The sequence below is a fragment of the Stenotrophomonas sp. 1L-E-5-B-C3 genome (assembly GCF_057292075.1).
Map to the genome: position 1 here is coordinate 165,702 of NZ_JBXAWS010000003.1, position 161,665 is coordinate 327,366.

At 67.3% G+C, this 161,665-nt stretch carries 136 protein-coding genes, 1 other RNA gene, 1 pseudogene and 2 riboswitches (1 of these 140 running past the window's edge); of the genes and pseudogenes, 47 read left to right on the plus strand and 91 right to left on the minus strand.

What is annotated here, in order from left to right; translation table 11 throughout:
* Together AC0Z6F_RS05800 and AC0Z6F_RS05805 are read left to right on the plus strand one after the other, a co-directional pair.
* Nucleotides 1–515: the 3' portion of a symmetrical bis(5'-nucleosyl)-tetraphosphatase gene (locus AC0Z6F_RS05800; RefSeq protein ID WP_448122583.1), read on the plus strand. It extends 508 nt beyond the left edge of the window; the window shows 515 of its 1,023 coding nt (coding positions 509–1,023); the start codon falls outside the window, past its left edge; the stop codon is at nt 513–515.
* The gene (locus AC0Z6F_RS05805) at nt 512–1,159 is read left to right on the plus strand and encodes a DUF1287 domain-containing protein (protein WP_100434069.1); all 648 of its coding nucleotides are present in this window, start codon (nt 512–514) and stop codon (nt 1,157–1,159) included. The genes AC0Z6F_RS05800 and AC0Z6F_RS05805 overlap by 4 nt, the downstream gene beginning before the upstream one ends.
* Nucleotides 1,160–1,248: 89 nt before the next feature.
* On the opposite strand, the gene AC0Z6F_RS05810 is transcribed toward AC0Z6F_RS05805, so the two are convergent.
* The 10 genes from AC0Z6F_RS05810 to AC0Z6F_RS05855 all read right to left on the minus strand — a co-directional run bounded on the left by AC0Z6F_RS05810 (nt 1,249) and on the right by AC0Z6F_RS05855 (nt 9,200).
* Nucleotides 1,249–1,740 (minus strand): dihydrofolate reductase, encoded by a 492-nt coding sequence (locus tag AC0Z6F_RS05810; protein WP_012510098.1) that lies wholly within the window; start codon nt 1,738–1,740, stop codon nt 1,249–1,251.
* A gap of 13 nt (nt 1,741–1,753) precedes the next feature.
* A complete protein-coding gene (locus tag AC0Z6F_RS05815; protein ID WP_153675019.1) occupies nt 1,754–2,305 on the minus strand; it encodes a hypothetical protein in 552 nt (183 codons plus the stop codon).
* 8 nt (nt 2,306–2,313) lie between these two features.
* Nucleotides 2,314–3,108 carry a thymidylate synthase gene (locus tag AC0Z6F_RS05820; protein ID WP_004144484.1) on the minus strand — a complete coding sequence of 265 codons (795 nt, stop codon included), beginning with the start codon at nt 3,106–3,108 and terminating at the stop codon, nt 2,314–2,316.
* A complete protein-coding gene (gene lgt / locus AC0Z6F_RS05825; RefSeq protein WP_004144483.1) occupies nt 3,105–3,992 on the minus strand; it encodes a prolipoprotein diacylglyceryl transferase in 888 nt (295 codons plus the stop codon). The genes AC0Z6F_RS05820 and lgt overlap by 4 nt, the downstream gene beginning before the upstream one ends.
* A 51-nt stretch (nt 3,993–4,043) precedes the next feature.
* Nucleotides 4,044–4,538, minus strand: coding sequence for a TPM domain-containing protein (locus AC0Z6F_RS05830; RefSeq protein ID WP_004144481.1), 495 nt, complete (start codon nt 4,536–4,538; stop codon nt 4,044–4,046).
* The gene (locus AC0Z6F_RS05835) at nt 4,538–5,425 is read right to left on the minus strand and encodes a TPM domain-containing protein (protein ID WP_485617289.1); all 888 of its coding nucleotides are present in this window, start codon (nt 5,423–5,425) and stop codon (nt 4,538–4,540) included. Before AC0Z6F_RS05835 ends, AC0Z6F_RS05830 begins: the two co-directional genes overlap by 1 nt.
* A gap of 3 nt (nt 5,426–5,428) precedes the next feature.
* On the minus strand, nt 5,429–6,049 hold the full coding sequence (locus tag AC0Z6F_RS05840) for a LemA family protein (RefSeq protein WP_012510094.1): 621 nt from the start codon (nt 6,047–6,049) through the stop codon (nt 5,429–5,431).
* 548 nt (nt 6,050–6,597) lie between these two features.
* Nucleotides 6,598–7,758 (minus strand): MFS transporter, encoded by a 1,161-nt coding sequence (locus AC0Z6F_RS05845; RefSeq protein WP_065722803.1) that lies wholly within the window; start codon nt 7,756–7,758, stop codon nt 6,598–6,600.
* 264 nt (nt 7,759–8,022) lie between these two features.
* A complete protein-coding gene (locus tag AC0Z6F_RS05850) occupies nt 8,023–8,772 on the minus strand; it encodes a TerC family protein (RefSeq protein ID WP_012510092.1) in 750 nt (249 codons plus the stop codon).
* Between the two features lie 32 nt (nt 8,773–8,804).
* Entirely contained in the window at nt 8,805–9,200 is a 396-nt protein-coding gene (locus AC0Z6F_RS05855; protein WP_012510091.1) for a diacylglycerol kinase, read from the minus strand.
* 212 nt (nt 9,201–9,412) lie between these two features.
* On the opposite strand from AC0Z6F_RS05855, the gene AC0Z6F_RS05860 reads away from it, so the two are divergent.
* Entirely contained in the window at nt 9,413–10,114 is a 702-nt protein-coding gene (locus AC0Z6F_RS05860) for an SGNH/GDSL hydrolase family protein (protein WP_012510090.1), read from the plus strand.
* A 35-nt stretch (nt 10,115–10,149) separates the two neighbouring features.
* Here AC0Z6F_RS05860 and AC0Z6F_RS05865 read toward each other — a convergent pair whose 3' ends face one another.
* From AC0Z6F_RS05865 to AC0Z6F_RS05875, 3 genes are all read right to left on the minus strand, one after another.
* A complete protein-coding gene (locus AC0Z6F_RS05865) occupies nt 10,150–11,421 on the minus strand; it encodes a sensor histidine kinase (RefSeq protein WP_012510089.1) in 1,272 nt (423 codons plus the stop codon).
* A 156-nt stretch (nt 11,422–11,577) separates the two neighbouring features.
* Nucleotides 11,578–12,291 carry a response regulator transcription factor gene (locus AC0Z6F_RS05870; RefSeq protein WP_002811889.1) on the minus strand — a complete coding sequence of 238 codons (714 nt, stop codon included), beginning with the start codon at nt 12,289–12,291 and terminating at the stop codon, nt 11,578–11,580.
* An 87-nt stretch (nt 12,292–12,378) separates the two neighbouring features.
* On the minus strand, nt 12,379–13,023 hold the full coding sequence (locus AC0Z6F_RS05875) for an arylesterase (RefSeq protein ID WP_012510088.1): 645 nt from the start codon (nt 13,021–13,023) through the stop codon (nt 12,379–12,381).
* A gap of 75 nt (nt 13,024–13,098) precedes the next feature.
* Here AC0Z6F_RS05875 and AC0Z6F_RS05880 point away from each other — a divergent pair, with 75 nt between their 5' ends.
* The 3 genes from AC0Z6F_RS05880 to AC0Z6F_RS05890 are packed head-to-tail and all read left to right on the plus strand — an operon-like array spanning nt 13,099 to nt 16,853.
* Nucleotides 13,099–13,746 carry an ABC transporter ATP-binding protein gene (locus tag AC0Z6F_RS05880; RefSeq protein WP_485617266.1) on the plus strand — a complete coding sequence of 216 codons (648 nt, stop codon included), beginning with the start codon at nt 13,099–13,101 and terminating at the stop codon, nt 13,744–13,746.
* Nucleotides 13,743–16,259, plus strand: coding sequence for an ABC transporter permease (locus AC0Z6F_RS05885; protein WP_485617264.1), 2,517 nt, complete (start codon nt 13,743–13,745; stop codon nt 16,257–16,259). The genes AC0Z6F_RS05880 and AC0Z6F_RS05885 overlap by 4 nt, the downstream gene beginning before the upstream one ends.
* Before the next feature lie 30 nt (nt 16,260–16,289).
* Nucleotides 16,290–16,853, plus strand: coding sequence for a hypothetical protein (locus AC0Z6F_RS05890; RefSeq protein WP_100434061.1), 564 nt, complete (start codon nt 16,290–16,292; stop codon nt 16,851–16,853).
* A 150-nt stretch (nt 16,854–17,003) separates the two neighbouring features.
* Here AC0Z6F_RS05890 and AC0Z6F_RS05895 read toward each other — a convergent pair whose 3' ends face one another.
* The 5 genes from AC0Z6F_RS05895 to AC0Z6F_RS05915 form a co-directional block, all read right to left on the minus strand.
* Nucleotides 17,004–17,930, minus strand: coding sequence for a DUF6607 family protein (locus AC0Z6F_RS05895; RefSeq protein WP_100467819.1), 927 nt, complete (start codon nt 17,928–17,930; stop codon nt 17,004–17,006).
* A 73-nt stretch (nt 17,931–18,003) separates the two neighbouring features.
* A complete protein-coding gene (locus AC0Z6F_RS05900; protein ID WP_065722798.1) occupies nt 18,004–18,603 on the minus strand; it encodes a ChuX/HutX family heme-like substrate-binding protein in 600 nt (199 codons plus the stop codon).
* A gap of 4 nt (nt 18,604–18,607) precedes the next feature.
* Nucleotides 18,608–20,851 carry a TonB-dependent hemoglobin/transferrin/lactoferrin family receptor gene (locus AC0Z6F_RS05905; RefSeq protein ID WP_485617263.1) on the minus strand — a complete coding sequence of 748 codons (2,244 nt, stop codon included), beginning with the start codon at nt 20,849–20,851 and terminating at the stop codon, nt 18,608–18,610.
* 153 nt (nt 20,852–21,004) lie between these two features.
* Nucleotides 21,005–21,199 carry a hemin uptake protein HemP gene (hemP, locus tag AC0Z6F_RS05910; protein ID WP_005412278.1) on the minus strand — a complete coding sequence of 65 codons (195 nt, stop codon included), beginning with the start codon at nt 21,197–21,199 and terminating at the stop codon, nt 21,005–21,007.
* A gap of 246 nt (nt 21,200–21,445) precedes the next feature.
* A complete protein-coding gene (locus AC0Z6F_RS05915) occupies nt 21,446–22,417 on the minus strand; it encodes an aldo/keto reductase (RefSeq protein WP_012510081.1) in 972 nt (323 codons plus the stop codon).
* 194 nt (nt 22,418–22,611) lie between these two features.
* Here AC0Z6F_RS05915 and AC0Z6F_RS05920 point away from each other — a divergent pair, with 194 nt between their 5' ends.
* From AC0Z6F_RS05920 to AC0Z6F_RS05950, 7 genes are all read left to right on the plus strand, one after another.
* Nucleotides 22,612–23,910 (plus strand): NupC/NupG family nucleoside CNT transporter, encoded by a 1,299-nt coding sequence (locus AC0Z6F_RS05920; protein WP_004144334.1) that lies wholly within the window; start codon nt 22,612–22,614, stop codon nt 23,908–23,910.
* A gap of 25 nt (nt 23,911–23,935) precedes the next feature.
* The gene (locus AC0Z6F_RS05925) at nt 23,936–24,892 is read left to right on the plus strand and encodes a ribokinase (RefSeq protein WP_448122577.1); all 957 of its coding nucleotides are present in this window, start codon (nt 23,936–23,938) and stop codon (nt 24,890–24,892) included.
* A gap of 146 nt (nt 24,893–25,038) precedes the next feature.
* Entirely contained in the window at nt 25,039–25,467 is a 429-nt protein-coding gene (locus AC0Z6F_RS05930) for a hypothetical protein (RefSeq protein ID WP_032968711.1), read from the plus strand.
* A 165-nt stretch (nt 25,468–25,632) separates the two neighbouring features.
* Nucleotides 25,633–26,628, plus strand: a complete 996-nt coding sequence (gene dusB / locus AC0Z6F_RS05935) for a tRNA dihydrouridine synthase DusB (RefSeq protein WP_004144283.1) — start codon at nt 25,633–25,635, stop codon at nt 26,626–26,628.
* Between the two features lie 114 nt (nt 26,629–26,742).
* Entirely contained in the window at nt 26,743–27,570 is an 828-nt protein-coding gene (locus AC0Z6F_RS05940; RefSeq protein ID WP_032968707.1) for a class I SAM-dependent methyltransferase, read from the plus strand.
* A 294-nt stretch (nt 27,571–27,864) separates the two neighbouring features.
* The gene (locus tag AC0Z6F_RS05945) at nt 27,865–29,733 is read left to right on the plus strand and encodes a DUF7657 domain-containing protein (RefSeq protein WP_448122576.1); all 1,869 of its coding nucleotides are present in this window, start codon (nt 27,865–27,867) and stop codon (nt 29,731–29,733) included.
* Nucleotides 29,734–29,741: 8 nt separating this feature from the next.
* Entirely contained in the window at nt 29,742–30,740 is a 999-nt protein-coding gene (locus tag AC0Z6F_RS05950; RefSeq protein ID WP_012510074.1) for a glycosyltransferase family 2 protein, read from the plus strand.
* A gap of 58 nt (nt 30,741–30,798) precedes the next feature.
* Here AC0Z6F_RS05950 and AC0Z6F_RS05955 read toward each other — a convergent pair whose 3' ends face one another.
* From AC0Z6F_RS05955 to olsF, 3 genes are all read right to left on the minus strand, one after another.
* Nucleotides 30,799–31,854 (minus strand): metal-dependent hydrolase, encoded by a 1,056-nt coding sequence (locus tag AC0Z6F_RS05955; RefSeq protein WP_012510073.1) that lies wholly within the window; start codon nt 31,852–31,854, stop codon nt 30,799–30,801.
* A 211-nt stretch (nt 31,855–32,065) separates the two neighbouring features.
* The gene (locus AC0Z6F_RS05960; protein ID WP_012510072.1) at nt 32,066–32,866 is read right to left on the minus strand and encodes a UDP-2,3-diacylglucosamine diphosphatase; all 801 of its coding nucleotides are present in this window, start codon (nt 32,864–32,866) and stop codon (nt 32,066–32,068) included.
* Nucleotides 32,863–34,578 (minus strand): bifunctional ornithine lipid synthase OlsF, encoded by a 1,716-nt coding sequence (gene olsF / locus AC0Z6F_RS05965; protein WP_012510071.1) that lies wholly within the window; start codon nt 34,576–34,578, stop codon nt 32,863–32,865. The genes AC0Z6F_RS05960 and olsF overlap by 4 nt, the downstream gene beginning before the upstream one ends.
* 333 nt (nt 34,579–34,911) lie before the next feature.
* On the opposite strand from olsF, the gene metK reads away from it, so the two are divergent.
* Nucleotides 34,912–36,123 carry a methionine adenosyltransferase gene (gene metK, locus AC0Z6F_RS05970; RefSeq protein ID WP_012510070.1) on the plus strand — a complete coding sequence of 404 codons (1,212 nt, stop codon included), beginning with the start codon at nt 34,912–34,914 and terminating at the stop codon, nt 36,121–36,123.
* A gap of 183 nt (nt 36,124–36,306) precedes the next feature.
* Nucleotides 36,307–36,813, plus strand: coding sequence for an acyl-CoA thioesterase (locus AC0Z6F_RS05975; RefSeq protein ID WP_100434053.1), 507 nt, complete (start codon nt 36,307–36,309; stop codon nt 36,811–36,813).
* 116 nt (nt 36,814–36,929) lie between these two features.
* Here AC0Z6F_RS05975 and ppc read toward each other — a convergent pair whose 3' ends face one another.
* Both ppc and AC0Z6F_RS05985 read right to left on the minus strand, forming a co-directional pair.
* The gene (ppc, locus tag AC0Z6F_RS05980) at nt 36,930–39,641 is read right to left on the minus strand and encodes a phosphoenolpyruvate carboxylase (RefSeq protein ID WP_012510068.1); all 2,712 of its coding nucleotides are present in this window, start codon (nt 39,639–39,641) and stop codon (nt 36,930–36,932) included.
* Nucleotides 39,642–39,813: 172 nt separating this feature from the next.
* On the minus strand, nt 39,814–42,336 hold the full coding sequence (locus AC0Z6F_RS05985) for a S9 family peptidase (protein ID WP_004144050.1): 2,523 nt from the start codon (nt 42,334–42,336) through the stop codon (nt 39,814–39,816).
* Nucleotides 42,337–42,456: 120 nt separating this feature from the next.
* A riboswitch (S-adenosyl-L-homocysteine riboswitch) is annotated at nt 42,457–42,539 on the plus strand.
* A 36-nt stretch (nt 42,540–42,575) separates the two neighbouring features.
* Between AC0Z6F_RS05985 and ahcY the strand changes: the two genes are divergently transcribed.
* From ahcY to AC0Z6F_RS06000, 3 genes are all read left to right on the plus strand, one after another.
* Nucleotides 42,576–44,021: an adenosylhomocysteinase gene (gene ahcY / locus AC0Z6F_RS05990; RefSeq protein WP_012510067.1), complete on the plus strand. Its 1,446-nt coding sequence runs from the start codon at nt 42,576–42,578 to the stop codon at nt 44,019–44,021.
* A gap of 249 nt (nt 44,022–44,270) precedes the next feature.
* The gene (ybaK, locus tag AC0Z6F_RS05995; protein ID WP_180889792.1) at nt 44,271–44,744 is read left to right on the plus strand and encodes a Cys-tRNA(Pro) deacylase; all 474 of its coding nucleotides are present in this window, start codon (nt 44,271–44,273) and stop codon (nt 44,742–44,744) included.
* Entirely contained in the window at nt 44,744–45,229 is a 486-nt protein-coding gene (locus tag AC0Z6F_RS06000) for a hypothetical protein (RefSeq protein WP_004144020.1), read from the plus strand. Before ybaK ends, AC0Z6F_RS06000 begins: the two co-directional genes overlap by 1 nt.
* A gap of 70 nt (nt 45,230–45,299) precedes the next feature.
* Here AC0Z6F_RS06000 and AC0Z6F_RS06005 read toward each other — a convergent pair whose 3' ends face one another.
* Together AC0Z6F_RS06005 and AC0Z6F_RS06010 are read right to left on the minus strand one after the other, a co-directional pair.
* Nucleotides 45,300–45,917 carry an energy transducer TonB gene (locus AC0Z6F_RS06005; RefSeq protein ID WP_258015322.1) on the minus strand — a complete coding sequence of 206 codons (618 nt, stop codon included), beginning with the start codon at nt 45,915–45,917 and terminating at the stop codon, nt 45,300–45,302.
* Nucleotides 45,918–46,044: 127 nt separating this feature from the next.
* Nucleotides 46,045–46,602 (minus strand): DUF3228 family protein, encoded by a 558-nt coding sequence (locus AC0Z6F_RS06010; protein ID WP_012510063.1) that lies wholly within the window; start codon nt 46,600–46,602, stop codon nt 46,045–46,047.
* A 105-nt stretch (nt 46,603–46,707) separates the two neighbouring features.
* Here AC0Z6F_RS06010 and AC0Z6F_RS06015 point away from each other — a divergent pair, with 105 nt between their 5' ends.
* Genes AC0Z6F_RS06015 through AC0Z6F_RS06030 form a run of 4 tightly spaced genes read left to right on the plus strand, consistent with a single transcriptional unit; the run spans nt 46,708 to nt 51,297 of the window.
* Nucleotides 46,708–47,838 carry a type 1 glutamine amidotransferase domain-containing protein gene (locus AC0Z6F_RS06015; RefSeq protein ID WP_012510062.1) on the plus strand — a complete coding sequence of 377 codons (1,131 nt, stop codon included), beginning with the start codon at nt 46,708–46,710 and terminating at the stop codon, nt 47,836–47,838.
* Between the two features lie 2 nt (nt 47,839–47,840).
* Nucleotides 47,841–48,530: a response regulator transcription factor gene (locus AC0Z6F_RS06020; RefSeq protein ID WP_012510061.1), complete on the plus strand. Its 690-nt coding sequence runs from the start codon at nt 47,841–47,843 to the stop codon at nt 48,528–48,530.
* Nucleotides 48,527–49,819 (plus strand): sensor histidine kinase, encoded by a 1,293-nt coding sequence (locus tag AC0Z6F_RS06025; RefSeq protein ID WP_100467811.1) that lies wholly within the window; start codon nt 48,527–48,529, stop codon nt 49,817–49,819. Before AC0Z6F_RS06020 ends, AC0Z6F_RS06025 begins: the two co-directional genes overlap by 4 nt.
* Nucleotides 49,807–51,297 (plus strand): amidohydrolase family protein, encoded by a 1,491-nt coding sequence (locus tag AC0Z6F_RS06030; protein WP_485617262.1) that lies wholly within the window; start codon nt 49,807–49,809, stop codon nt 51,295–51,297. The genes AC0Z6F_RS06025 and AC0Z6F_RS06030 overlap by 13 nt, the downstream gene beginning before the upstream one ends.
* A 6-nt stretch (nt 51,298–51,303) precedes the next feature.
* Here AC0Z6F_RS06030 and AC0Z6F_RS06035 read toward each other — a convergent pair whose 3' ends face one another.
* Genes AC0Z6F_RS06035 through AC0Z6F_RS06045 form a run of 3 tightly spaced genes read right to left on the minus strand, consistent with a single transcriptional unit; the run spans nt 51,304 to nt 54,044 of the window.
* The gene (locus AC0Z6F_RS06035) at nt 51,304–52,035 is read right to left on the minus strand and encodes a LytR/AlgR family response regulator transcription factor (protein ID WP_065722782.1); all 732 of its coding nucleotides are present in this window, start codon (nt 52,033–52,035) and stop codon (nt 51,304–51,306) included.
* Nucleotides 52,032–53,081 carry a sensor histidine kinase gene (locus tag AC0Z6F_RS06040; protein ID WP_004143827.1) on the minus strand — a complete coding sequence of 350 codons (1,050 nt, stop codon included), beginning with the start codon at nt 53,079–53,081 and terminating at the stop codon, nt 52,032–52,034. Before AC0Z6F_RS06040 ends, AC0Z6F_RS06035 begins: the two co-directional genes overlap by 4 nt.
* A 36-nt stretch (nt 53,082–53,117) precedes the next feature.
* Complete coding sequence (locus AC0Z6F_RS06045) at nt 53,118–54,044, minus strand: alpha/beta fold hydrolase (RefSeq protein WP_180889788.1); 927 nt, start codon at nt 54,042–54,044, stop codon at nt 53,118–53,120.
* Nucleotides 54,045–54,237: 193 nt separating this feature from the next.
* Between AC0Z6F_RS06045 and metF the strand changes: the two genes are divergently transcribed.
* Entirely contained in the window at nt 54,238–55,065 is an 828-nt protein-coding gene (gene metF, locus AC0Z6F_RS06050; protein WP_004143823.1) for a methylenetetrahydrofolate reductase [NAD(P)H], read from the plus strand.
* A gap of 40 nt (nt 55,066–55,105) precedes the next feature.
* Complete coding sequence (locus AC0Z6F_RS06055) at nt 55,106–55,690, plus strand: DUF4124 domain-containing protein (protein WP_100434046.1); 585 nt, start codon at nt 55,106–55,108, stop codon at nt 55,688–55,690.
* A 105-nt stretch (nt 55,691–55,795) separates the two neighbouring features.
* Here the strand turns inward: AC0Z6F_RS06055 and AC0Z6F_RS06060 are convergent, their stop codons facing one another.
* From AC0Z6F_RS06060 to AC0Z6F_RS06070, 3 genes are all read right to left on the minus strand, one after another.
* On the minus strand, nt 55,796–56,752 hold the full coding sequence (locus tag AC0Z6F_RS06060; protein WP_065722778.1) for a Nudix family hydrolase: 957 nt from the start codon (nt 56,750–56,752) through the stop codon (nt 55,796–55,798).
* A 112-nt stretch (nt 56,753–56,864) separates the two neighbouring features.
* Nucleotides 56,865–59,597 (minus strand): preprotein translocase subunit SecA, encoded by a 2,733-nt coding sequence (gene secA, locus AC0Z6F_RS06065; RefSeq protein ID WP_485617261.1) that lies wholly within the window; start codon nt 59,595–59,597, stop codon nt 56,865–56,867.
* Nucleotides 59,598–59,895: 298 nt separating this feature from the next.
* Entirely contained in the window at nt 59,896–60,852 is a 957-nt protein-coding gene (locus AC0Z6F_RS06070; RefSeq protein WP_012510051.1) for a M23 family metallopeptidase, read from the minus strand.
* A 12-nt stretch (nt 60,853–60,864) separates the two neighbouring features.
* Between AC0Z6F_RS06070 and AC0Z6F_RS06075 the strand changes: the two genes are divergently transcribed.
* Nucleotides 60,865–61,314 (plus strand): DciA family protein, encoded by a 450-nt coding sequence (locus AC0Z6F_RS06075; protein WP_485617260.1) that lies wholly within the window; start codon nt 60,865–60,867, stop codon nt 61,312–61,314.
* A 282-nt stretch (nt 61,315–61,596) separates the two neighbouring features.
* Here the strand turns inward: AC0Z6F_RS06075 and lpxC are convergent, their stop codons facing one another.
* The 15 genes and pseudogenes from lpxC to mraZ form a co-directional block, all read right to left on the minus strand.
* Nucleotides 61,597–62,508: a UDP-3-O-acyl-N-acetylglucosamine deacetylase gene (gene lpxC, locus AC0Z6F_RS06080; RefSeq protein ID WP_004143722.1), complete on the minus strand. Its 912-nt coding sequence runs from the start codon at nt 62,506–62,508 to the stop codon at nt 61,597–61,599.
* Between the two features lie 193 nt (nt 62,509–62,701).
* Nucleotides 62,702–63,937, minus strand: coding sequence for a cell division protein FtsZ (gene ftsZ / locus AC0Z6F_RS06085; RefSeq protein ID WP_004143720.1), 1,236 nt, complete (start codon nt 63,935–63,937; stop codon nt 62,702–62,704).
* Between the two features lie 170 nt (nt 63,938–64,107).
* Nucleotides 64,108–65,343: a cell division protein FtsA gene (gene ftsA / locus AC0Z6F_RS06090; protein ID WP_005408083.1), complete on the minus strand. Its 1,236-nt coding sequence runs from the start codon at nt 65,341–65,343 to the stop codon at nt 64,108–64,110.
* Between the two features lie 68 nt (nt 65,344–65,411).
* Nucleotides 65,412–66,089, minus strand: a pseudogene (locus tag AC0Z6F_RS06095) (cell division protein FtsQ/DivIB); the annotation flags it as partial.
* Nucleotides 66,086–67,048, minus strand: coding sequence for a D-alanine--D-alanine ligase (locus AC0Z6F_RS06100; RefSeq protein WP_065722776.1), 963 nt, complete (start codon nt 67,046–67,048; stop codon nt 66,086–66,088). The pseudogene AC0Z6F_RS06095 and the gene AC0Z6F_RS06100, both read right to left, overlap by 4 nt.
* A complete protein-coding gene (gene murC / locus AC0Z6F_RS06105) occupies nt 67,045–68,481 on the minus strand; it encodes a UDP-N-acetylmuramate--L-alanine ligase (protein WP_012510048.1) in 1,437 nt (478 codons plus the stop codon). The genes AC0Z6F_RS06100 and murC overlap by 4 nt, the downstream gene beginning before the upstream one ends.
* 40 nt (nt 68,482–68,521) lie before the next feature.
* The gene (murG, locus tag AC0Z6F_RS06110; RefSeq protein WP_004143663.1) at nt 68,522–69,610 is read right to left on the minus strand and encodes an undecaprenyldiphospho-muramoylpentapeptide beta-N-acetylglucosaminyltransferase; all 1,089 of its coding nucleotides are present in this window, start codon (nt 69,608–69,610) and stop codon (nt 68,522–68,524) included.
* Nucleotides 69,607–70,932, minus strand: a complete 1,326-nt coding sequence (gene ftsW / locus AC0Z6F_RS06115; protein ID WP_004143661.1) for a putative lipid II flippase FtsW — start codon at nt 70,930–70,932, stop codon at nt 69,607–69,609. The genes murG and ftsW overlap by 4 nt, the downstream gene beginning before the upstream one ends.
* Before the next feature lies 1 nt (nt 70,933).
* Nucleotides 70,934–72,019 carry a phospho-N-acetylmuramoyl-pentapeptide-transferase gene (mraY, locus tag AC0Z6F_RS06120; RefSeq protein ID WP_004143659.1) on the minus strand — a complete coding sequence of 362 codons (1,086 nt, stop codon included), beginning with the start codon at nt 72,017–72,019 and terminating at the stop codon, nt 70,934–70,936.
* Entirely contained in the window at nt 72,009–73,403 is a 1,395-nt protein-coding gene (locus AC0Z6F_RS06125) for a UDP-N-acetylmuramoyl-tripeptide--D-alanyl-D-alanine ligase (protein WP_004143653.1), read from the minus strand. The genes mraY and AC0Z6F_RS06125 overlap by 11 nt, the downstream gene beginning before the upstream one ends.
* On the minus strand, nt 73,400–74,908 hold the full coding sequence (locus tag AC0Z6F_RS06130; RefSeq protein WP_100434043.1) for a UDP-N-acetylmuramoyl-L-alanyl-D-glutamate--2,6-diaminopimelate ligase: 1,509 nt from the start codon (nt 74,906–74,908) through the stop codon (nt 73,400–73,402). Before AC0Z6F_RS06130 ends, AC0Z6F_RS06125 begins: the two co-directional genes overlap by 4 nt.
* Entirely contained in the window at nt 74,905–76,749 is a 1,845-nt protein-coding gene (locus tag AC0Z6F_RS06135; protein WP_004143647.1) for a peptidoglycan D,D-transpeptidase FtsI family protein, read from the minus strand. Before AC0Z6F_RS06135 ends, AC0Z6F_RS06130 begins: the two co-directional genes overlap by 4 nt.
* Complete coding sequence (gene ftsL / locus AC0Z6F_RS06140; RefSeq protein WP_005412242.1) at nt 76,746–77,009, minus strand: cell division protein FtsL; 264 nt, start codon at nt 77,007–77,009, stop codon at nt 76,746–76,748. Before ftsL ends, AC0Z6F_RS06135 begins: the two co-directional genes overlap by 4 nt.
* Nucleotides 77,006–77,974: a 16S rRNA (cytosine(1402)-N(4))-methyltransferase RsmH gene (gene rsmH, locus AC0Z6F_RS06145; protein ID WP_100434042.1), complete on the minus strand. Its 969-nt coding sequence runs from the start codon at nt 77,972–77,974 to the stop codon at nt 77,006–77,008. The genes ftsL and rsmH overlap by 4 nt, the downstream gene beginning before the upstream one ends.
* 14 nt (nt 77,975–77,988) lie before the next feature.
* Nucleotides 77,989–78,435, minus strand: a complete 447-nt coding sequence (mraZ, locus tag AC0Z6F_RS06150; RefSeq protein WP_004143635.1) for a division/cell wall cluster transcriptional repressor MraZ — start codon at nt 78,433–78,435, stop codon at nt 77,989–77,991.
* A 323-nt stretch (nt 78,436–78,758) separates the two neighbouring features.
* Here mraZ and AC0Z6F_RS06155 point away from each other — a divergent pair, with 323 nt between their 5' ends.
* Together AC0Z6F_RS06155 and AC0Z6F_RS06160 are read left to right on the plus strand one after the other, a co-directional pair.
* Nucleotides 78,759–79,535, plus strand: coding sequence for an NRDE family protein (locus AC0Z6F_RS06155; RefSeq protein WP_100434041.1), 777 nt, complete (start codon nt 78,759–78,761; stop codon nt 79,533–79,535).
* Between the two features lie 358 nt (nt 79,536–79,893).
* Nucleotides 79,894–80,373: a DM13 domain-containing protein gene (locus tag AC0Z6F_RS06160; protein ID WP_485617259.1), complete on the plus strand. Its 480-nt coding sequence runs from the start codon at nt 79,894–79,896 to the stop codon at nt 80,371–80,373.
* A gap of 123 nt (nt 80,374–80,496) precedes the next feature.
* On the opposite strand, the gene rnpB is transcribed toward AC0Z6F_RS06160, so the two are convergent.
* Together rnpB and rsmI are read right to left on the minus strand one after the other, a co-directional pair.
* Nucleotides 80,497–80,848, minus strand: an RNA gene (gene rnpB / locus AC0Z6F_RS06165) — RNase P RNA component class A.
* Nucleotides 80,849–80,970: 122 nt separating this feature from the next.
* Complete coding sequence (rsmI, locus tag AC0Z6F_RS06170; protein ID WP_032968623.1) at nt 80,971–81,789, minus strand: 16S rRNA (cytidine(1402)-2'-O)-methyltransferase; 819 nt, start codon at nt 81,787–81,789, stop codon at nt 80,971–80,973.
* An 81-nt stretch (nt 81,790–81,870) separates the two neighbouring features.
* On the opposite strand from rsmI, the gene AC0Z6F_RS06175 reads away from it, so the two are divergent.
* The 5 genes from AC0Z6F_RS06175 (at nt 81,871) to AC0Z6F_RS06195 (ending at nt 86,550) form a co-directional block, all read left to right on the plus strand.
* On the plus strand, nt 81,871–83,592 hold the full coding sequence (locus AC0Z6F_RS06175; protein WP_100467798.1) for a penicillin-binding protein activator: 1,722 nt from the start codon (nt 81,871–81,873) through the stop codon (nt 83,590–83,592).
* Complete coding sequence (locus AC0Z6F_RS06180) at nt 83,582–83,950, plus strand: YraN family protein (protein WP_041864472.1); 369 nt, start codon at nt 83,582–83,584, stop codon at nt 83,948–83,950. The genes AC0Z6F_RS06175 and AC0Z6F_RS06180 overlap by 11 nt, the downstream gene beginning before the upstream one ends.
* 109 nt (nt 83,951–84,059) lie before the next feature.
* Nucleotides 84,060–84,641, plus strand: coding sequence for a metal-dependent hydrolase (locus tag AC0Z6F_RS06185; protein WP_012510040.1), 582 nt, complete (start codon nt 84,060–84,062; stop codon nt 84,639–84,641).
* The gene (locus AC0Z6F_RS06190) at nt 84,638–86,023 is read left to right on the plus strand and encodes an FAD-binding oxidoreductase (protein WP_485617258.1); all 1,386 of its coding nucleotides are present in this window, start codon (nt 84,638–84,640) and stop codon (nt 86,021–86,023) included. The genes AC0Z6F_RS06185 and AC0Z6F_RS06190 overlap by 4 nt, the downstream gene beginning before the upstream one ends.
* A 341-nt stretch (nt 86,024–86,364) precedes the next feature.
* Nucleotides 86,365–86,550 carry a hypothetical protein gene (locus AC0Z6F_RS06195; RefSeq protein WP_012510038.1) on the plus strand — a complete coding sequence of 62 codons (186 nt, stop codon included), beginning with the start codon at nt 86,365–86,367 and terminating at the stop codon, nt 86,548–86,550.
* A 231-nt stretch (nt 86,551–86,781) separates the two neighbouring features.
* Here the strand turns inward: AC0Z6F_RS06195 and thiL are convergent, their stop codons facing one another.
* From thiL to AC0Z6F_RS06220, 5 genes are all read right to left on the minus strand, one after another.
* The gene (gene thiL, locus AC0Z6F_RS06200; protein ID WP_004143456.1) at nt 86,782–87,744 is read right to left on the minus strand and encodes a thiamine-phosphate kinase; all 963 of its coding nucleotides are present in this window, start codon (nt 87,742–87,744) and stop codon (nt 86,782–86,784) included.
* Between the two features lie 120 nt (nt 87,745–87,864).
* On the minus strand, nt 87,865–88,344 hold the full coding sequence (gene nusB / locus AC0Z6F_RS06205; RefSeq protein WP_004143441.1) for a transcription antitermination factor NusB: 480 nt from the start codon (nt 88,342–88,344) through the stop codon (nt 87,865–87,867).
* A complete protein-coding gene (gene ribH, locus AC0Z6F_RS06210; RefSeq protein WP_004143439.1) occupies nt 88,341–88,808 on the minus strand; it encodes a 6,7-dimethyl-8-ribityllumazine synthase in 468 nt (155 codons plus the stop codon). The genes nusB and ribH overlap by 4 nt, the downstream gene beginning before the upstream one ends.
* Before the next feature lie 185 nt (nt 88,809–88,993).
* On the minus strand, nt 88,994–90,094 hold the full coding sequence (gene ribB / locus AC0Z6F_RS06215; protein WP_004143417.1) for a 3,4-dihydroxy-2-butanone-4-phosphate synthase: 1,101 nt from the start codon (nt 90,092–90,094) through the stop codon (nt 88,994–88,996).
* Nucleotides 90,091–90,717 (minus strand): riboflavin synthase, encoded by a 627-nt coding sequence (locus tag AC0Z6F_RS06220; protein ID WP_012510037.1) that lies wholly within the window; start codon nt 90,715–90,717, stop codon nt 90,091–90,093. The genes ribB and AC0Z6F_RS06220 overlap by 4 nt, the downstream gene beginning before the upstream one ends.
* Before the next feature lie 77 nt (nt 90,718–90,794).
* Nucleotides 90,795–90,940: riboswitch (FMN riboswitch) on the minus strand.
* A 301-nt stretch (nt 90,941–91,241) separates the two neighbouring features.
* Between AC0Z6F_RS06220 and AC0Z6F_RS06225 the strand changes: the two genes are divergently transcribed.
* The 3 genes from AC0Z6F_RS06225 to AC0Z6F_RS06235 all read left to right on the plus strand — a co-directional run bounded on the left by AC0Z6F_RS06225 (nt 91,242) and on the right by AC0Z6F_RS06235 (nt 93,429).
* Nucleotides 91,242–91,862: a hypothetical protein gene (locus tag AC0Z6F_RS06225; RefSeq protein ID WP_012510036.1), complete on the plus strand. Its 621-nt coding sequence runs from the start codon at nt 91,242–91,244 to the stop codon at nt 91,860–91,862.
* A 152-nt stretch (nt 91,863–92,014) separates the two neighbouring features.
* The gene (locus AC0Z6F_RS06230) at nt 92,015–92,899 is read left to right on the plus strand and encodes a hypothetical protein (RefSeq protein ID WP_004143360.1); all 885 of its coding nucleotides are present in this window, start codon (nt 92,015–92,017) and stop codon (nt 92,897–92,899) included.
* A gap of 95 nt (nt 92,900–92,994) precedes the next feature.
* On the plus strand, nt 92,995–93,429 hold the full coding sequence (locus tag AC0Z6F_RS06235; RefSeq protein WP_485617257.1) for a hypothetical protein: 435 nt from the start codon (nt 92,995–92,997) through the stop codon (nt 93,427–93,429).
* Between the two features lie 35 nt (nt 93,430–93,464).
* On the opposite strand, the gene ribD is transcribed toward AC0Z6F_RS06235, so the two are convergent.
* From ribD to AC0Z6F_RS06265, 6 genes are all read right to left on the minus strand, one after another.
* Nucleotides 93,465–94,550: a bifunctional diaminohydroxyphosphoribosylaminopyrimidine deaminase/5-amino-6-(5-phosphoribosylamino)uracil reductase RibD gene (gene ribD / locus AC0Z6F_RS06240; RefSeq protein WP_012510034.1), complete on the minus strand. Its 1,086-nt coding sequence runs from the start codon at nt 94,548–94,550 to the stop codon at nt 93,465–93,467.
* A 79-nt stretch (nt 94,551–94,629) separates the two neighbouring features.
* The gene (gene nrdR / locus AC0Z6F_RS06245) at nt 94,630–95,151 is read right to left on the minus strand and encodes a transcriptional regulator NrdR (protein ID WP_004143350.1); all 522 of its coding nucleotides are present in this window, start codon (nt 95,149–95,151) and stop codon (nt 94,630–94,632) included.
* Nucleotides 95,152–95,299: 148 nt separating this feature from the next.
* The gene (locus AC0Z6F_RS06250) at nt 95,300–95,749 is read right to left on the minus strand and encodes a hypothetical protein (RefSeq protein ID WP_012510033.1); all 450 of its coding nucleotides are present in this window, start codon (nt 95,747–95,749) and stop codon (nt 95,300–95,302) included.
* A 27-nt stretch (nt 95,750–95,776) separates the two neighbouring features.
* Nucleotides 95,777–96,196, minus strand: a complete 420-nt coding sequence (locus tag AC0Z6F_RS06255) for a hypothetical protein (RefSeq protein WP_065722760.1) — start codon at nt 96,194–96,196, stop codon at nt 95,777–95,779.
* A gap of 66 nt (nt 96,197–96,262) precedes the next feature.
* Nucleotides 96,263–97,516 (minus strand): serine hydroxymethyltransferase, encoded by a 1,254-nt coding sequence (gene glyA / locus AC0Z6F_RS06260; RefSeq protein WP_004143345.1) that lies wholly within the window; start codon nt 97,514–97,516, stop codon nt 96,263–96,265.
* Nucleotides 97,517–97,703: 187 nt separating this feature from the next.
* Nucleotides 97,704–98,177 carry an RcnB family protein gene (locus AC0Z6F_RS06265; protein WP_100467793.1) on the minus strand — a complete coding sequence of 158 codons (474 nt, stop codon included), beginning with the start codon at nt 98,175–98,177 and terminating at the stop codon, nt 97,704–97,706.
* A 255-nt stretch (nt 98,178–98,432) separates the two neighbouring features.
* Here AC0Z6F_RS06265 and ettA point away from each other — a divergent pair, with 255 nt between their 5' ends.
* The 3 genes from ettA (at nt 98,433) to AC0Z6F_RS06280 (ending at nt 102,664) form a co-directional block, all read left to right on the plus strand.
* Nucleotides 98,433–100,097, plus strand: coding sequence for an energy-dependent translational throttle protein EttA (ettA, locus tag AC0Z6F_RS06270; RefSeq protein ID WP_004143079.1), 1,665 nt, complete (start codon nt 98,433–98,435; stop codon nt 100,095–100,097).
* 163 nt (nt 100,098–100,260) lie between these two features.
* A complete protein-coding gene (locus tag AC0Z6F_RS06275) occupies nt 100,261–101,577 on the plus strand; it encodes an NCS2 family permease (protein ID WP_485617256.1) in 1,317 nt (438 codons plus the stop codon).
* Nucleotides 101,578–101,659: 82 nt separating this feature from the next.
* Nucleotides 101,660–102,664 carry a DUF4434 domain-containing protein gene (locus tag AC0Z6F_RS06280; protein ID WP_100468339.1) on the plus strand — a complete coding sequence of 335 codons (1,005 nt, stop codon included), beginning with the start codon at nt 101,660–101,662 and terminating at the stop codon, nt 102,662–102,664.
* Here the strand turns inward: AC0Z6F_RS06280 and AC0Z6F_RS06285 are convergent.
* The 8 genes from AC0Z6F_RS06285 to AC0Z6F_RS06320 all read right to left on the minus strand — a co-directional run bounded on the left by AC0Z6F_RS06285 (nt 102,658) and on the right by AC0Z6F_RS06320 (nt 116,322).
* Nucleotides 102,658–105,480, minus strand: a complete 2,823-nt coding sequence (locus AC0Z6F_RS06285) for an NfrA family protein (protein ID WP_485617255.1) — start codon at nt 105,478–105,480, stop codon at nt 102,658–102,660. The genes AC0Z6F_RS06280 and AC0Z6F_RS06285 overlap by 7 nt on opposite strands.
* Complete coding sequence (locus AC0Z6F_RS06290; protein ID WP_485617254.1) at nt 105,477–107,624, minus strand: glycosyl transferase family protein; 2,148 nt, start codon at nt 107,622–107,624, stop codon at nt 105,477–105,479. Before AC0Z6F_RS06290 ends, AC0Z6F_RS06285 begins: the two co-directional genes overlap by 4 nt.
* Before the next feature lie 6 nt (nt 107,625–107,630).
* Nucleotides 107,631–109,832, minus strand: coding sequence for a hypothetical protein (locus AC0Z6F_RS06295; RefSeq protein ID WP_485617253.1), 2,202 nt, complete (start codon nt 109,830–109,832; stop codon nt 107,631–107,633).
* Nucleotides 109,829–111,013, minus strand: a complete 1,185-nt coding sequence (gene wecB / locus AC0Z6F_RS06300) for a non-hydrolyzing UDP-N-acetylglucosamine 2-epimerase (RefSeq protein WP_485617252.1) — start codon at nt 111,011–111,013, stop codon at nt 109,829–109,831. Before wecB ends, AC0Z6F_RS06295 begins: the two co-directional genes overlap by 4 nt.
* Before the next feature lie 267 nt (nt 111,014–111,280).
* Nucleotides 111,281–112,318 carry a fimbrial protein gene (locus tag AC0Z6F_RS06305; protein WP_012510025.1) on the minus strand — a complete coding sequence of 346 codons (1,038 nt, stop codon included), beginning with the start codon at nt 112,316–112,318 and terminating at the stop codon, nt 111,281–111,283.
* Nucleotides 112,309–114,873 (minus strand): fimbria/pilus outer membrane usher protein, encoded by a 2,565-nt coding sequence (locus AC0Z6F_RS06310; RefSeq protein ID WP_485617302.1) that lies wholly within the window; start codon nt 114,871–114,873, stop codon nt 112,309–112,311. The genes AC0Z6F_RS06305 and AC0Z6F_RS06310 overlap by 10 nt, the downstream gene beginning before the upstream one ends.
* A 92-nt stretch (nt 114,874–114,965) precedes the next feature.
* Nucleotides 114,966–115,697, minus strand: a complete 732-nt coding sequence (locus AC0Z6F_RS06315; protein ID WP_012510023.1) for a fimbrial biogenesis chaperone — start codon at nt 115,695–115,697, stop codon at nt 114,966–114,968.
* An 85-nt stretch (nt 115,698–115,782) separates the two neighbouring features.
* Nucleotides 115,783–116,322, minus strand: a complete 540-nt coding sequence (locus AC0Z6F_RS06320) for a fimbrial protein (protein ID WP_004143031.1) — start codon at nt 116,320–116,322, stop codon at nt 115,783–115,785.
* 440 nt (nt 116,323–116,762) lie between these two features.
* On the opposite strand from AC0Z6F_RS06320, the gene AC0Z6F_RS06325 reads away from it, so the two are divergent.
* A complete protein-coding gene (locus tag AC0Z6F_RS06325; RefSeq protein WP_004143030.1) occupies nt 116,763–117,128 on the plus strand; it encodes a hypothetical protein in 366 nt (121 codons plus the stop codon).
* Nucleotides 117,129–117,147: 19 nt separating this feature from the next.
* On the opposite strand, the gene pncB is transcribed toward AC0Z6F_RS06325, so the two are convergent.
* The 17 genes from pncB to purL all read right to left on the minus strand — a co-directional run bounded on the left by pncB (nt 117,148) and on the right by purL (nt 145,029).
* Complete coding sequence (gene pncB / locus AC0Z6F_RS06330) at nt 117,148–118,329, minus strand: nicotinate phosphoribosyltransferase (protein WP_065722752.1); 1,182 nt, start codon at nt 118,327–118,329, stop codon at nt 117,148–117,150.
* Nucleotides 118,330–118,434: 105 nt separating this feature from the next.
* Entirely contained in the window at nt 118,435–119,274 is an 840-nt protein-coding gene (locus tag AC0Z6F_RS06335) for a glycosyltransferase family 2 protein (protein WP_485617251.1), read from the minus strand.
* On the minus strand, nt 119,271–120,125 hold the full coding sequence (locus tag AC0Z6F_RS06340; RefSeq protein ID WP_065722750.1) for a glycosyltransferase family 2 protein: 855 nt from the start codon (nt 120,123–120,125) through the stop codon (nt 119,271–119,273). The genes AC0Z6F_RS06335 and AC0Z6F_RS06340 overlap by 4 nt, the downstream gene beginning before the upstream one ends.
* A 566-nt stretch (nt 120,126–120,691) precedes the next feature.
* Nucleotides 120,692–122,893 (minus strand): type II secretion system secretin GspD, encoded by a 2,202-nt coding sequence (gene gspD / locus AC0Z6F_RS06345; protein ID WP_485617250.1) that lies wholly within the window; start codon nt 122,891–122,893, stop codon nt 120,692–120,694.
* Nucleotides 122,894–122,902: 9 nt separating this feature from the next.
* Complete coding sequence (locus AC0Z6F_RS06350) at nt 122,903–123,694, minus strand: general secretion pathway protein GspN (protein WP_065722748.1); 792 nt, start codon at nt 123,692–123,694, stop codon at nt 122,903–122,905.
* Nucleotides 123,684–124,403, minus strand: coding sequence for a type II secretion system protein GspM (gene gspM / locus AC0Z6F_RS06355; RefSeq protein ID WP_004142897.1), 720 nt, complete (start codon nt 124,401–124,403; stop codon nt 123,684–123,686). The genes AC0Z6F_RS06350 and gspM overlap by 11 nt, the downstream gene beginning before the upstream one ends.
* On the minus strand, nt 124,378–125,517 hold the full coding sequence (locus tag AC0Z6F_RS06360) for a PilN domain-containing protein (protein ID WP_448122561.1): 1,140 nt from the start codon (nt 125,515–125,517) through the stop codon (nt 124,378–124,380). Before AC0Z6F_RS06360 ends, gspM begins: the two co-directional genes overlap by 26 nt.
* Nucleotides 125,514–126,377, minus strand: coding sequence for a type II secretion system minor pseudopilin (locus AC0Z6F_RS06365; RefSeq protein WP_180889419.1), 864 nt, complete (start codon nt 126,375–126,377; stop codon nt 125,514–125,516). The genes AC0Z6F_RS06360 and AC0Z6F_RS06365 overlap by 4 nt, the downstream gene beginning before the upstream one ends.
* On the minus strand, nt 126,374–127,006 hold the full coding sequence (locus AC0Z6F_RS06370; RefSeq protein ID WP_012510016.1) for a type II secretion system protein J: 633 nt from the start codon (nt 127,004–127,006) through the stop codon (nt 126,374–126,376). Before AC0Z6F_RS06370 ends, AC0Z6F_RS06365 begins: the two co-directional genes overlap by 4 nt.
* On the minus strand, nt 127,003–127,422 hold the full coding sequence (gene xpsI, locus AC0Z6F_RS06375) for a type II secretion system protein XpsI (RefSeq protein WP_012510015.1): 420 nt from the start codon (nt 127,420–127,422) through the stop codon (nt 127,003–127,005). The genes AC0Z6F_RS06370 and xpsI overlap by 4 nt, the downstream gene beginning before the upstream one ends.
* Nucleotides 127,419–127,913 (minus strand): type II secretion system protein XpsH, encoded by a 495-nt coding sequence (xpsH, locus tag AC0Z6F_RS06380; protein WP_012510014.1) that lies wholly within the window; start codon nt 127,911–127,913, stop codon nt 127,419–127,421. The genes xpsI and xpsH overlap by 4 nt, the downstream gene beginning before the upstream one ends.
* A 6-nt stretch (nt 127,914–127,919) precedes the next feature.
* Nucleotides 127,920–128,363 carry a type II secretion system major pseudopilin GspG gene (gene gspG, locus AC0Z6F_RS06385; protein ID WP_004142831.1) on the minus strand — a complete coding sequence of 148 codons (444 nt, stop codon included), beginning with the start codon at nt 128,361–128,363 and terminating at the stop codon, nt 127,920–127,922.
* A 49-nt stretch (nt 128,364–128,412) separates the two neighbouring features.
* The gene (gene xpsF / locus AC0Z6F_RS06390) at nt 128,413–129,633 is read right to left on the minus strand and encodes a type II secretion system protein XpsF (RefSeq protein WP_004142828.1); all 1,221 of its coding nucleotides are present in this window, start codon (nt 129,631–129,633) and stop codon (nt 128,413–128,415) included.
* A gap of 24 nt (nt 129,634–129,657) precedes the next feature.
* The gene (gene gspE / locus AC0Z6F_RS06395; protein ID WP_004142827.1) at nt 129,658–131,379 is read right to left on the minus strand and encodes a type II secretion system ATPase GspE; all 1,722 of its coding nucleotides are present in this window, start codon (nt 131,377–131,379) and stop codon (nt 129,658–129,660) included.
* 136 nt (nt 131,380–131,515) lie between these two features.
* On the minus strand, nt 131,516–133,369 hold the full coding sequence (locus tag AC0Z6F_RS06400) for a S8 family peptidase (protein ID WP_485617300.1): 1,854 nt from the start codon (nt 133,367–133,369) through the stop codon (nt 131,516–131,518).
* Nucleotides 133,370–133,527: 158 nt separating this feature from the next.
* On the minus strand, nt 133,528–140,706 hold the full coding sequence (locus AC0Z6F_RS06405; protein ID WP_485617249.1) for an ESPR-type extended signal peptide-containing protein: 7,179 nt from the start codon (nt 140,704–140,706) through the stop codon (nt 133,528–133,530).
* A 438-nt stretch (nt 140,707–141,144) separates the two neighbouring features.
* Nucleotides 141,145–145,029: a phosphoribosylformylglycinamidine synthase gene (gene purL, locus AC0Z6F_RS06410; RefSeq protein ID WP_012510011.1), complete on the minus strand. Its 3,885-nt coding sequence runs from the start codon at nt 145,027–145,029 to the stop codon at nt 141,145–141,147.
* An 830-nt stretch (nt 145,030–145,859) separates the two neighbouring features.
* Between purL and AC0Z6F_RS06415 the strand changes: the two genes are divergently transcribed.
* A complete protein-coding gene (locus AC0Z6F_RS06415; RefSeq protein ID WP_485617248.1) occupies nt 145,860–147,971 on the plus strand; it encodes a glycosyl hydrolase family 18 protein in 2,112 nt (703 codons plus the stop codon).
* A gap of 121 nt (nt 147,972–148,092) precedes the next feature.
* Here AC0Z6F_RS06415 and AC0Z6F_RS06420 read toward each other — a convergent pair whose 3' ends face one another.
* Nucleotides 148,093–148,884: a DsbC family protein gene (locus AC0Z6F_RS06420; RefSeq protein ID WP_046983859.1), complete on the minus strand. Its 792-nt coding sequence runs from the start codon at nt 148,882–148,884 to the stop codon at nt 148,093–148,095.
* 100 nt (nt 148,885–148,984) lie between these two features.
* Nucleotides 148,985–149,962, minus strand: a complete 978-nt coding sequence (gene xerD / locus AC0Z6F_RS06425) for a site-specific tyrosine recombinase XerD (RefSeq protein WP_012510008.1) — start codon at nt 149,960–149,962, stop codon at nt 148,985–148,987.
* Between the two features lie 56 nt (nt 149,963–150,018).
* On the opposite strand from xerD, the gene AC0Z6F_RS06430 reads away from it, so the two are divergent.
* Nucleotides 150,019–150,510, plus strand: coding sequence for an RDD family protein (locus AC0Z6F_RS06430; RefSeq protein ID WP_100467780.1), 492 nt, complete (start codon nt 150,019–150,021; stop codon nt 150,508–150,510).
* Between the two features lie 82 nt (nt 150,511–150,592).
* On the opposite strand, the gene lptG is transcribed toward AC0Z6F_RS06430, so the two are convergent.
* On the minus strand, nt 150,593–151,699 hold the full coding sequence (lptG, locus tag AC0Z6F_RS06435) for an LPS export ABC transporter permease LptG (RefSeq protein WP_004142518.1): 1,107 nt from the start codon (nt 151,697–151,699) through the stop codon (nt 150,593–150,595).
* Complete coding sequence (gene lptF, locus AC0Z6F_RS06440; protein ID WP_012510006.1) at nt 151,696–152,778, minus strand: LPS export ABC transporter permease LptF; 1,083 nt, start codon at nt 152,776–152,778, stop codon at nt 151,696–151,698. Before lptF ends, lptG begins: the two co-directional genes overlap by 4 nt.
* Before the next feature lie 104 nt (nt 152,779–152,882).
* On the opposite strand from lptF, the gene AC0Z6F_RS06445 reads away from it, so the two are divergent.
* The 5 genes from AC0Z6F_RS06445 to AC0Z6F_RS06465 all read left to right on the plus strand — a co-directional run bounded on the left by AC0Z6F_RS06445 (nt 152,883) and on the right by AC0Z6F_RS06465 (nt 158,857).
* Nucleotides 152,883–154,361 (plus strand): leucyl aminopeptidase, encoded by a 1,479-nt coding sequence (locus AC0Z6F_RS06445; protein WP_485618607.1) that lies wholly within the window; start codon nt 152,883–152,885, stop codon nt 154,359–154,361.
* Between the two features lie 82 nt (nt 154,362–154,443).
* Nucleotides 154,444–154,869: a DNA polymerase III subunit chi gene (locus tag AC0Z6F_RS06450; protein WP_005415211.1), complete on the plus strand. Its 426-nt coding sequence runs from the start codon at nt 154,444–154,446 to the stop codon at nt 154,867–154,869.
* 19 nt (nt 154,870–154,888) lie between these two features.
* Nucleotides 154,889–155,080, plus strand: coding sequence for a YqaE/Pmp3 family membrane protein (locus AC0Z6F_RS06455; protein WP_012510005.1), 192 nt, complete (start codon nt 154,889–154,891; stop codon nt 155,078–155,080).
* Between the two features lie 33 nt (nt 155,081–155,113).
* Nucleotides 155,114–157,942, plus strand: a complete 2,829-nt coding sequence (locus AC0Z6F_RS06460) for a valine--tRNA ligase (protein ID WP_485618605.1) — start codon at nt 155,114–155,116, stop codon at nt 157,940–157,942.
* A 93-nt stretch (nt 157,943–158,035) separates the two neighbouring features.
* Complete coding sequence (locus AC0Z6F_RS06465) at nt 158,036–158,857, plus strand: EamA family transporter (protein ID WP_100434015.1); 822 nt, start codon at nt 158,036–158,038, stop codon at nt 158,855–158,857.
* Between the two features lie 67 nt (nt 158,858–158,924).
* Here the strand turns inward: AC0Z6F_RS06465 and rimI are convergent, their stop codons facing one another.
* From rimI to pssA, 3 genes are read right to left on the minus strand one after another with little or no spacing between them, the layout of a single operon-like run.
* Entirely contained in the window at nt 158,925–159,422 is a 498-nt protein-coding gene (gene rimI / locus AC0Z6F_RS06470; RefSeq protein WP_004142288.1) for a ribosomal protein S18-alanine N-acetyltransferase, read from the minus strand.
* A complete protein-coding gene (locus AC0Z6F_RS06475) occupies nt 159,419–159,922 on the minus strand; it encodes a hypothetical protein (RefSeq protein ID WP_004142287.1) in 504 nt (167 codons plus the stop codon). Before AC0Z6F_RS06475 ends, rimI begins: the two co-directional genes overlap by 4 nt.
* A complete protein-coding gene (gene pssA / locus AC0Z6F_RS06480; protein WP_004142286.1) occupies nt 159,919–160,695 on the minus strand; it encodes a CDP-diacylglycerol--serine O-phosphatidyltransferase in 777 nt (258 codons plus the stop codon). The genes AC0Z6F_RS06475 and pssA overlap by 4 nt, the downstream gene beginning before the upstream one ends.
* An 80-nt stretch (nt 160,696–160,775) precedes the next feature.
* Between pssA and AC0Z6F_RS06485 the strand changes: the two genes are divergently transcribed.
* Nucleotides 160,776–161,150, plus strand: coding sequence for a DUF4124 domain-containing protein (locus AC0Z6F_RS06485; protein ID WP_485618602.1), 375 nt, complete (start codon nt 160,776–160,778; stop codon nt 161,148–161,150).
* Nucleotides 161,151–161,665: the final 515 nt, after the last annotated feature.

The window sequence follows — 161,665 nt, forward strand, 5'->3', positions numbered from 1 at the left end:
GCTACGACCGTTCGCGCGCGATCATCAACGTGCTCACCCGCATGCGCTACTGCACCCCGCGTGGGCGCATCGGCATCGAGGACAAGGGCACGCCGGGCACGCAGGAACAGGGGCTGTACCCCTGGTTCGAAGTGCCGGGCCGGGTCGAGCGTGACCTCAAGGTGGTCTGCGGCCACTGGTCGGCGCTGGGCCTGACCATCACCCAGGGCGTGCACGCCATCGACACCGGCGCGGTCTGGGGCGGCAAGCTCACCGCGATCCAGCTCGATACCGAAGAACTGCGCGTGGTGCAGGTGCCAGGCCGCGATGTACCGGCACCCGTGCCCAACGCCCGCCCGCCAGCGCGCCCGGCGCACGAGCGCCCGGCTGCACCGGCGCAGGGCAAGGAACAGGGCGGAGGCAATGCTCCGGCCGCCAACCCGGGCAACCGCGGCCCGCGTCGTCGCCGCCGTCGTGGTGGCGCTGGCGGCAACGGTGGTGGTGGCAACAACAACGGCGCACCACCGCAGGCATGACACGACAGGGCTGGGCACCATGGACGGTGCTGCTGCTGACGCTGGCTCTGGCCAGCGGCTGCCAGCCCGGCTCGCCGCCTGCTCCAACGGCTGCGGACAGCGCTGAACGCGCACCGACGCAAGCGCAGGCCGCCTCACCGCCGCTGGTGGCTGCGGCACGCGCGCAGATCGGCGTCACCACCCGCTACGACCCCGCTTACCAGGTGCTGGCCTATCCCGGCGGCGACGTGCCACTGGATCGCGGCGTATGCACTGACGTGGTGGTGCGCGCTCTGCGCAGCCAGGGCCTGGACCTGCAGGCCCGCGTGCACGAAGACATGCGCGGCAACTTCAGCGCCTACCCGTCGATCTGGGGCCTGTCACGGCCGGACCGCAACATCGATCATCGTCGCGTCCCGAACCTGATGCGCTGGTTCGAGCGACAGCGCTGGCAGCAGCCGATCAGCACCGCCGCCGCCGACTACGCAGCCGGCGACATCGTCGCCTGGAAGCTCAACGGCAACGGCCTGCTGCATGTGGGCATCGTCTCCGACCGGCGCTTGGCCGATGGCACGCCGCTGGTGCTGCACAACATCGCGCGCGGCACGCGGGAAGAGAACCTGTTGTTCCAGCACACGATCATCGGGCATTACCGGATGCCGTAGGCAATCCTGTAGAGCCGAGCCATGCTCGGCTACGGGAGGTGTCCGCGGAAAGCAGCCGAGCATGGCTCGGCTCTACAGATGCGCGGCGGTCAGCGGCGCACGTAGTGCACGAAGCGGAACGCGTAGGCGTGGCGTTCATCGGCCGGGTGCGGCTCGCTGCTCACTTCCTGCCAGTCATCCGCGTCCACCTCGGGGAAATGCGTGTCGGCGGGGACTTCTGCATCGACCCAGGTCAGGTACAGGTCACTGGCCTGGTCCAGCAGTTGGTGGAAGATCTCGCCGCCGCCGATGATGCACAGTTCGCTGGCGCCCTCGCCTTCGGCAATCGCCTTCGCCTCGTCCAGCGACGCCACTGCACGCATGCCCTCGAACGGCACCTGGCCGCTGCGGGTCAGCACCAGGTTGGTCCGCCCCGGCAGCACGCGGCCGATCGACTCGGCGGTCTTGCGCCCCATCAGGATCGGCTTGCCCAGGGTGAGCGCCTTGAAATGCTTGAAATCATCCGGCAGGTGCCAGGGCATGGCATTGCCCTGGCCGATGCCACGATTGCGGTCCAGCGCCACGATCATCGACAGCTTCATTGCTACCACCTCCTCAGCTGGCATCTATCTGCAGGCGTTCGCAGGCAGCGTTCGCGGCACTGGCGGCCTGCAATGCCGCAGCCAGCGCAGGGCTGGACGTGGTCTGCTCATCCAGGCCAGCGAGGATCTTCTGCTTCTGCGCCTCTTCGATCTCCTTCAGGCCCGGTCCCGACAGGATCTCTGCCGACAGCGCAGCGATATCGTCACTGGCGCCGCGCGCCAGGAACGCCTTCAGCTGGTCGTTGGAATAGACGGTGGCCAGCCCCTGTTCAAGCTCACGCTGATACGCCGGGTTCTCGACGCCCGCCTTCAGGTGCTCGGTCATCGCCGTGTACATGCCGGTCACCGCCTCACGCATCTGTGCCCGGCAGCCTTCCGGTACATCCTGGGGCATCATCGTGCTGCCGTTGAATGCCCCGGCGAACGCCTGCACTTCCTCGCGCATGTGCTTGTGCACGATCTGCTCATTGACCTGCCTGGCCAGCGACAGCGTATCCGACGGTGCGGCCTGGGCCATGCCCGGAGGCAGCGCGGCACACAGCGCCAACAGGCAGCGGGAAAGCATGCGCGCGCTCATACCGCCACCGGCGCCTTGATCGCCGGATGCGGATCGTAGCCGTCGATGCGGATGTCGTCGAACTGGAAGCCGAACAGGTCGGTCACCTCTGGGTTCAACCACAGCTTCGGCAGCGCGCGCGGCTCACGCGACAGCTGCTCGTGGGCCTGCTCGAAGTGGTTCGAATACAGGTGCGCATCGCCCAGCGTGTGCACGAAATCACCCACGCCCAGGCCGGTGGCCTGCGCCACCATGTGGGTCAGCAGCGCGTAGCTGGCGATGTTGAACGGCACACCGAGGAAAATGTCGCCGCTGCGCTGGTACAGCTGGCAGCTGAGCTTGCCGTCCACCACGTAGAACTGGAACAGGTTGTGGCACGGCATCAGCGCCATCTGCGAGAGCTCGCCCACGTTCCAGGCGCTGACCACCAGCCGCCGCGAATCGGGGTTGCGCTTGATCTCGTCCACCAGCCACTGCATCTGGTCGATCTCACCGCCATCGGCAGTGGCCCAGCTGCGCCACTGCTTGCCGTAGACCGGGCCGAGGTCGCCGTTCTCGTCGGCCCACTCGTCCCAGATCCGCACCTGGTTGTCCTTCAGGTAGCCGATGTTGGTGTCGCCCTTCAGGAACCACAACAGCTCGTGGATGATCGAGCGCAGGTGCAGCTTCTTGGTGGTGACCAGCGGGAAGCCGTCGGCCAGGTTGAAACGCATCTGCCAGCCGAACACGCTGCGGGTGCCGGTACCGGTGCGGTCGCTCTTCTCGGCACCGTGTTCCAGCACGTGCGAGAGCAGGTCCAGGTAAGCCTTCATGCCTTGCCCTCGGCAGCCACCGGCAGCTGCGGCTGCAGTACCGGCGCGCGGCGCGACATCACCAGCAGCACCAGGCCGAAGGCGATCAGCGGCAGGCTGAGGATCTGGCCACGGGTCAGCCAGTCGAAGGCCACGTAGACGCCGTTGTCGGGCATGCGCACGAACTCCACCGCGAAGCGGAACAGACCGTACATCAGCGCGAACAGGCCACCCACCAGGTAGCGGTGGCGTGGCTTGGCCGATACCGCCCACAGCACCACGAACATCACCAGGCCTTCCAGCAACGCTTCATACAGCTGCGAGGGATGGCGGGCGAACTGGTTCAACGCGCCGGTCGCGAACTGCGCCTGCAGGGTGGCGTGGTCGAGCTGGTTCAGCGGTGCCGGCAGGCCGGACGGGAACACCACGCCCCAGCTGCCGTCGGTGTACTTGCCCCACAGCTCGGCACCAATGAAATTGCCGATACGGCCGAAGCCCAGGCCCAGCGGCACCAGCGGCGCCATGAAATCCATGGTGTCGAAGAAATGCAGCTTGTGCTTGCGCGACCACCACCAGCAGGCGGCAATCACGCCCAACAGGCCGCCGTGGAAACTCATGCCGCCATCCCACACCTTGAACAGCAGCAGCGGGTTGTGCAGGAAATCGCCCAGCGCGTAGAACAGCATGTAGCCGATGCGCCCGCCCAGCACCACGCCGAGCATGGCGTAGAACAGCAGGTCGGAGAAGCCGTTGGCATCGACGCCCGGCAGGCGCCCATCGGCGATGCGCTTGCGGCCCAGCAGCCAGGCTGCGGTGAAGCCGAGCAGGTACATGATGCCGTACCAGTGCACCTTGATCGGCCCCAGCGAGAGGGCGATGGGGTCGATGTCGTGGAAATAGATCATGGAAGGTGCCTTGCGGTTGAACGCCTATTCTCGGGCCAGTGCCGCCCCGGCTCAACCAAGGAGCTGGGGCGAGTTCGGCAACGCGTCATCGTTCGACCGCGTCGAGGCTGGAAAGTGCCCTTCGATCAGGCTGGAGACCTCGTCGATGGCATCCTGCAGCGCTTCCACCGGATTGGAACCACGCAGGCCCTCGCGCAGGTGGGTGCAGACCCGCTGCCACTGCGCCGGGCTGACCCGGCCGTGCAGGCCGCGGTCGGCGACGATCTCGATCGCGTGATCGGCCAGCAGCAGGTAGATCAGCACGCCGTTGTTGTGGGCCGTGTCCCAGGTACGCAGGCGGGCGAAGGCGTGTTCGGCGGCCTGGCGCGGGGTCACTTTGTGCCACAACGCGGCCCACGGCAGGTCGGCTTCGACCGCGAACATCACCTGGCCACCGTGGCGTTGCTCACCGGCCGCGATGGCCTCGGTGATCGCCTGCAGCGTGGCCGGCGGGAACGCACGCCGCACCGACGGCGAAAATACATGGCGACACAGACGTTGGATCATCACCAGCCTCCCGAAGCACCGCCGCCGCCGGAACGGCCACCGCCGCCGCCCCAGCCGCCGCCACCACCAAATCCACCGCCCCCGCCGAAGCCGCCTCCGCCGCCCCAGCTGCCACCGCCCCATCCTCCACCACCGGCAAAGCGCCCGGGATGGCCGGACAGCATGGCCACGATCAGGCCGACGATGCCCGCCAGGCCACTGGCCAACAGGGTGGAGGTGAACAGGAACGCCGCCAGTGCGGCACCAGCACCGCCGAGCAGGCCACGCAACGGTCGCGGCACACGCGAGAACACGCCGCGCAGGATGCTGCCGGCGAATACACCGATGAACAGGGCCAGGAACCAGGTATCGCCGCCACCGTCGGGCTCGCGGCCCCGCTGGCCGCTGACCGGCGCCGGCAGTGCCTCGCCATCGACGATCTTCACCAGTACCGCGGTGGCATCGGTGATGCCACCGGCGTAGTCGCCGGCTCGGAAGCGCGGCACCAGATATTCCTGGATGACCCGGTTGGCGATGGCATCGGGAATGGCGCCCTCCAGGCCGTAGCCCGGTTCGATGCGCACGCGCCGGTCGTCCTTCGCCACCACCAGCAGCACACCGTCATCCACGCCCTTGCGGCCGATCTGCCATTGGTCGAAGACCCGCGTGGTGTACTGCGCGATGTCCTCAGGCTGGGTGCTGGGCACCACCAGCACCTGCAGCTGGCTACCCTTGCGCTGCTGCAGGTCCAGTGCCTGCTGCACCAGCGCCTGCTTCTGCGCGGCATCCAGCGTTCCGGTGGTATCGACGACCGGCGAGTCCAGCGCCGGAATCGGCGCCAGCTGCTGGGCCTGCGACGTCAACGGCAGCCACAGCAGCAGGGCCAGCAGCGCAGTGGCCAGGCGCATGGGTCAATGGCCCGGCTGCGGAGCCGGCTGCTGCTGCGGCGCGCTGCCGAAATCCACCGCCGGCGCATTGGAGATCTGCGCTTCGTTGTCCACGGTGAAGTTCGGCTTGGTCTTGTAGCCGAAGATCTTGGCGGTGATCACCTGCGGGAACGAGCGGATGTAGGTGTTGTAGTCCTGCACCTGCTGGATGTAGCGACCGCGGGCGACGGTGATGCGGTTCTCGGTACCTTCCAGCTGCGCCTGCAGATCGCGGAAGTTCTGGTCGGACTTGAGCACCGGATAATTCTCGGTGACCACCAGCAGCCGCGACAACGCACTGCCGAGTTCGCCCTGGGCCTGCTGGAACTGCTTGAGCGAGGCTTCGTCGTCGGCGTTGACGTTGATCTGGCCGACCCGCGAGCGGGCGTTGGTGACTTCGGTCAGCACGCGCTCTTCCTGGCTGGCAAAGCCTTTCACGGTCTGCACCAGGTTGGGTACCAGGTCGGCACGGCGCTTGTACTGGTTGAGCACTTCGGACCAGCTGGCCTTGACCGCTTCATCCTTCTGCTGGATGGCGTTGTAGCCACAGCCGGAGAGCAGTGAAGCCAGCAGCATCAAGGGCAGGACGCGGGTGAACAGGCGCATGGCGAAGGTTCCGGGTGGGCTTGGCGCCGAGCATGCCATGGTTCGGGTGAAAGACCGGCCATCGGGCGCCGCCCCCTCCGCGGTGGCCATGCTCATGGATCGCCTGAATAGTCCGGGCGGGTGGGCATGGCGGGGGACGCCGTGAATCCGTCCCTGGAGGCTTGGCCGCGGCATCCATGCCGCGGACACCCCCGCCACGCCCACCCGCCCGGCCTCATACGGTTTCCTGCGCACCGCGGGAAGATCAAAAGAAAAAAATAAAAGCAAAAGCCGGTTCTTCAGGCATTCGTGTCGACCAAGGTCGACACCTACCAAAGCAGAACGCCTTTCCGACCGATCGCGGCAATCTGTCGGAGGTGGGGCGGTGTGGGTTGGCAGGACCGTTGGCGCCATGGATGGCGCCATCGAGCCCCCATGGATGGGTTCACGGCGTGTCCTGCCAACCCACACCACCCCGCCCAACCCTCAGAAAACCAGCGCCGGCTTTTGCCGTTGACGTTGATTGCAGCGGGTGCAGGGCTGCAAGCCCTGCCGGAATCCAACACTCCTCAGCAAGCCTCAGCCACCGCAGCGCGGGGACGACCCAGCCATGCCAGCAGCAACCCTGAGGCCGCCAGCAGGCCACCGGCCACCGGAATCGCGGCGTAGCCCAGGCCCGAACTGATCACCGCACCACCCAGTGCCGCACCCACCGCATTGCCGAGATTGAACGCACCGACGTTGATCGACGACGCCAGGCCTGGCGCCTCGCTGGCCGCCTGCATCACCCGGATCTGCAGCGGCGGCACGATCGCGAAAGTCGCGGCACCGAACAGCAGTACACCCAGCGCCGCCGTGGCGTGGCTCATGAAGGCCAGCGGCAGCACGAACATCAGCACGGCCAGGACCGCCAGCAGGATGCGGGTGGCACCATCCAGCGACCAGTCGGCCATGCGCCCGCCGATGCCATTGCCGAAGGTGAAGCCGATGCCGATCAGGGCCAGCGACATCGCGATGAAGGCGTTGGAGGCGCCGGTCAGCTCGGTCAGCACCGGCGCCACGTAGGTGTAGAGGGTGAACATCGCGCCGGCGCCGAGCACTGTGGTGGCCATGGCCAGCAGCACCTGCGGCTGCAGGATCGCCTTCAGTTCGCGGCGCACGTCCGGACGCGCATCGGGCGCGGATGCCGGCAGGGCCAGGCCCAGCGCGGTGATCGCGACCAGGCCCAGCACCGCCGTGCCGGCGAAGGACAGGCGCCAGCCCAGCTGCTGCCCCACCCAGGTGGCCAGCGGCACACCGCCGATGTTGGCGATGGTGAGGCCCATGAACATGGTCGCCACGGCGGCCGCCTGCTTTTCCTTCGGTACCAGGCTGGCGGCGACCACCGCACCGATGCCGAAGAAGGCACCGTGATTGAGGCTGGTGACCAGGCGCGACAACAGCAGCAGGCCGTAGTTCGGGGCCAGTGCCGACAGCAGGTTGCCGACCACGAAGATCGACATCAGCAGCATCAGCGCAGTGCGCTTGCCGAAGCGTCCCATCAGCAGGGTCATCACAGGTGCACCCAGCATGACGCCCACGGCGTAGGCCGTGATCAACATGCCGGCGGTGGGGATGTTCACGCCTACGCCGTCGGCAATGACCGGCAGCAGGCCCATCGGCGCGAATTCGGTAGTGCCGATGGCGAAAGCGCCAACAGCGAGGGCCAACAAGGCGGCTCTGGAGTTCATGGGGTCATCCTGCGTGGGGGCAGGTCCTGGGAAAGAGCGCGTAGCCTGCGCGCTTTACCGGCCCGGATTAAGCCTCGCCCCGGGAAAACACTGTTGATCTCAATTCACAGCTGGCGGGAACCTCCCCGCCGGGCATGGCGCGGCGCTACCAGACCACGCCACGAACGGTAGCGCCGGGCCATGCCCGGCGGGCGCAGCGGCCCCGAAACGAAGAACCCCCGGCAGGGCCGGGGGTTCGGGGTGACACGCTTGCCTGTGAGCCGCTTACCAGTCGCCGGCGCCCGGCACGTGGTGTTCGCGTGCGCGGCGGCGCATCAGCAGGTTCAGCCACTCCACCAGCACCGAGAAGCCCATCGCCGCGTAGATGTAGGGCTTGGGCACGTGCACGTCCAGGCCATCCAGGATCAGCACCGCACCGATCAGCAGGATGAAGGCCAGGGCCAGCATCTTCACGGTCGGGTTGGCATCGATGAAGCGGCCCAGCGGGTTGGCGGCCAGCAGCATCACCGCCACCGACAGCAGGATCGCGGCGACCATCACCGGCACGTGGTCGGCGATGCCGACGGCAGTGATCACCGAATCCAGCGAGAACACGATGTCGATGATCGCGATCTGCGCGATCACGTAGCCGAACACAGCCGAGGTCTTGGTCGTGCTCGGGTCCTCATCCTCGCCACCGGTGATCATTTCCTTGATCTCCATCCAGCCCTTGATGATCAGGAACAGGCCACCGACGATCAGCACCAGGTCGCGGATGGAAATGCCCATGCCGGCCACGGTGAACAGGTTCGCCTGCATGTGCGCCAGGTATGCCAGGGACACCAGCAGGCCGATACGGGTGATGCAGGCCACGGCGATGCCGAGCCGGCGTGCGAACGGGCGGCGGTGCTCGGGCAGCTTGCTGACCGCGATGGAAATGAACACCAGGTTGTCGATGCCGAGCACGATTTCCAGCGCACTAAGGGTGAACAGGGTCAACCAGACGTTCGGATCGGCGAGAAACTCAAGGGACATGGGAAGTCTTCAACAAGGGGGAGGAAGAAGGATCAGCCGGCGCTGGCCGGGAACAGGCGCGGCACCAGTACCAGGCCCCAGCACAGCAGCACGTTCATCATCAGCATGAACACCGCCGCCGAGCCCATGTCCTTGGCGCGCCCGGCCAGCTCATGGATCTCGCTGCCGTAGCGCTCGATCACCGCCTCGATGGCCGAGTTGGCCAGTTCCATCGCCAGCACCAGCAGCATCGAGCCGATCAGCAGCGCGCGCTCGACCGGGGTCTGGCCCAGCCAGACCGCGACCGGGGTCAGCAGGATCAGCAGGTAGACCTCCAGCCGGAACGAGGACTCATGCAGCCAGGCGGCGCGCAGGCCCTGCCAGGACCAGCGGGCGGCCTGGAAGATGCGGCGCGGGCCGCGGGGCAGATGGCCGAACTGATCAGCCACGGGTGGAACATCCAGCAACAGGGGCGCGGCGCAGCGACCGCTCAGACGCACGGCAGGGAATCATGGGTGCACAGGGATAGGCAGATGGCCGCCATTTTGCCACAAGGCCGCCAGCCGTACGCCGGGCGGCCCTGGCCAATGGCCTGCCAGGGGCAAGCCCCGGCCCGGCCCAGCTTCTATGATGGCTTTCCCCTTCCCTGCTGGAGCGCCTGATGTCCCGTCGCCGTACCTGCCTGCTGATGCTGGGCCTGCTGACCGCCGCACCGCTGGCTCAGGCGCTGAGCCCGGCCAAGCCGCCGCGCGTGCCCGAGCAGGTCTCCAACGTGGCCTGGGCCGGCGACATGGCCCACTTCGCCAGCACCGACCAGACCAGCCCACCGCCACGGGGCGGCATCGAGTTCATCGGCAGCTCCTCGATCCGCATGTGGGAAGGCCTGGCAGCCGACTTCCCCGGCCAGCCGGTGTTCAACCGTGGTTTCGGCGGTTCGGAAGTGCGCGACAGCACCTGGTATGCCGGCCAGATCGTGGTGCCGTATGCACCGTGCAAGGTGTTCTTCTACGCCGGTGACAACGACCTCAACAGCGGCCGCAGCGCCGTGCAGGTGCGCGACGATGTGGTTGCCTTCGTGCAGCGCGTGCATCGCGACCTGCCGAAGACGAAGGTGGAGTACCTGTCGATTAAGCCAAGCCCGTCGCGCGCGCACCTGCTGCCGGCGATCAACGAGGCCAACACGCTGATCAAGGCGGCCCTGGCCAAGCTGCCCAACACCGGCTTCACCGACGTCTACACGCCGATGCTCGGCACCGACGGCCAGCCGGATGCGTCGCTGTTCCGCGAGGACATGCTGCACATGACCCCGGCCGGCTATGCGATCTGGACCAGGGCGCTGGCGCCGAAGGTCAACTGCAACTGAGCCATTGCCGACGCCGGGCATGGCCCGGCGTGGCGTCAGCGGAAAATCACCGTGGCTTCGGTGCCCTTGCCCGGCTCACTGGCCAGGCTGACCTTCCAGCCGAAGCGATCACACAGCCGACGCACGATCGACAGGCCCAGGCCGGTACCCTGCGGGCGGCTCGGCTCGGCGCGGTAGAACGGCTCGAACGCGCGCGACAGCGCCTCGGCGGACATGCCGATGCCGGTGTCGCGCACCACCACCCGGTCGTTGTGCACGTGCACGTCGATGCGCCCTTCGTCGGTATAGCTGCAGGCGTTGCGCACCAGATTGCTGACCACCACCTGCAGCACCCGTGGCGGCGCATGCAGCTGCACCGGACCATCGCTGTGCAGGTGCACCGATACCGGACGCGTACCCAGCAGCTCGTTGGCGTTGTCCACCTCGTAGCGGACGATGTCGTTGACGTCGAACAGCTCGATCTGCGGCTCGACATCGGCCTCGCGGGCCAGGATCAGGAACGCATCGATCACTGCCTCCATGTCACGCCCGGCGCGCTGGATACGCTGGAGGCTGCGGCGCAGGCGCGGCTGCAGGCTGTCATCGCCCAGCGCCATGTCGCTGGCCACGCGGATCACGGTCAGCGGTGTGCGCAGCTCATGGCTGGCATCGCGGGTGAAGTTGCGCTCACGGGCCACGTGCGCGCTGACCCGGTTGGCCAGTGAATGCAGTGCGGCGGCCAGCTGCCGGGTCTCGCCCTGCATGTCCGCCGGCAGCTTGTTCGGCTCCAGGTCGGCCGCCTCGGGATGGCCCGGGTCCCAGCGCGAGACACGGCGCGCCAGCCAGTTCACCGGCGACACCAGCCGCTTGGAGGCGCGATAGGTCACCCAGCTGGCGCCATACACCGCCAGCAGGGTCAGCAGCACCGGCACGATGCCGAACCAGAACGCCAGCATTTCCGCGCGCGAACGCAGGAACACCAGGTACAGGCGGCCGGCCGGGCGCACATCGACCAGTACCAGCTGGTCGTCCTTGCGCAGTTCGTGGAAGCCCGGCTCCAGATTGCGCAGGTTGGCCGGCAACGACAACGCCGACTGCCCGCTTTCCAGCAGGTAGCCACGGATGTTCTGGGTGTTGGGTGGCGGCTGCACCGGCGAGGCCTCGTGCAGGGTCCAGAAGTACGCCGCTTCTTCGCGCAGGGCGGCGCCGACCAGGCTGTGCTTGATCACCAGCGATACCAGCCAGGCACCGAGCAGGATGCCCAGGCTGGCCAGCACTGCCTGCAGGATGAAAGCGATACGGATCTTGCGCGGCAGGCCGTGCGGCATTGCGGGGTCCCGGTCGGAGCGCTGCGATTATAGGCAGCGCACCGCGCCGTAGTCGTGCATGGGCGCTGACCGGCGGTACCGCCTGCCGGTCATGCCCTGCCCTGGTGCGTGGCCGTTGCCCGGCCGGGCTTGCTGCTGCACCGGCGATGGCCCTGCTCAGGCCATCGGCTGGGCGATATCGGCAATGCGGTAACCGGCGCTCTGTACGGTGTGCAGCAGCGGGCGGTCGAACGGCTTGTCGATGATCTTGCGCAGGTTGTACAGATGGCTGCGCAGGGTGTCCGAATCCGGCAGCCCGTTGCCCCAGATCTCGCGCTCGATCTCCTGGCGGGTGACCACGCGCGGCGATTCGCGCATCAGGATGGTCAGCAGGCGCAGGCCGATCGGCGACAGCTGCAGCTCGGTGCCGGCACGGGTGGCACGCATGCTGACCGGATCGAGCACCAGGTCGGCGACCTTGAGCACTTCCGAACCGACCTGACGGCGTTCGCGACGGATCAGCGCGCGCAGGCGTGCTTCCAGCTCCTGGATCGCGAACGGCTTGGTCAGATAGTCATCGGCGCCGAAACCGAGCCCGGTGAGCTTGTCATCCAGCGTGTCGCGTGCCGTGAGCATCAGCACCGGGGTGGACTTGCGCGCATCGTTGCGCAGGCGACGGCACACTTCGATGCCATCCAGGCGCGGCAACATCAAGTCGAGCACCACGACGTCATAGCTGTTCTCCGCCGCAAGGCGGTAGCCATCCAGGCCGTCCTGTGCATAGTCGACTTCGAAGCCGCGACCTTCCAGGTATTCCCCGATCATCTCGGAGATGTTGCGGTTGTCTTCGACCACCAGCACCAAGCCGGAGGTCTCCTTCGTCTGACGCATGTGATTCCCTCTAACTTCAGCTTTGTGAAACATGCCGGATCGACGGTGGACGCGATGTGAAGTTCCGTCAAGAGGGATGTAAATCGTTCAGAGCAGGGGCCGCAGCAATGGCCAGACGTTGTCCAGCACCTTCGGCTGCGCCTGCGCGGTCGGGTGCAGGCCATCAGCCTGCATCAGCCCGGGCTGCAGTGCCACACCTTCCAGCAGGAACGGCAGCAGCGGCACCTTGTACTGCGTGGCCAGTGCCTTGTAGGCCGCCGCCAGCCGCTGGCGATAACCCGCCCCATAGTTGGGTGGTACATCGATGCCCAGCAGCAGCACCTTGGCACCAGCCTTCTGGCTGGCCTGCACCATCTTTTCCAGGTTGCCCTGCACCTGCGCCGGGGTCAGCCCGCGCAGTGCGTCATTGCCGCCGAGGGCAATCACCACCACGGTCGGTTTCTCCTTGGCCAGCAGGCCCGGCAGGCGGGTCAGAGCGCCGGCGGTGGTCTCACCGCTCATGCTGGCATTGACGATGCGCGCCGGGGTTTTCGACTGCTGCCTGACCCGCTGCTGCAGCAGGCTGACCCAGCCGGCGTCGGCAGGGATATTGTGGGCAGCACTGAGGCTGTCGCCGAGCACCAGCACCGTGCCGGCCGGACCTTTGGCAGAGGCCAGCCCGGGCAGCAGCAGTAACCCCAGCAACAGCACCATCATCGCGCCGGCTCGCCGGCTCCATCCCGTCTTGCGCATTGGAGTCTCCTCATCGACAGCCTGTCCCCCCGCAGCGCGCCCGTCGCCATCGCCGTCGAACAGGTCGGCAAATCCGTGCAGGGCCCGGAGGGTGAAGTCCACATACTGGACAACATCACCCTGACCGTCCATGAAGGCACCAGCGTGGCCATCGTCGGCGCGTCCGGTTCCGGCAAGACCACCCTGCTCGGCCTGCTGGCCGGGCTTGACCTGCCCAGCCGCGGCAGCATCGCGCTGGCCGGCCAGGATCTGGCGGCGCTGGACGAGGAAGCCCGCGCCCAGCTGCGCGCACGCGAGGTCGGCTTCGTGTTCCAGAGCTTCCACCTGCTGCCGGCGCTGACCGCCGCCGAGAACGTCGCGTTGCCGCTGGAGCTGGCCGGGCGCGAGGACCGCGCACGCGTCGACGAGGTACTGGCGCAGGTCGGCCTGGGCCATCGTGCCCGCCACTACCCACGCCAGCTGTCCGGTGGCGAGCAGCAACGCGTAGCGCTGGCACGTGCCTTCGTCACCCGCCCGCGCATCCTGTTCGCCGACGAACCGACCGGCTCGCTGGACCACGCCACCGGCCAGCACATCAGCGACCTGCTGTTCGAACTCAACGCCGGCAGCGGCACGACGCTTGTGCTGGTCACCCACGACCTGCGCCTTGCGCAGCGCTGCCAATACATCCAGCGCATCGACAACGGCCGCCTGCTGCCGGTCGAGCACGGGGCCGACGCATGAACCTGCTGCGCCATGCATGGCGCGCGCTGCGCCGCGAGGCGCTGGCCGGCGACCTGCTGACCGTGTTCGCCGCGTTGGTGCTGGGCGTGGCGGTGATGACTGCGGTGGGCACGCTGGTGAACCGGGTCAACCTGGCGCTGACCGGCAGCGCAGCCGAGATGCTCGGCGGTGACCTCGGCATCGCTGGGCGCGACGACCCACCGCAGGCGTTCGCCGAAGAAGCGCGGCGACGCGGTCTGGCGCATACCCGCATAGCCAGCTTCGGCAGCGTGCTGTTCCATGGCGAGGCCAGCCAAATGGCCAGCATCAAGGCCGTGGCAGCCGGCTATCCCCTGCGCGGCACGCTGCGGGTGCGGGCCACGCCCGGTGGCGCCCTGATCGCCGACGCCGGCATGCCGGCCAAGGGCCAGGCCTATGCCGACCCGCGCCTGCTGCAGGGGCTGGGACTGAAAGCAGGCGACGACCTTGAATTCGGCGCTGGCACGCTGCGCATCGCCGGCATCATCGAGGCCGAGCCGGATACCGGCGGCGACCTGCTTACGCTTTCCCCCACCCTGCTGGTCAACCGCGCCGATGTGGAAGGCACCGGCCTGCTCGGTCCGGGCAGCCGCATCAACTACCGGCTGATGTTCGCCGGGCCGGCCGACCAGGTTGCCGCGCTGCGCCAGTGGCTGCTGCCGCAGGTCAAGGGCCTGCGCCTGCTGAGCGTGGACGATACCCAGCGTGGCGTACGCCAGGCCTTCGACCTGGCCGGGCGCTTCCTCGGCCTCAGCGCGCTGCTGGCGGTATTGCTGGCCGGTGTTGCCACGGCGCTGGCGGCGAACCGCTTCGCCCTGCGCCGCATCGACCAGGTGGCGATCCTGCGCTGCCTGGGCGCGCGCCAGCGCGACATCCTGTCCGGCCTGGCACTGCAGCTGCTGATGCTGGCGGTGCCGGCCTGCGCACTCGGCATCGGCCTGGGCATGGCTGCGCAGGAGGGCCTGGTGCAGGTGCTGGGCAGCCTGGTGCCGCAGCGCCTGCCGCTGCCCGAGGCAATGCCTGCGCTGACCGGCGCCGGCATCGGGCTGTTGCTGCTGTTCGGCTTCGGCCTGCCGCCGCTGCTGCGCCTGCGCGGGGTGCCGCCGATGCGGGTGCTCAACCGTTCCTTCGCCGCCCTGCCGCCGGCTTCGCTGCTGGCCTACGTGGCGGCGTTGGCGGCCAGTCTGCTGCTGGCGGTGCAGGTCACCGGTGATCTCAAGCTGGCGTTGTGGGTGCTGGGCGGCCTGGCCGCGCTGGCGGTGGCGGCCGGCGTGGTCGGCTTCGTGCTGCTGCAGCTGCTGCGCGGCCTGCAGCACCGTCTGCATGGCAACTGGCGACTGGGCCTGGCGGCGCTGACCCGGCGCCGGATGCTGGCGGTGATGCAGCTGGTGGGGCTGTCGCTGTCGCTGTGCGCGCTGTTGCTGCTGGCGGTGACCGGTCCCGGCCTGCTGCAGCAGTGGCGCGAGCGACTGCCCGCGGATACGCCGAACTACTTCCTGATCAACATCCAGCCCGAGCAGCGCGACAACGTGCTGGCCGCGCTGCGTGGACTGGGCGCCAACGACGCCAGCATCGAACCGATGGCCACCGGCCGCCTGATCGCGATCAACGGCAAGCCGCCGCTGCGCGTGGACCGCTCGCCGGAACAGAGCGGGCAGCCGGCGTCCGGCGAAGGCCAGCGCGATGACGATGACGAAAACCGGCCGTTGAACTTCAGCTGGCGCAGCAGCTTCCCGCCAGCCAACACGCTGGTCAACGGTACGTTCTGGAAGGCAGACAGCACCGCCGCCGAAGCCTCGGTCGAAATCGGCTGGGCCAAGCGCTACGGCGTGTATCCGGGCGACCGCATCACCATTGCGGTGGGCGAGCAGGAGCGCGAGTTCACTGTCACCAGCGTGCGCAAGGCGGACTGGAACACCTTCCGTCCGAACTTCTTCGTGCTGCTGAACCCGAACGCGGTGGGCGATACGCCACACAACCTGCTGTCGGCATTCCATCTACCGGCCGGCAAGGCCGCCGGACTGGGCGAGCTGGTACGCGCGCAGCCGAACCTGTCGCTGCTGGACGTGGACGCGGTGATCTCGCAGGTGCGCGATGTGATGGAACGGGTGGCGCAGGCGGTGCAGCTGGTGATGGTGTTCAGCCTGCTCGCCGGCGTGCTGGTGCTGCTGGCCGCACTGCAGGCCACGGCGGGCGAGCGGCGCTACGACAGCGCAGTGCTGCGCACGCTGGGCGCGACCCGGCGCCAGCTGCGTGGCGCGGTACTGGTGGAATTCGGTGCGCTGGGCACGCTGGCCGCGTTGCTGGCGGTGGGCGCGGCCGCTGCGATCGGTGTGGCGGTCTCGCAGAAGGTGTTCGAGCTGCCGTTGCTGCCGCCGTGGCCGGGCCTGCTGATCGGCGGCGTGGTCGGCATCGGCTTGAGCCTGCTGGCAGGCTGGTGGGGCACGCGCGCGATCCTGCATACGCCACCGGCACTGGCCCTGCGCGAAGCCTGACGCGATCGTGACACGCTCGGGTGGGGCGCTATGCTGCGCGCCCCACCCGATCAGATCGTCCGGAAGCGGAACCTCGTTCACCGCGCTCCCGATGTTCAAGGAATGAAGATGAAATACGGCGTCTGTCTGCGCATCCTTCTCGCCAGTTCCCCGCTGCTCACCGCGGTGCTACCCGCAGGCGCCCGCGCGGCGGAGGGCTATGTTCCTGACGCGGTGCAGGCTTTCGTGCTGGAAACGGTGCTGGCCGATGAAGCACAAGCCTTCCACGAGGGCCACCCGACCTATCTGGTTCCGGCCAGCGTGTCACGCACGCGCAGCGATGCCGACGTGGTGGCCGACCTGCGTACTGAGTTCGACCGGTTCTACCGGGGCCAACCGAAGCCGAGAAAGGAAGTGGCGCACATGGCGATCCTCGTCGCACAGACCGCGCTGCTGCTGCCGGACCGGAGCGCCTGCAGCACGGATCGAGTGCGTTGCCACCAAGCTGTCATGGGCGTCCGCACCCGCGATGACGAGGCCAGCCTGCAGGCCACCCTGCGTGCCTTCCAGGACGCCGGGCTGGACCTGACCACCTTGGGCGAGAAGGCGTCTTGAGTGCATCGCATCCACTCATGGCGTGGATGCAGCGTGCGATCACCGATGGAGAGCGTGCCGAGCAAGCTCGGCACCTACCAGGAGCGGATATCCGGCACAGCACATCCACACCACGCGTGGATGCTGCCGTGGAGTCGAGCATGGCTCGACTTACTGGGTCTTTTCCACGTACTTGGCGAACAGGTCGTCGATCTGCTTGTCCTTCACCTTCTTGCCGGCCTGGATCTCTTCGGCCTGGGTGAACATCGGGATGATCATCGCCATGCCGTCGATCTTGGTCTTCAGGTGCACGCCCGGCGCCTGGCCGAGGAAACCGTCCCAGCGCTGGCGCACCTTGGCCCAGTAACCGGCAGTGGCCTTCCAGTAGTTGCGCGCCGGGGTGAAATCGACCTCGGTGGTCTTCACGTAATCATTGAAGCCGAACTCGCGGGCGATCTCCACCTGGCTGCCGTCGGCGTTGCGCTGCACCTTGGTGTTGAACTGCTCGTGGGTCCAGCCGTTCGGGGTCAGCGTGTGGCGGTTGATCACGGCCAGCGCGTTGTAATCGCTGCGCTTGGTGTACTCACGGCGCGGCAGCGGACGCCAGCTCAGGTCGCTGGTCCAGCTCGGCACGTTGTTGGTGTAGGTCCACGTGCCGGTGCCGCAGTAGCGCGGTGCGTCGCTCACTTCGTACACGCACTGGGTCCAGGCGCCCTGGTTCACCGCCGCCGGAATGCTGCGCACCTTCCAGGTCTGGTCGGCACTGAACTCGAAACGGTTCGGCGCTTCGTAGACCCAGTCCTGGCGCCAGTGTTTGGTGATGTGGCCGCTCTTCTCGTCCAGCAGCAGGTGCTGCAGCACGATGCGCTTCGGGGTGTCTTCGACCACGATGACCACTTCGTTGCCGCCACTGCGCATCGCCGGTGCGCGCTCGTAGCCCGGCTTCAGCAGCACGGTCTCGTCAAAGGCGAAGTCCACGGTGTACTCACCCTGCATGGCAAGGATGCTGTCGTGGTCGCGGGCGATGTCGGAGGGCTGCGCGCTGGCCACGCCGCTGGCGGCGAGCAGCAGCATGACGCTGGCTGTCTGGAGCTTCATCGGGGTCTTCCTTCGGGGTTGCAGATGCGTTGAGAGGCCGTCCGTGGCCGACAGGCGTTCCATCAGGAGTGGGTCACAGGCGGATCAGCGGCAGGTCGCCGGGAATCCGTGGCGCCGGACGCCGCGCGGCATCGGCACAGCAGCAATCGTCGATTGCCAGCTCGCCTTCGGCACCTTCCAGCCGTGCAATGCGGCGCGCGGTGGCTGCGCCCAGCGAGGACAGGGTCGACAGGCTGGCGGCCAGGGTGCGGCCATCGTCGGCGGCATGCAGGCGCAGCGCGCACAGGCGCCAGCGCTGCCCCCCCAGATGGCCGGCCAGGCGCCGCCACAGGCGTTCGCCGACGCTGGCATCGCTGTCGTGTTCCGGGCCCGGCGGCAGCGCGGCGACCAGCCGGTCCCAGGCTAGGAAGTCACTGTCCGGCAGCAGGTACAGGCGCCACACGCAGCGGCCCCGGCCATCGAGGAAGCACAGGCTTTCGCGCAGGCCCTCGCTGTCCACGCCCTGGCAGGCATGTACACGCACCGCCTGGCGCCAGCCACCCAGCTCATTACCATCGGCGTGGTACAGGCACAGCACAGTGCCGAGCGTGGCCAGCTGTGCCGGGGTTGGCCAGGCCGTGCTGTCCGGCACGGCGATGGAGTCATTCCTGCGGGCGGACAGTGCTCGGCTCATGAGGTCACCAGGAAACGGCAAGGCTGGCGGAGAAGGTGCGGCCCGGGCTGCTGAAGCGATCGCTCAATGCGCGATTGGTGATCAGGCTCGGGGTGATCGACGACCATTCGATGTAGCGCTTGTCGGCCAGGTTGAACACGCCGACATTGAAGGTGGCACCCGGTGCGAAGTTCCAGTGCGCCATCAGGTCCAGCACGCCGTAGCCAGCCGGCTGGTAGACGAACGGCGCCGGTGCATTCGGGTTGGTCTGCGCGGCCGGCGGCGGCAGATGCTTCTTGCGCTGCACGAAGGTGCCGGCCAGCTCGACACCCCAGGTGTCGGTGTCGTACATCAGGCCCAGCGTGCCACGCAGCGGATCGACCGAGGCCAGCGGTTCGTCGTCGGTCTTGTTGTCGCCACGCGACCACGCCAGTGCGCTGCGCAGCGCCCAGCCCTTCAGCGCCGGGCTGAGTTCACCGAATTCGATGCCGGCCTTCATTTCCGCACCATAGATGCGCGCGTCGGCGATGTTCTGCGACTGGAACACCATCAGGCCCTGTGCGTTGCGGCCGGTGTTGACGTTGGACTCGATGAAGTCCTTGTAGTCGTTGTAATAGCCGCTGACGCTGACGTACGCGGCCGGTGCGATGAAGCGCAGGCCCAGCTCGTAGCCGTCACTGGTTTCCGGCTTCAGGTCCGGGTTGGCGATGGCGGTGTATCCGAAGGCGACGTTGGTCAGGCCGATGTTGACGTCGTTGTACGGCGGCGACCGGAAGCCGCGCGCATAGCCGGCGAACAGCGACCATTCGTCGGTGAAGCGCCAGACCATGCCCAGCTTCGGCGACACGCTGGTCTTCTTCAGCTGCGCTACGGCGGTAGTCGGATTGTCTTCGGCGAAGATGCTGTCCACTTCCGGCTTCAGCTCGTAACGGTCCACGCGTACGCCCGGCACCAGCGACAGCTTGCCGTCGGCCAGGCGCATTTCATCCTGCGCGTACAGGCCCAACTCGGTGGTCATGCTGATCGGGAAGTCACGCACCGGGAAGGTGTCGGGGGTAACGGTGTTGCTGACCACACCGGCACGGTTGACCTGATAGCCGTCGCGCTTCTGGCGGATCTCGGTACGGGTGCCTTCGAAACCATAGGTCAATGCGTGCTCGACGCTGCCGGTGGTGAACGCCTTATTGAACTGCGCCTGCAGGCCATAGGCATGCTGGTCGAAGGAAAATACGCGGTGGCGGCTGGTGCCGTCGGTGCGGGTCTCGTCGGTCTGCTGCCGGGTTTCGCTGTTCTGCGCGTACACCTGCCAATGCAGGCTGTCGGCGAACGGCTGGTCCAGCGCATCCATCTCGTGGGCGAAGGACACGCGGGTACGCTTCTGCGTGTCGTGGGACTTCATGCCAGTGGCCGCAGCCATCGCGCCGGGGCGCGGTGCAACGCTGGCAATCGCCGACAACACATTGGTATCGGTGGTGTCTTCGTTGCCTTCCACGGTCAGGCGGAAGCGCTGGTCTTCGCTCGGTGCGTAGACCAGCTTGCTGAGCAGGCTGCGGCCGTCGCGGTCCTGCGGATTTGACGCCGTACGGGTGTCGTTGTCGCTGCGTACCGTGCCCTTGTTGTCCGTTTCCTGGCCCTGGTGGTGGTTGACGTTGACCAGACCGCTCCAGTGCTCGCCACCGAAAGCAGCGGTGGCACCGCCAAGCAGGCCCTTCCACTCGCCGTCGTAGCCGAACTTCAGGCCGAAGTAGCTGTTCTTGCCGTCCTTGAGGTAGTCGGCCGGGTCCTTGGTGACGAACGCGACCACGCCGCCCAATGCGTCGGAGCCGTACAGCGAACTGGCCGGGCCGCGCACGATCTCCACGCGCTTGAGCGTATCGAGATCGGTGAAGTTGCGGTTGGAACTGGCGAACGAACCGATATCGAACCGGGTCGGCATGACGATACCGTCGGTCTGGATGCGCACGCGGTTGCCATCCAGGCCACGGATGCGGAAACCATCCAGGCCGAAGCGGGTGGCGCTGCGGGTGACCGACAGGCCCGGCTCGTAGCGCACCAGATCCTTGATGTCCTGTACCAGGTGCCGGTCCATCTGCTCGCGGTCAATGACGTCGACGGTGGCCGCGACGTCGCTCACGGCCCGTTCGGTGCGGGTGGCGGTGACCTGCACCCGGTCGAATTCGCGCGCATCGGGCGCGGCGGCAGCAGCAGCGTGGGCGGACAGCGGCAAGGCCATCCAGACGGCGAGACACAGGGCGGTATGGCGGGTCATCGGGTTCATTCGGTCAGGCAAGGGAACCCCCGGTTACCGGCACACCCGGAAGGTGCACGCGGTAGACCGAGGGGGAGAGAGCGGGAGCGGACGGGTCGCCCACCCTGTCGGCGCTGCCGGCAGGAGCGAGGGAGGCGGGCGACCAGGCCGCGATTACTTGGTCAGGATCAGCTTGTCGTTGCTGGTGTGACGCAGGCGATAGAAGCGGTCGCCGTGCTGGATCAGGATTTCACGACGGCCCTTGAGCAGGGCTTCGCTGTCGATGACCTCTTCCGGCGGAACGACGCGGACCGGACGATCGCGGAGGGTCAGCGTTTCGGGGCGCAGCAGTACAGGTTGAGCATTCATGAGCATCTGGACTCGTGCGAGGGACGAGTTAAATGATAATGATTCTCAGTTGACAATCAACAACCATTCTCAATTTCATTGATGAGATTAATGATCGAATTCTGAAATTCGATAGATTTCATCAATTGAAAGATGGGGCGGGCGGCTTTTGTAGAGTCGAGCCTTGCTCGACTGCCCTTCGATCCCGGCCAGGTGAAACCCGCACTGCGCGCGGAGTCGAGCGTGGCTCGACTCTACAGAGGGCTGTCAGGCAAAGACGGCTTCGACCTGGGCCCAGCCGGTGGCATCGACCTGCTCCAGCACGTCCAGTGCCTGCAGGTTCTGCAGCAGCTGGCTGACCCGGCTGGCGCCGAGGATCACGCTGGAGACGTTCGGGTTGCGCAGGCACCAGGCAATCGCCAGCGTCGCCGGGGCGTGACCGAGCGAGCGCGCGACCTCGCTGAAACGGCGCACCTGGGCCAGCCGTGCCTCGGCGTCTGCACCCAGCACCAGGTCCTGCAGCCATTCCATGCCCTCGCGGCCCAACCGTGCATCGGCCGGGATGCCCTGGTCGTACTTGCCGCTCAACAGGCCTGACGCCAACGGCGAGAAGATGGTGGTGCCCAGGCCGGCGCCGGCATACAGCGGCGCGTACTCGACCTCGACCCGCTCGCGGTGCAGCAGGTTGTACTGCGGCTGCTCCATCGACGGGCCCTGCAGGTTGTGCGCTTCGGCGATGTCCAGCGCCTGCTGGATCTGCGCCGCCGACCACTCCGAGGTACCCCAGTAGAGGATCTTGCCTTGCCGCACCAGGGTGTCCATGGCGTGCACGGTCTCGGCGATCGGTGCGTCCGGATCCGGGCGGTGGCAGTAATAAAGGTCGAGGTAATCCACCCGCAGGCGCTTGAGCGCGGCGTGGCAGGCGTCGGTCACGTGCTTGCGTGACAACCCACGCTGGGTCGGCCGAGGGTCTTTGGCGCTGCCGAAAAACACCTTGCTGGACACGCAGAAGCCATCGCGCGGCAGGCGCAGGTCGGTGATCACATCGCCCATCACCTGTTCGGCGCGGCCGTTGGCGTAGCCCTCCGCATTATCGAAGAAGTTGACGCCATGATCCCAGGCGGCGGCCACCAGGTTGCGGGCCTCGTCGCGCGGGATCTGGTCGCCGAAGGTCACCCAGGCACCGAAGGACAGGGCGGAAATCGGCAGGCCGGTGGAGCCCAGGCGACGGTATTGCATGCGAATCTCCTGCTGCGGGCCCGCATCCGGGCCGGGATCGAACCGCCATTCTACCTGCCCCTGCCGGCTGCAACCCCTTGCCGTTGCTGGCCTGATCGGTACCGATGGCCGCGCGCACGCTGCTTTTCCTTGCCCCGGCCCCTGCCCTGCACTAGGCTTCCCGTTTTTCGCGACGCCCCAGGGGAGTCACTCACATGGTCGAAGGTTTGGGCAGGATCGGCTTCGGCCTGTTCGGGTTGGCGGTGCTGATCGGCATCACCTGGTTGTTTTCCAACAACAAGCGCGCGGTTGACTGGAAGCTGGTTGCCACCGGTATCACCCTGCAGATCGCGTTCGCGGCGCTGGTGATCCTGGTGCCGGGCGGCCGCGACGTGTTCGATGCGCTGGGCCACGGCTTCGTGAAGGTGCTGAGTTTCGTCAACGAAGGTTCGAAGTTCATCTTCGGCTCGTTGATGGACGTCAAGAACTACGGCTTCATCTTCGCCTTCCAGGTGCTGCCGACCATCATCTTCTTCTCGGCGCTGATGGGGGTGATGTACCACCTCAACGTCATGCAGGGCATCGTGCGCGTGATGGCCTGGTCGATCACCAAGGTGATGCGCGTGTCCGGTGCGGAAACCACCAGCGTCTGCGCCAGCGTCTTCATCGGCCAGACCGAGGCGCCGCTGACGGTGCGCCCGTACATCGCCAAGATGACCCAGTCCGAGCTGCTGACCATGATGATCGGCGGCATGGCCCACATCGCAGGCGGCGTGCTGGCGGCCTACGTGGGCATGCTCGGCGGCGGCGACCCGGTACAGCAGGCGTTCTACGCCAAGCACCTGCTGGCGGCGAGCATCATGGCCGCGCCGGCCACGCTGGTCGTGGCCAAGCTGCTGATTCCGGAAACCGGTACCCCGCTCACCCGCGGCACGGTGAAGATGGAAGTGGAGAAGACCTCCAGCAACATCATCGATGCCGCAGCCGCTGGCGCCGGTGACGGCCTGAAGCTGGCGCTGAACATCGGCGCGATGCTGCTGGCCTTCATCGCACTGATCGCGCTGCTGAACGCCCCGCTGACCTGGATCGGTGAAGTGACCGGACTGGCCGCGCAGATCGGCAAGCCGACCAACCTGTCGACCATCTTCGGCTACGTGCTGGCCCCGATCGCCTGGGTGATCGGCACGCCGTGGGCCGACGCCACCACCGTTGGTTCGCTGATCGGCCAGAAGGTCGTGATCAACGAATTCGTCGCCTATACAGAGCTGTCGCAGATCGTGAACGGCCAGGTGGCGGGCGTGAGCCTGTCCGACGAAGGTCGCCTGATCGCCACCTACGCGCTGTGCGGCTTTGCCAACTTCAGCTCGATCGCGATCCAGATCGGCGGCATCGGCGGCCTGGCCCCGGAACGTCGCCACGATCTGGCCAAGTTCGGCCTGCGCGCGGTGCTGGGCGGTACCATTGCCACCTTCATGACGGCGACCATCGCCGGCGTGCTGACGCACTTCAGTTGAACCCTTGGTTGAGAAAAGATTCCCTATGAGCAGCAGTGTCGTTGTCGTCGGTTCCTTCAATGTCGATCACGTGTGGCGGTGCGAGTCGCTGCCGGCACCGGGTGCGACCATTGCCGGCCGCTACAGCACCGGCCCCGGTGGCAAGGGCTTCAACCAGGCCGTGGCGGCCTGCCGCGCCGGTGCCGACACGCACTTCGTGTGCGCGTTGGGCGATGACGCCGGTGGCGCCACCGCCCGCGAGCTGGCCGCACAGGATGGCTTCGGGCTGATCGCCGAAGCCAGCAGCGAACCGACTGGCACCGCTGGTATCTACGTGGATGCCCGTGGCCGCAACACCATCGTGATCGGCCCGGGTGCCAACGCCGCACTGAGCACCGACTTCCTGCAACAGCAGCACGCGCTGCTGGCCGGCGCCAAGGTGGTGCTGGTGCAGCTGGAATCGCCGGTACAGACCATCGAAGCAGCGCTGGCCACGGCCCGCGAAGCCGGCGTCACCACGGTGCTCAACACCGCACCGGCCGACGCTCCCTCGACCATCGGCCTGCTCAAGCTGGCCGATGTGATCACCCCGAACGAGACCGAGTTCGCCGCCCTGCTCGGCCGCCATGTCGGTGAGCGCGTGGATGCCAACGACGTCGCCGCGCTGGATGGCGCCAGCCTGCATGCGCTGTGCCGCAAGCTGGTCGGCAACGGTACGGTGGTGGTGACCCTGGGTTCGGTGGGCGTGTTCGTGTCGCATGCCGACGAGAACCTGCGCGGCGATACCCAGCCGTACTACCGCGTGGGTGCCGAACAGGTGCAGGCGATCGACACCACCGGTGCCGGTGACGCCTTCAATGGCGCGCTGGCCGCGTCGCTGGCGCAGGTGGCCGATGCCCCGTTCGCCCGCCACGTGCGCTTCGCCAACCAGTTCGCCGGTCGCTCGACCGAGAAGGAAGGCGCTGCTGCGGCGATGCCGCGCTTCACCCCGGCCGACGTGTAGATCCACGCCATGCGTGGATGAAAACCCTGGGCATGCGAATGCCCGGGGTTTTTTGTGCCCGGAGAACGCCGACTGCGACCGTCTGTCGCATTGCCCATTGCCCTGCACTCACCCACCCTCGCCCCAGCCTCCCGCACGGACAGCATATGGACGCGATTCCCTGGTTGCTTGTTGCCGCCGCCGGCAGCGCCATCGCTGCGTTGCTGCATGTCGGCTGCATCGTCTTTGGCGCCCCGTGGTACCAGCGCTTCGGCGCCGGCCGCCGGATGGTCCGGCTGGCCCAGGCCGGGCATTGGTCACCGGCTGTGATCACGGCGGGCATCACCCTGGTGCTGGTGGTCTGGGCCCTGTATGCGCTGGCGGCCGCAGGTTGGCATGAAGCATTGCCCGCCAGCCGCGTGGTCCTGCCGGTGATTGCCATGGTGTTGCTGCTGCGTGCCAGCCTCGGCTTCGGCCTGGCTCTACTGCGCCCCGGTTACAACGGCGTGCGCTTCTGGGTCGCCAGCTCGCTGGTCTGCCTCGGTCTGGGCCTGGCCTTCGTACTCGGCACCGCTCAGACCTGGCAGTCACTCTAGCGACGCAGCCCCACCCAGCCGCCCACCATGACCGGGCCGTGGGGGCGGCGGAAGCGACGATCAAGCATCTGCTGATGCCGGTGCGGCATGAGGTCGGTCCGGATTGGCCTGAACCGGGCCGCCCCTGGCGGCGCGGGGCCGGCCCCTGCGCCCTACAATGGGCGCATGCAGATCGGCCCGTACTCCATTGCTCCCAACGTCGTGCTGGCGCCCATGGCCGGCGTCACCGACAAGCCCTTCCGCCTGCTGTGCAAACGGCTGGGTGCGGGCCTGGCCGCCTCGGAAATGACCATCAGCGACCCGCGCTTCTGGAACACGCGCAAGTCGATCCACCGCATGGACCACGACGGCGAACCGGCCCCGATCAGCGTGCAGATCGCCGGCACCGAGCCGCAGCAGCTGGCCGAGGCGGCACGCTACAACGTCGACCACGGCGCGCAGATCATCGACATCAACATGGGCTGCCCGGCCAAGAAGGTGTGCAATGCGTGGGCGGGGTCGGCGCTGATGCGCGACGAGCAGCTGGTGGCGCGCATCCTTGAAGCCGTGGTCAACGCGGTGGACGTACCGGTCACCCTGAAGATCCGCACCGGCTGGGACTGCGACCATCGCAACGGCCCGCTGATCGCGCGCATTGCCGAGGACAGCGGCATTGCTGCGCTGGCCGTGCACGGGCGCACCCGCGACCAGCACTACACCGGCCAGGCCGAGTACGCCACCATTGGCGAGATCAAGGCCGCGCTGCGCATCCCGGTCATCGCCAATGGCGATATCGATTCGCCGCAGAAGGCTGCCTTCGTGTTGAAGCAGACCGGCGTGGATGCAGTGATGATCGGCCGCTCGGCGCAGGGCCGGCCGTGGATCTTCCGCGAGGTGGCGCATTACCTGGCCACCGGCGAGGAACTGCCGCCGCCGTCGCTGGCCGAAGTACGCGACATCCTGCTCGGCCATCTGCACGCGCTACACGCGTTCTACGGCGAACCGCAGGGCGTGCGCATCGCGCGCAAGCACCTGGGTTGGTACGCCAAGGACCGGCCGGAAAACGCGGCGTTCCGTGCGGTGGTCAACCGTGCCGAGGATCCGGCCAGCCAGATCGCACTGACCACCGATTACTTCGACAGCCTGATCGCCGGGGAACCCGCGTTGTCTTCTGCTGCCTGAGCGAACCGCTACACCGTAGGGTCGAGCTTGCTTGATTCCTCAAACCGTAGAGTCGAGCTTGCTCGACTGAATTTCCAGAGCAGTCGAGCAAGCTCGACGCTACAAGAGCCCATCATGACCCCGCCGATCTCTTCCCCGACCTACCTGCACGGATTCTCCGGCACCGAGCAGCAGCGCCTGATGACCCAGGCCCGGCTGCTGGAATCGAGCATCTTCGGCCAGATCGACTACAGCGGCGCCCGCCGCCTGCTGGAAGTCGGCAGCGGTGTCGGTGCACAGACCGAGATCCTGCTGCGCCGCTTCCCCGAGCTGCACGTGACCGGCGTGGACCTGAGCGAAACGCAGCTGGCAGCCGCACGCGAGAACCTGGCGCGCACGCCGTGGTGCAGCGACCGTTACACCCTGCAGCAGGCCGATGCCGGCGAACTGCCGTTCGAGGCCCGCAGCTTTGATTCGGCGTTCCTGTGCTGGGTGCTGGAACACGTGCCGTCACCGGCGCGCGTGCTGAGCGAAGTGCGACGGGTGCTGGCCCCGGGTTCGCCGGTGTACATCACCGAGGTGATGAATGCCTCGTTCCTGCTCGACCCTTACTCGCCGCACATCTGGCGCTACTGGATGGCCTTCAACGACTTCCAGTACGACCACGGCGGCGACCCGTTCGTCGGCGCCAAGCTGGGCAACCTGCTGCTGGCCGGCGGCTTCCGCGATGTGCATACCGAGATCAAGACCATCCACCTGGACAATCGCGAGCCGGCACGCCGCAAGACCATGATCGCGTTCTGGGAGCAGCTGTTGTTGTCGGCGGCCGACCCGCTGCTGCAGGCCGGCAGCGTGGACGAGGAGACAGTGGAGGGCATGCGCCGCGAGTTCCGCCTGGTGCAGAACGACCCGAACGCGGTGTTCTTCTACTCGTTCGTGCAGGGCCGCGCGACGGTGTATTGAACCGACGCTGCACGGCCGATTGATGCAGTAGTGCCACGCCTTGCGTGGCTGCAGCCGCCGATGTCCCCGCCATCCACGCATGGCGGGGACCTTCTGATGCGAAGCCGCACTCGTGCAAGGCCGCGCCAGCGGTGTACTGAAGCGGGCCTCGTCCCACCAGCAGCTGCGGCGGCAACCCGTTAGAATCCGCCAATCCCGGCCGAGAAAGGCGCGAGCCAGGATCCCCCTCTGCTGCCCTCGGGCATCGGTGCGCGGGCACATCGCGCATGGATGGACCCGACCTTCGAGAACGAGATGAGTGACAGCGCCCCAACGCCTTTGCCTGCCCATGACGCAAGCCTGCTGGGTGGGCTTCGGTCCAGCCAGGCACGCCTGTTCGCCGGGATCGTCGCGCTGTTGTGCATCCTCTATGTCGCGTTCGCACTGACACCATCTTCCTATGCGCTGGCCTACGAGTATCTGGGCCTGGCGCCGCAGCAACCGCTGCTCGGCACTGCGCGCTACATCCGCACCGACGAATGGATGGTGTTCACGCCTTACATCCAGATCGCCGTCGGCAACGATTTCGGCCAGGTCAACGCGCACTCGGCGTACCACGAGTCGCTGCGCACCTTCCAGGCGCTGCCACTTCTGGACTGGGGCCTGCTGTTCAAGCCCTACCATTGGGCATTCTTCCTGCTGCCTGCCGCGAACGCCTATTCGTTCTTTTTCATGTTCATGGCCATGGCCTTCCTGTGCGGATGGGCCTTGTTCCTGCGCCAATTGCGGTTGCCGGCACTGGCCGCGATGCTGGTGTCAGTCACGCTGTTCTTCGCTCCTTTCGTACAGGTCTGGTGGACCAGCAACGCCGGTGCCTTTGCGCTGGCGCCCTGGGCTGCGGTGGCGTGGCTGCGCATCGGCCATCGTGGCTTGCGTATCGCGGCCAGTGCCTATGCACTGGCGGCATGGCTGGTTGCGGTGTCCTACCCGCCGTTCATCATTTCCTCGCTGCTGGCCATGGCGGTTCTGGTGCTGGCCTTCCGCCGCGACGCCATCACGCTGCGGCGGCTGTTCGACGCCGCAGTTGCCGGTTCGATCGCGTTGGCCGTATTCGTCGGCTACTTCCACGACATCATCCCGATCGTGCGCAACACGGTGTATCCGGGCCAGCGGCAAAGTGCCGGTGGTGGTGTCGGACTGACGACCCTGCTGGCGCATCTCTTTCCGAACCTGATGACCTACCGGTTCGCACCGTTGCCACTGTTCAAGGCATCCAACGATTGCGAAATCGCGGTCCTGGGCAGCCTGCTGCCATTGTTCACCGTGGTACTGGCCGATGGTGCGCGGCTCCGCGCATGGGCGGGAAGCCATCGCAGCACGCTGTTGATCCTGGCAGCAGGCCTGCTGTTGATCGCCTGCTGGATCTTCCTGCCCATTCCCGCCGTGGTCGGCAAGCTGACGGGCCTGTCGATGGTGCCGCCCGCCCGCGCACTGCTCGCCTTCGGCCTGTTGCTCAACATCGGCTGCGCCATGATCCTGGTGCGATGCGGGGTTCGCCTCGAGCGCTGGCGCCTGCTGCTGCTGGCCGCGCTGCTGGTGGCAGGCAGCCTGGCCAAGTTCCTGTTCGGCGAGGGTCAGCTCAGCCGCCTGCACAGCACCGCCGATGCACTGCCGTACCTGTGCCTGGCCGCGCTCGCCATTGCGGCAAAGCGCCCGAGGCTTTCGGTGCATGCAGCCAGCCTGGTGCTGGCCACTGCCGCACTGGCCAACCTGCTGGGCAACGGCCTGTTCAATCCGGTGCAACCCGCCGGTCCGATCTTCGCGATGGACCGCACTGCCGTCCTGCAATCGCTACAGGCGCGAGGCGCGCGAAACAACACCGAAGGCGTACTGGTCGCCCCGGGGGGCTTCGGGGCGCTTCTGCCCGGCGCCGGGATCGCAGCCGTGAACCACGTGCTGTACCTGCCACAGCTGGATTACTTCGGCCGTTACTTCCCGGCGATGCAGGACGAAGCGTTCAATTTCACCTTCAACCGCTACCACCACATCACCGTGGCCGCCGACAGCGATATGCCGCGCGTGCTGCAGGGTGATCTGGTGGAAGTGCCGGCCAACATCCTGCTTGCGGCCCCGGCCTGCGCCACGCCCGGAACCCGGGATTGCCGCGCAGGGGCGCAACCGTGAGTCCGACGATGGGTACAGCGCAACCTGCTACGCCAACCCCGCGGATCGCCGTGGTGATCCCCTGCTACAGGGTGACCCGCCACGTGCTTGCGGTGCTGGCCGCAATCGACCCAACGGTGACGGCAATCTACTGCGTGGATGATGCCTGCCCTGATGGCAGCGGCCGGCTCATCCAGGCCGAAGCCAGCGACCCGCGCGTCACCGTGCTGTTCCATGAGCACAATCGCGGCGTCGGCGGCGCCATCAAGACCGGCTACCGCGCGGCCATTGCCGATGGCATGGACATCCTGGTCAAGGTCGATGGCGACGGACAGATGGATCCGGCACTACTCATGGATTTCGTCACCCCCATCGCGGAAGGCCACGCGGACTACACCAAGGGCAATCGTTTCTGGAATCTGACCCACATCCGTCGCATGCCGCCCGTGCGACGCCTGGGCAACCTGCTGCTGTCCTTCATGACCAAGGCATCGTCCGGATACTGGCAGGTATTCGATCCGACCAATGGCTACACCGCCATCCATGCCAGGGTCGCCAGCCACCTCAAGCTCGATGCTGTCAGCGACCGCTACTTCTTCGAGACGGACATGCTGTTCCGCCTGAACACCGTACGCGCGGTTGTCCAGGACGTGGCCATGGATGCCCACTACGGCGACGAGACCAGCAATCTCCGCATTGGCCGCATCCTCGGCGAATTCACCTTCAAGCACATGCGCAACACGCTCAAGCGCATTGCCTACAACTATTTCCTGCGCGATCTCAGCATCGCGTCGCTGGAGCTGGTCGCCGGCAGCAGCCTGCTCACCTTCGGTGGGCTGTTCGGCCTGTATCACTGGATTCGCTCGGCGCAGGCCGATGTCGCCACACCGGTAGGCACGATCATGATCACCATGGTCGCGTTGATCTCGGGCCTGCAGTTCCTGCTCGCATTCGTCGGCTTCGATATCGCCAATGTCCCGCGCCAGGTATTGAACCGATCGATCAAACTCAACCGCGCACCGCAGTAAAGCCACGCCATGCGTGGCTGCCGCCGCCAATACCCCACCTTCCACGCGTGGCGTGGCTCTACTCGGCGGCACCGGCTGAAGGTACTGCGGGCGCATGCCAGATGCGCTGCCACATCGCCGCCAGCCGGCGCCCGGCATCGGCACGCGCGGCCGGGCTGCTGTAGTCCACCCGCGGCTGCTCGGGCGTGATCGCCCGCCACTGCCCATCCACCTGCTCGGCCACGGCGAAGTTGAAGGTGTAGTCCGGCTCCAGGCCCATGCGTAGATCACTCAGCACCAGCCGGCCGTCGACCACCTGCGCACGCATGAAACCGCGGTTGAACCACTGCAGCTGCTGAACGGCCGGAATGCCCTCCGCTTCGCGCAATGCCTGCACGTTGGAGGGATGGCCTTCGAACTGCATCGGTCCATGGTCGGCCACCAGCGAACGGTCGCCCACCACGTAGCCATTCGGGGTCATCGCCACCACCCGCCACAGCAGCGTGTTGAACGGCATCGGCACCGAGAACCGCGGCGCATCGCCCAGCCCCATCGCAGCCAGGCTCTGCTGCGCGGCACGGTCGACCTGCGCCTTGGCGATCAGGCCCCAGCCCAGGTAGCCGCTGCTGAGCAGCAGTGCCACGCCCAGCACCTTGCCCGCCCAGGGACGGGCGCGGCCAAACCAGGCCAGCACGCAGCCCAGCAGCAGCCACACCGTGTAGCCGGGATCGATGATGAAGACGCTGGAACCCATGGTCGGGTGTGGCCGCAACGGCCACCACAGCTGAGTGCCGTAGACGGTGAACGCATCCAGCATGGGATGGGTGACCAGCGCCAGCTGGATCGCCCAGAACCAGCGCACAGGTGACTGGGCGACGCGGCCATTGCCGAAGCGCTTGAACAACCACCAGATCAGTGCCGCCACCCAGGGCAGCACCAGCAGCGAGTGGCTGAAGCTGCGGTGTTCGATCATGTTCGCCACCGGATCGGCAGCAGTGAAGCCCAGCCACAGGGCATCGAGATCCGGCAGGGTGCCGAGCGCGGCACCAGCCAGCAGGGCCGCGCGGCGATGGCCGGGCGGAGCGATGACAGCGGCGACGGCGCCACCGAGCACGATCTGGGTAAGGGAATCCATGGACCGATGCTAGCGGCTTGCGTGCGCGCCGTCTGGCACACCTGTTGAAGAGTGCCGCTCGCGCCTTTTTTGTAGAGTCGAGCCATGCTCGACTGTTTTTCGGTCCGACCCCGTCGCATACGGCAGTCGAGCATGGCTCGACTCTACAAGGGGACCACACATTCTGCGCTGCGCGCGATAGTCGAGCATGGCTCGACTCTACAAGAGCGGGTCAGGCGGCCTGCTTGATACGCGCCCCTGGCAGCTCCACCAGGGTCTGCCCGTTGTGGTCGAGCAGGCGCAGCGCGCCATCATGGTCTTCGGCCAGTGCGGTCAGGCTCTCCACCCAGTCGCCGTCGTTGGCATAGACCAGGCCATCGCGTTCAATCAAGGCAGCGCGGTGGATGTGGCCGCAGACGATGCCATCCAGGCCGCGCCGGCGCACGTCGTCCAGCCCGGCCTGCACGAAGCGCTCGATATAGCGCTCGGCCGCACCACTGCGCTTCTTCAGGAACTCCGACAGTGACCAGTAGCGCATCCCCAGCCGGCGTCGCACCGCGTTCAGCGCCTGGTTGCCGGTGAGGATGCGGTAGTACAACCAGTCGCCGAACTTTTCCTGCAGGCCACCGAAGTGGGTCACACCGTCGTAGTCGTCGCCGTGCGCGACCAGCAGGCGACGGCCATCGGCGGTCACATGGATGGCGCGACGGCGCACCTGCATGGCCGGCAGCATCAGCCCACATACGTGGCGCAACGATGCGTCGTGATTGCCGGGAATGTAGATGATCTCGGTCCCGGCACGGCGCAACGCGTGCAGGGCCTGGATGACTTCACTGTGCGACTGCCGCCAGTTGGCGCGGCGATGCGCCATCCACCACAGGTCGATGATGTCGCCCACCAGGTACAACCGTTCGCAGCGCAGCTGCGAGAGGAACCGCGCCAGCTCAGTGGCATGGCAGTGACGTGACCCCAGGTGCACGTCGGAGACGAACACTGCGCGCCGGTGCGGCGACAGGTTCGCCAGCGCGCTCATGCCGGCGTCCCCGCGTCGCGCAGGTAGCGTTTGCGCTTGTTGGGCCGTATCGCACACAGGTCCACTTCAATCAGGCCGTCGATCGAATCACTGAAGTCCGGGTCGACACCGAAGGCAAGGAAACGGGCGCCACCGGGTTCGCACAGATCGGTGTACTGGCGGTACAGCGTCGGCACGCCGGTACCCAGTGCGGCCAGGTTGGCCTTGAGCACATCGAACGCGGCACCTGCATCCAGCTCGCCGAAACTCGGCGGCGCGGCGAAGTACTGGAAGGGGCGGTTCGATTCGGCCAGGCCGGCGGTACCGCTGTAGTAGCGCTGGTAGTACGCCACCAGCTGCTCGCGCGCATCACGCGGCAGTGCTGCGCTGATCGACACTGCGCCGAACAGGTAGCGGATACCCGGCCGGCATTGCAGGTAGGCACCGATGCCCTGCCACAGGTAGTCCAGGCTGCGGCTGCCCCAGTAGTCGGGCACCACGAAGCTGCGGCCCAGTTCCAGGCCCTCGGCGATGTGGGTGATGGCGTCGTCGGAATAGCGGAAAAGCGATGCGCTGTAGAGCCCAGACAGGCCGTGCCGGGCCAGCGCGTGGGCACCGCGCATGATGCGGTAGGCGCCGGCGATGCGCTGCGCGGCCGCGTCCCAGATCACGATGTGCTCGTACTGCGGATCGAAGGCGTCCAGGTCGCGGCTGCGGCCGGTGCCCTCACCGACCCGGCGGAAGGTCAGCTCGCGCAGACGGCCCAGTTCCAGCAGCAGCGGAGAATCGGCCGTACAGGTCGCCAGCAGGATCTGCTTGCCGTCGGCGGTCTGGCCCAGCTGGGTGGCGGCCGCGATACCCGCGGCGACCTGCGAGGGCGGGACCGGCGCGGCCAGCGGCTCGGGGCCGCCATGAGCCGCGGCATCGGCGGTCGTGCCATTGCGGCCCAGCGCGTACAGCGCGCGACGCACCGCGAGCAGCTGTGCGCCGGGGTCACCGCCCTTGCCCAGCTGCATCGGCTCGCCGATGCACAGGCGCAGCGGGCGCCCACGACGGGTGAACATCTCGCGCGCCAACAGTGCGGTGCCGGCCGGCTTGAACAGGGTCGAGGCGCCGTAGAACAGCGCCGAGTTGCGCGCTTCCACCCGCACCGGCAGCACCGGCGCACCGGCGGCACGGGCGAAGCGGACGAAACCGCGCTGCCAGCGGCCATCACGGATGCCGCGCAGCGACAACCGCGAGACCTCACCGGCCGGGAACACGATGACGCATTGCTCGGCGGCCAGCGCCTCTTCGACCGCATGCAGACTGCCGCGCTGGGCCTTGCCACCGAGGATGCGCACCGGCAGCAGCAGGTCCTGCAGTGGCGCGATCGCCCCCAACAGGTCGTTGGCCACGATCCGCACGTCGCGGCGGATGCGGCCGACCGCGTCCAGCAGGGCCAGCGCGTCCAGCGCTCCGGAGGGGTGATTGGCGACGATCAGCAGGCGGCCGGTGGCGGGAATCTTCGCCAGCGCGGCTGGATCCACCTGGTACTGGCCGTCGATGAACTCCAGGCCGGCGGCGACGAAGCCGAATCCGCGCAATCCTGCACTGCGCTGCAGGAAGGCTTCGATCTGGTCCAGGCGCGACCAGCGTCCGACGCTGCGCAGCAAGGGCCGGGCCAGTTGGCCACGACGGCCATGGAACCAATCGGGGAAGCGTTGCTGGAGACGCTGTTCGAGTTCCTGCATGGCGTGTTCGCTCGTGCCCGGCGGCCGGATTGGCCGACAGCCTGCGCCCGGCAGGCGGCAACCAGATGGCGGTTTCGGGGCAGAACGATGACGGCCGGATGCCCCGGGGCGGGGTCGCGGACTGCGCGGCCGGGGCCAGGCAGGACCCGCGCCGTTGTCACGCTGGTGGAACACTGGGCGTCGAGGCTGGGCCTCAATCCCGCTGCAGCGGGCCCGGCGGGCCTACATGGGCTTAACCACCGGCAACCGGTACAGGTTCACAATGCACAGGCGGCGCACCCCGTGTATCATTCGCGCCCATCTTTCCATCCGAATCAAAGGATATTAAGCCTGATGTCCAGCTACCTCTTCACCTCCGAGTCGGTCTCCGAAGGCCATCCGGACAAGGTTGCCGACCAGATCTCCGATGCGGTGCTGGACGCGATCCTGACCCAGGACCAGCGCGCCCGCGTGGCCTGCGAGACCATGGTCAAGACCGGCGTTGCCATCGTGGCCGGTGAAATCACCACCAGCGCCTGGATCGACCTGGAAGCGCTGACCCGCAAGGTCATCGTGGACATCGGCTATGACAGCTCCGACGTCGGCTTCGACGGCGCCACCTGCGGCGTGCTGAACCTGATCGGCAAGCAGTCCCCGCACATCGCCCAGGGCGTGGATCGCAAGAAGCCGGAAGAAATGGGCGCTGGCGACCAGGGCCTGATGTTCGGCTATGCCACCAACGAGACCGACAGCTACATGCCGGCCGCGATCCACCTGTCGCACCGCCTGGTCGAGCAGCAGGCCAAGATCCGCAAGAAGAAGAACTCGCCGCTGTCGTGGCTGCGCCCGGACGCCAAGAGCCAGGTCACCCTGCGCTATGAAAACGGCGTGGTCTCGGCCATCGACGCGGTGGTCCTGTCGACCCAGCACGCCCCGGGCATCAAGCAGAAGGACCTCATCGAGGCTGTCCGCGAAGAGATCATCAAGCCGGTGCTGCCGGCCAAGTGGCTGCACAAGGGCACCAAGTTCCACATCAACCCGACCGGCAAGTTCGAGATCGGCGGCCCGGTGGGCGACTGCGGCCTGACCGGCCGCAAGATCATCGTCGACACCTACGGCGGCTGGGCCCGTCACGGTGGTGGCGCGTTCTCCGGCAAGGACCCGTCCAAGGTCGACCGTTCGGCGGCCTACGCGGCCCGCTACGTGGCCAAGAACGTGGTTGCCGCCGGCCTGGCCGACCGTTGCGAAGTGCAGGTCTCCTACGCCATCGGCGTGGCTGAGCCGACCTCGATCTCGGTCACCACCTTCGGCACCGGCAAGATCAGCGACGACAAGATCGAGAAGCTGATCCGCAAGCACTTCGATCTGCGCCCGTACGGCATCATCAAGATGCTGGACCTGGTGCACCCGATGTACCAGCAGACCGCGGCCTACGGCCACTTCGGCCGCAAGCCGAAGGAGTTCAGCTACCTCAACGGCGAAGGCGAGACCGTCAACGCCACGGCCTTCTCCTGGGAGAAGACCGACCGCGCCGCCGCCCTGCGCGCCGATGCGAAGCTGAAGTAAGAAACACGAAGGGCCGCTGTAGAGCCGACTGTTAGTCGGCTGTCCCTGAAGAAGGGCCGCGCAAGCGGCCCTTCTCTTTTCTGGTAGAGCCGGCCGCTGGCCGGCTTTTTCATGGCCTTCGGAAACAATCGCGTGGTTGCCGGCCAGCGGCCGGCACTACCCGGTTGCCGATACAATCTGGCCATGTCGACCGAACTGAAAACCCACCAGCTGTCCATGACCGTGCTGATGTCGCCGGAGATGGCCAATTTCTCCGGCAAGGTCCACGGCGGCGCCATCCTGCGCCTGCTCGACCAGGTCGCCTACGCCTGCGCCAGCCGCTACGCCGGCCGCTACGTGGTCACCCTGTCGGTGGACCAGGTGATGTTCCGCCAGCCGATCGCGGTGGGCGAACTGGTCACCTTCCTGGCCTCGGTGAACCATACCGGCACCTCGTCGATGGAGATCGGCGTCAAGGTGGTGGCCGAGGACATCCTGAAGCGCAGCGTGCGCCATGCCAACAGCTGTTTCTTCACCATGGTGGCCGTGGATGAGGAAGGCCGGCCGACACCGGTGCCGTCATTGCAGCCGGTCACGTCGGACGAGAAGCGCCGCCAGGCAGCCGCATTGATCCGCCGCCAGCTGCGCCAGGAAATGGAACAGCGCCATCTGGAACTGCTGGCGTCGAACCCGCCGTCGCCTGAAGAGTGAGGTAGTGCCGGCCGCTGGCCGGCAACCTCGCGCGTGCTGCCAGACATCATGAGGTTGCCGGCCAGCGGCCGGCACTACCATTTCGAATTCGCCGGGCCATGCCCGGCGGATGCAGATCAACCGGTGTTCTGAACACCCTGCGAAACACCGTTCACGCAGGCCACCAGCGCGCGCAGCAGGTCGTCATCCTCGCCCCCGCTGGCCCGCCAGCGCTGCAGCAGGTCCACCTGCAGCACGCTGATCGGATCAACGTAGGGATTGCGCAGGCGGATCGAAAGCGACAGCCGCGCATCGTGGTCGAGCAGCGTCCGCTGGCCCATCAGCGCCAGCAACCAATGCCGGGTGAGTTCAAGCTCACGTTGCACCTGCGGGAAGAAGCGCCCGTGCAGCTCGCCGGACAGTTTCGAGAACTGCTCGGCAATGGTGATATCGCCCTTGGACAGCACCATCGCGATGTCATCCAGGAAGGTACGGAAGAACGGCCAGTCACGCGCCATCTCGCGTAGCGTCTGTTCGTGGCCAGCATCCACCGCCGCCTGCAGGCCGCTGCCCACGCCGTACCAGCCGGGAATGACGGCACGCGCCTGGCTCCAGGCGAACACCCACGGAATCGCGCGCAGATTGCCCAACGCCGCGTCTTGGCCGAGCCGGCGCGACGGCCGCGACCCCAGCGTCATCCGCTCGATCACATCGATCGGGGTCGCCGTGCGGAAGTAGTCCATGAAACCAGACTGGCCGACGAAGGCGCGGTACACCTCGCTGCTGGAGCCAGCAACCACATCCATCACCGGTCGCCAGTCATCCTCGCGCGGCTCCACTGCACGCGGGCGCAGGCTGGCGCGCAGCACGGCACCCGTGGCCTGTTCCAGCGAGCGCAGGGCCAATGCACGGATGCCGTACTTGCGGTGGATCACCTCGCCCTGCTCGGTCACCCGCAAGCGGCCATCGATGCTGCCGCGCGGCGAAGCATCCACCGCGTGCGTAGTCTTGCCGCCACCACGGCTGATCGAACCGCCACGGCCATGGAAGAAGGTCAGGCGGATGCCAGCCTCGGCGGCCACCTCCAGCAGTTCCACCTGCGCACGCTGCAGGCCCCAGCGCGATGCAGCGATGCCGCCGTCCTTGCTGCTGTCCGAATAACCGAGCATCACCATCTGCACGTCGTCGCGTGCACGCAGATGCGCACGGTACACCGGGTCGGCCAGCAGGTCGCGCAGGGTCGCGGTGCCACGCTTGAGGTCATCGACCGTCTCGAACAAGGGCGCGATATCCAGCGGTACCGCGTCGTTGTCATCCACCAGACCACCACGGCGCGCCAGTGCCAGCACCGCCAGCACGTCGCTGCGGTCGTGTGCCATCGAGATGATGTAGCTGCCCAGTGCATCACCACCATGGCGCGCACGTGCATCGGCCAACGCCGCGAACACCGCATCCAAACGCTGGTTGCCTTCGTCCTCGCCCTTCGGCAAAGGCACCTCGCCACCGGCATGCGGCGCCAGCAGGCGCGCGCGACCCAACACATCCAGGCCCTCCCACGCAGCGTCGCCACCCAGCACCGCGGCCAACGCGCGCGCGTGCACGCTCGATTCCTGGCGCACGTCCAACCGCGCAAGATGGAAGCCGAACGTTTTCACCCGCCACAGCAGGCGCTGCACCGCGAAACCGCCAGCATGTTCGCCACGATTGGCGCGCAGGCTGTCGAGGATCAGCTGCAGGTCGTCGATCAGTTCGTCCGGACCAGCGTAAGCGCCTGCACCATCATCCAGCGTGGCCTGCAGGCGCGCGCGCATGCGGTCGTTGAGCAACCGGTACGGCATGTCGGCATGGCGCGGGCGCGACTGCACCTGCGGCAGCAACTGCTGGTAATGCGCTACGCGCGCCTGCAGCGCATTGCTCACGCCCACCCGCTCGGTGGACTGGCTGAGCAGGCTGGCCAGCTGCAACAGTTCCTTCTGGTAACGCCCCAGTACCGCCTGCCGCTGCGCATCCAGCGTGTTGCGGATGGTGGTGGCATCCACGTTCGGATTGCCATCCATGTCGCCGCCCACCCAGGTGCCGAAGCGCAGCAGTCGCGGCAATGGCAGTTCTTCGCCATAGGTATCGCGCAACGCCTGCTGCAGCGATTCGTACAGCACCGGAATCACCCGGTAGAGCACCTGCACCAGATAGAAGCCGACGTGCTCGCGTTCGTCATCGACGGTGGGCCGCACCGGCGAGGAATCGGTGGTCTGCCATGAGGCAGTCAGCGCCATGCGGAAGCGCGCAGCATCGGCAGCGGCTTCGCCCGGCGTGCGCTGGCCGTCGAGGTTGTCGACCAGGCTGGCCACCATCAGCTGCTCTTTTTCAAGCAGCGCGCGGCGTACCGCTTCGGTCGGGTGTGCGGTGAACACCGGTTCGATGTCGATGCGTGGCAACCACTGCGCCAGCTCGTCCAGGCCCACGCCCTGCGCCTTCAGATGCTGCAGGGCATCCTGCAGGCCATCGGGCTGCGCACCTGCGGTACCGGCGCGCTGGTAGTCACGGCGACGGCGGATGCGATGCACGCGCTCGGCGATGTTGACCACCTGGAAGTAGGTGCTGAAGGCCCGCACCATGGTCTCGGCCTGTTGCGGCGCGCGCCCGGCCAGGCCATCGGCCAGCTCGGACAGCGGCGCCTGGTTCTCGCGGCGGGCGATGGCGCGGGTGCGCACGTCCTCGACATCGTCGAGGAACGCGGCGGATACCTGTTCAACCAGCAGGTCGCCGACCAGCGCGCCAAGGCGGCGCACATCATCGCGAAGCGGAAGATCGGGAGAAGCGAATTCGATGCTGCTGCGGTACTCGTTCATCGGCGACGCACAGGCCTCGGTCAACGGATCCAGACCCCAAGCCTAAACCAGAACGGGCATCGTGCTGCGATGCAAAAATGGTTTCATCTGGTAGTGCCGGCCGCTGGCCGGCAACCTCAGGCCGCGTGAGTCCATGAGGTTGCCGGCCAGCGACCGGCACTACCGGGTCACGTCAGCGCTTCTTCTTCGCCTTGCCCTGATCGGCCGGGCCGATGGTCTGCTCCAGCCAACGCTCGCTCTCGGCCAGCATGGTCATGATCGACTCGCGTGCGCGGTAGGCATGCGATTCGTTCGGCAGCATCACCAGGCGCGCGGTGCCACCCAGGCCCTTCACCGCAGCGAACATGCGCTCGCTCTGGATCGGGAACGTACCGGAGTTGTTGTCGTCCACACCGTGGATGAAGAGGATCGGATCCTTGATCTTGTCGGCGTAATTGAACGGCGCCATCTTCTGGTAGACGTCCTGCGCCTGCCAGTAGTTGCGCTCTTCGGCCTGGAAGCCGAACGGGGTGAGCGTGCGGTTGTAGGCGCCGCTGCGGGCGATGCCGGCCTTGAACAGGCGCGTGTGCGCCAACAGGTTGGCAGTCATGAACGCACCATAGGAATGGCCACCGATGGCGATGTGATCGCGATCGGTCACGCCACGACGCACGACTTCATCCACCGCTGCCTGCGCGTTGGCCACCAACTGTTCGATGTAGGTGTCGTTCGGCTCCTTGTCGCCCTCGCCGATGATCGGCATCGACGGGCTGGCCAGCACCACATAACCCTTGGCCAGGAACGCCTGCGGGCCCCAGTAGCTGACCGCATTGAAGCGGTACGGCGAATCGGTGACCTGGCTGGCCGCGGCCGCGCTCTTGAACTCACCCGGGTAGGCCCACATCAGCAGCGGGCGCGGACCGTCGCGCTTGGGGTCGTAGCCCGGCGGCAGCAGCAGGGTCGCGGTCAGATCCACACCGTCCTTGCGCTTGTAGCGGATCTGCTCCTTCTGCACGCCCTTCAGCTGCGGCAGAGGATGCGCAAAGTGGGTCAACGCACGCGGCGCAGCACCAGCGTCAGACAGCGACTGCACGTAGAAGTTGGCCGGCTCGTCCGGGCTCTCGCGGCTCAGCAGCAGCGAGCTGGCCTGGTTGTCCAGCAGCGCCACCGGCAGCGCGTAGCTCGGCGCCTGCGAGTGGAACAGGCGGGTGGCCTTGCCCGTAGCGACATCGAAGCGGTCCACGAACGGACGATCGCCTTCCGGCGATGCACCGGCACCGGCCAGATACAGGCTGCTGCCATCGGCGCTGGTCTGCAGCAGCGAGCGGCCGCGGTCGTCGCTGGACAACAGCGGCCGGCCCGGATCGGAATAACGGTCCTGCGCGTCACGATCCCACAACAGGCGCGGCTCGGCGCTGGCATTGTCCGGGGCGATCAGCCAGGTCTTGGTCTTGCGCGTCTTCCACCACGATTCGGTCAGCAGGGCCAGGTCGCCACGGCCCCAGCTGATGCCGGCCAGGCGGCTGCCGAGCTGGGCCAACGTGACCGGCGGCGTGTCGAACGGCGCGGCCTGCATCAGCACCGCGTCACGCACCTTGGCGTCCCTGTTCGGGTCACCACCGTCCTGCGCCTCGGCCCAGACCAGGGTGGCATCGGCATCACCTCGCCAGCTGATATCGCGTACGCCGGTCACTTCGGCATCGTTGCCGGTCGGCAGGCCTTCCACCAGCGGACGCACAGCCACGGTGTGCACCAGCTTGCCGCTGGCACGGTCGATCACTTCAATGCGGCGCGGGAAGCTGCTTACCGGCACCACGTACGAGTACGGGCGCTGCACCGGCTGGCGCAGCACGAAGCGGCCATCCGGCGACACCGCGAAGCCCATGAAGATGCCGGCCGTGCCAATCGCGCGGGTACTGCCATCCAGGCTGACTTCCATCGGCTGGGTGGTCGCGTAGTAATCGAACTGGCGCGCGTCGGCCTCGTTCTTCAGCAGATCCTGGTAGGTGCGGATCGACACCACGCCGCCACCCTGGCTGGTCTGCTGCACGGCCGGACCGGTCGGGATGCCATCGGCGGCCGGGGCCGCACCAAGGTTGGCCGGACGCGTGAACACCACCAGGCCGCGGCTGTCCGGCAGCCACTGGTAGCCACTGCCGATCACCGTGTTCAGGCCGGCGACCAGACGACGGGCGCTGCCGCCGGCCACGTCCACCAGCCACAGCTCATTGGCGCCGCTGGCGGCGTCGACCTGGTTGAAGGCCAGCCACTTCTGGTCCGGCGACCACATCACGCTGGCGATCGACAGCTTGGCCGGCAGGCCGCTGATTTGCCGTTCCTTGCCGTCGGCCACGTTCATCAGCCACAGCTTCTCGCCGAAGCTGAAGCGGCTGTCGGAGAAGGTGCGCGGGTTGATGCGCAGGCCGGCCAGCTTCAGTTCCGGCTGCGCCACCACCTGGATCGACGGCAGCGACGGCATCTGCATCATCGCGGCGACATCGCGGCGTGGCGACAGGTACAGCGAGGGCGCGCGCGGCGCGTCCACCACCGCCTGCAGCGCCGCCGAGGGCAGCTCGTAGCCGGTGGCGCCCTGGGCCTGCGTCTGGCCCTGAGCGGCCTTCGGCGCAGCGGCCAGCGCCAGCGGAGCCACCGCCAGCAGTGCCATCGACAGGACCAGGCCGGTCAAGCGCCGGTTGCGGCGCGGGTGCATGCTCATCGTTCCACCTGTGTGATGCGTGAAAACAACGACCTTAACAGGCCATGCCTGCCGGCCCACCTGCCGATGGTTGGGTCATCGGCGTGTCACACCGGAGGCGCGATATAATGGCCGTCCTCCCCTGCCGAGGGGCGCTGCGACCGGATCCCTTGAGGCCGGCCAGGCTCGGCCAGGTGGTACTGCAACAACGGCGCCCGGCCAGAAGCGAGCATCCGCTCGTCCACAACCGGAGCTATTGCATGAATGCTGTTGCCAAGACCTTCTCCACCGAAGGCGATTACAAGATCCGCGACATCACCCTGGCCGACTGGGGCCGCAAGGAACTGGACATCGCCGAGCACGAGATGCCGGGCCTGATGTCGATCCGCCGCAAGCACGCCGCCAGCCTGCCGCTGAAGGGCGTGCGCGTGACCGGTTCGCTGCACATGACCATCCAGACCGCGGTGCTGATCGAGACCCTGAAGGACATCGGCGCCGACGTGCGCTGGGCCTCGTGCAACATCTTCTCCACCCAGGACCACGCTGCTGCCGCCATCGCTGCTACCGGCACCCCGGTGTTCGCCTGGAAGGGCGAGTCGCTGGAAGAGTACTGGGACTGCACCCTGGACGCGCTGACCTTCACCTTGGCCGACGGCACCCTGACCGGTCCGGAGCTGGTGGTCGATGACGGCGGTGACGTCACACTGCTGATCCACAAGGGCTACGAACTGGAAAACGGCAGCACCTGGGTCAACGAGCCGGCTGCATCGCACGAAGAGCAGGTCATCAAGAACCTGCTCAAGCGCGTCGCCACCGAGCGCCCGGGTTACTGGGGCCGCGTGGTCAAGGACTGGAAGGGCGTCTCCGAAGAGACCACCACCGGCGTGCACCGCCTGTACCAGCTGGCCCAGGCCGGCATCCTGCTGATCCCGGCGATCAACGTCAACGACTCGGTCACCAAGAGCAAGTTCGACAACCTGTACGGCTGCCGCGAGTCGCTGGCCGACGGCCTGAAGCGCGCGATGGACGTGATGCTGGCCGGCAAGGTGGCCGTGGTCTGCGGCTACGGTGACGTCGGCAAGGGCTGCGCCGCGTCGCTGCGTGCCTACGGCGCGCGCGTGATCGTCACCGAGATCGACCCGATCTGCGCCCTGCAGGCGGCGATGGAAGGCTATGAAGTCAACACCATCGAATCGACCCTGGGCCGTGCCGACCTGTACGTCACCACCACCGGCAACAAGGACATCATCCGCATCGAGCACCTGAGCGCGATGAAGGACCAGGCCATCGTCTGCAACATCGGCCACTTCGACAACGAGATCCAGGTCGATGCGCTGGTGGGCTTCAAGGGCGTGCAGCACGTCAACATCAAGCCGCAGGTGGACAAGTACATCTTCCCGAACGGCAATGCGATCTTCCTGCTGGCCGAAGGCCGCCTGGTCAACCTGGGCTGCGCCACCGGCCACCCGAGCTTCGTGATGTCCAACTCGTTCGCCAACCAGACCCTGGCCCAGATCGACCTGTGGGCCAACAAGGACAGCTACGAGAACAAGGTGTACCTGCTGCCGAAGAAGCTGGACGAGGAAGTGGCGCGTCTGCACCTGGAAAAGATCGGCGTGAAGCTGACCACCCTGAGCCAGGAACAGGCCGACTACATCGGCGTGCCGGTGGAAGGCCCGTTCAAGCCGGACCATTACCGCTACTGATCGTGCCGGGGTCGGATCCCTTTCCAAAGGAAAGGGCTCTGACCCCAGCAACGACCCCAGCAACGGAAGCAGAAAGAACGGGCGCCTTCGGGCGCCCGTTCTGCGTTGGATATGCCGGTAGCGCCGGGCCATGCACGGCGAGCGCGCCGGCGATTTGATCTCCACGCCGCCGGGCATGGCCCGGCGCTACCGGATGGCGGCAATAGCCTCGGTCAAGGCAACGCCTCCACGCCACGCTACGATTCCCCCATGACTCCGGCCATCAACCTGCTCAAGCGCGAGAAGATCGCCCACACCGTGCGCAGCTACGTGCACGACGCCCACGCCGAATCGTATGGGGGCGAAGCCGTCGAGAAGCTCGGCCTCGACCCGGCCCAGGTGTTCAAGACCCTGCTGGCCAGCACTGAAACCCACGAACTGCTGGTGGCGATCGTGCCTGTGGCCGGCCAGCTCGACCTGAAGGCGCTGGCCGAAGCGGCCGGCTGCAAGAAGTGCGAGATGGCCGCCGCTGATTCTGCACAGCGCGCGACCGGCTACCTGGTCGGTGGCATCAGCCCGCTCGGGCAGAAGAAGCGCCTGCGCACCTTCCTGGATGCCAGTGCGCAGGCACTGCCCACGCTGCATGTCAGCGCCGGGCGACGCGGACTGGAGGTAGAACTGGCACCGGCCGATCTGCTGCGCCTGACCGCCGGCCACTTCGCTGCCATCGGCAAGGCGCGCTGATGCGCTGGCCGTGGTCTGCCGCACCACTGCCCCGGCTTGAGGATGCACAGGCCGATGTAGTGCTGCAGGACCTGTTGTCGCGCGACGGCGCGCGCATCACCGATGCTGCTCGCACGGTCGCACGGCTGTTCAGCCCGTCCTCGCTGGAAGCACTGGCCACGCACGCGGACCTGATCGAACAGCGCTGCCAGGGCATCGCGCTCGGTGGCATGCTGATCAGCAATCAGGCGCACCTGAAAGCCGCACTGAAACGGTTGCGCTACTGGCGTGCGCGCGAGGGTTGCCTGTGTGCGCTCAATCCCGGCTACCCGTTCTTCGATCCCCGTCGCCTGCTTGAACAGGGGCAGATGCGGCTGCTTTCGGTGGGCGAAGCCGAAGGTGGCTGGGGCGAGTGCCACGCGGTTGCCTGCGCACAGTGTGGCCGGCACTGGCAGGCCATCGACCGCGAGTATCACTACCCTTGGTGGGAGTGGATGGCCGCCTGACGGGATGCAGCCACGCATGGGGTGGCGCTACTGCGGCAGCGCGCAGATTCACGCCGTGCGTGGATTGCCATCACTCCACCAATTCGTAGCGCATCGGCACGCGCACGATGGTCAACTCCGGCACCGTGCTCTTCGCGTCGGCGCGGACGAAACGCCAGCCGCGCAGTTCTTCCACCGCCGCTTCATCCAGCAGCGCGTAGCCGCTGGAGGTCTCCACGATCACCGCGGCAACGGCTCCTTGTGCATCGATCAGCGCCTTCAGCTGGCTGCGTCCGGAAAGTCCCTGTTGCATGGCCTCTGGTGGGTAGCGCGGCGATACGCCGCGCGGCTGCATCCACGGGATGCCCTCGCCCGCGAACAGGTCCCGAGCGCCGCGCGCCGCGCAATGCTTCGGCAGGCGCAACGTTAGGGACATCTGCGCGCCGTCCACAGTCACCTCCGCAGGCGCTGCACAGGCGTGCTGCGCCAATACACTCAGCATCTGCTGCTGCCGAAGCAGCGCCTTGCCGTCGGCTGCGGTCACCTCGACCACGCAACGACCGCCCTCGGGCCGCATCGACAACGCGGTCACGCCCCTGTCGCGCAGCCCCGGAACCGCCGCCAAAGGCGAACAGGCCGTCTCTGCAACCGGCGCTGCCGCCGGTGCTGTGATGGCCGGCAGCAGGCCAGCCAGCACCATCAGGATCATCCTTGCCCAGCTAGCCATGCTCCGCCCTCCGTGCGTTGGTCTGGCCCGATCATAGATCAGCTGGGCATGGCGCGTGCGCGTGGGGTCGAATGACCCGGTCAGCGCCCCCGCGATACGGGGATCCGAGTCAGGGACGCCAGTTGGCGTTGTTCTCCCAGAACTCGACGGAACGCCGGTAGGCCTCACGATCCAGCGGCACGCCGGAACCGCCCTCTTCCACACCCAGCGCATTGCGCATCATCGTGATCGGCGCCATCGGCACCTCTTCCGGTTCGGCGGTATAGATGCAGCCGACGATGCCCCAGTCAGCCTCGATCGGTGAACCTTCCTTCGCCAGCTGCTCGGCGCTGTACAGGATCACCACCAGGTAGCTCGCACGCGGCGACTCCACGCCCTCGAACCAGCGCACCAGCACCGGCAGCTCCTCGCGGTTGCGTGCCTCGTAGCCGCTGCGCAGCTGGTGGCGGTTGGCATCGCTGACCGGCACCGTCAGGCAGCGCGTGCTGGTCCAGTTCTCGTAGACGAACAGCTTGCAGAACGGCGCATAGCCATCGAGCACCTTCAGCGGGGCGTGCGCGTTGAGGTGTGCCTCGAACTGCTCTGCGCTGCAATCCTGGATGGTGTTGCCGCGCGGAACGCGTGGAAACAGGCGGGGGCGGGCGAAATCGGTGAGGACGATGGACATGGCGGCACAGTGCAGGAACAAGTGTTCAGGGTACCGGCCAAGCGACTTGAAGTCTGCTTCACATCTGCACGGCACAGTGCCTGCACATTCCCAGGAAACCCGAGCATGAACCGCTTCCCTCCCCTGCTGCTGGCCTGCGTGATGGCCATCCTCCACGGACCCGTGGTCGCCTCAACCGCCGATCCCACACAGCCACCGCGCGTGCTGCTGGTCGTCAGCAGCGAAGGTCGCGATCAGGGCCGTATCCGACCAGGCTTCGAGATGGACGAGTTCGCCCAGGCCTGGCTGATACTTCGGCGCAACGGCTTCGAAATCGATGTGGCCAGCCCACGCGGCGGCGCCGTGGAAGCCGACAAGTACAACGCCGCGGAACCCTTCAACGCTGCGGTTCTGGCTGATCCCCTGGCCGTCCGCGCACTGGCCGCTACGCTGCCAACGGCGCAACTGCGGGCAGGCGACTATCGCGGCGTGCTGGTGATCGGCGGCAAGGGCGCCATGTTCGATCTGCCGGCTGACAGCGCGCTGCAGCGCACGATTGCCACCATATGGGAACAAGGCGGCGTAGTCGCAGCGGTCTGTCATGGTCCGGCGGCGCTGGCAGGCATCCGCCTTGGCAATGGTCGCGCACTGGTGGAAGGCCGCTCCATGACCGGTTTCAGCGAGGAGGAGGAGGCACTGTTCGGCAAGCGCTGGGCGAAGGAATTTGCCTTCCAGCTGGAGCCACGCATGCGTGAACTCGGGGCCCGTTGGCAGGAAGCGCCACTGATGATGCCAAAGGTGGTGGTGGATGGACGCCTCGTAACCGGACAGAATCCTTATTCCACTCCCGTGCTGGCCGAGGCCTTCGTGCGTGCCAGCGGACAGGTACCGGTGGCCCGTGAACCCTGGCGCGACGAGCGCAGCATGGCGCTGGTGGAGCGGCACCTGAAGCTGCGCGACGAGCAGGCCGTCCAGCAGCTGGCTCGGCACCCCGTGGATTACCACGTCGAACTGATCGGCATCCTTGGCTTCTACCAGCTGCAGGCTGCACAGACGCCGGCAGCGATCGCCGATGCGTTGGCGATCATGCAGTTGGCCCGTCCACACATGGACGAACCGCGCCTCGACGTGGCGATGGCCGAAGCGCACTGGCGTCTGGGCGATGCCACGCACGCCCGCACGCAACTGCAGGCCGTGCTGGAAAAACAACCTGCACTGGAAGAAGCTAAGGCACTTCTGGCCCGCATGCAGCCTTGACCATGAACGCCGAACGCCTGCGCCTGCTGTTGATCGAAGACAACCTGCCCTTGGCCTCGGCCATCGTCGACATGCTGCAGGCGCAGGGCCACCAGGTGGATTTCGCCGCCGACGGCGAGCTCGGCCTGCGGATGGCCCTGGCCAATCCGCCGGACGTCGTGCTGCTCGACCTGGGCCTTCCGGGAATCGATGGGACCACTGTGTGCCGTCGCCTGCGCGATGGCTGCGACCGCCACGTGCCTGTGCTGATGCTGACCGCACGCGACGCGCTGGTCGACAAACTGCAGGGCTTCGCCGCCGGCGCAGATGACTACCTCATCAAGCCGTTCGACGATGCCGAGCTGCTGGCGCGCTGTCTCGCGCTGGCGCGCCGCCATCGCCTCAACCAGCCCCATCGGTTGCAGATCGGCCCACTGTGCATCGATCGCCGCACTGGCCAGGCGTGGCGTGATGGCGTTGCGCTGGAGATGCCACAGCTGGCTCAGCGCATCCTGCTCGAACTGGCCGAAGCGTGGCCGTGCACCGTGACCCGCAGTGAACTGGTACAGCGCTTGTGGGGCGATGAAGCGCCACCGTCGGACCCGCTACGCTCGCATCTGTACCTGTTGCGGCAGGTACTGGATCGACCCTTCGACAGCGAGATGCTGCGTACCGTACATGGTGTCGGTTTCCGTCTGGAAGCATCACCATGAGGCCACGCCCGGTCCATCGCCTGCGCCGGCGCCTGGTGGTGGCGTTCACCGTCTTCGCGCTGCTGATTGCCTCGGTCTTCGGAGTGTATTCGCTGGTCTTCATGTATGCGGTGGAGGACAGCATCTTCAACGCCCAGCTGGACCGTGAAGCGCAGGCGCAGCGTGCCTACCATGCCCGCACGGGGCACTGGGGCCTGCCCGCCGATGCAGCGGTCCAGCTGCATGACTCACCTGCCACATTTCCCGCCGACCTGCGGACCGTGTTCGCGGAGGAGCCCTGGCGCTCGGAGTTCGGCGGCGAGCAGGGCCGCCACTACCACGTCAAGCGATTGCAGGCCTCCCCGTCCATGCCTCCCGCGTGGCTGGTGTATGAAGTCAGCGAACAGCTGGTGGTCCGTCCGGTCCGCGATAGAGTAGTGCTGCTGCTGGGCGGTACGGCGCTGGGCATGATCCTGGTCGCGATCCTGCTCGGGCTTTGGCTGGCGCGCCGCGCCACACGCCCCCTGTATGCGCTGGTCCATGAGGTTGAAGCGCTGCAACCACCGTCTGGACAGCGCACTCACCTGGCAGACCGTTTCGGCGATGACGAAATCGGGGTACTTGCGCGCGCGCTGGATGGCTTGTCGGAGCGGGTTGCCGCGTTCATCGAACGGGAGCATGCCTTCACCCGTGATGCCAGCCACGAGCTGCGTACGCCGTTGAGCGTCATCTCCAGCGCGGCCGGCCAGTTGCTCGGTGAGGCTGGACTGTCCGCACGCGGGCAACAGCATCTGCAGCACATCCGCCTGTCGGCGCTGCAGCTGCAGCAAGCCATGACCGCATTGCTGGCGCTGGCTCGCGAAGAACCTGCAGACGCATGTTGCGGGCCGGTCAGACTCGTTCCGCTACTTGAGAGAGTGATCGTCGAGCAGTCACCGCTGTTGGCCTCGCGGCCGGTGGACGTGCAACTCTCTGTGCCCCACGGCGCAGCACTGCGCGCGCCAGAGGCTGCGCTGCAGGTGGTGCTGGCCAATCTGATCGGCAACGCCTTCGCGCACACGCCGCAGGGCACGGTATCGATCACGTTCGAAACAGGCGTTCTGCAGGTCTACAACACCGCTTCCTCCACACCGTCGCTGGGCAGCTGGCCCACGCCCCGCCCCTTCCAGAAGCGCGCAGACAGCAGCGGCAGCGGATTGGGGCTGGAGATCATGCGCCGGCTTTGCGACCACCACGGCCTGCATCTGGACATACAGGCCAATGACGGTGGTGTTCATGCGCAGCTTCGAGGTCAGCAATGCGGCCCATGAAACGCTTACTGAAGGTGCTGGCTGTCGTCCTGCTGGCGCCGCCATTGCTGTTCACCGCCGCCCTGCTCTGGCCGCTGCGTGCACCGCCGTTGCCCGAGCCGGGCAACAGCCGCGTGATCGTCAACGCGCGGGTGGTGGACGTCGCGCGCGGCCAGGTCAGCGAACCCACGACAGTGACAGTGCGCAGCGGCACGATCACCGCCATTGGCGAAACGCCACGGGACACCACATTGCCAGTGCTCGATGCCGGTGGCCGCTGGCTGCTGCCCGGCTTCTGGGACATGCATACCCACGCCCTGCAGCTGTCGCCGCAACTGCAGTTCCCGCTGATGCTGGCCAACGGCATCACCGGTACCCGCGACATGATGGACTGCCCGCAGGCTACCGATCCGCTGATCGCCTGCGTGGCCGACAAGCACCGCTGGACCGCACAGGCCATTGCCGGGCAGCAGGTGGCACCGCGCTTCGTGCAGATCGCCAGTTTCTACTTCGAAGATCCGTCGCTTGCGCCGGAGACCGCCGCTGAGCGTGCGCGCACGTACAGCGCGCGCGGTGTCGACGCGTTGAAGGTCTACAACCGGTTGCGTGCGGATACCTACCAGCGGCTGGCCAGCGAAGCGCGGCACCTGAATCGCCCGCTGGTCGGCCACCTGCCCAGGGCAGTTCCGCTGGAGGACGCGCTTCAGGCGGGCCAGCGCAGTTTCGAGCATGCGCACCTGTTCGTGCGTCATTGCTTCGACAACGCCGCCGCGTGGCGCGGCGGCACGCTGGATGGCGAAGACCCGACCACACTGGCCGAACGCATGGTCGGCGGCTACCAGCCTTCCGTGTGCAATGAGGCGTTCGGCTTGATGCAGGCCAGCGGCGCCGCGTTCGTGCCGACCCATGTCACCCGCGAAGAGGATGCACGCGCGCGCGATCCAGAGTTCGTCGACGATCCACGCCTGGCCTATCTGGATCCACTTTCGCGCTGGGCATGGCGCGATGATCTGATGGCCACCACCGAACGCTATCCTGGCCTGCGCGGCGAAGACGCGTTGAAGGCGTACTTCGAGCATGGACTGGCCCTCACCGGTGCCGCGCACCGTGCCGGCGTCAGCGCGCTGGTCGGCACCGATACCGGGCTGGGCGGCTTCCGCTATCACGATGAACTGCAGTGGCTGCGGCAGGCAGGCCTGAGCCAGGCCGACGTGCTGCGCGCGGCAACGCTGCACGCGGCGCGTCATCTGGAGTTGCAGGCATCGCATGGCAGTGTCGAGGTCGGCAAAGCCGCCGACCTGGTATTGCTCGATGGCAACCCGCTGCAGGACACCGCCAATACCCGTCGTGTGCACGCGGTGCTTCTGGCCGGGCACCTCTACGACCGCCCGCGGCTGGATGCACTGCTCGCCTACGCCCGCGCGCAGGCACGTTCACCGGCGGTGATGGCGCGCCTGCTATGGGGCTTCATCACCAGCCCGGTCAGCGCCGAGCTGTAGCGGCAGCTACAACGCCATCCGCTCGCGCAATTCACGCGCCTGCCGCCGCGAAACCTCCACCTCGCTGCCGTCATCCAGTGCCAGGTCGTAGCCGTCGCCGATGCTGGGCGTCACACCACGGATGCGCCGCAGGTTGACCAGCGTGTTGCGGTTGGCACGGAAGAACAGCTCCGTGGGCAGGCGTGCTTCCAGCGCACTCAGGCTGCGGGTCAGCAGCGCGTTCTGGTCGCGGAACCACAACCGCGTGTAGTTGCCATCCACCACCAGCCGGCGGATCTCGGAGACCGCCACGAACCAGCAGCGCTCACCCTCGCGCACGAACACCTGGTCCTGCGCGCCCAGCGTGCCGCGCGATTCCGGCACTTCTGCCGCCACGACCTCTCGCTCACGCGCCCGCTGCAGCGCCTCCAGCAGCCGCGGCGCTTCCACCGGCTTCACCAGGTAATCCAGCGCATTGGCCTGGAACGCGCGCACTGCGTAGGTGTCATAGGCGGTGACGAACACCACGGCGGGTACCGTCTCCAGACCATCCAGCACATCGAAGCCGCTGCCCGAGGGCATCTGCACGTCCAGCAGCACCAGATCCGGTGCCAGCGTGGCGATCGCCTCGCGTGCGGCAGGCACATCGTCGGCTTCGCCTACGCACTGCACCCACGGCAGCGCCGACAGCAGCGTGCGCAGCTCCTGCCGCGCCAGCCGCGCGTCATCGACAATCAGTACGCGCAGCGCACCACTCATTGCGGAATCTCCAGCAGGGCCTGCATGCGGCCGCCGACCGGCTGCAGGATGAAACGACCGCGCGTGCCGAGCTGGGCACGCAGATAGGCCAGGCCGACGCCGTGGCCATGCGTGGGCTCGCTGACGCTGCCCAGTGGGTTGTCCACCTGCAGGCGCAGCACATCATTGTCCAGCGTGGCACGGATCTGCACGTCACCGCCGCCCGGACGACTGGCGATGCCGTGCTTGATCGCGTTCTCCACCAGCAGCTGCAACGCCATTGCCGGCAACTGCGCCTGGGTGGCATCGGCATCGATGTGCTGCTGCACCTGCAGGCGCTGTTCGAAGTGGATCGCCTCGATGGCGAGATAGTCATCGACCACTGCCAGTTCCTCGGCCAGAGTCACCTGCTCGCTGCGGTTGTGCGCCAGCGCCTGGCGCAGCGTGCGCGACAAGCGGGTGACCATGTCGCGTGCGCGCTCGGGATCTTCCAGGATCAATGCACGCAGGTTGTTCAACGCGTTGAACATGAAGTGCGGATTGAGCCGTGCGCGCAGGGCATCGCGTTCCAGCGCACTGCGCTCGGCTTCGGCGCGCAGGCGGGCCAGCTCACTGTGGCGTGCACGGCGCAGTCCATGCAGGCCGGCCCACAGGCCGGTCCACATCAGCAGGAAGAGCGCGGTGTTCATCCAGTACACCAGCAGCGAGGACCATTGGTAGTCGGCGTGCCCTCCGGGCAACCGCACCCAGTCCAGTGCCAGCGATGGCAGCAACAGTGCAGCCGTCACCGCCTGTGCAACGCTGGCACCGATCATCACGCCGGCAGCCAGCTTCAACACCAGCAGGCCCAGCCCGCCGTCCCACCAGCGCTGGCGCAGCGCGACCGAACGCAATGCACCGCTGCACAGCCAGAGCGAGACCGCGATGCTGACGCTGATCAAGGCCACGCCGCTGAACAGTACGCCGCCCCCGATCCGCATCCCGACCCACAGGCTGTACATCGCGTAGCCGGCCCACGCCAATGCGTTGAGTGTCCAGAAACGACGGGATGAGGTGGTGGCGTCCATGCGGGCTCTCGGCGGTGGCAGGAGGGCGGACAACGGTCAGGGATGTGCGGCGAGGAAACGCTGCACCTGCTCCTGCAACCAGCGCGGATCATCCCACATCAGGAAGTGGAAGCCCTGCGCACTCATCGCGATCTGCACGCCGTGCAGCTTCGCGTACTGGGTCTGGAACACCGCCCGGGTGCTGTCCTCGGTAGCGCCCATCGGCTGGTAACCGGCCCAGCTGCCCAGCACCAGGGTTGGTGCGCTGATCGAGGCGATGCTGTCGCGCAGGTCGGTGGTCATCACCGCATGCATGGCATCGGCCGTGGTCTGGCGGTCGCTGCCTTCGCCCCAGCGGCCTAGTTCGGCCTGGCGCTGCGGATCGCGGGTCATCCCCGGCAGGCCCGCCTTCAACTGCGCCTGCCATTGCGCGGCGTCAGCAGCCAGCATGCCCTTGCGCAGCTGGCCGGCCATCGGCCGCACGCTGTCAGCCGAGGCGTTCGGGTCACGCGCGGCCGGCAGGAACGGCAACGCATCGACCACCACCAGTGCGCTGACCGCCTTCGGCTCGGCCTGCGCCATCTGCAGGCCCAGCAGGCCACCGAGGCTGTGGCCGATCACCACCATCGGGCCCAGGTGCTGGTCATGCAGGTAGGCCAGCAGCTGCCCGCGCATCGCCGGCAGGAACTCGGCCGGGCGCGGATCAGCGGCTGCGGCGCCGGCAAAGCCGGGCAGCTGCACCAGGTGGCACTGCACATCCTTCAGCGCCAGGCAGGTCTCGCGCCAGACCTCAGCGCTGCTGTTGAGACCGGGAATCATCAGCAGGGGGCGGCCGTTGCCAACCACTTCGACCTGCACCTTGCCGGCTGTGATGGCAGTGGCCGCATGGGCCGGACCGGAACCCAGCACGGCCATCGCCATGCCGATCATCGCCAGCCGGGCCAGTGCCTTCATCGCGTACCAGAGTGCCAGGAAGATCTTCATCGTCTGCTCCTTCATCGGGTGGGTATTGCCGGGTCTGGGGTCAGCGTGGCCCCAGCGGCAGCAGCCCGGTTGCGATTCCGGAGCAACGGCCGGGCGCCGGGGCGAACGGTCGCCAGTGACGGACGGCCCGCCCTCACACATCCATCTTGATGAAGCGATATACTGATCCACACCCGCCGCTGCCGCCCGTGCCATGACCGCCATCAGCTTCGAGTTCTATCCGCCCAAGACCGACGAACAGCGCAGCCAGCTGGACCGCGCCGCCGCCAAGCTGAAGGACTACGGTCCCGAGTACGTGTCGTGCACCTTCGGTGCCGGTGGCTCGACCCTGAGCTATACCTCGGAGACCGTGCGCCACCTCAACCAGCACCATGGCTTCGATGCCGCACCACATCTGTCCTGCGTCGGCGGCACCCGTCAGGAAATCCGCGAGCTGCTCAAGCTGTACCGCGCGATCGGTTGCCGGCGTCTGGTCGCGCTGCGCGGCGACCTGCCCTCGGGCATGGGTTTCCCCGGCGACATGCGCTATGCCGCCGAACTGATCGACTTCATCCGTGCCGAGCACGGCGATGCGTTCCACATCGAAGTGGGCGCCTATCCGGAAACGCACCCGCAGGCTTCCGACGCGCTGGCCGACCTGAAGCACTTCAAGGCCAAGATCGACGCTGGTGCTGATGCGGCGATCACCCAGTACTTCTTCAACCCTGACGCCTACTTCCATTTCGTCGATGAAGTGCGGCGGCTGGGCGTGCAGGTACCGATCACGCCCGGCATCATGCCGATCGCCAACTTCAGCCAGCTGCGCCGTTTCTCCGAACAGTGCGGTGCGGAGATTCCGCGCTGGATCAGCCGCAAGATGCAGGCCTATGGCGATGACGCCGAATCGGTGCGTGCATTCGGCACCGAAGTGGTGGCTCGGCTGTGCCAACGCCTGATCGAAGGCGGTGCACCCGGCCTGCACTTCTACACCCTGAATCTGGCCAAGCCGACCACCTCGGTGCTGAAGCTGCTGCAGGGCTGAAAGCACGCCACGCGCGCATGATCGGCGCTACCCTGCGTCGATGAACCGGCTCTTCTTCCTGTTGCTGCTGTTGTCGATGTGCGCGGCATCGAGCGTCGCCCATGCGCAGTCCACGCGCCTGAACCGCTGCACCGATGCGCAGGGCCAGAGTGTCTACACCGACCGGCCCTGCGACAGCCTGGGCGCGCGGTCGCGGTTGCCACCGCCTGCGCCCACCGGCAACACGATGCCGCGCGACACCCTCGGCGCGCGCTGTCCGCGAAGGTTGAGTGAGCTGGTGGAAGCGCTGCGCACCGGCATCGTCAGCAATGATGTGAACCGGCTGTCTTCGCTGTACCTGTGGAGCGCAGTCTCCGACGCGGGCGCACAGCGCATTCTCGGCCAGTTGGAATCGTTGGCGCGGCGGCCGTTGGTGGACGTGGTGCCGGTGTATCCGCGGCAGGCGCAGGACGACTCGCAGGAAGTGGGTCAGAGCCCTGCTGCGCAGGGATCCGGCCCTGTGGACACTGTGGCGCGGCATCCGATCGGTCTGCGCCTGGAGCAGACGCTGCCCGGCAGCGCGTCGCGCGCTTCGACGGTGCTGGGGTTGCGGCGACAGTACGGGTGCTTCTGGATCACGCTGTGATCGCTAGGGGTCGGATCCCTTTCCTGCGGAAAGGGCTCTGACCCCCGATCCCGGCCATGGGGTCAGAGCCCTGCTGCGCAGGGATCTGACCCCGCGTGCGCGGCGTTACGCCGGCCACAACGCACGGATGGCGGCGATGCCCTGCCCGCCATGGCGGCGCGCCTCGGCGATGTGGCCGCTGCCCATGCCACCCAGTGCATAGATCGGCAGCGATACCTGCGCACGCAATGCGGCGAAGGCATCCCAGCCCATCGGCGCGGCATCGGGATGGCTGGCCGTGGCCTGCACTGGACCCAGCACGGCGAAGTCACAGCCCAGACGCTGCGCAGCCTGCAGCTGCCGCAGGTCATGGCAGGACGCGGCAACCAGCTGTCCCTCTGGCAGCGGGCGCTTCTCCAGTTCCAGCAGCTGCTCGCTGCCCAGGTGCACGCCCACGCCCAGTGCGCGCGCCAGTTCGATATCGCGGTTGAGCAGCCACTGCACGCCGCTGCGCCGATGCGTGCGCAGGGCCTGTTCCAGCATCGCCTGCCGCTGTGGATGCGCCGGTGGCAGGCGCAGCTGGATGCGCTGCTGGCCCGCGCCTACCGCGCGCTGCAGCTGCTCATGCCAGTGCTGCACGCCGCTGTCATCGTCGGCCGGCGCTGGTGTGATCAGGTAACTGTCGGGCTGGCGCAGGGCGGCCACCACCGGCAGGTCGGCCGGCGGCATCGAGTAGCGGCCCAGCTTGTCCGGCGCCACCCAGGTGATGGCCTGGCCCTCGCGCCCGCGCGGGGTACCCTTCCAGCTGCGCACATGGCGCACTTCCAGGGTCAGGTGCTTGTCCGGGTAGCGCTGTGGCACGTCCATCAGCCACTCGCCGACATCCGCCTCGATACCCAGTTCCTCGCGCAGCTCGCGCACCAGCGCCTGTTCGGAGGTTTCGCCGGATTCGCGCTTGCCGCCGGGGAATTCCCACAGGCCGGCCATGTCGCGGTTCTCGGTACGGCGGTTGAGCAGCACGCGGCCACGGGCGTCGGTGATGACGGCGGCCACGACGTGGATCGATCGGGTGGGGGAAGGCATGGGGGAAGCATGCCCAGAACAGGGCGGGCCGCGCAATCTCGGATCCGGCCGGATCAGCCGCGCAAAACAGCCGCCATGAAAGAAAAGCCCCGCTTTCGCGGGGCTCTTCGGGTCAGCTCAGCTGGCCGTGGCAGTGCTTGTACTTCTTGCCACTGCCGCAGGGGCACGGATCGTTGCGGCCGATCTTCGGCTCGTCACGCTGCACCTGTGCGATGCCCTGCTGGGCGGCCTGCACCTGCGCGGCTTCCTCGTCGGCGCTGTAGCTGCCAACGTCCTGGTGCTGGAACTGCGACTGGCTCAGGCGGGCTTCGACCTGCTGGCGCTCGGCCGCTTCCAGGGCCTGCACTTCCTCGTCGCTGCGGATGCGCACGCGCGACAGCAGGGTCACCACTTCGCGCTTGACGTTCTCCAGCATGTCCGAGAACAGCTCGAAGGCTTCTTTCTTGTACTCCTGCTTCGGCTGCTTCTGCGCATAACCACGCAGGTAGATGCCCTGGCGCAGGTAATCCATGCGGGCCAGGTGCTCCTTCCAGCTCTGGTCCAGCACGGTCAGCATCACGTGCTTCTCCAGCGCGCGCATGGTCTCTTCGCCAACACCGGCTTCCTTCTCGGCGAAGTGCTGGTTGACGCGCTCCTGCACCTTGGCGGCGATGGCTTCGGCGTCCAGCTCCTCGTGTTCCTTGACCAGACCGGTCAGTGACATCTGCAGGCCGAAGTCCGACTCCAGGGTCGCTTCCAGGCCACGCAGGTCCCACTGCTCGTCGATGGAGTTCGGCGGCACGAAGCGGGCGACGATGTCGAAGATCACGTCGTCGCGGATGCCATCGACGTTGTCCTTCACCGACTCGGCGTCCAGCAGCTCGTCGCGCTGGGCGTAGATCACCTTGCGCTGGTCGTTGTTGACGTCGTCGAAGTCCAGCAGGTTCTTGCGGATGTCGAAGTTGTGGGCCTCGACCTTGCGCTGTGCCTTCTCGATCTGGCGGCTGACCAGGCGGTCCTCGATGACGTCGTCTTCCTTCATGCCCATCATGCGCATGGCCTTCTGCACCCAATCGGAGGCGAAGATGCGCATCAGGTTGTCTTCCAGCGACAGGTAGAAGCGGGACGAACCCGGGTCACCCTGGCGGCCCGAACGGCCACGCAGCTGGTTGTCGATTCGACGCGATTCGTGGCGCTCGGTGCCGACGATGTGCAGGCCGCCGGCAGCCTTCACCGCGTCATGGCGCTGCTGCCATTCGGCCTTGACCGCCGCCTTCTGCGCGTCGGTTGCATCCTCGCCCAGTTCGTGGATTTCCGCTTCCAGCGAACCGCCCAGCACGATGTCGGTACCACGGCCGGCCATGTTGGTGGCGATGGTCACCGCGGCCGGACGGCCGGCATTGGCGACGATGGTCGCTTCGCGGTCATGCTGCTTGGCGTTGAGCACTTCGTGCTTCACGCCGGCCTTGCGCAGGTGCTCGGACAGCATTTCCGAGGTTTCGATCGAGGTGGTACCCACCAGCACCGGCTGGCCACGCTTGGCGCACTCTTCGATGTCGGCCAGCACCGCGTTGAACTTGCCCTTGCGGTTGAGGAACACCTGGTCCGGGCTGTCCTTGCGGATGGTCGGGCGGTTGGTCGGGATCACCACCACTTCCAGGCCGTAGATGCTCTGGAATTCGAAGGCTTCGGTATCGGCCGTACCGGTCATGCCGGACAGCTTCTTGTACATGCGGAACAGGTTCTGGAAGGTGATGCTGGCCAGCGTCTGGTTCTCGCGCTGGACCGGCACGCCTTCCTTCGCTTCCACCGCCTGGTGCAGGCCATCGGACCAGCGACGGCCGGACAGGGTGCGGCCGGTGAACTCATCGACGATGACCACTTCGCCATCGCGCACGATGTAGTCCACGTCACGCTGGTAGATCGCATGCGCGCGCAGCGCGGCGTTGAGGTGGTGGACCACCGTCAGGTTCTGCGGCGCGTACAGGCCTTCAGTCTCGGCATTGAGGATGCCGGCTTCGACCAGCAGCTGCTCGGCGTGCTCCATGCCCGCTTCGGACAGGTGCACCTGCTTGCCCTTTTCGTCGACCCAGAAGTCGCCTTCGCCGTCTTCCACTTCCTGCTTGACCAGGTTCGGCACGACGCGGTTGACGCGGATGTACAGCTCCGGGGAATCATCGGCCGGGCCGGAGATGATCAGCGGGGTACGCGCTTCGTCGATCAGGATGGAGTCGACTTCGTCGACGATGGCGTAGTGCAGGCCGCGCTGGTAGCGGTCGGCCTTGGACAGCGCCATGTTGTCGCGCAGGTAGTCGAAACCGAATTCGTTGTTGGTGCCGTAGGTGATGTCCGAGGCGTAGGCTTCGCGCTTGTCGCTGTGCGGCATGCCCGGGTAGACCACGCCCACGCTCAGGCCCAGCCAGTTGTACAGCTTGCCCATCTGCGCGGCGTCGCGTCGGGCCAGGTAGTCGTTCACGGTGACCACGTGCACGCCCTTGCCTTCCAGCGCGTTGAGGTACACCGGCAGGGTCGCCACCAGGGTCTTGCCTTCACCGGTGCGCATTTCTGCGATCTTGCCCAGGTGAAGCACCATGCCGCCGATCAGCTGCACGTCGTAGTGGCGCATGCCCAGCACGCGGCGACCGGCTTCGCGGCAGACCGCGAACGCTTCCGGCAGCACCTTGTCCAGGGCTTCACCATCGGCGATGCGCTGCTTGAACTCCGGCGTCTTGGCCTGAAGCTGCTCGTCGGAAAGCTTCTCGATCTCCGGCTCCAGCGCATTGATCTTGGCGACGATGCGGTTGAGCTGGCGCAGCTGTCGTTCGTTACGACTGCCAAATACGCGGGTAAGCAGGCTGTTGATCATTGAAGGAACCGGGTTGGATGGACACGACGCCCGGCCTCCCCCTTGGGATCCGTCCGTCGCAAACGAAACAGGGCGCCTGGCGCCCTGTCGATGGCAACACCCATTGTAGCTTGGGACGGCCGCAAGGGGTTTCAACCCTTTGGCGGCAATGGCATCCGAACGTTCCCGGTAGTGCCGGCCGCTGGCCGGCAGCCTCGCTCGGCCACCTCAAGGAATTGCCGGCCAGCGGCCGGCACTACCAGATCAACCACATCGGGTCAGAGCCCTCCCGCGGCGCGGAAGGGATCCGACCCGGGCATCAGCCGCGGCTGATGCGGCCGACCGGCGTGTTGCCGCCGTCGCCGAGGAACTTGCGCGGGTTGACCACGTTGCCGTTCTCCCACACTTCAAAGTGCACGTGGGCACCGGTCGAACGGCCGGTGGAACCGGCCTTGGCCACTTCCTGGCCGGCACGGACCAGGTCGCCGACCTTCACCACCAGGCGCGAATTGTGCGCGTAGCGGGTGACATAGCCATTGCCGTGGTCGACGTCGACGACGTTGCCGTAGCCGCCCTTCACGCCGGAGAAGCTGACCACGCCTTCGGCCACGGCCATCACCGGGTCACCGACCCTGGCGTGGAAGTCCATGCCCTTGTGGGTGGCGGCACCGCGGCCGAACGGGTCGGCACGGGTGCCGAAGCCGGAGGTCACGTAGCTGTTGCGGATCGGCATGCGCGACGGCACGGCGTTCTGCTGCAGCTGGTGGTCGAACATCAGCGATTCCATCACCGACAGCTGGCGGCCTGAAGCAGCGAAGCGCTGCTCCAGCACCTGTAAGTCGGCGTTGACGTCCTTGACCGGGATGTCGGTGGTCGGGCCACCGGCATCGCCGTCACCGAGGCCGGGGGTCTCGTTGAAGTCGAACTCGCCGTCTTCCAGCTTGCCCATCTGGGTCAGCCGTTCGCCGAGGGCGTTGAGGCGGGTGGCCTGGGCCTGCAGCTCGCCGAGGCGGGCTGCCAGCGCGTTGACCTGGGTCTGCGCGTCGCGCCGGACCTTGGCCAGCTCCGCGTCCTGGCGCTCGACCTTGGCCTGCAGCCGGGAATCATTCAGCGCGCTGGCGCCAATGCCGCCAGCAAGGCCGATAATGCAGCCTACCCCGAGCACGCTGCCCAGCAGGGCACGGGGGCGGTCCTCGAAATAGAACCGCAAACGCGCGATGGGCGACGATTTGGCCTGTCCTTCACGCGTTTTGATTACGATCTTTTTGAATGCCATCAGTGAGTTTTCATGTCTGAGCCGAAATCCAGCGTTCGCCCCGCCTCCAAGCCGAAACCGGCGCTGGATGCGGTGATGGCTGACAAAAGCGGGAACCCGCTGCGGCGTGCCTTGTGGCTCGACGCGCTGGACCGTCAGTTGCGCCCCCAGTTGCCGCCACCTCTGCGCAGCCGTTGCCGGCTGGCCAATGTGGACGGGGAACACCTCGTTTTTCTCGTCGAATCCCCGGTCTGGCATGCCAAGTTGCGGCTTGCCGAAGCCCAGTTGCTCGACGCGGCCCGGTCCATCGGGCTGAAGGCCACCAAGGTGACCATCAAGACTGCGTCCTCCACTCCCACGCGCTCCCCAGCGCTCGACAACCGGAATGGACCCCACGCAGTTTCAGCCGCCACGCACAAAGGGCTACGCGACGCCTTGGCTTGCCTGCAGGACGTTCCTTCGAAGCAGAAGAAGCGGTCCTGATGACAGCGGAGCATCCGGCTCCACTCCCCGTCGCGCGTGTCACCACGGCGTGAAACATTTCGGGGGCCGGGTCGCATCCTAGCTGCCATCCGGAGCCCTGTCGTTAGATTGTTGTTAAAACTGCGTTAAATTCAGGCTTCCGATCCAACAGGTTCACAAAACCGTGACCTCGAACCGGCCTTGACGCGCCTCAAGCGCGCTGAATGCGCGGCATGCGTCTGAAACGACAACGCCGCCCTTGAAGGCGGCGCTTTTTTCTTTTAATTCAAAAACTTATGCGAATCAGGCGTAAGCCGGCGTCGCATACTCGACCGGGTCCGGGGTGGCCGGCGAGTCGAAGCTGACCCACTCCCAGGCGGTGGCATCGGCCATCAGCGCCCGCACCAGCTTGTTGTTGAGCGCGTGGCCGGACTTGAAGCCCTCGTAGGCGCCCAGCACCTGGCCACCGGCCAGATAGAGGTCGCCGATCGCATCGAGGATCTTGTGGCGCACGAATTCGTCGGCATAGCGCAGGCCGTCTTCGTTGAGCACGCGGAACTCATCCAGCACGATGGCGTTGTCCATCGAACCGCCCAGGCCCAGGTTGCGCTCGCGCATGTACTCCAGGTCGCGCATGAAGCCGAAGGTGCGCGCGCGGGAGATTTCCTTGGTGTAGGCCAGCGTCGAGAACTCGATTTCCTGGCGCGACTGCTTGGCCGGGATCATCGGGTGGTCGAACTGGATGGTGAAGCCCAGCTTGTAGCCCTCATACGGGGTGAAGCGGGCCACCTTGTCGCCTTCGGTCACTTCCACGGTCTTCAGCACGCGGATGAAGCGCTTGGGCGCATCCTGTTCCACGATGCCTGCCGACTGCAGCAGGAACACGAAGGGACCGGCCGAACCGTCCATGATCGGCAGCTCGGCCGAAGACAGTTCGACGATGATGTTGTCCACACCCAGGCCGGCCAACGCCGACATCAGGTGTTCGACGGTCTGGATCTTGGCGTCGTTGCAGGTCAGGCCGGTGCACAGGGTCACTTCGGTGACCAGTTCGGCCTTGGCCGGCACTTCCACCACCGGGTCCAGGTCCACGCGGCGGAACACGATTCCATGGTTGACCGGTGCCGGGCGCAGGGTCATGTAGACCTTGTCACCGCTGTGCAGGCCAACGCCGGTGGCGCGGATCGTGTTCTTGAGGGTGCGTTGCTGGATCATGGGGGGTGGACCGGAAGTGACACATTAGATTAACACGCAGGGTCCCCTACCCCGACTGAAACGCCGGCAGGACACACCGGCGCGCCGGTAGGACGCGCGTGAAGCAGGGCGGCCGGGCCCATCCTGGCCCGGCGCCCGCGTTTTCAGGACATGGTGGCGCAACCCGGGGAGGACAAGCCCCGGGCCGCCCCGCTTAGTCCGCCTGGCGGCGCAGGAAGGCCGGGATGTCCAGGTAATCGTTCGGCAGTTCCGCCGCAGCCGGGGCCGAAGCGGCCGGGGCCGACGGAGCGGAGGCTGCCGCGGTATCGCTGCTGGCGCGACGCAGGCCCAGGCCCATGCCACCCACCGCCTTCGACACGGCGTCGCCGCCATTGTCGAACTCGCCGAACTCCGGCTGGCCGGTGGTGGCGTTGCGGACCAGCTTGATCGGCGCACGTTCGCCCGGACGCTGGGACTTGCTGGCCGAGACGCGGTTCAGGCCGGTGGCGACCACGGTCACGCGCACTTCATCCTGCATGTCCGGGTCGAGCACGGTACCGACCACCACGGTGGCGTCTTCGGAAGCGAAGCCGTCGATGGTGCGGCCGATCTCGTCGAACTCGGCCATGGTGAAGTCGGCGCCGGCGGTGATGTTGACCAGGATGCCGTTGGCACCGGCCAGGTTCACGTCGTCCAGCAGCGGGTTCTGGATCGCCGATTCGGCAGCGGCCTGCGCGCGGTCATCGCCGCGGGCGGTACCGGTACCCATCATTGCCAGGCCCATTTCGGACATGACGGTGCGCACGTCGGCAAAGTCGACGTTGATCAGGCCCGGACGCACGATCAGGTCGGCGATGCCCTGCACGGCGCCCTGCAGCACGTCGTTGGCGGCACGGAAGGCCTGGATCATGGTCGCGTTGCGACCCAGCACGGTGATCAGCTTCTCGTTCGGGATGGTGATCAGCGAGTCGCAGTGCTGGCTCAGTTCTTCGATGCCCTTCAGCGCGACCTGCATGCGGCGACGGCCTTCGAACGGGAACGGCTTGGTGACCACGGCCACGGTCAGGATGCCCATTTCCTTGGCCAGCTGTGCCACCACCGGCGCCGCACCGGTGCCGGTGCCGCCGCCCATGCCGGCGGTGATGAACACCATGTCCGCACCCTGCAGCGCGTCCATGATGCGCTCACGATCTTCCAGAGCAGCCTGGCGGCCGACTTCCGGGTTCGCGCCTGCGCCCAGGCCCTTGGTCACGTTGGTACCCAGCTGCAGCTGCAGCTTGGCACCGCAATTCTTGATGGCCTGCGAGTCGGTGTTGGCCGTGATGAATTCCACGCCATCCACCGCCGAGTTGACCATGTGCGCCACGGCATTGCCGCCGCCGCCGCCCACGCCAACCACCTTGATCACCGCATTGGGTGCCATCTTTTCGATCAGTTCAAAATGCGCCATGTCCGTGTCCTCGTTGTATCCGCTTCGGCTGGCATGGGCATTCGGGCGTCCTGCCTTCCTGCTGCATGCCGGCGTTGCGGCTGTGTGGGTTGTGTGTTGCCGGTGCTGCGTTGTGTTGCGGGTACTGCAGGTGTTGCGCCCGGGCGATGCCGGGGTTTACCGGTTCCGCGTCAGAACTCGCCGCGGAACCACGTCTTGAGTTTCTTGAACATGCTTCCCGCACGCCCGGTCGGCAGCGACGGCCGGCGCGGGTGCTCGATCTGGCTGCCCATCAGCAGCAGGCCCACGCCGGTGGCGTGCACGGGGTTGCCGACCACTTCACCGAGGCCGGTGACGTGCTGCGGGATGCCCACGCGCACCGGCATCTGCAGCATTTCCTCGGCCAGCTCGACCACGCCTTCCATCTTCGACGCACCACCGGTCAGCACCATGCCGGCGCGCACCAGTTCCTCGAAGCCGGAGCGGCGCAGTTCGGCCTGCACCATCTCGAAGATTTCCTCGTAGCGGCCCTGCACGGCCTGCGCCAGCGAGTGGCGCGGCATGCGGCGCGGCGGACGATCGCCCACCGACGGCACCTGGATGCTTTCCTCGGCGGTGGCCAGCTGGGCCAGGGCGCAGGCGTAGCGCACCTTGATCTGCTCGGCTTCCGGGGTCGGCGTGCGCAGCATGTGCGCGATGTCGTTGGTGACGTGGTCGCCGGCGATCGGCAGCGAGGCGGTATGGCAGATCGCACCCTGCACGAACACCGCGATGTCGGTGGTGCCGGCGCCCATGTCGACCAGCACCACGCCCAGCTCGCGCTCGTCGGCGGTCAGCACCGCCACGCTGGAGGCCAGCGAGGACAGCACCAGGTCGTCCACCTGCAGGCCGCAGCGCTGCACGCACTTGCTGATGTTGGCCGCGGCCGACTGCGCGCACACCACCAGGTGTGCATGCACTTCCAGGCGCACGCCGGTCATGCCGACCGGGTTGCGGATGCCTTCCTGCGAATCGTCCAGCACGTACTCGCGCGGAATCGCGTGCAGGATCTTCTGGTCGGCCGGGATCGCCACCGCCTTGGCCGCATCGAGCACGCGATCCAGGTCGCCCCAGGTCACTTCGCCGTCGCGGATCGGCACGATGCCGGGCGAGTTCTTGCACTGCACGTGGTTGCCGGAGATCGAGGCATACACCGAGCGGATCTCGCAGCCGGCCATCAGCTCGGCTTCTTCCACCGCGCGCTGGATCGACTGCACGGTCGATTCGATGTCCACCACCACGCCGCGCTTGAGCCCACGCGATTCATGCGAGCCGATACCGATCACTTCGATCGGATTGCCCGGCGAATACTCACCCACCAGCGCCACCACCTTGGAGGTGCCGATGTCCAGGCCAACGATCAGCGATTTGTCACCCTTGCGATTCATGTTCTTTCCTGCGTGCTTCTGGCCGGGGTCGCCGGCGTTTTCGCCGACGTGGCCGGGGTACCCCAGCTCAGCGTGAAACCATTGGTGTAACGGAGGTCGGCGCGCTCGATCGGCGCGTCCTGACGATTGAGCTGCGGCAGCACCTTGACGAAGCGCTGCATGCGCGAGCGCGCGTCATCGCGGCCGACCACCACTTCGGTGCCATTGCTGAGCACCAGCGACCAGCTGCCGCGCGCATCCATCGTCACCCGGCGCACGTCGACGCCGGCCGGTGCGAACAATGCACGCGAGTCGCTGTACAGCTTCATCACTTCTTCGGTCTGGCTGTCCGGGCCGTCCAGTTCGGGCAGCGCCAGGTCGGCCAGTTTCTTCGGCGTGGGGAACAGCTTGCCCTGCTCGGAAACCAGGCGATCGTTGCCCCAGCGCGCGAACGGCTTGTGCTCGACCAGAGTCACTTCCAGCACATCCGGCCACTGCTTGCGCACCCGCGCGCTTTCCACCCACGGCAGCTTTTCCAGCGCGTCCTGCGCGTCCTGCAGCTTGACTGCGAAGAAACCAGATCGCGCATAAGGCATCAGCACCTGCTGCAACTGCTCGGCCGGCACCCGCTTGAACTCACCGTGCACGCGCAGCTTCGCCAGCGGCCAGCGCTCTGCGCCGACCCAGCCATTGACCACGGCCACCACCGGCAGAGCAACCACCGACAAGGCCAACAGCCAGACGAAGATGCGCAGCAGCGCGTTCATGCGTGCGATGCCTCCAGGGTCTGTTCCAGCACGCGCCACACCAGTTCCTCGAAACCGATGCCGGCCTGGCGTGCGGCCTTGGGCACCAGCGAATGGCTGGTCATGCCCGGCGCGGTGTTCACTTCCAGCAGGAAGAAGCGGCCGCTGTCGCGGTCGCGCATCACGTCCACGCGGCCCCAGCCACGGCAGCCGGCAGCACGGAATGCAGCCAGCGCAATGCGGCGGATTTCATCTTCGGCATCCCCGTCCAGGCCCGGGCACAGGTACTGGGTGTCTTCGGCGATGTACTTGGCGTTGTAGTCGTACCACTGGCCCTTGGGCACGATGCGGATCGACGGCAGCGCGACATCGCCGAGGATGGCCACGGTCAGTTCGTCGCCGACCACCATCTGTTCCATCAGCAGCTGGCCGTCGTAGCGCGCGGCCAGGGCCACCGCTTCGTCCAGGCCGGCGTCATCGGTGACCCGGCTGATGCCCACGCTGGAGCCTTCGTTGGCCGGCTTCACCACCACCGGCAAGCCCAGCGCGGCGGCATTGGCGTGCACGTCCTCGGCAGTGACCTTGCGGTACTGCGGGGTCGGCAGGCCCAGCGACAGCCACACCTGCTTGGTGCGGATCTTGTCCATGCTCAGCGCCGAACCCAGCACGTTCGAGCCGGTATACGGCACGCCGAAGGCGTCCATCAAGCCCTGTACGATGCCGTCCTCACCGCCACCGTTGTGGCCGTGCAGGATGTTGAACACACGGTCGATGCCGCCGGCGGCGAGCGCCTTGGCCAGCGCCGGGATGCCGTCCACGGCGAACGCATCGACGCCACGCGACTGCAGGGCTTCGAGCACGTTGCTGCCGGAATCCAGCGACACCTCGCGTTCGCTGGAACTGCCGCCCAGCAGCACGGCGACGCGACCGAACACGGCCGGGTCGGTCACGCGCAGCGGCGGGAAGGTCAGCGTGCTCACGCCTCGCCCTCCCCCTTGAAGCCTTCCACCGCGATATGGGTGGCTACGGCACCGATGTCGCCGGCGCCCATCATCAGCAGCAGGTCACCGTCCTGCAGCACGTCCGGCAGCACGCTGGCCAGCTCGGCGGCCTTGCCCACCACCACCGGTTCGCTGCGGCCGCGCGCGCGGATGGCGCGGGCCAGCGCATGCGAATCGGCACCGGCAATCGGTTCCTCGCCGGCCGGGTAGACCTCGCTCAGCACCAGTGCATCGACGCTGGACAGCACCGCGGCGAACTTGTCGAACTGGTCGCGGGTACGGCTGTAGCGGTGCGGCTGGAAGGCCACCACCAGACGCTTGTCAGCCCAGCCACCACGGGCGGCGGCGAACACCGCCTCCAGCTCGCTCGGGTGATGACCGTAGTCGTCGATGATGCGGACCTTGGCACCGCTGGCGGTGGTCACTTCGCCCAGATCGTTGAAGCGACGGCCAACACCGGCGAAACCTTCCAGCGCACGCGCGATCGCGTCCGGCGCCACGCCCAGCTGCCAGCCCACCGCAGCGGCGGCCAGCGCGTTGAGTACGTTGTGCTTGCCCGGCAGCGCCAGCACCACTTCCTGGCTGGTGCCCTGCGGCAGGCGCAGGGTGAAGCGCATGCGCGAACCTTCCTGCACCACGTTCTCGGCGCGTACGTCGGCCTGCGGGCTCATGCCGTAGCTCATCACGTGGCGCGGGGTCTTGGCGGCCAGTGCCGCCACTTCCGGATCATCGATGCACAGCACCGCCAGGCCGTAGAACGGCAGGCGCTGCAGGAACTCGGCGAACGCCGCCTGCACGCGGGCGAAGTCGTTGCCGTAGTTTTCCAGATGATCCGCATCAATGTTGGTGATGATCGACATCAGCGGATTCAGGCGCAGGAAGCTGCCATCGCTTTCGTCGGCCTCGGCCACCAGCCACTGGCCACCACCCAGCTTGGCGTTGGCACCGGCGGCCAGCAGCTGGCCACCGATCACGAAGGTCGGGTCCAGCCCACCTTCGCTCAGCACCGCAGCGGTGAGGCTGGTGGTGGTGGTCTTGCCATGGGTACCGGCCACCGCGATGCCGCGGCGGAAGCGCATCAGCTCGGCCAGCATCGCCGCACGCGGCATGATCGGAATGCGCTGGCTGCGCGCTTCCATCAGTTCCGGGTTGTCTTCGCGGATGGCACTGGAGACCACCACGCAGTCGGTGCCCAGCACGTTGGCAGCGGAATGGCCGCGCATGATGCGCGCACCCAGGCTGGCCAGGCGGCGGGTCGCCACGTTGTCGGCGTTGTCCGAGCCGGACACTTCATAGCCCAGCGTCAGCATCACTTCAGCGATACCGCTCATGCCGGTGCCGCCGATGCCGACGAAATGCACGCGCGGGAACGCGCGCACCAGGTCGTTGGTGTCGTGCAGGCGGCGGATCATGCGCGGCCTCGCGCAGGGCAGGCGCGGTGGCATGCCTTCTTCATACAGCTTCCTCGAGAATGATATCGGCGATGCGCTCGGCGGCATCGACCTTGGCCAGGGCACGCGCGGCTTGCGCCATCTGCATGCGGCGGGCGGGATTTTCGGACAGATCGCGCAGCAGTGCGGCAATGCCGTCAGCCAGCGTTCCGTCCTGCTTCAGCAAAACCGCCGCGCCGCGCTCGACCAGGTACTCCGCGTTGCGGGTCTGGTGATCGTCGACGGCGGCGGGGAATGGCACCAGCACGCTGCCGACACCGACCGCGCACAGCTCGGCCAGAGTGGAAGCGCCGGCACGGCACACCACCAGATCGGCCCAGGCAAAGGCCTCGGCCATGTCGGCGATGAACGGCGTGATTTCAGCCTGCACGCCGGCCTTGGCATATGCCTCGACCGCTTCGGCATGCATTTTTTCGCCACTCTGGTGGCGTACCTGCACCGGCACCGTGGCACCCAGCGCAGCGATGGCCTGCGGCACGCCGGTGTTGAGCGCACGCGCGCCCTGGCTGCCACCGACCACCAGCACGCGCAGCGGACCCTGGCGGTCGGCGAAGCGCTGTTCCGGCGGTGCGATGGCGGCGATTTCGGCACGCACCGGGTTGCCGATGAACTCCTCGCGCTTGGCGAAGGTGCCCGGGAAACCGGTCAACAGGCGGCGCGCATAACGCGACAGGATGCGGTTGGTCAGGCCCGGCGCACGGTTCTGCTCATGCACGATCAACGGCAGCCCGTGCAGGCGCGTGGCCATGCCGCCCGGACCGGAGGCAAAGCCACCGAAGGCAATCACCGCGCGCGGCTGGCGCTTGCGGATGATCATGCCGGCGGCGCGCAGCGCGCGCATCAACCGCCACGGTGCACCGAGCAGGGCCAGCTTGCCCTTGCCGCGCAGGCCGGTGATGGCCAGGGTGTCGATCGGAATGTCGTGCTGCGGCACCAGACGGGTTTCCATCGCACCATCGGCGCCCATCCAGGTGACCGGCACGCCACGCTCGCGCAGCACGCGGGCCACGGCCAGGCCGGGGAAGATGTGACCGCCGGTGCCACCGGCCAGGATCATCACCGGGCGCACGCTATGGGTGGCTGCGCTCATGACAGCCTCCCGAAGGTCGGTTCGATGCGCGACTGCAGGCGGCTGGTGCCACGTGCGGCGGCCGGCCCGGCAGCGGCGGCCACCGGTTCGGCGCTCATCGGCACGCTGGCCGCAGCCGGTGCGGCCGGCGCGTCCACGGGCGCATCGGCCACGGCCTCGTCGCCACCACCGATACGCACGGCCTGGCGACGCTCGGCACGCTTGAGTTCATAGGACACGCGCAGCAGCAGGCCCATCGCCACGCAGGTCATCAGCACCGACGAACCGCCGGAGGAGATCAGCGGCAGGGTCAGGCCCTTGGTCGGCAGGATGCCCAGGTTCACGCCGATCGAGACGAAGGTCTGCATGCTGATCCACAGGCCGATGCCGAAGGCAATGTAGCCGGAGAAGTGACGCTTCATTTCCACGCAGCGCATGCCCAGCCAGAAGGTGCGGCCGACCAGCAGCGCGTACAGGGCCACGATCACGCAGGTGCCAAGGAAGCCGAACTCCTCGGCGGTGACCGAGAAGATGAAGTCGGTATGTGCTTCCGGCAGGTAGTACAGCTTCTGCACCGAGTTGCCCAGGCCAACGCCGGTCCACTCGCCGCGGCCCACGGCCATCAGCGCGTTGGACAGCTGGTAGCCGTCGCCCTGCTGGTCGGCCCACGGGTCGAGGAAGGAGGTGATGCGGCGCATGCGGTACGGCTCGATGATCGCCAGCGCGCTCATGCCGACCAGGCCGATGATCACCGGCATCGACATGCGCGGCATGTTCACCCCGCCCAGCACCAGCATGCCGGCGGTGATCGCCAGCAGCAGGGTGGACGAACCGAAGTCCGGCTGCAGCAGCAGCAACAGCACCAGCGCACCGGCCACGCCCAGCGGCTTGAGCATCGCCGGCCAGGTCGCGTTGACCTCGTCGCGGAAGCGCACCAGGTAGCTGGACAGCCAGACGATGTAGAGCACCTTCACCGCTTCGACCGTCTGGAACTTGGAGATGCCCAGGTTGATCCAGCGGCGCGCGCCGTTGACGGTGCTGCCCAGGCCCGGCGCGAACACCGCCAGCAGCAGCACGAAGCAGCCCAGCAGCAGCATCTGGTTGTACTGCTCGATGGACTTCAGCTCGGTGCGGGCGGCAACGACCGCCAGCACGATGCCTACCGCCAGGAAGATCAGGTGGCGGTTGAGGTAGTAGAACGGGCTGCTCATCAGGGCGATCGAGCTGGACGCCACCATCACCACGCCGATGCCCGTGAGCGCGATGATCGCGCCCAGCAGCCACTTGTCGTAGCTGCCTTCGATGGCTTCAAGGCGTGTTGCCTGGCGGGACAGGTCGTTCATCTCAGCGCACCTTCAACGTGGCCAGGCCGATCAGCACGAGCACGACGGAGATGATCCAGAAGCGCACGATCACGCGCGGCTCGGGCCAGCCCTTCAGTTCGAAGTGGTGATGGATCGGCGCCATGCGGAACACGCGCTTGCCGGTCAGCTTGAACGAGGCGACCTGGATCATCACCGACAGCGTTTCGATGACGAACACGCCGCCCATGATCACCAGCACCAGCTCCTGGCGGGTGATCACCGCGATCGTGCCCAGCACCGCACCCAGCGCCAGTGCGCCGATGTCGCCCATGAACACCATCGCCGGATAGGTGTTGAACCACAGGAAGCCCAGGCCTGCGCCAGCGATGGCCGCGCAGATGATGACCAGCTCACCGGCGCCCGGGATCTGCGGGATCTGCAGGTAGTTGGCGAACACCACGTTGCCCGAGGCATAGGCGAACACGCCCAGCGCGCAGGCCACCAGCACCGTCGGCATGATCGCCAGGCCGTCCAGGCCGTCGGTCAGGTTCACCGCGTTGGAGAAGCCGACGATCCAGAAGTAGGCGATGGTCACGAAGCCGATGCCGGCCAGCGGCAGCGCCACCGACTTGAACATCGGGATATAGAAGGTCAGCGCCGCCGGCACATCGGCCGTATAGAACAGGAACAGACCAGCGGCCAGGCCGAAGATCGACTGCAGCAGGTACTTCCAGCGCGACTTCAGGCCGTTCGGGTCGCGGCGGACGATCTTGATCCAGTCGTCGTACCAGCCGATGGCGCCGAAGCACAGCATGACCGCCAGCACCAGCCACACGTAGCGGTTACGCAGGTCGGCCCACATCAGCACCGACAGGGTGATGGTGAGCAGGATCAGCGAACCGCCCATGGTCGGCGTACCGGCCTTGGAGAAATGGGTCTGCGGACCGTCCTTGCGGATCGGCTGGCCGCCCTTGAACTGGGCAAGCTTGCGGATCATCGCCGGGCCGAGCCACAGCGACAGGAACAGGGCCGTCAACGCGGCAAGGATGGCGCGGAACGTCTGGTAGTTGAACAGCCCGAACAGGCTCTCCAACTGCTGCAACCATCGAGCCAGTTCATACAACATGCGGGGATTCCTCTCCTTGCGCCAGCAGCGCTTTGACAATCGTGTCCATGGCGCTGCCACGGGAACCCTTGACCAGGCAGCGCACGCCAGCGTGCAGCTCGTCCTTCAGCGCCTGCGACAGCGCGTCATGGGTGGCGAAATGACGGCCGCCTTCGCCGAAGGCGGTGGCGGCAGCGGCGCTGAGCGGACCCAGCGCATACAGGCGCTTCAGGCCAGCCGCGCGGGCGCGCAGGCCGGCCTGCGCATGCAGCGCTTCGGCATCCGGGCCCAGCTCGCGCATGTCGCCAAGCACCAGCCAGCCTTCTTCCGGAGCCGCCGCCAGGGCATCGATGGCCGCAGCCAGCGAACCCGGGTTGGCGTTGTAGCTGTCGTCCACCAGCACCGCACCGTTGTGCAGCTGATGCGCGATCTGACGGCCCGGCACCGGCTGCGCATCGGCCAGGCCGGCTGCGACCAGCGCCAGCTCGATACCGGCGGCCAGTGCCAGGCTGGCCGCGGCCAGCGCGTTGCTGACGTTGTGGCGGCCCGGCAGACCCAGCACCACGCGGGCTTCGCCCATCGGCGACACCAAGGTGAACTGGCTGCCCTGCGCACCGGCGCGGATATCACGCGCGGTGACATCGGCGGTGTGCTCCAGCCCATAGCGCAGTACGCGGCAGCGCGCCGGGGTGCCGACGAAATGCTGTTCGAACCAGCGGCCGTAGGCATCGTCGACGTTGATCACGGCTACACCATCGGCGGGCAGCGCGGCATAGATCGCGCCCTTGGTGACGGCGACGCCGAGCAGGCTGCCCATCCGCTCCAGGTGTGCCGGGGCGATGTTGTTGACCAGCGCATAACGCGGGCGGGCGATATCGGTCAGGTAGGCGATGTCACCCGGCTTGCCCGCGCCCATCTCGTAGACAGCGTAGTCGGCATCTTCCGGGGCATCGATCACCGCCAGCGGCAGGCCGATCTCGTTGTTGCGGTTGCCCGGGTTGGCGTAGACCACCTTGTGCGCATGACGGGCCACCTGCTGCAGGATCGACAGCAGCAGGCTCTTCACGCTGGTCTTGCCGTTGCTGCCGGTGATCGCGAACACCTCGGTATCACGGTCACGCTGCATGCCGGTGGCGATCTTCGCCAGCGCCAGTTCGCTGTCGGCCACCAGCACCTGCGGCAGTTCGATCGGCAGCAGGCGCTCGACCAGCAGCGCGCTGGCACCGCGCGCCTGCGCGTCGGCGGCAAAGTCATGGCCATCGAAACGCTCGCCGCGCAGCGCCACATACAGGCTGCCCGGGCCGAGATTGCGGGTGTCATTGCTGACCGCATCGATGGCGACGTCATCACCGTGGATCTCGCCGCCGGCCCAGTGTGCGATCAGCGAAAGCAGGGTGCGCTTCATGCGATGCCCTCCCCGGCCTGGGCCGCCAGCACACCGGCCTTGGCCGCCAGTGCAGCCGCAGCCACTTCGGTGTCATCGAAGTCATGGCGCACGCCATTCACTTCCTGGTACGGCTCGTGGCCCTTGCCGGCAATCAGGATGATGTCGCCTGCATTGGCGCGCTTCACCGCCAGGCCGATCGCACGCGCGCGGCTGCGCTGCACGGTCACGGCGGAGGCATCGGTAAATCCGGCCAGGATGTCGGCCACGATCACGTCGCCATCTTCGCCACGCGGATTGTCGTCGGTAACGATGACCTGGTTGGCCAGGCGCTCGGCGATCGCGGCCATCTGCGGGCGCTTGCCGGTATCACGCTCGCCACCGCAGCCGAACACGCAGAACAGCGTGCCCTGCAGGTGGCCATGCAGGCTGTCCAGCGCCTGTTCCAGTGCGTCCGGGGTGTGGGCGTAATCCACCACCACGGTCGGCAGGCCATCCTCGCCACCGAGGCGGTTCATGCGGCCGCGGATCGGCTGCAGCGCCGACAGCACCTCGGCAATGCGCGCCAGCGGCTGGCCCTGCGCATGCAGGGTACCGGCCACGGCCAGCAGGTTGTCCACATTGAAGCGGCCCAGCAAAGGCGACTGCACCGCCGCGCGCTGGCCGTCGATGGCCAGTTCGAAGGCAATGCCACGGCCGTCCAGTTGCAGCGCCTCGGCGCGCACGCTGGCATCGGTGGCACCGCGCGAGCTCAGGCCGATCGGCTGCACGCCCGCCGGCAGGCCGGCGAACAGCTGGCGACCGAATGCGTCGTCAAGATTGATCACAGCGGCCTTCAGGCCCGGACGATGGAACAACCGCGCCTTGGCCGCGCCGTAGCTGGCCATGTCGCCGTGGTAGTCCAGGTGATCGCGGGTGAGGTTGGTGAACACCGCCACGTCGTAGTGCACCGCATCCACGCGGCCCTGGTCCAGCGCATGCGAGCTGACTTCCATCGCCACCGCGCGCGCGCCGGCGTCACGCAGCTGCGCCAGCAGCGCATGCATCTGCAGCACCAGCGGCGTGGTGAAACCGGTCGGTTCAACCGCACCATAAAGTCCGGCGCCCAACGTGCCGATACTGCCACTGGGCGTTCCGAGCAGGTGCCAGGCCTGGGCCAGCAGCTGCACGGTGGAGGTCTTGCCGTTGGTGCCGGTCACGCCGACCATCGCCATCGCCCGCGACGGTGCGCCATGGAACTGGTCGGCCATCGCACCCATGCGCGCGCGCAGGCCCGGCACGGCGATTGCATCAGCCGGTGCCGGCAGCTCGGCCGGTGCCGGCGGTTCGAACAGGATGGCGCCGGCGCCCGCCGCACGGGCCTGCTCGACAAAGCCCAGGCCATGCGCGCCGAAACCGGCGATGGCGACGAAGGCATTGCCGGGGCGCACGGCGCGGCTGTCCAGCACCAGGCCGGTCAGAACGGGGTCGTGCCCTGCAAGAGCAACGTCCGGAAGCAACTGCGAAAGCAACATCGAAGGACTCATTGCGTGCCTCCCGTAGCGGGCGGCGTCTGGGCATGCGCGCTGGGCAGCGCAGCATCGAATTCAGCGGCGGCATCGACCGGCAGCGCGGCCTCGGCCGGTGGCGCCGGCAGGATCGAGGCCGAATGGCCGACCTTGCCGGACTGCTGTGCGGCCAGCCACGACTGCAGGTCGTCCAGCGGCACGTCCATCAGGCGCAGGGTGCCTTCCATCACGTTGTGGTAGACCGGCGCCGATACCAGGCCACCGTAGAACTTGCCGGCCTGCGGGTCGTTGATGACGATGACGGTGGCAAAACGCGGGTTGGTGGCCGGCACCACGCCGGCAAACAGCGCGTTGTAGTGGCCGCGCTCGTAACCGCCAGGACCGGTCTTGCGCGCGGTACCGGTCTTGCCGGCCACGCGGTAGCCCAGCACCGCTGCCTGCTTGGCACCACCCTGGGTGACCACCGTTTCCATCATCGCCACAACCTGCCTGGCGACGCTCTCGTCGATGATCTGATGCGCCTCGTTGCGCTGGCCTTTGACGAAGGTCGGCGCGATCAGCTTGCCGCCGTTGGCCAACGCCGAATAGGCGGTGGCGATCTGCAGCGGCGTCACGTTCAGGCCATAGCCGTAGGACATGGTGGTCTTGGTGGCACCGTCCCAGTTCGCAGGGCGTCGCACCACACCACCGGATTCACCCGGGAAACCGCTGTGCGGCACCGAGCCGTAGCCGAAGCGGCGCACGCCGTCGTAGAACACCTGGTCCGGCATCTTCGCCGCCACCTTGGCCGCACCGATGTTGGAACTGCGGGTGATCACACCGGTCACGTTCAGCACGCCGTTGTTGCGCGGCACGTCGCGGATGGTGAAGCGGGCCACCTGCATGTAGCCCGGATTGGTGTCGATGACGGTGTCCTTGGTCACCGCACCGGCCTGCAGCGCGGTGGCGATGGTCAGCGGCTTCATCGTCGAACCCGGCTCGACCAGGTCGGTCACCGCGCGGTTGCGGCGGGTATCCGGGGCCGCGCCACCCACCGAATTCGGGTTGTAGGTCGGCAGGTTGACCATGGCCAGGATCTCGCCGGTGGTCACGTCCATGATCACCATCGAACCGCCGGCCGCCTTGTTGGCCACCAGCGCGTTGCGCAGTTCCTTGAACGCCAGGTACTGGATGCGGCGGTCGATGCTGAGGGTCAGGTCCTTGCCCGGTTCGGCGGCGCGCAGCAGATCGCTCTCGACGGTCTCGCCCTTGCGGTTGCGGATCACCCGCTTGGCGCCGGCCTTGCCACGCAGCCATTCGTCGAATGCCAACTCCAGGCCTTCCTGGCCGCGGTCGTCGATGTTGGTGAAACCCAGCACGTGCGCCATCGCCTCACCCTGCGGGTAGAAGCGACGGAACTCGCGCTGCGCGGCCACGCCTGGAATCTTCAGCGCGACCACCTTCTCTGCCTCGTCCGGATTGATCCGGCGACGCAGGTACATGAATTCCTTGTCCGACTTCTGCGACAGGCGGCTGCTCAGCTCGTCCACCGACATGCCGACTGCCTGGGCCAGCTCAGGGATGCGCTCGGGCGAACGCAGCAGGTCCTGCGGATTGACCCAGATCGAGGCGACCGGGGTCGATACCGCCAACGGCTCGCCGTTGCGGTCGGTGATCATGCCGCGCGAGGTCTTGATCGGCAGCTCGCGCAGGTAGCGGGCCTCGCCCTGGCGCTGGTAGAAATCGCTGTTGATGATCTGCACGTAGGCCGCACGGCCCACCAGCGACACCGAACACAGGCCGAGCGCCAACGCCACCCAGCGCAGGCGCTGGCGCAGGTTGAAGGCGTTGCGCGGGCGGTTGCGGCCGGTCTTGCTCATGGGCGCACCACCACGATGTCGGCGGCCTCGGGGAACTTCATGCCGAGCTTCTCGCGGGCGATGCGATCCACACGGTTGGCTTCGGCCAGCGTTGCCTGTTCCAGCTGCAGACGACCGAATTCCAGATTGATGTCATCGCGCTTGCGCTCGGCGCGCGACAGCTCGATGAACGTCTGCCGGTGACGGTGACGCACGAACACGACGCCGATCGCCGAGGCCACGGTCGAGGCCAACAGGATGATCAGCAGCAGCCGGCTCATGCATCGGCCTCCCGCTTCTGGGCCACGCGCAGCACGGCGCTGCGGGCACGCGGGTTGGCCGCCAGTTCTTCGTCGGTGGCCTTGATGGCACCGCCGATCAGATCCAGCGTCGGTACGAACACCTCCGCCTCGGGCAGGCGGCGGTTGGCCGGCGGCGCCTTGGCCAGGCGGTTCATGTACTGCTTGACGATGCGGTCTTCCAGCGAGTGGAAGCTGATGATCGCCAGGCGGCCGCCGGGCTTGAGCCGTTCCACGGCCGCATCAAGCCCGGCTTCCAGGTCGGCCAGCTCGCGGTTGATGTGGATGCGGATGGCCTGGAAGCTGCGCGTGGCCGGGTGGATCTTGTCTTTTCCGCGCGGCATCACCGAGGCGATCAACTCGGCCAGTTCGGCGGTACGGGAGAACGGCTGCTTCTCGCGGCGGGCGACGATGGCACGGGCGATACGGCGGCTCTGGCGCTCTTCGCCGTAGGTCCACAGCACGTCGGCAATCTCGCGTTCTTCAACGCGGTTGATCCACTGCGCTGCACTTTCACCGCTGTCCGGATCCATGCGCATGTCCAGCGGGCCGTCCTTGCCGAAGCTGAAGCCACGTTCGGCCACGTCCAGCTGCGGCGACGACACGCCCAGGTCGAACAGCACGCCGTCCAGGCCTTCAGCCGTCGCATCCCACTGCAGCAGCTGGGCAAAGCTGCCACGGAAGATGGACACGCGCGGGTCCGGCGCGAAATCGCGCTCGGCTACGGCGATGGCTTCCGGATCCTTGTCCATGACCAGCAGGCGCCCCTCGGGACCGAGCTGGGTGAGCACGCCACGTGCATGACCGCCACGACCGAACGTGCCATCCAGATAACGTCCGTTTTCGATCACCCTCAGGCCTTCAAGGACCTGGGTGTACAGGACCGGCAGGTGCACCGCCGGCGACTGCGACACCGGAAGGTGACCGGCCTGCGCTTCTGGGCGCATCCGGGCACCCCGGCTCACAACTTCAGGTCGAGCAACCCATCACCCAGATCCTCGTCAGACAATGTCTGCTGGATCAGGGCCCGATGCGCCTGCTCGCTCCACAATTCGAACTTGTCGCCCATACCGAGCAATACCGCCTTCTTCTCAATGCCCACCGCACCGCGGTGGCTGGCGGGGATGCTGATGCGACCGTTGCCGTCCAGCTCAAGATGGGCGGCCGAGCCGACCAGCTTCTGCTGCAACAGGCGCACGACGCGCTGGGTGTTGGGCTTGGACATCACGTCGTCGCGGACCCGCTCCCATTCCGACTCTGCGTACAGCCACAGGCAGCCGGCTTCGAACGGGTTGTAGGTCAGCACGAGACGGTTGTTGCTGGCGCGCGCGACGAGGTCGCGGTAAGCGGTGGGAACCGCCATGCGCCCTTTATCGTCAACTGTGATGGCCGTCTCGCCCTGGAACACGACGCGTGCACCTATCCTTCGCCCGGTGAAACATTGAACCACGAAAACCCACAAAACACCCGGATTTCCCTCTGATGCCCACCTTAGCAGCGGCCGAAGGGTTGTCAACAACTTTTCAGCGGGGAAATCGCCAGCCACATCAATGGCTTGCAACAACCTTTAGAGAATTGTTCAAGGCTTATCCACAAGTTGCTGATCCGTCTCAATTTTTGAGATTGAACGGAAGTTCAGGGCTGTGGACAGCGCGTGAAACATCGGCCGCGCATTCATCCAAAACGGGCTGGAAGCGGCGCCAGACTGCGCAAACCGTGCACAATGAGGCCATGTGCCTGCTCGCTCTTGGCTGGATGCACCACCCGCGCTGGCGGCTGGTGATGACCGGCAACCGTGATGAGTTCCACGCCCGCCCGACGGCGGCGCTGGCCCCCTGGCAAGATGAGACCTCCGTCATCGGGGGGCGCGACCTGCGCTCCGGTGGTGGCTGGGCCGGCGTCGGTGCCGCAGGCCGGATGGCAGTGGTCACCAATGTGCGTGATCCGCTGGCCGCCCAGACCGGTCCTTCACGGGGCGCGCTGGTGGCCGACTTCCTGCGCGGCCGCGACCCGGCCGCCGTGCATATCGACCGATTGGGAACGGTGGCCGGCGCCTACGCGCCGTTCAACCTGTTGCTGGCCGACGGCCACAGCCTGGAGTTCCTGGGCAACCACCCCGCCGAGCGGCAGAGCCTGGGCCCGGGCGTGCATGGCATGTCCAACGGTGCGCTGGACGCGCCCTGGCCGAAGACCCGCAGGTTGATGGCCGCCCTTGAACACTGGCTGCAGGAAGACGGGGGCAGCCCCCTTTCCCAGGGGGAAAGGGATTTGACCCCACTCTGGGATGCCCTGGCTGACGAGCACCGCCCCGCCGACAGCGACCTGCCCGACACCGGCATCGGCCTGGAGCGCGAGCGCTGGCTGAGCCCGGCCTTCATCCGCGGCGACGACTACGGCACCCGTGCCAGCACCGTACTGCTGATCGACGCCGACGGCCATGGCGAGATCCACGAGCGCCGCTTCGGCCCACAGGGCGCAGCCAACGGACAGAGTCACGTCATTTTCTGACCGGGTCGTGCCGGCCGCTGGCGGGAATTCCTTTCCAGCAGGGTAGTGCCGGCCGCTGGCCGGCAACCTCTGGATCTTTGGATGCGCCATGAAGCTGCCGGCCGGCGGCCGGCACTACCGGGCATCGCGTTGTCGCGATCCACGCGACGGCAGTCGTCATCGCAACGGGCTCGAAACGTCATTCAGCTTCCAACCGCGACCGCGATCCGCCCACGCCACAGGGGCTCCGGCGTCGCAGTCCGCCCACTGTGCCCTTTTCGCAATCGGCACTGTGTCTATAAATGTCGCCCCTGACCTCCCAGGGTGGTGGCGCCCGGCACCCCGCCGCGCGATCGACCGCAACCCCCATGGAGGCCCCATGCGCCGCATCCTCATCCTGATCGTCACCCACCTGCTCACCCTCGGCCTTGGCTTCGGCCTGGGGGTGTACTTCCTGCCGATCCTGATTGCCCCCGATGACCCGCCGGTCGCACAGGTGCAGGCCGCCATGACTGATGCCCCCTACCGCACCACCTTTCGCCGCGACCTCAAGGGCAGCGATGCAGTGCATTGGGCGGAAGGCAAAGTCAGCGTCAGCCCGCGCCAGGTCGCCTTCGACGGCAAGATGGGGCCGGGCCCGGACTACAAGGTGTACCTGGTTCGCGACTTCGTCGACAACAAGGCCGACTTCCTGAAGATCAAGGCACAGGCGCAGCGCATCGGCGAGGTGAAATCCTTCAGCCGTTTCCTGGTGGACGTGCCCGACAACGTGGACGTGGACGACTACACCACGGTCGTGGTGTGGTGCGAGCGCTTCTCGCAGTTCATCTCCGCCGGGCAGTACCGCACGCCGGGTTGAGGAACACGCGGCGTCGAGGTAGTGCCGGCCGCTGGCCGGCACTCTGTCCGCCCTGCAGGCATCGTGACGCTGCCGACCAGCGGCCGGCACTACCGATGCGCGGTTCACGCATATGGAAGAAGGAGGCGGAGCCGGCCGATAAGCCGGGTTCTGTCGTGGACAGTCATTCCTCTAGGCGTTACGTCACCGCAACGCTCAAGCAACCTACCCGGATCCAACGCGGGCCGCGCCAAAGGATCCCTATTTGGTCTTGCTCCAGGTGGGGTTTGCCGTGCCGGTCTGTTGCCAGACTCGCGGTGCGCTCTTACCGCACCATTTCACCCTTACCGGCCTTCCGAAGAAGACGTAGGCGGTATCTTTCTGTTGCACTTTCCGTCGGCTTGCGCCGCCCAGGCGTTACCTGGCACCTTGCCCTATGGAGCCCGGACTTTCCTCGGCACCCCCGAAGGGATGACGCGACTGTCTGGCCGGCTCCGCCAGCGCGTATTCTAGCGTACATGGGCACTTCCTGCCCGTCGCGTTCTGGTAGCGCCGGGCCATGCCCGGCGGCTGTTCGATGCCGCGCTACGCTCGCCGGGCATGGCCCGGCGCTACCGATCAGGACCCGTACAATGCCTTGCGTGGTGCGCCGGTCAACTCGGCGGCCAGCTTGGCAGCGGTCGACGGCGGCAGGTGCTCGCTGAGCTTGGCGTAGACCTGGCGGCCATGGGCCAGCTGCGCTTCCTCGTCATCACCGGCGCCCTGCACCATCACCACGAACTCGCCCTTGCGCTGGTTGTCATCGGCCTCAACCTTGGCCAACAGACCGGCCAGGTCACCATCGAGCACGGTCTCGAACAGCTTGGTCAGCTCGCGGGCCAGCACCGCCGGGCGCTCGCCGCCGAAGATCGCCGCCATGTCAGCCAACGACTCGGTGATCCTGTGCGAGGATTCGTAGAAAACCATCGTGCGCACTTCACCGGCCAGCGCCTGCAGGCGGTCGCGGCGACCGCTGGCCTTGGCCGGCAGGAAGCCCTCGAAGCTGAAGCGGTCGCTGGGCAGGCCGGCCACGCTCAGCGCGGCGATGGCGGCGCAGGCGCCGGGAATCGGGCTGACCTTGATGCCTGCCGCACGCGCGGCACGCACCAGGCGGAAACCGGGATCGCTGACCAGCGGGGTGCCGGCATCGCTGACCAGTGCCAGCGATTCGCCGGCCTGCAGGCGCGAGACCAGGCGCTGGGCCAGGGCTTCCTCATTGTGTTCATGCAGGGCCACCAGCGGCTGCTGGATGCCGAAATGGGACAACAGCTGGCCGCTGCGACGAGTGTCTTCGGCACAGATGGCCGCCACCGAACGCAGCACCTCCTGCGCGCGCGGGCTCAGATCGGCCAGGTTGCCGATCGGGGTGGCGACGACGTACAGGGTTGGGACACTCATTTCAGCGGTACTCACGGGGCAAGGGTAGAATCGTAGCGTGTACCCGGCCAAGGCCGCTGCCCTCATCGCATGGACCCGATCATGAACAAGCCCGCCGCACGGATCTCCGCCCTGTCGTTGTCGCTGATGCTGCTGGCCGGCTGTGCCACCACCAGCCTGACCAGTGCACCCGAATCGCCGGCCCAGAGCCAGGCGCTGGCGCTGATCGAACAGGGCAAGCCGCGCGACGCCGCACTGCAGCTGGAAGGCCTGGCCGCCACCCTGCGCGGCGGTGCCCGCAGCAACGCGCTGGCCGACGCGGCCTGGGCCTGGCACCTGGCTGGCGACAGCGCGCGCGCGCGCAGCCTGCTGGGCCAGCTCACCGCGCGCCAGCTGTCCGGCGCCAGCCTGCAGCGCTACCAGCTGACCGGCGCCGAGCTGGCACTGGCCGACAAGCAGCCGGCGCAGGCCCTGGCCCTGCTGAAGGATCATGCCGACAGTGTTGCGGTCGGCCTGCGCACCCGCTGGCTGCTGGCCCGCGCCCAGGCCCTGCAGGGCACCGGCGATGCATTCGGCGCTGCCAACGAGCGTGCCCGCGCCCATGCCGGCCTGACCGGCAGCGCGCGCAGCGAGAACCAGGCTGCAATCTCCGGCCTGCTCGGCACCCTCGACGATGCCACCCTGCGCAGCCGTGCCGCCGCCCTGCCAGCCAATGACCCGCTGTACAACTTCGCAGGCCGCGCGCTGATCGCACGTGGCCTGCCGCTGCCGCGCCCGTTCGACCGCGACGGCGCAGCCCAGTTCGATACCAGCAAGCGCCCGCCGGCGATGAGCGACGGCTATCGCCCGCCGGCCAAGCTGGCGGTGCTGCTGCCGCTCAGTGGTCGCCTGGCCACCGCCGCGCAGCCGGTGCGCGATGGCCTGCTGAGCGCCTACTACGGTGAAAGCCGTCGCCGCCCGGACATCAATTTCTTCGACACCGCCGGCACCCCGGCCGGTGCCCTCGCTGCCTACGACAAGGCCGTCGCCTCCGGTGTCGACTTCGTGGTCGGTCCGCTGGGCCGCGACGAGGTGGACGCGGTGTATGGCCGCCAGCAGTTGCAGGTACCGGTGCTGGCGCTGAACCGCGGCAAGGATGCACCGCCGGCCGGCAGCGCTGGTTTCTCGCTGGCACCGGAAGACGACGGCATCGTCGCCGCCGAGTACCTGCGTGGCCGCGAACGCAACCGCGCGCTGGTGATCAGCAGCAATGACGACACCGGCCGTCGTTCCGCCGCTGCCTTCGCACAGCGTTTTGCCCAGCGCGGCGGCCAGGTCGTGGCTACCTTCAACGTCAGCGATGCCGTCGGTGATGTCGGCGCGCAGGTGCGCAATGCCGGCCAGGTCGACGCCGTGTTCCTTGCCGTGCGCGCGCCGCAGGCCCGCCTGCTGGCGCCGCAGCTGGCGCTGGCCGGCGCCGGTGGCGCCACCCGCGTCGGCACCTCGCAGTTGACGGTCGGCAGCGGCAAGGTGGAAGAAGACGTGGCGCTGGACGGCATCGTCTACCCGAACGAAGCCTGGAACGTGCGCAGCGTGTCCGGCCTGCCCTCGGCCAGCCAGGTGGCCAGCACCCTGCCGAGCGCACGCGGTGCGGCCGGCCGCCTGTTCGCCTTCGGTGCGGATGCCTGGAAGATCACCGCCTACCTGGACAAGCTGTCCAACGAAGGCGGCCTAGACGGTGCCACCGGCACCCTGTTCCTGGACAGCAACGGCAACATCCTGCGCCAGCCGGCATGGTCGACCTTCAATGGCGGCCGGCCGATGCCGATCGTCGGTGGTCGCTGAGCGCAGCCAACGTGGCTCGGCGGTGGAAGCCGCCGCCGAGCAGCATCTGCAACAGGCCGGGCTGCAGCCGCGTGCGCGCAACGTGCGTTATCGCGGCGGTGAACTGGACCTGGTGATGGACGATGCCGGCACCGTGGTGTTCGTGGAAGTGCGCTACCGCGCACGCTCCGATTTCGGTGGCGGCGCCGCCTCGGTGGATGCGCGCAAATGCCGGCGCCTGGCGCATGCCGCGCAGCTGTACCTGCAGGACAACCCGGCACTGGCCAATGCGCCCTGCCGTTTCGATGTGGTTGAAGCCAGTGGTGAACCGCCGCAGCTGCGGTGGCTGCGTGATGCATTCCGGCTGGATGACTGCTGATGGTTACCGTCCGCTCTGGTAGAGGCGACCTTGGTCGGCGCTTCTGTGCCAACCAAGGTTGGCACCTACCAGAGCGCAGCCTGGCCGGCACTACCACGGTGCGTGACTGATGCCTTCGATCATCACCCATGCCGCTGTGCCGTTGGCACTGTGGTGCGCCGCTGATCGTGGCCGCATCCCGCCGCGCCTGCTCGTGGCCGGCGTGATCGCAGCGATGCTGCCCGATGCCGATGTGCTGGCCTTTGCACTGCACATTCCCTATGCCGATGCGTTCGGACATCGCGGTGCCAGCCATTCGTTGCTGTTTGCCTGCGTGCTGGCGACATTGGCCGCAGTGTTGGCGTTCTTTGGTAGCAGCCGACCTTGGTCGGCGGTTCCGTGCCAACCAAGGTTGGCACCTACCTTGCAAGCAGCGACACTCGTCTTCGTCTGTGCCGCCAGCCATCCGCTGCTGGATGCGATGACCTCCGGTGGCCTCGGCGTTGCGCTGGCCTGGCCGTGGAGTGAACAACGCTTCTTCGCACCGTGGCGACCGATCCGCGTTTCACCGTTCGCGCCGCAGTTCTTCAGCGCGCGTGGCGTGGCCACCCTGCTCTCTGAACTGCGCTGGGTGTGGCTGCCGCTGGCCACAGCCGTCGTCGCCTGGAAACTGATCCAACCCGCTCCTGCTACCCCACGAGATCCGTCATGAGTCCTGTCCTGCCTGCTGCCCTGATTGCCGAACTGTCCGCCCTGCTGGGCGCGGAGGGCTGGCGCATGGATGACAGCGCGCTGGAGGCCAACGCGCAGGACAACTCATGGCGTCACCAGCGTCCCGCAGCGGTGGCGCTGCCGGCCGACATCGAACAGGTGCAGGCATTGGTGCGTGCCTGCCGCGCGCATGGCGTGGCGCTGGTCGCGCGCGGTGCCGGTACCGGCACTACCGGTGCCGCCGTCCCACAGCCGGGCAGCATCGTGCTGTCGTTCACCCGCATGAATCGCATCGTCGAGATCCGCGCCGGTGATCGTTGCGCGGTCGTGCAGCCGGGTGTGCTCAATGGCACCCTGCAGCAGGCGCTGGCCCCGCATGGCCTGTTCTGGGCACCGGACCCTTCCAGCGCCGAGATCTGCAGCATCGGCGGCAACCTCGCCTGCAACGCCGGTGGCCCACGCGCGGTGAAGTACGGCACCAGCCGCGACAACGTGCTGGGCCTGGTGGCAGTGACCGGCACCGGCGACGTGATCCGCTGCGGCGGCGCCTACACCAAGGACGCCACTGGCTACGACCTCACGCACCTGCTGGTGGGCAGCGAAGGCACGCTGGCATTGATCGTGGAAGCCACCCTGAAACTGACCCCGCTGCCGGTCAGCCAGGCTGGTCTGCGCGTGCTGTACCGCGATGCCGATGCCGCCGCTGCCGCAGTGTCGCGGTTGATGTCACAGCCTGTGGTACCGACCCGCCTTGAGTTCATGGACGCGCGCAGCCTGGAGCTGCTGCGGCTCAATGGCGCCGACGTGCCGGAGGCCGGCGCGATGCTGCTGGTCGAAGCCGATGGTGACCACGACACCCTGCCCTACCTGCTGCAGGCGCTGGCCAGCGCTGCGGAAGGCGACGGCATGATCGAGCTGGACGTGGCGATGGAAGGCCGCGCACGCGACCAGCTGTGGGCCGCACGCAAGGCGCTGTCGCCCGCACTGCGCAGCGTCGCGCCGGGCAAGATCAACGAAGACGTGGTGGTACCGGTGTCGCGCATTCCGGAACTGGTGGCCGGCGTGCAGGCACTGGCACGTGACTACGCACTCACCATCGTCACCTTCGGCCATGCCGGCAACGGCAACCTGCACGTCAACATCCTCTACCACCCGGATGATGCCGACGAGAACGCGCGCGCGCATGCCGCGCTGCCAAAGATCTTCGAGCTGACGCTGGCGTTGGGCGGCACGCTGTCGGGGGAACACGGCATTGGCCTGGCCAAGCGAGATTTCATGGCGAAGGCCTTCACCGCAGAAACGCTGGCGACGATGCGAGCGATCAAGGCCGCGCTGGACCCGGACGGCATCCTCAACCCCGGCAAGGTGCTGCCGCCGGTGTAGTGCCACTGCCAATGTGTTGACGACGACCCGCAGGAGCCCTCCCCTGCTGGAGGCGTCGCACTGTGCCCGCTACGGACCTTCACGCTGCCAGCCGTCAACTGAAGCTCCATCCGGTGTCCAGTGTGCTTTGCAACTTGTTGCATGGGAAAACTGCGCCTTTGCCAGGAACATATCGCCAACAGCACCACACAGCTCTGACCCACGCCCGCCGTGAGCGCCAGCTGCCTGGTCCAGCGAGCCTGCAGTGACAGCACCATCGGCATCTCTGTGAGCCGTTGGCAACCGCCGAACGGGTTGGGTCGAAGCAACAGCGCCCACGCCCTGCGAACAAGGATGCCGAGATGTACAAGCCTCTCTATCCCCATGTCATCACCACTCTTGGCGAAGCCGCTGCGCGCCTGCCACATGACCTCGCGCCGATCCTGGAGCAGGCCCTGGCCGCGGCCAACGATGCGCGGTCGCTGGCAACGGTCACGTGTGAGTCCTGCCTGCAGCAGCGTCGCGGCAGGCAGCCGCAGGCTGACTGAGTACTGGGTGTGCAGTTGCAGGCAGCTTAGCGACATTTGTAGAGCCGAGCCCATGCTCGGCTGCCCTTGAGCCACATCGCGATGAAAGCCGCGCTTCGCGCGTGAGCCGAGCGTAGGCTCGGCTCTGCAGCGTCGATGTCATCCAGCAACCGCGCACCGATACGGCAGCACCCGATCATGCCCGGCGGTTTCAGTCGCGTGGCAGCGCCGGGCCATGTCCGGCGTTCCGGATCAGGCGAAGTGCTGGTAACCGCCGTTGGCGGCTTCGCCATCCAAGTGCACGCCCTGCCCTTCGGCGATGCGGCCGATGCGGGTGAGCGGCACGTCCAGCGATTCGGCCAGGTAGTGCAGCGCGTCGCGCTGGTCGGCGGCGGCGGTGAAGCACAGTTCGTAGTCGTCGCCACCGCGCAGTGCGCAGTCGCGCGCATCGTCGCGGCCGAGCAGCTCACGCAGCGCGTGCGAGATCGGCAACGAGTCGGCATCCACATGCGCGGCCACGCTGCTGCGCGTGGCGATATGGCCCAGATCGGCCAGCAGGCCGTCGGACACATCCACCGCTGCATGCGCGAAGGCACGCAGGCGCAGGCCGAGGGTGACCCGCGGCGTCGGCCGCAGCAGGCGCAGGCGCAGGCTTTCGTAGTCGGCCAGCAACGTGGCGGTGGCGACGCTCAATGCGGCCTGCTGCCAGAGGCGCAGCGCACCGGCGGCATCGCCGAGTGTGCCGCTCACCCAGATGTCATCGCCAAGCTGCGCGCGGTCGCGACGCAGGGCCTGGCCACGACCGACCTGGCCCATCGCGGTCACCGACAACGACAGTGGGCCACGTGTGGTGTCGCCACCGATCAGCGCGATGTCGTGCTGGTCGGCCAGTGCGAAGAAGCCATCGGCGAACGCATCGATCCAGTCTTCAGACGCTTCCGGCAACGACAGCGCCAGCGTGCACCAGGCCGGGCGTGCACCCATCGCTGCGAGATCGGAGAGGTTGACCGCCAGCGTCTTCCAACCGATATCGAACGCAGGGGTCTCGACTGGGAAGTGCACCCCGCTGTTGAGCGTATCGGCGGTGACCACCAGTTGCTCATTGGCGCGCGGCTGCAGCAACGCAGCGTCGTCGCCGATGCCGAGCAGGATGTCGTCGCGCTCGAGGGTGCGGGCGCGGATGCGGTCGATGAGGGCGAATTCGGCCAGGGACATGGGGCGTTCCCGCTGTTGTACGTGCCGCGCAGGGCGCGGTGGGCGGTAGTGCCGGCCGCTGGCCGGCAACCTCAGGATCCCTGCAGCTGCCGGCCAACGGCCGGCACTACCGCAGGCGGGTCAGTGACCCGATTCGACCTTGCGCAATTCCACGGCGGCACGATCCAGCACGCCGTTGACGTAGGTATGGCCGTGTTCGGAACCAAAACGCTTGGCCGATTCGATGGCTTCGTTGATCACTACGCGGTACGGCACGTCCAGGCGGTAGCGCAGCTCATAACCGGCCAGGCGCAGCACGGCGCGTTCGATCGCATCCACTTCTTCAATGCCACGGTCCAGGTACGGGCCGAGGGCCTCGTCGATGTCGCGGCGGTTGTCGAGCACGCCATGCATCAGCGCTTCGAAGTACGCCAGATCGGCGATTTCGCGCGCCTGCTCGTGGGCGAACTGGGCGATCAGCGACTGTGCGTTGCCGCCGGAGATCTGCCAGGCGTAGATGGCCTGTACGGCACGACGGCGCGCGCGCGAGCGCAGCACCGGGTCGACGCCATCGCGGCGGACGGGCTTACCGGAGGGCTTGCCCTGGGTGTTCTTGTTCATGGCAGTTGCTCCAGCAGGTTGACCATTTCCAATGCGGCGAGTGCGACTTCCTCGCCCTTGTTGCCATGGCTGCCGCCTGCGCGGGCCTCGGCGTCTTCGGCGCGTTCAACCGCCAGCACGCCGTTCAGTACCGGCACGCCGAAGTCCAGCTGCACGCGCATCAGACCTTCGGCGCAGCGGTCGGCCACGTGTTCGTAGTGGCGGGTATCGCCACGGATCACGCAGCCCAGGGTGAGGATGGCGGCGTGCTCATGGGCGGCGGCCAGACGCGCGGCGACCAGCGGCAGTTCCCAGGCACCCGGTACGCGGATCACGTCGATGTTGGCTTCGGCAATGCCGTTGCCGGCCAGGCTCTGGCGTGCGCCAGCGACCAGCGTGTCGGTGATGCGGGCATTCCAGCGGCTGGCCAGGATGGCGAAGCGCGCCGATTCGGGAGTGCGAAGATCGCCTTCGTAGTGGCTCATATGCGGCTTGGGGGACTCGATAAGGGGGTAATTCTAGCGTGGATGGGCCCCGGCCGTGGTTGGCGGGGGCCTGCAGGGTGTGCCGACCAACGGTCGGCACCCACCTTTGGCGGAGGTGTGGTAGTGCCGGCCGCTGGCCAGCAATCCCGGGGATGCAGTTGCCGGCCAGCGGCCGGCACTACCCATTACAGGGTAACCGTCTCCACCACTTCCAGGCCGTACCCGGCCAGCCCGATCTGGCGACGCGGGGTGCCCAGTACCCGCAGCTTGCCCAAGCCCAGGTCGGACAGGATCTGCGCGCCGGCACCATTGCGGCGCCACTGGCTCACATCCTTGTCCTTGCCCGGTACCACCGGCGCCGGCTGCTGGCGCAGGCGGGCCAGCAGGGCCTCGCCGTCGCGCGGGGCCGACAGCACCACCATCACGCCCGCGCCCTCGGCATCGATGGCGCGCAGGGCATCGGTAGCAGCCACGCCGAAATCATCACGGCGCCAGTGCAGCAGGTCGGCCAGCGGGTTTTCCACCTGCACGCGGACCAGGGTCGGGGTGTCCGCATCCGGGGTGCCGCGCACCAGGGCGAAATGCACGTCGTGGGCGATGCGGTCGCGGTAGGTCACCAGCTTGAACGGGCCGAACTCGGTCTCGATCTCGCGCTCGTCCACGCGCTCGACGGTCTTTTCGGTGGCCAGGCGGTAGGCGATCAGGTCGGCGATGGAGCCCATCTTCAGGCCGTGCTCGCGGGCGAACACTTCCAGTTCCGGGCGGCGCGCCATGCTGCCATCCGGGTTCAGGATCTCCACAAGCACTCCGGCCGGTTCCAACCCGGCCAGCATGGCCATGTCCACGGCCGCCTCGGTGTGGCCGGCGCGGGTCAGCACGCCGCCCGGCTGGGCGATCAGCGGGAAGATGTGGCCCGGCTGGTGCAGGTCCGACGGCTTGGCATTGGGCTTCACCGCAGTACGGATGGTATGCGCGCGGTCATGCGCCGAGATGCCGGTGGTGACACCCTCGGCGGCCTCGATGCTGACCGTGAAATTGGTCTGGAACTGCGCGGTATTGGCCTGCACCATCGGCGCCAGGCCGAGATCGGCGGCGCGGGTACGGTTCAGCGGCAGGCACACCAGGCCACGGCCATGGGTGACCATGAAGTTGATGTCGCTGGCCTTGACCAGCTCGGCGGCCATGATCAGGTCGCCTTCGTTCTCGCGGTCTTCGTCATCGACGATGACGACCATGCGGCCCAGGCGGATGTCTTCCAGGATCTCCGGAATCGGGGCGAAATTCATGCTGCATCTCCATGCGGGTGCTGACCGTTGGCCGGCACACTGATCAGGCGCTCCACGTATCGGGCGACCAGGTCGATTTCAAGGTTGACCGCACTGCCCACGCCCGCGGCGGAGAAGGCGGTGTTGGCCACGGTGTGCGGGATCAGGGCGACTTCGAAGCCCTCATCATCCACTTCGTTGACGGTGAGGCTGACGCCGTCCACGCAGATCGAGCCCTTCTTGGCGATGTAGCGGCGCAGCGAGGCCGGCGCGGCGAAACGCCAACGCTGGGCACGCGCGTCTTCGTGGATGGACAGCACCTGGCCGAGACCGTCCACGTGGCCGCTGACCAGATGGCCGCCGAGGCGGTCGGTCGGGCGCATGGCGCGCTCCAGGTTGATGACCGCCCCTTCGGACAGCTGGCCGAGCGTGGTCAGGCCCAGGGTCTCGGTGGACGCATCGGCCTGGAAGCTGCTGGCGTCGAACGCAATGACGGTAAGGCAGACGCCGTTGATGGCGATGCTCTCGCCCATCTGCACGTTGTCGAACGGCAGGTTCCCGACGTTGAAGGTGAAGCGGACATCGCCGCCGATGGATTCGCGTGCGGCCAGACGGCCGACGCCTTCGATGATTCCAGTAAACAAGAAACGTTCTCCGCGAAAAGTGAGCGAAAAACGCCGCAAGGCAAACAGGCGGGCGCAGGGCCACAAAGGCCCTGTAGCACCGTCTTCTTTCATCCGGACTATACCGTCGGCTCCGGCATTGGACCGGATCTGCTGACCCCCGGCGGTAAGGCCGGAGCGCTCGCGGGCTCGTGCTTGCGCACCTACCGCCGGTGGGGAATCGCACCCCGCCCTGAAGACGTTTGTGTACCGGCGAACCGGCCGGCGTAGTGTACCAGCCCCCGCTGAACAGGGTGGATGACGGGGTCGGATCCCTTTCCGCAGGAAAGGGCTCTGACCCCCAATGGGTCCGTGGCAGCGCAGGGGGTCAGAGCCGTTCTCCTCTGGAAAACGGATCCGACCCCGGCCAAATCTGCCGCAGGCTGTGACGGCCGTCGCTCGCAATCTGTAAAAATTTCATTAACATGCGCACCGGACGACATGAGGTCGCCACGGGCCGCCCGCTGGGCAGGTCCGCCAATGGACTGAAATTCACAGGAATTCCCATGCGCAAGATCCTGATCGTGGCCGCTCTGCTGGCCGCCGCTCCGTTCACGGCTTCGGCTGACGCCCTGAGCTACACCTACGTCGAAGGCGGCTGGACGCAGGTCAAGGTTGACGACAACGCACTGGACGACCCGAAGGTTGACGGTGGCTACCTGCGTGGCTCGGTCGCCGTGGCCGAGCAGGTCTACGTGTTCGGTGGCTGGTCGCGCACCAGCAAGACCTACCACTACAGCGACGGTTCGCTGAAGGTTGAACTGAATCAGCCGGAGCTGGGCATCGGCTACCACATGCCGTGGACCGATCGCGTCGACTTCACCGCCGACATTGCCTGGGTGCGCCAGAACGCTGAACTGACCGATCGTTACGACGGCTACAGCGACCGCTACAAGGACCACACCAACCTGGCCCGCGCCACCATGGGCATCCGCGGCAAGCCGTCGCGCATGACCGAAGCCTGGGCCAAGGCCGGTTACATGGACGGCGGCAACAACTACAAGGGCACCTGGGTCGGCACCATCGGTGGCCAGATCAACTTCACCAAGACCTGGGGTCTGGTGGGCGAGATCTCCGGCTACCGCGACGTCACCCAGTACTCGGCCGGCATCCGCGCCAGCTTCTGATCCAACGATCGCTCCTCGTCGTGCGATCGAACGGGCCCCGCAAGGGGCCCGTTTTTTTGGCCGACATACACGACCTCGTGACCCCATCGCGCCATCGAAAGCCCACGCAGATGCGCTAGGCTTGCGCGCCTCTGGAACAGGAAAACACCGTCATGAAGACCCCCACCCGTACTCTGCTGGCCAGCATGCTGCTGTGCGCGCCGCTGATCGCCACGGCCGCCCCGGCCACGCTGTCGCCCGAACAGGCGTTCGACCTGTATGCACGCACCCTGCTGGAAGACGACGCGGCCGCCACGCGCACGCTCAACGACGCACTGAAACCGGCATTCGAAGGCCAGGACGCTGTGACCCCGAACCCGGGTGCGCTGGCCAAGGCATTGGCCGAACCCTGGCAGACCGTACTGGCCAGCACCGGCGCCAAGGTCGACGCTGCAGCCACCGAAGCGCTGTATGCCAAAGCGCTGCGTGATTCGAAGTGCCGCGCGACCAAGAGCGTAATCGAAGACAACGATTACGTTGAAGACCAGAAGCTGGCGCGGATCACCTACAGCTGCCAGCTGCCCGACCTGGGCAAGGTGCGCCCGCTGTTCGCTGCCAGCCTTGCATCCGACGCCAGCCCGGCCTCGCGCAAGCAGTTCACCGATGCCTACACCCAAGCGCTGCAGAGTGGCGCGCGCGTGCCGGTCAGCGGCACCTTCACCCTGTACCCGGCCAAGGACAACGGCTACTGGTACAGCGGTAACTTCGATGATCTGGTGGGCACCGTGACCGGCGCGCTGGCACCGTTCGAGGACTGGATGCAGGACGCGCAGGCGGCCAACGCGCCGAAGGTGACCGGCGTACCGGGCTGCGACCTGCTGCTGCAGCAGCATCGTGCCTGCGTGGCGAAGATCGCACCGGACCAGATCAGCGGTGTGGACGCCATGGCCGAGGAACTGAAGGCCAAGGCCCAGGTGCAGTCGGCCGATGAGATGACGCAGGAGTGCAAGGCACTGCGCCCGATCGCCGAGATGATGTGGACCGACGAGTGCGCGTAAGCCACCTGTAGAGCCGAGCCCACGCTCGGCTCGTGGTCACGGATGACGACTGCATCCGCACTTTCAGAACCGTTGCATGGCCCTGTGTTGCCTGCATGGTCAATGCTGTTGCCCTCTTCCACCGGGGCAGCCGCATGAAACACCGCACGACGTCGACCATGGTCATGCTGATGGCGCTGCTGGCGTTGACGGCGTGCGGGCAAGCCAAAGTACCCAAGTCCAGGATTACGACCTTCTCGGTCATCCCAGCGGTTGCCTTCGAGTCAACCCTGCTGAGCGACAGGCAGCTGGATGCGTGGATGAGCGAAGACGACGACTGCCACGCGTTCCTGATGTATCACGATCAGTGCGCAGTGCTGGTATTGCCGCATGAGTACGACGACGGTTTTACCCGTCACCAGCTGCGATTGAAGGCGAAGAACCTGCCGGGCGAGGTACTGGGCGCGTACTGCCGCAACCTGCATGCGCTGTGGAAGCAGCAGTGGAAGGGCCAGTGCCCCATCGGCGAAGAAGACGACGAGGATGCCTGACGACAAGGGCGTCGCCCCTGCTTCGCGTCATTCCCTTACGGGCGCAGCAGCAGCCTGATGTCCTCACCGACCTGACGCTGGTCAACCACACGCAGGCGACGCTGCTGGTCCATGGCATCGATACCGAGACCGGCCAGCAGCGGACGACCGTTATCGCCCAGCAGCGTGGGCGCCTGATACAGCAGCAGTTCGTCCACCCAGCCGCCGCGCAGCAAGGCACCGGCCAGCGTCGCACCGGCTTCGGTATGCACCTCGTTGATGCCGCGTTCGGCCAGCAGTGCCAGCACCGCGCCAAGATCGAGACGGCCGTCAGCACTGGGCACGCTGGCAAATTCTGCGTCGGCCGCATCCGGTGCGCTCACTGCAGCAGCGTGCAGATACAGCGTCGGTGCCCCGCCCTCGCGCACACGGCTGCATTCGAGCGAACGCAGGCGCGAATCCAGCACCACGCGCAGTGGTGGCATCACCTCGGTATCGGCCAGGCGCACGGTCAGCATCGGATCATCAGCCAGCACCGTGTCGGCGCCGGTGAGGATCGCACCCGCACGCGCGCGCCAGTGCTGCACGTCTTCGCGCGCGGCCGGCCCGGTGATCCACTTGGAGCTGCCATCGGCCATCGCGGTACGGCCATCGAGGCTGGCGGCCAGCTTCACCCGCAACCACGGTCGGTTGCGCTCCACGCGCGACAGGAAGCCCTTGTTGAGCTCACGCGCCTGCGCCGCCATCAGCCCTTCGGCGACCTCGATGCCGGCATTGCGCAGCAGATCGAAGCCACCACCATCGACCTTCGGGAACGGATCGCGCATCGCGGCAACGACGCGCGACACGCCCGCTTCGATCAGGGCCAGCGCACACGGCGGCGTACGACCGTAGTGTGCGCAGGGTTCCAGCGTGACGTAGGCGGTGGCACCACGAGCCTCGCTGCCGGCCTCGCGCAGCGCGAACACTTCGGCGTGCGGTCCACCGGCGCGCTGGTGCCAGCCCTGCCCGACCACACGTTCGCCGTGGGCGATCACGCAGCCGACCATCGGGTTGGGGCGGGTGGTGTAGGCGGCACGCTCGGCCAGACGCAGTGCGTTGGCCATGTGCAGGTGGTCAAGGACGGAGAACGGGTTGGTCATGCGGCCATGGTAACGCCGCCGGTGTGGATGCACGCCATCAGTGCCAACCAACGGTTGGCACCCACCAAGGCAGAGGCGGTCAGCCCTTCTTCTTCTTGGTCAGGGCAATCACATCGCCCAGCAGCTGCAGCTGTTCGGTACTGGAGGGCAGATCGCGCTCCAGCTTCTCGATCTCCTCGCGGAAATCGGCCACGTCCTCGAAGCTGCGGTACACCGAGGCAAAGCGCACATAGCCGACATGATCCAGCTTGCGCAGTTCGTTCATGACGAACTCGCCGACCTTGATCGAGGGTACTTCGCGCTCGCCGCTGATGCGCAGCTGGTGGACCACCGCACGCACCGCCGCTTCGATCTTGTCTTCGGCCACGGCACGCTTCTGCAGCGCGCGGTCGAAGCCAGCGCGGACCTTGCGCTGGTCGAACGCCTCGCGGGTGCCATCGCTCTTGACGATGGCCGGCAGCTTCAGCTCCACCGTCTCCATGGTGCTGAAGCGCTCGCCACAGGCTTCGCATTCACGCCGACGACGGATCGTCGCGCCGTCTTCGGAGACGCGCGAGTCGATGACCCGGGTATCGGCATGTTGGCAGAAGGGGCAATGCATGGAACGCCTGGCTCAGGGAGTACCTATTGCCACGGTCATGGCAGCGTCGCAAAGGTACCTGAGAAAGGGCGTAGCAGCAAATGCTGTCTGCGCGGAAGCGCCTGCGTTTCAGCCAATCAGAGCGTCCAACGAGGTCTGGACTACCCGCTCAACCGGGTGCGGGCGGCACCGAGGCCGCGCGAGCCCAACGCAACCACGCCAGATGCCCCCCCATCACCAGCAGCGGTGGGCCAAAGCCGAGGAAGGCCAATGTCGAGATTTCCCCCCGCTTGAAGGTGAAGTACAGCGTGGCGGCGACCACGCCCAGCGCAGCCAGGGCCCCAAGCGCCAGACCCACCCAGGCGACAACCGGCGATTGGCGCAGGCCGGCAAGACCACGCCACAGGAAGAGTCCGCTCAGCCACAGCCAGGACAGCAGGCCAAGAATTCCGGCCGACGACCACAGCAGCAGGATCCTGTGCTCGTCGCCGGTCAGGTACTTGCCATCCCATACGACCATCAGCCCCAGCACGGCACCCGTGCCTCCGGCGGCTACGGTGGGCAGGCCCACCAGCAGGCCGGCGATCGCCATCCAGCGTTTGTGCAGACGCTCATCCATGCAGTCGATTTCCTTCCATGGGCCGTGTCATTCGCGGCGCTTGAGCCATACCAGCATCGCGGCCGGTACCAGCATCGATGGGCCCAGCAGCAACAGGCTGATGCCTTCGGCGTGCACGGTGGCGCTCCACCACAGCGCCAGCCCCAGCGGCGGCAAGGCGGCGAGACCGCCCGCCAGCAGCATCCACCACCAGAGGCGGTGCACCTGCAGCCCGGCACGCCCCTGCATCAGAAAACCCGCGCTGAGCCACAACCAGGCCAGGCAGCCGGCAATGCCAGCCAGGCCCCACAGCGGCATCACCGTCACCGAGGCCAGGGTGCCATGACCGAACTGGCCCAGCCCCATCAGCAGCAGCATCGTCGCCGCCGCGCCGCCCATCGCCAGGCTGGGCAGGCCAAACAGCACCGCCAGCGCGGTGTAGAGGTACTTGAGGTGGCGCTCATCCATGCGCGGTTACTCCAATGCTGGGGTCGGATCCCTTCCCTGCGGGAAGGGATCCGACCTCTGCTTCGATCAACCGTAGACCGGGTACTTGCGGCACTGCGCGCTGACGGCGTCGCGCACGCGGGCGATGACGGCGTCATCGCTCGGCGCGTCGAGCACGTCGGCGATCCAGTTGGCCAGGTCCACGCAGTCCTGTTCGACGTAGCCACGGGTGGTCACCGCCGGGGTGCCCAGGCGCAGGCCCGAAGTGACGAACGGCGAACGCGGGTCGTTCGGCACCGAGTTCTTGTTGACGGTGATGTGGGCCTTGCCCAGCGCGGCTTCCGCGTCCTTGCCGGACACGTCCTTGCCGATCATGTCGACCAGCATCAGGTGGTTCTGGGTGCCACCGGAGACGATCTTGTAGCCGCGCGCAATGAGCGTGTTGGCCATCGCCTGGGCGTTCTTCACCACCTGCTGCTGGTAGGCCTTGAAGCCCGGTTCCAGCGCTTCCTTGAAGGCCACGGCCTTGCCGGCGATGACGTGCATCAGCGGACCACCCTGGATGCCCGGGAACACGATCGACTGCAGCTTCTTGACCAGGTCTTCGCCGGCGCCCTTGGCGACGATGATGCCGCCGCGCGGGCCGCGCAGGGTCTTGTGGGTGGTGGAGGTGACCACGTGCGCGTGTTCCAGCGGACTCGGGTAGACGCCAGCGGCGACCAGGCCGGCGACGTGGGCCATGTCCACGAACAGGTAGGCACCGACCTTGTCGGCGATGGCGCGGAAGCGCGCCCAGTCGATCACCTGCGAGTAGGCCGAGAAGCCAGCCACGACCATCTTCGGCTTGTGCTCCAGGGCCAGGCGCTCGACTTCGTCGTAGTCGATCAGGCCCTGGTCGTTCACGCCGTACTGCACGGCGTTGAACAGCTTGCCCGAGGCGTTCACCTTGGCACCGTGGGTGAGGTGGCCGCCGTGGGCCAGGCTCATGCCGAGGATGGTGTCACCCGGCTGCAGCAGGGCGAAGTACACGGCCTGGTTGGCCTGCGAACCACTGTGCGGCTGCACGTTGGCGTAGTCGGCGCCGAACAGCTGCTTCAGACGGTCGATCGCCAGCTGCTCGGCGATGTCCACGTATTCGCAGCCACCGTAGTAGCGCTTGCCCGGGTAGCCTTCGGCGTACTTGTTGGTCAGCTGGCTGCCCTGGGCTTCCATCACCGCCGGGCTGGTGTAGTTCTCGCTGGCGATCAGCTCGACGTGGTCTTCCTGGCGCTGGGTCTCAGCGGCGATGGCCTTGGCCAGTTCGGGATCGTAGGATTCGATGCGGACGTCACGCGGGAACATCGGGTACTCCAGCAGGCAGGGAAAAGGGGTACGGCTCAGCCCCCGATTGTAGCCCCGCACCGGCCTGCCGGGGCCGAAACGGACGGGGCCGGCATCCCCGGAGGAATTCGGCCCCGTATGGTTTCGAGTGGCGTTGCGGGGGCAGAGCCCTTTGCGTTGCAAAGGGATCCGACCCCGAGCGCGATCTTCAGCGGCTGCTGAGCACGTACTGGGCGATCACGCCGGTCGCGATGGCCACCAGCAGCATGTTGCCGCGGTCATCGCGGATCCACTGGTGCCCGTAAGGCGGGCGGCGCAGCTGGTAGCGCGGGTAATCGTTCACCACGTAGACCGGGCCGCGGTAGTAATCGCGGTAGCGGTGGCCGACCTTCCAGCCATAGCCCGGGCCATAGGCCGGGCGGTACACCACCCGCGGCGGCGCCGGGCGGTAGTAGCGATCATGGTCGCGGTGCCATTCACGGCGATCCTGGCGATAGTCGCGCCGGGCCTCGCGGCGATCACGTTCCCACTCACGACGGTCCTGGCGCCATTCGCGGCGATCCTCGCGCCACTCACGGCGGTCGTGGTCACGGCGATGGTCGTTGTCGGCGAAGGCCGGGGCCACCGCGCCGAGCGCCAGCACAGAGGCCACGGCGCCGGCCATTACTCGATTGATGCGCATGTCAGACCTCTGCTTGGGTGGGTGGTGAGCCCATATTGCGCACCCGATCTGAACCGCTTCCAGCTGGAAACGCTTCCTGCTGCGGGACTGTGACGCAGTATTCAGGCCGCAGCCAGCCCGGCAGCCCCTTCCCGGGCGCGGTGCGGAAGCGGTTCCGGCTATAATTGGCGGTATTCCTTTTCAGTCTGTGCCCGCTGCCGCAACGGGAAGCTCCCCGTGACGGATCGGGCGCAGGGCCGCGCCTACGGAGACCTCATGTCCTCGCAATACATCTACACCATGAACCGCGTGTCCAAGGTGGTCCCGCCCAAGCGGCAGATCATCAAGGACATCTCGCTGTCGTTCTTCCCGGGCGCGAAGATCGGCCTGCTGGGCCTGAACGGCGCCGGCAAGTCCACCGTGCTGAAGATCATGGCCGGCGTGGACACCGATTTCGAGGGCGAAGCCCGCCCGCAGGCTGGCATCAAGGTCGGCTACCTGGCGCAGGAACCGGAGCTGGACCCGACCAAGACCGTACGTGAAGCGGTCGAGGAAGGCGTGGGCGAAGTGCTGCAGGCGCAGGCTGCGCTGGAAGCGGTGTACGCCGCCTATGCCGAAGAAGGCGCCGACTTCGACGCCCTGGCCAAGGAACAGGAGCGCCTGGAGGCGATCCTCGCCGCAGGCGATGCGCACACCCTGGAAAACCAGCTGGACGTGGCCGCCGATGCGCTGCGCCTGCCGCCGTGGGAGGCCATCGTCGGCAAGCTGTCCGGTGGTGAGAAGCGCCGTGTGGCGCTGTGCCGCCTGCTGCTGCAGAAGCCGGACATGCTGCTGCTCGACGAACCGACCAACCACCTCGACGCCGAGTCGGTGGAATGGCTGGAGCAGTTCCTGGCGCGTTACACCGGCACCGTCGTGGCCGTCACCCATGATCGCTACTTCCTGGACAACGCCGCCGAGTGGATCCTGGAACTTGACCGCGGTCGCGGCATTCCGTGGAAGGGCAACTACACCGACTGGCTGACCCAGAAGGATGAGCGCCTGAAGCAGGAAGACAACCAGGAAAAGGCCCGCCAGAAGGCGATCCAGAAGGAACTGGAGTGGTCGCGCCAGAACGCCAAGGGCGGCCGCACCAAGGGCAAGGCCCGTCTGGCCCGCCTGGAAGAGCTGCAGTCGGTCGATTACCAGAAGCGGAACGAGACCAATGAAATCTTCATCCCGCCGGGCGAGCGCCTGGGCAACGCGGTGATGGAGTTCAAGAACGTCTCCAAGAAGTTCGGCGACCGCCTGCTGTTCGACAACCTGAGCTTCCTGGTGCCGGGCGGCGCCATCGTCGGCATCATCGGCCCCAACGGTGCCGGTAAGTCGACTCTGTTCAAGATGATCACCGGCCAGGAAAAGCCGGACACCGGCGAGATCGTGGTCGGCCCGACCGTGCAGCTGTCCTATGTCGACCAGAGCCGTGATGCGCTGGAAGGCAACCACAGCGTGTTCCAGGAAATCGCTGGCGGCCTGGACATCCTCAACATCAACGGCATCGAGATCCAGTCGCGCGCCTACATCGGCCGCTTCAACTTCAAGGGCCAGGACCAGCAGAAGATGGTCGGTTCGCTGTCCGGTGGTGAGCGTGGCCGCCTGCACATGGCCAAGACCCTGCTGCAGGGTGGCAACGTGCTGCTGCTCGACGAACCGTCCAACGATCTGGATATCGAAACCCTGCGTGCGCTGGAAGATGCGCTGCTGGAGTTCCCGGGCAACACCTTCGTCATCTCGCATGATCGCTGGTTCCTGGATCGCATCGCGACCCACATCCTGGCGTTCGAAGGCGACTCGCACGTGGAGTTCTTCCAGGGCAACTACCGCGAGTACGAAGAAGACAAGCGCCGCCGCATGGGCGACGACGCGGCGCCGAAGCGCCTGCGCTTCAAGGCGCTGAAGTAAGGCAACCGGAAAGGCCGCGCTCGCGCGGCCTTTCTCATTTCGGTAGGTCACCACCGTTGGTGGTGGCGCTTTGAAGCGTACCGACCAACGGTCGGTACCCACGTTCTGCATTCGGGTAGGTCACGACCGTTGGTCGTGACACCTTATTGTCGCGAGATTCCCCATGTCACTGCTCGAACGCCTGTTCCAGCTGCAGCAGCACGGCACCACCGTGCGCACCGAGCTGCTGGCCGGTGTCACCACCTTCCTGACGATGTCCTACATCGTCTTCGTCAATCCCGAGATCCTCGGCACCACCGGCATGGACGCCGGCGCGGTGTTCGTGGCCACCTGCCTGGCCGCTGCACTGGGTTCGGCGGTGATGGCGCTGGCCGCCAATTTCCCGGTCGGCATGGCTCCGGGCATGGGCCTGAACGCGTTCTTCGCCTTCACCGTGGTCGGTGCCGCTGGCCTGCCCTGGCAGCAGGCACTGGGTGCGGTGTTCATCTCCGGCCTGGTGTTCCTGGTGCTGTCGCTGACCGGCGTGCGTGCGTGGCTGGTGTCGGGCATTCCTTCGTCGCTGCGCTCGGCCATCGTGGCCGGCATCGGCCTGTTCCTGGCGATCATTGCGCTGCAGAAATCCGGCGTGATCGTCGGCAATGAAGACACGCTGGTGGCATTGGGCCCGTTGAACACGGCACCGCCGCTGCTGGCGCTGGCCGGCTTCCTCCTGATCGCGGTGCTGGAAGCGCGCCGCATCCGCGGTGCGATCCTGATCGGCATCCTGGCGGTGACCGGCGCTGGCTGGGCACTGGGCGACGTGCAGTACCAGGGCCTGGTGTCGCTGCCGCCGAGCCTGGCACCCACCTTCCTGCAGCTGGACCTGCCGGGCCTGCTGCACCATGACGGCGGCGCGCCGATCGCGGTGCTGCTGCAGGTGGTGCTGGTTTTCGTGCTGGTGGAAGTGTTCGATGCCACCGGCACGCTGTACGGCGTGGTCGGCCGAGCCGGCCTGCTGAAGCAGCCGGGCGCGCAGAAGCGCTTCGGCCGTGCGCTGCTGGCCGACAGCACCGCGATCGTGGCCGGTTCGATGCTCGGCACCAGCAGCACCACGGCCTTCGCCGAAAGCGCCTCGGGCGTGCAGGTGGGCGGCCGCACTGGCCTGACCGCGCTGGTGGTGTCGGCGCTGTTCCTGGCTGCACTGCTGTTCTCGCCGCTTGCGGCGATGGTGCCCAGCTATGCCACCGCGCCGGCGCTGCTGTTCGTGGCTGGCCTGATGCTGCGTGAACTGGTGGAAGTGGACTGGAGCGACCTGACCGAATCGGTGCCGGCCGCGCTGTGTGCGCTGGCGATGCCGTTCACCTATTCGATCGCCAATGGCCTGGCGTTCGGCTTCATCGCCTATGCCGCGCTGAAGGCCGGCACCGGCCGCTGGCGCGAAGTGCATCCGGCGGTGTGGCTGGTGGCGGTGCTGTTTACCCTGCGCTACGCATTGGAGTAAGCGTTGGGCGGTGCCGGCCAGCGGCCGGCACTACCGGGCGGTGGTTCACCTGCCGCGCACGGTGCTTTGGGATGATGCGGGCATGCCACCGCCAGTCCTTCCTGCTGATCCGTCCTCGCCGTTGCGCCGCCGGCTGCTGCGTGCGGCAGTACTGGCGCCGTTGGCCGGTACGCTCGCCACCCTGCCCGGCTGCTCGCTGCCGGTGCAGGTGGATGGCTCCTTCCTGCAGCCCTGGCGCAGCCACCTGCAGTGGGGCCTGGCCGACTGGCAGCGATCCTTGAAGCTTGCACGTACGCTGGGCTGCAGGCAGCTGGTGCTGCAATGGACCGGCATCGTCGGTGGCAGTGACGGCGACTGGTCATTGCCCGACGGCAGCCTGCAGCAGCTGTTCACCGCTGCCAGCGAGAACGACATCCGCATCCGCGTCGGCCTGCCCTTCCAGCAACGCTGGTGGCAGGCCATCGGCGCAGACGATGCCACGCTGCAGGCCTTCCTGGCCGAGAGCCTGGGGCATGCACGCAGCTGGTTGGCACAGGCGCCCTGGGCGCAGCAGCCGGCCTTCGGGGGCTGGTACCTGCCCTACGAGCTAGAGCAGTACCACTGGGCCGATCCGGCCCGCCAGCACTGGCTGGCGCAGTGGCTGCACGGGCTGGTGCAGGCGGCCAGCGCACGCGGTGGTGACTGCGCGATGTCCTGCTACTTCAGCCGCCTGCAGACCGATGGCAGCCTGGTCACGTTGTGGCAGGCCGTGCTGGCCCAAGCGGCGGTGCGGCCGATGGTGCAGGACGGTGTGGGTGTAGCCGGTGCCGGCAACGTGCAGCAGCTGCAACCGCTGCTCGATCATTTCCATGCACATGGCATTGGTTTCGATGCGATCGTTGAACTGTTCCGCGAACTGCCCGGCGGCCCTGCCGACGGCAGCGGATTCAAGGGCGAAACCGCCGATGCCGCACGCATCCAGCGGCAGTTGGCATGGGCACGCGACAGCGGCGCGCAACACGTGCTGGTCTATGCACTGGAGCCGTGGCTGACCCAGGACACCCCGCAGGCCGCAGCACTGCGGCGACGTTGGGGTCTGCCTCAGTAATAGAGGATGGCGGTGGCGAACAGACCTTTGGCGCGTTGCGTATCACCGCCGCCGATGGCGATGCGGTACTGCACGGTCAGGTCCAGGTAGGAACGTGGAGCGTTGTAGTGGTCCTCGCGGAACCAGTAGCGCACGCCCACGCCCGGGCCCGCACCGAGTGACCAGCTGCGCTGGCTGTCGTTGAGCGCGAACGACTGCGACGGCAACAGCGGGTAGCGGAGGTCGCGCACGCGCGAGCGCTGGTCCAGCCAGTCCGCTCCCACCACCACGTACGGCGTGACCACCCAGTGGGTCTGCCCTGCACCGAAGCGGAAGCTTCGCCCGGCGCGCAGTTCACCGGCAGCGAACCACTGTTCGCGATGCAGGCGGCCATTGGCCTCGCCAAGGCGCCGCACCGGTGTGCCGTTGGCATCGAGCGCGTCAAGGGTGAAGCTGGCACTGTTGTCGTCCCAGGTATAGCCGCCCTGCGCGTAACCGCTGACCATCCACCACTGGCTCACGTCGGTGCGCAGATCGGTGCCATGGTAGTAGCCGTAGGTGAGGTAGGACATCCATCCACCGGAACCACTGGCCAACCGATAGCGCGCCAGCGTACTGGCTTCCAGTGGTGGGTTCAGCGCCAGCTGCAGGCGGCATTGCACTGCTGCCGATTCGGGGTAGACCTCGCCCTGGCGGGTGGCGCTGCCGAGGAACTGCCTGCGCTCGATACCGGCACTGAGCCCGGTCTGGCCGAACGCATAGCGCATGCCGAAGGACGCGATGGTGGATGGCCAACCCGTGGTCGAACGCGAGTGGCTCAGGCGCTCGGCGCGTACGCGCGCATCCGGTGTCGATTCACCCGTGCAGGGATCCACCGCACGGATCGATTCGTAGGTACCGCCCTCGTCGTACAGCGTGTTGAGCAGGCGTGCGTAGAGTTCCAGCGTGCCATGCTGGTCGTTGAAGGCCGGGGGCCGCCAGAACGCCTCCAGCGTACTGAACACCGAATCGCCTGGCGTGCTGATCGCCGCACCGCCGACGTTGGTCGCCGCCTGGCGCGCACCACGGAATCCCGCCGATGCGATCACGCCCCACTCGCGCGAGTAGTTGGCGATGGCATTGCGAACGTTGTAGCGCTGGTGCTCATCCAGTTGCAGGTCACCCGCGTCGGCACGGTCGATGGCGGTGCGCAGCAGCGATGCCGCCTGGGGGGTGTTGCCGTTGGCGGCGCTGGCGTAGGCCTGGTCGAGCACCACGCTTTTCGGTGCCCTGCCGGTGGCCTCAGCGGCACGGAAGTCGGCCAGCGCGCGCGCCGGCTCGCGTGCCTTCTGGTTGAGGTAGCCGCGCTGCATCAGCGCGCCCGCATCATCAGGGTGCTGCGCCAGTGCCGCATCCAGGCGCTGCCGCGCTTCGTCCTGCTGGACGCGGTTGCCCGCTGCCAGCGTGGTGGTCAGCAGGCCCTGCAGGTTCGCGTCCTCCGGTGCGAGTTGTACGGCCTTCCGTGCCTCACCGATGGCGTCAGCGTAGTCCCGGCGTGCGTAGGCAGCGTAGGCACGCTGCGCGGCACCGCCATCCCCCTGAAGGTCGGCCGGCATCAGCTCGCAGACGTTGCTGCTGTCACCGGACTGGCAGTGCTGGACCGGTGCCGGGTAGGCCTCGGCGCTGATGCGGGGAAGCGCGCGACTGGATCGAATCGCCTTGGCGCGCTGCTCGATGCCCTGCTGCAACAGCAGCTGTGTCCGTGCGTCTCTCTCATCTGCTGACACTGGCGCCTGCAACGGTGCCAGCAGTGCAGCCGCACGCACCCGATCGCCGGCAGCCAGTGCCGCATCCACCGCCAGCAGGCGCACGTTGCGCTGCTGCGCGGTTGATCCCGGCGTGGCAAGCGCGGCGTCGAAATCCTCATTGGCCCGCAACGTGCTGCCCTGGCGCTGGCGCAGGTAACCGCGCATGACCCGTGCATTGAGGTCGTTGGCATCTACCTGCAATGCCTGATCAGCACTGTGCTCAGCGTCGGCCAGCTGATCGCCCTGCAGCTGCGCGGTGATCAGCAGCAACCGGTATGAAGCCACCTCCGGTGCCAGCTTCACGGCGTCGCGCGCATGTCCAATGGCCGCGGCATCATCACCTGCGGACAGCGATCGATAGGCTTGCTGGGCCAGCAGCAGCGCGCGTTGGCGCGTCAGCACCACGCGGCGCGCGCGCAGTTCCTCGACGTTGGGTGCCCCCAGCTGCAGCGCGGTGCTGATGGCGACGTCGGCCTGTTCGGGCTGTTGCTGAGCCTCCAGCGCCGCCACCCACAGCAGGGCCCATGCGCCCTGCTTCGGCTGCTGCCGGAACGCCTGCTCGGCCTTGCTGGCGGCAATGCCCATCTGCCCGGCGTCGTAGGCCGCATAGGCTTCGGTTGCCAGCAGGTAGGCCTGCCGGCTGTTGCGGTCGGCCGCCGTGGCGGACGCACGTGGCAACGCTGCGCTACGCGCCGCACCTGTGGTCGTCTTGGGCACAGCGGCGGCCAGCGCCGGCAAGGCCGGATCCTTCATCCCCGCGTCCAGCGCACGGCGCGCCCGCTGCTGCGCTTCTGCGCCACGACCGAGCTTCTGCAGCGCATAGATCTGCAGCAGGCGCAGCCGCACCACATCCGGGCGCAGCCGGATCGCTTCACTGGACTGCTGGTAGGCCGCGGGGTAATCGCCACGTTCATAGGCGGCAAACGCCTGCTCGGCGATGCGGTAGGCCGCACCGGACAATGGCAGCGGCGCATCGGCCTGTGCCAGTACCGGTGCGGTGGCTGTAGCCAGCGCGACAGCAATGACGGTGGACAGCAGCGTGGTCTTCATGCCGGCAAGGCTCCGGGAGGCGGCGACTGCAGCGTGGCCGCACGCCGGCGCTGTTCCTGCATGGCCTGGGCCACGGCCTCCTCGGTGGTGATGCCCTGCTTCACCAGGTAATCGCCGATGCGGCCGTCGCGCTGCGGCTTGTAGTCGTCCAGTGCGATCTCGAAGCGTGCGTGATCGATCAGGCGCATTTCCACCAGCAGGTCGCCCAGCAGTGGCACGTTGTCCAGGTGCCACTGCCGGTCGCCACCGATCAGGCGCAGTCCCGCGTTGATCTCGCTTTCGCGGGCGATGCTCTGTTCAATGTGCTCGCTGCGGGTTTCCTGCTTCAGCAGTGCCAATGCCTCTTCGGGCAATGGGCTGGCCACGGCCAGCCGCAGGGTACCTTCCTGACGCGGCGGCAGCGGCAGCATCCGCCATTGCACGCAGGCATCGGCACTGACCGGGAACTGGCAGGCACGCAGGTAATCCACGTCGATCACCGCGCGTGGCAGGTCACCCTGGAAGGCGATCGCCTCGGCCAGTGTTTCATCGTCCAGCCAGCCCTGGGTAAGCAGGATGCGGCCCAACGGCTGCTGCCGGCCGGCATGCTGCTGGTCCAGCGCCTGCTGCAGGCGTTCGGGTTCAACGGCCTGCCAGGTGCCCAGCAGTTCGCCCAGCTGCTTGCGGGTCTGTACCAGCTGCGCCGCATCCGGGAAATCGTGCATGGTCTTGTCCCAGACCATGCGCTTGCCGAACAGCAGGTAGGCCAGGAACACCTTCCAGGCACGCGCGGTGGCCATGAAATTGATCATGTTGCCGACCACCATGCGCGGGATCGACATCAGCGCATGTTCCCAGCCATACAGCCGGTTGACGAAGTAGAAGCGCTGCACGACGCGGGTCGCCAGTGCAGCCGTGGTCAGCAGCGCCACGTTCATCTGCCAGGTACCGGGCTGGAACACGCTGGGAAACTGCATCGTCCATACCCCGGTCATTTTCAGCAGCCAGAACAACAGCAGCTGCAGGAAGATGACGTAGGCGATGATGCTGACGAACGAGGTGATGATGCCCTTGCGGTCTCGCGCCAGCAGGTATTTGGTGGCCAGCGAGCCGCGCCAGCCCAGCGACTCCCAGCTCTGCAGGCCGATGCCCAGCACCCAGCGTGCCTTCTGCCGGTAGGAAGCGCGGAAGTTGTCGGGGAAGTACTCGCGCACGCACAGGGCCATCTGCTGGGTGCGTTCGCGCACCGGGCCCCAGCCGAACCACGAGGGCCGGCGCACGCGGAACTGCACCGGGAAGCGCGCGAAGATCGACTGCATGCCCATCGCCGCCAGTCGTGCACCGACGTCGTAGTCCTCGGTGAGGCTGTCGGTGTTGAAGGGCTGGTTGTCGGTCTGTGCACTCAACGCCAGCAGCGCGCGTCGCGAGAAGCAGGTACCGACGCCCGCCGAGGGCACCATGCCGGACACGCTCTCGCGCACCACCAGATCCTTGGCATGCCATTCGGCGAACTCGTCCATGTAAACGCCGGCCACCAGCTCGTACCACTCGCGGTCCAGCGAGGTGACCGGCAGCTGGATCATGTCCTTGCGTGGCAGCAGGTAGTTGTAGAAGTGCAGCTCCATCGGGTGCAGCACGTCCTCGCTGTCGTGCAGGATCACACCGGCGAACTCGATTTCGTGGCGCTTCTCGTAATCGAAGATGGCCAGGATCAGCCAGTTCAGGCAGTCGGCCTTGCTGGTCGGCCCATCATGCGGCACCTCCACCCGGCGCAGGCGCTTGTAGCGGCGGCGCATGCGCTCCACTTCATCGATGGTCTGCTGGTCGTTGGGATAGGTGCCGACGAACACGACGTACTCGCGGTAGTCGAGTACGTTGATCATGTTCTCGACCATCTGCGCGATGACGTCGTACTCCATCCACGCCGGCACCATGATCGCCAGCGGCTGCTCCGGTCGCTGCAGCAGGTCTTCCTGGGTCAACGGCTTGTAGGCATCGCGACGCTTGATGGTGAGCGCGCGCCAGCTTTCGCGCACCCAGTACCAGACATCGATGAACAGGTCATCGAGGCTGGAGATCAGGATCAGCACGGCCACCGCCGCCGCCGTGGTTTCCAGTGCGGCGTAGTAGTTGGCCAGCTGGATGTTCCAGAACAGACCGTCCACGGTGGATCAGTGCCCTGTGTTGGCGGACTTGCGGCGGCGCACCTGGGTGACGCGGGCAGCCAGCAGCGCGAACACGATCACGCCGACCAGCAGCAGCAACCAGACCATGTGCCGTTCCCACTTCGATTGCGGATTGCCGTCCTCGGCAACGCGGCTCCCATAGGGGTCCTGGCGGTCGAACTCACGGACGGCATCACTGCCGTCGAGCACGGCGAGATCACCACGCAGCAACCGGAACGGCGCGCCGAACGACGGTGCCTGCGCACCCAGGTCGCTGTACAACACGCCGAGCTGGCCGCCGGAGGTGCCGACCTGCACCACCGCGGCGCGGTCCAGGCCGCTGACATCCAGCAGCGGCTGCGGCGTGCCGCCGATCAGCAGGTGGCCGTCCTTCAGGCCGGCCACATCGACACCGGCCGGTGCCACGCCGAACGCCAGCCACGGCGCTCCCGGACTGACCGCGGCACCGGCGTCGACCACCTTCAGTTCCGAGGCCTCCGGTGATGCACCCACTGCACTGGCGATGGCGATGACCTTGGCAAGCGAGGTCGGCGCGTCCTGCAGCCAGGTGCCGGGCACGAATACCTGGCTGCCGCGCGAGAGCTGGCTGCTGGCACCGACGAAGTCACTGCCGAGCGAACGCTTGGCCAGGGTCAGGTGGCTGCTGGGCAGGATCGAGACCGGATAGCCAGTGGCCGGATCGTGGCAGTACGGGCGTGCCGGCTGGCGCAGGAAGCTGACGCGGATCTCGTTGCGCGCCGACAGTGCATAGGCCGGCACCTTGGCCACCAGCCGCTGCGGCTGGCCATTGGCGGCCAGCACCTTCCCACCCAGCAGGTAGTCATTGAAATAGATCGTGGCTACCGCGCCCTGCCCGGCCGCGTTCGGCGCCGCAGAGACATCGATCACCACCTGCTCGGGCAGGCGGCCATCGGCCGACAACGCACCGAGGTCGAAGGTGGCGCTGCGATCGGCGCGGGTGACCACGTCCATCGTGCCTGCGATGTTGCCGAGCCGACTCAGCAGCACCTGGTCGCCGTCGAGCTTCGGCATGCCGGCCGCGGTGACCTGCAGGCTGCGGCCCAGCGCATAGCTGCGCCACTGATCGGCGAACAACCCGGCGACCTTGCCGGCCGCCGCCGGATCGACCACCAGCGTCGGACGGCCGGCAACGGCGACCACGCTGACCGAGCCATTGTCTGCGGGATTTTCCAGGCCGCCCATGCCAGTACCGCGCCACGCGGCGAACGCCGTGCCCGCATCAGTGCCAGTGGCGCCGACCTGCGCACCGAGCGCGTCCAGCGCCGCGCGTACTCCAGCCCTCAGCGCATCGCTGCCGATCATCACATCGGCAGCCAACGGCCCACTGTCACGCAGCGACAGCAGCGCGCCGACTTCGGCCAGATCCTTCAGCACATACGCGCGCTCGCCCGACGCCAGCGCAGCATAGGCCGGCACGCCCTGCAGGCTGGCCGGGATGCTGATGCCGGTCAGGTCAACACTGTCACCAACCTTGGGCAGCGCGACCACCTGCACCTGCTTGCCACCGGCCTGCAGCGCGGTACCGATGCGCCAGGCGGCATCATAGACAGGCGCCTGCAGACCCCTGCCATCCACCAGCAGGCGCACCCGTGGCGGCAGCGCGCCCCAGGCCTTGGCCACGGTGTCCACGGCGCGGCCGTCGAAGCGGTAGCTGAAACGCGAATCCGGCGACAACCGCAGCACGTTGGCCGGTGCGCTCTGGTCGGCGCACCGGTAATCGGAAACGATCGACCACCAGCCGACGCCGACCCTCACGAAACCGTTCTGGCGCGGTTCGCCATCGATGGCCAGCAGCTGGCTGGCATCACCCTGCGCATCGGTGATCGAACGCGCGGCGATCGGGTCGCCGTCGACCGACCACAAACCGGAAGTGCGCCCAGCGTGGCCGCGCACATAGCGCCCGTCCAGCTGCAGCTGCGCGTCGCGGGTGGCGACACCGGCCGGCACCGGCAGGTAAATCTCTCGCTGGCTTTCCTGCCCGCTCAATACCAGCGGCTGGCGGAAGCCGAGTTCGCGCAGGCTCATCTGCCGGTTCACCGTACTGTCGCCGCTCCATTCGGCGAACTGGCCGGCAACGCTGTCGGCGGCATGGGCACTGGCGACCACGCCCGAGAGGACGAACGCGGCAGCGGAAGCAAACAAGGGAGAGCGGCCGGTCTGGGTCATGGCATCACTTCATGCGGATGAGGGTGGTTGGCAGCGCCACCGTGGACGACGGGTGAGAACTCGGGCAGTGGTTGCCCACGCAAGGCGGCGACGATGCGCACACTGGCGCGACCATCGCCGTAGGGACTGGCATCGGGGTCGAAGTGGGTCGGCTGCGGTGGCTGTGCCAGCGCGGCGTTGACCGCCTCGACGATGCGCGAAGGGGTGGTGCCGACCAGCGTCACCACACCCGCCTCGACCGCCTCCGGACGCTCGGTGACATCGCGCATCACCAGAACGGGCTTGGCCAGCGCCGGCGCTTCTTCCTGCACGCCACCGGAATCGGTGAGGATCACGTCGGCGCGCTGCATCAGGCGCACGAAGCGCAGGTAGTCCTGCGGCGGCACCAGGTGCACGTTGTCGAGGTGGCCGAGGTGGGCGTTGACCGGGCCCTGTACATTCGGGTTGAGGTGCACCGGGTAAAGCACCTGCAGGTCCGTGCGTCGCACCAGCTCGGCCAGTGCGCGGCAGATGTCCTCGAAACCCTGGCCGAAGCTCTCGCGGCGGTGGCCGGTGACCAGCAGCAGGCGCCGCCGCGGGTCGAGCATGTGGAAGGGCGCGTCGGCCTGCGCGCGCAGCGCCGGGTCGGCATCCAGCCGCTGTACGGTCTGCTGCAGGGCATCGATGACGGTGTTGCCGGTGACCAGGATCTGCCCGCCCAGGTGTTCGCGGGCCAGGTTGGCGCGCGAGCTGGCGGTGGGCGCATACAGCTGGTGGCCGACCACGTCGATCACCCGCCGGTTCATTTCCTCCGGCCATGGCCGGTTGATGTCACCGGTGCGCAGGCCGGCCTCGACGTGGCCGATTGGAATGCGGTGATGAAACGCAGCCAGCGCGGCGGTCATCGCCGTGGTGGTATCACCATGCACCAGCACGCGGTCCGGGCGAACCTGTGTGTAGAGCGCGTCAAGCCGTTCGAACAGCCTGGCGCACAGGCCGTTGAGGGTCTGGTTGGGCACCATGACATCGAGGTCATGGTCGGCGGTGATCTCGAACAGCGACATCACCTGGTCGAGCATCGCCCGGTGCTGGCCGGTGATGCAGACCACCGACTCGATGTCGGCCGCTTTGCCCAGTGCGCGCACCAGCGGCCCCATCTTGATCGCCTCCGGCCGTGTACCGAACACGGACAGGACCTTCACCGCAGCACTCCTGAAGGACGGCGCGGGGGGATGCAGGCAGCTGTAGCCACGTCTGGATCCTTTCGGCGTTCCCGTCCAATACCCGTGGGCAGGAGACGGTCACCTCATGAGGAAACTCCAAATTCGCGACATACATCACATTCATGTGGTTGTACGTGCGTCGTGGCACTGATCTTCATCGTTGGAAGATCAAGACGCAGTCAACGCCACCTGCGGAACAGGTGACGTTGCGGTGGAACGCAGCGGTGGCGGCGGCCTGCGGCCGCCTTACTCGTACTGGATGGTGAAGGTCGCCTGGCCGTTTGCGACACCAGCGCCGACGGTACCGGCCTGGGTCTGCACATAGCGGGCACGCAGCGGCAGCGCCATGACACTGGTACCCGGCACGGTAGTGCCTACGTTGACGGTCTGGCCGAAGCGCACTTCGCGCTCGGTGCTGCCATCGCGCTGGACCATCTGGATGCCGATGCGGGTGGCGCTGTTGGTGGCCGCGCTCAGCTTCAGCACGCCGGGCATGTTCGAGCTGTCCTGGTCGGCGTCGAGGCGGATGCCGATCTTGCTCTGGTAGGCAGCAACGTTGCTGCCCTGGCAGTTCAGGCGGATCTCGAAATCACGATCGACCGCACGCGAACCAACGCCGGTGAACGTGGTGTTGGGCACGCTGCCGAAATCAACGGCGATGTTGCGGCTGCCGGCCTGCACTTCGCAGGTCGGGCTGACCACGGTAGTACCCGAGCCCCTGAAGGTGGAGGTCAGCACCGGGCGGCTGGGGCCATCACCATCGAAGTAGTAGGTGGTGAAGCGACCGTTCGGTGCAATCACGCCCGAACCGGTCTGCGCGGCGGTTTTGATCAGCTGGATGCGGAACTGGCCACCGATCAGCGAGATCGTGGAGTTGGCCGCGAAATTGATGGTATGTGGGTAATAGGCCTGGATCGCGCCGGAGTCGCGGAACAGGCGGATGCCCACACCGGCCACGCCGGTCTCATAGACGTTGGCAAAGCCAGCCACCGGTCGCTTCTGCGGCGCGTTGACGTACTCGCCTGTCGAGTAGCCGCTATACCAGTAGTCACAGCGGGCAACGCTGTTCTGCTGGTTGATCGGCACGCTGATTTCCTTGATCACGCCGCCCACGGGCGTACTGGGCAGGATCACGATCTGACCCATGTCCATCTGCACGTCCTGCGCAACGAAACCGTTGACCTGGATGCGGCAGGCCGCACTGGCCTGCTGCGCCAGCAGCACGCCACCCAGCAGGGCCAACGCGGCCAGTGCCTTGCGGCCACGGGAAGAAATCATCGGCATGCTGCCTCCAGCGGGATGAAGCCGGTCTTGGACGCATCGGCGCCCTCCGGTACCTGGTAATCAATGGTGCAGCGCTGGTCGGCACCTGCGCCCCACTCGACCTGCAACTGGCCCTGGTTCTTCTCGCTGCGCACGTACAGGCGGCCACCCTGGCTGACCATGCCCACCGGCTGGCCCTGCTCGTCCTTGACCTGCGCGCCGAACGGCAGCGTGCGGCCATCGGTGTTGCGGACCTGGATCAGCAGCGCGTTGCCCTTGCGGGTATCGAAGCGCAGGTAGCTGATCGCACCGGCGAACGGCGCCACCGACTGGCTGGTGCTTTCCAGTTCGACGTCGTGGGCCATGCCCTGCGGGTCGAGGGTGACGGTGTTGAGGCGGTACGGCGACACGTACGGGACCACGGCGTAGCCGCGGCCATCGACACGCAGGCCGGGGGCATTGCTGACGATCGCATCGCGTGCGCCCGGTGCTTCCACCAGCACCATGGTATCGCCACGCTGCGGGGTGAAGGTGAAGCCGCCCGGATGCACGACCACGCTGCCGTTGGCGCCGACCGAGGCCTGGCGGAAATCGCGCGAGTGGCTGTAGGTGGCATTCAACGCGGTGTAACGGCTGCGGTACTCGGCGTTGCCGACTGCGGTGGTGCCGCCCTCGCGGGAATCGGACAGCGCAGCGCCATAGCTGAAGTTGTTGTCGACGCCGGCCGAACCGGTGATGCCGACGCGGCTGTTGTCGTAGCCACCGCGGTCGCGCACGCCGACATCGGCGCTGAACGACACCGGGTGGGTACCACGGCCCAGCGGCACGCTCATCGACAGCAGGTACTGGGTATCGGAACGGCCGAGCACGCCTTCTTCGGTACGCAGCGCCGAGAAGCCGTAGTTCACCGAGCGCCAGGCGTTGTTGTAGCCCACCTGGTACTGCTTGGAGGTGCCGGGACGATCGTAGAAGTCACGCACCGAACCGGTCACGTACAGTGCGCCGCCACGACGGCCCAACGGCTGGTTCAGCGTCACCTGGAACTGGCTGCGCTGGCGGCCGCGGGTGGTCGGATCGATGCCGCGCTTGTCCGAGTCGCGCCCATACAGCGCGTCCTGCAGGCTGTAGAAGCCTTCGGTCGAATAGCGGTAAGCGGCCAGGGTCAGGTTGGTCCCGGTCTCGCCGATCATGTTGCTGTAGCTCAAGCGCACGCTGGCACCGGTGTGGTTGCCGTAGTGGTCGAACGTCGTGCGGGCGTGGGTGACGTCGGCGGCGAACGCGCCGACCGGCGTGGACAGGCCGACGCCGTACAGCAGCGACAGGTAGCCATCGCTCAGTGCACTGCCGCCGTACAGGGTCAGCTGATTGCCGATACCGCGCTGGTAGGTACCCTGCACCAGCCACGGCTCATCGGCCAGCAGCTTGTTGCGCACCTGGCCGGCCGTCAGCGAGTAACGCGACACGCCTTCGCGCAGCATCTGCGGCACCGAACCGAACGGCACCTTGAATTCGCGGCGGCGGCCATCGGCCTCGATCACGCTCACTTCCAGGTCGCCGCCGTAGCCGGTCGGGTACAGATCGTCGATGACGAAGCTGCCCGGCGACACGGTGGAGGAGTAGATCAGCTGCTGGTTCTGGCGCACTTCAACGCGTGCGTTGGTTTCGGCGATGCCGCGCACGACCGGCGCATAACCGCGCAGCGAGTCGGGCAGCATGCGGTCATCGCTGGCCAGGCTGGCGCCGCGATAGCCGATCGAATCGAACAGTTCACCGGTGGTGTAGGCCTCACCGATGGTGAGCATGCCGCGCACCTGCGGGATACCGCGCTGTGCGTAGGTGGCGATGCTCTGCCAATGGCGGCCGTCACCCTCGGACCAGGTCAGGTTCGAGTCGTGGCGGAACTGCCAGCCGCCCAGGTTCAGGCCGGCATTGAGGCCGAGGTAGGCACTGCGGTTGCGCTGGCCACCTTCGACGCGGCTGTCGCTGTTGATCGCATTGAAGCTGTAGCCGACGAAGCCGGCATTGATGCCACGGTCCCACAGTGCCGGATTGACGTAGCCGCGCGCCTCGCGGCGCAGGAACACCTGCGGGATGCTCAGGTCGTAGCGCAGGTTGCCGCTGTCATAGATGCCGTAGGCGTTGCTCATGCGCTGCTGCACAGGCACGCAGCTGGTCTTGTCGGCCGGCACGGACGGGTCCTGCTGCAGCAGCACGGCCTCGCTGTCCACGCCCATTTCTTCCAGCATCGGCAGCGGCAGGCAGGCGTCCACGCGGCCCTGTGCATCGGCCTTGAACTGCAGGTCGCGACGGCCCTGCCAGGCACCGTTGACGTAGACGTCGACGCGATAGGTGCCGGCCACCATCGGGTTGCCATTGGTGAACGCTGCCAGGTCGACCTGCTTGGCCTGGCCGGACAGGAAGCTGGAGTTGAACTGGGCCGACTCCGGTGCACGCGCATTGGCCGCACCACTCTGCGCCATCAGCGCCTGTTCGCCGAGATTGGCCGGGGCAGCCAGCGCCCATCCTGGGCAGGCCACGCCAGCAACCAACAGGCAAAGCGCCTGATGGATCGACAATGTCAATCTGTTTCCGATCACACTGACATTCCTTCAATTCGCCGCACGGCGGCGGTGGCGGGATGCGCAGGCCATGAGCCAGCGCGGCGCGTTCAGCCCCCGGTGCTGCCGAGGCGGATGGTGTGTTCCACCCGGCCGCCGTAGTCGTTGATGGTGATGAAGCGGACCTGGTTGGTGCCCGCCGGTGCGGCGAACTCCAGGCTCTGCTTCGGCGCAACCATCGCGCCCTTGTCCTCGACGGCCTTTTCACTGCTGCCGGTCACGGCATGCACTTCAGCCAGCGTGACGTGGAAGGGGCTCGGGTTTTCCACCCGCAGGCGGTCGCCATTGCGGGTCCAGCGCAGCGCTGCCGGTGCGTCGTTGGCAACGCCCTTCAGGCCCTGCGGCCGGTAGAAAAGCTTCAGGCGCGAACGAAACGCGACCTGCAGGTAATTCTGTTCGCCACTGTTGTCGGCGTTGTCCGGCGACGGCGGCACATCCAGCACGTTGAGCCAGAACACCGACTCGCGGTCGGTCGGCAGCTGCGCGCCGGAGAAGATCAGGCGCAGCGCCTGGCTGCGGCCCGGCTCGACGCGCGCGATCGGCGGTGTCAGCACGAACGGTGCATCGCTGGTATCGGCGGTCTGGTTGGCGTCGCCGCTGTCGATCCAGGCCTGCACCAGCGCCGGCGAATCGCCCACGTTGTCGACCTGCACGGTGACTTCGCGCGCCTGCGCCGGATAGATCACTCGCGTGCCGTTGACCACCACGCCGGCCAGTGCGTTCTGGCAGAAGGGCAGCGTGAACGCTGCCAGCAGCAGCGCCCGGGGAAAGATTGCTTTCATCGGAAGTACTACGCTCGAGGTGTGTGGCCAGAGGCCGCGGAGCATTGGCCGGCGCGTACGCCGGCCAATGCGGGTACGGCTACGATCAGTTGTAGATGATCGTGTACTTGACGCTGCTGGTGACGTCGCCCGGGGTGGCGGCGGCAGTGGCGTAGTACTCAGCGTAGTAGCTCAGGTCGGCCGAGCCGTCGGTGCCGACGGTGACCCACTGCGAGTTGGTCTGGGCCAGGCCAGCGCCGGCTGCCTTGATCGGCAGGACCTGGTTGTTGGAGCCCAGCAGCTGCAGCTGCACGTTGGTGGCAGCGTTGGCCGAAGCCTGGTTCAGCAGGCGGCCGGTGTTGAAGTCAACGGTCGAACCCGGCTCGAAGTAGGTCGCGACGTTGCCGGCGCTGCACTTGGTCAGGTTGATCGCGAACGGGGTACGACCCGCAACGGCACCGGCATTGGCCAGGGTGTTCTTGGACACGGTCGGCAGGTTGACGGCGAAGTCCTTGCCGCCCGGGGTCGAGATGGTGCAGGTCTTGTCGGTCACCTTGCCATTGAAGGTGATGGTGCCGTCGGCGGCGTTGGCGGCCAGCGGAGCGGCGGCCAGCATCACAGCGGCGATGAGATTGATCTTGTGCATTCGCTTTTACCTAACCCTACTGAAGAGATGAGAAGTAGAGGAGGAAGCAAGGAGCACTGCCGGGCTATCAGGACCCATCCTTGCGTCTCACCTGTGGCCGGACTCGGACATACCTTCCCCTGAATCCGTGACGCAAGTATAGGCACAACTGTGATGAAAGTCTCATTATTTTTCTGAACGACGGTTTATTGACGCCTCAAGTGTGACGTGGTAGCCGAAATCGAGTCAGCGGGGGCGAGCGGTCACCCGCAGCCTTCGCGGAGGCGGCTGGCTGCGCCGGGCGCGCACGCAAAAAGTCGCCATTTCTCCCTGAAAAACAGCTTTCTTGATGCGCATCACTCTTTCTCGGTGATGGCCCTAGCAGATTCGGATTTGTCCTATTAAAGCCGGGTCCAACCTGTCGCTAACTAGGAAACACCGAACGAACCAGAGAACGTGTCATGAGGAACTCCATCCTGCTGTGTGTGGCCCTGATGTCCGTCAGTGCGCTGGCCCAGGCCAGCAGCGGCAGCATCCGTTTCAGCGGTCACATCGCTGAGCCGGGCTGCACGACGAACCTGTCCCAGGGCGAACTGAGCCTGGCGGCCTGCCCGCCGTCGGCCAAGGGCTCGACGGTGGCCGTGACGGCGCTGGCCGATGGCCAGGCCGCGACGCTGCGCGATGGCAAGCGCCAGGGCCAGAAGCTGTCGGTGTCGGCCAGCGCGATGCGCGCCGGCGATATCGCCTTCTCCGAACGCTACAGCGTGCAGGCTTCGAAGCAGCAGCCGCTGCAGGGCGCCTACCTGGTCGTGGTCGACTACCTGTAAGACCTGCAGCAGGCCGGCGTTACTCCGGCTGCGGCAACTCGAAGACCTGGCGCAGGTATGTCAGGTAACCAGGGTCGTCGCACATGCTCTTGCCCGGCGAGTCGCTGAGCTTGGCGACCGGCTGGCCGTTGCAGCGGACCATCTTGATGACGATGTTGAGCGGCGTCGGACCCAGATCATTGGTCAGATGGGTGCCGACGCCGAAGGCGACCTGGCAGCGACCACGGAAGTAGTCATACAGGCGCATCACCTTGACGATGTCGAGGCCATCGCTGAACACCAGCACCTTGCTGCGTGGATCGACCCGGCGCTGCTGAAAATGCGCCAGCATGCGGTCACCCCAGTCGAACGGATCGCCCGAGTCGTGGCGCACGCCGTCGAACAGCTTGCAGAAGTACATATCGAAGTCGCGCAGGAACGCGTCCAGGCCGACCACGTCGGACAGCGCGATGCCGAGGTCGCCGCGATATTCGCGTGCCCATGATTCCAGTGCCGCCACCTGCGAATCACGCAGGCGCGGGCCGAGCGCCTGGAACGCCTGCAGGTACTCATGAGCCATGGTGCCGTGCGGAGTCATGCCATACAGGCGCGCGAAGTGTACGTTGCTGGTGCCGACCAGCTGCGGCCCGAGCGCATCGCGCAGCAATGGCAGCAGGCGGGCATGCCAGTCACGCGAGTAGCGGCGGCGGCTGCCGTAGTCGGCGATGCGGCACTGCTCGAAGCCGGGGGTATCACGCAGCAGCGCGGCCTTGGCCTGCAGGCGGCGTTCGCCTTCGGCGAAGTCGGCGGTGGTGGTGTTGCGGAACCAGACCTCGTTGATGATCGCCAGCAGCGGCACTTCAAACAGGATGGTGTGCAGCCACGGGCCGGTGATGTCCAGCTCGATCTCGCCGGGCACGGTCTTCGATGCGCGCAGCTGGATGTACTTGCGGTCGAGGTGGAACAGGCCAAGGAAGTCGGCAAAGTCGGGCTTCACGAAGCGCAGGCCACGCATGTAGTCCAGCTCCGCGTCACTGAAGCGCAGGCTGCACAGGTGGTCGATCTCTTCGTCGATCTGGTCGATGTAGCGGGCCAGTTCGATGCCGGGCGTGCGGCACTTGAACCGGTACTGCACCTGGGCGCCGGGATGCTGGTGGAGCACCGCCTGCATCATGGTGAACTTGTACAGGTCGGTGTCGAGCAGGGACTGGATGATAGGCATGGGACGGATTATGCGCCCGACGGAGTGAACCGTGGGCGCGCCGGCCTTTCGTAGAGCCGAGCCCACGCCCGGCTGGATTTGCCTGAGCCGAGCGTGGGCTCGGCTCTACAACGACCTGCGCAGCAGCCTCGGTACCAGCATCAGCGCGTGCGCCCAGATCGCGCCCCACACCGCCACGCGTACCGGCAGCGAACGCTGCTTCGCCTCGAACTTCTGGAAGTAGCGCCACAGGCCCTTGTGCTTGTGCCACTCGACGAAGAACGGACGTGAGCGGCTGGATACGCCGCGCACGTGGGTGACCTGCAGATCGTTGGCAATCGCCACCACTGCGCCGGCCTCACGGGCACGGCGGCACAGGTCCAGGTCTTCGGCGTGCAGGCGGTAGCCGGCGTCCCAGCCGCCGATACGGTCGAACAGCGCGCGCGACATCATCAGCAAGGCACCGGACAACGCCGGCACCCGCTGCAGTACCTGCTGCGGGTCACGCGGAACGGCCAGTTTCGAGCCCTTGCCCGGCGAGCGCAGCATCAACAGGAAATCCGGGTCGCGGCGGCGCACGGCCTCATCGGCCTGGCCGTGCTCATCCAGCTGTTCGACACCCAGCAGGCAGTCACCGAGGGCGTCGGCGCGGCTACGCAATCCGGCCAGCGTATCCGGCTCGACCATCAGGTCCGGATTGATGAAGGCCAGCCAGGGGCTGCTCGAATCGGCCACGCCCTGGTTGTTGGCGGCGGCAAAGCCAGGATTGTCCGGATTACCGATGAAGCGCACACGCGGGTCATGGCTGGCGTGCCGCTGCACGATCTCCAGCGTGCCATCCACCGAGCCATTGTCGATCACCCGGATCTCGGCCACGTCCTGCGCCTGGCGCAGCCGCGAGAGGCAAGCATCGATGGTGCTGCCGCTCTGGTAGGTGACGACGATGGCGGCAATGGCAACATTCAAGCGGGAGGCTCCGGCGCAGATGATGGAACGAACAGGTCGCCCTGCTCGGCCGGCATTATCGCCTGCCGCATGCGCTGCTGCAGATCGGCGCGCAGCCCGTGCAGCGGATCGTGCATCAGGAAATCGGCCAGTCGCGGCACCCAGGCCGGCCAGCGCGCGGCCAGGGCTTCAAGATCGCCATCGCGGCTGACGGCCTCCCCTGCGCGGCCGACGAAGGCGGTCTCGCACAGGACGTTGCGCCAACCCAGCCCGGCCATGCGCAGGCTCAGGTCGACCAGCGCCGCGTTCCAGCCGGCGTAGCTGTCCACGTCCAGGCCGCCGGCACGCCGGCGCGCGTTGCCGCGCACCAGCACCGCGTGGGTGACTGCCGAGGGCAGCTCCGGATGCAGCACCGGCAGCGTGGCACAGGTGTGTGCCAGCAGTGCCGGGTCCTCCGGTTCGGGATTGATTTCGCCCAATCGCGGCCACGCGGCTGTTTCGCCGGCATTGCACCACGGTGTTGCGGTGGCGATGGCGGCGTCGCGGGCGAAGGCATCCTGCAGCTGCTGCAGCCAGCCGGGTGCTGGCACGCTGTCCGGCGCCAGCACGGCCACGTCCAGGCCCTCGCAGGCGCGCAGCATCTCATCCAGATGGGCGACCTCGCCCAACGGCCGCGCGCGGCGGGTGTATTCGGCCTGCAACGGCGTATGCGCCAACCAGTGTTCCACCACCGCCTGCGCACGCGGCCCGGTCTGCGCGTCATCGGCCAGCCAGACCGCGGTACCCGGCGCGGTGCCGGCATCCAGCGCGGCCAGGCAGCGGTCGAGCGCGGCATCGTCCACGCACAGCGGCAACAACACGATCGCCCCCATCCCGCCTCCGTGGTTGTCGGTAGCCACAGCCTAGCACTGGGAGGGTATCGGCCGGGTTGCACCCGGCACCTGCAGAGGCCAGAGCCGAAGCAACAGCAGAAGCCGGCTATCCGTGGCATGGCGGGGTGGGTCCGGTGGCGGGGGACGCTGCAAGTACGTCCATGTAAGCTCGGTCGCCGCATCCATGCGGCTCACGCCCCCACAACCGGACCCACCCCGCCTTCGACAGATCTCTGCGATCTGCAGTAGATCCACGCCATGCGTGGATGAATCTCCATCAGAATCGAATATTTCGAATTGGAATCGAAAAGCATCCACGCATGGCGTGGATCTACCGTGTCGACCAAGGTCGACACCTACCAACAGCAGCAGGAAACTGTCGAAGGCGGGGCACTGTGGGTTTGCGGGGTGTGAGCCGCATGGATGCGGCGACCAAGCCTCCATGGACGGATTTACGGCGTCCCCGCAAACCCACAGTGCCCCGCCCCCCCCTCAGTAAACCCGCTGTTGCCGTTGCTCCAGCTCTGGCCTCTGCGGGTGCCGGGCGCAGCCCGGCCGTCAACCCCTTACTTCTTTGCGCGCGGCTGGTTCAGCGGTTCCATCGCGCGGAAGCGCTGGCTGTACTCGTCGGTCAGGGTGCGTGCCTCCTGCCCGTTGCGCACGATGCTCGGCGTCAGCAGCACGATCACCTCCGAACGACGGCTGGTGCGGCTCTTCTGCCCGAACAGTGCGCCCACCACCGGAATCCGGCTCAGGCCGGGGATGCCGCTGCTGCCATCGGTGCCCGTGTCGGTGATCAGGCCGGCCAGCATGATGGTGTCGCCGCTCTGCACCGCCGCTTCGGTCGACAGCTTCTTGGTGGAAATCCGCGGGTTGCAGTTGCGCTCCTGCGGGTTGCAGTTCTCCGGCACGTTCGAGGCGCTGCTCACTTCCTGCACGATGTCGAGGAATACCGTGCCGTCGCGGGTGACGCGCGGGCGTACCTTCAGGATCACGCCGGTGTCGATGTACTGTACCGAGCTGTAGCTGCTGGTGCCGATACCGGTGTTCACCGTGGTGGTATTGATCGGCACCTTGTCACCCACGTTGAGCGTGGCCTCGGCGTTGTTGCGCACGAACACCGAGGGGGTCTGCAGCAGGCGCACATCGGTGACCTTGTCCAGCGCGCTCACCACCGCCGCGCCATTGTGGCCGGTGAATGCCCAGCCAAGGCCTTCGCCACCGGTCGCGGCACCGGCAAAGCTGCTCCAGGAGCCGCCGGCGGCGGCCGGCAGGGTCACGCCGGCCAATGCGCCGGTCAGCGCGCGCCCGGCCACCGCGTTGTCGAAGAACCAGTTCACGCCGTACTTCAGGTCCCCCTCCAGTGCGACCTCGGCCACCTGCGCTTCGATATGCACCTGCAGCGGCATCACGTCCAGCTTCTCGATCACTTCGCGGATCGAACGCCAGGCCTGCGGGGTCGAGCGCACCAGCAGGGTGTTGGTTTCCTCCACCGCCGACACGCCCACGCGATCGCCTTCCACTTCCAGGCTGACGCTGACATTGCCGGACTGGCGCTGCGGCAGGTTCATGCTGCCGTTGCCGGTGCCACTGGAACCACTGCCCGGCGTCGAACCGAAATTGCTGCTGTTGTTGCTGTCCATGCCACGGTCACCGTCGCTGCCCAGCTGCGACGGCATTGCACCCGGTGCCAGCGAGGCCGGGCTGGAGCCGCCGCGGTTGCCGCTGCTGGCGAAGGCTTCACTGAGGCGTTCGGCCAGATCGCGCGCCTTGATGTAGCGCAGCTCATAGGAGAACAGACGGGCACTGCCACCGGCGGTATCGATGCGGTCCAGCCACTGCTGGATCTGGTCCAGGTAACGCACCTGCGGGGTGATCACCAGCACCGCGTTGGCGTTTTCCAGCGGCAGGAAGCGGAACATGCCGGCGCTGGGCGTCTTGCTCTCCTCGCCGAACACCTTCTCCAGGTCGGCGGCCACCTGCTCGGCCTTGCCGGACTGGATCGGGAACACGCCCACCGACATGCCCGACAGCCAGTCGACATCGAAGATCTCGACGGTGCGCATGTAGTTTTCCAGCTCGGCGCGGGTACCGCCCAGGGTGATCACGTTGCGGCCGCTGTCGACGTTGACGATGGCGTTGGGGCGCGCGTACGGCTCCAGCACCTTCTTCATTTCAGTGGCGGAGATGAACTGCAGCGGGATCACCCGCACCTCGAAGCCACGCGCACTGGCTGCCGGCGCCGTACTCGGCGCGACAGTGCCGGCCAATGCCTGGTCGGCAGCCACGATGTTGTAGCGGCCGCCGCTATAGACCATGCGGGCATTGTTCCAGCCCAGCACCATCTCCAGCAGGTTCAACGCCTGTGCCGGCGACACCGGCTTGGGCGTGGCCAGGGTGACTGTGCCCTGCACCCCCGGTGCGATCACGTAGTTCTGGCCCAGCATGTCACCGAGAATGGCCTTGACCACCGCATGCACCGATTCGCCTTCGAAATTGAAGGTTGCTTCACCGGTGCTGGCGCCGTGCAGTGCCGGCGCCGGCGCGCGCGCGGCTTCGCGGTTGATCATGGTGCCGGTGCCGCGGCGGATGACCGCCTGGGGCGCGCCCTGGCTGTCACGGGCGGCATCGGCAGCCACTTCCGCCGCCTGGCCGGCATCGGTCGTGGACGTCAGGTTGCCTTTGCGCTGCACGTGCGGCGCGGACACCGTGCTGCAGCCAACCAGCAGCGCGAGGGCAAAGGACCAGGGAAGGAAACGCAGGTTCATGCATTCACTCTATCGGTTGGTGCCATCGCCCGGGGGCGGCGACGGTTGTTGCTGCTGTTGTTGCTGCAGCTGGCGGCGGCGGGCCTGGATGCGTTCGCGGATGGCCTGCATCTGCGCTTCGCTGGGACCGTTGGTGTTGGCGGGAGGCGTAGCGGCCGCCGGTGTGGCAGCCGGTGCTGCAGCGCCACCTGACGCCTGCTGTGCCGTTGCTGCGGCAGCTGGCGGGGGCGGCGGAGCACCGGCAGGCGGCGGCACAATGATTCCACCCGCCGGCGGCGCACCGTTGGCGCCGCGCAATACGGTGGGCGGTTCACCGCCCTGGCCGTTGAACACCGCCAGCTCCAGCACCTGATTGCCACCGGGGCCGATCACCGTGGCCTGGCGGGGCGCCAGCGCGACCAGCTGCCAGCCATCGACGGCCTCCCCATTGAGGCGCAGGCGCAGCGAGCGGTTCTGTTCGGTGGTGAACGTGGCCATGCCGAAGTCGCCGGTCAGCAGCACGCCGGTCAGGCGCAATGCGGCACTGGCGGCGGGCTCGCTGCCACCAAGCAGATAGGGCTTCGGCTTGCGGTCCTCGGCGAACAGCGGGCGTTCGCCGATCGCGCTGTAGCTGTCGGCACTGGCCATGCGTTCGGCGGCAAGCGACGGCAGGCCTGGCAGCGACGGCGCCGCATCGGCATTGCCATCGGCGCCCGGCAACCGACTGCCGAGGCCGAAGCCGGTGGCCAGCCAGACTGCTGCCGCCCAGCCCGCCAAGGCCAGCAGGAAACCGGTGCGCAGGCTGATCTGCTCAAGTTTCATCGGCCACCTCCTGTCCCTCGGCCGGTGCATCCGGTACCGGTGCAGCCATCGGTACCGCTGCAGGCGGCTGCGGGGTGGCGGCCGGCCCGGTTGCGGGTGTTGGCGTGGCCCCTTCGGCCGCAGCGCCCGGCAGCAGATAACCGGCCAGTTCGAAGGACACATCCAGGCCCAGCCCGGATTCGTTCGGCGATTGCTGGAAACGCTGTGCGATCAGGTTGAGGTTGTCGACGAACAGGCGCGGGCTGCCGGTTTCCAGGCTGTGCAGCACGGTGGCCAGTTCGGCCACACCGCAGCGCAGGCGTACCTGCATGGCAACGCGCACGAACTCGGCATCGCGACGGTTGTCGGTCAGCGGCGTGCGGTTGCTGATGGTGCAGCTGCGGTTGCCCGGGCTGGCCATCGCCACGGCATCCTGCAGCTTGCCCCCCAGCGCGGCGGCGGCGGCTTCGGCGGTGGCTTCACGCAGGAAGCCCGGCCGCTGCTGCAACGCTTCGCGGGTAGCGCGCAGGCGCTGTTCGATCTGCGGCTGCTGCTGCAGCTGCGCCTGTACACGCTGCTCGCGCTCGCGCAAGGCCGCGACATCGGCATCGATCTCACGCAGCGGCTGGGTGAACCAGGGGTGCACCAGCAACAGATAGGCCAGGCCGAGCACTGCCAGCAGCAGTGCCAGTGCCAGCCAGCGGTCACGGCGCGCGCTTGGCATCGGCATCGGCCGCCTCCCCGTTCGCAGCCGCCATCGGCTGCAGTTCAGCGGTCATGGTGAAACGGTCACGGCCACTGGCGGCACCGTCGGCCTGCAGCACGCCGGTCAGGTTGACCTTGCGCCACTGCGGCGCGTCCTGCAGCAGCTGCACCAGCTGCGAGGCCTCGCGGCTGAGCCCGATCAGCTGCAGGTTGTTGTTCTCGATGGCCAGCTTTTCCAGGTAGGTGCCCTCCGGCAGGCGCCGGGTCAGTTCATTCCAGATTTCCACCGTGCCGGCACGCTGGCTGCGCTGCTTTTCGAGGAACGCGGCACCGTCGATCAGCCCCTGCAGCTGTGCACGTTCGCTGGCCACGCCACGCGCACTGCGCGCACTGCGTTCAACCTGGGCACGCAGTTCATCGGCGGCGGCGCGGCGGTTATCGAGCAGCTGCACCGCGGCCAGCACCAGCATCACCAGCGCGGCCAGGGCCAGCAGCAGGTTCCAGCGCCGCATCGGGTCTGGCCGCAGCTGGCGCTGCGCGGGCGGCAGCAGATTCACGTGCAGCGGATCACCCTGCGCATCGATCGCGTCGACGGCGGCCAACGTATCGGCCCACTCGCCCACGCTGCCACGCCAGGCGTCCAGCTGGCGCAGCGGCCAGGCGATCAGTTCAACCTGCAACAGGCCTTCACCGGCGCTGCCCAGTTCACGCACGTCATAGCTGACCTGGCTGGATTCGAACGGAGTCTGCCGGTCGACCTCGAAGCCGACCACCGCGCGCAGGCGATCGGCCGCCGCCGCCGGCAGCCGAAGATGGCGGCGCAGCACTTCATTGGCCGGCAACAGCCACACCCGCGGCAGGCTGCGCAGGCGCGGCTCCAGAACACGGTCCAGTTCAGCCGGCGACAACGGCCACGGCAACGTCGCCACCGCTTCGCGGCGTTCGCCGGCCTCACGCCGGACCTGCAGCTGGTCACCCTCGCGCTGCAGCAGCAGGCGCGCCTGCGCCCAACCCAGCGCCCACTGCCAACGTGCCGGCACCCACGCCAGCAGCGATTGCCGCCACCAGCGCAGGAAGCGGCCAGCGCCCGGGCCGATCCGACCCTGAACCTGCCGCAGACTGTCCTGCCAAGCCGTCATCTTGCTGTCATTCCCTGCTCCCAGCGAAGCACTGTGTAGGACCGCCCGGGAACCCCGCCCGAGCCGTTGCGTACCACTGCCTGCAGCACCGACCGGCGTCCGCTGCCGTCGATGACACGGGACTCGATACTATAGGTGCCACTGCTGCTGGCAAGCGTTGTCGCACCCGCAGCGGAATCGGCATCACGCTCTTGCTGGGCGCGCTGGGCCAGCACGGTGTCGGCATCCAGCCCCAACGCGGTCAGTACCGGCGCGCTGGCGAACTGCGGATCCGGGCGTGCCTGGCGGCTGTACAGGGTCAGGTGCGGCAGCATCTTCTGGTACAACGGCCCAGGCATGCCGAGCACCCGCTGCAGTTCACCCAGGGTCTCGAAACGCTTGTTGCGCGGGCCATACGGCAACCCCGCCGCGGCATAGTCGGGCGCCTCGGCACCGCCACCGGGCTGCAGCAGGCTGTCCTCGTCGCGCCAGTCGACGATGGCACCGGCCAGCTGCCGTGCGGCTCCTTCGTCTTCGCCCAGCGCCTTGAGAAAAGCGGTCAGCAGGGCCACATCGGCCAGATTCAGGTTGATCTTGCCGTTCTCGTCCAGCACCTTGATCTCGATGCTGGCGTCATCGAACGTCCAGCGATAGGTACGGCCATCGGCCCGCCACGGGGCCCGCTGCGGATCGGCGGACAGGCGCATCAGCGCATATTCCAGGCCGGCCCGTGCACGCTCCTGGCCGCGCGCGTCGTCATCCAGCACCCGCTGCTGCAGGTGCTCGACCCGCGCGCTCAGTGCAAAGGCGCCGACCAGCGCAGTCATCAACGCGATCAACCACAACACCAGCACCAGCGCGGCTCCACCTTGCCGGTTCATCGCGCACCACCGCTGCCACCGGCACGCGGTGCGACCACCAGCACCGGCCACGGCGCGCCCTTGGCCGGCACGATCTGTACTTCCACCAGCATCGGCAGGCGCCGCGTATCGTCCCAGCGCGGCAGCCAGTCGGTCACCTGGCCGGTGCTGGCGTCAATGCCGCGATAGCGCAGTTGCACCGACTTCAGGCCGTCCACCAGCACTTCCGGTGGACGCGGCGGCGTCTCGGCGATGCGCTCGCCCTCCTGCAGCAGCACCAGGTCCAGCAGCAGGCGCTGCTGGCCACTGCGGCCGTCCACCTGCAACGCGTGCAGGTACGGTCCGCCGCGGCCGAGATAGCCGGGCAGGTCGGCGGCGAACAGCATGCGCTGTTCTTCGCCCTGGAAGAACATCGGCTCACGGGTGGGGTCGGGTACTTCCAGCGGTGTGCGCAGCGCGCCGGCCAGCTGCCGCCGCAGCAGCGCCTGCACCGCGCGCATGCGTTCGCTCTCGGCAGCGATCTGCTCGCCGCGCTGGCTGACCGCCATTGCCGAGCGCACGCTGGCGAACGCCAGCGCCAGGCCACCGGCCAGCAGCACCGTGGCCAGCATCACCTCGATCAGGGTGAACCCCGCAGCGCGCCGCTTCATCGCGCGCTCTCCAGATCCGGCGGCAACAGGCGCAGGCTGCGCCAGCGCAGTTGTTCGCGCTCGCTGTCGCCCCAGCGCACCTGCAGCTGCAGCTCGGCCAGCCAGGGCGCACCCGGCGACTGCGACTGCACCACGCTACCAGCACGTGGCTCCACCCACGGCTGCACCTGCAGTTCCCAGTGGTAGCGGCCCTGCTCCCAGTCGCCCTGCTGGCGGCCGACCTGCAGCGGTGCAGCGACACCGGCTTCGGCCAGCAGCGACTGCGCGTGCAGCACCGCACGCGTGCGCAGCCCGGCCTCGCGTACCTGTTTCGCACCACCGGACAGGCTGCCCAGCAGCAGCGTCAGCGCCAACCCGAGCAGGGCAAAGGCGATGATCACTTCCAGCAGGGTGAAGCCACGCGCACGCCGCTTCATTGCGCCCGCCATGGGCCGGAGCGCACTTCGCCGGTCAGCCAGCCAACATCGATGCGCCACTCGGCACCGTCGCGCTGCAGGCGGATGCGGCCACCGCTGGAACCACCATCGGGATGGAACTCGATCACGCCCTGCCCTGGCGCGGTGGCCAGCTGCGCGGCGCCTTCGAACTGCACCTGCAGCTGTGCCGGCACGTCACCATGGCGCTGGTTGGCGCCTTCCCAGTGGCGTCGCGCCGGTTCGATCACGAAGCGCTGCGGTTCGCCCCGGGCGATCGCCTGCGCCCGTACCACCCGCAGCTGGTTGGCGATGTCCTTGCCGGCGCTGCGCAGTTGCATGCCAGCGAAGCCACGTGACAGGCCGGCAGCAGTGATCAGGCCAATTGCTGCGATCAGGGCGATCACCAGCAGCATTTCCAGCAGCGACAGGCCCGCTGCGCGCCTGCCGTGCAGGCGCGGGCGAGGCAGCCGGCGCGGCAGGAAATACGTCATGCAGGATTACGGCTGGTAGCGGATGTCAGCATCGACGCTGCTGCCGCCGGCCTTGCCATCCTTGCCGAGGCTGATCAGCTCGTACGGCTGGCCTTCGCCCGGCGCACGGTATTCCAGCGCGTGGCCCCACGGATCGTTCAGGTCAGCCGGCTTGGCATACGGACCCAGCCAGCCACCGACGCCCGCCGGTGCGGTCACCAGATCGTTGAGCGAGCCGGGCAGCTTGCCGGTATCGATCTGGTAGTTGTCGACCTTGGATGCAACGGTCTGCACCTGCGCCTTGGCGATGTTGGCCTTGCCGCGATCGGCGCCGCCCAGCACGCGGCTGGCGACCAGGGTCAGCACCGCACCGATCAGCACGATGACGATGATGATTTCCAGCAGGCTCATGCCCGACTGGTTGCGCGCGGCGGTGAAGGAAAGGCGGATCGGTCGACGGGAAGCAATCATGGTCGGTCCTTTCAGTTGCGGAGTGTCGGGGTTGCGTAGGGATCCATCGTCAACCGATGGCATTGGTCAGGTCATACAGCGGCACCAGCACGGCAACGATCACCGCACCGACCACCGAGGCCAGCACCAGGGTGATCGCCGGCACCATAGCCGCCAGCAGACGATCGATGCGGCGCGCGCTGTCCTGTTCGAAGGTATCGGCCGCCTTCAGCAGCATGGTATCGAGTGCGCCGGATTCCTCGCCGACCTGGATCATCTGCAGGGCCAGCCGCGGGAACCGCTTGCCGCGCGACAGCGCCAGCGACAGGCCGGTACCGTTCTTCACTTCGTCGGCAGCGGCCTCGACATCGGCGGCCAGCGCACGGTTGCCCAGCACGTTGCGGGCGATGCCCAGCGCACCCAGCAGTGGCACGCCGTTGCGCAGCAGCGTGCCCAGCGTGCGCGCCAGCCGTGCGGTTTCCAGTTCGCCCAGCAGGCGGCCGATGCCGCGCCGCTGCAGCAGCCAGCCATCCAGCGCCAGTCGGAACACCGGTTGCCGCGCCTTGCGTTCGAAGAACAGCGCCAGCACGGCGGGCACCACCAGCAGCAGCACCCACCAGTCGCGCACGAACAGGCCCAGCTGCAGCACCGCGTTGGTGAACCACGGCAGTGCCACGTCCAGGCTCTCGTACATCTGCGCGAACTGCGGCACCACATAGCCGAGCAGGAACAGCAGTGCACCGCCCACTACCACCAGCAGGATGGCCGGGTAGACCAACGCGTTGATCACCTTGCCCTGCAGTGCACGACTGCGTTCAAGGTAGTCGGCCAGCCGCTGCAGGGTGTCGTGCAGGCTGCCACCCGCCTCGCCGGCACGCACCATGTTCACGTACAGGCGCGAGAACAACCCATGCTGGCGCTCCAGCGCTGTGGACAGCGGCGCACCACCGCGCACCACGTCGCGGATGTCGGTGATCGCACGCCGCGAACGTTCGTCTTCCGGCAGGCCGAGCAGGATCGACAACGCGCGGTCCAATGGCTGGCCGGCACCGAGCAGGGTCGCCAGCTGCTGGGTGAACTGCAGCAGTGCCGCGCCCTGCAGCGGGCGTTGGCGGAACAGGTTGCGCCAGGTGCTGCCGCCGATCGCGCCGCCGTCAGCCAGCTGCGTCTCCATCGGCAGGTGGCCCTGGTCCTGCAGGCGCGCGACCAGCTCGGCCTCGCTGGCCGCTTCCATCTGCCCGTCGAAGATCTCGCCGTGCGTATTGAGCGCCTTGTAGCGGTAGTTCGGCATGTCAGCCCCTGCGTCCTGCGCGCATCAGCTTTCCTCGGTCACGCGCAGCACTTCCTCGATGGTCGTCTGCCCGCTCAGCGCCTTGCTCAGGCCATCCTCGTACATGGTGCGCATGCCGGCTTCGCGGGCGATGCGCTCGATCTCGCCCATGCCATCACGGCGCATCACCGCACGCCGCAGCGCGTCGTTCATCACCAGGAATTCCATGATGGTGGTGCGTCCCAGGTAGCCGGTCGGTGCCAGCGCCGAGGGTTTCGGGCGGTACAGGTGGATCGGCCCCTGCGGCTGCAGGCGGCGCAGTTCGAAGCGTTCGACTTCTTCCGGCGAGGCTTCATAGCGCTCGGCGTGGGTCGGTTCCAGCCGGCGCACCAGGCGCTGGGCCAGGATGCCGTTGATGGTGGAGGTGAGCAGATAGTCCTCCACCCCCATGTCGAGCAGGCGGGTGATGCCGCCGGCTGCGTTGTTGGTATGCAGGGTGGACAGCACCAGGTGGCCGGTCAGCGCCGACTGGATCGCGATGCGCGCGGTTTCCAGGTCACGCATTTCGCCGATCATGATGATGTCCGGGTCCTGGCGCACGATGCTGCGCAGGGCATTGGCGAAGTCCAGCCCGATCTGCGGCTTGGCCTGGATCTGGTTGATGCCCTCGATCTGGTACTCGACCGGGTCTTCGACCGTGATGATCTTGACGTCGGCGGTATTGAGCTGGCTCAGCGCGGTGTACAGCGTGGTGGTCTTGCCCGAACCGGTGGGGCCGGTCACCAGCAGGATGCCGTGCGGCTGTTCCAGCACCTTGCGGAACTGCGGCAGGAAGACATCGGTGAAGCCGAGCCGGTGGAAATCGAAGACCACGGTTTCGCGGTCGAGCAGGCGCATCACCACGCTTTCGCCGTGTGCGGTCGGCACCGTGCTCACGCGCAGGTCCAGTTCCTTGCCCTGCACGCGCAGCATGATGCGGCCGTCCTGCGGCAGGCGGCGCTCGGCGATGTTGAGCCGGGCCATGATCTTGATGCGGCTGATCACCGCAGCGGTGAGGTTGGCCGGCGGGCTCTCGCCTTCCACCAGCACGCCGTCGATGCGGTAACGCACCTTCAACCGGCTTTCGAAGGGTTCGACATGGATGTCCGAGGCACGCAGCTCCACCGCGCGCTGGATCACCAGGTTGACCAGGCGGATCACCGGCGCTTCCGAGGCGAGGTCGCGCAGGTGTTCGATGTCGTCCACCGCCCCACCCTCACCGTCGGCGGTCTCGACAATCGCGCCCATCGCACTGCGGCCCTGGCCGAACCAGCGCTCGACCAGATCATCGATCTCCGCGCGCATGCCCAGCACCGGCGTCACTGGTACGCCCAATGCCAGCTGCACGGCCTGCTGCGGATAGGGATCGTGGGCATCGGCCAGCCACAGCCGCACGCCCTGTTCATCCAGCGCCAACGGGCACACATGGAACTGCTTGAGGAAGCGCACCGACAGTGGCAGGCCCTCGGCCAGCCCCTGCGGCGGTGCCTCGGGCAGCTGCTTGCCCTCCAGCAGCGGCAGGCCCAGCACCTCGGCGCTGGCCTGCGCCTGGTCACGCTCGGAGACCAGCCCCAGCCGCACCAGCAGGCCGAGCAGGCTGCCACCGGCTTCGGCATGCAGCGGCCGCGCCCGTGCCAGATCGCCTTCCTTGAGCCGGCCACGCGCCAGCAGCGCATCCAGGATGCGACCTTCGGCGGTGTCGGCGGCGGTTGCAGCAAGCGCGTTCACATGACTCTCCTGTCAATCGGTTCGACTTTAGCAGTTAAGCCGTGATTTCCGCCGCTCCTGCGCCACCTTTCGTAAAAAGACGAAGCCCGTCACACGGGATGACGGGCTTCGGCCATTCAACTACGACAGTGCGAGCTTACTGCGTGGCGAGAATGCTCACCCCGTTGTAGGCCGCTTCACCCACCACTTTGATGTAGTAAATAGCCGCCACCGGCTTGGTCACCCGCACTGTCTCGGAGGTGCCCGGACGGGTCGACTTGGCGTCGTTGTCGCTGGCACTGGGCTCACGGCCTTCAGCCACGTAGACCGAAACATTGCCGGTGCCGCCGTAGGTGATCACGCTGAACTGCTTGCCGGCGGCCGCTTCGAAGCTGTAAAGCTTGCTGCTGCCGGCCGCACCGGACAGACCGCCGATGGCCGCCTTGTTGGTCAGCGGCGTGGCCACCGGTCCACAGTTCTCGGTGCACGGCTCTTCCAGTGCCTTGGCCAGCGCGGCCTTGGCGTCGAGGATGCCGGTACCGATCGGGGTGGCCGCCGGGATGGCGACCGGGAACGGACGCGCGGTTTCCTTCAGCAGGGTGCGCATGGCCGCCGGGGTCAGCGGATCCTTGCCCTTGGCGATCAGCGCGCTCTGCACCAGTGCAGCAACGGCGGCCACATGCGGCGAGGCCATCGAGGTGCCGCCCATGCCCATGTAGCCCGGCGTACCCGAATCCGGCGTGGTCGCCGCATTGGAGCCGGTCTGCCAGATGTAGCCACCGGGATTGCCGTCGACGCTGCCACCGCCGCCCGGGCCGGACAGATCCACGCGGGTGCCGTAGTTGGAGTAGTAGGTGATGCCGCCGGTGATACGGGTCGCACCCACGGTCACCACGCCTTCGCAGCTGGCCGGACGGTACTTGGACGCGTTGTCGGTCTCATTGCCGGCCGCCACCACCACCGTGGTACCGCGCGAGATGGCGCCGTTGATGGCGTCCTGGTAGGTGCTGCCGCAGGCGCCGCTGCCGCCCAGGCTCATGTTGATGATCTCGGCCGGGTTGGTGTTGGCCGGGATGCCGGTCACCGTGCCACCCGATGCCCAGACCACCGCGTCGGCGATGTCGGACAGGTAGCCGCCGCACTTGCCCAGCACGCGCACCGGCAGCACCTTGGCCTTGTAGGCGACACCGGCCATGCCGACGCCATTGTTGGTCTGCTCGGCGACGGTACCGGCCACATGGGTGCCGTGCCAGGAGCTGTCCTCGGCCAGCGAGCCGTCGTAGCACTCGTTGTCGTTCTCCACCCAGTCGCCCTGGTCAAGCGCGCCTGGCACACGATCATTGGTCGGGCGGCGCGAGGTCTCGGCGTCGCTGATGAAATCGTAACCCTCCAACAGGTTGCCAACCAGGTCCGGATGCTGCGGCAGGATGCCGGTATCGATCACCGCCACCACGATGCCTTCGCCCTGCGAGACATCCCATGCCGCCGGTGCGTTGATGCCGCCGACCGCATTGTGCAGGTGCCACTGGTTCTGCTGGTAGAAGGGATCGTTCGGCACCAGTGCCGGCTGCACATCGCCGGCACGCAGCTCGGTGCGGCGCAGCTTCACGTCGGCTTCGGCGTACTGCACCGACGGGTCGGCCTGCAGTTCCTTCAGCACACGCTGCAGTTCGGCCGGGGCCAGGCGGCCCTGCACGCGGATCAGGTCCGCACCGGTAGCGAGCTTGCGTACCACCTGCGGGCCGAGGGTACTGGCACGTGAGGTACCGCCGGACAGGCTGGCCCGGGTCAGCGCCGACTGCACGCTGGACAGCTTCGCCGAGCGGTCGGTGGCGGCAGCAGCGCCGGCCCGGTACTTGACGATGATGCGCTCGGCGCCCGGTTGGGCGGTGCTGGCCTGGCGCACCGGCTCACGGGTCGGCAGGCCGGCGGCGTGGACGGCACCGACAGCCGTCATCGACAGCACGGCGGCGGCAAGCACATTGATGCGAAGGTTCTGCTTCTTGATCACGTCGAAATTCCTCTTCTGGGTCATGGTTCGAACCAACACTGCGGCCATCATTCCTTGACGACTCCCGGCCGGCCCAGCCGGGATTGCCGTGACCTCCCCCCAGGCCCTCACTGCAGGTGCTGCGCCGGCGTGGGTGGCCGCCGGCGCGATGGAATGGCTTACCAGCCGAAGCCGGCACCGACGCCAACCGAGCTGTCGTCACTGCTGAAGGCACCGCCGAAGGTGACCGTGGCGCGATCGCTGATCGCACGCTGGTAGCCCAGCGACAACGCCGATTCGCCACCCTGGAAACCGATGCCGACGCCGACCCGGTTCTGGGTACGAATGCCGGCGGCACTGGTGGCCATGTTGAGCATTGCAGCGCTCATCGCGCCCTGGCGATCGATGCGGCGATCCATGTGGCGCAGGCGTCCGTCGATCTCGCCCTTGAACACATCGAAGCTGTCGGTGACGGCCTGGACGCGGCTGTCGGTGTAGCTGTTGGCCGTGGCCATGCCACGATCAAGCTGGCCCTTGTTGACCGCATCGGTAGCCGTGGTACCGGCTGCCACGTTGGTGACCTGGCGCTCATTGCCTTCACTGCCCACCGAGATCGTATTGGCACGGTCGGCGAGCGAGCCCTGGCCCAATGCAATGGCGTTGGTTGCTGTGGCGGTAGCGCCCTGGCCGATCGCGGTCGAGGAAGCCCCGCTGGCCACGGCGCCATCACCCACAGTGACCGAGTTGGCGCCGCTTCCCGGCGTACCCACCGGAATGCCGGCACCTGCTGCGGCAGCCGTCGGCGTGCCCTGCACGCGTGCGGTGCTGGCCGCTGCCGCATCCGCCGCCACCGGGGCATCGGCAGTGCTGGCCAACGAAGTGTCATCCAGCGAGGCGCTCATCGCGCGCAGGCTGGACGCACCGGCACGCGTGCCACCGGCGCTGCGGCGGTCGATCTCGCTGACCTTGCGGTCCAGCGCACCCAATGCATCGCCGACGTTGCTGTAGGTGGCGCCCTGGATCACATAGTTCGGCGCCACGAACACGCCCTGCATACCGACGCTGGCACCACCACCGAGGAAGCTGGCTGCATCACTGAGCGACTGGAACAACTGGCCGCCGTTGATCGCCTGACGGCTGCCGGCGGCAATGCTGCCTGCACCGACGTTGTCGATGGTGGTGCCCTGGAAGCCGGACAGGGTCAGGCGATCACGGCTGGCGTCGTCGTAGCCCACCGCGCTGGCCGCCGTGGTTTCAACGGTGGTGATGCGCGAATCGAAATCACCGACGCGGGTTTCCACCGCGCCCACGCGCTGGTTGGTGACGTTGAGCTGCGAACCGGTGATCGCATCGGTGCTGCCGGCGGCGATGCGGCCATCGGCCACATTGACGATGCGGCGCGTGGCCGGACCATCGGTGCCGTTGCCACCACCGACCGACACCACGTTGGCATCGAGCGCTCGCGAACCCGCGCCGAGCGCGACCGAGTTGGCACCCGTTGCACCGGCGCTGGTACCCAGGGCCAATGCACCGTTGCCGATGGCCAGCGCATTGGCACCCAGCGCGTTGCTGCGCGCACCACTGGCGCTGGCTGCCGAACCGATGGCTGCGGCGTCGGTACCGCTGGCGCTGGCCGTGCCGCTGCCGGTGGCCTTGACGTAGCGCGCCGTGCCGTCTGCGGTGGCGGCAACGGCATCCAGCTGGCCACGGTTGACCGCATCGGTACGCTCGGTACCGGCGGCGACACGGGTGATCTGGCGATCGCTGCTGGCACTGCCGACCGACACGGTGTTGGCACGGTCGGCAACCGAACCAGCACCCAGCGCGACGCTGCCGGCAGCGCTGGCATTGGCGCTGACACCAACCGCCGTCGCGTTGGCGCCGGTGGCCTTGCTGCCATAACCGACTGCGGTGCCAAGACGGCCGCTGGCATCGGCGTAGCTACCGATGGCCGATGCGCCGTCGGCCGACGCGCTGGCGCGGAAACCATTGGCCTGCGACTGCGTGCCGCTGGCGGTGGCCTGCGCACCGCTGGCGGTGCTGTAGGCGCCCTTGGCCTGGGCGCCGGCACCGGTGGCGCTGGCACCCAGCTCACTGGCACTGGCGCCACTGCCGAGGGCGACGCTGTCGACACCGCTGGCCTGCGCCGTGTTACCCAGTGCAGCGGCATTGTTGCCGGTGGCCAGCGCATCGAAGCCCACCGCGGTGGCATTGGCCGCCATCGCGTTGGCACCGCTGCCCAGTGCGGTGGCGCCGTTGCCGATGGCGTTGGCCGCATTACCGGCAGCCAGTGCGTTGTCACCGTCCACCAGTGCACCGGCCTCGCCATCGGCATTGCCGCTGGCCTGGAACTGGCGGCTGGTCTTGTCGGCGACGCTGGCCACTGCATCCAGCTGGCCCTTGTTCACCGCATCGGTGGCTTCGCTGCCTGCTGCGACATGGGTTACCTGGCGCTCACCGCCCGCCTTGCCGACGGCCACCGTGTTGTCACGGTCGGCCTTGGAACCGGCGCCGAGCGCGACGCTGTTGCTGCCATTGGCGGTGGCATTGGCACCCAGTGCGGTGGCGCTGCCGCCTGCCGCCCACGAATTCCAGCCGATCGCCGTGGCGTAGTCTTCGGTGGCCCACGCGCCCGCACCGAATGCCGCGGCACCGGTGCCACTGGCACGCGAGGGGATCAGGCCGAAGAAGGTGCTGCCACCGATGGCCACGCTCTCCTCGCCACTGGCCTCGCTGGACTGACCCACGGCAACGGCACCGGTTCCGGCCGCAGCGGCACCGAAACCGACTGCGGTGGTGTTGGCACCACTGGCCGCCGAGCCGTAGCCCAACGCGGTGCCGAGGCGACCGCTGGCTTCGGCGTAGCCGCCGACAGCGGTAGTGCCATCGGCGGACGCGGCGCTGCGGAAACCGCTGGCCAATGCCTGGGTGCCGCTGGCATTGGCTTCTGTACCTGTGGCCATGCTGTATGCACCGCTGGCCTGCGCGCGCGCGCCGACCGCGCTTGCCCCCAGTTCACTGGCGCTGGCGCCGGTGCCGAGCGCCAGGCTGTCTTCGCCGGTGGCCTGTGCCGTGCTGCCCAGGGCAGCCGCGTTGCTGCCGGTGGCCAGCGCATCGATGCCTACCGCCGTGGCGTTGGCCGCGAGCGCATTGGCACCACTGCCCAGCGCGGTGGCGCCGTTGCCGATGGCATTGGCGGCGTCACCTGCGGCCAGCGCGTTGTCACCCTCGACCAGCGCCCCGGTTTCGCCATCGGCATTGCCACTGGCCTGGAACTGCTTGCTGGTCTTTTCCGCCGCAGCGGCCACCGCATCGAGCTGGTTCTTGTTGACCGCGTCGTTGCCCTGGGTGCCATCGGCCACGTTGGTGATCTGGCGGGTATTGCCGCCGCCGCCCACCGACACGGTGTTGTCGCGGTCGGCAATCGAGTCCGCACCCAGCGCCACGCTGTTGGCACCGCGCGATTCGGCGGCGTTGCCCAGTGCGGTGCTGTTGATGCCCCCCGACCAGGCGCCACCACCCACCGCAGTGGAGTAGTTGCCCGATGCCTCGGTGGCCAGCACGCCGAACAGCGAGCCGCCAACGGCGACGCTGTTGGTGCCGGTGGCCAGGCTGCCCTGGCCGGTGGCGGTGCTGTAGGCACCGGAGGCTTCCGAATCGCCACCCACTGCCACACTGTTGGAACCGGATGCATTGGCGAAGTTGCCGAACGCGGTGGCATTGAAGGCCGAGGCCTGTGCGTAGCCACCGATGGCGGTGCTGTAACCGCCGCTGGCTTCGGCACCGATACCGAAGGCCGCTGACGCCGTGCCACTGGCCACGCTTTCGCTACCCACGGCGGTTGCCGCGTCACCGCTGGCATTGCTGAAGTAACCCACAGCCACGGCTTCTTCGCCAGAGGCTTCGGACAGCACGCCGGTAGCGGTACTGCCGGCACCGCTGGCGATGCTGGCCGCACCGAACGCCGCGCTCTGCTCGCCGCTGGCCTCGCTTTCCGCACCGTGCGCGGTGGCGTACTCACCGGTGGCCTGTGCGTTGGCGCCGACGGCGCTGGCATTGGCCGCGCTGGCCAGGGCATTGAAGCCCACCGCCTGCGCATTGCTGGCCAACGCATTGGCGCCGCTGCCCAGCGCAGTGGCGCCATTGCCGATGGCATTGGCCGCATCACCGGCGGCCAGTGCGTTGTCACCGTCCACGAGCGCACCGGCTACGTCATCGCCATTGCCGCTGGCCTGGAAGAAGCGACTGGTGGTTGTGGCCGTGGCCGCAACCGCATCCAGCTGCGCCTTGTTCACCGCATCGGTGGCCTGGGTGCCGGCGGCGACGTTGGTGACCTGGCGTTCGTTGCCAGCGCTGCCCACCGACACCGTGCGCGCGCGGTTGGCGACCGAACCAGCGCCCAGCGCGACCGTGTTGCTGGCGCTGGCATTGCTGCCGGCACCGAGCGCGATCGCACTCTCACCACCGGCCACCGTGTTGGTGCCGATGGCGATGCTGTTGATGCTGTTGCCCAACGCCTGGAAGCCCAACGCCACGCTGTTGTCGCCATAGCCGAAGGCCCCGCGACCGACGGCGGTGGAGCTGGCACCGTTGGCCCAACTGTTGTAACCGATGGACGTTGCGCCGCTGCCGCTGGCCCACGCCGCGTTGCCGAACGCCGACGCGTTGGTGGCGGTGGCCCATGCACCCGAACCGAATGCTGCTGCGCCACTGGCGGTCGCCCAGCTGTAACCACCGACGGCGGTGCTGTCATCGCTGCTGGCGAACGCGCTGTCGCCGACTGCAACCGCATAGCTGCCGGTGGCACGTGACTTGCCGCCGGCGGCGAAGCTGTTGTCACCACTGGCCTTGGCGGCATTGCCGAAGGCAGTGCTGGTGGCTCCGGTGGCCTGCGCACCGCTGCCGACTGCGGTGGCATCGGCAACGGCGGTGGTGCCGACCTGTTGTGCCTTGCCGTCGGCACCGATGATCGGCTGGTTGAATTCATCGTAGGCCTGGCCGAGGCCACCGATGGCGACACCGCCATTGCCGGTGGCCGCGCTGTTGCGGCCGACCGCCACACTGTCATCGCCGATCGCGGATGCAGCCGCACCATGCGCGATGGCACCCGCACCGATCGCATTGCTCGACGAACCGGCGGCGATGGCGCCCTCGCCATCGGCCAGCGCGCCGGCATCGCTGCCAGCTTCCGGCTGCGCCTGGAAGAACCGCGCGGTGGTGTCGGCGGTATTGGCCACCGCATCCAACTGCGCCTTGTTCACCGCATCGGTGGCTTCGCTGCCGGCGGCAACGCTGGTGATCTGCCGTTCGTTGCCGGCACTGCCCACCGCCACGCTGTTGGCGCGCACCGCTTCGGAGTTGGCGCCGAGCGCGACGCTGTTGGCGCCACGTGCGGTGGCGTAGTAACCCACCGCAGTGCTCTGTGCGCCACTGGCCCAGGTCTGAGCGCCGAGGGCACTGGCGTTCTCGCCAGGTGCATAGGCGAAGTAGCCGACCGCAGTGGCTTCGGCACCGGAGGCCTCGCTCAGGCTGCCGTTGGCCACCGCGCGATCGCCACTGGCAATGGCGCCCGCGCCGACGGCGGTCGCGGCTTCGCCACTGGCCTGGGTCTGCACGAAGAAGCCCAGGCCGGGGATCAGATCAGCCGGGCCGCCGATGGCGACGCTGCTGGTGCCGGTGGCATTGCTCTGCGTACCCAATGCCGTGGAGTAATCGCCGATGGCATTGGCCACCGCACCGAACGCCGACGCCTGTGCGCCGGCAGCATAGGCACCCACGCCGTAGGACGACGCGGCAAAGCCGCTGGCTTCAGCGCTGGCACCGACGGCAGTGCCACCGACGCCGGCGCTGGTGGCCCCGGTTTCCACCGGTACGCCGCCGCTGGTGATCAGCGGGTTGCCGTTGGCGTCCACCGCGGCACCGCCCACGGCAACGCTGCCCGGGCCGTTGGCCTGTGCGTTGTTGCCGAACGCTGCACTGTTCTGGCCCGAGGCCAGCGCGTTGTTGCCGACGGCGGTGGCGTTCTGCGCGACGGCGCCGGCACCCGCGCCAACTGCAGTAGCACCGTTGCCGATCGCGTTGGCAGCCTCGCCTGCAGCCAGTGCGTCGTCGCCCTCGGCCAGCGCACCGGCATCGCTGTTACTGCTGCCGGTGGCCTGGAAGCGCTTGGCGGTAGCATCGGCCACGGCGGCAACGCCCTTCAACTGGCCGACGTTGACCGCATCGTTATCTTCCGTACCGGCAGCCACGCTGGTGATCTGGCGGGTCAGGCCGTATTCGGCGGCACCGACGGACACGGTATCGACACGATCGGCCAGTGAGCCGGCGCCGAGCGCCACGCTGCCGGTAGCCACCGCAGCAGAGTTCGAGCCCAGCGCCGTGCTGTATTCACCGACGGCGGTGCTGAACGCGCCAACCGCGATCGACGCTTCGTTGGCGGCGGTAGCGCCGCGGCCCAGTGCGGTGCTGCCCGGGCCCATCGCCACGGCACCGCCGCCGACGGCCGTCGCACCATCAGCGGTGGCTTCGGACAGCGCGCCGAGTGCGGTGGCCGCGCCGTTCTCACTGGCTGCGGTAGCGCTTGCGCCAACCGCGGTGTCGCCGAGACCGAATGCCGCGGCACTCTGCCCGACCACGACGCTGGCATCGCCGAGCGCGAGTGCGCCTTGGCCGAACGCACTCGCGCCGATGCCGGCAGCGATGGCCTGGGTACCGATGGCGGTGGTCGCATTGGCCAGCGACTGTGCGCCGGCACCGGCCGCCACGGCGCCCTGCCCTTCGATCTTCGCCGCGTCGCTGTCATCGCCTGCGCCGTCGGCCTTGAAATAACGGTTGCCATCTGCGGCGACATCGGCAAGCGCGGCCTGCGTTGCACGCGCCTGCGCATCGAGCTGCGCCTTGTTCACCGCATCGGTGGCCTGGCTGCCTGCAGCAACATTGGTGATCTGCCGTTCCTTGCCGGTGTCACCGACGGACACGGTGTTTGCACGGGTGGCCTTGGAGCCGGCGCCGAGCGCCACGCTATTGGCAGCACTGGCGCTGCTGTTGCTGCCGATCGCCACCGCGTTGCTGCCCTTGGCCGTAGCCGTGCCTTCGATCAGGCACTTTTCGAGCAGCTTGCCGCTGAATGCGACGCAGGTGGCGCTGCCGCCGATCTGCACCGACTGTGCCGCAGCGATACCGCTCATGCCCAATCCCAATACCAGGCCCAGTGCCATCGCCAACCGTGCGGGCGCAGCCTGCGTTGCATCGCGGCGCTGGTCGACGACCCCGCCGCTGCTGCCGGAGGAGGCCAGTTCCGAGGCCACCACCAACTGACCCAATGCTTTGTTCCAGACCTTGCGATAAATCCGATTCATCGGTACGGCTCCTGATTGGACTGGTTTTGGGCAAAGCAACGCCACCGCTGGGCTTTCCGGCCCAACGTCCCCTGGGGGCGTTTATTCGCGTGATTTACTGCGGGGTATTGCCGAACGGCGCGCAGCGACAGAAAACCGAGCGCGTGCGCCAAGCGGTTACTGCGAAATGAATGATTCTGAAACGGGCTTCAAGTGTTAACGGCAACTTTGCAGATCGTCAAGACTTTGACACGGCAAATCCTATTGCCGTGAAGCACATCACTATTTCACGTGTTTATGAAAGGATTTTGTTATGCATGCGTGACGATTCCTCGACGCATGGAAATGCATGTAACTAGCGGTCGCGACTGGAGTTTCAATCGCGCAAAGAAAAACCCGCCGATCAACGGCGGGTTTTTCCATACGCGATGGCATTGAGGCCTGCGCGATGCAGTGCGATCAGCCGCACCACACCCGCGCGTTGCGGAACATGCGCATCCACGGCGAATCGCCCTGCCACTCGGCCGGGGCCCAGCTCATGTTGAGCGCGCGCGGGGTGCGTTCCGGGTGCGGCATCATGATGGTGACGCGGCCGTCGGTGCTGGTCAGGCCGGTGATGCCGTCCGGCGAACCGTTCGGGTTCAGCGGGTACTGGCTGGCGACGTTGCCATTGCCGTCGATGTAGCGCAGCGAGACGCGTGCGGCGGCCTGGTCAACGGCGTTGTCGAACACCGCCTGGCCTTCACCATGCGCCACCGCCACCTGCAGGCGCGAGCCGGCCATGCCACGCAGCAGGATCGACGGCGATTCCACCACTTCCAGCAGCGCGGTACGGGCTTCGAACTGCTCGCTGGCGTTGCGGCGGAACTGCGGCCAGTGCTCGGCACCGGGGATGATGCCCTTCAGCTGGCTCATCATCTGGCAGCCGTTGCACACGCCCAGCGCGAAGCTGTCCTCGCGGGCGAAGAACGCAGCGAAGGCATCACGCAGTGCGCTGCGCTCCAGGATCGAGGTCGCCCAGCCACGGCCGGCACCGAGCACGTCGCCATAGCTGAAGCCACCACAGGCCACCAGGCCGGTGAAGTCCTGCAGGGCCACGCGGCCTTCGATCAGGTCGCTCATGTGCACGTCGAACGCGCGGAAGCCTGCACGTTCGAAGATATTCGCCATTTCGATCTGACCATTGACGCCCTGCTCTCGCAGCACGGCCACGCGCGGACGCGCACCGGTGCTGATGAACGGCGCCGCCACGTCCTCGTTGAGGTCGAAGCTGAGCTTGGGCTTCAGGCCCGGCGCCGTGAAGGCACGGGCAATCTCGCGCTCGGCGTCAGCGTTGGCCGGGTTGTCGCGGCGCTTCTGCATGGCGTGGGTGACCGACCACCAGGCATCGAACAGCGCGTCCCAGCGCCATTCGGCCAGGTTCTCGCCACCCAGCGACACGCGCACCACCGGTGCGGTGGTCGGCTTGGCGATGCGCTGCGCGCATTCGGTCAGGGCATGCCGCTCGACCAGGTCGGCGAAGGCCGCGCGGTCTTCGCGCGCGATCTGCACCACCGCACCCAGCTCTTCGTTGAACAGGCTGCGGAACGGATCATCGCCCCAGGCATCAAGGGTGATGTCCAGGCCCAGGCGCGAAGTGAAGGCCATTTCGCACAGTGCGGCGAAGGCACCACCGTCGCTGCGGTCGTGGTAAGCCAGCAGCAGCCCGGACTGGCGCGCATCGCGGATCAGTTCGAAGAAGCCACGCAGGCGCTGCGGGTCATCCAGGTCCGGGGCGGCACCGGCGAAGGCCGGCAGGTCGCCATGGTCGGCATGTACCTGGGCCAGGATCGAACCACCGAGGCGCTGCTTGCCGGCGCCGAGGCCGATCAGCCACAGCTCGCTCTCGACTTCGCGGTCGAGCAGCGGGGTCAACTGCTGGCGCACGTCGGCGACCGGCGCGAACGCAGTGATCACCAGCGACACCGGCGACACGCTCTTGTGCGCCTCGCCCTGGTCGTGCCACTGCGCCTGCATCGACAGCGAGTCCTTGCCGACCGGGATGCTGATGTCCAGCTGCGGGCACAGTTCCATGCCCACCGCCTTCACCGCGTCGTACAGCAGCGCGTCTTCGCCCGGGTGGCCGGCAGCGGCCATCCAGTTCGCCGACAGCTTGATTTCGTCCAGCGCGTCGACCGGCGCAGCGCACAGGTTGGTCAATGCTTCACCCACCGCCATGCGTGCCGACGCCGCGGCATCCAGCAGGGCCAGCGGGGTGCGCTCACCGAGCGCCATGGCTTCACCGGCCACGCCGTTGAAGTCGGCCAGGGTGATTGCCACGTCGGCCACCGGCAGCTGCCACGGGCCGACCATCTGCTCGCGCGCGGTCAGGCCACCGACGCTGCGGTCGCCGATGGTGACCAGGAAGTTCTTCGATGCCACCGTCGGGTGCGCGAGCACGCGCAGGCCAGCTTCCTGCAGGTCCAGGCCGCCGGTCTTCAGCGCCGGCCAGCGCGGGGCCGGCGGGTGTGCGGTGTCGCGGTGCATCTTCGGCGGCTTGCCGAACAGCACGTCCATCGGCAGGTCGATCGGCGCATCAGCCGGAATGTTGCCCGGAACAGCGCCGTAGGCCACCACCAGGTGTTCTTCGGCGGTGGCCACGCCAACCGCGGCGAACGGGCAGCGCTCGCGCGCGCACAGCGCAGCGAATTCGGCCAGGCGCTCCTGCGCCACGCCCAGTACGTAGCGTTCCTGCGATTCGTTGCACCACAGCTGCATCGGTGACAGCGACGGGTCGTCGGTCGGCACCTTGCCCAGATCGATGATGCCGCCGACCTTGGAGTCGTGCAGCAGCTCGGGGATGGCATTGGACAGGCCACCGGCACCGACGTCATGGAAGAACTTGATCGGGTTGTCGGCGCCCATCGCCACGCAGCGGTCGATGACCTCCTGGCAGCGGCGCTCCATTTCCGGGTTGTCGCGCTGCACGCTGGCGAAATCCAGGTCTTCGGCACTTTCGCCGGAGGCCACCGAGCTGGCGGCACCGCCACCGAGGCCGATCAGCATCGCCGGGCCACCGAGCACGATGACGGCGTCGCCATCCTGCAGCAGGATCTTGTCGACCTGCACGCGGTCGATCGCACCGAGGCCACCGGCCAGCATGATCGGCTTGTCGTAGGCACGCACCAGGTCGGCGCCTTCCGGCAGCTCGAAACTACGGAAGTAACCGAGCAGGGCCGGGCGGCCGAACTCGTTGTTGAACGCAGCGCCGCCCAGCGGGCCGTCGGTCATGATTTCCAGCGCCGGCGCCATGCGCGGGTTCAGCGCGCGCGGCGCCTCCCACGGCTGCGGCAGCTCGGGAATGCGCAGGTGCGAGACCGAGAAGCCGCTCAGGCCGGCCTTCGGCTTGCCACCGCGGCCGGTCGCGCCTTCGTCGCGGATCTCGCCACCGGCGCCGGTCGAGGCACCCGGGAACGGCGCGATCGCGGTCGGATGGTTGTGCGTTTCCACCTTGATCTGGAACGCGCTGGGCACGCTCGGCTCGCTGCGGTACTCACCGCTGGCCGGGTCCGGACGATAACGCGACGCCGGATGCCCTTCGATCACCGCGGCATTGTCGCTGTACGCGCTGAGCGTGTGCTGTGGGGTCTGCTGGTGGGTGTTCTTGATCATCCGGAACAGCGAACGGTCCTGTTCCTGGCCGTCGATGGTCCAGCTGGCATTGAAGATCTTGTGGCGGCAGTGCTCGGAGTTGGCCTGCGCGAACATCATCAGTTCCACGTCCGACGGCGAACGGCCCAGCGCGCTGAAGCGCTCGCGCAGGTAATCGATCTCGTCCTGGGCCATGGCCAGGCCGAGGCGCTGGTTGGCGGCCTCCAGCTGGTCCACCGGCACCCGCTCCAGTTCACCCCGGGCCGGGGTCGAGAACAGGGCCTGACCCTGCTCGACGTTCTCCAGCACCGACTGTGTCATCGGGTCGTGCAGCGCCTTGATCAGCGCCTGCTGGGCGGCGGCATCGGCCGGCCAGCCCTGCACGTCGATGCGCAGTCCACGTTCGACCCGGCTGACCGGCTGCCCAGCACCACGCACCAGTTCGGTGGCCTTGCTCGACCACGGCGACAGCGTGCCCAGGCGCGGCACCACGATGCGGCTGACCGCGCCTTCGGCCACGGCCTCGGCCTGCGGCGCAGCTTCGAGGATGCGGCACAGCGTGGTCAGGTCGGGGACGGCGCTGCCTTCGGGCTGCACGAAGTAGACGTGCCAGGCACCGCTGATGCGCAGGGAGGGAGCGATGGACTGCAGGCGGGATTCAAGACGTTCGCGGCGGAACGGCGACAGGGCGGGCGCGCCCTCGAGGACCATCATGTCCGGGGAACCGTAGTTGGGAAACGGGCCCGACATTGTACCGGAAGCGGGGGAAGGGCTCTGGCCGGGCGGCGCCCGGCACCCGCAGAGGCGCCCAAGCCAAGGCCACAGCCAGAGCAAAGGCAAAAGCCACAGCAACAGCGGGTTTCCTGGGAGATGGCGGGGTGGGTCCGGTTGCGGGGGACGCCGTAAACCCATCCATGGGGGCTTGGTCGCGGCATCCATGCCGCTCACACCCCCGCAACCGGACCCACCCCGCCTTCGACAATTTCCCGCGATCTGCGGTAGATCCACGCCATGCGTGGATGCTCCCCGGTAGTGCCGGCCGCTGGCCGGCAACCAGGGAACATCAGAAATCAGGCATGAAGAGCGGAGCGACCGGCTTTTGCTTTTGTTTTTTTTCTTCTGTCTTTCGTGGCTGGCACCCGCAGGAAACTGTCCAGGGTCGGGCGGGTGGGCATCGCGGGGGTGTCCGCGGCATGGATGCCGCGGCCAAGCCCCCAGGGAAGGGTTTACGGCGTCCCCCGCGATGCCCACCCGCCCGGCCAAGCCCATGAATTCGCAGTTCGACCCGCCACGAGGGGCTCCGCCGATGGCCGCCGACCGCGCGCAGCGCCGCCCTTGGCCCGGATCCCGGAACCATGCGCTTGCTCACGGATTGACCACGCGATTGATGACAACGTTGTCCCCACCTGGCGCCGGACTCTCTCCCCGGCCTCCCAGGTACCTCCGTCCGTCCCCCTCCGTCGCCTTCCCGGGCGATGTCCGGACCTGCGTTACGTGCGGCGCCATCCGGGCCCGCGCGCCAACCGATCGATCGGAGACACACCATGTACGACCCGCTTGTGCTGAGTGCCGATGTCCGCAGTGCCGAACGCTCCCTCCACCGCTGTCGCCCGCGCCGTCTGGCCTGGCTGCTGGCCCTTGCCGGGGCCGTTGCCCTGCCCGGCCTGGCGCAGGCCGCCAGCTGTGCCGGGGTGGCCCAGTGGGACCAGGCCAAGATCTACCGGGCCGGCGATACCCTGCAGAAAGGAGGCGTCCTCTATCGGGCGAACCAGGACATCTGGAACGCGCCGCCGGACCATCCGGCCGGTGCGCCCTACTACACCAACCTCGGTGCCTGTGATGGCAGCGGCAGCAACCAGCCGCCGGTGGTCAGCCTGACCTCGCCGGCCAATGGCGCCACCTTCAGCGCCGGCAGCACGGTCAACGTGACCGCCAATGCCAGCGATGCGGATGGCAGCGTCGCCAAGGTCGAATTCTTCCGCGATGGCAGCTCACTGGGCGTGGCCACCAATGCGCCGTATGCCGCCAGCTGGGCCAATGCCAGCGCCGGCAGCCACACGCTGCGCGCGGTGGCGACCGACAACAACAACGCCACCGCCAGCACGGCGACCATCAGCATCACCGTCAACGCCGCCGGTGGCGATACCACCGCGCCGAGCGTGCCGGGCGGGCTGGCGGTCGGCACCCGCACCGCCAACAGCATCGCGCTCAGCTGGAGCCCGTCCACCGACAACACGGGCGGCAGCGGCGTGGCCGGCTATGACGTGTACCGCAACGGCAGCCTGGTCGGTTCACCGTCCAGCGCCAGCTACGTCGATGGTGGGCTGACCGCATCGACCACCTACCGCTACCGCGTGCGCGCCCGCGACAACGCCGGCAATGCATCGGCACAGGGCACCGAGATCAGCGCCACCACGCTGGCCGGCAATGGCGGCGGCACCGGCAAGCGGGTCATCGGTTACTTCACCCAGTGGGGCATCTACGGCCGCAACTACCGGGTCAAGAACATCGACAGCAGCGGTTCGGCCGCACGCCTGACCCACATCAACTACGCGTTCGGCAACGTGCGCAACAACCGCTGTGAAGTGGGCATCACCCAACCGTCGGATCCGAACACCGGTGCCGGCGGCGATGCATTTGCCGACTACAGCAAGGCCTTCGGTGCCGGCGAGAGCGTCAGCGGCAGCGCCGATACCTGGGACCAGCCGCTGCGCGGCAACTGGAACCAGCTCAAGCAGCTCAAGGCCAAGCACCCGGGGTTGAAGGTGCTGATCTCGCTGGGTGGCTGGACCTGGTCGCGCGGCTTCTCCAGCGCGGCGCGCCCGGAAAACCGCCAGGCCTTCGTGGCCTCGTGCATCGACGCCTACATCAAGGGCAACCTGCCGGTGACCGACGGTGCCGGTGGCGCCGGTGCCGCCCTGGGTGTGTTCGACGGCATCGACATCGACTGGGAATACCCGGTGGCCTGCGGCATCGAATGTGGCAAGCCGGAGGACAACGCCAACTTCACCGCGCTGATGGCCGAGTTCCGCCGCCAGCTCGATGCGGTGCGTCCGGGCCTGTTGCTGACGGTAGCGGTGGGTGCCGGCATCGACAAGATCCGCGTCACCGATCCGGCCGCGTACCACCCGTACCTGGACTACATCAATGTGATGACCTACGACTTCCACGGCGCGTGGGATGCGAAGACCAATCACCAGTCGGCGCTGTTCGATTCGCCGAATGATCCGTCCACCGGCGACCAGAAGCTCTACAACAGCAACGACGCCATCGAGGCCTTCATCAGCCGTGGCGTGCCCGCCGCCAAGCTCAACCTGGGCATCGGCTACTACGGGCGTGGCTGGACCGGTGTGGCCAACGCCAACAACGGCCTGTACCAGACCGCGACCGGCGCCGCCCCGGGCACGTATGAAGCCGGCATCGAGGACTGGAAGGTGCTAAAGAACCTGGCATGGCCGGGCTACACCGACAACACCGCCGGTGCCACCTGGATCTACAACGGCAGCACGTTGTGGAGCTTCGATACCCCGGCCAACATCACCCGCAAGATGGGTTACGTGAAAACCCAGGGCCTGGGTGGCGCGTTCGTCTGGGAGTTCAGTGGTGACGATGCACAGGGCACGCTGACCAAGGCGGTCAGTGACGGCCTGCAATAAGAAAAAAGCCGGGGGTGCGACTTGCATCCCCGGCCTCGCTCGCATGATGCATCCGCCGGGCATGGCCCGGCGTTACCCGCCATTCCACGGTAGCGCCGGGCCATGCCCGGCGGTGTTCTGATCAGCGCTTGGCCGACAGCTTTTCCAACGCGGCGCGCAGCTGCGCCGGCGGCAGGTAGCCGCCCAGCTGGGTACCGTCCGGGGCGAAGATCGCCGGGGTACCGTTCACGCCCAGCTGCTGGCCCAGTGCGTACTGCATCGCCACCGGGTTGGTGCAGTTCTTGGCCGGCACGCTGCCACCGCGCTTGGCGCTGGTCAGCGCCTGGCGACGATCGGCCGCACACCAGACCGAGATCATGTCGGTGTAGTCCTTGCTGCCCAGGCCCATGCGCGGGAACGCGAGGTACTCGACACTGATGCCGTTGCGGTTGAGCTCGGCGATATCCTGGTGCAGCTTGCGGCAGTAGCCGCACTCGATGTCGGTGAACACGCTGATGGTGTACTTGGCATTGGGCGCAGCGAACACGATGCGGTCACCGTGGTTGGCCTTGGCCAGCAGATCGCGGCGGTAGCCGAGCAGGCCTTCGCTGTTGGCCGGACCCTTGGCGCGGGTGTCGTAGGGCTGCGACTGGAACAGGTAGCGACCGTCATCGGACACGTACAGCAGCTGGCCGGAGACCACCACTTCGCGGAAGCCGGGGAACGGCGCAGCGCCGATGTAATCCACTTCGAAGCCTGGATTGAGCGCGGTCAGCGCAGCACGCACGGCCTGGTCGGCCGAGCCGTTGGCAGCCGGACTGGCCGCCTTGGCCGCAGCAGCGGTAGCGGGTGCCTTGGCGGCCGGCGGGGCCGGCTGGGCGCAGGCAGTCAGGCTGAGCGCACCGAACACGGCGGCGATGGCAAATCGGAGCATGGAGCGGTCCGCGACAGAAGAAGACCCCGGATTCTGACACAGCCGCCGATGTCAGGCCGCGATGGCAGGCAGGGCTCGCGGCAAGGGTTCGGGCCCCTGCTCAGCCGCGCGGGTGATGGCGGGCGTGCAGTTTCTGCAGGTGTTCGCGCGCCACCAGCGTGTAGATCTGGGTGGTCGACAGCGAGCTGTGGCCCAGCAGCATCTGCAGCGCGCGCAGATCCGCGCCCCGGTTGAGCAGGTGGGTGGCGAAGCTGTGGCGCAGGGCATGCGGGCTGATCCGTGCCGGATCGATGCCGGCCACCTGTGCGTGGCGCTTGACCAGGTGCCAGAACGCCTGCCGGGTCAACGCATGCAGCGTCGGCTCGATGAACAACGGTGTCTGCCCATCGGCCAAGGCCTGCACTTTGCCCTTGCCAACCAGCTGCGGCCGCGACTGCTGCAGATAGCGCTCCAGCCAGTGCTGCGACTCCTCGCCCAACGGCACCAACCGTTCCTTGCTGCCTTTGCCGGTGACCCGCAACACCCCCTGGCGCAGGTTGACCGCCGTGGCCGGCAGCAGCACCAGTTCGCTCACGCGCAGCCCGGCGGCATACATCAGCTCCAGCATGGCGCGATCGCGCAGGCCCAGCGGGCTGTCGATGTCCGGCGCCGCCAGCAGTGCGTCGATCTGGCTTTCGGCCAACGCCTTGGGCAGCAGCCTCGGCAGCTTCGGCGGATCCAGCAGTGCACTGGGGTCCTCGCTGCGATCGCCCCGGCGCACACCATCAGCGAAGAACGCGCGCAGCGCCGACAGCAGGCGCGCGTTGCTGCGCGGCGACCAGCCATGCCGGGTACGCCACGCCAGGTAGTCGAACAACCCGGGACGTTCAATGCCGGCCAGGCCACCCTCGCGCCCATCGGTCCAGCGTGCCAACCCTTCCAGGTCGCGCCGGTAGCTGTCGAGGGTGGCGCGGGCCAGGCCGTTCTCGGCCCAGATCGCATCGAGGAAGCGCTGGATGCGCAGGCTGTCATCGGCCCGTAGCTCGGGCAGTTGCTGCACCAGCTGGCGGCGTTCGGCGGGGGTGGAAACAGGGGCCATGCGTGCAGGATACGAGGGCGACTGCGGATGCGGCCAGCATTGCGTATGCTCGGCGCATGTCCCGCCCTGCCACCGACACCGCCACTGCGGCCACCACCGAGATGCCCCGCCCGCGCGCACTGCTGCTGTGGCGCATGCTGGCGATGGTCTACGACACGTTGCCGGTGCTGGCCCTGTGGATGCTGGCCGGCACACTGTTCACCCTCGCCTACACCCTTGATGGCCACACCCAGCGCGAGAACATCGCACCGTTCAGTGCCTGGCAGTGGCTGCTGTGGGCGGTGTGCTGGGCGATCACCGGGTGGTACGCCACCGCCAGCTGGCGCCGCGGCGGGCAGACACTGGGCATGCGGCCGTGGCGGCTGAAGCTGGAATCAAGCGATGGCACGCCGCTACGACGCAGGCAGCTGTGGCTGCGTTTCGCAGTGGGCACGCTGTCGCTGCTGCTGGGCGGCATCGGCTTCTGGTGGGCGTTGATCGACCGCCAGCGGCTGACCTGGCACGACCGTGCCAGTGGCACGCGGCTGGTGCGCATGCCGAAGCGGTGAATTGCCCTGGTAGCGCCGGGCCATGCCCGGCGGACGTGGGTTACCGCAAACCTCCGCCGGGCATGGCCCGGCGCTACCGGAATCAGCCCGATTTGCGCCGGAACAGCAGTCCGGATATCGCCAGCATCACGATCGGTGGCAGCGCATAGGCAATGCGGTAATCGAACTTCAGCGCACCGGCCATGCGGCCGAAGAACAGCTGCAGCAACCAGAAGCCCAGCGCGAACAGGATGCCCAGGAACAGGCGCTTGCCCATGCCGCCACTGCGCAGCGAGCCGAATGCGAACGGCACCGCCGCCAGGCACAGCGCCAGCACGTTCACCGGGTAGAACCAGCGGCTCCAGTACACATCCTCATAGTCGCGCGCATCCAGCCCATTGCGTTCGCGGTACTCGATGCTGGTACGCAGCTCGGCCACGCTGAGGTTACGCGGCTTGGCGATGCCGGTCGCCAGCGCGCCGGCATCCAGCTTGGAATTCCACGGTTCGCGTGCCACTTCCTCGCGCGTGGCCGAACGTTCGCCGAACGTATCCCGGCGCACACCGGTCAACACCCAGCCATCGTTGTCGTGCTCGGCGGTGGCCGCGTGGGTCAGCGAGGCGATCTGTCCGTCCTCGGCGATGCGGTACAGGCGCACGTCGCGCAGGATCAGCCGCGTGCCCTTGTCACCCACCAGCTGCTCTTCGCCACCGGCGGCGCTGAGGAAGGTGTCGCCCTCCCGCGCCCACAGCCCGGAGTAGCGTGCAGTGGAAATGTCCTGGCCCCATTTGGCGCTGGACTTCAGCGCATCGGCTCGATCCTGGCCCCAGGGTCCCAGCGTTTCGGCGCTGAGCACCATCACTGCGGTGAGCAGTGACAGCGCAATCGCCACCGACACGCTCAGGCGCTTGCGCGACAGCCCCAGCGCGCGCAGCGCGGTCAGTTCGGAGGTCGCCGCCAGCTGGCCCAGGCCCATCAGGGCGCCGATCACCGCAGCGGTGGGGAAGAAGGTGTAGGCCCGCCGCGGCACCGTGTACAGCACCCAGGCTGCGGCATGGCCCAGCGAGTAGCCGTTCTTGCCGATGTCCTTGAACTCGCCGGAGAAGGCCATCACCACGTCCAGGCCGACCAGCACCGTCCAGGTCAACAGCACCGTCGTGAATACCGACTGGCCCAGGTACAGATCGAAACGCATCGGGCGCAGCCTCATGCGTGGGCTCCCTTCGGCCGGCCCAGGCGGCCATCACGTGCATACATCCAGATCGCGAGCCCCAGCAACGGCAGGGTCAGCCACCACAGGCCGAGCGCGGCCGGAATCTTGCCGGTGGCAATCCAGCCACTGCCGATGAACATCAGGTTGGTGCCAACCATGTAGGCCAGCAGGGCCAGCATCATCCGTCCATAGCGCTGCTGGCGCGGAGAGCTGCGGCCCAGCGGCACGGTCAACAGGGCGAAGGCCAGTGCGATCAGCGGCGGGGCCAGCCGGCGATGCAGCTGTGCCTGTGCCTCGGGCCGGGCATCACCGAACAGCTTCGTGGTCGGCATCAGCTCCGGATCGTTCTCGGTACGGGTCTGCGCACCGTCGGGCAGGGCCACGTCGTTGCGCGCGAAGGTCGCCAGGCGGTAGTCCAGCCCACCCGCTACCGGGCCCTCCACCTGGTGCCCATCATCCAGCTCCAGGAAGCGCTGGCGGGCGCCTTCAAAGAACATCCGGCCCCCGGCGGCAGACACCACCTCGAGGCGGTCGTCCTTCTGCCGCTGCAGGAACACCCTGCCCAGCCGGGTGCCATCGGGCGAGATCGAGGACAGGTAGACCACGCCGCCATTGGGCAGCGGGGTGAACCGGCCCGGCTCCAGTCCGGCCATCAGCACGCTGCGGTTGGCCTCGATGATCATCTGCTCGGCCACCCGCCCGGCCCAGGGCCCCAGCCACAGCGAGCAGGCCCCCACCAGGGCCACGACCGGCAGCACCAGCATCAGCAGCGGTCGCAGCAGGCGCTTGGGGCCCACGCCAATGGCGGTGATCACCGCCATTTCCGAGTCCCGGTACAGGCGGGCGACCGCCAGCAGCAGGCCCAGCATCAGCGCCAGCGGCAGGATCAGCGGCAGGTAGGCGATGAACTGCAGGCCCAGTTGAGAGAACAGCAGCTTGGCCGGCAGGCGCCCATCGGCGATGTTGCCGAGGATGTCCACCAGCACGCCGCCCACGCTGACCACCAGCAGGACGATCAGGGTAGCCAGGAAACTCTGGACGAAATCGCCCAGCAGGTATCGGTCGAGCTTCAACATGGGGCGGTGGTTTAAACTCTGGGGTTCGTTCGCGGTGCCGCCCAGTCTACTGTCTGGGCGTAAACGGTCCGCGATTGTACGGACTTGCCAATGGAATCTGCTCAATGGCTCTCGAATTCACCCTGAACCACCTCGCCGCGGCTTCGGCCGCCGTTGATTGCCTGGTCGTCGGCGCCTATGCCGACCATACCCTGACTGCGGCCGCGCAGGCACTGGATGCCGCCAGCGGTGGCCGCCTGGCCGCCCTGGCCCAGCGTGGCGACCTGTCCGGCAAGACCGGCACGACCACCCTGCTGCACGACCTGCCGGGCGTGACCGCCCCGCGCGTACTGGTGGTCGGCCTGGGCGAAGCGACCCGTTTCGGCGTGCCGCAGTACCTGAAGGCGGTCGGCGATGCCGTACGCGCGCTGAAGGCCGGCGCTGTCCGCAGCGCACTGTTCACCCTGTCCGAAGTGGCAGTGAAGGACCGCGATGCGGCCTGGGCGATCCGCCAGGCGGTGATCGCCGCCGATCACGCCGCCTACCGCTACACCGCTACCCTGGGCAAGAAGAAGGCCGACGACGCCGGCCTGGCCCAGCTGGCCATCGCCGGTGACGACGCGCAGGCCCTGGCCCAGGGCCAGGCCATCGCCGCCGGTGTCGAGTTCGCCCGCGAGCTGGGCAACCTGCCGCCGAACTACTGCACCCCGGCCTACCTGGCCGAGGTCGGCGTGAAGTTCGCCGGCGAGCACGACGGTGCCGAAGCCGAGATCCTCGACGAGCACCAGATGGAAGCGCTGGGCATGGGCTCGCTGCTCGCCGTGGCCCGTGGCTCGGCCAACCGCCCGCGCCTGGTCGTGCTGAAGTGGAACAATGGCGGCGATGCCAAGCCGTACGTGCTGGTCGGCAAGGGCATCACCTTCGATACCGGTGGCGTCAACCTGAAGACCCAGGGCGGCATCGAAGAGATGAAGTACGACATGTGCGGTGGCGCCAACGTCATCGGCACCTTCGTCGCTGCGGTCAAGGCCAAGCTGCCGCTGAACCTGGTGGTGGTGGTGCCGGCGGTCGAAAACGCCATCGACGGCAACGCCTATCGTCCGTCCGACGTGATCACCTCGATGTCGGGCAAGACCATCGAAGTGGGCAACACCGACGCCGAAGGCCGCCTGATCCTGTGCGACGCCCTGACCTACGCGCAGCGCTTCGAGCCGGCCGCGCTGGTCGACGTCGCCACCCTGACCGGTGCCTGCATGGTCGCCCTCGGCCACCAGACCGCCGGCCTGATGAGCAAGCACGACGACCTGGCCAATGAGCTGCTGGCCGCCGGCGAGCAGGTGTTCGACCGCGCCTGGCGCCTGCCGCTGTGGGACGAATACCAGCCGATGCTGGATTCGACCTTCGCCGACGTCTACAACATCGGCGGCCGCTGGGCCGGTGCGATCACCGCCGGCTGCTTCCTGTCGCGCTTCGCCGAAGGCCAGCGCTGGGCCCACCTGGACATCGCCGGTGTGGCCAGCGATGAAGGCAAGCGTGGCATGGCCACCGGCCGCCCGGTCGGCCTGCTGAGCCAGTGGCTGCTGGACCAGGCCGCCCGCGCCTGATGCCGTACCCGACCCTGGCCGGCGCCCGCCGGCCAGGGCCTCGCCCGGCAGCGCCGGGCCCCTGCCTGACCCGGATCCTGCCATGCCCCGCGCCGACTTCTACCTGATCGCCAAGCCCCGCTTCCTGACCGAGCCGCTGCGCCTGGTCTGCGAGCTGGCGCGCAAGGCCAACGACGCCGGGTTGTTCACCCTGGTGCTGGCCCGCGACCAGGCCCAGGCCGAGGAGCTGGACGAACTGCTGTGGGCGTTCGACAACGATGCCTACATCCCGCACCAGATCGCCGGCGAAGACATGGACGAGGAAGAGGCCCTGGTGCTGATCGCCGTGCCCGGCACTGAAGCGCCGGCCCGCCCGCTGGTGATCAACCTGCGCGACGAACCCTGGCTGGGACAGTGCGAGCGCGTGCTGGAAGTGGTCCCGGCCGACCCGGAAGCGCGCGAACCGCTGCGCGAGCGCTGGCGCCAGTACAAGGCCGCCGGTTACGACCTGAACAAGCACGACATGTAAGTCCAGCGAGGACCCCTTGATGCGCCTGCTGATCGCCCTGATTCTTCCCTGGCTGTCCTTTTTCACCATCGGCCGGCCGTTTGCCGGCATCGTCTGCCTGATCCTGCAGATCACCCTGATCGGCTGGCTGCCCGCCGCGATCTGGGCCGCCTACGCGGTCAGCCAGTACCACACCGACCAGAAGATCCGGCGCGCCCTCGGGCCGCGCTGATCTCCCTTCCGCCTTGATTACCGGTTGCCCCGCATGACCCAACTCGCCTCCAGCTACGACCCGAAGTCCTTCGAGACCGACCTCTACGAGGCCTGGGAGAAGGCCGGCCACTTCAAGCCGTCCGGCACGGGCGAGCCGTACACCATCCTGCTGCCGCCGCCGAACGTGACCGGCACCCTGCACATGGGCCATGCCTTCCAGCAGACCCTGATGGATGCACTGGTGCGCTACCACCGCATGCGCGGCTACGACACGCTGTGGCAGGTGGGTACCGACCACGCCGGCATCGCCACCGAAATGGTGGTCAGCCGCAACCTGGCGCTGGAAGGCAAGGGCGAGACCCGCGATTCGCTGGGCCGCGAGGGCTTCATCGGCAAGGTCTGGGAGTGGAAGCAGCAGTCCGGTGACATCATCGAACGCCAGATGCGCCGCCTCGGTACCTCGGCCGACTGGTCGCGCAGCACCTTCACCATGGATCCGCAGCCTTCGGCGGCGGTGAACGAAGCCTTCGTGCGCTGGTACGAGCAGGGCCTGATCTACCGCGGCCAGCGCCTGGTCAACTGGGATCCGGTGCTGAAGACCGCCATCTCCGACCTGGAAGTGGAGAGCGCCGAGGAAGACGGCTTCCTGTGGTCGATCGCCTACACGCTGGATGACGGCCTGAGCTACGAGCACGTCGAGCGCGATGCCGACGGCGTGGAAACCCTGCGCGAAACCCGCGACTACCTGGTGGTGGCCACTACCCGTCCGGAAACCCTGCTGGGCGATACCGCGGTGATGGTGCATCCGGAAGACGCCCGCTATGCGCACCTGATCGGCAAGAGCGTGGTGCTGCCGCTGACCGGCCGCCGCGTGCCGGTGATCGCCGATGATTACGTGGACCGCGCCTTCGGCACTGGCGTGGTCAAGGTCACCCCGGCCCACGATTTCAACGACTACGAAGTGGGCGTGCGCCACAGCCTGCCGATGATCAACCTGTTCACTCCGGTGGCAGCGCTGAACGAGAACGCGCCGGAGCGCTTCCAGGGCCTGGACCGCTACGCCGCGCGCAAGGCCGTGCTGGCCGAGCTGGAAGACCTGGGCATCCTGGTCGAGACCAAGGCGCACAAGCTGCAGGTGCCGCGTGGCGACCGTACCGGCCAGGTGATCGAGCCGTACCTGACCGACCAGTGGTTCGTGAAGATGGACGACCTGGCCAAGCGTGGCCTGGAACTGGTCGAGGACGGAAGCATTTCCTTCGTGCCGCCGAACTGGATCAACACCTACCGCCACTGGATGAACAACATCCAGGACTGGTGCATCAGCCGCCAGCTGTGGTGGGGCCACCGCATTCCGGCGTGGTTCGACGAAGCCACCGGCAGCTGCTACGTCGGTCGCAGCGAAGAGGAAGTGCGCGCAAAGCACAGCCTGGGCAGCGACGTGGTGCTGAACCAGGAAAGCGACGTGCTGGAGACCTGGTTCTCCTCGCAGCTGTGGCCGTTCTCCACCCTGGGCTGGCCGAACGAGCAGGCCATGGCCGAGCGCGGCTTCGACCGCTACCTGCCGTCGTCGGTACTGATCACCGGCTTCGACATCATCTTCTTCTGGGTGGCGCGCATGATCATGGCCACCGACAACCTGGTCGGGAAGATCCCGTTCAAGGACGTCTACTTCACCGGCCTGATCCGCGACGGCCAGGGCCAGAAGATGTCCAAGAGCAAGGGCAACGTGCTCGACCCGCTGGACATCATCGACGGCATCAGCATCGACGACCTGGTTGCCAAGCGCACCGGCGGCCTGATGCAGCCGAAGATGGTGGAGAAGATCGAGAAGGCCACCCGCAAGGAATTCCCGGACGGCATCGCCGCCCACGGTGCCGATGCGCTGCGCTTCACCATCGCCGCGCTGGCTACCCACGGCCGCGACATCAAGTTCGACATGAACCGCGCCGAGGGCTACAAGAACTTCTGCAACAAACTGTGGAACGCCAGCCGCTTCACCCTGATGAACACCGAGGGTGCAGCGTTCACCGGCATGCGGACCCCGCGTACCGATGCCGAGCGCTGGATCCTTTCGCGCCTTGCGGCCGTGTCCAGCGAGGCCCAGGGCCATTACGCCAACTACCGCTTCGACCTGCTGGCGCAGTGCCTGTACGAGTTTGCCTGGAACGAGTTCTGCGACTGGTTCCTGGAACTGAGCAAGCCGGCGCTGAACGGTGCCGATGCCGCCGACGCCGAAAGCACCCGCCACACCCTGCTGTACGTGCTGGAAGCGCTGCTGCGCCTGCTGCACCCGCTCACGCCGTTCATCACCGAACAGCTGTGGCAGCAGCTGGCCCCGCGACTGGGCCTGGCCGAAACCACGCTGTCGCTGCGCCCGTACCCGACCGCCGCCGAGTTCGAAGGCGATTTCGCCCAGGCCGAGGCCGACGTGGAATGGCTGAAGGCGGTGATCAGTGCGGTGCGTCGCGTGCGCAGCGAACTGAACGTCGCCCCGTCCAAGCAGGTGCCGCTGCGCCTGCAGGCCGGCCTGGAGCAGGACCGCGTGCGCATCGAACGCTTCAGCGCCTCGCTGTCGTTCCTGCTCAAGCTGGACAGCATCCAGTGGCTGGCCGAAGGCGAAAGCGCACCGCCGGCCGCCGCCGCGATCGTCGGTGAGCTGAAGCTGCTGGTGCCGCTGGAAGGCCTGGTCGATCTCGATGCCGAGCGCGTGCGCCTGGACAAGGAAATCGCCCGCGTCGAAGCCGAAAAGGAAAAGAGCGAGACCAAGCTGGCCAAGTTCACCGACAAGGTGCCGCCGGCCGTGGTCGAGCAGGAACGCGTGCGCCTGGTCGACTGGAACACCCAGCTGGCCGGCCTGCGCGAGCAGCGCGCGAAGCTGTAAGCGCCGGGAAGCGCCGGGTACTGCCTGGCGTTTCCTTTTGTAGAGTCGAGCCCCGCTCGACTCTACATTTCGCGCGCATGGCATCATCGCTGGATGCCGCTTTCCATCTTCCTGCTGGTTCTCGCCGCTGCAGCCCTGCACGCCAGCTGGAACGCGATCGTCAAGCGCGGGCCGGACAAGTTCCTCGGCACCGTGCTGGTCACCGGCAGCGCCGCGTTGCTGTCCGCCGCTGCCCTGCCCTTCCTGCCCTTCCCCGCCGCGCACAGCTGGCCATGGCTGGCCGCTTCGGTGCTGCTGCAGGTGACCTATTACGGGCTGGTCGCACGTTGTTACCAGCAGGTCGACATGAGCCTGGCCTACCCGCTGATGCGTGGCAGCGCGCCGATCCTGGTCGCGTTGGCGGGCACACTGCTGGGCGAGCAGCTGCCGCCTGCAGCGTGGCTGGGCGTGGTGCTGGTCAGCACCGGTATCCTGTGCATGGCACTGGGTGCGCGTGGCGGCCAGCTGCGCCTGCCGCTGCTGACCGCGGCGATGATCGCCACCTACACCCTGGTCGATGCGCAGGGCGCGCGCCAGTCCGGCAGCGCACTCAGCTACACGCTGTGGCTGTTCCTGCTGTCAGGCATTCCGCTACCACTGTGGGCGTTGTACACCCGCGGCGGCGCGGTGCTGGACTATGCGCGGCAGCATTGGCCGCTGGGGCTGGCCGGCGGCGCCGGCACCACCGCCTCTTACGCGATGGCGCTATGGGCAATGACCCAGGCACCGGTGGCGATGGTCTCCGCGTTGCGCGAATCGTCGATCCTGTTCGCGTTGCTGATCTCGGTGTTCCTGCTGCGCGAACGGATTCCGCGCGCGCGCTGGCTGGCGGCGGCGTTGATCGTGGGCGGCGTGTTGGCGTTGCGGTTGGCGTGAGCAAGACGTGCCAACCAAGGTTGGCAGCTACCGGTAGTGCCGGCCGCTGGCCGGCAACCCTTCTTCGTTACAGCGGCGGCATCGCCTGCAGGTCGCCGTGGACCAGTTCGATCGCCATCACCACCGCGTCCTCGCGGCCCTGTGCCGCCGGGTAGTAGCGCGGGCGACGGCCGATCTCGTTGAAGCCTTCGCTGTGATACAGCGCCAGTGCCGGTGTATTCGAAGGCCGCACTTCCAGGAACACACGCTGCGCGCCACGGTCGCCGGCCAGTTGCACCAGCGCGCGCAGCAACTGGCGCCCCAGGCCACGCGACTGCGTCAACGGATCGATGCAGATGTTGAGGACATGTGCCTCGTCGGCGGCGATGCTGAGCATGCCGTAGCCGATCAGCTCGCCGTCACGCTCCATGGCCAGGCCGGGGTAACCGGCACGCAGGCAATCCACGAAGATGCCGCGGGTCCACGGAAACGGATAACCGCGCACCTCGATCGCCATCACCACCGTGAGGTCGCTCTCGCGCAGCGCGCGCAGGCTGACCGGACCGGGCTGCCGGACCGCACTCACGGCATGCCCCGCTTGCGCAGGGCGCGCAGCTGCGGCCACAGCGCGCGTTTGGCGGCCGGATCGTGACGCAGCTGGTCCAGCGGCCAACTCTCCATCAGGGTCTGTGTGGCCGGGTCGTTGGGATTGCAGCCGGAGGCGCGCAACAACGCGATCTGCAGGCGATCCGGCAGGCGCACGACCGGCTGCCGCGCATTGCCGCTGGGCAGCGGCCGGGCCGGTGCAGGCGCCGTATCCGGTGCGCTGACCGGCGTCTCGCGGCGCGGCGGAGCCGGGCGTTCCGCACGGGGCGCGGGGACGGCTTCGGCGGGGTGCTCGCGCGCGATTGGGCTGCTCGCCCGCGCCGGTTCCGCCGGCTGTGCGGCCTCGGCTTCGGCCACGCTCAACTGCAGCGCGGCGTCCAGTTCGGCGGCCAGTTGGCCGTCATGATAGACGGTGTAGCCCATGGCCTGCAGCCAGGCCTGCTGGGCCGATGACCACAGCACGGGCAGGTCCTGGCTCACGCGGCCTCGGGCTTCTTGCGCAGGCGCTGCACCGCCCACATCACCGGGCCGGACAGCGCGTACAGGATGCCGACCGCAAACAGCACGCGCGGCAGATCGATCACCGCGATGGCGATGGCGACCGGCACCAGTGCCAGCACCAGGAATGGCACCCGGTCCGAACGGCCGCCCTTGGCGGCACCGCCCTTGAAGCTCCAGAAGCGGATGCGGCTGACCATCAGCAGTGCGGAGACAATCGTCACCGCCAGCGCCACGTAGCGCAGCTGGTTGCCGTCCCAGCCCAGGTTGCCATCGGCGAAGGCCCAGACGAAGGACATCATCAGGCCGGCCGCAGCCGGGCTGGCCAGGCCGACGAACCAGCGCTTGTCGACCACCGCCACCTGGGTATTGAAACGGGCCAGGCGCAGTGCCGCGCAGGCGGCATACAGGAAGGCCACGGCCCAGCCGACGCGCCCCAGCAGCGGGTCATCGAACTTCAGCCACGACAGCGACCAGTGGTACATCACCAGCGCCGGGGCCATGCCGAAGCTGACCAGGTCGGCCAGCGAGTCGTACTGCACGCCGAACTCGCTGCTGGTGCCAGTCAGGCGCGCCACGCGCCCGTCCAGGCCATCCATCACCGCCGCGACGAACACGGCGATGCTGGCGTTGACGAAATCCCCGTTGGCCGCGGCGATGATCGCGTAGAAGCCAGCGAACAGGCCGGCGGTGGTGAACAGGTTGGGCAGCAGGTAAATCGTGCGCGAGCGCGGCGGCGGTGTGATCGGGTCCATGGAATCCAGTTTAATCGACTTGCCAGTGGTCGGCGGCAATGCTGCAATCGGCGTTCTACGCCCATTCCGTGGAGTTTGCCATGCGTGCCCTGTCCTGCCTTGGATGCCTGCTGCTGTTGGCCAGTGCCAACGCCGTGGCCGGCCCGGTCTATAAATGGAAGGACGCCAATGGCGTGACCCAGTATTCGGAGACCCCGCCGGCGGGCAAGAAGTTCGAGACCCGCGAGCAGGCCCGCAGCCCGCAGGCAGCGGCCAGCGCCGAGCCCCCCGCCGCGCCGGTGCCCGAGCAGTGCAGCACCGCCCGCGCCAACCTGGCCCTGCTGGACAGCACCGGCACCGTCATGCAGGACACCAACGGCGACGGCAAGGCCGATACCGCGTTGACCCAGGAGCAGCGCAGCGCGCAGAAGGGATTGGCTGAAGCCGCCATCAAGGCCTACTGCCCGGCGGAGTGAGGGTATCGGCAGGGCTTGCAGCCCTGCACCTGCAGAGGCAACAGCAAGGGCAACGTCAAATGCCAGAGCGGCTTCCTGGGGGATGGCAGGGCACTGTGGGTTTGCGGGGCCGCCGTGAACCCGTCCATGGGGGCTTGGTCGCCGCATCCATGCGGCTCACACCCCGCAAACCCACAGTGCCCTGCCTTCGACAGGTTCCGGCGGCTGTTGGTAGGTGTCGACCTTGGTCGACACAGTAGATCCACGCCATGCGTGAATGAATCTCCATGGAAATCGAATGTTTCGAGAATTGATCGAACAGCAGCCGAGCATGGCTCGGCTCTACAGAAATGTGGGCAGATCGCGGGAAACTGTCGAAGGCGGGGTGGGTCCGGTTGCGGGAGTGTCCGCGGCATGGATGCCGCGGCCAAGCCCCCATGGTGAAGTGACCCCCGAGACTTGGACGGGGTCAGGCGGCCGATTGGGCCTGCTCCCGGTACTTTATCGGGCTGAGACCTTTCAGTTTCAGTTTGATG

Coding starts and splice junctions, on each gene's coding strand:
- AC0Z6F_RS05805 (WP_100434069.1), top strand. CDS start 512: ATGACACGACAGGGCTGGGCACCATGGACGGTGCTGCTGCTGACGCTG.
- AC0Z6F_RS05810 (WP_012510098.1), bottom strand. CDS start 1,740: ATGAAGCTGTCGATGATCGTGGCGCTGGACCGCAATCGTGGCATCGGC.
- AC0Z6F_RS05815 (WP_153675019.1), bottom strand. CDS start 2,305: ATGCTTTCCCGCTGCCTGTTGGCGCTGTGTGCCGCGCTGCCTCCGGGC.
- AC0Z6F_RS05820 (WP_004144484.1), bottom strand. CDS start 3,108: ATGAAGGCTTACCTGGACCTGCTCTCGCACGTGCTGGAACACGGTGCC.
- lgt (WP_004144483.1), bottom strand. CDS start 3,992: ATGATCTATTTCCACGACATCGACCCCATCGCCCTCTCGCTGGGGCCG.
- AC0Z6F_RS05830 (WP_004144481.1), bottom strand. CDS start 4,538: ATGATCCAACGTCTGTGTCGCCATGTATTTTCGCCGTCGGTGCGGCGT.
- AC0Z6F_RS05835 (WP_485617289.1), bottom strand. CDS start 5,425: ATGCGCCTGGCCACTGCGCTGCTGGCCCTGCTGCTGTGGCTGCCGTTG.
- AC0Z6F_RS05840 (WP_012510094.1), bottom strand. CDS start 6,049: ATGCGCCTGTTCACCCGCGTCCTGCCCTTGATGCTGCTGGCTTCACTG.
- AC0Z6F_RS05845 (WP_065722803.1), bottom strand. CDS start 7,758: ATGAACTCCAGAGCCGCCTTGTTGGCCCTCGCTGTTGGCGCTTTCGCC.
- AC0Z6F_RS05850 (WP_012510092.1), bottom strand. CDS start 8,772: ATGTCCCTTGAGTTTCTCGCCGATCCGAACGTCTGGTTGACCCTGTTC.
- AC0Z6F_RS05860 (WP_012510090.1), top strand. CDS start 9,413: ATGTCCCGTCGCCGTACCTGCCTGCTGATGCTGGGCCTGCTGACCGCC.
- AC0Z6F_RS05865 (WP_012510089.1), bottom strand. CDS start 11,421: ATGCCGCACGGCCTGCCGCGCAAGATCCGTATCGCTTTCATCCTGCAG.
- AC0Z6F_RS05870 (WP_002811889.1), bottom strand. CDS start 12,291: ATGCGTCAGACGAAGGAGACCTCCGGCTTGGTGCTGGTGGTCGAAGAC.
- AC0Z6F_RS05875 (WP_012510088.1), bottom strand. CDS start 13,023: ATGCGCAAGACGGGATGGAGCCGGCGAGCCGGCGCGATGATGGTGCTG.
- AC0Z6F_RS05885 (WP_485617264.1), top strand. CDS start 13,743: ATGAACCTGCTGCGCCATGCATGGCGCGCGCTGCGCCGCGAGGCGCTG.
- AC0Z6F_RS05890 (WP_100434061.1), top strand. CDS start 16,290: ATGCTGCGCGCCCCACCCGATCAGATCGTCCGGAAGCGGAACCTCGTT.
- AC0Z6F_RS05895 (WP_100467819.1), bottom strand. CDS start 17,930: ATGAAGCTCCAGACAGCCAGCGTCATGCTGCTGCTCGCCGCCAGCGGC.
- AC0Z6F_RS05900 (WP_065722798.1), bottom strand. CDS start 18,603: ATGAGCCGAGCACTGTCCGCCCGCAGGAATGACTCCATCGCCGTGCCG.
- AC0Z6F_RS05905 (WP_485617263.1), bottom strand. CDS start 20,851: ATGACCCGCCATACCGCCCTGTGTCTCGCCGTCTGGATGGCCTTGCCG.
- hemP (WP_005412278.1), bottom strand. CDS start 21,199: ATGAATGCTCAACCTGTACTGCTGCGCCCCGAAACGCTGACCCTCCGC.
- AC0Z6F_RS05915 (WP_012510081.1), bottom strand. CDS start 22,417: ATGCAATACCGTCGCCTGGGCTCCACCGGCCTGCCGATTTCCGCCCTG.
- AC0Z6F_RS05920 (WP_004144334.1), top strand. CDS start 22,612: ATGGTCGAAGGTTTGGGCAGGATCGGCTTCGGCCTGTTCGGGTTGGCG.
- AC0Z6F_RS05925 (WP_448122577.1), top strand. CDS start 23,936: ATGAGCAGCAGTGTCGTTGTCGTCGGTTCCTTCAATGTCGATCACGTG.
- AC0Z6F_RS05930 (WP_032968711.1), top strand. CDS start 25,039: ATGGACGCGATTCCCTGGTTGCTTGTTGCCGCCGCCGGCAGCGCCATC.
- dusB (WP_004144283.1), top strand. CDS start 25,633: ATGCAGATCGGCCCGTACTCCATTGCTCCCAACGTCGTGCTGGCGCCC.
- AC0Z6F_RS05940 (WP_032968707.1), top strand. CDS start 26,743: ATGACCCCGCCGATCTCTTCCCCGACCTACCTGCACGGATTCTCCGGC.
- AC0Z6F_RS05945 (WP_448122576.1), top strand. CDS start 27,865: ATGAGTGACAGCGCCCCAACGCCTTTGCCTGCCCATGACGCAAGCCTG.
- AC0Z6F_RS05950 (WP_012510074.1), top strand. CDS start 29,742: ATGGGTACAGCGCAACCTGCTACGCCAACCCCGCGGATCGCCGTGGTG.
- AC0Z6F_RS05955 (WP_012510073.1), bottom strand. CDS start 31,854: ATGGATTCCCTTACCCAGATCGTGCTCGGTGGCGCCGTCGCCGCTGTC.
- AC0Z6F_RS05960 (WP_012510072.1), bottom strand. CDS start 32,866: ATGAGCGCGCTGGCGAACCTGTCGCCGCACCGGCGCGCAGTGTTCGTC.
- olsF (WP_012510071.1), bottom strand. CDS start 34,578: ATGCAGGAACTCGAACAGCGTCTCCAGCAACGCTTCCCCGATTGGTTC.
- metK (WP_012510070.1), top strand. CDS start 34,912: ATGTCCAGCTACCTCTTCACCTCCGAGTCGGTCTCCGAAGGCCATCCG.
- AC0Z6F_RS05975 (WP_100434053.1), top strand. CDS start 36,307: ATGTCGACCGAACTGAAAACCCACCAGCTGTCCATGACCGTGCTGATG.
- ppc (WP_012510068.1), bottom strand. CDS start 39,641: ATGAACGAGTACCGCAGCAGCATCGAATTCGCTTCTCCCGATCTTCCG.
- AC0Z6F_RS05985 (WP_004144050.1), bottom strand. CDS start 42,336: ATGAGCATGCACCCGCGCCGCAACCGGCGCTTGACCGGCCTGGTCCTG.
- ahcY (WP_012510067.1), top strand. CDS start 42,576: ATGAATGCTGTTGCCAAGACCTTCTCCACCGAAGGCGATTACAAGATC.
- ybaK (WP_180889792.1), top strand. CDS start 44,271: ATGACTCCGGCCATCAACCTGCTCAAGCGCGAGAAGATCGCCCACACC.
- AC0Z6F_RS06000 (WP_004144020.1), top strand. CDS start 44,744: ATGCGCTGGCCGTGGTCTGCCGCACCACTGCCCCGGCTTGAGGATGCA.
- AC0Z6F_RS06005 (WP_258015322.1), bottom strand. CDS start 45,917: ATGATCCTGATGGTGCTGGCTGGCCTGCTGCCGGCCATCACAGCACCG.
- AC0Z6F_RS06010 (WP_012510063.1), bottom strand. CDS start 46,602: ATGTCCATCGTCCTCACCGATTTCGCCCGCCCCCGCCTGTTTCCACGC.
- AC0Z6F_RS06015 (WP_012510062.1), top strand. CDS start 46,708: ATGAACCGCTTCCCTCCCCTGCTGCTGGCCTGCGTGATGGCCATCCTC.
- AC0Z6F_RS06020 (WP_012510061.1), top strand. CDS start 47,841: ATGAACGCCGAACGCCTGCGCCTGCTGTTGATCGAAGACAACCTGCCC.
- AC0Z6F_RS06025 (WP_100467811.1), top strand. CDS start 48,527: ATGAGGCCACGCCCGGTCCATCGCCTGCGCCGGCGCCTGGTGGTGGCG.
- AC0Z6F_RS06030 (WP_485617262.1), top strand. CDS start 49,807: ATGCGGCCCATGAAACGCTTACTGAAGGTGCTGGCTGTCGTCCTGCTG.
- AC0Z6F_RS06035 (WP_065722782.1), bottom strand. CDS start 52,035: ATGAGTGGTGCGCTGCGCGTACTGATTGTCGATGACGCGCGGCTGGCG.
- AC0Z6F_RS06040 (WP_004143827.1), bottom strand. CDS start 53,081: ATGGACGCCACCACCTCATCCCGTCGTTTCTGGACACTCAACGCATTG.
- AC0Z6F_RS06045 (WP_180889788.1), bottom strand. CDS start 54,044: ATGAAGATCTTCCTGGCACTCTGGTACGCGATGAAGGCACTGGCCCGG.
- metF (WP_004143823.1), top strand. CDS start 54,238: ATGACCGCCATCAGCTTCGAGTTCTATCCGCCCAAGACCGACGAACAG.
- AC0Z6F_RS06055 (WP_100434046.1), top strand. CDS start 55,106: ATGAACCGGCTCTTCTTCCTGTTGCTGCTGTTGTCGATGTGCGCGGCA.
- AC0Z6F_RS06060 (WP_065722778.1), bottom strand. CDS start 56,752: ATGCCTTCCCCCACCCGATCGATCCACGTCGTGGCCGCCGTCATCACC.
- secA (WP_485617261.1), bottom strand. CDS start 59,597: ATGATCAACAGCCTGCTTACCCGCGTATTTGGCAGTCGTAACGAACGA.
- AC0Z6F_RS06070 (WP_012510051.1), bottom strand. CDS start 60,852: ATGGCATTCAAAAAGATCGTAATCAAAACGCGTGAAGGACAGGCCAAA.
- AC0Z6F_RS06075 (WP_485617260.1), top strand. CDS start 60,865: ATGTCTGAGCCGAAATCCAGCGTTCGCCCCGCCTCCAAGCCGAAACCG.
- lpxC (WP_004143722.1), bottom strand. CDS start 62,508: ATGATCCAGCAACGCACCCTCAAGAACACGATCCGCGCCACCGGCGTT.
- ftsZ (WP_004143720.1), bottom strand. CDS start 63,937: ATGGCGCATTTTGAACTGATCGAAAAGATGGCACCCAATGCGGTGATC.
- ftsA (WP_005408083.1), bottom strand. CDS start 65,343: ATGAATCGCAAGGGTGACAAATCGCTGATCGTTGGCCTGGACATCGGC.
- murC (WP_012510048.1), bottom strand. CDS start 68,481: ATGATCCGCCGCCTGCACGACACCAACGACCTGGTGCGCGCGTTCCCG.
- murG (WP_004143663.1), bottom strand. CDS start 69,610: ATGAGCGCAGCCACCCATAGCGTGCGCCCGGTGATGATCCTGGCCGGT.
- ftsW (WP_004143661.1), bottom strand. CDS start 70,932: ATGAACGACCTGTCCCGCCAGGCAACACGCCTTGAAGCCATCGAAGGC.
- mraY (WP_004143659.1), bottom strand. CDS start 72,019: ATGTTGTATGAACTGGCTCGATGGTTGCAGCAGTTGGAGAGCCTGTTC.
- AC0Z6F_RS06125 (WP_004143653.1), bottom strand. CDS start 73,403: ATGAAGCGCACCCTGCTTTCGCTGATCGCACACTGGGCCGGCGGCGAG.
- AC0Z6F_RS06130 (WP_100434043.1), bottom strand. CDS start 74,908: ATGAGTCCTTCGATGTTGCTTTCGCAGTTGCTTCCGGACGTTGCTCTT.
- AC0Z6F_RS06135 (WP_004143647.1), bottom strand. CDS start 76,749: ATGAGCAAGACCGGCCGCAACCGCCCGCGCAACGCCTTCAACCTGCGC.
- ftsL (WP_005412242.1), bottom strand. CDS start 77,009: ATGAGCCGGCTGCTGCTGATCATCCTGTTGGCCTCGACCGTGGCCTCG.
- rsmH (WP_100434042.1), bottom strand. CDS start 77,974: ATGCGCCCAGAAGCGCAGGCCGGTCACCTTCCGGTGTCGCAGTCGCCG.
- AC0Z6F_RS06155 (WP_100434041.1), top strand. CDS start 78,759: ATGTGCCTGCTCGCTCTTGGCTGGATGCACCACCCGCGCTGGCGGCTG.
- AC0Z6F_RS06160 (WP_485617259.1), top strand. CDS start 79,894: ATGCGCCGCATCCTCATCCTGATCGTCACCCACCTGCTCACCCTCGGC.
- rsmI (WP_032968623.1), bottom strand. CDS start 81,789: ATGAGTGTCCCAACCCTGTACGTCGTCGCCACCCCGATCGGCAACCTG.
- AC0Z6F_RS06175 (WP_100467798.1), top strand. CDS start 81,871: ATGAACAAGCCCGCCGCACGGATCTCCGCCCTGTCGTTGTCGCTGATG.
- AC0Z6F_RS06185 (WP_012510040.1), top strand. CDS start 84,060: ATGCCTTCGATCATCACCCATGCCGCTGTGCCGTTGGCACTGTGGTGC.
- AC0Z6F_RS06190 (WP_485617258.1), top strand. CDS start 84,638: ATGAGTCCTGTCCTGCCTGCTGCCCTGATTGCCGAACTGTCCGCCCTG.
- AC0Z6F_RS06195 (WP_012510038.1), top strand. CDS start 86,365: ATGTACAAGCCTCTCTATCCCCATGTCATCACCACTCTTGGCGAAGCC.
- thiL (WP_004143456.1), bottom strand. CDS start 87,744: ATGTCCCTGGCCGAATTCGCCCTCATCGACCGCATCCGCGCCCGCACC.
- nusB (WP_004143441.1), bottom strand. CDS start 88,344: ATGAACAAGAACACCCAGGGCAAGCCCTCCGGTAAGCCCGTCCGCCGC.
- ribH (WP_004143439.1), bottom strand. CDS start 88,808: ATGAGCCACTACGAAGGCGATCTTCGCACTCCCGAATCGGCGCGCTTC.
- ribB (WP_004143417.1), bottom strand. CDS start 90,094: ATGAATTTCGCCCCGATTCCGGAGATCCTGGAAGACATCCGCCTGGGC.
- AC0Z6F_RS06225 (WP_012510036.1), top strand. CDS start 91,242: ATGCGCAAGATCCTGATCGTGGCCGCTCTGCTGGCCGCCGCTCCGTTC.
- AC0Z6F_RS06230 (WP_004143360.1), top strand. CDS start 92,015: ATGAAGACCCCCACCCGTACTCTGCTGGCCAGCATGCTGCTGTGCGCG.
- AC0Z6F_RS06235 (WP_485617257.1), top strand. CDS start 92,995: ATGGTCAATGCTGTTGCCCTCTTCCACCGGGGCAGCCGCATGAAACAC.
- ribD (WP_012510034.1), bottom strand. CDS start 94,550: ATGACCAACCCGTTCTCCGTCCTTGACCACCTGCACATGGCCAACGCA.
- nrdR (WP_004143350.1), bottom strand. CDS start 95,151: ATGCATTGCCCCTTCTGCCAACATGCCGATACCCGGGTCATCGACTCG.
- AC0Z6F_RS06250 (WP_012510033.1), bottom strand. CDS start 95,749: ATGGATGAGCGTCTGCACAAACGCTGGATGGCGATCGCCGGCCTGCTG.
- AC0Z6F_RS06255 (WP_065722760.1), bottom strand. CDS start 96,196: ATGGATGAGCGCCACCTCAAGTACCTCTACACCGCGCTGGCGGTGCTG.
- glyA (WP_004143345.1), bottom strand. CDS start 97,516: ATGTTCCCGCGTGACGTCCGCATCGAATCCTACGATCCCGAACTGGCC.
- AC0Z6F_RS06265 (WP_100467793.1), bottom strand. CDS start 98,177: ATGCGCATCAATCGAGTAATGGCCGGCGCCGTGGCCTCTGTGCTGGCG.
- ettA (WP_004143079.1), top strand. CDS start 98,433: ATGTCCTCGCAATACATCTACACCATGAACCGCGTGTCCAAGGTGGTC.
- AC0Z6F_RS06275 (WP_485617256.1), top strand. CDS start 100,261: ATGTCACTGCTCGAACGCCTGTTCCAGCTGCAGCAGCACGGCACCACC.
- AC0Z6F_RS06280 (WP_100468339.1), top strand. CDS start 101,660: ATGCCACCGCCAGTCCTTCCTGCTGATCCGTCCTCGCCGTTGCGCCGC.
- AC0Z6F_RS06285 (WP_485617255.1), bottom strand. CDS start 105,480: ATGAAGACCACGCTGCTGTCCACCGTCATTGCTGTCGCGCTGGCTACA.
- AC0Z6F_RS06295 (WP_485617253.1), bottom strand. CDS start 109,832: ATGACCCAGACCGGCCGCTCTCCCTTGTTTGCTTCCGCTGCCGCGTTC.
- AC0Z6F_RS06305 (WP_012510025.1), bottom strand. CDS start 112,318: ATGCCGATGATTTCTTCCCGTGGCCGCAAGGCACTGGCCGCGTTGGCC.
- AC0Z6F_RS06315 (WP_012510023.1), bottom strand. CDS start 115,697: ATGAAAGCAATCTTTCCCCGGGCGCTGCTGCTGGCAGCGTTCACGCTG.
- AC0Z6F_RS06320 (WP_004143031.1), bottom strand. CDS start 116,322: ATGCACAAGATCAATCTCATCGCCGCTGTGATGCTGGCCGCCGCTCCG.
- AC0Z6F_RS06325 (WP_004143030.1), top strand. CDS start 116,763: ATGAGGAACTCCATCCTGCTGTGTGTGGCCCTGATGTCCGTCAGTGCG.
- pncB (WP_065722752.1), bottom strand. CDS start 118,329: ATGCCTATCATCCAGTCCCTGCTCGACACCGACCTGTACAAGTTCACC.
- AC0Z6F_RS06340 (WP_065722750.1), bottom strand. CDS start 120,125: ATGGGGGCGATCGTGTTGTTGCCGCTGTGCGTGGACGATGCCGCGCTC.
- gspD (WP_485617250.1), bottom strand. CDS start 122,893: ATGAACCTGCGTTTCCTTCCCTGGTCCTTTGCCCTCGCGCTGCTGGTT.
- AC0Z6F_RS06350 (WP_065722748.1), bottom strand. CDS start 123,694: ATGAAACTTGAGCAGATCAGCCTGCGCACCGGTTTCCTGCTGGCCTTG.
- gspM (WP_004142897.1), bottom strand. CDS start 124,403: ATGCCGATGCCAAGCGCGCGCCGTGACCGCTGGCTGGCACTGGCACTG.
- AC0Z6F_RS06360 (WP_448122561.1), bottom strand. CDS start 125,517: ATGACGGCTTGGCAGGACAGTCTGCGGCAGGTTCAGGGTCGGATCGGC.
- AC0Z6F_RS06365 (WP_180889419.1), bottom strand. CDS start 126,377: ATGAACCGGCAAGGTGGAGCCGCGCTGGTGCTGGTGTTGTGGTTGATC.
- AC0Z6F_RS06370 (WP_012510016.1), bottom strand. CDS start 127,006: ATGAAGCGGCGCGCTGCGGGGTTCACCCTGATCGAGGTGATGCTGGCC.
- xpsI (WP_012510015.1), bottom strand. CDS start 127,422: ATGAAGCGGCGTGCGCGTGGCTTCACCCTGCTGGAAGTGATCATCGCC.
- xpsH (WP_012510014.1), bottom strand. CDS start 127,913: ATGACGTATTTCCTGCCGCGCCGGCTGCCTCGCCCGCGCCTGCACGGC.
- gspG (WP_004142831.1), bottom strand. CDS start 128,363: ATGATTGCTTCCCGTCGACCGATCCGCCTTTCCTTCACCGCCGCGCGC.
- xpsF (WP_004142828.1), bottom strand. CDS start 129,633: ATGCCGAACTACCGCTACAAGGCGCTCAATACGCACGGCGAGATCTTC.
- AC0Z6F_RS06405 (WP_485617249.1), bottom strand. CDS start 140,706: ATGAATCGGATTTATCGCAAGGTCTGGAACAAAGCATTGGGTCAGTTG.
- purL (WP_012510011.1), bottom strand. CDS start 145,029: ATGATGGTCCTCGAGGGCGCGCCCGCCCTGTCGCCGTTCCGCCGCGAA.
- AC0Z6F_RS06415 (WP_485617248.1), top strand. CDS start 145,860: ATGTACGACCCGCTTGTGCTGAGTGCCGATGTCCGCAGTGCCGAACGC.
- AC0Z6F_RS06420 (WP_046983859.1), bottom strand. CDS start 148,884: ATGCTCCGATTTGCCATCGCCGCCGTGTTCGGTGCGCTCAGCCTGACT.
- xerD (WP_012510008.1), bottom strand. CDS start 149,962: ATGGCCCCTGTTTCCACCCCCGCCGAACGCCGCCAGCTGGTGCAGCAA.
- AC0Z6F_RS06430 (WP_100467780.1), top strand. CDS start 150,019: ATGTCCCGCCCTGCCACCGACACCGCCACTGCGGCCACCACCGAGATG.
- lptG (WP_004142518.1), bottom strand. CDS start 151,699: ATGAGGCTGCGCCCGATGCGTTTCGATCTGTACCTGGGCCAGTCGGTA.
- lptF (WP_012510006.1), bottom strand. CDS start 152,778: ATGTTGAAGCTCGACCGATACCTGCTGGGCGATTTCGTCCAGAGTTTC.
- AC0Z6F_RS06445 (WP_485618607.1), top strand. CDS start 152,883: ATGGCTCTCGAATTCACCCTGAACCACCTCGCCGCGGCTTCGGCCGCC.
- AC0Z6F_RS06450 (WP_005415211.1), top strand. CDS start 154,444: ATGCCCCGCGCCGACTTCTACCTGATCGCCAAGCCCCGCTTCCTGACC.
- AC0Z6F_RS06455 (WP_012510005.1), top strand. CDS start 154,889: ATGCGCCTGCTGATCGCCCTGATTCTTCCCTGGCTGTCCTTTTTCACC.
- AC0Z6F_RS06460 (WP_485618605.1), top strand. CDS start 155,114: ATGACCCAACTCGCCTCCAGCTACGACCCGAAGTCCTTCGAGACCGAC.
- AC0Z6F_RS06465 (WP_100434015.1), top strand. CDS start 158,036: ATGCCGCTTTCCATCTTCCTGCTGGTTCTCGCCGCTGCAGCCCTGCAC.
- pssA (WP_004142286.1), bottom strand. CDS start 160,695: ATGGACCCGATCACACCGCCGCCGCGCTCGCGCACGATTTACCTGCTG.
- AC0Z6F_RS06485 (WP_485618602.1), top strand. CDS start 160,776: ATGCGTGCCCTGTCCTGCCTTGGATGCCTGCTGCTGTTGGCCAGTGCC.